At 65.7% G+C, this 230,686-nt stretch carries 204 protein-coding genes, 1 tRNA gene and 3 pseudogenes (1 of these 208 only partly in view); 107 read left to right on the top strand and 101 right to left on the bottom strand.

Annotated elements, in window-relative coordinates:
• Positions 1-44: 44 nt before the first annotated feature.
• Positions 45-1,007 carry an ATP-binding cassette domain-containing protein gene (locus ACFTS5_RS11150; protein WP_378629843.1) on the top strand — a complete coding sequence of 321 codons (963 nt, stop codon included), beginning with the start codon at positions 45-47 and terminating at the stop codon, positions 1,005-1,007.
• Entirely contained in the window at positions 1,004-1,771 is a 768-nt protein-coding gene (locus ACFTS5_RS11145; protein ID WP_378629840.1) for an ABC transporter permease, read from the top strand. Before ACFTS5_RS11150 ends, ACFTS5_RS11145 begins: the two co-directional genes overlap by 4 nt.
• A 48-nt stretch (positions 1,772-1,819) precedes the next feature.
• Here ACFTS5_RS11145 and ACFTS5_RS11140 read toward each other — a convergent pair whose 3' ends face one another.
• Positions 1,820-3,040, bottom strand: a complete 1,221-nt coding sequence (locus ACFTS5_RS11140; RefSeq protein WP_378629838.1) for a hypothetical protein — start codon at positions 3,038-3,040, stop codon at positions 1,820-1,822.
• Between the two features lie 319 nt (positions 3,041-3,359).
• Between ACFTS5_RS11140 and ACFTS5_RS11135 the strand changes: the two genes are divergently transcribed.
• On the top strand, positions 3,360-3,980 hold the full coding sequence (locus ACFTS5_RS11135) for a TetR family transcriptional regulator (RefSeq protein ID WP_378630031.1): 621 nt from the start codon (positions 3,360-3,362) through the stop codon (positions 3,978-3,980).
• Between the two features lie 13 nt (positions 3,981-3,993).
• On the opposite strand, the gene ACFTS5_RS11130 is transcribed toward ACFTS5_RS11135, so the two are convergent.
• Both ACFTS5_RS11130 and ACFTS5_RS11125 read right to left on the bottom strand, forming a co-directional pair.
• Complete coding sequence (locus ACFTS5_RS11130; protein WP_378629835.1) at positions 3,994-4,422, bottom strand: holo-ACP synthase; 429 nt, start codon at positions 4,420-4,422, stop codon at positions 3,994-3,996.
• Between the two features lie 11 nt (positions 4,423-4,433).
• On the bottom strand, positions 4,434-13,760 hold the full coding sequence (locus ACFTS5_RS11125) for a fatty acid synthase subunit beta domain-containing protein (protein WP_378629834.1): 9,327 nt from the start codon (positions 13,758-13,760) through the stop codon (positions 4,434-4,436).
• A gap of 373 nt (positions 13,761-14,133) precedes the next feature.
• On the opposite strand from ACFTS5_RS11125, the gene ACFTS5_RS11120 reads away from it, so the two are divergent.
• Positions 14,134-14,215 (top strand) — tRNA-Leu (locus ACFTS5_RS11120).
• 468 nt (positions 14,216-14,683) lie between these two features.
• Here the strand turns inward: ACFTS5_RS11120 and ACFTS5_RS11115 are convergent.
• Complete coding sequence (locus ACFTS5_RS11115; RefSeq protein WP_378629832.1) at positions 14,684-15,394, bottom strand: hypothetical protein; 711 nt, start codon at positions 15,392-15,394, stop codon at positions 14,684-14,686.
• A 49-nt stretch (positions 15,395-15,443) separates the two neighbouring features.
• Here ACFTS5_RS11115 and ACFTS5_RS11110 point away from each other — a divergent pair, with 49 nt between their 5' ends.
• Positions 15,444-15,650 (top strand): hypothetical protein, encoded by a 207-nt coding sequence (locus ACFTS5_RS11110; protein WP_378629830.1) that lies wholly within the window; start codon positions 15,444-15,446, stop codon positions 15,648-15,650.
• A 261-nt stretch (positions 15,651-15,911) separates the two neighbouring features.
• Complete coding sequence (locus tag ACFTS5_RS11105; protein WP_378629829.1) at positions 15,912-16,478, top strand: TRM11 family SAM-dependent methyltransferase; 567 nt, start codon at positions 15,912-15,914, stop codon at positions 16,476-16,478.
• Between the two features lie 49 nt (positions 16,479-16,527).
• On the opposite strand, the gene ACFTS5_RS11100 is transcribed toward ACFTS5_RS11105, so the two are convergent.
• Positions 16,528-16,716: a hypothetical protein gene (locus tag ACFTS5_RS11100; protein ID WP_378629828.1), complete on the bottom strand. Its 189-nt coding sequence runs from the start codon at positions 16,714-16,716 to the stop codon at positions 16,528-16,530.
• 257 nt (positions 16,717-16,973) lie between these two features.
• Here ACFTS5_RS11100 and ACFTS5_RS11095 point away from each other — a divergent pair, with 257 nt between their 5' ends.
• Both ACFTS5_RS11095 and ACFTS5_RS11090 read left to right on the top strand, forming a co-directional pair.
• Positions 16,974-17,321, top strand: coding sequence for an Lsr2 family protein (locus tag ACFTS5_RS11095; protein WP_378629827.1), 348 nt, complete (start codon positions 16,974-16,976; stop codon positions 17,319-17,321).
• 167 nt (positions 17,322-17,488) lie between these two features.
• Complete coding sequence (locus tag ACFTS5_RS11090; RefSeq protein WP_378629825.1) at positions 17,489-17,677, top strand: hypothetical protein; 189 nt, start codon at positions 17,489-17,491, stop codon at positions 17,675-17,677.
• Here ACFTS5_RS11090 and ACFTS5_RS11085 read toward each other — a convergent pair.
• The 13 genes from ACFTS5_RS11085 to ACFTS5_RS11025 all read right to left on the bottom strand — a co-directional run bounded on the left by ACFTS5_RS11085 (position 17,592) and on the right by ACFTS5_RS11025 (position 32,448).
• Entirely contained in the window at positions 17,592-17,876 is a 285-nt protein-coding gene (locus ACFTS5_RS11085) for a hypothetical protein (RefSeq protein ID WP_378630039.1), read from the bottom strand. The two genes, ACFTS5_RS11090 and ACFTS5_RS11085, sit on opposite strands and share 86 nt — an antisense overlap.
• Before the next feature lie 370 nt (positions 17,877-18,246).
• Entirely contained in the window at positions 18,247-18,552 is a 306-nt protein-coding gene (locus tag ACFTS5_RS11080) for a hypothetical protein (protein ID WP_378629824.1), read from the bottom strand.
• Positions 18,549-18,707: a hypothetical protein gene (locus ACFTS5_RS11075; protein ID WP_378629822.1), complete on the bottom strand. Its 159-nt coding sequence runs from the start codon at positions 18,705-18,707 to the stop codon at positions 18,549-18,551. The genes ACFTS5_RS11080 and ACFTS5_RS11075 overlap by 4 nt, the downstream gene beginning before the upstream one ends.
• Positions 18,708-19,088: 381 nt before the next feature.
• On the bottom strand, positions 19,089-20,198 hold the full coding sequence (locus ACFTS5_RS11070) for a hypothetical protein (RefSeq protein ID WP_378629820.1): 1,110 nt from the start codon (positions 20,196-20,198) through the stop codon (positions 19,089-19,091).
• A complete protein-coding gene (locus ACFTS5_RS11065) occupies positions 20,138-21,697 on the bottom strand; it encodes a hypothetical protein (RefSeq protein WP_378629818.1) in 1,560 nt (519 codons plus the stop codon). The genes ACFTS5_RS11070 and ACFTS5_RS11065 overlap by 61 nt, the downstream gene beginning before the upstream one ends.
• On the bottom strand, positions 21,697-22,077 hold the full coding sequence (locus ACFTS5_RS11060; RefSeq protein WP_378629817.1) for a hypothetical protein: 381 nt from the start codon (positions 22,075-22,077) through the stop codon (positions 21,697-21,699). The genes ACFTS5_RS11065 and ACFTS5_RS11060 overlap by 1 nt, the downstream gene beginning before the upstream one ends.
• A gap of 374 nt (positions 22,078-22,451) precedes the next feature.
• Positions 22,452-23,909 (bottom strand): hypothetical protein, encoded by a 1,458-nt coding sequence (locus ACFTS5_RS11055; RefSeq protein WP_378629815.1) that lies wholly within the window; start codon positions 23,907-23,909, stop codon positions 22,452-22,454.
• Positions 23,910-25,238: 1,329 nt separating this feature from the next.
• The gene (locus ACFTS5_RS11050) at positions 25,239-26,576 is read right to left on the bottom strand and encodes an MFS transporter (RefSeq protein ID WP_378629814.1); all 1,338 of its coding nucleotides are present in this window, start codon (positions 26,574-26,576) and stop codon (positions 25,239-25,241) included.
• Positions 26,577-26,857: 281 nt separating this feature from the next.
• Positions 26,858-27,823 (bottom strand): TauD/TfdA family dioxygenase, encoded by a 966-nt coding sequence (locus ACFTS5_RS11045; protein WP_378629812.1) that lies wholly within the window; start codon positions 27,821-27,823, stop codon positions 26,858-26,860.
• Positions 27,824-28,083: 260 nt separating this feature from the next.
• Positions 28,084-28,323, bottom strand: a complete 240-nt coding sequence (locus ACFTS5_RS11040) for a hypothetical protein (protein WP_378629810.1) — start codon at positions 28,321-28,323, stop codon at positions 28,084-28,086.
• A gap of 140 nt (positions 28,324-28,463) precedes the next feature.
• Positions 28,464-29,786, bottom strand: a complete 1,323-nt coding sequence (locus tag ACFTS5_RS11035; RefSeq protein WP_378629808.1) for a condensation domain-containing protein — start codon at positions 29,784-29,786, stop codon at positions 28,464-28,466.
• Between the two features lie 118 nt (positions 29,787-29,904).
• On the bottom strand, positions 29,905-31,671 hold the full coding sequence (locus ACFTS5_RS11030; RefSeq protein ID WP_378629807.1) for an AMP-binding protein: 1,767 nt from the start codon (positions 31,669-31,671) through the stop codon (positions 29,905-29,907).
• 621 nt (positions 31,672-32,292) lie between these two features.
• Positions 32,293-32,448, bottom strand: a complete 156-nt coding sequence (locus ACFTS5_RS11025; protein WP_378629805.1) for a hypothetical protein — start codon at positions 32,446-32,448, stop codon at positions 32,293-32,295.
• 619 nt (positions 32,449-33,067) lie between these two features.
• Here ACFTS5_RS11025 and ACFTS5_RS11020 point away from each other — a divergent pair.
• From ACFTS5_RS11020 to ACFTS5_RS10970, 11 genes and pseudogenes are all read left to right on the top strand, one after another.
• The gene (locus tag ACFTS5_RS11020) at positions 33,068-33,904 is read left to right on the top strand and encodes a hypothetical protein (protein ID WP_378629804.1); all 837 of its coding nucleotides are present in this window, start codon (positions 33,068-33,070) and stop codon (positions 33,902-33,904) included.
• 63 nt (positions 33,905-33,967) lie between these two features.
• Complete coding sequence (locus tag ACFTS5_RS11015) at positions 33,968-35,974, top strand: carbamoyltransferase C-terminal domain-containing protein (protein WP_378629802.1); 2,007 nt, start codon at positions 33,968-33,970, stop codon at positions 35,972-35,974.
• On the top strand, positions 35,971-40,122 hold the full coding sequence (locus ACFTS5_RS11010) for an AMP-binding protein (RefSeq protein ID WP_378629800.1): 4,152 nt from the start codon (positions 35,971-35,973) through the stop codon (positions 40,120-40,122). Before ACFTS5_RS11015 ends, ACFTS5_RS11010 begins: the two co-directional genes overlap by 4 nt.
• A gap of 301 nt (positions 40,123-40,423) precedes the next feature.
• The gene (locus tag ACFTS5_RS11005; RefSeq protein WP_378629799.1) at positions 40,424-40,750 is read left to right on the top strand and encodes a hypothetical protein; all 327 of its coding nucleotides are present in this window, start codon (positions 40,424-40,426) and stop codon (positions 40,748-40,750) included.
• On the top strand, positions 40,747-43,848 hold the full coding sequence (locus tag ACFTS5_RS11000; RefSeq protein WP_378629797.1) for an amino acid adenylation domain-containing protein: 3,102 nt from the start codon (positions 40,747-40,749) through the stop codon (positions 43,846-43,848). Before ACFTS5_RS11005 ends, ACFTS5_RS11000 begins: the two co-directional genes overlap by 4 nt.
• 13 nt (positions 43,849-43,861) lie before the next feature.
• Positions 43,862-44,815, top strand: coding sequence for a TauD/TfdA family dioxygenase (locus ACFTS5_RS10995; RefSeq protein ID WP_378629794.1), 954 nt, complete (start codon positions 43,862-43,864; stop codon positions 44,813-44,815).
• Positions 44,808-47,495: an FkbM family methyltransferase gene (locus ACFTS5_RS10990; RefSeq protein ID WP_378629792.1), complete on the top strand. Its 2,688-nt coding sequence runs from the start codon at positions 44,808-44,810 to the stop codon at positions 47,493-47,495. Before ACFTS5_RS10995 ends, ACFTS5_RS10990 begins: the two co-directional genes overlap by 8 nt.
• A complete protein-coding gene (locus ACFTS5_RS10985; RefSeq protein WP_378629790.1) occupies positions 47,492-49,147 on the top strand; it encodes a condensation domain-containing protein in 1,656 nt (551 codons plus the stop codon). Before ACFTS5_RS10990 ends, ACFTS5_RS10985 begins: the two co-directional genes overlap by 4 nt.
• A 199-nt stretch (positions 49,148-49,346) precedes the next feature.
• Positions 49,347-50,243: pseudogene (locus tag ACFTS5_RS10980) on the top strand (PLP-dependent cysteine synthase family protein); the annotation flags it as partial.
• 459 nt (positions 50,244-50,702) lie between these two features.
• Complete coding sequence (locus ACFTS5_RS10975) at positions 50,703-51,671, top strand: FAD-dependent oxidoreductase (protein ID WP_378629788.1); 969 nt, start codon at positions 50,703-50,705, stop codon at positions 51,669-51,671.
• Positions 51,668-52,183, top strand: a complete 516-nt coding sequence (locus ACFTS5_RS10970; protein ID WP_378629786.1) for a hypothetical protein — start codon at positions 51,668-51,670, stop codon at positions 52,181-52,183. The genes ACFTS5_RS10975 and ACFTS5_RS10970 overlap by 4 nt, the downstream gene beginning before the upstream one ends.
• Before the next feature lie 269 nt (positions 52,184-52,452).
• Here ACFTS5_RS10970 and ACFTS5_RS10965 read toward each other — a convergent pair whose 3' ends face one another.
• The 10 genes from ACFTS5_RS10965 to ACFTS5_RS10920 form a co-directional block, all read right to left on the bottom strand.
• Positions 52,453-52,785, bottom strand: coding sequence for a DUF6300 family protein (locus ACFTS5_RS10965; protein WP_378629784.1), 333 nt, complete (start codon positions 52,783-52,785; stop codon positions 52,453-52,455).
• On the bottom strand, positions 52,782-56,342 hold the full coding sequence (gene dnaE / locus ACFTS5_RS10960) for a DNA polymerase III subunit alpha (protein ID WP_378629782.1): 3,561 nt from the start codon (positions 56,340-56,342) through the stop codon (positions 52,782-52,784). Before dnaE ends, ACFTS5_RS10965 begins: the two co-directional genes overlap by 4 nt.
• Before the next feature lie 666 nt (positions 56,343-57,008).
• Positions 57,009-58,217, bottom strand: a complete 1,209-nt coding sequence (locus ACFTS5_RS10955) for a GNAT family N-acetyltransferase (RefSeq protein WP_378629780.1) — start codon at positions 58,215-58,217, stop codon at positions 57,009-57,011.
• Complete coding sequence (locus tag ACFTS5_RS10950; RefSeq protein ID WP_378629778.1) at positions 58,214-59,449, bottom strand: MFS transporter; 1,236 nt, start codon at positions 59,447-59,449, stop codon at positions 58,214-58,216. The genes ACFTS5_RS10955 and ACFTS5_RS10950 overlap by 4 nt, the downstream gene beginning before the upstream one ends.
• Entirely contained in the window at positions 59,446-61,284 is a 1,839-nt protein-coding gene (locus tag ACFTS5_RS10945) for an alpha/beta fold hydrolase (RefSeq protein WP_378629776.1), read from the bottom strand. The genes ACFTS5_RS10950 and ACFTS5_RS10945 overlap by 4 nt, the downstream gene beginning before the upstream one ends.
• A gap of 83 nt (positions 61,285-61,367) precedes the next feature.
• Complete coding sequence (locus ACFTS5_RS10940; RefSeq protein WP_378629775.1) at positions 61,368-61,580, bottom strand: hypothetical protein; 213 nt, start codon at positions 61,578-61,580, stop codon at positions 61,368-61,370.
• A gap of 16 nt (positions 61,581-61,596) precedes the next feature.
• Entirely contained in the window at positions 61,597-62,193 is a 597-nt protein-coding gene (locus ACFTS5_RS10935; RefSeq protein WP_378629772.1) for a hypothetical protein, read from the bottom strand.
• Complete coding sequence (locus ACFTS5_RS10930) at positions 62,190-62,828, bottom strand: TIGR02466 family protein (protein WP_378629771.1); 639 nt, start codon at positions 62,826-62,828, stop codon at positions 62,190-62,192. The genes ACFTS5_RS10935 and ACFTS5_RS10930 overlap by 4 nt, the downstream gene beginning before the upstream one ends.
• Complete coding sequence (locus ACFTS5_RS10925; RefSeq protein ID WP_378629770.1) at positions 62,825-63,346, bottom strand: aKG-HExxH-type peptide beta-hydroxylase; 522 nt, start codon at positions 63,344-63,346, stop codon at positions 62,825-62,827. Before ACFTS5_RS10925 ends, ACFTS5_RS10930 begins: the two co-directional genes overlap by 4 nt.
• A gap of 275 nt (positions 63,347-63,621) precedes the next feature.
• Positions 63,622-64,317, bottom strand: a complete 696-nt coding sequence (locus ACFTS5_RS10920; protein ID WP_378629769.1) for a methyltransferase domain-containing protein — start codon at positions 64,315-64,317, stop codon at positions 63,622-63,624.
• A gap of 410 nt (positions 64,318-64,727) precedes the next feature.
• On the opposite strand from ACFTS5_RS10920, the pseudogene ACFTS5_RS10915 reads away from it, so the two are divergent.
• Together ACFTS5_RS10915 and ACFTS5_RS10910 are read left to right on the top strand one after the other, a co-directional pair.
• A pseudogene (locus ACFTS5_RS10915) lies at positions 64,728-65,195 on the top strand (transposase family protein); the annotation flags it as partial.
• A 127-nt stretch (positions 65,196-65,322) separates the two neighbouring features.
• A complete protein-coding gene (locus tag ACFTS5_RS10910; RefSeq protein ID WP_378629766.1) occupies positions 65,323-66,075 on the top strand; it encodes a hypothetical protein in 753 nt (250 codons plus the stop codon).
• A 15-nt stretch (positions 66,076-66,090) separates the two neighbouring features.
• On the opposite strand, the gene ACFTS5_RS10905 is transcribed toward ACFTS5_RS10910, so the two are convergent.
• A complete protein-coding gene (locus ACFTS5_RS10905) occupies positions 66,091-66,261 on the bottom strand; it encodes an alpha/beta fold hydrolase (protein ID WP_378629764.1) in 171 nt (56 codons plus the stop codon).
• A complete protein-coding gene (locus tag ACFTS5_RS10900; RefSeq protein ID WP_378629762.1) occupies positions 66,251-67,060 on the bottom strand; it encodes an alpha/beta fold hydrolase in 810 nt (269 codons plus the stop codon). The genes ACFTS5_RS10905 and ACFTS5_RS10900 overlap by 11 nt, the downstream gene beginning before the upstream one ends.
• A 1-nt stretch (position 67,061) precedes the next feature.
• Between ACFTS5_RS10900 and ACFTS5_RS10895 the strand changes: the two genes are divergently transcribed.
• Positions 67,062-67,691, top strand: coding sequence for a winged helix-turn-helix transcriptional regulator (locus tag ACFTS5_RS10895; RefSeq protein WP_378630028.1), 630 nt, complete (start codon positions 67,062-67,064; stop codon positions 67,689-67,691).
• A gap of 101 nt (positions 67,692-67,792) precedes the next feature.
• Here ACFTS5_RS10895 and ACFTS5_RS10890 read toward each other — a convergent pair whose 3' ends face one another.
• Complete coding sequence (locus tag ACFTS5_RS10890; protein WP_378629760.1) at positions 67,793-68,398, bottom strand: NUDIX domain-containing protein; 606 nt, start codon at positions 68,396-68,398, stop codon at positions 67,793-67,795.
• Between the two features lie 193 nt (positions 68,399-68,591).
• Between ACFTS5_RS10890 and ACFTS5_RS10885 the strand changes: the two genes are divergently transcribed.
• Together ACFTS5_RS10885 and ACFTS5_RS10880 are read left to right on the top strand one after the other, a co-directional pair.
• Positions 68,592-69,542, top strand: a complete 951-nt coding sequence (locus tag ACFTS5_RS10885; protein WP_378629758.1) for an alpha/beta hydrolase family protein — start codon at positions 68,592-68,594, stop codon at positions 69,540-69,542.
• A gap of 19 nt (positions 69,543-69,561) precedes the next feature.
• Positions 69,562-70,356, top strand: a complete 795-nt coding sequence (locus ACFTS5_RS10880) for a transposase (protein WP_378629755.1) — start codon at positions 69,562-69,564, stop codon at positions 70,354-70,356.
• Positions 70,357-70,415: 59 nt separating this feature from the next.
• Here ACFTS5_RS10880 and ACFTS5_RS10875 read toward each other — a convergent pair whose 3' ends face one another.
• From ACFTS5_RS10875 to pyrE, 4 genes are all read right to left on the bottom strand, one after another.
• The gene (locus ACFTS5_RS10875) at positions 70,416-70,847 is read right to left on the bottom strand and encodes a pyridoxamine 5'-phosphate oxidase family protein (RefSeq protein WP_378629753.1); all 432 of its coding nucleotides are present in this window, start codon (positions 70,845-70,847) and stop codon (positions 70,416-70,418) included.
• Between the two features lie 688 nt (positions 70,848-71,535).
• Complete coding sequence (locus tag ACFTS5_RS10870; protein WP_378629752.1) at positions 71,536-71,901, bottom strand: VOC family protein; 366 nt, start codon at positions 71,899-71,901, stop codon at positions 71,536-71,538.
• A 473-nt stretch (positions 71,902-72,374) separates the two neighbouring features.
• On the bottom strand, positions 72,375-72,641 hold the full coding sequence (locus ACFTS5_RS10865) for a hypothetical protein (RefSeq protein ID WP_378629750.1): 267 nt from the start codon (positions 72,639-72,641) through the stop codon (positions 72,375-72,377).
• A 189-nt stretch (positions 72,642-72,830) separates the two neighbouring features.
• A complete protein-coding gene (gene pyrE / locus ACFTS5_RS10860) occupies positions 72,831-73,460 on the bottom strand; it encodes an orotate phosphoribosyltransferase (protein ID WP_378629748.1) in 630 nt (209 codons plus the stop codon).
• Positions 73,461-73,535: 75 nt separating this feature from the next.
• Between pyrE and ACFTS5_RS10855 the strand changes: the two genes are divergently transcribed.
• The gene (locus ACFTS5_RS10855; protein WP_378629747.1) at positions 73,536-74,120 is read left to right on the top strand and encodes a hypothetical protein; all 585 of its coding nucleotides are present in this window, start codon (positions 73,536-73,538) and stop codon (positions 74,118-74,120) included.
• Between the two features lie 246 nt (positions 74,121-74,366).
• On the opposite strand, the gene ACFTS5_RS10850 is transcribed toward ACFTS5_RS10855, so the two are convergent.
• Both ACFTS5_RS10850 and ACFTS5_RS10845 read right to left on the bottom strand, forming a co-directional pair.
• Positions 74,367-74,792: a GNAT family N-acetyltransferase gene (locus ACFTS5_RS10850; protein ID WP_378629745.1), complete on the bottom strand. Its 426-nt coding sequence runs from the start codon at positions 74,790-74,792 to the stop codon at positions 74,367-74,369.
• Positions 74,793-74,952: 160 nt separating this feature from the next.
• On the bottom strand, positions 74,953-75,474 hold the full coding sequence (locus ACFTS5_RS10845) for a DUF3626 domain-containing protein (RefSeq protein WP_378629744.1): 522 nt from the start codon (positions 75,472-75,474) through the stop codon (positions 74,953-74,955).
• A 958-nt stretch (positions 75,475-76,432) separates the two neighbouring features.
• Here ACFTS5_RS10845 and ACFTS5_RS10840 point away from each other — a divergent pair.
• From ACFTS5_RS10840 to ACFTS5_RS10805, 8 genes and pseudogenes are all read left to right on the top strand, one after another.
• Positions 76,433-76,864 (top strand): hypothetical protein, encoded by a 432-nt coding sequence (locus ACFTS5_RS10840; RefSeq protein WP_378629743.1) that lies wholly within the window; start codon positions 76,433-76,435, stop codon positions 76,862-76,864.
• 3 nt (positions 76,865-76,867) lie between these two features.
• A complete protein-coding gene (locus ACFTS5_RS10835) occupies positions 76,868-77,917 on the top strand; it encodes a tyrosine-type recombinase/integrase (protein WP_378629742.1) in 1,050 nt (349 codons plus the stop codon).
• A 649-nt stretch (positions 77,918-78,566) separates the two neighbouring features.
• Positions 78,567-78,968, top strand: a complete 402-nt coding sequence (locus tag ACFTS5_RS10830) for a hypothetical protein (protein WP_378629740.1) — start codon at positions 78,567-78,569, stop codon at positions 78,966-78,968.
• The gene (locus ACFTS5_RS10825; RefSeq protein WP_378629739.1) at positions 78,968-79,594 is read left to right on the top strand and encodes a hypothetical protein; all 627 of its coding nucleotides are present in this window, start codon (positions 78,968-78,970) and stop codon (positions 79,592-79,594) included. The genes ACFTS5_RS10830 and ACFTS5_RS10825 overlap by 1 nt, the downstream gene beginning before the upstream one ends.
• The gene (locus ACFTS5_RS10820) at positions 79,594-84,981 is read left to right on the top strand and encodes a putative T7SS-secreted protein (RefSeq protein ID WP_378629738.1); all 5,388 of its coding nucleotides are present in this window, start codon (positions 79,594-79,596) and stop codon (positions 84,979-84,981) included. Before ACFTS5_RS10825 ends, ACFTS5_RS10820 begins: the two co-directional genes overlap by 1 nt.
• Complete coding sequence (locus ACFTS5_RS10815; RefSeq protein ID WP_378629736.1) at positions 84,981-85,364, top strand: hypothetical protein; 384 nt, start codon at positions 84,981-84,983, stop codon at positions 85,362-85,364. Before ACFTS5_RS10820 ends, ACFTS5_RS10815 begins: the two co-directional genes overlap by 1 nt.
• Before the next feature lie 132 nt (positions 85,365-85,496).
• Positions 85,497-85,778: a DUF6881 domain-containing protein gene (locus ACFTS5_RS10810; protein WP_378629734.1), complete on the top strand. Its 282-nt coding sequence runs from the start codon at positions 85,497-85,499 to the stop codon at positions 85,776-85,778.
• Positions 85,779-86,140: 362 nt separating this feature from the next.
• Positions 86,141-86,357: pseudogene (locus ACFTS5_RS10805) on the top strand (transposase); the annotation flags it as partial.
• Positions 86,358-86,804: 447 nt separating this feature from the next.
• Here ACFTS5_RS10805 and ACFTS5_RS10800 read toward each other — a convergent pair.
• From ACFTS5_RS10800 to ACFTS5_RS10780, 5 genes are all read right to left on the bottom strand, one after another.
• Positions 86,805-87,950: an XRE family transcriptional regulator gene (locus ACFTS5_RS10800; RefSeq protein WP_378629731.1), complete on the bottom strand. Its 1,146-nt coding sequence runs from the start codon at positions 87,948-87,950 to the stop codon at positions 86,805-86,807.
• Positions 87,913-88,587 (bottom strand): hypothetical protein, encoded by a 675-nt coding sequence (locus ACFTS5_RS10795; protein ID WP_378629729.1) that lies wholly within the window; start codon positions 88,585-88,587, stop codon positions 87,913-87,915. Before ACFTS5_RS10795 ends, ACFTS5_RS10800 begins: the two co-directional genes overlap by 38 nt.
• 827 nt (positions 88,588-89,414) lie before the next feature.
• The gene (locus tag ACFTS5_RS10790; protein ID WP_378629727.1) at positions 89,415-90,539 is read right to left on the bottom strand and encodes a PDR/VanB family oxidoreductase; all 1,125 of its coding nucleotides are present in this window, start codon (positions 90,537-90,539) and stop codon (positions 89,415-89,417) included.
• Complete coding sequence (locus tag ACFTS5_RS10785; RefSeq protein ID WP_378629725.1) at positions 90,536-91,408, bottom strand: metal-dependent hydrolase; 873 nt, start codon at positions 91,406-91,408, stop codon at positions 90,536-90,538. The genes ACFTS5_RS10790 and ACFTS5_RS10785 overlap by 4 nt, the downstream gene beginning before the upstream one ends.
• On the bottom strand, positions 91,392-92,309 hold the full coding sequence (locus ACFTS5_RS10780; protein WP_378629723.1) for an alpha/beta fold hydrolase: 918 nt from the start codon (positions 92,307-92,309) through the stop codon (positions 91,392-91,394). The genes ACFTS5_RS10785 and ACFTS5_RS10780 overlap by 17 nt, the downstream gene beginning before the upstream one ends.
• A 212-nt stretch (positions 92,310-92,521) precedes the next feature.
• Here ACFTS5_RS10780 and ACFTS5_RS10775 point away from each other — a divergent pair, with 212 nt between their 5' ends.
• The 3 genes from ACFTS5_RS10775 (at position 92,522) to ACFTS5_RS10765 (ending at position 95,628) form a co-directional block, all read left to right on the top strand.
• Positions 92,522-93,139 (top strand): TetR/AcrR family transcriptional regulator, encoded by a 618-nt coding sequence (locus ACFTS5_RS10775; protein WP_378629722.1) that lies wholly within the window; start codon positions 92,522-92,524, stop codon positions 93,137-93,139.
• A 76-nt stretch (positions 93,140-93,215) separates the two neighbouring features.
• On the top strand, positions 93,216-94,628 hold the full coding sequence (locus ACFTS5_RS10770) for a wax ester/triacylglycerol synthase family O-acyltransferase (RefSeq protein ID WP_378629720.1): 1,413 nt from the start codon (positions 93,216-93,218) through the stop codon (positions 94,626-94,628).
• Positions 94,629-94,674: 46 nt separating this feature from the next.
• Positions 94,675-95,628, top strand: coding sequence for an enoyl-CoA hydratase/isomerase family protein (locus ACFTS5_RS10765; protein WP_378629718.1), 954 nt, complete (start codon positions 94,675-94,677; stop codon positions 95,626-95,628).
• Positions 95,629-95,683: 55 nt separating this feature from the next.
• On the opposite strand, the gene ACFTS5_RS10760 is transcribed toward ACFTS5_RS10765, so the two are convergent.
• The 8 genes from ACFTS5_RS10760 to ACFTS5_RS10725 form a co-directional block, all read right to left on the bottom strand.
• Positions 95,684-96,505 (bottom strand): sterol desaturase family protein, encoded by an 822-nt coding sequence (locus ACFTS5_RS10760; protein ID WP_378629717.1) that lies wholly within the window; start codon positions 96,503-96,505, stop codon positions 95,684-95,686.
• Between the two features lie 154 nt (positions 96,506-96,659).
• Positions 96,660-98,228 (bottom strand): MFS transporter, encoded by a 1,569-nt coding sequence (locus ACFTS5_RS10755; protein WP_378629715.1) that lies wholly within the window; start codon positions 98,226-98,228, stop codon positions 96,660-96,662.
• 48 nt (positions 98,229-98,276) lie between these two features.
• Positions 98,277-99,638, bottom strand: a complete 1,362-nt coding sequence (locus tag ACFTS5_RS10750; protein WP_378629714.1) for a hypothetical protein — start codon at positions 99,636-99,638, stop codon at positions 98,277-98,279.
• Positions 99,639-99,705: 67 nt separating this feature from the next.
• On the bottom strand, positions 99,706-100,251 hold the full coding sequence (locus ACFTS5_RS10745; RefSeq protein WP_378629711.1) for a hypothetical protein: 546 nt from the start codon (positions 100,249-100,251) through the stop codon (positions 99,706-99,708).
• A gap of 194 nt (positions 100,252-100,445) precedes the next feature.
• A complete protein-coding gene (locus ACFTS5_RS10740) occupies positions 100,446-100,571 on the bottom strand; it encodes a hypothetical protein (RefSeq protein WP_378629709.1) in 126 nt (41 codons plus the stop codon).
• A gap of 163 nt (positions 100,572-100,734) precedes the next feature.
• Positions 100,735-101,256 carry an OsmC family protein gene (locus ACFTS5_RS10735; RefSeq protein ID WP_378629708.1) on the bottom strand — a complete coding sequence of 174 codons (522 nt, stop codon included), beginning with the start codon at positions 101,254-101,256 and terminating at the stop codon, positions 100,735-100,737.
• A gap of 109 nt (positions 101,257-101,365) precedes the next feature.
• Positions 101,366-101,827: a phage tail protein gene (locus tag ACFTS5_RS10730; RefSeq protein ID WP_378629706.1), complete on the bottom strand. Its 462-nt coding sequence runs from the start codon at positions 101,825-101,827 to the stop codon at positions 101,366-101,368.
• A 121-nt stretch (positions 101,828-101,948) separates the two neighbouring features.
• Entirely contained in the window at positions 101,949-102,128 is a 180-nt protein-coding gene (locus ACFTS5_RS10725) for a hypothetical protein (protein ID WP_358068566.1), read from the bottom strand.
• 159 nt (positions 102,129-102,287) lie between these two features.
• On the opposite strand from ACFTS5_RS10725, the gene ACFTS5_RS10720 reads away from it, so the two are divergent.
• The 3 genes from ACFTS5_RS10720 (at position 102,288) to ACFTS5_RS10710 (ending at position 104,272) form a co-directional block, all read left to right on the top strand.
• Positions 102,288-102,788 (top strand): GtrA family protein, encoded by a 501-nt coding sequence (locus ACFTS5_RS10720; protein ID WP_378629705.1) that lies wholly within the window; start codon positions 102,288-102,290, stop codon positions 102,786-102,788.
• A 138-nt stretch (positions 102,789-102,926) separates the two neighbouring features.
• Positions 102,927-103,505, top strand: a complete 579-nt coding sequence (gene cysC, locus ACFTS5_RS10715) for an adenylyl-sulfate kinase (RefSeq protein ID WP_378629703.1) — start codon at positions 102,927-102,929, stop codon at positions 103,503-103,505.
• Entirely contained in the window at positions 103,502-104,272 is a 771-nt protein-coding gene (locus ACFTS5_RS10710) for a sulfotransferase family protein (RefSeq protein WP_378629702.1), read from the top strand. Before cysC ends, ACFTS5_RS10710 begins: the two co-directional genes overlap by 4 nt.
• 13 nt (positions 104,273-104,285) lie before the next feature.
• Here ACFTS5_RS10710 and ACFTS5_RS10705 read toward each other — a convergent pair whose 3' ends face one another.
• Positions 104,286-105,227: an SDR family oxidoreductase gene (locus tag ACFTS5_RS10705; RefSeq protein WP_378629700.1), complete on the bottom strand. Its 942-nt coding sequence runs from the start codon at positions 105,225-105,227 to the stop codon at positions 104,286-104,288.
• Positions 105,228-105,377: 150 nt separating this feature from the next.
• On the opposite strand from ACFTS5_RS10705, the gene ACFTS5_RS10700 reads away from it, so the two are divergent.
• Positions 105,378-106,217: a helix-turn-helix transcriptional regulator gene (locus ACFTS5_RS10700; RefSeq protein WP_378629698.1), complete on the top strand. Its 840-nt coding sequence runs from the start codon at positions 105,378-105,380 to the stop codon at positions 106,215-106,217.
• Position 106,218: 1 nt separating this feature from the next.
• Here ACFTS5_RS10700 and ACFTS5_RS10695 read toward each other — a convergent pair whose 3' ends face one another.
• Both ACFTS5_RS10695 and ACFTS5_RS10690 read right to left on the bottom strand, forming a co-directional pair.
• Complete coding sequence (locus tag ACFTS5_RS10695; RefSeq protein WP_378629696.1) at positions 106,219-107,025, bottom strand: ABC transporter permease; 807 nt, start codon at positions 107,023-107,025, stop codon at positions 106,219-106,221.
• Positions 107,022-107,960 carry an ATP-binding cassette domain-containing protein gene (locus ACFTS5_RS10690; protein ID WP_378629694.1) on the bottom strand — a complete coding sequence of 313 codons (939 nt, stop codon included), beginning with the start codon at positions 107,958-107,960 and terminating at the stop codon, positions 107,022-107,024. The genes ACFTS5_RS10695 and ACFTS5_RS10690 overlap by 4 nt, the downstream gene beginning before the upstream one ends.
• Positions 107,961-108,078: 118 nt before the next feature.
• Between ACFTS5_RS10690 and ACFTS5_RS10685 the strand changes: the two genes are divergently transcribed.
• A complete protein-coding gene (locus ACFTS5_RS10685) occupies positions 108,079-108,717 on the top strand; it encodes a PadR family transcriptional regulator (protein WP_378629691.1) in 639 nt (212 codons plus the stop codon).
• A gap of 16 nt (positions 108,718-108,733) precedes the next feature.
• Here ACFTS5_RS10685 and ACFTS5_RS10680 read toward each other — a convergent pair whose 3' ends face one another.
• Together ACFTS5_RS10680 and ACFTS5_RS10675 are read right to left on the bottom strand one after the other, a co-directional pair.
• A complete protein-coding gene (locus ACFTS5_RS10680; protein WP_378629690.1) occupies positions 108,734-109,771 on the bottom strand; it encodes a zinc-binding dehydrogenase in 1,038 nt (345 codons plus the stop codon).
• A gap of 116 nt (positions 109,772-109,887) precedes the next feature.
• Positions 109,888-110,817 carry a DMT family transporter gene (locus tag ACFTS5_RS10675; protein WP_378629688.1) on the bottom strand — a complete coding sequence of 310 codons (930 nt, stop codon included), beginning with the start codon at positions 110,815-110,817 and terminating at the stop codon, positions 109,888-109,890.
• 129 nt (positions 110,818-110,946) lie between these two features.
• Here ACFTS5_RS10675 and ACFTS5_RS10670 point away from each other — a divergent pair, with 129 nt between their 5' ends.
• Positions 110,947-111,399, top strand: coding sequence for an Lrp/AsnC family transcriptional regulator (locus ACFTS5_RS10670; protein ID WP_378629686.1), 453 nt, complete (start codon positions 110,947-110,949; stop codon positions 111,397-111,399).
• Here ACFTS5_RS10670 and ACFTS5_RS10665 read toward each other — a convergent pair.
• From ACFTS5_RS10665 to ACFTS5_RS10635, 7 genes are all read right to left on the bottom strand, one after another.
• A complete protein-coding gene (locus ACFTS5_RS10665) occupies positions 111,386-112,039 on the bottom strand; it encodes a CoA transferase subunit B (protein WP_378629684.1) in 654 nt (217 codons plus the stop codon). The genes ACFTS5_RS10670 and ACFTS5_RS10665 overlap by 14 nt on opposite strands.
• The gene (locus ACFTS5_RS10660; RefSeq protein WP_378629682.1) at positions 112,036-112,779 is read right to left on the bottom strand and encodes a CoA transferase subunit A; all 744 of its coding nucleotides are present in this window, start codon (positions 112,777-112,779) and stop codon (positions 112,036-112,038) included. The genes ACFTS5_RS10665 and ACFTS5_RS10660 overlap by 4 nt, the downstream gene beginning before the upstream one ends.
• Positions 112,776-113,360, bottom strand: coding sequence for an RBBP9/YdeN family alpha/beta hydrolase (locus ACFTS5_RS10655; RefSeq protein WP_378629681.1), 585 nt, complete (start codon positions 113,358-113,360; stop codon positions 112,776-112,778). Before ACFTS5_RS10655 ends, ACFTS5_RS10660 begins: the two co-directional genes overlap by 4 nt.
• Before the next feature lie 26 nt (positions 113,361-113,386).
• Positions 113,387-114,688: an MFS transporter gene (locus ACFTS5_RS10650; RefSeq protein WP_378629679.1), complete on the bottom strand. Its 1,302-nt coding sequence runs from the start codon at positions 114,686-114,688 to the stop codon at positions 113,387-113,389.
• A gap of 65 nt (positions 114,689-114,753) precedes the next feature.
• Entirely contained in the window at positions 114,754-115,806 is a 1,053-nt protein-coding gene (locus ACFTS5_RS10645) for a 3-keto-5-aminohexanoate cleavage protein (protein WP_378629678.1), read from the bottom strand.
• Positions 115,807-115,852: 46 nt separating this feature from the next.
• On the bottom strand, positions 115,853-116,719 hold the full coding sequence (locus tag ACFTS5_RS10640; RefSeq protein WP_378629676.1) for a TauD/TfdA dioxygenase family protein: 867 nt from the start codon (positions 116,717-116,719) through the stop codon (positions 115,853-115,855).
• A gap of 26 nt (positions 116,720-116,745) precedes the next feature.
• A complete protein-coding gene (locus ACFTS5_RS10635) occupies positions 116,746-117,717 on the bottom strand; it encodes a quinone oxidoreductase family protein (protein WP_378629675.1) in 972 nt (323 codons plus the stop codon).
• 108 nt (positions 117,718-117,825) lie between these two features.
• On the opposite strand from ACFTS5_RS10635, the gene ACFTS5_RS10630 reads away from it, so the two are divergent.
• Positions 117,826-118,836, top strand: coding sequence for an AraC family transcriptional regulator (locus ACFTS5_RS10630; protein ID WP_378629673.1), 1,011 nt, complete (start codon positions 117,826-117,828; stop codon positions 118,834-118,836).
• Between the two features lie 86 nt (positions 118,837-118,922).
• Here ACFTS5_RS10630 and ACFTS5_RS10625 read toward each other — a convergent pair whose 3' ends face one another.
• The 3 genes from ACFTS5_RS10625 to ACFTS5_RS10615 all read right to left on the bottom strand — a co-directional run bounded on the left by ACFTS5_RS10625 (position 118,923) and on the right by ACFTS5_RS10615 (position 121,422).
• Positions 118,923-119,735 carry an enoyl-CoA hydratase/isomerase family protein gene (locus tag ACFTS5_RS10625; protein ID WP_378629672.1) on the bottom strand — a complete coding sequence of 271 codons (813 nt, stop codon included), beginning with the start codon at positions 119,733-119,735 and terminating at the stop codon, positions 118,923-118,925.
• Positions 119,732-120,745 carry a TIGR03617 family F420-dependent LLM class oxidoreductase gene (locus ACFTS5_RS10620; RefSeq protein WP_378629670.1) on the bottom strand — a complete coding sequence of 338 codons (1,014 nt, stop codon included), beginning with the start codon at positions 120,743-120,745 and terminating at the stop codon, positions 119,732-119,734. Before ACFTS5_RS10620 ends, ACFTS5_RS10625 begins: the two co-directional genes overlap by 4 nt.
• Positions 120,746-120,834: 89 nt before the next feature.
• Complete coding sequence (locus ACFTS5_RS10615; RefSeq protein WP_378629669.1) at positions 120,835-121,422, bottom strand: TetR/AcrR family transcriptional regulator; 588 nt, start codon at positions 121,420-121,422, stop codon at positions 120,835-120,837.
• 89 nt (positions 121,423-121,511) lie between these two features.
• Between ACFTS5_RS10615 and ACFTS5_RS10610 the strand changes: the two genes are divergently transcribed.
• On the top strand, positions 121,512-122,639 hold the full coding sequence (locus tag ACFTS5_RS10610; RefSeq protein ID WP_378629666.1) for an NADH:flavin oxidoreductase: 1,128 nt from the start codon (positions 121,512-121,514) through the stop codon (positions 122,637-122,639).
• Positions 122,640-122,690: 51 nt separating this feature from the next.
• Here the strand turns inward: ACFTS5_RS10610 and ACFTS5_RS10605 are convergent, their stop codons facing one another.
• Both ACFTS5_RS10605 and ACFTS5_RS10600 read right to left on the bottom strand, forming a co-directional pair.
• On the bottom strand, positions 122,691-123,719 hold the full coding sequence (locus tag ACFTS5_RS10605) for a phosphotransferase family protein (RefSeq protein WP_378629665.1): 1,029 nt from the start codon (positions 123,717-123,719) through the stop codon (positions 122,691-122,693).
• Positions 123,719-124,834, bottom strand: a complete 1,116-nt coding sequence (locus tag ACFTS5_RS10600; RefSeq protein ID WP_378629663.1) for a hypothetical protein — start codon at positions 124,832-124,834, stop codon at positions 123,719-123,721. Before ACFTS5_RS10600 ends, ACFTS5_RS10605 begins: the two co-directional genes overlap by 1 nt.
• A 127-nt stretch (positions 124,835-124,961) precedes the next feature.
• Between ACFTS5_RS10600 and ACFTS5_RS10595 the strand changes: the two genes are divergently transcribed.
• Genes ACFTS5_RS10595 through ACFTS5_RS10585 form a run of 3 tightly spaced genes read left to right on the top strand, consistent with a single transcriptional unit; the run spans position 124,962 to position 127,719 of the window.
• Positions 124,962-125,570 (top strand): TetR/AcrR family transcriptional regulator, encoded by a 609-nt coding sequence (locus ACFTS5_RS10595; RefSeq protein ID WP_378629661.1) that lies wholly within the window; start codon positions 124,962-124,964, stop codon positions 125,568-125,570.
• A complete protein-coding gene (locus tag ACFTS5_RS10590) occupies positions 125,567-127,114 on the top strand; it encodes an LVIVD repeat-containing protein (RefSeq protein ID WP_378629660.1) in 1,548 nt (515 codons plus the stop codon). Before ACFTS5_RS10595 ends, ACFTS5_RS10590 begins: the two co-directional genes overlap by 4 nt.
• A complete protein-coding gene (locus ACFTS5_RS10585; RefSeq protein ID WP_378629658.1) occupies positions 127,111-127,719 on the top strand; it encodes a DUF305 domain-containing protein in 609 nt (202 codons plus the stop codon). Before ACFTS5_RS10590 ends, ACFTS5_RS10585 begins: the two co-directional genes overlap by 4 nt.
• A gap of 40 nt (positions 127,720-127,759) precedes the next feature.
• On the opposite strand, the gene ACFTS5_RS10580 is transcribed toward ACFTS5_RS10585, so the two are convergent.
• A complete protein-coding gene (locus ACFTS5_RS10580; protein ID WP_378629657.1) occupies positions 127,760-129,004 on the bottom strand; it encodes a helix-turn-helix domain-containing protein in 1,245 nt (414 codons plus the stop codon).
• Between the two features lie 144 nt (positions 129,005-129,148).
• Between ACFTS5_RS10580 and ACFTS5_RS10575 the strand changes: the two genes are divergently transcribed.
• Genes ACFTS5_RS10575 through ACFTS5_RS10565 form a run of 3 tightly spaced genes read left to right on the top strand, consistent with a single transcriptional unit; the run spans position 129,149 to position 134,190 of the window.
• The gene (locus ACFTS5_RS10575) at positions 129,149-130,141 is read left to right on the top strand and encodes a hypothetical protein (RefSeq protein WP_378629655.1); all 993 of its coding nucleotides are present in this window, start codon (positions 129,149-129,151) and stop codon (positions 130,139-130,141) included.
• A gap of 21 nt (positions 130,142-130,162) precedes the next feature.
• A complete protein-coding gene (locus ACFTS5_RS10570; RefSeq protein WP_378629654.1) occupies positions 130,163-132,547 on the top strand; it encodes a beta-glucosidase in 2,385 nt (794 codons plus the stop codon).
• 38 nt (positions 132,548-132,585) lie between these two features.
• Positions 132,586-134,190: an MFS transporter gene (locus ACFTS5_RS10565; protein ID WP_378629652.1), complete on the top strand. Its 1,605-nt coding sequence runs from the start codon at positions 132,586-132,588 to the stop codon at positions 134,188-134,190.
• Positions 134,191-134,229: 39 nt separating this feature from the next.
• Here the strand turns inward: ACFTS5_RS10565 and ACFTS5_RS10560 are convergent, their stop codons facing one another.
• From ACFTS5_RS10560 to ACFTS5_RS10550, 3 genes are read right to left on the bottom strand one after another with little or no spacing between them, the layout of a single operon-like run.
• A complete protein-coding gene (locus tag ACFTS5_RS10560) occupies positions 134,230-134,853 on the bottom strand; it encodes a DUF4203 domain-containing protein (protein WP_378629651.1) in 624 nt (207 codons plus the stop codon).
• Between the two features lie 28 nt (positions 134,854-134,881).
• Positions 134,882-136,564 carry a SulP family inorganic anion transporter gene (locus ACFTS5_RS10555; protein ID WP_378629650.1) on the bottom strand — a complete coding sequence of 561 codons (1,683 nt, stop codon included), beginning with the start codon at positions 136,562-136,564 and terminating at the stop codon, positions 134,882-134,884.
• A gap of 12 nt (positions 136,565-136,576) precedes the next feature.
• Positions 136,577-137,233 carry a GAP family protein gene (locus ACFTS5_RS10550; RefSeq protein ID WP_378629647.1) on the bottom strand — a complete coding sequence of 219 codons (657 nt, stop codon included), beginning with the start codon at positions 137,231-137,233 and terminating at the stop codon, positions 136,577-136,579.
• Between the two features lie 121 nt (positions 137,234-137,354).
• Between ACFTS5_RS10550 and ACFTS5_RS10545 the strand changes: the two genes are divergently transcribed.
• Positions 137,355-137,777, top strand: coding sequence for a DUF6325 family protein (locus ACFTS5_RS10545; RefSeq protein WP_378629646.1), 423 nt, complete (start codon positions 137,355-137,357; stop codon positions 137,775-137,777).
• A gap of 12 nt (positions 137,778-137,789) precedes the next feature.
• Positions 137,790-138,104 carry an SHOCT domain-containing protein gene (locus ACFTS5_RS10540; RefSeq protein WP_378629643.1) on the top strand — a complete coding sequence of 105 codons (315 nt, stop codon included), beginning with the start codon at positions 137,790-137,792 and terminating at the stop codon, positions 138,102-138,104.
• 52 nt (positions 138,105-138,156) lie between these two features.
• On the opposite strand, the gene ACFTS5_RS10535 is transcribed toward ACFTS5_RS10540, so the two are convergent.
• From ACFTS5_RS10535 to ACFTS5_RS10515, 5 genes are all read right to left on the bottom strand, one after another.
• Positions 138,157-139,122 (bottom strand): DUF389 domain-containing protein, encoded by a 966-nt coding sequence (locus ACFTS5_RS10535; RefSeq protein ID WP_378629641.1) that lies wholly within the window; start codon positions 139,120-139,122, stop codon positions 138,157-138,159.
• Between the two features lie 24 nt (positions 139,123-139,146).
• A complete protein-coding gene (locus ACFTS5_RS10530) occupies positions 139,147-139,806 on the bottom strand; it encodes a GAP family protein (RefSeq protein ID WP_378629640.1) in 660 nt (219 codons plus the stop codon).
• 1 nt (position 139,807) lies between these two features.
• Positions 139,808-141,487 carry a SulP family inorganic anion transporter gene (locus tag ACFTS5_RS10525; RefSeq protein WP_378629638.1) on the bottom strand — a complete coding sequence of 560 codons (1,680 nt, stop codon included), beginning with the start codon at positions 141,485-141,487 and terminating at the stop codon, positions 139,808-139,810.
• A gap of 64 nt (positions 141,488-141,551) precedes the next feature.
• Positions 141,552-143,447, bottom strand: coding sequence for an alkyl/aryl-sulfatase (locus tag ACFTS5_RS10520; RefSeq protein ID WP_378629636.1), 1,896 nt, complete (start codon positions 143,445-143,447; stop codon positions 141,552-141,554).
• Between the two features lie 42 nt (positions 143,448-143,489).
• Positions 143,490-143,867 (bottom strand): SHOCT domain-containing protein, encoded by a 378-nt coding sequence (locus ACFTS5_RS10515; protein ID WP_378629635.1) that lies wholly within the window; start codon positions 143,865-143,867, stop codon positions 143,490-143,492.
• Between the two features lie 185 nt (positions 143,868-144,052).
• Here ACFTS5_RS10515 and ACFTS5_RS10510 point away from each other — a divergent pair, with 185 nt between their 5' ends.
• Positions 144,053-144,523 (top strand): hypothetical protein, encoded by a 471-nt coding sequence (locus ACFTS5_RS10510; protein WP_378629633.1) that lies wholly within the window; start codon positions 144,053-144,055, stop codon positions 144,521-144,523.
• Here ACFTS5_RS10510 and ACFTS5_RS10505 read toward each other — a convergent pair.
• Positions 144,481-145,086: a TetR/AcrR family transcriptional regulator gene (locus ACFTS5_RS10505; RefSeq protein ID WP_378629632.1), complete on the bottom strand. Its 606-nt coding sequence runs from the start codon at positions 145,084-145,086 to the stop codon at positions 144,481-144,483. The two genes, ACFTS5_RS10510 and ACFTS5_RS10505, sit on opposite strands and share 43 nt — an antisense overlap.
• A gap of 143 nt (positions 145,087-145,229) precedes the next feature.
• Between ACFTS5_RS10505 and ACFTS5_RS10500 the strand changes: the two genes are divergently transcribed.
• On the top strand, positions 145,230-146,006 hold the full coding sequence (locus tag ACFTS5_RS10500) for an SDR family NAD(P)-dependent oxidoreductase (protein ID WP_378629630.1): 777 nt from the start codon (positions 145,230-145,232) through the stop codon (positions 146,004-146,006).
• A 15-nt stretch (positions 146,007-146,021) separates the two neighbouring features.
• Here the strand turns inward: ACFTS5_RS10500 and ACFTS5_RS10495 are convergent, their stop codons facing one another.
• The 5 genes from ACFTS5_RS10495 to ACFTS5_RS10475 form a co-directional block, all read right to left on the bottom strand.
• On the bottom strand, positions 146,022-146,420 hold the full coding sequence (locus ACFTS5_RS10495) for a nuclear transport factor 2 family protein (protein ID WP_378629629.1): 399 nt from the start codon (positions 146,418-146,420) through the stop codon (positions 146,022-146,024).
• Between the two features lie 110 nt (positions 146,421-146,530).
• Complete coding sequence (locus ACFTS5_RS10490; RefSeq protein ID WP_378629627.1) at positions 146,531-148,336, bottom strand: alkyl/aryl-sulfatase; 1,806 nt, start codon at positions 148,334-148,336, stop codon at positions 146,531-146,533.
• A gap of 194 nt (positions 148,337-148,530) precedes the next feature.
• Positions 148,531-149,106 carry a TerD family protein gene (locus ACFTS5_RS10485; protein ID WP_067457219.1) on the bottom strand — a complete coding sequence of 192 codons (576 nt, stop codon included), beginning with the start codon at positions 149,104-149,106 and terminating at the stop codon, positions 148,531-148,533.
• A 79-nt stretch (positions 149,107-149,185) separates the two neighbouring features.
• Complete coding sequence (locus ACFTS5_RS10480; protein WP_378630026.1) at positions 149,186-151,141, bottom strand: hypothetical protein; 1,956 nt, start codon at positions 151,139-151,141, stop codon at positions 149,186-149,188.
• Between the two features lie 89 nt (positions 151,142-151,230).
• Positions 151,231-152,271 carry an acetyl-CoA carboxylase biotin carboxylase subunit family protein gene (locus ACFTS5_RS10475; protein ID WP_378629625.1) on the bottom strand — a complete coding sequence of 347 codons (1,041 nt, stop codon included), beginning with the start codon at positions 152,269-152,271 and terminating at the stop codon, positions 151,231-151,233.
• Between the two features lie 386 nt (positions 152,272-152,657).
• Between ACFTS5_RS10475 and ACFTS5_RS10470 the strand changes: the two genes are divergently transcribed.
• Positions 152,658-152,936 (top strand): hypothetical protein, encoded by a 279-nt coding sequence (locus ACFTS5_RS10470; RefSeq protein WP_378629624.1) that lies wholly within the window; start codon positions 152,658-152,660, stop codon positions 152,934-152,936.
• 54 nt (positions 152,937-152,990) lie between these two features.
• The gene (locus tag ACFTS5_RS10465; protein ID WP_378629622.1) at positions 152,991-153,572 is read left to right on the top strand and encodes a TerD family protein; all 582 of its coding nucleotides are present in this window, start codon (positions 152,991-152,993) and stop codon (positions 153,570-153,572) included.
• A gap of 75 nt (positions 153,573-153,647) precedes the next feature.
• Here the strand turns inward: ACFTS5_RS10465 and ACFTS5_RS10460 are convergent, their stop codons facing one another.
• Positions 153,648-154,004 (bottom strand): STAS domain-containing protein, encoded by a 357-nt coding sequence (locus tag ACFTS5_RS10460; protein ID WP_378629621.1) that lies wholly within the window; start codon positions 154,002-154,004, stop codon positions 153,648-153,650.
• Between the two features lie 287 nt (positions 154,005-154,291).
• On the opposite strand from ACFTS5_RS10460, the gene ACFTS5_RS10455 reads away from it, so the two are divergent.
• The gene (locus ACFTS5_RS10455) at positions 154,292-154,705 is read left to right on the top strand and encodes an ATP-binding protein (RefSeq protein ID WP_378629620.1); all 414 of its coding nucleotides are present in this window, start codon (positions 154,292-154,294) and stop codon (positions 154,703-154,705) included.
• 64 nt (positions 154,706-154,769) lie between these two features.
• Here ACFTS5_RS10455 and ACFTS5_RS10450 read toward each other — a convergent pair whose 3' ends face one another.
• On the bottom strand, positions 154,770-155,714 hold the full coding sequence (locus ACFTS5_RS10450; protein ID WP_378629618.1) for a helix-turn-helix transcriptional regulator: 945 nt from the start codon (positions 155,712-155,714) through the stop codon (positions 154,770-154,772).
• A 349-nt stretch (positions 155,715-156,063) separates the two neighbouring features.
• Between ACFTS5_RS10450 and ACFTS5_RS10445 the strand changes: the two genes are divergently transcribed.
• The 3 genes from ACFTS5_RS10445 to ACFTS5_RS10435 all read left to right on the top strand — a co-directional run bounded on the left by ACFTS5_RS10445 (position 156,064) and on the right by ACFTS5_RS10435 (position 157,730).
• Complete coding sequence (locus tag ACFTS5_RS10445) at positions 156,064-156,498, top strand: STAS domain-containing protein (protein WP_378629617.1); 435 nt, start codon at positions 156,064-156,066, stop codon at positions 156,496-156,498.
• A gap of 75 nt (positions 156,499-156,573) precedes the next feature.
• Positions 156,574-157,350 (top strand): ArsR family transcriptional regulator, encoded by a 777-nt coding sequence (locus tag ACFTS5_RS10440; RefSeq protein WP_378629615.1) that lies wholly within the window; start codon positions 156,574-156,576, stop codon positions 157,348-157,350.
• Positions 157,350-157,730 carry a VOC family protein gene (locus ACFTS5_RS10435; protein WP_378629614.1) on the top strand — a complete coding sequence of 127 codons (381 nt, stop codon included), beginning with the start codon at positions 157,350-157,352 and terminating at the stop codon, positions 157,728-157,730. Before ACFTS5_RS10440 ends, ACFTS5_RS10435 begins: the two co-directional genes overlap by 1 nt.
• A 63-nt stretch (positions 157,731-157,793) precedes the next feature.
• Here ACFTS5_RS10435 and ACFTS5_RS10430 read toward each other — a convergent pair whose 3' ends face one another.
• Complete coding sequence (locus tag ACFTS5_RS10430; RefSeq protein ID WP_378629612.1) at positions 157,794-158,669, bottom strand: hypothetical protein; 876 nt, start codon at positions 158,667-158,669, stop codon at positions 157,794-157,796.
• Positions 158,666-159,016: a hypothetical protein gene (locus ACFTS5_RS10425; RefSeq protein WP_378629610.1), complete on the bottom strand. Its 351-nt coding sequence runs from the start codon at positions 159,014-159,016 to the stop codon at positions 158,666-158,668. The genes ACFTS5_RS10430 and ACFTS5_RS10425 overlap by 4 nt, the downstream gene beginning before the upstream one ends.
• A gap of 71 nt (positions 159,017-159,087) precedes the next feature.
• Between ACFTS5_RS10425 and ACFTS5_RS10420 the strand changes: the two genes are divergently transcribed.
• The 3 genes from ACFTS5_RS10420 to ACFTS5_RS10410 all read left to right on the top strand — a co-directional run bounded on the left by ACFTS5_RS10420 (position 159,088) and on the right by ACFTS5_RS10410 (position 165,608).
• Positions 159,088-162,618 (top strand): CHAT domain-containing protein, encoded by a 3,531-nt coding sequence (locus tag ACFTS5_RS10420; RefSeq protein ID WP_378629607.1) that lies wholly within the window; start codon positions 159,088-159,090, stop codon positions 162,616-162,618.
• 624 nt (positions 162,619-163,242) lie between these two features.
• Positions 163,243-164,340 (top strand): polyprenyl synthetase family protein, encoded by a 1,098-nt coding sequence (locus ACFTS5_RS10415; RefSeq protein ID WP_378629604.1) that lies wholly within the window; start codon positions 163,243-163,245, stop codon positions 164,338-164,340.
• Positions 164,337-165,608 (top strand): hypothetical protein, encoded by a 1,272-nt coding sequence (locus ACFTS5_RS10410; protein WP_378629602.1) that lies wholly within the window; start codon positions 164,337-164,339, stop codon positions 165,606-165,608. The genes ACFTS5_RS10415 and ACFTS5_RS10410 overlap by 4 nt, the downstream gene beginning before the upstream one ends.
• Before the next feature lie 203 nt (positions 165,609-165,811).
• On the opposite strand, the gene ACFTS5_RS10405 is transcribed toward ACFTS5_RS10410, so the two are convergent.
• The 3 genes from ACFTS5_RS10405 to ACFTS5_RS10395 form a co-directional block, all read right to left on the bottom strand.
• The gene (locus ACFTS5_RS10405) at positions 165,812-166,270 is read right to left on the bottom strand and encodes a hypothetical protein (protein ID WP_378629600.1); all 459 of its coding nucleotides are present in this window, start codon (positions 166,268-166,270) and stop codon (positions 165,812-165,814) included.
• Positions 166,271-166,345: 75 nt separating this feature from the next.
• Positions 166,346-166,789, bottom strand: a complete 444-nt coding sequence (locus ACFTS5_RS10400; protein ID WP_378629598.1) for a GNAT family N-acetyltransferase — start codon at positions 166,787-166,789, stop codon at positions 166,346-166,348.
• A 346-nt stretch (positions 166,790-167,135) separates the two neighbouring features.
• Complete coding sequence (locus tag ACFTS5_RS10395) at positions 167,136-167,273, bottom strand: hypothetical protein (RefSeq protein ID WP_378629595.1); 138 nt, start codon at positions 167,271-167,273, stop codon at positions 167,136-167,138.
• Positions 167,274-167,409: 136 nt separating this feature from the next.
• Between ACFTS5_RS10395 and ACFTS5_RS10390 the strand changes: the two genes are divergently transcribed.
• Positions 167,410-167,595, top strand: coding sequence for a hypothetical protein (locus ACFTS5_RS10390; protein ID WP_378629593.1), 186 nt, complete (start codon positions 167,410-167,412; stop codon positions 167,593-167,595).
• 167 nt (positions 167,596-167,762) lie between these two features.
• On the opposite strand, the gene ACFTS5_RS10385 is transcribed toward ACFTS5_RS10390, so the two are convergent.
• Positions 167,763-168,386, bottom strand: a complete 624-nt coding sequence (locus ACFTS5_RS10385; protein WP_378629591.1) for a TetR/AcrR family transcriptional regulator — start codon at positions 168,384-168,386, stop codon at positions 167,763-167,765.
• A 75-nt stretch (positions 168,387-168,461) separates the two neighbouring features.
• Between ACFTS5_RS10385 and ACFTS5_RS10380 the strand changes: the two genes are divergently transcribed.
• Positions 168,462-169,673, top strand: a complete 1,212-nt coding sequence (locus ACFTS5_RS10380) for an oxygenase MpaB family protein (protein WP_378629590.1) — start codon at positions 168,462-168,464, stop codon at positions 169,671-169,673.
• A gap of 25 nt (positions 169,674-169,698) precedes the next feature.
• Here ACFTS5_RS10380 and ACFTS5_RS10375 read toward each other — a convergent pair whose 3' ends face one another.
• Complete coding sequence (locus tag ACFTS5_RS10375) at positions 169,699-170,811, bottom strand: saccharopine dehydrogenase family protein (protein ID WP_378629588.1); 1,113 nt, start codon at positions 170,809-170,811, stop codon at positions 169,699-169,701.
• A gap of 420 nt (positions 170,812-171,231) precedes the next feature.
• On the bottom strand, positions 171,232-171,663 hold the full coding sequence (locus ACFTS5_RS10370) for a pyridoxamine 5'-phosphate oxidase family protein (protein ID WP_378629586.1): 432 nt from the start codon (positions 171,661-171,663) through the stop codon (positions 171,232-171,234).
• A 231-nt stretch (positions 171,664-171,894) separates the two neighbouring features.
• On the opposite strand from ACFTS5_RS10370, the gene ACFTS5_RS10365 reads away from it, so the two are divergent.
• Positions 171,895-172,674: a hypothetical protein gene (locus ACFTS5_RS10365; protein WP_378629583.1), complete on the top strand. Its 780-nt coding sequence runs from the start codon at positions 171,895-171,897 to the stop codon at positions 172,672-172,674.
• On the top strand, positions 172,634-173,119 hold the full coding sequence (locus tag ACFTS5_RS10360; RefSeq protein WP_378629580.1) for a cytochrome P450: 486 nt from the start codon (positions 172,634-172,636) through the stop codon (positions 173,117-173,119). Before ACFTS5_RS10365 ends, ACFTS5_RS10360 begins: the two co-directional genes overlap by 41 nt.
• A 24-nt stretch (positions 173,120-173,143) precedes the next feature.
• Here ACFTS5_RS10360 and ACFTS5_RS10355 read toward each other — a convergent pair whose 3' ends face one another.
• Together ACFTS5_RS10355 and ACFTS5_RS10350 are read right to left on the bottom strand one after the other, a co-directional pair.
• Positions 173,144-174,526, bottom strand: a complete 1,383-nt coding sequence (locus tag ACFTS5_RS10355) for a glutamate decarboxylase (protein ID WP_378629578.1) — start codon at positions 174,524-174,526, stop codon at positions 173,144-173,146.
• 333 nt (positions 174,527-174,859) lie between these two features.
• Positions 174,860-175,423 carry a TetR/AcrR family transcriptional regulator gene (locus tag ACFTS5_RS10350; protein WP_378629576.1) on the bottom strand — a complete coding sequence of 188 codons (564 nt, stop codon included), beginning with the start codon at positions 175,421-175,423 and terminating at the stop codon, positions 174,860-174,862.
• 149 nt (positions 175,424-175,572) lie between these two features.
• On the opposite strand from ACFTS5_RS10350, the gene ACFTS5_RS10345 reads away from it, so the two are divergent.
• The 3 genes from ACFTS5_RS10345 to ACFTS5_RS10335 all read left to right on the top strand — a co-directional run bounded on the left by ACFTS5_RS10345 (position 175,573) and on the right by ACFTS5_RS10335 (position 178,780).
• Positions 175,573-176,946: an FAD-dependent oxidoreductase gene (locus tag ACFTS5_RS10345; protein ID WP_378629573.1), complete on the top strand. Its 1,374-nt coding sequence runs from the start codon at positions 175,573-175,575 to the stop codon at positions 176,944-176,946.
• A 155-nt stretch (positions 176,947-177,101) separates the two neighbouring features.
• Complete coding sequence (locus ACFTS5_RS10340; protein ID WP_378629570.1) at positions 177,102-177,764, top strand: HEAT repeat domain-containing protein; 663 nt, start codon at positions 177,102-177,104, stop codon at positions 177,762-177,764.
• Positions 177,758-178,780 (top strand): MerR family transcriptional regulator, encoded by a 1,023-nt coding sequence (locus ACFTS5_RS10335; protein ID WP_378629567.1) that lies wholly within the window; start codon positions 177,758-177,760, stop codon positions 178,778-178,780. Before ACFTS5_RS10340 ends, ACFTS5_RS10335 begins: the two co-directional genes overlap by 7 nt.
• A gap of 73 nt (positions 178,781-178,853) precedes the next feature.
• Here the strand turns inward: ACFTS5_RS10335 and ACFTS5_RS10330 are convergent, their stop codons facing one another.
• Positions 178,854-179,609 (bottom strand): dienelactone hydrolase family protein, encoded by a 756-nt coding sequence (locus ACFTS5_RS10330; protein ID WP_378629564.1) that lies wholly within the window; start codon positions 179,607-179,609, stop codon positions 178,854-178,856.
• 159 nt (positions 179,610-179,768) lie between these two features.
• Between ACFTS5_RS10330 and ACFTS5_RS10325 the strand changes: the two genes are divergently transcribed.
• From ACFTS5_RS10325 to ACFTS5_RS10305, 5 genes are all read left to right on the top strand, one after another.
• Positions 179,769-180,686 (top strand): helix-turn-helix transcriptional regulator, encoded by a 918-nt coding sequence (locus ACFTS5_RS10325; RefSeq protein ID WP_378629562.1) that lies wholly within the window; start codon positions 179,769-179,771, stop codon positions 180,684-180,686.
• A 179-nt stretch (positions 180,687-180,865) separates the two neighbouring features.
• Positions 180,866-181,672: an LppX_LprAFG lipoprotein gene (locus ACFTS5_RS10320; RefSeq protein WP_378629559.1), complete on the top strand. Its 807-nt coding sequence runs from the start codon at positions 180,866-180,868 to the stop codon at positions 181,670-181,672.
• A gap of 252 nt (positions 181,673-181,924) precedes the next feature.
• Positions 181,925-183,391, top strand: a complete 1,467-nt coding sequence (locus tag ACFTS5_RS10315) for a fatty acid desaturase (RefSeq protein ID WP_378629556.1) — start codon at positions 181,925-181,927, stop codon at positions 183,389-183,391.
• Between the two features lie 45 nt (positions 183,392-183,436).
• Positions 183,437-184,606 (top strand): type III polyketide synthase, encoded by a 1,170-nt coding sequence (locus ACFTS5_RS10310; RefSeq protein WP_378629554.1) that lies wholly within the window; start codon positions 183,437-183,439, stop codon positions 184,604-184,606.
• Positions 184,607-184,618: 12 nt separating this feature from the next.
• Positions 184,619-186,454, top strand: coding sequence for an ATP-binding cassette domain-containing protein (locus tag ACFTS5_RS10305; protein WP_378629551.1), 1,836 nt, complete (start codon positions 184,619-184,621; stop codon positions 186,452-186,454).
• 42 nt (positions 186,455-186,496) lie between these two features.
• On the opposite strand, the gene ACFTS5_RS10300 is transcribed toward ACFTS5_RS10305, so the two are convergent.
• Positions 186,497-187,393 (bottom strand): glucosyl-3-phosphoglycerate synthase, encoded by an 897-nt coding sequence (locus ACFTS5_RS10300; protein WP_378629549.1) that lies wholly within the window; start codon positions 187,391-187,393, stop codon positions 186,497-186,499.
• Positions 187,394-187,549: 156 nt separating this feature from the next.
• On the opposite strand from ACFTS5_RS10300, the gene ACFTS5_RS10295 reads away from it, so the two are divergent.
• The 3 genes from ACFTS5_RS10295 to ACFTS5_RS10285 all read left to right on the top strand — a co-directional run bounded on the left by ACFTS5_RS10295 (position 187,550) and on the right by ACFTS5_RS10285 (position 190,373).
• Positions 187,550-188,878 carry a TerD family protein gene (locus ACFTS5_RS10295; protein WP_378629547.1) on the top strand — a complete coding sequence of 443 codons (1,329 nt, stop codon included), beginning with the start codon at positions 187,550-187,552 and terminating at the stop codon, positions 188,876-188,878.
• Between the two features lie 80 nt (positions 188,879-188,958).
• The gene (locus ACFTS5_RS10290) at positions 188,959-189,501 is read left to right on the top strand and encodes an MOSC domain-containing protein (protein ID WP_378629545.1); all 543 of its coding nucleotides are present in this window, start codon (positions 188,959-188,961) and stop codon (positions 189,499-189,501) included.
• Between the two features lie 116 nt (positions 189,502-189,617).
• Positions 189,618-190,373 (top strand): MerR family transcriptional regulator, encoded by a 756-nt coding sequence (locus ACFTS5_RS10285; protein ID WP_378629543.1) that lies wholly within the window; start codon positions 189,618-189,620, stop codon positions 190,371-190,373.
• A 133-nt stretch (positions 190,374-190,506) separates the two neighbouring features.
• Here ACFTS5_RS10285 and ACFTS5_RS10280 read toward each other — a convergent pair whose 3' ends face one another.
• The gene (locus ACFTS5_RS10280; protein WP_378629540.1) at positions 190,507-191,523 is read right to left on the bottom strand and encodes a zinc-dependent alcohol dehydrogenase family protein; all 1,017 of its coding nucleotides are present in this window, start codon (positions 191,521-191,523) and stop codon (positions 190,507-190,509) included.
• Positions 191,524-191,945: 422 nt separating this feature from the next.
• On the opposite strand from ACFTS5_RS10280, the gene ACFTS5_RS10275 reads away from it, so the two are divergent.
• The 8 genes from ACFTS5_RS10275 to car are packed head-to-tail and all read left to right on the top strand — an operon-like array spanning position 191,946 to position 204,799.
• On the top strand, positions 191,946-192,917 hold the full coding sequence (locus tag ACFTS5_RS10275; RefSeq protein ID WP_378629538.1) for an NAD-dependent epimerase/dehydratase family protein: 972 nt from the start codon (positions 191,946-191,948) through the stop codon (positions 192,915-192,917).
• 30 nt (positions 192,918-192,947) lie between these two features.
• On the top strand, positions 192,948-193,745 hold the full coding sequence (locus ACFTS5_RS10270) for a phytanoyl-CoA dioxygenase family protein (protein WP_378629536.1): 798 nt from the start codon (positions 192,948-192,950) through the stop codon (positions 193,743-193,745).
• 12 nt (positions 193,746-193,757) lie between these two features.
• The gene (locus tag ACFTS5_RS10265) at positions 193,758-194,297 is read left to right on the top strand and encodes a DUF6309 family protein (RefSeq protein ID WP_378629534.1); all 540 of its coding nucleotides are present in this window, start codon (positions 193,758-193,760) and stop codon (positions 194,295-194,297) included.
• On the top strand, positions 194,294-198,439 hold the full coding sequence (locus ACFTS5_RS10260) for an AMP-binding protein (protein ID WP_378629531.1): 4,146 nt from the start codon (positions 194,294-194,296) through the stop codon (positions 198,437-198,439). The genes ACFTS5_RS10265 and ACFTS5_RS10260 overlap by 4 nt, the downstream gene beginning before the upstream one ends.
• A 26-nt stretch (positions 198,440-198,465) precedes the next feature.
• Positions 198,466-199,764: an aspartate aminotransferase family protein gene (locus ACFTS5_RS10255; RefSeq protein WP_378629529.1), complete on the top strand. Its 1,299-nt coding sequence runs from the start codon at positions 198,466-198,468 to the stop codon at positions 199,762-199,764.
• Positions 199,748-200,584 carry a TauD/TfdA family dioxygenase gene (locus ACFTS5_RS10250; RefSeq protein ID WP_378629527.1) on the top strand — a complete coding sequence of 279 codons (837 nt, stop codon included), beginning with the start codon at positions 199,748-199,750 and terminating at the stop codon, positions 200,582-200,584. The genes ACFTS5_RS10255 and ACFTS5_RS10250 overlap by 17 nt, the downstream gene beginning before the upstream one ends.
• Entirely contained in the window at positions 200,581-201,336 is a 756-nt protein-coding gene (locus tag ACFTS5_RS10245) for an SDR family oxidoreductase (RefSeq protein ID WP_378629525.1), read from the top strand. The genes ACFTS5_RS10250 and ACFTS5_RS10245 overlap by 4 nt, the downstream gene beginning before the upstream one ends.
• Before the next feature lie 4 nt (positions 201,337-201,340).
• Positions 201,341-204,799 carry a carboxylic acid reductase gene (gene car, locus ACFTS5_RS10240; protein WP_378629523.1) on the top strand — a complete coding sequence of 1,153 codons (3,459 nt, stop codon included), beginning with the start codon at positions 201,341-201,343 and terminating at the stop codon, positions 204,797-204,799.
• On the opposite strand, the gene ACFTS5_RS10235 is transcribed toward car, so the two are convergent.
• Together ACFTS5_RS10235 and ACFTS5_RS10230 are read right to left on the bottom strand one after the other, a co-directional pair.
• Positions 204,789-205,460 carry a histidine phosphatase family protein gene (locus tag ACFTS5_RS10235; RefSeq protein WP_378629521.1) on the bottom strand — a complete coding sequence of 224 codons (672 nt, stop codon included), beginning with the start codon at positions 205,458-205,460 and terminating at the stop codon, positions 204,789-204,791. The genes car and ACFTS5_RS10235 overlap by 11 nt on opposite strands.
• 44 nt (positions 205,461-205,504) lie before the next feature.
• Entirely contained in the window at positions 205,505-206,383 is an 879-nt protein-coding gene (locus ACFTS5_RS10230; protein WP_378629519.1) for a sulfurtransferase, read from the bottom strand.
• Positions 206,384-207,041: 658 nt separating this feature from the next.
• Here ACFTS5_RS10230 and ACFTS5_RS10225 point away from each other — a divergent pair.
• The 16 genes from ACFTS5_RS10225 to fabD all read left to right on the top strand — a co-directional run bounded on the left by ACFTS5_RS10225 (position 207,042) and on the right by fabD (position 224,941).
• Entirely contained in the window at positions 207,042-208,331 is a 1,290-nt protein-coding gene (locus ACFTS5_RS10225; protein WP_378629517.1) for a LuxR C-terminal-related transcriptional regulator, read from the top strand.
• A 285-nt stretch (positions 208,332-208,616) separates the two neighbouring features.
• Entirely contained in the window at positions 208,617-209,792 is a 1,176-nt protein-coding gene (locus ACFTS5_RS10220; protein ID WP_378629515.1) for an acyl-CoA dehydrogenase family protein, read from the top strand.
• A 29-nt stretch (positions 209,793-209,821) separates the two neighbouring features.
• Complete coding sequence (locus ACFTS5_RS10215) at positions 209,822-211,576, top strand: acetyl/propionyl/methylcrotonyl-CoA carboxylase subunit alpha (protein WP_378629513.1); 1,755 nt, start codon at positions 209,822-209,824, stop codon at positions 211,574-211,576.
• A 20-nt stretch (positions 211,577-211,596) separates the two neighbouring features.
• Positions 211,597-213,051 carry an FAD-dependent monooxygenase gene (locus ACFTS5_RS10210; RefSeq protein WP_378629511.1) on the top strand — a complete coding sequence of 485 codons (1,455 nt, stop codon included), beginning with the start codon at positions 211,597-211,599 and terminating at the stop codon, positions 213,049-213,051.
• 23 nt (positions 213,052-213,074) lie between these two features.
• Positions 213,075-213,401, top strand: a complete 327-nt coding sequence (locus ACFTS5_RS10205; RefSeq protein ID WP_378629510.1) for a TcmI family type II polyketide cyclase — start codon at positions 213,075-213,077, stop codon at positions 213,399-213,401.
• Entirely contained in the window at positions 213,398-214,675 is a 1,278-nt protein-coding gene (locus ACFTS5_RS10200) for a beta-ketoacyl-[acyl-carrier-protein] synthase family protein (protein WP_378629508.1), read from the top strand. Before ACFTS5_RS10205 ends, ACFTS5_RS10200 begins: the two co-directional genes overlap by 4 nt.
• Complete coding sequence (locus tag ACFTS5_RS10195) at positions 214,672-215,895, top strand: ketosynthase chain-length factor (protein ID WP_378629506.1); 1,224 nt, start codon at positions 214,672-214,674, stop codon at positions 215,893-215,895. The genes ACFTS5_RS10200 and ACFTS5_RS10195 overlap by 4 nt, the downstream gene beginning before the upstream one ends.
• A gap of 14 nt (positions 215,896-215,909) precedes the next feature.
• On the top strand, positions 215,910-216,173 hold the full coding sequence (locus ACFTS5_RS10190) for an acyl carrier protein (RefSeq protein WP_056819520.1): 264 nt from the start codon (positions 215,910-215,912) through the stop codon (positions 216,171-216,173).
• A 33-nt stretch (positions 216,174-216,206) separates the two neighbouring features.
• Complete coding sequence (gene fabG, locus ACFTS5_RS10185; RefSeq protein WP_378629504.1) at positions 216,207-216,989, top strand: 3-oxoacyl-ACP reductase FabG; 783 nt, start codon at positions 216,207-216,209, stop codon at positions 216,987-216,989.
• 29 nt (positions 216,990-217,018) lie between these two features.
• A complete protein-coding gene (locus ACFTS5_RS10180; RefSeq protein WP_378629503.1) occupies positions 217,019-217,963 on the top strand; it encodes an aromatase/cyclase in 945 nt (314 codons plus the stop codon).
• The gene (locus ACFTS5_RS10175) at positions 217,944-219,899 is read left to right on the top strand and encodes an SDR family oxidoreductase (protein ID WP_378629501.1); all 1,956 of its coding nucleotides are present in this window, start codon (positions 217,944-217,946) and stop codon (positions 219,897-219,899) included. The genes ACFTS5_RS10180 and ACFTS5_RS10175 overlap by 20 nt, the downstream gene beginning before the upstream one ends.
• A 35-nt stretch (positions 219,900-219,934) precedes the next feature.
• Positions 219,935-221,506, top strand: coding sequence for an acyl-CoA carboxylase subunit beta (locus tag ACFTS5_RS10170; RefSeq protein ID WP_378629500.1), 1,572 nt, complete (start codon positions 219,935-219,937; stop codon positions 221,504-221,506).
• Positions 221,503-221,712 carry an acyl-CoA carboxylase epsilon subunit gene (locus tag ACFTS5_RS10165; RefSeq protein ID WP_328662528.1) on the top strand — a complete coding sequence of 70 codons (210 nt, stop codon included), beginning with the start codon at positions 221,503-221,505 and terminating at the stop codon, positions 221,710-221,712. Before ACFTS5_RS10170 ends, ACFTS5_RS10165 begins: the two co-directional genes overlap by 4 nt.
• A 14-nt stretch (positions 221,713-221,726) precedes the next feature.
• Positions 221,727-222,746, top strand: a complete 1,020-nt coding sequence (locus tag ACFTS5_RS10160; RefSeq protein WP_378629498.1) for an LLM class flavin-dependent oxidoreductase — start codon at positions 221,727-221,729, stop codon at positions 222,744-222,746.
• Positions 222,739-223,956, top strand: a complete 1,218-nt coding sequence (locus ACFTS5_RS10155; RefSeq protein WP_378629495.1) for an MFS transporter — start codon at positions 222,739-222,741, stop codon at positions 223,954-223,956. The genes ACFTS5_RS10160 and ACFTS5_RS10155 overlap by 8 nt, the downstream gene beginning before the upstream one ends.
• Positions 223,957-223,987: 31 nt before the next feature.
• Positions 223,988-224,941 (top strand): ACP S-malonyltransferase, encoded by a 954-nt coding sequence (fabD, locus tag ACFTS5_RS10150; protein ID WP_378629492.1) that lies wholly within the window; start codon positions 223,988-223,990, stop codon positions 224,939-224,941.
• Here fabD and ACFTS5_RS10145 read toward each other — a convergent pair.
• Complete coding sequence (locus ACFTS5_RS10145; protein ID WP_378629491.1) at positions 224,938-225,063, bottom strand: hypothetical protein; 126 nt, start codon at positions 225,061-225,063, stop codon at positions 224,938-224,940. The genes fabD and ACFTS5_RS10145 overlap by 4 nt on opposite strands.
• A 1,334-nt stretch (positions 225,064-226,397) precedes the next feature.
• Between ACFTS5_RS10145 and ACFTS5_RS10140 the strand changes: the two genes are divergently transcribed.
• From ACFTS5_RS10140 to ACFTS5_RS10125, 4 genes are read left to right on the top strand one after another with little or no spacing between them, the layout of a single operon-like run.
• Positions 226,398-226,736 carry a WXG100 family type VII secretion target gene (locus tag ACFTS5_RS10140; RefSeq protein WP_378629488.1) on the top strand — a complete coding sequence of 113 codons (339 nt, stop codon included), beginning with the start codon at positions 226,398-226,400 and terminating at the stop codon, positions 226,734-226,736.
• Positions 226,733-227,038 carry a WXG100 family type VII secretion target gene (locus ACFTS5_RS10135; protein ID WP_378629485.1) on the top strand — a complete coding sequence of 102 codons (306 nt, stop codon included), beginning with the start codon at positions 226,733-226,735 and terminating at the stop codon, positions 227,036-227,038. The genes ACFTS5_RS10140 and ACFTS5_RS10135 overlap by 4 nt, the downstream gene beginning before the upstream one ends.
• 5 nt (positions 227,039-227,043) lie before the next feature.
• Positions 227,044-228,465 carry a hypothetical protein gene (locus ACFTS5_RS10130; protein ID WP_378629483.1) on the top strand — a complete coding sequence of 474 codons (1,422 nt, stop codon included), beginning with the start codon at positions 227,044-227,046 and terminating at the stop codon, positions 228,463-228,465.
• On the top strand, positions 228,465-228,818 hold the full coding sequence (locus ACFTS5_RS10125; RefSeq protein ID WP_378629480.1) for a DUF6086 family protein: 354 nt from the start codon (positions 228,465-228,467) through the stop codon (positions 228,816-228,818). Before ACFTS5_RS10130 ends, ACFTS5_RS10125 begins: the two co-directional genes overlap by 1 nt.
• Before the next feature lie 978 nt (positions 228,819-229,796).
• On the opposite strand, the gene ACFTS5_RS10120 is transcribed toward ACFTS5_RS10125, so the two are convergent.
• Complete coding sequence (locus tag ACFTS5_RS10120; protein WP_378629479.1) at positions 229,797-229,952, bottom strand: hypothetical protein; 156 nt, start codon at positions 229,950-229,952, stop codon at positions 229,797-229,799.
• Positions 229,953-230,346: 394 nt separating this feature from the next.
• Between ACFTS5_RS10120 and ACFTS5_RS10115 the strand changes: the two genes are divergently transcribed.
• Positions 230,347-230,686 carry the beginning of an exodeoxyribonuclease III gene (locus ACFTS5_RS10115; protein ID WP_378629477.1) on the top strand. It continues 629 nt past the right edge of the window, so only the first 340 of its 969 coding nucleotides appear in the window; its start codon is at positions 230,347-230,349; its stop codon lies beyond the right edge, outside the window.

Raw genomic sequence — 230,686 nt, 5'->3', positions numbered from 1 at the left:
AACTGTGTTTATTACATAAACAGTTTCTCGATCGGAGAGAACTCATGACATCCCCACCACCGCCCGCCCTCTCGATCCGCCGGCTGCACAAGACCTACGGCTCCCACGTCGTCCTGGACGACCTCGACCTGGACATCACCGCGGGCACCGTCTTCGCCCTGCTCGGACCCAACGGTGCGGGCAAGACCACGCTGGTCCGCATCCTGGCCACGCTCAGCAGGCCCGATCGCGGCGACATCAGGCTCTTCGAACACGACCTGGCGCAAGCCCCCGATACGATCCGGCGCCTGATCGGCGTCACCGGTCAGTACGCCGCCGTCGACGGGGTCCTCACCGGCGCCGAGAACCTGCGCCTCACCGGCAGACTGCTGCACCTCGGCAAGGACGAGACCCGACGCCGTGGGGCCGCACTGCTGGAACGGTTCGACCTCGTCGACGCCGCCGACAAGCCGGTCGCCTCCTACTCGGGTGGCATGCGGCGCAGGCTCGACCTCGCGATGAGCCTGATGGGCGAGCCACGCATGGTCTTCCTCGACGAACCCACCACCGGCCTCGACCCACGGAGCCGACGCGACCTGTGGTCCGCCATCAGGGAATTGGCGGCCGAGGGGACAACCATCCTGCTCACCACCCAGTACCTGGAGGAGGCCGATCAGCTCGCCGACCGGATCGCCGTACTCGACCACGGCCGGATCGTCGCCGACGGCACCCCGGCCGAACTCAAACGCCTCGTGCCGGGCGGGCACATCCTGTTCCGCTTCGCCGATCGCGGACTGCTGACCGCCGCGACCAACGCACTCGACACCGCGGCCGGTGCCCACCCCGATCCCGAACAGCTGACCCTGCAGGTGCCCTCGGACGGCAGCGCCGACGAGATCAAGCGGCTACTCGACCGTTTCGCCGAACTCGACATCGCGATCGAGCAGCTCACTGTCCACACCCCCGACCTCGACGACGTGTTCTTCGCGTTGACCGGTCAGCCCGGACGAACCGAGGTCGCGGCATGAACGCCACGCGCACACTGCAGGATTCGGCCACCATGCTGGACCGCAATATCCGCCACACCCTGCGCAGCCCCGACACCATGATCATGACGGTCGTGCTGCCGGTGATGATCCTGCTGATGTTCGTGTTCGTCTTCGGTGGCGCCATGGACGTGGGTCCCGGCGCCTACATCGACTACGTGGTCCCCGGAATCATCCTGCTGTGTGCGAGCTTCGGGGCGTCCACCACGGCGCTCGCACTGTCCACCGACGTCGCCGAGGGCATCATCGACCGGTTCCGCACCATGGCCATCGCCCGATCGGCGGTACTCACCGGGCACGTCGCCGAGAGCGTGATCCGCAATCTGATCACCTCCGCGATCGTGATCGTCGTGGCGGTGGTGCTCGGTTTCCGCCCGACCACCGATCCACTGCGCTGGCTGGGTGTTTTCGGTGTGCTGGCGATGTTCGTGTTCGCGCTGTCGTGGTTGGCGGCCGCCTTGGGCCTGCTCGCCCCGAACCCGGAGGCGGCCAACGGCTTCACCTTCGTGTTCATGTTCCTGCCCTATGTGAGTTCGGCGTTCGTGCCGACCTCGTCGATGCCGACGTGGCTGCACTGGTACGCCGAGAATCAGCCGGTGACCCCGGTGATCGAGACGCTGCGCGGGTTGTTGATGGGCACACCGATCGGCGACAGCTGGGTGCTCGCGGTGCTGTGGTGTGCCGGTATCGGGCTCGTCGGGTACATCGCGGCGGGGGCGCTGTTCCGTCGACAGACCAACGTCTGAGAACACCGAAGGGGCAGCGCGTGCGCTGCCCCTTCGGTGTGAAGACGATCAGTCGGCGGACGCCGTGTGCGGACCGTCGGGCACGGGCGCCTGCGCGGGCTGCATCCCGAGCGGGATGCCGGTGCCGGGCAGGGTCGGTGCGGCGGCGGGAATCTGCGGAACCACGGGAACGGCGGGTTCGAGCGGAAGCGGGTCTTCCTGTGGCGCGTCCCCGTACAGCTGGGTCGGGTAGTCGAGCGGGAACTCGCCCGGGTTCACCAATTGCGGATTCGGCGACACCGTTTCGTACGGCGAAGTGGGCGATTCTTCCGCCGGGCTCACCTGCAACCCGCTACCGGAACCCACACCGCCGCTCGACCCGGACTCCACCGAGGCGGCTTCGTGTGTCTGGGGGGCTTGCGGAATGACCGGCGCCGACGCGGCACCGGGCTCCGACGACACGGCCGTGTTGTCGACCGCGGGCGGCCCGCTGTTGATCACCGCGTACGAACCACCCGCGACGAGCCCGCCCGCGAGCACACTCGCCGCCGCGGCGACCATCGCCGTCCCCCGCTTGGACCGCGACCCGGTGGAGATCGGCACCACGACCGTATCGCCGAGCGCCACCAGCGCGGCACCGGCGGCGGGCGCGAACGGCGCCAACCGGCACGGCAGCACCGGCACCCCGAATCCGGCGACCGCGTCGCGCACCGCGGGTGCGTCCGACGACGAGCCGACCAGCACCACCGCGGCCGGCTTCACCGACGCCGCCTCGAACTGATCCCACGCCGCCGACACACCGGCGCGCAATGCGTCGGGTGTGGGTGCGCCGGTCTGCGAGTAGGCGGCGAGCACACGGTGACGACCCTGGTCGATCAGTGTCATCGCCTGGTAGCCGGGCACCGCCTCGTAGACGAGCAGATTGTCGAACTCGTCGAGCCAGGTCATCGCGCCCGCGACGAACAGATGCGACGATTTCGCCGAAACCAGCGAGGCCGTGCGCCATTCCGTCTCCGCCAGGCGGGTCACGATCGCGCGCCGTTCGACGGCGTCGCGGTAACTCACTGCCACCCCGGCGATCTCGTGCTCGTCATCGAGCTCGGCCGCGATCGCGTCGAGGGCGGTGTGTACCGCTGCCGCCACTTCGGCCTTACCGTCTCCCTTGGCACGGACGGTGCGCCGCAGCAGCATCCGATCCGTGAGAGTGACGCCCGATTCGGCGAACGCCACCGCGTGCACGGCTCCCCGTTCGGTGCTGACGCCGAGGGTTACCACAGATCCTGCTGCCACAAGTCTTGCCTTCCCCTGTGCGAAACGGTGCGGGACGGGACCACGCAGGGTCCGTCACTTCGCGGTAGGTCTGGTGCGGCGTGAGCTGGCTAGCCGCGAATAAGCGTGCAGATAGACGCACACTTATCTGATGATTCGTCACCGGTCAGGGCATGGATGGGTCGGGATTTCGGCCAGTTGTTGACACGCTGTCGGTAGAGGCGTGTCGCGGATCTGTGTATACCGCTAGCCTGGATGGGTGGAAGTACACGCGCAGGCCCGGTCACCGCAGAGCCGTCCGGACCCTGCGCTGGAATTGCAGGACGACCCCCAGGAGTTGATGCCGCGCAAGCGGCCGACGCAGGAGCGCAGCAAGCGCAAATTCGACGCGCTGCTGGCGTCCTCGCGCGAGTTGCTGGTCGAAGTGGGTTTCGAGTCGTTCACCTGTGAAGAGGTCGCCCAGCGCGCCGAGGTGCCCATCGGCACGCTGTATCAGTTCTTCGCCAACAAGTACGTGATCGTCTGTGAACTCAATCGGCAAGACCTGGTTGCGGTTTCCCGCGAGCTGGCCGACTTCCACGGTGAAGTGCCCTCGCTGGACTGGTTGCGGCACATGAACCAGTTCGTCGACCACATGGCGAATCTGTGGACCACCGACCCGTCACGGCGCGAAGTGTGGCTGGCGATGCAGTCGACCCCGTCCACACGGGCGACAGGCGCGCTGCACGAAAAGGAATTCGCCGCGGTCGTCTCGCAGATGCTGCGGCCGCTGACACCGCGCACCCCACGCGCCCGGCGCACGATGATGGCCGAAGTGCTGGTGCACGTCGTGTATTCGATGCTGAATTTCTCGGTGCAGGAAAATCAGTCGAATACCGACGCGGTCGCCGAACTCAAGCGCCTCATGGTGGCGTATCTGCTGGTGGCGGAAAAAGAATCGCGAACCGCCGACGAAGAGTAGCGGTTCGCGATTTCTAGCCCCGGCCGTCGATCAGATCGGCCAGTTCGCCCGGATCCTCCAGCACCACCATCGCCGCGGCGGTATCACCGTCGTGGGTCAGGGAGAGGTGCACTCGGACGCGGGGCAGGAACTCCGCGGCGAGACCGTGGAGTTTGATGCTGGGCCTGCCCCACGCGTCGTTGACGACTTCGATGAGCGGATACGGGTTGTCGCCGATCTGCGGACTGCGGGCGAAACGAGACGATGCCCAGGCTTTGAGCACCGCCTCCTTCGCGGCCCAGCGTGCGGCGAAGCTGCGGGCCGGGTCGGTCTGCTTGCTCTGGCAGTAGCGACGCTCACCAGCGGTGAATGTCTCCCTGAGCATGGTCGACCCGGGCCGTTGCAGCTGTTCGGCGAACTCGGAGATGGTCACCAAGTCCAAGCCGATACCGAGAATCGTCACGAAGCGGCAGCCTACGACGCTTCGGTCGGCTGCGGGGTGATTTGCCCGGTGCCGCAACCCCATCCGCTCGCGCTGTAGACGCCGTCGCTGTCCAGCCGCGCCTGCGGCGAGAGCAGCATGTCGGCCTCGAGCTGACGGATCTGCTTGGCCGGCGTGCCGTCGGCGCCCAGTCGGCGATCGGCCGGCTTCTCGTACAGTGCCGACCCGCCGCACATGGCCTCGGCGAACCGCTGCCTGCCCGCGAGCTGACGCGTCTGCGCCCGCTCCTGGTACTCCGCCCGCGCGGCCGGTTCGATCGCGGCCAGGAACGCCTGCGGATGCACCACCGCGAGCAGGCCGGACACGTGACCGAAGCCGAGCGAGGTCACCAGACCCGCCTTCAGCGCGAACTTCTCGCCGAAGCGCAGCGGCTCACGCGCCCACACCAGGTGCGGGTAGCCCGCCATCTTCTCGTCGACGCAGTCCAGGCTCCGGTTCGGCGGCACCACACCGTTTTCCAGCACCTGGCACAGGCCGATGAGCTGGAACGCCGCCGCGCCGCCCTTGGCGTGCCCGGTGAGGCTCTTCTGCGAGACCACGAACAGCGGTGCGCCCTCGGTGCGACCCAGCGCGCCCGCCAGCCGCTCGTGCAGCTCCGACTCGTTGGGGTCGTTGGCCGCGGTGGAGGTGTCGTGCTTGGAGATCACCGCGATGTCGTCGGGGGTCACGCCGAGCTTGCGCAGTTCGGCCGCCAGTCGCGACTCGCGCCCGCCTCGCCCCGCACCCAGCGCACCGAGACCCGGTGCCGGGATGGAGGTGTGCACGCCGTCGGCGAAGGACTGGGCGAAGGCGACGACGCCCAGCACCGGCAGACCCATCTCCACGGCCACGTCACCACGGGCCAGCAGCACGGTGCCGCCACCCTGCGATTCGACGAACCCGCCGCGGCGACGATCGTTGGCGCGGGAGAAGTAGCGGTCGCTGATTCCCTTGGCGCGCATGCTCGCCGAGTCGGCGGTGGCCGACATGTCACCGAAGCCGACGATGCCTTCGATACCCAGATCGTCGAAGCCACCGGCGACCACGACCTCGGCCTTACCGAGCCGGATCTTGTCGACGCCTTCCTCGACCGAGACCGCCGCCGTGGCGCAGGCCGCGACCGGGTGCACCATGGCGCCGTAGCTGCCGACGTAGGACTGCACCACGTGCGCCAGTGCGACGTTGGGCAGCGCTTCTTGCAGGATGTCGTTCGGGCGAGGTTCGCCGAGCAGGTTGTCGACGTAGAGCGAGCGCATCGAAGACATGCCACCCATGCCGGTGCCCTGAGTGTTGGCCACCAGACTCGGGTGCACCCAGCTCATCAGCTCGTCGGGGCTGAAGCCCGCGCCGACGAACGCGTCGACGGTGCAGACGATGTTCCACAGCGCGACCCGGTCGATCGAGGCGGCCATGTCGGCCGAGACGCCCCAGATGGTGGGATCCCAGCCGGTCGGGATCTGACCGCCGACCACGCGCGACAGCTTCGCCTTGCGCGGCACCCGGATCTCGGTGCCCGCCTGACGGGTCACGGTCCAGTCGCTGGAATCGGCGACCGGCGCGATGACGGTGTGCTCGGGATCGGCGGTGTGGAAGGCGCGGGCCTCCGCCTCGCCGGCGACGGTGAACGACAGGTCCTGATCGAGGAACACCGAGGTGAGCAGCGGGGCCGCGTTGTCGAGCATGGCGCCGTCGTCTTCGTAGCGGCGCACACCGCAGCGTTCGACCACGGTGTCGTGGTACCGCTCCGCGACTTCCGATTCCGGCACGAAGTCACCGGATTCGGTGTCGTACCAGCCGGGCTTGGGTTCGTTCTCCCAGCGGATCAGACCGGTGGTCCAGGCCAGCTCGAGCACACCGGCGGCCGACAGTTCGTCTTCGACCTCCATCTCGAAGCGGGTGCGCGAGGAGCCGTAGGGCCCGAGCTCACCGGCGCCGACGATCACGACCATGTCGCTCAGCTCCGCGGTGACCGGGGCCCACTCCGGCACCGGCAGTGCCGAACTCAGGGTCGGCGGGGCGGGCAGAGCGGCGATCGTCGCGGCGGTGGCGGCTTCTTCGACCTTCTCGGCCGCGGCCTCCTGCGCCTGCTTGGCGAGCGCGGGCAGGTCGAGCTTGGCACGCGCCAGACCACCGGTGAGGTCGATCTGCTGCGGGCCGGTGATCGTCACCTGACGCGCGCGCGAGGTGCACCACTTGAGCAGTTCGTCGGCCATCTCGTCGGTCGACCAGGTGTGCACGCCCGCCTTCTCGACCGCCTCGACCATCGGGTCGTTGTGGCCCATCAGCCCGGTGCCGCGCACCCAGCCGATCAGCGCGTGCACCAGGGTGACGCGTTCGGCCCAGGACTTCTCGGCCTTCCACTTCAAGACCACCGCGTCGAGGGCGGCCTTGGACTCGCCGTACGCGCCGTCGCCGCCGAAGAGGCCACGGTTGGGCGAACCCGGCAGCACCACATGCAGTTTCGCGTCGACGTCGTGGTCGGCGCCGAGGGCGGACAGGCCGCCGATCAGCCGTTCCACCGACCACAGCAGCACGCGCATTTCCATTTCGGCGCGGGCGCCCGCGTCGGCGAGGTCTCCGGCGACACGCGGCGCCGCGAACGGCAGCAGCATCGTCGGGGTCATCGCGTCCTTGACCTTGATCTTGGCGCCGCCCGCGTTGTCGACCTGTTCGGTGCCGACCCATTCGATCAGCGCGTCGAGGTCCTGGTAGGAGGCCATGTTCGCCGGGACCACCCACAGCGCCGCGCCGTGGCGGGCGTTGTCGCGGTAGAGCGAGCGGTAGAACCGCAGCCGCTCGTCGTTGAGACCCGACGTGGTGACCACCACGGTCGCGCCGCCGGACAGGAGCTTGCCGGTGACCGCTGCCGCGATGGAGCCCTTGCTGGCGCCGGTGATCACGGCGAGGTCGTCGGACCACAGACCGGGCTCGGTGGTGTCGAGCGCGGCCTTCGCGATCTGCGCGTACACCCCGGCCAGCACCGAACGGGCCTCGTGCATGGCCCGCTGCCGCCACCAGTTCGCCTGGGCAGCCACGGCTTCACCCGCGCCGGCGAATCCGTCGATCGACTGTTCCGCGGTGGTGGCGTCGTCGCCGAGCCACATCTTCGCGAGATCCTCGCGGGCGGTGGCCCACCGGTCGTCGATGAGGACGGCCTTGCGGGCGTCGAACGCGGGGGCGACCAGACGCGGCCAGTCCGAACCCAATTCGGCCGAGACGAGGTCCGCGAGAGTGTCGGGAGTCGCCTCGGGAGCACTGATCTTCTCGCTGAGGCCGAGTTGCTCGAGCACCACCCGCGCCGCGGTGGCGAGCACGCCGTCGCGTCCGGTGATCTGCTCGGTGAACTCGCCCAGCGCCGCCGCGTCGACGGTGCCGCCTGCCGCGCCACCCGCCGAGGGCATCGAGACCGAGACACCGCGCCGTGCTGCCACGGCCTGCACGGCCGCGTCGATAGCGGCGTCGACCGAGGCGGCATCGCTGAGCGCACCACCGGCGAGACCGCCGAGGTCACCACCGCGCACGCTGGCGCCTTCGCGGGTGCCGAGCGAGACCTCCGCGGTGACGTGGCTCGCCCAGCCGTCGCCGAGTTCCCAGACCTTCTTGACCCGGTCGGCGATGGCGGCGGGCCGCTTGCCCGACGGGCCGAAGACCTTGCGCAGGTGGTCGCCGATGGAGTCGGTGAGCACGCTGCCGAAGGGCTTATAGGTGCGGGCCAGGCGTTCGACCGTGGCGGCCAGCGCGCCCATGTCGGCGTCGGCAGCACCGTCGATGGCACCGAGGGACAGTTCGGCGCCGAGGTCGACGAGCAGCTGGTTGCGGCGCGAGGAGACGCCGTCGCAGAGCCCTTCGATGGTGTCGACCGGGCCGATCTGGTCCATCCGCAGCTTCGTCCACAGCGCGATGAGCACACGGGTGGCGTCGGCGGCGCTGAAGGCGATGTCGTCGGGTCGCGGGCCGCCGGTCGCCACCGGAGCGGCGGCGGCGACGGGTGCCGCCGCGGCCGGCGCGGCCGCGGCTTCGACCGGAGTCTCGTCGATGTCGTCGACCGGGGCCGGATCGGTATCGGTGGAGTAGACGACCGCCGCGTCACGTTCCACGTTGACGACCTCCACGGTCGCCCCGCCGAACGCGGGCAGCTTCAGCGTCTGCGAGGCCAGGTTCGCCACCGTCGGGGTGGCGCCGAGGCCGATTTCGACGAAGCGCTCGACGCCGAGACCGCCGTGCGCGGTGTCGGTGAACAGCAGATCCTGGGTCTCGATCCAGCGCACCGGGCTGGCGAACTGCCAGGCCAGCAGCTCGATCAGCACTACGCGGCACAGCTCGGCATCGCGCGTGGCCCAGCTGTCGAAGTCGGCCAGCACGGCAACAAGCGGCTCCGAGGGCACGAGTTCGGCGATCTCGGCGAGGAACGCGCGGTCCAGGGAGAACGGGCGGGGCACCAGGTTCGGGATGTAGCGTCCGACCAGGACTTCCGGGTGCACCTCGGCGGGCAGCAGTTGTTCGAGCTTGTGCCGGAACTCCGGCACACCGTCGCGCAGCACCGAGGAGTGGAACGGCACGTCGATGCCGGGCACCAGGATGAAGGCCCGCTTGCCACCGTATTCGGCACGGCGGCGATCGATTTCGGTCTCGAGCGCTTCGAGCCCGGCGACCGTGCCCGCGATGGCGTACTGGGAGCCGCGCAGGTTCAGGTTCACCACCTCGAGGAATTCACCGGTCTGTTCGCCGATGCCGTTGACGAAGTCGATCACCTCGGCGTCGGGCAGCCCGATCTGCGACGGACGGATGGCGGCCATCCGATAGTCGCTGCGGCCCTGCGCGTCACGCGGCACGAGCTCGTGCATGGCCGAGCCACGCTGGAACACCACCTCGAGCACGGCCTCCAGGGGCAGCACACCGGCGACGGCGGCGAGGGCGTTGTACTCGCCGACCGAGTGGCCGGCCAGCATCGCACCTTCGACGAACGCGCCCGCTTCCCGCAACTCGGCGACCTGGGCGACACCGAGGGTGGCCATGGCGACCTGGGTGAACTGGGTCAGGTGCAGCACGCCGTCCGGGTGCCGGTGTTCGACGCCGCGCGCCTTGAGATAGGTCGGGTTGTCGCGCACCACCGCCAGGATCGAGAAACCGAGGGCGTCACGGGTGTGCGCGTCGGCACGCTCCCACACCCGCTTGGCCGCCTTCGAGCGGGTCAGCGCGTCCAGGCCCATCCCCTTGCGCTGGATGCCCTGGCCCGGGAAGGCGTACACGGTCTTCGGGGCGGCGGTGCGCCCGGTCGCGGTCATGACCAGGTCACCGTCGACGCGGCAGGAGACCTCGACGATCTCGGCGCCCGCGTCCACCGCGATCCGCTCCACCCGCACGTCCACGGTCGCGCCGGGGCGCACCATGCCGAGGAACCGGGTGGTCCATGCCGTGAGAGTGCGTGCGGGAACGGAGCTTTCGGGATCCACGGCGACCACCGCGTGCTGGGCGGCGGCCGAGAGCCACATGCCGTGCACGATCGGGCTGCCGAGGCCGGCCAGCTTGGCGGCGGCGTCGGAGGTGTGGATCGGATTGTGGTCACCGGAGACCGCGGCGAAGGCGTGCATGGCGCGCGGGGCGGCCATCTGCACGTCGCGACGACGACGGCGCGGGGTGTCGGTGGCGGTGCCGGACACCGCACCGGCCGCACGCGGCGGATCGGTGAGCTCGCCCGCGCCGTTGCGGCCGCGGATGGCGAAGCGTTCGACGAGGCGGGCCAGCGGGGTGGCGTCGAGTCCCTGGTCCAGGATCAGGCCGATGTTCACCACGACCTCGACCACACGGCCCATGTCGGTGTCGACCACCGCGCCGCCTTCGGCGCGAACGACGAGAATGCTCGTCTCGGCGGGCAATTCGTTCAGCAGTTCGATCTGGTGATCGAGGTGGACCAGGTCGAGCATGCCCTCGATGACGCAGCCACCGACCGGGGTGCGGGCCGCGCCGAGCACCGCGAAGACCGCGGGCCAGCAGGCGCCGACCAGCACATCGGGGGCGGTGCGGCCGAGGGTGCTGAGGGTGTCGGGCAGGCCGGAGCCGGTGACACCGGCGTGGTCGGCGATCAGGTCCGGCATCCACGCCAGGTTGAGGTGTGCCACACCGGCTTTCACCTCGGGCAGCGACTTCCCGGCGGCGACGCCGAGCAGTGCCGACATCGCGGTTTCGGCGTCGGCGTCGGTGATCACCGGCGCGCCACCGGAGTACACGCTCGCGGGCACGGTGATGCGGATCCGCACGGAGTCGCGGGCCAGCGGCACCGACAGCTCCACGTAGCTGAATTCGCTTTCGGGACCGGTGGTTTCGGTCAGCGTGGCACCGGTGCTCTGATGCACCGCGCTCCCCTGCTCGACGGTCCACTCCGAGATGTCACCCAGGCGGTGCACCGGGTTGACGGTGGTGCGACCGGCCCACTGCACGTCGGGGGCGGCGAGCACGGTGTCGATCGCTCCCGCCACTACACCGGCGACGCGGCGCGCGTCCACCGGCTCGGGCACGACACCGGCCCTGACCAGGCTGTACGCGGTGTCCTGTTCGAAGCGGTCGAGCAGTTCGCCGACCGGCTCGTCCACGCGGGTGATGCCCGCGACGGCGACGGTGCCGGGAATGACGCACACCTGATCGGCCGAGTAGCGCGGATCATGGGCCTGCCACAGCGAATCCGAACGCCACCAGCGACGCACATCGGCATCGACGACGGGCACGAAGTTCACCGGCTTGCCCGGCGTCTTGCACAGGGAGACGAAGAACGGCACGTCTGCCGGGTGCAGCACGGTGTCCGCGACGGTCGGGTACTGCTTCTTCAGCTCGCACAACGCCTGCACCGGGTGCTCGAAGGCGTCGTCGTCGGCGAACAGGGTTTCGATCTCGCCGCGGTCGGCCGGGTTGAGCCGGGATTCGGTGCGGCGCATCATCTCCGCGAACCGGTCGCGCCAGCTGATGTCGAGCCAGTCCGAGCGGGTGGCGTCGCGGATCGCGTCGCCGATATCGCTGCCGCAGTCGAACGAGATCGGCACCTCGCTCGACACAGCCAGCGAGACGTAGCGTTCCAGCCACTGCTGGTAGGTCATGGTGGCGACGTCGCCGAAGTAGGGCTTGGCGGTGGCGTCGAGCGCCGCGATGATCTCGGCGCGACGGCTCGCCACGGCCTCGGCATCGCCCGCGACCTCGTCGAGCAGGCGGCCGGTGCGCGAGGCGGCGTTGTCGATCTCGTGGATGTCGGCGCCCAATTGGCTTCGCCCGGAGGCCATTCCGCCGCTGGCCGTGCCCGCACCGACCCAATCGGGGGTGCCGGGGGTGTCGACCAGCAGCTGCTTCACCGCGGGGGCGGTGGTGGCTTCCAGGGTCGCCATGGCCGCGGTGCCGACGAGCACGCCGTCGAGGGGCATCAGCGGGTAGCCGTAGCCGGTGGACCAGGTGCCCGTGAGGTAGTCGGTGGCGCGTTCGGGGGTGCCGATGCCGCCGCCGACACAGATCACCACGTTGGCCTGGCCGCGCAGCTGGGCATACGTGGCCAGCAGCAGGTCGTCGAGGTCTTCCCAGGAATGGTGCCCGCCCGCTTTGCCGCCTTCGATGTGCATGATCACCGGGTAGTCCGGGACCGCGTCGGCGATGCGCAGCACGGCCTTGATCTGGGCGACGGTGCCCGGCTTGAACGCGACATGGCTGATGCCGGCCTCGGACAGCTCACCGATCAGGGCGACGGCCTCGTCGAGTTCGGGGATGCCCGCGGTGACGATCACGCCGTCGATCGGCGCACCCGCGGCCCGTGCCTTCTGCACCAGGCGCTTGCCGCCGAGCTGCAGCTTCCACAGGTAGGGGTCGAGGAACAGCGAATTGAACTGCACCGCGCGGCCCGGCTGCAGCAGCTGACGCAGCTCGGTCACCCGGTCGGCGAAGATCTGCTCGGTGACCTGTCCGCCACCGGCCAGCTCGGCCCAGTGGCCCGCATTGGCCGCGGCCGCGACGATTTTCGCGTCGACGGTGGTCGGGGTCATGCCGGCCAGCAGGATCGGCGAGCGACCGGTGAGCTTGGTGAACGCGGTCTCGACGACGATGCGGCCGTTGGGCAGACGCACCGGCTTCGGCGCGAACGCCGACCACGGCGTCGACGCCTCGGGCGCGGCGCCCGGGGTGAGCAGGCTGCGCTGACCGGCGCGGGTGGCGGCGGCGATCACACCGACACCGGTGCCCTTGAGCGAGCCGCCGGTCACCCGCGAGAGCAGGTCGCCGGGGCCAAGGTCGAGGATCCACTGCGCGCCCGCGTCGACCACGGCGTCGACGGTGGCGACCCAGTCGATCGGGTCGACGAGCACCTGCTGGGTCAGGGCGGCGGCGAGGTCGGCGTCGATCTCGCACTGACGGGCCCAGCCCGCGACCAGTTCGACGGTCTCGGCGAGTGCCGGGTGGTGGAAGGCGACGTCGACGGAGATGTCCTCGAACACGGGCGCGAAGACCGCGCCACCGCGGGCCTTGCTCTCGCGCTCACGGGTCTGCTCGTCGTGCAGCTGCGCGCAACGCGTGCGCACTCGATCGATCTGCGCGGGCGCACCCGAGAGCACGACGCGCCTGCGTCCGTTGCGGATCGACACGACCGCGGCGATCGCGGGGTCGACTCCTTCGGCCACCTCTGCGACGATCGCCCGCAGCTGTTCGGGATCCACGTTCGACACCGCCACCATCGGCGAGCGCTCACCCACCGGCATCAGTCCACGCCTGCGCGCGACGAGCCCGGCAGCGGCGCCGACGAGCTGGGCGATGGCCAGCAGCTCCGCGTCACGCGTGCCGCCCGCTTCGACCGCGGCGGCGGCGAACAGCCCCTGCGAGTGTCCGACGATCGCGACGGGCGCGTGCTCGGCCGGGTCGAGACCCTGCAAGCGCAATGCCCTGGTCGCGGCCAGCTGGGCCAGCAGTACGCCGGGCATGGAGACGGCCACCGAGCGCAGCACCGACTCCGAGGGCGCCGAGGACGGCTCCTCCGGCTCGTCGAGCTCGCTCTCGAGCACCCAGCCCATCGGGTCGAAACCGCCGGGGCGCACCACCAGCAACTGTGTCGCAACCGGCTCGAGCAGCACGGCCGCGTCATTGACCAGCGCGGTCAGCTCGGGCTCCAGCGCGCTGTCGCGCCCGATCTCCTCGAGCTCGCGCAGCCACTGCGCACCCTGTCCACCGAACGCCAACGCGTATCCCGCCCCGGTGCGCAGCTGCTCCAGCAGCGCCGCGCGGACACCTCTCGCCTGGCCACGACCATTGGCGCTCGCGGTCGCTCCCATGCCGATTTCGGTGCTCTCGTTGATCGTCAAGACGCTCGACTTCCTTCTCCTGGCGTGTCGCCCACCGACGGCACGCACACGTTTCCGGCAGCCCCTCGGGCCTGTTGAGAGCCACAATCGCACAAAATCATGAGGAAAGCCTCACGTTTCTGGCCCGATAGCGGGCTACTCTCCAGTATTTCTGTACGTCCGTACCAAAATCTTCTGAAACATGACGCAGCCTCATGTTTGAACGCGCAGGTCCGGCCTGTTACCCGAGTTCTCAAACATGAGTGCCCCTCATATTGAGGGTTACCGAATCGTTATAACCCCAGGTCGTGTTACCCACGAGTACGCCACGCCGCCCCAACGCTTCGCGAAGCCCGATTCGCCCGGTAGAGTTTGGACGGTCGTACACATCCAAGCGCGAGTGGCGAAATTGGCAGACGCGCCAGATTTAGGTTCTGGTGTCCACGGACGTAGGGGTTCAAGTCCCCTCTCGCGCACTCTCTTGCACGTTTTTGCGTCAGATATGACGCAAAAACGTGGTGGAGAGCCCCTATCGCCCCACTTGAGCACGTAGATGCGACAGATGTGACGCGAAAACGTGGTAGAGCGGTACACGAGACCCCCTCTTGCACGCGTACCGCCACGTTCCACTCCACACGGGCGTGTTCGCACCGACGACCAAGATTCGCAGGTAGATAGCCGGTCGACCGCGGATCCGACCTCGCCAACGACCCCTAGCTGCGACAGATCGAACCTGAGGAGCACCGATCCGGCGTGGACCGATAGAGCGACGACCGGCCTCATCCTCGCTCGCGCGGGGAGCACACACTATTCACGTGCGTGTTTGCACGCCAAACACGCGATTTACCTTCACTTTCGACCCAACCTCCACCACCAGACACCTCTACAGCCGACATGGCATAACCTCAGGCGCCTGCGTGCGCAGCGGGCCGGGCGCGCTGTGATCAGTGGTTAATCGCCTGCCCGAGCCTGGCGAGCACCGCATCGAGCCTTCGCCGCATGGGCTTCCACCAAGGATTTGCACTCCATTCGGCGATCGCCGCGTTGATGCGAGCGATGTCCGCGTTCGTCACGAGTGAGATGTCGTTGCCTGCATGGCTGGTCGCCTCGATCATCCATTTGTGGATCAGTATCCGGCGGGGGGTGCGTGAGATCAGTGGCCACGGAGACACCTCGGGAATCTTGGGTAAATCATCGCGGTTGCCGAGGCGGGTGTAGAGGCTCCTCCTGGCGCTCAAGCGGGTCCGAACGTTCACCGCGGGCATAATCAGCACGATCACCAACCACCACAAGGCAACCGCCGTCCATGCCTGGTCGCTTCCTGGCGCGGATCTGAGCTGAATAACCGTGATCACCGCCATGGGTAGCAGACAGATCAGGGCGGCCCTGGCGATGAGCCAGTCTTCAGAGTCCTCCGTGACCACATGATCGATGGCCGCGAGCTCGCGTTGCAACCGGGCTTTCTTCAGCCTCGTTTCAGGTGGACAGTTGTCCTCCAAACCATCAATTTTCTTCTGCTCGTGATCGATTCGGCGCAGGAGCCTGTGCTCGGCATTAGTGCCGAGTGCTGGCCTCTCGAAACGGAAGGTGCGCAATGCGAGCAATGAGGCAGGAAGCCCTACGAACAGCGTGAAGATCCATTGCGTGATAGTCATCTACGGCCGCTCTCATGGTCTCTACGAATCAAGCTGGACAGCAGCGACAGTGTCCCAGCGGCTACCGACAGGTCGGGCCGCCCCCGCAGGAGCGGCCGCCCAGCTCGCGGCACTGGCCGCCGACGACCTCGCCGAAGGCGGCGTACTCGTCGCGCTCACCCGCTGCACCCACACCAGCGACGGCACACTCATCGACCCGACCGGCCCCGTCGTCACCGCCGGGCAGAACGCCGACCTGCTCTACTTCGACACATAGTCGCCGTCCCGATCACCGACGACACCATCACGGGCCCGCGCCGATGCGTCCACAAGCAGTCCCCTAGCGCGCCTCGGCACCGAAAAGCGCACGCCGATGTCCTCGTCTTCCTACAACCCCGCACCGCCGCCTGACGCTTCGATCCGCCGGCGCGGTAGTCGCCGCGCCCAGTCTGAAAGAGCTGCCGTCGATGAGCACATCCCTCAAGCACGCCAGTCCGTTCGGCTCCAGCGACAACGCCGGTGCACGCGCAGTCTCGGTGTGGGCCACCGCCAGTCCACGCCCGCCCGACAACGCGCCGGGCGCTACCACCCCGACAGCACCGCCCACCCAGCGAAAATGCTGCCCGCCATCGCCGCCCACGCCATCACCCACTACACCCGCCCCGGCGACCTCGTTCTGGACCCGATGTGCGGCATCGGCACCACCATCGTCGAAGCCCTCCACGCAGGGCGCCGCGCCCTCGGCGTCGAATACGAACAACGCTGGGCCAACATCGCCCGCACCAACATCGACATCGCCCGCACCGACGGAATCGAACACGACGCCCACGTATTCACCGGCGACGCCCGCAAACTCTCCACCGTTCTCCCCGAGACTGACCGAGGCGCGGTCGACCTGATCATCACCTCACCGCCCTACGGCGACTCCACCCACGGACACCTCACCACCGGCCCCGGCAAAGCGTCCACAAACGCAACCACCGCTACGGTGCCGTCCTCGACCGCGGCAACTTCGGCAACGTCGGCCTCAACCGCCTACTCTCCGGCTTCACCCGCATCCCCACCGAAGCCGCTACCTACCTCCGCCCCGGCGGCCACATCGTGATCACCGCCCGCCCCTGGCGACAACACGCAGAACTTGTCAACCTCCCCGCCTACATCATCACCTGCGGCACCCCGCCGACCTGATCCCCGTCGAACGCTGCGTCGCCCTCCTCGGCCACCTCGCCGACGGCGACCTCATCGCTCTCAGCTCTTTCTTCCAGCGCGCCTTCATCAGCAAACAACGCCGCGCAGGCCTCCTGTTCCACCTCATCGCCCACGAAGACGTCATAGTCCTGCAACGACGAGGGTCAGTCGGAGCGAAACAAGTCGAACAACTCCGCGCCGCAGCACAAACAGGCGTCGCATCGCTCCCGAGCGTCGCCACCTGGAACAACGAGCACTTGCCGGACAAGCGCGCGGCGTAAACCTCGGCACGAAAGAGAAATTCATAGGCCGCCCGGACGCAGAGGAGCCATCTATGATTTCGCACCGAACCGAATCACAATTAGGATCGGTAACGGGCATTTCCGAACACAACCGAACAGGATGCGAAGCTATGGCGCGCAAGGTAGTTGTCACCCTCATCGACGACTTCGACGGCACCTCGGTAGCCGAAGACACCGTCAGTTTCGAAATCGATGGCGCAGCATACGAAATCGACCTGTCCGACACCAACGCGACCAAGCTGCGCGCGGCATTCGACCAGTGGCGGCCGTATGCGCGTCGCGTAGGCCGCATCAAGTCGGCCGGTCGCCGGTCAGCCGCAGCAGCGACTACGGGAGATTCCTCCCGTCGGACCGATCTCGCCGCGATCCGGGCGTGGGCGAGCGAAAACGGCCACACCGTGTCCAGCCGGGGCAGGATCTCCTCCGAGGTCATCGCGGCCTACGAAGCGGCCGTCTAGATCGAGTACGGTCCGTCCGATGAAGCCCGACGTTCGGCGCGATCGTGCGGGTCGCACTGAGTTGCACTACTCGGCAGCCGATACCGAGGGCGAACGAGTCGCGGAAGTCCAGTACTTGCTCGACGAAGGCCATGACCCCAACGATCGCGATCATGCCGGCTTAACCCTTGCATTTCGCCGCGCAGTATGCCGGGATCGACACCGTGACAACGCTATTGGACGCCGGTGCCAACGCGCACTTGCAGGACGATAAGGGCGACACCCGTTGTTCTACGCGTTCCGTAGCCTGTGGAGCACACCGGACGTGGTCCGAGCGGCGATTTCGCTGCGGCGCCCGAGCATGGAGAAGCCGGTGAGGATCATCGCGATGTCGCGGCGGGCGGCGACCTTTTCCGGCCAGGTCGCCGCAGTGGTGTGGGCGGTGGTGATCATCGCGGTCACGACCGGGTGATCTGCTGGTGGTGCGTGGTCGATTTCGCGTCCGGCCGGGGTTTGGGTGGTGCGGACTCCGGCCAGGACCTCGCGGACCTTCTCGCCGGTCGGGATGGCCGGCATCGTGGTGGCGGTCGGCGATCGCGGCGATCCACACCGCCAGCGTCGACGCGGCAAGGTCCTTGCGCACGGCGCCGAGGGCGATGTACCGCTCGACGGTGACTTGCTCCGGTGTGCCGCAACCACATCAGCGCGCGGGGATCCCAGACGCTGGGGTCCTCGGCGCCGGTGAGGGTGTGTTCGGCGTAGGCGAAGTCCCACGGGCGATGGTGATGGCAGGCTTCGTGATAGACCTCGCCGACGGCACAGGCCAGCGTGCCCACCGCGCGTCGGCCGATCACGTCGAATGCCGCACGCAGGGAGTTGGACTCGCTGGGCAGAAATTCCGGCGCGGCCGGGCCCACCAGCGTTGGGCTGTGGCCGAGATCGTGGGTCATCCGGGGTCGCCGGCCTGGTCCGTGGCCACCGTGTCGGCGAGGCGGGCGCGGGCCGTGGTGAGCTCGGCCAGCGCGGTGTCGAGCAGTTCCAGCGCGCGGGTACCGGCGAGGGCGCGGGCCTCCTCGCTGAGAGTGGCCCAGTCACCGCGGGCGGTCCACTGCCCCAGCGGGATCCCGACCGACCCCACGGACTGAGCAGCGCGCCCGACCTCGCGGGCGACCTCGGTCCGCGTGAGGTACTCGGGGCTCGCGCGCAGCGCGGTGTGCTCCGAGCGGGTGTCGATCGCCGAGATGTCGGTCATGCGCGACCACCGCGGTGCGCGCCCTCAACTGTGTCCGGCACGGCGGGCAGCACGGTGCCCTGCCCATCGCAGTCGACTACCGACACGAGCGTGGTGGCCGTCATCGCCCGGACGAGGAAATCGAGCGCGGTGGTCTTGCGGAAGGGATCGGTCACGGAGTTCTCCTGGAAATCGGTGGCTGAGCTGCGGTTTCGAGCATCCTAGCGAGGGCCACCGACCACTTCCCCCGGTCACCGCATCTACTACTACCGAAAAACTGTGCTCTAGCAGGGGTATTGGGAGGCACGTGTCCGATAATCGACCTTCTCGGATACGTACCTGACACGGGTTTGGAAACTAGGTAGCGTGCTTAGATTCGTCATTTGGCTGCCAGTTGGCGACCTGGGGATTCGTCGCTCGTGTCAGTAGAGCTCGTCACGAAATGTCAGTAAACCGCTGGTCAAGGGCCAGTTCCGTTGCGTGCGCGAGTGCTCGGGATCCTGATGATGAGTCGCACCCGCGATGCTGCTTATCGTGGGCGATTCGGACGAAGGTCGTCATTCGTTGATCAGGTCCGACGCAAGATCGCTGAGTGTCGGCATGTCGACGACGGGTAGCACGCCGACCGGGATGTCCCAGTTGTACATCTTCCATGCGAGTGCGAGGAGGGATTTGCTTCGGGCTGGGTTGAACGTCGCGATTGCCCTAGCCACCCTCACGAGCACGTCAGCCTGCTGCTCCGGATCGGTGAGGTCGCGGGCCATCGTCTCGGCATGATAGGCGACCTGATCGGCACGGTCCGGATCATTCGACGCGATCACCCAGGCCACCACGGTGAGCGCACTAGCCTGTTGCTCCTGGTCGGTGATGCTGCGGGCGATGGCCTCGGCGCGGTCCGGATCAACCGAAGCGATCACGCCGACCATTCGGGCGAGCCCATTAGCCCGCTGCCCCGGGTCGGTGATGCCGCGGGCGATGGCCTCGGCGCGGTCCGGATCAACCCACGCGATCACGCCGGCCACCTGGGCGAGCACATCAGCCTGCTGCCACCGGTTGCCGATACCGCGCGCGATCGCCTCGGCACGATCGGCCAGCCGACCAGCACGGTCCGGATCAACCGACGCGAACGCCTCGACCACCCCGGCGAGGACCTCAGCCTGCTGTCGCGGGTTGGTGGTGGGGTCGCGGGCAATCGCCTCCGCGCGGTCCGGATCAACCGACGCGAACGCCACGACTACCCGGGCGAGCACATCAGCCTGCTGCCCCGGGTCGGTGAGGTCGCGGGCGATCGCCTCGGCACGATCGGCCAGCCGACCAGCACGGTCCGGATCGACCGACGCGACCACCTCGGCCACCCGGGCGAGGACCTCAGCCTGCTGTCGCGGGTTGGTGGTGGGGTCGCGGGCAATCGCCTCGGCGCGGTCCGGATCAACCGATGCAATCGCTCCGGCCACCCGAGCGAGCACGTCAGCCTGCTGCCACGGGTTGGTCAGGTCGCGGGCCATCGCCTCGGCGCGATCGGCAAGCCGACCGGCGCGGTCCGAATCAACCGACGCGATGGCCCCGGCCACCCGCATAAGTGCGTCAGCCTTCCGGACCGGGTCGGTCAGCTCGCGGGCCATCGCCTCCGCGCGGTCCGGATCGACCGACGCGATCGCCCCTGCCACCAGAGCGAGGACCTCAGCGTGCTCATCCGGGTTGGCAGCTCGCGTGTGATCGCTTCGGCGCGGTCCGGATCGACCGACGCGATCGCCCCTGCCACCAGAGCGAGGACCTCAGCGTGCTGATCCGGGTTGGTCAGCTCGCGTGTGATCGCTTCGGCGTGGTCCGGATCGACCGATGCGATCGCCTCGACCACTAGGGCGAGCCCGCGCACCCGGTGAATCACGTTGAAATTGCTGCGTGCGATGGCTTCTGCTCGGTCGGTCTGACCGAGGCGGACCCGCACGGAAACGAGTGCGATGGGGATGTGTTGGTTCCGCTCGTGGAGGTGGTCGCGTCGGCGGGCCAAGCGAGCGGTGGTCAGCAGGTCGGGTTCGGGTTGATCGCAGATGCATTGCTGCACATCACCAATCTCGGTCAGCGCGGCCCAATCACCTCCGGTACGGACGTATAAGAGTTCGTGTCGGGCAGGGTCGAGGGCCAGGCCCGCCATCCGCGGCAGATCGTGGTGGCGTTCGAGCACCGTGAAGTAGCGGTACAGCAGTAAGTTCGGGGTGGAATTCGGCCAGCCCTTCTCGCGGTACTGCTCGGCCCAGGCACCCAGCCGATCCAGGCTTGCGGTCAATAGCCTGGTGCCGAGTCGGGTTTCGGCGGTGCGCTGCAACGTTTCGTGCGCCAACGCATACACAGGATCCGGGCCGCCGCCGGGTTCGCTTGAGATCGTCGAAGCGCGGAAGCTGCGCCCGGCCCGCCCATGCAACAAGCGGTCGATCTCGAACGGTGCTGTGCTGGTGAGGGTTTCGAGTTCAGTGACTGACAGACCGTTGGCGACGGTGATCAACGCCAGCAGTTCACGCTCTCGTTCGGGTCCTTCGAGCAGAGCGTCGAGCTCGGCGACAGCTCGGTCACGGATCCCCGCGGCGAACTTGGATGCGGTAAGTAGGTAGCGGCGAGCCGTCGTCAGGGGATGGCCGTGCGGGATGGACAGACTTGGACCGTGGCGGGAGGCGACCAAGATTCGTAGATTCTCATTCGGCAGTGTTGGAAGCAGGCTGACGATGGGGGGTTTGCCGGTGTCCTCGTCCAAGCCGTCGACCACCAGTGCCAATCGCCGTTGCTTCTCGGCTTCCTGGCGGGCGGCGATAGCGAGTAGCTCGCTACGCAGGCCGTCGCGGTTGAGCACCTCGGCTTGAATGCGAGGTTTGTGATCCGGCAGCAGGATTGCGAGCTGATCGAGGATCGCGGCGGTGAACGCGTTGTGGTCGTTCTGGGCGGCTCGCCGGTCGGTAATGAAAAAGCTGACTACCGTGAGGTTCGGCGCCGGGTCCAGCGCGAACGTGGACAGCAACGCCGATTTGCCCGCCCATGGTTCGCCCTGTATCCACAGATACGACTGGCCGTCCCCGTTGCAAAACTCGGTCAGCATCTGCAGTTCGCGTTCCCGGTCCCGTAAGCGATCGATCGGAGCGATGGATTCGCGCACTTGGATCGCGTGCAGCGACATCAGCAGGCGGACCGCGGATCGACTTCGGTCTCGCCTTCCCCGCTGTGCCGTGCGCCCTGTGCTCCTCGGCGTTCCTCCCGCGCGGCGTGACGCAGCCGTTCCCAACGAGGCAGATCCAGCCGCTCATAGCTCGGATCACCGCGTTCGGCGCTCCCGTTCAAGAATCCGACGACAAGCCCGAATTCTCTCGATGAGTCCGGCACCGCCTTACCGGTCAACCAGTTGCTGACTGCGGCGTCCGACACTTCGACGCCGTTGTCCGCGCAGTGTTTCACGATCCGCGCGAGGGTCGGTTTGGTCATCGCCTTGTTCGCGGCCGCCCGCAGAGCAACAAGAGCCGTCGCGAGAGCCTGCGCCTTCGGGCCTGACTCGACCGCCATCAACCGTTTCCTTCCGGACACCTTCCGGAGCGGAAGATCACCGGAAGATTCTTTCGCGCACACCCCGACGAGGTCAGGTCACTGCGAGAGCGTTACCTTGCCTTTCCGACATCGACGCCAGAATCCGCCGGAGGTACGGTCCAGTCGACCCGCCAACAGCGGAGGGCCCCGGGGCCATCGGAGACGATGGTCCGTCCCCACACGAGCAACTCCTGCCGCGCGCACCACCGGCGCCGCCCGCCGGTGCATCGATCACCGCGATCTATAAGCACCGCACCTTGGCCGCGATGGCCGGCATGGCGATTTTGGCGGTGGCGCCTTCACCTGGGTCTGGCAGCCCAACGATTCCGGAGGTCAGATGACAGCCAAGCTGGTCACTGGCATGTACGCCGTATCCGCTCGAGGAGTTTCTGCCGGTCGGTGAGAATGTCCAGCAAATACACCACGGGGACAAGAACGATATCGGCGGGAAGACGGCCGCTGTGCTCAGCGAAGATCTCACTGCCCTTGCCACCGAAACCATGAGTCGTGTTGCGACGCGCGTTCCACAGTTGCAGGAGCCGCGATTCGGTGGTCGCGTCGGCGTTGGAGCTGGCGATGAAGAACTCATCAGCAACTTGGTTCGCGGCCGCCAGCGCGCGGTAGGCCGGAGCCATGATCACCGGTTTGATGCGGTCAGGGACATGTTCCTCGATAGCGGCGATGCGCTTCTGAATTCGTCTGGGCGACATGAGTTGACCGATTCCGCTGCTGCCGGTGAAGCTATCGCCGAGGATATCCATCGCAGGAAACATGAGCATGAGCTGTGTCGCCTCGTCGCGAGGATGACGAGTGATCGCACTGACCCGGGACAACAGGTGCTCGAGATTCAGCATCCACCGCTGGTGAGCTTCCGGCGCATAGTAGCCGTTCTTGTCGACGTAGCTGGTGGGAGCGAAGATGTCGACCATCGTCTTGTTGATCCGCTCAGCCCACCAGTCGACAGCGTCTGAATACGCGGCTTTGTGGAGAGCGTCGTCGTCCAACGCGTCCACATCGAAGCCTCGGGAAGAGCTGTGGAAGGTCAGACTTCCCAGAGAGTCGATCGAATGCGAGGTAGCGCCCGTCCCGCGGCCGCCGATCTGCCGACCGAACGTGTAGACGATGATCTGCCCGAGGCGAGAGGCCCCGATCCCCCAGACGTTCGGGGATAGGCTGCCCAGGAGCGGCGCGAAGTAAAGTCCGCCGAAAACGGTTCCTTCCAGCAGCGCACCGGATGATCGAAACGCCAATGCATTCGGATCGTCCATCGAACTCTTGACGATCTCGGCCACGCTGTTGTGCTTGAGCCGAAGGAATACCTGCGGGAGCTTCGACCAGCGGTAGGCGATGTCCGAAACTCGAATGTCGTGAACCGAGTGGTTCGGAAACAACGGCTCAGTCTTACCGTCCGGGTGAGTCAGAGTGAAGTCGGCAAGCAGGTCGCTGCACTGTTCGATCGCTGCGGGAACATCCTTGTCGGGCACTGCGATCAGATATTGGCGGATCCGTTCCAGCCTCGACGGCAGGTTCGGGTAGGCGTCAAGCGCTTGCGCGTGCCGGTCGAAGTCGTCCGACATGTTCGCCGGCATCCCTCCGGGCACTCCTGGCGTGGGCGCCCGCGAGATGTCGAACCGGCAGCGTTTGAGAGCGGGCCCGTGCAAGGTCTGGGCCTTGATGAGATTGATCGGACCCAGCGAGATCTCCCACTCGGCGCCGGACTTCGACGGGCCCCTATCGACCTGCAGACCGAAGTACTCCAGGAGGCCTGCCGGGTTCCCACCGTACATCTGCGGCGGAACATCAATCTTCATGATCGAACATCGTGGCACGTACCGCCGGACGCAGTGAAATCACGACTGGCCAGACGGCGCACGCGTCGACTGTCCTCGGAAGAACGATCCCCCTGAGCATTTCGGGTACGTAGCCTCAACGAACGGCGCCCAACTCCACTGGCGCACCTCGAGCTGCTCCAGAAAGGCAATCCCTACCCGCCGACGACACCGAATAGCCGTCACTGGTGAGAGAGAGCCTCAATCGGCATCCGGGTCGGCGGCCCGCGGTTCGCTATCCGTAGCGCTCACGCCCCGCAGACCCGCGCCCCCACACCTATCGCCGCCATCCACGCCTGGGCAGGCGAAAACGGTCTTGCCGGGTCCAACCGGGGAAGGGTCGCCACAGAGGTCGTTGCTGCCTACGCCGCGGAGTCTACATAGGACCTGATCCCAGGTCAGGCCCACTAGGAAACAAATTCCCAGAATGCCCTGCGATGGAGCAGGTTTGTCGGTGAGCGATTCGAACTGTCACCAGATTCAGACTCCGGCAGGACGTGTACAACCGTTTCGTCCTGGACTTCTTCGCGAGCCGACTCAACCGATGAACAGACCATCCCGTAGAGGCTGTCGAGCAGCCGCACCGGCCGTGCGGTGTCGGTTGCTCCAGGAGCCGGGAGAGCCGTGTAAGTCCCGAGGATGGTGCGGATCGAGCAAGTGACCAGTAGTTCTCGATCCAACGACACCCACAAGTGCCCAGCGTCGGTGGAGACACGGATGGGGCCGGTGGCTTTCACATCAACGGCGAAGTGCAAGCGTCTCAACGGCTTCCGGCTGGCGACAGGTAATCGAGGTCGCCGCCATGATGTCGGATGCCGATTACCGTCAGACCTGTTTCCTCACGGACTCCCCCCGCCAATGCCCCAGCAACCTGACTCTCCGGGTCCCACATTGGCCCCGGGGAGTTCGTGGGTAAGCCGGATGGGGCCGGTGCTGCTCACCTCCAGGAGCAGCACCTTCTCCCCCTGCGGTCGACGATCGCGCCGACACGCAATCCGACGCCGTCGCGTTCGCCGTACCCCAGCCGTAGAAGTGGGCGGTGTCGACGAGTGTGACACCTAGTTCGACGGCCTGCATAACAGGGTGATCGAGGTAGTGCGGGCATCGGTCGATTCGGTGGGCGATCGCGTCGCACCGAAGCCGAGACCGTGCACGCAGTGTCCGGCGAGCTCAACAGCCCCTTCCATCCGGCGTGCGCCGTCGATCGCCGATTCCACGTCCAGGGTTAGACGCGAGGGTCGCCGACCCGCCAGGAACCTCACGAGTCGGCCATGCTCTACGACAACCGATCGACTATCCCTGGTGATCCTCTTACCTGGCATCCGGCGACATCTGGCCTGGGAGGAGCGCAATCCGCCCGCCTGAGATTTGCACACGCACTCTGGTTACGCGGAGGAAGACCATACCGACCAACGCTGCGCTAATCGCAGAAATCGCCCCGCAGGCGAACAGACCGAACCGCGGCCCGAATTCCTCGGCGAGCCACCCCACCGCAGGGCCACCAATCGGTGTACCCCCCGAAAAAACTATCATGTTCAGCGACATCACCCGCCCCCGCATCGCGGGTTCCGCCTCCAGCTGCAGCATGGAGTTGCTTGAGGTATCGAAGGTGACGACCACGAGACCGACCAACACGAGCAGGGCAGTGAAAAACCAATACTGTGGAGCGAAGGCGACCACCGTTTCCAATGCTCCGAGACAAATGGCGGTGGAAACCAGCATACGCATGCGTATTCGACCACGACGGCTGGCCAGCAGCGCACCCATCAGTGATCCCATCGCCAGAGCTGTGTTGAGCAGTCCGTACCTCCCGGCGTCGACATCGAAGACGTCATAGGCGAAGCCGGACAGCACGACGGGGAAGTTGTAGGCGAACGTCCCGACGAAGGCAACCAGCACAATCGGGCCGAGCAGTTGTGGATGGGCGCTCACGTAGCGAAGCCCCTCGCGCACTTGCCCTTTCCGGCGCGTCGGCCGAGCTGCAGGTATCAACTCCGACTGCTGCATCGCTAGCAAGGCCCCGATGACGGCGAGGAACGAGCAGGCGTTGATTGCGAAGGCCCAACCGGAACCGACCGCAGCGATCAAGGCTCCGGCGACTGCTGGTCCCACCAGTCGCGCGGCCTGGAAGCTCGCGGAGTTCAGGCTGATAGCGTTGTGTAGCCTCCGTTGTCCGACGATTTCTGGGACAAACGATTGCCGGCTTGGGATGTCGACAACGGTCACCATCCCAAGCAACAGGGCCAGCAAGTACACGTGCCAGACCTTGGCCATACCGATCAGCGTTAGAACGGCGAGGATCGCAGCGAGCAGACCCATGACGGCTTGGGTGATCATGAGTAGACCTCGCCTGGAAAAGCGATCCGCGATGACCCCACCATAGAGGCCGAATAACAAGATAGGAAGAAACTGCATAGCTGTGGTGATGCCAACGGCGAACGAGCTGCCGGTGAGATCGAGCACCAACCAGTCCTGCGCGATCCGCTGCATCCAAGTTCCGGTATTCGAAACGACCTGACCGGCGAAGTAATAGCGGTAGTTGCGGATCGCGAAAGCGGCGAACATTCCTCGTGCTTCGGCGTGCTGCTTTAGCGAAGAAGCGGGAAGATCCGGCCGGGATCCAACAGGGACGATGGTGCTCTCGTGCAATTGAGGGACGGTCAAGACTGCCTTACTCGTTCAGCTCCTTGCTTCGGAGAGGAAGCAAGGCAGGCTACGGGGGACGGGGAACTTGGTCTTCCGCTCGGCGGAGAGGCCATCCTGACTATCGAGCGCTGCACCACGATCGATTTGCTTACGGAACAACCGCAGGCAGCGCTCCCGCCAGCGAGGACACTGACTACTTGAGCGCTGCGTACGCTGGTGCTGGATGAACGTCGGCCGGATGTGGACAACGCACACGCGAAGCGGGGCTAGATTTCGGCATTCGCTCAGGCGCTACTGACCTGCCTTGCGTCACCATTGCGCAAGGACCTGGATGGCCTCAGGTCCGATTTGACGAAGAGCCGGAGAAGCCATCGGTCGGCGCCATCGAACTGCGGGGTGAATCCCGTTCTTCCGTGCAGTGTTACGCGATTGTCCACGATAGCTATCTGTCCGGACTTGAGCTTCTCGACCGAGGTGATCGACCCCAATACTGACCACAGTTCAGCCAGAGCCGCGGACGCTACATTGTCCACTCCGGTAGTCACACTCATGTCGGCCCGAATATCGGGATCGTCCAGCGCACCGCTGAGAACAGGATGCGCTGGAGTTTCATGAGATGCGACGAATGATGCAGGGGCGGCCGTTCGGAAGCGAGACTCGAACAGCGTGGCAACAGTTGAATCGCGCAGAAGTCCCAGCGCCCTGCGCAATGGCGCGAGACGAAGTCCGGCCTCCCTACGATGATCCTCGCGAACACACAGCAGCAACACGAAATCAGGTCGGTGATCGTGGAAAGCATTCTCGACGTGTAAATCGAACTCGTCCGATCCTGCATTGCTCTGAGTGGTCTCGTACCCGGGAACTGGTACGATATCATGAATCAGTGAACCGGATTTCTCCTCGACATATCCTATCGGCTCACCCAAAATGCTGCCTACAGCGATGAGGGCAGCTGCCTCGGGCGACGCAAATTTTTGAAATGCGCCGTACCTATCGGGAGTTGGCCTGAGCTGCAGATGGTCGGTTGATATTCGGTCGATCAACAGCGCACCAGCAGGTTGAGAATTCCTTCTGAACTGGCGAATCTCAGAGAATACGGAGACCGGCATTCGAGCGGCATTGATCGCTTGTTTGAGCAACCACTCCTCGTTGTCGATTCTAACTGCTTGCTCGCCAGAGTCGCAGGAAAGTAGGTTGCACCATTCTCTTCTTTCGGCCTGGTTTATCCGAATGCGGGGAATATTCAACATTGTCTCTCCGGAGCTATATTTGGTGATTGATTCGCCGCTCATAATGAAACGGCTCGACTTAAACCCAATGCCGTTAACTTACGGCCCGGTTTAGCAGGATCCTTAGCGGGCTGCCGCGGTTGATATTCCTGTACTGCACGGTCTTTCGGAGGGTGACTTTGTGTCGCCCGGCGCGTCTGGTGACGCGGGGGTAGGTCGTCGCCCTCCCGGCAGGATCGGGCGTTGCGCGATCTCGACGACCGCATCGGACCGGGCTGTGGTCAGCAAGTCCAGGTCAGCGAAAAACCCGCCTGTCCGGTGAGCGATTGCCGAACTACGCGCAGGGAACGGAATGAACGACAGCCGTCAACGCCAGCACAAAATAGACCACCACCCCGCACCGGCAGCCGCAGTCGTCGCTTCTCCGCCCGGCACGTCTCGGCCAGCACCTCATCGACCAGGCCCGGACCGACCACCCGGGTCAGCACACCCAACCCGATCCGATCGATCAACTGGTCCACGACCTTCGCCGCGGGTCGGCCCGATACATACTGCCCTGCAACAGATCCAGATCGCTGAGTCGTCGTAGCAGCTGACCAGCCCGAACAACGCAAGTTAACAGTATTGACTCGAACGCGAATTGTGTGTTTGGCTAGTCCCCTCATTCCGAAGCCAACCTTTCGAGGGTGGATATGAAATCGTCGACAAAGTTTCGCGCCGCCCCTTCGTGCAAAGTTTTTGATTTCCAGGAAAGGCGGCCTTCACCAGTGTTCCACCTGCTTCCGCGAGCCACGAATAACGAAATCGGAAACTTCGCGTAACTGTCCGGTGGCGGCATCGAAACCCACGTGATTGGCCCCGTATTTCTCGTAACGCCACGCGTCTCGAAGGCGAGCGAAACCCTTTGAATCCCCGACATCTCTCGTCGAATCAAGTCGATATCTGCGAAACGATGGGAAGCGGCGAAGGAGACTGCCTTCTGCATGGACTCCACCGCCTCTACAGAAGAACGATCGGCGCAGAAATGAGTTGCTGAGATGATCGGAATCGAACTCACGAAGCAGCCGATAATACCCATCTCCGAGAACTGACGTCGGAGACTCATTGGGGTCACGATCACAGTGGGATGTGTCGCGCTATAGCGCGCAACGGTGCGTTGGTAAGCGACCAGAAAAAAGGCCGATTCCGACACCGCCATGCCGGCAGCGCGATTTTCGACTGCTCGGTCCAGCCAGCGCGGTATGCTGAATCTCAGTGAGCCTGCCTGTGCGGTTGACGCGACTTCTTCTGCGGAGATCTTACTCAAAGCGCCGCGTCCCAAATAGACCGAATGTACTATTTCCTCGGCGTCGCGCTTGGCTTCCGACTTCGACTCGGGGGTAACCGATCGCGCCGCCCAGTCGCTGTATCGGAGATCTTCCTCACGAAATCGAACAGTGCCTGTACTACGTTCGAAGACCTCCACCCAGATCAACTCGACGGCACGCTCATCGACGAATGCATGATGTGTGACCAGAGCACAGATCGCGTTCCCCGAATCTGCGCCTCCACTCAGCCGAAACAGGATTGCGCGGGTATGGGGGTAGCAATGCAAATCCAGAAGATCTATGACTCGATGGCGTTCACGATGGAGTCGATCCGCAGCCTGTGTTTCGGCTTCAGAAAAATCCAAGTCGGTAAGATCCACTTCTTCGATGGAGAAATGTGCACTCACACCTGAAACTCCACCCGAGGCGACCAAAGAGAAGGATTCGTCGTAGCTGAATCGCCACGTGAGAACGTCGTGCCGAGTCAAGGTAGAGGACACCGCGGCCACAAGCTCACTCCAGTTGGGGATGCCCTTCGCCCGCACTGCACTCACCACCGTGTAAGCTGCCGGATTATCCGACTTCGCCCAAGCCTCCGCCCCCAAGATCGCCAACTGGACCGGAGAAACGACTCTGTGACGCTTGCGGAGGTCAGGTGTATGCCAACTGGACGTCATACTAATTCAACCATTTCGGAAGTTTACTTACGGACATGCTATTCTGGTCGACATTCGATGAGCCGAGTATCGATTTGTCGAGCCCTGCCGGCACCATCGCCAGGAAGTCTCGACTTCGCTAGCCCATGCGATCGACAATCAGTGCCGCAAGATCAAGCGGAGTCGGATTGTCGAAGATATCGACAGCCGAAACATCCACTCCATACTCGCGTTTGATTACCGCAGAGACCACCACTGTCTCCACGCTGCGGATTCCGAGCTGGAACAGGTCGTCATCCACCGCGACCGTGCTGTCGGAAATCTTGGAGAACACTGCAGTTAGGTGTTTGACAATTCGCGCCATATCGCGCGGCCCCGAACGCTGCCACCTCGGAGACTCCGAACCGACAGGACTTCCCGGCCTGCTGGCCTCGAAACGCCCGGCGGTAAACAGTCGGTTCGCCTGCTCCTCAAGCGCCTTCCTGTCGACCTTGCCGTGGCTGGTCAGTGGCAATTTTTCGATAACTTCGATTTTCGTCGGCCTCATTACTGGCGGAAGCGTGCGGATCAAAGCGTCTTCGATCTGCACGGCGGTGCGGTCCGTCGAGCGCTCCACGAAGGCCACAAGCGTGTTCTCCGAGAGGATCACGGCCGCGGACGCCCCCGAAGCAGCTTCACGCACCGCCGATTCGACTTCGCCGGGTTCGATCCGAACTCCCCCGATCTTGATCTGGCCGTCGATACGACCCAGGTAACGTAGCTGACCCGTGGCGTCGACACGGACCTGATCGCCGGTACGGTAGAAACGTTCTCCGGATCGAGTCTCGAATCTGTCGTTGGAATAGTTGATGTACCCCGTTGCCACGCAGGGCCCCCCGACAACAAGTTCGCCGACAGCGTCATCACTATCCGATTGCGCGTCGACAATCACCCTAGCGCCCGGATGCGGGCGACCGATCGGGACTTTGCCAGAGCGGGGCTCACTCGGCTGAATCTCGTGAAACGTACACCCCACGGTAGCCTCGGTGGGCCCATAGTGGTTGAATATGCGTGCTCGTGAATTCCGAAGCCATCCGACATCCTGATAGTCGACGGCTTCGCCGCCTACGACGAAACTTCCCTGAAGCTCTTTTACGACGTCGGCCTCGACCAGATCACCGACCGCCCGTGCGAGCGTGGGGGTCATCTTGACCAAGAGCGGGGAACGCGTGGTCCGCAGGAACTCTGCAAGTTCGACCGACACCGGCGCCTTCCCCTCGAAGATCTCCGCCACAGCGTGGGTCACCAGCGGTGGCATCAATTGAGTGAGAGAGCTGTCGAAAGTTGGTGGGACATAGAGAGGTACCGCCGTCTGCTCGCCCGAATGCACGAACCTCTCGCATACCGCGTGCACGTAGGACGATAGAGCCTTGTGCCCTACGCTGACGCCTTTCGGGTCGCCGGTCGACCCGGAGGTGAAAATCACATAGGCTTCATTGCCGTCGTGCTCGCGCTCGTTCCCGAGAGTTCTCGCCCCGGAAACCGAAAGTGGCGAACCAAGATTGAACATGACTGTCGGTCGACCTGTATCGGTCAATGAAGCTTCCCGGCCCGAGGTGATGACGACGGTGGGCCTACTCGCTGAAATCATTCTGTCGAGTTTGGGTTTCACCTCGGAACTGGCAAGAGGCACATACGAAGAACCGCAGGTCCATACAGCTGCAATGGCGATCAGCAACTCTGAACTCGGAGGGATCGCCAACGCTACGCGGGATCCGACACCGACGTCCAATCTCAGCAGGGCATCGGCGAGTTCTTCGGTAGACCTGAAAAACTCGCTTCTCGTCATAACAGAACTTCCCCGCCGAATGACAGCTTCGGACCCGTAATTCTTGCACCGTTCTTGTAGGTCATGCAGCACAGTCATTCTGGCCCTCTCGAACGAATCGTTTCGTCGCCGCGCTCTTCGTGGAGACCACTTGATCGTGCCCGCACGACTGGAAGCGACTTACTCAACGGCTTGGACGTCGGATAGCACCTCGGATACTGCACCCGGCCACAGCGAAGCCCGACGATTGCCCAGTACGTTGCCCTCCCTCTGCCGTCACCTCGACACACAGCCCACGGCGAGCGCTTTGCGTCCGCAACCGTATTCGAGCGACCGACGCATGAATATCGTTACGATCACTGCGATCTCAAGCCCACGCTGCGCTGTCTACCGAACCATGCTCCCCTTTGCCGCACTCCACCCGCTACCCGGCGCTGCTCCTGCGGCCGCCCGCGCCTGGGCAGATCGACGAACCGCCGTTTAGCTTCCGAGGGTACCGCGTCGGCGCGCCTCGTGACCCGGCGACCGATGTTCTGTTCGCTGGAGAGCAGATTTTACGAATCATGTTGAGCAAGAATACGACAGCGCATGGGAGCACTCATCCGATCAAGCGACAACAGGCCGCGTGACCCGCTGGTTCTACCGCGGCTGCGCCTGACAGAACCGAATGAACGCTCGGGACCGTGGCCGCTGCTTCTGCTGCTGCGTTAAGAGCTCCTATCAGGTTCGATTGCTGAGCCGTCGCCAGCAGATCAGCGCAGCGGCAAGGTCGAGGAATCCCTGGTGGATGTCGGTGCGCCGTTCCCAACGGATCAAACACCGGTATTGGTGCAGCAAGGACAGTGTTTGCTCGACGATCCAGCGGCCGGCGGTCACCTTGTCGCGGGCTCCTCGACGTGGGATGTAGCCGGTGATCCTCCGTTGTGCATGGCCTCGAACACCCCGACGGCCTGCCAATCTCGTAGCCGCCGCCGGCACGTCATGCACCGGACCCGAATCCCAGCTCCTGGGGCAGGTCCTCCCACCCGATAACGGTGATCAGTACGACAAAATCCTTTGCAGGACAGGACGATCGTTCAACCGTGTCGGTCCCGGTGCTCCCGCAGGCTGGACCGGTTCGATCACTGCCCACCAGCCGGTCGTCCACGATCCAGGGCGCTGCCACGCCCAAAAATTCTGTACTACAACAGGACCCGTCGACACCCGACAGAACCTGCTAGGAGCTCTAAGGCCGTAGTCGGCCTCGCTTGCCCGAAGATCTCAGGCGATGCAGCCCTTGGAATCTCTCTGATCGAAACGTTGTCGCTGCGGCGACGGTGCTGTTAGCGTCTGAATGCCTGTGGGGGAGAAGGATTTACCTGCCTGACAGGGCAAGGGGACTTACAGTGCTTGGAAGGATCACCGTCAGGGTTTCCCGGCGCCCGCTATGCGTGGGGTATTCGCCGAACGCACAGGCCTAGGTCCGATCGAACCAGTTCAACGACGGGAGACATCGATGACTGACGAACTATCCACGACCGAATCACTCGCGGGGTTGCCGCCCGAAGTCTCGGCTTTCCGTGAACATTTCGTTGCAGGCCGCGCCGATTTCGCCGAAGCCAGCATCCGAGATCACGCGAAGGATATCGCATCCCGACTGACAGTATTCGATAATCCATTTATTGCTGGCGTAGTCGACGACTTTTTCCCTCCGGACCTCTACGACCGACTTGTATCCAATTGGCCTGCAACCAAGGATATCCCGTCAGTTGATCTGTCCGCAGTCGCCCGGAACTACAGCGTGAGCGAACGTCGCGGCCTGCGCTTGGACCAAGCCGATGATACCCGCAGCGCCTCGTTCTCAGGGGGTCCCTGGCCCGCCGTGAGAGCGTTCTTCGAATCTCCCACGCTGGTGTCGGGTTTGGTGACACGGTTCGCCGGCGAGATCCAGGATCAAATCGCCACTCTCGACGGTAGATCCGGTGATCCCGAGTACAAACTATGGCTCAACTACGACGCGGGATCGCTAGAGGCGTTGGGCGCTCACGTCGACCATCCCCGCAAACTACTAACAATCGTGGTCTACATTGGACTCGACGGAGCGATCGACAAGTCGAGCCCCCAGAGATGGGGAACCTCGCTATATGACGTTGGAAACGAATCGATCGAAGCTCTGGAATTCAGTCCCAACGCGCAGCGTTCGGCGGCCAGAACGGTCGAGTTCGAACGCAACCGTGCCTTCATAATGCCGAACTCGCGCCGTGCGCTTCACGGCGTCGCCGGCGGTCAGCCTGGAGTCGGGCGCGCGACATTGATGTGCGGGTACTGGTTGGCTTCGTTGCCGCAGCAGTGATCACAGACGTCACTATCTGGTCGCTCAGACTGGACTAACACGTTGAACAAGAGGTGGAATCGTTTGAGTACGCGCATTCTCGGTTTGAATCTGAGTCACGACGCCAGCGCGTGTCTGGTTGTAGACGGTATCCCACGGTCCGCGCTGGCGTTGGAGCGGCGAGTCCGCATCAAACGCGGAACCGTGCCGTTGCACCTGTTCGCCGCAGAAATGTCTCGCCTGGTCCATGATCTACTCGCGATCGACGATCTGTCTGTTAACGATGTGGACTATTGGATCGCGACGTCGACCGAGTCTCGTGACGAACAGGACGAGGCCGGTCTTCTCGATACCCTGGGGCTGATGGTGGCGCCGCAACGTCGACTCACTCTCCCGCATCCCGGGCATCACCTTGCTCACGCCAGCGCGGCGTTCTACTCATCCGGCTTCGATTCGGCCGGCGCACTGGTTATCGACTCCTATGGATCGCGACTCGGGTCCGGGCGTGAGCGGGAAACCGCGTTGACCTTCGCTCTCGACCAACCACCGCAGGTACTGTTCAGAACGCGTAGACAAGGATGGCGGATCGCCGGGCGAGACCGCAACGGATCCCGATGGATTCCTACCGATCTGGCTGGCATCGGCGAGATCTATCGTGTACTCACCCTCGCGTTGGGCTTCGCCGAGTCCGGCACCACCTACGACGACGCGGGTAAGACCATGGGACTCGCTTCGTTCGGACATCGCCTCTCGGCAGAGCCGCTGTTCATCACCACCGACGACTCCGGTGAACTCACCTTCGACCGCGCGAGCGACTCGCTACTGGAACTCGGCCTGGCCGTCCGTTGCGAGGATGGCTTGGAACTCAAACCCCGCCAGCCCGGCGAGCCGCTAACTGATTTCCATCACAACCTCGCAGCCCAAGTTCAGCACGAGTTCGAGGAAGCTTGCCTGAACTTGGCCCGCCGGACGATGAAGCAGTCCGGCAACCGGCGACTGGTCCTGTCTGGTGGAGCCTTCTTGAACTCGGTCACCAACACCAGAATCCGCGAAGAGACCGAGGCTGATGAGATCTTCGTCTTTCCCGCGGCAACCGATGACGGAAACGCCATTGGCGCCGCGCTGTACGCCTACCACGTTCTCACCGCGTCGGATCGCCCGACCGCTGGTATCGGTGAGGCACCACCCACTATTCTCCTGGGCCCACCCCGACTACCGGCCGACATAGAGACGCTGGCCGGCAGTTACGGGCTGAGGGCCCAACGGCATGAACGAGGTGCGGGCGCCCATGCCGCGGCCGCCGCCATCGCACGCGGGGAGATCATCGGATGGTTCCAGTCCCGCTCGGAGTTCGGCCCCCGGGCTCTTGGTGCCAGATCAATCCTGTGCCATCCGGGCATTGCGGGGATGAAGGACCGGCTCAACGCACGCGTCAAACACCGTGAGTCCTTCCGCCCCTTTGCAGCCTCCGTCATGGCCGAGCACGCCGAGGACTGGTTTAGCAGCGTCGGACCGTCCAGCCGATTCATGCTTTTGGTGTGCCCTGTTCACCCAGAGAAACGTGACGCGATCAGCGAAGTCACCCACATCGACGGCACCTGCCGCGTGCAGACCGTCTACGAAACCGACGGCGCCTATCACGAACTGCTGGCCGCATTCGACCGCCTGGTGGGACTACCGTTGGTACTGAACACCTCTTTCAACGTACGTGGCGAACCGATAGTCGAATTCCCCGTTCATGCGATTGACGCCCTCTTCAGCACACGGATCGACAGAGTGTTCATCGGAGATTTCGAGATCTCTGCGCCCGATTACTCAACGCTCATTCCCATCCGAAACGACGACTCCCCCGGCGACCACGTGCAGCCGAACGGCACCTCGGAAACCCAACTGCTCGCCCACATCGACGGCAACCGATCAATGTCCCAGATCTCCACGGCATCGGGGATAGAACTCGACGCAGCGATCGACGCAGCCATGTGGCTACGACGCGGCAGAACGTTGCGCTGGCGTGGACTTCCTCACCTCGCTGATCCAGGTCGACTTCTTCCGGCTCAATACGAACCGCACGAGCTGGGTGCGAGCCGGTGACAGGTCCTCTCCCTGCCGGTACCACGCCGCCGTACCCGATCCATCCAGCGCAGTCGGCACTGATCCACCAGCACGGCCGCGTGGACCGGACCAGCGTCAATTGTGCTTACGCTTATCTACTGCTCGGCGATATGGCACCCGAACAATTGGCAGCGGCCTACGAGCGAGCGCTACAACGATTCGATGCACTGTATCTGACCATGTCGGACGACCAGTGGTTCCTGTCAGAACAACCGCGATTTCGAATCCGCTTGCACCGCAATGCTGATACCGAATCATTCGATCTCAGCACGCTGCCCAGTCGGGCTCAAACCCACGCGGCTACGAGGTTTCGCCTCGACGAAGGACCACTGGCAACAATCGACATCGACATCCTATCCGATGGACGCCTTCTTATTGTCGAAGCATTTGACCACGTGATCGCCGACGGACATTCCCTTCACCTCCTTCACGACAGTCTGTTCGCTGCCGCATCCCCCACCGAGCTTCCCTCCGTCGCAAGTTACGCTCACCTATTGCAATACACGCCCTCGCCGTCTACGCATAAGTTCTGGGCCGATCACTATACCGCCTTTGAAGCCTCGCACACCCCGGTTGTCGACCCCGCCGATATCCAGGCACAGCGAACCATCCGCTTCGAGGCGGAGACGGTATCCAAGATAGCCGCTGCCGCAAGATCCTCGCGTGCCACGCTGAGCGCCGCTGTCCTAGCGGCGCACGCCCACGCAGTCTCACGCTTCCAAGGCACCGGCGATGTCGCAGTGTTCGTCCCCGTCGACACCCGGCGCGGTGAGGACCTATCGGTTTTTGGCCAGACCACGCACTTGCTGCCGATAAGAGTGCAGCACGACTGGCTGACAACGATCAGAGACCATGTACGACTGCTGACACGGACCACACTCGAAGTACGTGATCACTGCCTGATAAATATCAGCGACCTCGACGCTGTCGGCGCCCCGATCTCCGCGCGTGCCGACGATGCATCGGTGTTCGTCTTCCAACACCGCCCGGCTCTGCCGCCAGAACTGCCGGGGCACGAGACACGGCCAGTTCCCCTCCCTCCAAGCAACGGCGCAGGAGGCATCACGACTGTCGTCCATCACCATCTCGACGGCACGATGGCCATCAGCGTCCGGGTGCCACGAGGTAGCCGTCACCAACACCACGTCGACGCCATCACCGACACCATCGCTCGATTTCTTGATCTATTCGTCCACGACGGGGACGCCCAGCTCGGCGGTGACCTATTGCTGCCCAAAATGATTCAGCGCCAACTGGCAGAGCTGTCCAGTGGCGGCGACGACTACCCCCTCAACGACATCGCCGCCGACATTGTCAGCAACCTCGATACCCTGGGCGGGCGACCTGTGGTGTTCGACGGCACAGAGGTGTACTCCGCGCGTCAGCTCTGCGAGGAAATTTACCGAATACGCGCGGAACTGATCGAAGAAGGCATCGGCTCAGGCGACGCAGTCCTATGTTTTCAGAGCGCGCCGTTTCAGCAGATCGCACGGTTCGTGGCGATACAAGCTGTGGGCGCGACCTACGTTCCGATAGCCGACGAACCCCCGGACGGCATTCACAAGCAACTAGCAACCGCCTTTCGCATTTGGGAGAGTCGAGGCGATCAGCCGCTGTTGCACGTAGGTCAGGAGCCGACCTCAGCAGCAAACGGGCCCATATCCCACGCGGCCTACGTCATCTTCACTTCGGGGACCACAGGCCGACCTAAAGGAGTTGCTGTATCCCCGCGAGCGCTGGCTAACCTCGTCCAAGGCGAAGCCGATCGCTTCGATCTCAACGAACGAAGTCGCGTACTGCTGATATCGCCCACCACAGCCGATCCATGGATCTGCCACGTCGCGGGTGCTTTGCATGTGGGTGCTGGCATCGTCTCTGCTGACCCGACCGACCCAGAACTCGCGGAAACCCTCGAGCGGCGACATGTCACACACGCCTTCTTCCCGGCGCAGCTGCTATCGACGTTGCCGCCCCGGCCGTACCCCGATTTGAAGGTCTTGGCCTCAGCGGGCGACCGATGCTCGCTGCAGGATCTCAGGCGCCAACATCGCCCCGGTCGCCGACTTTTCAATATCTACGGTCCTACCGAAGCCACCGTCACCGCCGCCGTCGCCGAGATCAACCTGTCTGCCGACAGCGCGCCGATCGGTCGGCCGATTCGAGGGCTGGAGGCGAGAATAGTCTTCGACCGAACAGTCGCAGCACCACCACAGGTAGCGGGAGAACTGGTGTTGAGCGGCGCAGGCATTGCTCTGGGCTATCTCGATGAAAAGCTCACCGACGAACGTTTCGGCAGAGACCCGGCGACCGACGAGCGAACCTACGCAACAGGTGACCACGCCTGGTTCGGAGCCGATGGCAACCTACACTTCCTCGGACGACAGGATCGACAGGTCAAGATCCGCGGATTCCGCGTCGAACTCGGCCACATCGAACAACTGGCCCGTGAGACCGGACTGTGCGAAGAAGCCAGGGCAGTCCTCTCCGACGATGCCCCGCCCCGGCTTCTGCTGTACGTCGAAGGCTGTCAGGACGCCTCCTGGCTACGCGCTCGGCTGACAGACCAGTACCCCGCACATCTCGTTCCGCATCAGATCATCATCGTCGATCCACTACCACGCCAAGCCTCCGGAAACATCGATGACATTGCGTTGCGTCGAACGAACGCTGGAGCTTCTCACGAATTCTCGGTGACCCTCTCCCAGGAGCCACTGGCACTGGCATGGACGCGCGTCCTCGGAGCTCCTCACGAACGCGCACATTTCTTCGACGATGGTGGCGACTCACTAGACTTGCTGCGATTCGTCCACGAGGCTCGTTCACTCGGCGCGAGCATTTCACCCTCCGACGTTCGCCGCACGCCGCACCTCGCGGCTCTGATCGCCGACCCCGAGCCCATGCAGCCCTCTCGCCCAGCTCGGACAGTCAGTCAGCCGAATCGGGCGCAGTTGGGACCGGTGCACCGGTGGTTCATCGCGCTGCAGCTACCCGAACCCAACCGGTGGAACCAACAACACACCATGTTGTTCGACAGACTTCCCTCGGTCTCTGCTCTTAGATCAGCGATCCAGGCAGTGGTTACCGCGTGTCCGATTCTGACCGCGACAGTGTCGGGCGACGCTTTCATCTTCGGACAGAACAGCGGAGACCAGTGGCGTATGCACATCTGCGAGGATCGCTCCGATGCTGCCATCACGGAATGTCTCGAAACGCTGCACAGCGGGATGAACACCCGAGAAGGGCCATTGTTCGGCGCAGCAGTGATACGAGGCCCCGAGGCCAGCGGAGCTCTGATACTTGCCGGCCATCACTTCGCTGTCGATGACTGGTCATGGCAACTGCTCGCGTCCAGGATTCGCCACGCTCTCGACACGGGAGAGACCCTTCCTGTCGATGACGGCTACCGGCGCTTCGCTACAGCGTTGAGTCGGCGCCTGGCAGAGACGCCGACTGCTCCGTCGGTTGCCGCCCCGTGGGCGCGATTGCTGAGCAGCGGATACACCAGTGACCTACACCGGCGGCCCAAGCAGCTGCTGCGTCACACCGAATACATCGAAACCGCAAATACCCGAAAGAAGCATTCCACCGCGGCAACCGTTTTGGTGGCGCTCGCGCATGGACTCGCCGATCTCGAGCCAGGACAACACTCGGTAATCGACCTGGAGCGGAGCGGTCGGACAGCTTTGCCCGAACTCGATCTCAGCGATGCGGTGGGTTGGTACGGAAGCCATCATCCAGTGCTGATCGCCCATCGCCGTTCCAGTTCGTCCCAGTACCGCGAACTCAGCGACCTGATCGGCTCGGTTCCGCTTACGGGGCTGAGCTACGGCGTCACGCGATGGGTCGAGCATGCTCTAGCCGGCACCGCGATCGGTCGGTTCGCGCTCAACATCAGTGACACCTCAGCCTTCGCTGCACCGCTCACCGACTTCACTCGGCAATTGCGTCGGTGCGCGGTACCCCTGACGGGAACCAACAAAACCCCCTACGAGGCAACATTCACGATTCGCCGTGTTCCTAAGGGATTTCACCTGATAGTGGCACACGATCCCGATCGGATCGAGCCCGATGCCGTACAAACACTGTGCCGTGCGATGGCCATCGAGCTCACACTCCAGAGCAACTGATCAACCTCAAGAATTCAGGGAGCATTCCAATGGGTCGGCCAACCACAAAGTCGATCAATTTCTCAATCTCTGAGTCGCTCGCGCCCTCGCTCGATGTGGGTCGATCTTTCCGAATGGATTGCCCGGTCTCACCGAACGAGTACCTCGACTATCGGTGGCCATGGGCCGGGGACCGTTGTACAAGGAAGATTCGGAGCTGATCGACAGGAAACCACCGAACCGCTACCTGACTGCGCGAACCCAAAGCCAATCCGCCTTGCGATCGAGGAGCCAACAAATGTGTTATCCGCGACTCACTGCCATGCGAAAAGCCGCCCACGAGGTCACTCTTTCCTGGCATCGAATCGACGTCCACCGGTTCATGACCGTCCGATGCCCGGCTGCCGATCACGACCTGGAGGTGCTCGTCGATCCCGACGCTTCCATTGCCAAGACCGGCTCGAACCTCCATCCCGGCTTCGGTATCGGATCGGACCGTGGTATCGCACCGTCACCGGTCCGCGCGCAGCCGCCGGTAGAGCACGAGTTCATGATTGCTCGAGTTCGACCAGCAGCCTCGGCCGCAACACTGTTGTGTACCCGGACCAACCGAACACGGGAATCGTCGCCTTTCGAGATCGTCTCATGAGCGAGAGCCGCGATTTCGCCTATCGGGCGGCCATCGAAACGGAGGTCGGCCTGATACATCGGTCTGCTACGAGGCCCACAGAGGTGATCACCGCTCGAACCATCTGCAAAGAGCCCTTCGACGAAGCTAGATTCACAACCGCAGTGCGAACCGCCGTCACACTCACCCCCCTATCCGACGACTTCGACCTCATTGAGACCGGCCAGCTGCGTCGGAGACGAACGACGAACCCGGCCCTCGATATCAGAGTCGCCGATCAACGAGCGTCGACGCCCGGCCCGAGTGAGAATGAGATCGCCGCCGATGTCTCAGCCGCGACGGCCGAAGCGTTCGACCTCGGTGCCGCACCGCTGACGCGCTTCCTGGTCCACGTCCTGAATTCCGCCGAATTCCAGATCACTGTGATCGTGCATCCGGCGCTGCTCGGGCAGGCAGCCGTCTGTTCGGCAATCTCGCTCCTGATCGACTGCTATATGGCACCTTTCACAACAAGTCTGCCACCAGCGTTCCGTGCTGTGACCCCCGAGCAACCCTCGGAACAGACGATTCGGCGGTGGGTCGACCAATTCGACGGAGCGGATGCCAGTCCGCTTCGATTCTGGAGCGTCTCCCCTGTATCAGCCGATGATCCGCCTGGCACCGAGTTCCGCCGACCACATGTTCTAACCCCATCTGTCAGCGCTGGCCTTCGACGAGTAGCTGCGGACCGCGGAGTCTCTCTGACAGCGGTACTGCTAGCTGTTCATGTCAGAGCCGTCATCGACGTCACCGGACGTCACGACATCGTCGTGGGGGTCGAAGTTCCCGGTGCAGCTGAACCTGCGGCTATGCCCGACAACACAGTCCCGGTTCGGGTACGTCATGGCCGGGGCTCATGGAACGAGTTGGTGAGCCACCTCAGCTCCGAACTGGACCGCGCCCATACGTCGGGAACGCTCTCGATCCAACGCCTGCACCGCGAACTTGGGGTCGACCAACTGCTGACCAGCACCACAGCCCACCGTGCGATATCAGTGGATGATCCGCGTGCTTCCATCCAGATCTCGGCCCCCTTCGACGGGGCTGTACTCGTGGAATGGATCGATGACGCTCGCTCGGGCGAGCTCTCGATGCAGTTCGTCGGCGACGGTCTGGCACCTGGTCAGCTGTGGCAACTGATGCGCCTACATGAAAGCCACGCGATCGACTGCGCCACTGACCCGACTCAAATGGCAACCTCCCAGATGCCCGTTGAACATCGATTTCTGCTGGACTCATGGTCGCGTTCGGAGACTAAGCCGAGGCCGTACGCCACCGTTCATGCCATGATCCGAGCACAAGCTCAGCGGACTCCTGAACGGATCGCAGTACAGGACTCGAAGAAACAGATCACCTACCGAGAACTCGATGCGATCTCCGATCGTATCGCCAGTTCGTTACGTCGAATCGGTGTCCAAAGAGGGTCCATCGTCGCGGTCTGCGGCTGCCGCGACGCCGATCTGGTTCCGATCTACCTCGGCGCCATGAAAGCCGGCGCCGCCTATCTGCCCCTCGATCCGGCACAACCTGCCGACCGTCTTCGGCAAACGCTCTACATCGCCGAAGTCGACGTCCTCATCACCGATCGAGTACGTACACAAGCTCTGTCTGCAGGCCCGTGGAGGATCGTCCCAGCCGAAGAGCTTGTGCGCCCCCACACTCCCCACGACGATCTAGGATGGCCTCCGACAGGTGCCGACGACCTCATGTACGTCATGTACACCTCCGGATCGACAGGCACACCGAAGGGCGTGGAGGTACCCCACCGCGGGGTAGTGAACTACCTGTACTGGTGCATTGAGACATACCTCGATGGCATGGGGCAAGGAGCCCCCGCCTTCTCCTCTGTCGCTTTCGATATGGGCGTCACCAACATGTATGTACCGCTAGTCACAGGTCAGCGAACCTGGGTCATCGAAGACGACGTCGATATATACGATACGGCCTCGCGCTTAGCCGAACTTCCCACGTTCGCCTTCATCAAAATGACCCCGGGCCATCTGGCGGTACTGACTGCTCTGCTCGACGAAACCGCAAGCGCAGCACTCACCCGGACTCTGGTTCTCGGAGGGGATGCGTTTTCCATACAGGCCCTTCGAAGCTGGCGGCGAAAAGATCCGCAGACACCGCTGCTGAACGAGTACGGACCAACCGAAACATCGATCGCCAATAGCGTGCATGTCGTCACCGGCACTGAGAATACCGACATACTCCCGATCGGAGTCCCGATACCGAACACGTCCATGTTCGTGCTCGACCCGGCCCTACGACCGGTGCCCATAGGGGTTCCGGGGGAGCTATATATCGGTGGAGACTGCGTCGTTCGCGGGTACCTCAAACGGCCAGGCCTCACCAGCACCCGATTCGTTGCGGACCCCTTCGCGGACCGACCAGGACAGCGGATGTACCGGACAGGCGACATGTGCAGGTGGCTACCGTCCGGTACAGCCGAGTTCCTCGGACGAACCGACGACCAGATCAAAATCCGGGGATACCGAATCGAACCGAGCGAGGTCGAAGCAGCTTTGACCTCCCACTCGGGAGTATCTGCCGCCGCCGTCACTGTGGTCGGTGAGGATCCCCTCAACCTGGCGCTGGCCGCCTACTTCGTCGCCGACAGCGGCCCGTTACCGACGGGAACCCTCCGCAACTACCTGGCGCAACGGCTTCCCGAATACCTAGTTCCCACGTTCCTCGTGCAGACCTCCTCGATCCCTCTCACCGCCAACGGAAAGGTGGACAAACGGGCATTGCCACCGGCAGCGAAACGTCGCGCCGCGAGGCCGTCGAACCTTCCTGCGGATCGGGTCGCACGACACGTATGGCACTCGATCATCGGCGCGAGCCGGCCAGGCGAAACCGATCCCATCCCCGCTGCTGACCGGCTCGCCTGCGACGTCCGACTGGCTGCCGCACTCGCGCAGAGCACCGGACTCAGCTTCGCTGAATCGCTCCGCATCATTGCGCGGTGCGGAACATTCGGTGAACTTCGCGACGAAGTAGAAAAATGCTTGCCTCCGTTTCCCGCCGAGGTTGACAAGGACAAATCTCCATCTCGTGACCGACACGACAAGAATTAGGAGCAACCAGACCATGAACCTTCCGGCGCTGATCGAAGCCCCCCATCGCAGAACCGACCTCACAGTGTGGTTGACCGCGAACAAGCATCTCGTGGACGAGTTGCTCGCGGGGCCTGGAGCGATCCTGTTACGCGGATTCGATGTAGGAACAACGGCACAATTCCGCTCCGCGGTCGCGGTCGTACTCGGACCGTTAATGGAGTACGTCGAAGGTGCCTCACCACGTGCGCTGGTCGGTCCGAACGTGTACACCTCCACCGAGTACTCACCCGAACTCCTCGTGGCACTGCACAACGAACTGTCATACAGCCACCGCTGGCCCGCGCGTCTGGCTTTCTATTGCCAAACACCCGCGCCGGAGGGCGGTCAAACACCGCTCGCCGACTGCCGCAAGGTCTACTCCCGGATCGTCGACGTCCTTCCCGAAGCCTTTTCTACGGTCGAATATCGTCGCCATCTACGTTCAACGAAAGGACTTGCTCCGACATGGCAAACGGTCTTCGCTACCGAGGACAACCTCGCAGTCGAGCAATACTGCCGAAACGCTGATATCGCGTTCGAATGGACCCGCAAAGGCGGACTTCGAACCCGCCAGATCCGACCGGCCGCTGTGCTCCACCCAACCCTCGGGGAACCGGTCTGGTTCAACCAAGCGCATCAGTGGCATCCCTCCAACGCGGGAGTGGACGCTGAACAGATGCTGCGTGAAGCCTACGGTGACCAGCTACCGATGGATGCTTTTCGTGGCGATGGTTCGCGATTCGCCGCCACCGAACTGGAAACGATACGCACGGCCTATCAGGCAGAGGAATCAATCTTCGACTGGATCCGCGGCGACATCCTCCTCCTCGACAATATGTTGACCGCGCACGGCCGCCGAGCCTTCTCAGGGCCCAGAGAAGTGTATGTAGCCATGGGAGGACCAATCAGTATCAACACCGTCGAAAAGGCGAAAATCAATGCATGAGCCGACTCATGACACAGCGACGCTCTCGTCTCTCATCAAGCTCCGTGCGACCCAGAGCCCCTCAGCGATCGCAGTCGTCACTCCGAATGCGAGCATGACCTACCAGCAACTCGATCAGGCGGCGGACACCCTCGCAGTCCAATTACTGCGCAACGCAGGACACGGCTCCGCAGGAGTGATCGGCATCGTGACCTCACGATCGGTCGAAACGGTCGTGGCTATCCTCGGAGTGCTGCGAGCCGGTCACAGCTACATCCCCCTCGACCCGAGATCCGACCACGGAGAACTCGGATATGAGCGGATTCTCGAGCTTGTGCATCCGAGCCTGTTGATCACCACGAACACAGACACGATTGAATCCGACATTCCGTCGACAGGGGTAGAGATACGTTCGCCCTCACAGGACGCGCCCAGCCTGCACGGACCAGACAGGTCGAGGCCCGACGGCCGTGCATACCTGATGCCTACATCAGGAACCGGCGGTGCTCTGAAACTCGTCGAAATCTCCCACCGCAACATCTACGCCAACCTCACTGCTCTGGCAACCGTATTGGGAGGAATCCGGCCCACAGACCGATACCTCCACTACGCCTCATTCTCATTCTCGTCCTCAGTCCGACAGCTCTTCTTACCACTCGCCGCAGGTGCCACCGTGGTACTGGCCACCGATGCACAGCGCCTAGATCCCCAACAGATCATCACGTTGATGGGCAGGCAAAAAATCTCGATCACCGATCTGATTCCATCCTTCCTCGACGTTCTCGTCGACGCCATCGAGCACGCCGGCGACCGCATCGCTATACACGCGCCGCGCATGGTTCTGTTGGCCAGCGAACCGGTGCCGCCCGTGCTCATCCCACGAATTCGTCGCGCATGGAAACAGCGCCCTCCGCGCATCTTCAACATGTACGGGCAGACCGAGACCGCAGGCATCCAAACCGTGCACGAGGTGAAAGAAATCCCAGGCCACCCTGAATATCTCGGGATCGGAAAGCCTCTGCCGGGCACATCGATCGACATCGTCAGCGATACGCTCGAACCACTGCCCGAGGGTGAAGTCGGAGAGATGCTCATCCACGGCCCGGGGCTGAGTTTGGGCTATTACAACGATCCGACCCGAACCTCTGAGAAGTTCATCCGGGCATCGGACGACCTCCGGTCCCGCGCATACCGCACGGGCGACCTCGCCTGCCGGGACGCCCACGGAGGTTTCAAGTTCATCGGCCGCACTGACCGCGTCATCAAAATCAGCGGACACAAAGTCGATCTCAACCATTACGAAGCGACCATGCTTGCCCATCCCTCCGTTTCTGAGGTCATGGCGGTTCCGCACAGCACCGACGGAATCCGAGTGTATGTCCAGTTGAGAAGAGGGTTCATCGACGATCGCGTCGGGCAACTATTGAGACCACTTCCGAACGGCCTACAGGTCCTGGATTTGAATCCTCCGGAAACAGATTTCCTGTATGAAGAAATATTCCAACGAAATGTCTATATGAGGCACGGAATAACTATACCTAAGAACGCTGTTGTGATCGATGCGGGAGCCAATATCGGCCTGTTCTCCCTCTCTATCGCCACGAAATACGTCGATGCTACCGTCTACGCCTTCGAACCAGCCCCACAAGCCGCCTCGGTATTGCGCACAAATGTGCGAGCCAACTCCAGTGTCAACATCACCGTCTACGAGCAAGGCTTGAGCGACAAATCCCGCAACGCGACGCTCACTTACTACCCTCACAACACCGGCATGTCCTCGATATACGGCAGCGATGACGAAGAACGAGCGGTTCTGCAGTCTGTCGTCTCCCATCAACTCGACGGAGATCTCTCGCCCGAGGGCGTCGAACTGAATTCCCATGCGGCGGAAATAGTTGAAGCCAAACTAGCAAAAAGACTTGTCAATTGCCGCCTCATTCGCCTGTCTGATTTCCTCATAGAGCATCCAGGAATACGCATAGATCTGCTGAAAATAGACGTACAGAAATCCGAACTTGACCTACTCAATGGAATCGATGAGGACCATTGGAACAGAATTGACCAGATCGTGGCAGAAGTGCACGACCTCGACAACCGTCGAGAGCGAATAACTTCCGAGTTGACCCGTCGCGGGTTCGAGGTGAGCACCTCGCAGGACGCCATGCTGACCGGAACAGTCATGTACTTCCTCCATGCCCGTCGACCCGGGCATGTGACCTCAATTCAGCCGGACCTGTCCCACCAGCCGAAGCCCGCGATCCCGGTGAGTGCTAACGAACTCACCGCCCATCTCGCCGTCGGATTATCAGAGAAACCATCCTCACTCACGGTCGAGATCCTGCCCGAGTTCCCCCGCACGCGCAGCGGGAAAATCGATCGCAGCGCCGTCGTAGCCGCCGATCGGCTGAGTCTCGATCCCACCCCATTGCCCATTGACGATCCACTCGTCAGCGATATTTCCAAGGTCTGGTCGCAGGTGCTGGGTAAACCTGTCCACCCGCATACCAACTTCTTCGATGTCGGCGGAAACTCGCTTAAAGCAGCGCGTGTGATCACCAGAATTAAGGAAAGTCACTGCCGCGATGTCACCATTATAGATCTTTTCGACGAGCCACACCTGGACAAATTCGCCGAGGCGGTCCGAAGGATACTCGGAAGTCGAGGGTCCTCCGGGGCCGAAGCCGTGAGGGAGGAACTATGACAGAACCTGCGACTCCTTCCGAGCGCCTTCTGGTACGAGCGCTGTCCGCGGGTCAGGAAGCAATAGACCTCCAACAGCAAGCCTCCGGAAGCAACCCTATCTTCAACGTGCCCGCCGCACTGCGGCTCACCGGCTCCCTGGATGTCCAAGCACTTAACGACAGCTTCACCGCAATCGTCGCCCGGCACGACGTTCTGCGGACAACTTTCGACCAAGACAGCCCAACCACCCGCCAGGTAGTCATGCCTGCGGGCCGGTTCGACCTTCCCCTCCACGATCTCAGCCAACAGCTGGCACACGAGGCCGAGGCAACAGCTCGCCACCTGGTGGACCTCCAAGCTGCGCGTCCATTCGAGTTGCGCACCGAACCCGGGTTGCGTGCCATCCTCATCCGGCTCGACGACGAGCAGCATGTACTGTGCTGGGTCATGCATCACATTGTTTGTGATGGTTGGTCCAAAAGTATTTTCGCCCAAGAACTCTCAAGTTATTACGCCGAATATCACAAGGGGGGTATGACTATCACTGCCCCGCAGGCGACCTACGGCGACTTCGTCGCCTTTCAGCAGCGCATTTCACCGAAGGACCAGGCCAGGCACGTCGACCACTGGATCCAACGGCTCCGTCTCGCGGATCGATTGACGGGCATCCTTACCGATCACCCACGCAGACCCTCGCCTGTCATTCGGGCAGAGGTATACGACATCGAGATCTCGACTCTCATGAGCGAGGCCATCTCGAACCTCGCGCACGCCCATAAAGCTACTCCGTTCATTGTGCTGTACGCATGCCTCGTCGCAATGCTCCACCGCGTCAGTGGAGAGAACACTGTCATAGTGAACACACCCTACTCAGATCGCCCTACCATCGAGTTCGAATCAGTGATCGGATTCTTCGTTGATATCCTGCCCATTTGCACGCAGGTCGACAACGACATGACCTTCGAGCACCTACTCCGACAAGTCCGTCACTCCCTGCTCACTGCCTACGAACACCACCGGGCGCCTATGAAATCCGTGCTGGAACAAGTATGGCATGATACCTCACTGTCTCACGAAGCCCTCCATCAGCTTTCATTCTCCTTTCTGAATCTACCTTATCGAGAAATCGAGTTCGCAGGAATATGCGTCGAGAAGTATCCAGTGCGCCGAGTCGATATCCGTTACGAAATAGAACTGACATTGTGGGATGACGACACAACCGGCGGAATCGGAGGACGAATAATATATCGACCGGATCTATTCGAGGCCGATACGATACGCCGCCTGCTCGATGGCTACCTCGCCGTCATCGAGACAACTGTTCATGACCCCTCGGTGCCGATCTCGAACCTGCCGGCGCCCGAGCGCTCTCTACAGCCCGGCAGCGACGGGTGGAGCTGGGATTTAATCGATACGGACCATGCTCGGATGGTGATCGATCCCAGGACACCGACCGAATCCTTCGTCAAAGAGATCTTTTCCGATTTACTGCACTTCGACACGATCAGCATCGATGACAACTTTTTAGAAATCGGCGGGAATTCGTTTCTGATAAGTCTCATGGCAACCAGAATTCGAGACATGCTCTCGGCGGACATATCGGTACGGAAAATTCTCCACGCACCGACCATTGAGGCTATATCAGCAGCCATCGACCGCGAAAAATCCTGATTCCCAGGCCTCGGACATCTCGACGACCGAGTATCCTTGCCGCAAATGTGCCCGAAGGATCTGCCGGGGCTGCAGAAAGAAAGTTGCGTTCCAGCAGAAACTTGGGGTCATCACCCTTCGCATACTTGAGCATCGACTTCGAAGCGCCTCTCATGGAAATAATCGGATCGAAATATCACCCATAAGGATTTTCTCTACTATGGCAAGATTCAACGATCTCACAGATACACTAGGGGAAACTCCTCTCGTAGGTTTGCCTCGAATTTCACCTCGATGGAATGGCATATCACCAGTTCGCCTGTGGGCGAAACTTGAGTACTGTAACCCGACTGGCTCTGTGAAAGACAGGCCCGCTAAGTACATGGTGGACCGCGCCGAACGGGACGGCACGCTCGGGCCGGGTTCCACTATAGTTGAAGCGACTAGCGGAAACACTGGCATAGCGCTTGCGATGCTCGCCGCGTTGCGCGGTTATCGGATGATCTGTGTCATGCCCGAGAATTCTTCCATAGAAAGGCGGAAGCTGTTGGAGCTGTACGGCGCTTCCGTGGTGTTCTCGCCCGCTGACGGCGGAACGCAACAATCAATCGCCCTGGCCAAATCCATCGCCGACTCCACACCCAACCATGTGATGCTGTATCAATACGGAAATGGTTTCAACTCAGCATCCCACTATGAAGGAACCGGAAGGGAAATATTGCAGGATCTTCCGGAGGTTACCCATTTCGTGGCGGGACTCGGAAGTTCTGGAACACTGGTCGGAGCCGGGAGCTACCTCCGGAAAAACGTGCCCGACATAGAGATAATTTCCGTGGAACCGCCGCCAGGAGAAACGCTGTGCGGGCTACGGAACATCGATGATGGATTCGTGCCAGAATTGTTCGACGGAGACATCCCTACAACCAGAAAAATTGTTGGCTCCGCGCGCTCCCGCCAAGTAGCGAGAGAGTTGGCTCGTCGCGAAGGTATCTTCGGCGGAACGTCCACTGGCGCTGTCCTGTCCGCATCACTAGAGATAGCGTCGGAGGCATCCGCAGCAGGGGACCGCGCCGACATCGTCTTCATCGTCGCCGATGGTGGATGGAAGTACTTGTCACAGGATGTGACACCGGTAGCGGAGGTGGCTGAAGTCGCGAAAGCTCAGCTGTTGCAGTCCGAATACAGTCTCACAAGACCCGACAGACTGCCCGAACGAGCTGTTGCCGAAAGCGCTGCTGGCACCTCGGAGGAGGTGGAAAAAGTCGCCCGTCGATGACCTCGGAACGGCCGCACTAGGTTCCGCACCATTGACAAGATCCGATGTCCGGCCGACTTCGAGTCGCTCGCGCAGGCGATCGGCACCAGCGCGCTCGCCGTCGGCAGGCACGGGTACTCGACAAGGTCGCCCACTTCCAGAGGAAGTATGGCAGCTACCGCAGGAAACGGCTCTCCATCGATTATCAGGGCGGCGGCATCGACCAGATGGTTGGGCAGATCGATCTGCTCGGTTCCCACGTCCTCCCGCGCCTGCGCAAGACCTACTCCCGCGGCAGCACACCAACCGAAAGTCCGGCCCATGAGCACACAGAATCTCCCCGACCAGGCCGCCCACGAACAGCTGCGGCTGCTGGGCTCCGATCCGGCGAACTGGGTCACGCCGAATCCGGCCGTCGATCACAACGTCGTGGTTGTCGGCGGCGGCCAGACCGGCGTCACCATCGCCTTCGCGTTGCGCCGTGCGGGCATCGGCAACGTCAGCGTGATTGACGCCGCCGAAGACGAATCCAGGGCGGGCGTCTGGCTCACCAGTGCCCGGATGCGAACCCTGCGCACTCCCAAGAACCGCTCCGGACCCGAACTCGGTATTCCTGCGCTCGGCTTCCAGGCGTGGTATGAAGCCCTGCACGGCCCGGAGGCATTCGCCGCGATCGGCCGTATCGCTCGCACCGACTGGGCCCAATACCTGGGCTGGTACCGACGTCAGGTCGGTATCGAGGTCCGCTACGGGACCGGACTCATCGACATCGACCGCGCCGATGGCAATTTCGCGTTGACGCTGCTCGTCGGCGGGTGCGAGCGGGTGGAGACCGCCCGCAAGGTCGTCTTCGCGAACGGCATCGAGGGCAGCGGCGGTCCCAACATTCCCGCGATCTTCCGCGACCTGCCTCGCCGGTTGTGGGCCCACACCGGTGACGCCATCAACTTCGACGCGTTACGAGGACGCCGGATCGGCGTCCTCGGCGCGGCCACCTCGGCGCTCGACGGCGCCGCGGTGGCACTGGAATCCGGGGCTTGCGAGGTACACGTCTTCTCCTATCGCTCCGATCTGGTGATCCAGCCCACCCGCGAACATCCGCAGAATCCGGGTTTGCTTGAGAACTTCCACCTGCAAGCGGACGACGTGCGCTGGAAGACCCGCTGGGCCGCCTCGAGCAAGGGCTCCTCCAGCCCGTGGGACACCGTCGGCAGGGTCACCAAATGCGAGAACTTCGCCCTTCATCTGACGCCCCCTGGCAGGAACTGCGGGCCGAGGGCGACACGGTGACGGTCACCGCGGGCGACGGCACGCACACCTTCGAATTCGTTATCGAGGGAACCGGATACCAGTACGAACCGAGCAGTCGACGGGAATTCCGCACGATCGCCGACCGGATCGCGCTGTGGCGTGATGTCTACGAACCGCCAGCCGACCTGCGCTCGGAATCGATGGGCCGCTTTCCCTACCTGGGCCCCGGCTACCAGTTGACTGCTCGCGATGGCGAGAACGCGCCGTGGATCGGCGATATCCACCTGTTCAACGCTGGCGCCTTGCAGAGCTTCGGCCGCCCCATCGGCGACATCCCTAGCCTGCGCACCGGCGTCCCCCGACTGGTGACGGCGATCGCGAGCGATCTGTACTTCGCAGACCAGGCGACATCGCGCCCCGCGGTCTCATCCGCGCAATCCGAATCGTTCCGAGACCGCTACGCTCACCACCATCTGGCGACCGCTCAACCTCACCGAAGCCCCCCGCGAGCTGACACCCGAATCCGATCGATGAACTGCCATGTCCAATGACAATCGCTAACCCCGCCGGGCCTTGGCCCCAAGTGATGGACACGCTGATCCTGGTCTCAGACCAGGGAAAGCGAGAAGATCTCCCGATGTCTAAGAACGACACCGACGAGGGCATTGACCCCGGATTGGGGATAATCCAGAATCCCAGCAGCGTCGCGTTTTACAGGGCAAGACGACCGATCTTTGCAGGTGAACGGCATGTTTTTGACGGATTTCGACAGTGCTGACGTCGCTCTATATCCGGTTGGTTCGCACCGCGTCAGCCGCAGCTACTCCGGAGCGTCGGGGTGATCCTCTGCGTTCAGATGGTCAAGGTACGGGGTTGGACGATTTGACACCGTATCGATCCACTCGGTCAATATCGTCCCACCTTCACCCACAGTTGTTGCATCGATCTGCTCGTGAAATGCGAAAAAGGCAAGCACGCCCTGGGCCACAGGATCGTCTCTGTCGCACACTCGGCACAGTGGCACCGTCCGTGTGCCAGAGACCAACTCGCCATCGGCCCGGTGAAAGCCATGCGGAACTCGAATGGCTAGAATTAGCGAGTCGCCACATCGATGGCATGGCAGGTCGTCTACAACGACTTCAACATCGATCATACCTGCACCATGATTCCAGGCATAGCCTTCAGTTCACCCGCAAGCCCGGATCCCAACGATACTGAGTGCTCAGGCAACACCAGTTTGCGTTCCGGAGAGTGAGGGCCGTGAAGAATGACGTGTACCGGTACTTTTCCGCGATGAGCCGACAGCGTACGACGCAATTCATCCACCATCTCTTTATTGATGTTCCGGTACTCGATGCGCAACACCATAGGCGGTTCACCACCATTGGCGTAGTCACCGACTTCCAAGGGAATGACGCCGGCACCGAACACGGATACCCTGTCGTCGCGCTTATTGATCTTTCCCTGGATCGCAACGACAGTATCGGGAATGAGGTCATTGGAGAACAATGCATAAGACTGGGCGAAGAACAGGACCTCGATAGATGCATCGAGGTCTTCCATAGTGACGATCGCCCAAGGAACGCCGGACTTGTTCACACGGCGATCAACCGAAACAATCATGCCAGCGATCGCGACTTCACCCTGAGGCACTTCATCAATGATGGCAGCAATCGGTTTTGGTGCATGCTTGCGCAAGATCCGTTCAGCACCGTCAAGCGGATGCGCCGACACGTAAAGGCCGAGCATCTCACGTTCAAACGCCAAAAGCTGCTGCCGCGGCCACTCGTCGTTTGTGATCTGAAGATGCGCTAGCGGCGAGGCACCCGCGTCGCCGCCTCCATCGTCGTCTCCCCCGAACAAATCATACTGGCCCATCGCTTGCTGCTTTTTCAGGCTCGTCACAGCATCGACGGCTCGCTCATGAACAGCGGCCAGTGATTGGCGGGCGTGTCCGAGCCCATCGAACGCACCCGCTTTGATCAATGACTCGATAGTCCTCTTATTGCAGGCGACAATCTCCACTTTCTCTAAGAAGTCGCTGAACGAGGCGAAGCTACCTTTCTCCCGCCTAGTGCCGACGATGGATTCCACTACGTTCGAGCCGACATTCCGCACCGCTCCCAAACCGAATCTGATGTCGCTTCCTACTGCCGCGAAGCGCAGCCCCGAAACATTCACATCCGGCGGTAGCACCTTGATACCCAGCCTGCGGCACTCTGCGAGATAGACCGCCGCCTTGTCCTTGGTATCGCCTACCGACGTCAACTGTGCGGCCATGAACTCAGCCGGATAATTGGCCTTCAAATACGCAGTCCAGTAAGACACCAAACCATAACCAGCAGTGTGAGACTTGTTGAACGCGTAGCCAGCGAACGGGAGCATGACGTCCCACACCGTCTGCGTCGACTCGGGCGAGAACCCGTTGCCCATCATCCCGGACCGGAACGACTCCCACTCCTTCTCGATGATCTCCTTCTTCTTCTTGCCCATCGCACGACGTAGCAGGTCAGCGCCGCCGAGGCTGTAACCGGCCAATCGTTGCGCGATGGCCATCACTTGCTCTTGGTAAACCAGCAGATGATAGGTCTCGCCGAGGATCGGTTCCAGTGCATCCTTGAGTTCGGGGTGCATCGGGACGATTTCCTGCCGACCGTTCGAGCGCTCGGCGTAGTCGATGTGCGCATTCGCTGCCATTGGGCCGGGACGGTACAACGCCAACACCGCAGCGATATCTCCGAATTTCTTCGGCTGCATTCGACGCAGCAAGTCGCGCATCGCTCCGCCGTCGAGCTGAAACACCCCCAGAGTGTCTCCCCTCGAGAGCAGTTCGTAGGTGGCCTTGTCATCCAGGGGGATCGAGTAGACGTCGATATCGATGCCGTGGTTGTCCTGCACCGCCTTGATCGCGTCATCGATCACGGTCAGGGTGCGCAAACCCAGGAAGTCCATCTTCAACAGGCCGATGTCTTCGCACGACGGGTAGTCCCAGCCGGTGATCACCGAGCCGTCATCACGCTTCCATAGCGGGATGACGTTGAGAAGTGGCTCTGAGGAGAGGATGACCGCGCAGGCGTGCACGCCCGCGTTGCGGGTCAGGCCCTCCAGCCCGCGTGCGGTATCGACCAGTTTGGCGACTTCAGGGTCAGACTGCACGAGCGCCCGAAATTCCGAGGCCTCCGCGTAGCGCTCGTGTTTAGGATCGAAGATCCCCGCAAGCGGGATGTCCTGCGCAGCAACGGGAGGTGGAAGGGTTTTCACGACCCGTTCGGCAATGGCAAAGCCGGGCTGCCCGTACAACACCCGCGCAGCATCCTTGATCGCGGCCTTGGTCTTGATGGTGCCGAACGTGATGACCTGGGCGACGTTCTCAGACCCCCACTTGTTGACTGTATATTCAAGAACTTCGTTGCGCCGACGCTCGTCGAAGTCCAGATCGATATCAGGCATGCTGACTCGCTCTGGATTCAGAAAACGTTCGAAAAGCAGCGAATGCTCGATCGGATCGAGGTCGGTGATCTGCAGGATGTAGGCAACGAGCGATCCGGTGGCCGAGCCACGGCCCGGACCGATCGCGATCTTCTGTGCCTTGGTCCACCGGACCAGATCGCCAACGACGAGGAAGTACGCGGGAAAGCCAGTGTTCGAGATGACCTTCAGCTCGATCTCGATGCGGTCCTTGTACTCCTGCGTCAGGCCCTGCGGAAACCTCGATGGAGTGAACTGCTCGACCTCTCGGCGAAGGAGCAGATCCTCGGTTTCGCCTTCCTGGAGCGGGAACCGAGGCATACGATCGACGTTGGCGAATACTTCGTCGTATGGCTCGACTCTCTCGGCGATCAGCAGGGTGCTGTCCGCAGCACCAGGAACTTCCTTGTCCCAGTACTCACGCATTTCGGCCGCGGACTTCAGGTAGTAACCATCTCCGTCGAACTTGAAACGTGTCGGATCGTCCATGGTCTTGCCTGCTTGCACGCACAACAATGCAGAATGGGCGCCCGACTGATCTTTGGTGACATAGTGGCTGTCATTGGTCGCAACTGGTCTCAGCCCGAGCTTGTTGCCGATCTCGAGCAGACCTTCCCGGACCGAACGCTCGATGCGTAGCCCGTGGTCCATCAGTTCGAGAAAGTAATTCTCCGGTCCGAAGATGTCTTGATAGTCAGCGGCTGCCTGTAACGCCTCATCGAATTGTCCAAGTCGCAACCTTGTCTGAACCTCACCGGAAGGACACCCAGTGGTAGCAATGATTCCAGAGGCGTGCTCCGCCAACAGATCCCGGTCCATGCGGGGCTTGCGGTAGTACCCGTCGTAGGACGCCAAGGTGGAGAGCTTGAACAGGTTACGCAGCCCAGCCGCGTTTGCCGCCACCATCGTCATGTGCGTGTAGGCGCCACTACCCGAGACATCGCCACCCTCGCCGTACTCGTTGGTGCCGCGCTGGCTGCTCTGCCCCCAGAATACCGGCTTCTTGTGGAAGCGGCTTTCCGGGGCCACATACGCCTCGATGCCGATGATCGGCTTCACCGAACTGTTCTTCGAGACACGGAAAAATTCGGCCGAGCCGTACATATTGCCGTGATCGGTCATCGCGACCGCAGGCATCTCGAGACGCTCGGCTTCGCTGAACAGCTTCTTGATCTTGGCGGCGCCGTCGAGCATCGAATACTCGGTATGGACATGCAGATGAACAAACGACGAACTGGTCAACGGTCGCACTCACTTCCTCTCGGGCCGGATACAGGCTACCGGCCCAGCTCAACGACGCCCGGTTGGCCGCCCTTGTGAACCGGAGTCTTCTGCCAGAGTAGGCAGCGACCCCGACATGTTCGCAGCGTTCGCACTGGCTTCGGTGGCTGTCGCACCGCGGGGTGAGTCGCTGCCCACGATGGCCGGAGCAGACAGACCCTCTGACGCCCGCAGGAGTGGGGGCGCTTCGGCATCGGCACGATCTAGGCCACCGAGGCTCGGGTCCGCGTGGCTGCGATGACGTTCAGTCACTTTGCGAACACTGTTCGCTCTGCGCGCACTGCATCGTCTGCAGCTGAGCAGTCGCGGTTTAACCGATTCTGATCAAGTTGGGCGTAATTCAGAAGGGAGTCGTAACTGCATACGCACCGACCCCGACGGTTGCGCTGGTGGCTGACGCCCCTGGTGTTCGCTGATACCGATCAGGTTTGGATACTCGCCCGGACCGCTGCGGGGAGGTTGTTGTCGTGTCGCTGCCGCTCCTACGTCACAGGACTCGGGGCCGCAGCCCTCTCCGCCGCGGTCGGTCTCCCCTGCCGCCGCAACTACCCCCGCAGCCCCGTTGTTGCGAAGGACATAGACGTGTTCGACCATTTCGCGAAGATGCAGCTGCCCCCATGCCGTGGGTTAGAAATGCCAGCCCAGCAATGGTTCTCGCTCGGCCGTGAAGGCTTTATCCATCGTCTGCAGGATCGTCATGGAGCGGGCGCGCAGGCGGTTCGCGGTTGCGAAGTTGCGTGCGCGATGACCTCCGAAGTAGAGGCTGCTCAAGACGTCGATGCCGAGGCTGATGTCGGCGGACAGCTTCGTTGTGGGGGTGCATTCGGCCAGGCCGTCGCGCACCGAGAGCTCGAAGGTGCCGCCGTAGTGTGAATCATCGACTTGTATGACGACATCGATGTCGTGCTGGTAGGTTCGGGCCTGCAATGCGGTGGGGATGTCGAGCAGCCGGGTCCACAGGCCTTCTCGACTATAGGTGAGTTTGACCAGGCGTGGGTCGGTGAGCATGTAGGGCAGTGGGTCATCCGCCGCGACGGGTGCATCGATCTGATAGAACGGGTCCATTCCCGCCAGTGCCCGCCATAGGGCGGCGTGTGCGTTCGGGGTGAGGTATCGCAGTTCCTGCACGCGAATGGTTCCGCCTTGATCGTTCCACTGGTAGCGGTAGATTGCGTACCCGTCGGGGTGAATCAACACGAAGTACTCCGAACCTGCGGGTCGGCCGTCGTCGCCATCGCCGAAGTATGGGGCCCACGCTGTCTCGGGGCGTAGTTGAGCGCCGGGGGTTTGCTTGCGCCATCGTTGATAGATCTCGGGTACGAGTTCCGCTGCTTCGTCCATCGAGACGAATTCAGCGCCACCGGGGTCGGGTGTCGTGGGCAGCCACCGTATCTCAGACCGATCGAGGGTGATTCTGGTGATCCGGGTGCAGGGGCCGTATCCGTATCGTCCGTAGATCCCGGCTTGGGAGGCCATGAGAATTGCCATCGGGATCGAGGCAGCGCGTGCGCGATGATGAAACTCGGTCAGCAACGCCCGTAGCACGCCCTGCCTGCGGTGGATGGGGTTGACTGCGCACGCTGTCGCAGCAGCTGCGGTGATCTCGGCGCCGCCAGGGGTTGTCAAGTAGTGAGTTCCGCCGATTAGATTGCCATCCAGACGCTGGCCGGTGACCGCGACCAGAGACTGATCGATGGAGAAGTTATGCCACATCGCGGCGAACTGATTGTCGGTGTGACGCCCGCCGAAGGAGGTGTCGAGCAAGGCTCGGATGCTCGGCATGTCGGCGTCGATGGTTGTCCTGATGTGGCGGTGGCCTAACGGTTTGCTCATCATGGGCAGTTCTCCGCGTGGGCGGACCGCCACGGTAGGAACATAGCGCTGGCGACGAGTAGTGCGGCGGCGACGGCGATCGCGGTACGAACGTTGGCCGCCGCGGCGATTGCACCGCCTGCCGCAGCGAACAACGGCTGGCTCCATTTCGCTGTGATCGACCATGCGGTACTGACTCTGGCTATGTAGTCGTCGGCGGTGAAATTCATTCGATAGGTTATGAATACGGGGTTGAATGCCCCGGCGCAGAACATCAGCAGCGAGATCGACGCGACCATCAGAACCATGCCGGCCATGCTCGGCGGTGCCAACAGGACCGGCCCGAGCCAGAGAGTGCGCAGAGCACCGAGACCGAACAAGGCCCGACTCTCACCCAAGAGCGCGACGATCCGGGCAGCGCTCAGTGAACCGAGGACTCCGCTGATGCCTGGCAGGCCTAAGACAAGGCCGTACTGCCATGGGCTAAAACCGAGTTCTCGCAGCATGAGAAGCGCCAGCAGCGGGGTTGCCATCATGATCGCACCGCCGAAGAGCGTGGCGTTGACCAGGAGTAGCCGCAACAGAGGCCTGGCGGCGATGTGGGTCCACCCGGATCGGATCGTGCGGAGCCCGGAATCGTGCGGCGCTCGGTGAGGCGGCTGGGTCTCAGATGTGCGGATTGATCGCAAGCCGAGTGCGGCAAGTAGGTAGCTGACGGCGTCCCCCAGGACTGCCACACCGGCTCCGACCAGGGTCACCACGGCACCGCCCATGGGGGTGACGATCGCGGAGACTGATTGAAACATTGTCTCGAACCGTCCCATCGCGCTCACCCGAAGGTGCTGGGAGACGATCGATTTGATGTAAGCCGTGCTTGCAGCGCTCAGCACGATCGAGCAGACGGTGTGCACGGAGATGACTGCGCATAGTTGAGCGTAGGTAAGGATGTGCAGCCACATTGCAATGGGGATTGTGGCCATCGCGGTGCACGCCAACAGATTCGCATACACCATGGTGGGAACCTTGCGGTTGAACTCGACGTAGGAGCCCAGCGGCAGCGCGACGGCAGCGCTGGCCACTCCGGCGATGGTGCTCAGCAGCGACACGCTCAGATCGGAACTTTTGAGGGTCAGGATCGCGATCAGCGGAATCGCGCCGGCACTGATCGAGGTTCCTATCTGGCTGACCGTCGCACTACGCCAGAGGATGTGGAAATCACGGGGTAGGTTGTTGGCCGCGGTAGCTGTCGATGTCACCGTAGTCGGAAAGTGGGGTTCGCCGGATCGAGGTGGCGGCGTAGGAACGTTTCGATTCTCTGATAGGCCTCGTATCTGTTGCCACGACGGCTCAGGGCGTGGCCTTCATCGGCGAAGATCAGCAACTCGCATTCGGTCCCCGTCTCGGCGAGCCGATCGGCGAGGGCGTGTGATTCGGTAACCGGGACACGGGGATCTTGCTCACCGTGGATCATCAGCAGCGGTGCCTGTATACGGTCGGCGTGATACAGCGGTGAGATCGATCGCAGTAGTTCGCGGTCGTAGTCAAGGTATCCGTATTCGCACTCACGGACACTGCGTCGATACTGCGGAGTGTTCTCAAGGTAGGTCACCAGCGACGCGATCCCCATGATGTCTACCCCTGCTGCCCACAGTTCGGGGTAGAATGTCAGCCCGCACAGGGTGAGATAACCGCCATAGCTGGCGCCGACGAGTGCCACCCGGTCGGGATCGACCCCGATCGTCGGCAGCCATCGGTGGATATCATTAAGATCGGCGATGGCCTCGACGCGACGATGGCGGTCATCGAGTTCGTACCAACGCCGACCATAGCCGGTGGAGCCGCGGACATCGGGAGCTACGACCACCCATCCCGTATGCGCCAGGAACTGTTTCAGCGGGCTGAATTCGACGACCTCGTTCGCTTCAGGCCCACCGTGGAGATAGACCACCGCGGGGCGCGGACCCTCGAAGCGCGGGTGTCGGTATACCCTGCAGGGGATGTGAAGGCCATCGCGAGTAGGCACCTGCATGAACGCCGGTATTATCGCCGCCGGCTGCCGCAACGGTGCCGTAGTTTCTGCGTGTAGCGAGGTCAGGATCGGCCGAGGCGTCCAGTCACTAGAGTCCAGCACATACAACTCGGAGGGAGAGTGGATGGTATTGAGCTGCACCGCAAGTCGTTGCGAGGATCCGGACCAGACGAGCTCTGCGGCTCCAGCCGGTGGCAGATCGACTGGGGCAAGCTGGTGGCCGTCGCGATCGCAGATGCTCAGGCTCACCTCGCCTCGCCGTTCACTCAGTACCGCTAGTAACCTGCCGTCTGGGGAGGGGATTGCGGTCAGATCGGCATCCGGATCAGACAAGACAGCAGTTCGGGTGCCGTCGAAGCCGTAGCGCCAGATCCCACGCCGCTCGGAATAGGTATCTGTGGAGACATACAGTGCCCGGCGGCTCTGGTCGATGCGAGGCTCGAGATGCATCCCTAACCGACGCTGCGGTGAGAGCTGACGGGCTTCGGTTGCCTCGATCAACCACAGATGGGTGGAGAAGCTTTCACCGGTGAAAACCGTCACCGCCACGGCGGCCTCGAACAGTGGATTGTCGCTGCTGGTGCCGACATGCACGTGGGAGACCAGGCCGCCGAGTTCGTACAGGATCCGTTCCTGGCCTGTGCTCAGCTCACGCATGACGACATCGAAGTCGATGTTGTTACGACGGTTGGACATGTAGACGATCCACCCGGGCCCAGCATCCATCAACACCTCGCAGGTGCCTTCTGAGCGTGTGACCGCGACCAAGTGATCGTCGGTGGCCGGAACGAGGTCATCGGTGAGCTCCAGCAGCGAAAGATCGAACTGTGCGTTGCCGTCGCGGTCGTGCTGGACCACGACTGTGTCTGGTCCCGCGAATCTTCCGGTGCAGGACTGCGATAGCGCTGTCAGCGCAACGACACGGTCTGGGTGAACGAGGAACAACTGGCCGGTACCCTCTTGATCGCAAGTGGCTAACACAGTGCCGTCGTCGCCGATGTCAAGCAGCACCCATCGCGCGACATCGAGCCAATCCTTGAGCACCAGGCCCGTTTCGGTCATTGAGCTGTCCCATTCCTCATCACCGGGCTGTCGGCCTCACCGCGTAGTGAGACCGACAGCCCGGTCTGCGAGCGTGTGTTCAATTACGCCTTACGAGCCAGAGGAGTCCTGGTATCGTGGCGCAGCGAGATGTTGTCCTGCACCGCGAAACCGGCGCATGGCGTGCTTGGCAGCATGCCGGCCTCGACAAGCTCGAGGTAGGACTCGACGTCGCTCGGATCGACATGGGCGGTGAGGTTTCCGCCAGTCAGGGTCTTGGAAACGACTTCGTTCTTCGGATCGAATGCGAGTGTCATTGTCTCGATTCCTTTCTTATCCAGCGTCGCCGGACCCGGTTGTGGCCACAACTACGACGCAGGTCTGATGTTGCTCGAGTGGAAGCACCGAGCTGGTCAGCCATCCGGGTACGACTGCGAATCCGCCGCGCTGTGGTCGGATGACAAGCGAGGTACCCCACGGCAACCCGGGGATCGCTGACATTCCGCTGCCCGCGCGCGGATCGAGTACCGCGATGCTGCCCGAATCTGAATGCTGCGCCGGTGTAGCGGACAAGAACAGCCACCCCAGATACGGGCCGGAGTCAACCCACACCGGAATCTCGAAACCGGGATTCCACACCTGTAGTTCCAGATTCACCCGCTCGACCGCTGGCACAACCACCCCGAGGCTGCGATCGATGTCTGCGAGGTCGGTCACCGCGTTAGTGAATAGCTGTCGAATCGTGGCGGCATGCTCGCCGAGCACATCGATCCGATGGTGTTGCGCTTGTTCGCTGCTGGCGAGCAGATCCTCGGGCACGTCGGGGATCTGCGAATCCGCAACCTGGGTCAGTGCCACATTGGTCGCCCACAACCGCTGGACGTGGTTGCTCGCGGCGGGCAGGGAGGGGGCTTCGGTTGCCTGTGTCATGAGTCATGCCTCTCGACGTAGCCGACGTTGAACGCGATACAGATGCGTGTTCCGCCTTCGAAGAGGGTGGCTTTCACCGAATGCGGCAACCATGACGGGAAACACACCAAGGTTCCGGGGCGCGGCTGGACGTATTCAACGCCGGAGCTGGCTTGCCGGGCGATGGCGGCCGGGCGAGGATCAAGCAGTTGCAGATGCCCGGCGTCGCCGTCGACTCCCCCGGTGTCGATGTAGTACACCCCCGACCAGGCCGATTCGTGGTGGGTGTGCAGACGGTGGCTGGCACCGGAGCGGTAGACCACTGCCCAGCCTTCTGCGACCAGCTCGACTTCGGCTTCGGTTTCGATGTCACCGACCAGATCGCGGGAAATTTCGGTGACCGCGTCGAGTACCCGCTCGCGCAGCCATTCGATGGCGGGGTGTTCCCATCGCAGGATGTCCATGCTCGTCTTGGTGGCGCCGATTACACCGAACAACAGCGGATTCTGTTGCCGCTTCTCGCCTTGAAGAACGAGTTCACGCAGCTGGGCGTTCCACTCGTCGACGGCGGGTTGTCCGAAGTCTTCAACGTAGTCGTGGCGATACAGCGGTGTCGCCCACATCTTTACGATGCGCGGCGCTGTCTCAGCGGTCACAGCCTCAACCTCCTCATTCGCTGGGTGATCTCAGCGGCGTGCTCGGTGAGCAGATCCGCTGCTTGCTCCTCCAGGACCTGGAGGCAGCCGTGGGCGTAGTCACGCAGTTGCTCGGCCTGTGCCGGTTGATCGTCATCGCGGTACAACACCGCGAGCGCCAGCCCGACGTGCGCGGCACCGATGACCTCACGCACTGAACGTTCCGTGGTGCCGGAAGGCAACGTCAGGTCTCTGGATCCGTCGGCGACTTCCATCGGGCACACTTCCTCCAGTAAATACAGCCACTGGTGGCAGAACTCGTGAACAACCTGCTCCCGAAGCTCGTCCAGAGTTGCGAATGCTGCTGGTGCGAGCATGACGTGCTGAGGCCAGTGCGGTGCTGACGCCGAGATCGCGCGACTATCGCTCGGCAACTGAACGAATATCACAGGAAGTTCGAAATAGGGTGCCCACGAAGGCTCAACAGCCACAGCCGCGGCGATCGCATCTTCGATCTGCACCGACTGCTCGTCTGTCACCGGCGCAAGATCCGGGGCCCCACCCTCCGATCGCACCCTGCATGCCTGCCTGGGATCGAGCCAGAAACCAATATCCGAATGAGAGCGGGTCATCTCCGGATCGATTTGCGTTGATCTCCAATAACGAGACGCAACAACCGCCGCTACAAGCGGAGCGGTATTGCATTCAGTATCGAGGAACGGCAGTCGAGAAGCCAGCATGCTTCTTACATCTGTTCTGTCACCGATCATACGAATCGCAACTTTCGACTACTTCGACAGTAATGGAAATATGTTCAGTACGAAGCGATAATCATGGGTTCGAACATGTCCGATTGTTCAAAATTCTCCGGGGAAATTCCAACAGGGATAAAGCATCGACCCGCTCGACGTCCGACTTGCAGGCACGGATAGGGATACTTGGCTCTAGGATTTCCTATATAAACAACCTCGATGTCCACCCTGGATTTTCTGATGAGGGCAGCATCGCAGGCGACGCCGTCATAAACATCGAACCCGAAACGGGGATTACCAATATCGAAGTCATCGACCACGACAATCCCACGTTCGACCGCATTCAACTCGTCGACGAGAGGCCAGCGATCGCCCCAGTGAGCGTCTAGATACACCAATGGAATACACTCAGGTGCGATCGATCTCGGCAGAAGTTCAGCCGAATCCCCCTGCTCAACGCGAACATTCGGGTATTTCGAAAGCCTCTTGCTGGTGAATTCCACGTGCGCAGCATCGATGTCACAGGTCCAGATGGCAATGTCTGGATACGTGCGCGCCAGGTAGTCAGTAGTGTCACCCAAACAGCAACCGGTTTCCAAGATCTGACTCACCCCGTACTGGCGCACAAGGAAGTCGAATTGTAGAGCCGCCTGAATATCGAAGCCGAATGGGCCGCCGCCGTCAGAAAGGAGCGGAGCCCCCGCACGGAGCGTGGTGTAGAAGTTTAAGAAAACACGTTCACTCGACTGGATTTCCAACGTAATCCCCCTGCAGTAGCTTACCGCTCAGGCCCCGAGCGCGCGATCTCGCGAGGCGTAGTTAAACTGGAATCTCCTAACCTGAGCCATGCATCCAGGCAGCAAGATTCAGCAATATTGCAAATCCCCCTTCGAACTTCCAACCATCGAGCGATTGTCTCAACTGATGTTCTAGATCAATAGCCTCGCGAACCATACTGGCACGACTTCCGCACGATCGCAACAGTCCATCTGGAAGTACTCGATCTATTCACAACCGCATCGCGTTGACCTGCAGGGACATTGAGCCGGACAACGCGTTCAGGCGACCTGCCTTCGGATAAGCGAGCACGCGCCCGAGTCGGATGCCTGCAAAGCGGGCTAAGGGATGTCCCGTAAGTCATCGAGCTGCAACAGGTATCGTATCGCCGGTGGTGATCTCGGCATCTGACCCGGTGATAGTGGAGCTGTTCTCCGGGCTGCGGCCAGCCACGTTCGCCCGCATGATCACCCAGCTGCGGCGCGAGGGCGCTGACCGGCCGTTACGGGGTCGACCTTGGGGATTGTCTTTCGAGGACCGGGTGTTGCTGGTGGCCACTCACTGGCGGACCAACCTCACGATGCGGCGACTCGCGGGGGTGTTCGGGGTATCGAAGTCGGCCGCGGCGCGGGTGATCGAGCACCTGGGACCGGCGTTGGCGCTATGGCCCCGCACCCGGTTCCTGCGTGGTGCGGTGTTGATCGTGGACGGAACCCTGATCCCGACCCGCGATCACAAGGTCGCCGCACAAAGTAAGAACTACCGGTACTCGACCAATCACCAGGTCGTCATCGACGCTGACACCGAACTGGTCGTCGCGCTGGGAAAACCGTTACCGGGCACCCGCAACGACTGCCGGCCTGAGACAGCAAGTTCACCAGTGACCAAAGACCTCTATCCTCAGCTGAACAGCAGCATTACAGCGCGGCCGACCGCGCGCCTCGCCTGCCCAGAACGCAGTTACATTGCAGCATGTGTAGTCGGAAGTGTCTGTAGCGCAATGTATCTCGCGTGAAACGAGAGCTGTCCCGCTTAGACAACCCCTCACGACCTGCACCCAGCACGACATCGACACCTGGCTGAGCACCACCATACCCACCCGCCGCGACGCCCTCGCCTTTCTGACCTGGTGCGCACGTCACCGTCACATCCGCAATATCGACATCCCACCGAGGGCACCAACAGCACGGGCACACAACCTGATCGAAGACGACCGGCGATGGACAATCGTGAAGTCGCTGCTCCACGACCAGGATCACGACCTCATCGACCGCGTTGCCGGCTGCCTGGTGTTGATGTTCGCCCAACCAGCGACTCGCATCGTCACATTGACCGTCGATCACATCACCGACTCCGATGCAACCACGCAACTGCAGCTCGGCGCCCACCCGGTCGACACACCCGACCCGCTTGCCGACCTCCTCCATCAGCTGAGCGCCTACCACGATCGCGGCGGTCTCGGGCACTCCGCAGCTGCGCGCTGGTTGTTTCCCGGATCCCGCGCCGGACAACATCGCAGCCCCGCGAATCTCAACGCCCGACTGACCCGCATCGGCATCGACACCCGGGCCGGCAGATCCACCGCGCTGATACAGCTGGCCGCCCAATTGCCCGCCGTCGTCCTCGGAAACCTCCTGGGCCTCCACATTCAGACAGCAACGAGATGGACACAGGCCGCAGGCAACACCCGACCCGCCTACGCCGCCGATGTCTCACGTAGACCGCTCCGACGTAGCTGATCAGACCGCCGCGTCTCAGCGCTGCGTCGCCGCCCAGTCCCGGATCGCGGCGACGAACTCCTCTGGCGCGTCGGACTCCACATAGGTGCCCGCGCCCTCGACGATCACTGTCTTGTGGTCGGTGAACGTCGCTTCCAAACGCTCGCGCTCCTGGGCACGGAAGGCGATGTCGGCGTCACCCCACACGATCAGTGTCGGCAGGTGAGCGATGTCGGAAAGCCCTGCCTCGACCTCGGCGAAGAAGTCCCGGCTGGCGAGGACCCTGCCGGGGAGCACGGCGGAAGCCTGGCGGCGTTCGGGAGTGTTGAGCGCCTGGCTGTAGTGGGTCATTTTCGGCCACGGTCGGCTTCCGCCGTCGGTGGCCGGTGGGGATGAACGCGTTGACGAGGAGGTTGAGCCGCCGGACCAGGAAGCGGATCGGGGGTCCGCCGATGATGCGACCGAAGGCCTCGAAGTGGAGGATGCCGTTGACCGGCCAGGCCCAGGTGTTGGCGAGGACTAGCCGATCGAAGACGTCCGGCCGCCGCTGCACGGCCGCCAGGCCGATCATGCCGCCCCAGCCCTGCCCGACCACGGTGACGCCCTCGAGGCCGAGCGCGTCGACGAACTCGGTGACCACGTCCGCGTGTTCTTCGGGCAGGTAACGGTAGCCCGGCTTTGGCGTCGACAGCCCGAAGCCTGGGTAGTCGAGGGCGATGCACCGGAAGTCGTCGTGCAGTGCGCGGATTACGTCGCGCCAGAGGAACGACCAGGTCGGGTTGCCGTGCAGGAACAGCAATGTGGGGCCAGACCCCTCGTCGACGTAGTGCACGGTATGCCCGTCGATCTCGACGAATCGACTCTCGAATGGGAACAGTTCGTCGTCGACCCAACCGGGCCGCACGCTCTTGGTCGTATCGGCCATGGTGGCCCCCTCTGGGCTCGACATCAAGGTATACTTGAGAATCTCACACGCACTTGAGAAGATCAAGCGATTAGAGGACATGATGCGTAGCTACGGCCAGTACTGCGGGCTTGCCCGTTCCCTCGAAGTCGTCGGTGACCGGTGGAACCTGCTTATCGTCCGCCAACTCCTCATCGCCCCCGCCCGATACCGAGACCTGATCGACGGCTTGCCCGGTATCGCAACCAATTTGCTTGCCGACCGGCTCCGCGACCTCGAGGCCTCGGGCGTGGTCGAGCGGCGACTGGCAGGTGAGGGCAACGTGGTCGAGTACGCCCTTACACCGTGGGGTGCCGAGCTGCGCCAGCCGATCGAGAGCCTGATCCGCTGGTCCACCCCGTTGATGGTCCGCGGCCCCGCCGACGGTGACGCCTTCCGCCCCGCGTGGCTCGCCCTCGCCATCCCCGCGCTACTCGACACCCGGGTCAAGGTCCGCTCCGCAGCGACGATCGGTCTCGACATCGGCGACCCGACCTTCCAACTCCGCGCCACACGCTCAGGCTTCGAGCTCAGCCCGCATGACGGCCGCGAACTCGACGCCACCGTCCGCGCCGACCCTGCCTACGTCCTCGGCCTCGCCGCCGGCGCCTTTACCCTCAGCGATGCCCTCGCACTCGGGCTGGTCGAGATCGATGGCGACAAGTCCGTCGTCCGCACCGTCTTCGCCGCCTGAGATGACGTCGATGACCCAGCAATCTGAGTGATCGGGCCCGCACGCAATCGGCCAGGCGGCTCCCGCTGCACAACTCTCGCCGACCAAATCGAGTCAGTCATTCAGCACGTTCGGATAGCGCGGGTTACCGGTAATCGGACGGTCGTCGGCTGCAGGACGGTGTCGAGCTTGCGGATGAACCGGCCGAGGTGCGGGTCCGTATCCGGTAGGCCGTGGGGGTCGAGATCCCACCACTGACCACCGTCGAACTCGCCCGGGTCGAGATCTGGACAGGTGGCCCGATTGCCACGGGCGACGAACCACAGCGAAACGTCCTCGTGCCCGGCGGTGGGGCCGATGGTCGAAGTCACGGTCAGAAACAGTGGCCGTTGACCGACAACATCGAAGCCCGCGTCGATGCCCAGCTCCTCGCGGGCTTCGCGGCGCGCCGCAGCGAACGGATGCTCGAAGGGATCCAGATGCCCACCCATCGGGAGGTGAAGACCGGACTTGCGGTGCCGACCGAGGTAAAGGCCACGCTCGGCGGGGTCAACCAGGACCACATAGGCCACCAGGTGCGGCGAGGGCGTCGCAGGCGGAATACGACGGTAAACATCGGTCGTAGCGGCGAGCCAGTCCAAGGTCTGTTCGATGTGCTGCTGCTCGAGATCGTCGAACGGGTCCATCGCGGAAATCAGTTCGGCGACGGCTGCGGTAGATGGGTCCATGGCGCGCGAGGATAGCCGCGTCCTCCGACACCGAACTGGGTCTGTCACCATCCCACGACTCCGCAGTGGACCAGTAGCGTTTTCTGCACTGCCTGCACGCCACGGTGGCCCATTCGATCTACACGCTGCGAAGCGCGTCCTCGACCTCACCGCAACCTGACCACGGCGCAAAACCTGAAAAAGGGAAAAACTCATGACCGCTTCCGAAACGGCGGCGAGCTGCATCACCGGCGGCCTCGCCGCTACACCGATCGTCTCGGTCAAGCCGATAGTGCTGCCTGCCGTCCAGCGCGGCGAGGACCTGCACGTGCGGGTGTCCGCGCCGGTTACCGGACGCGACCTGCCGATCATCTTGTTCGCGCATGGGTTCGGCTCGAACCTGGACGGCTACACACCCCTGACCGACTACTGGGCCGCCCACGGCTTTGTGGTGTTCCAGGCCACCCATCTGGACTCCAAGAGGCTGAACCTGACTGCGGAGTACCCCCGCAAACTCCAGATGTGGCGGTTCCACGTCGCCGACATGAAACGCAACCTTGACGACCTCGACGTGCTGGAAGCAGCCGTCCCCGGCCTGTCCGGGCGCTTGGACCCCAGCCGCATCGCCGTGGCCGGGCATTCCTTCGGCGGCCAGACCGCCGCGATCCTGCTGGGTCTGCGCGTCACCGACCCGCAGACCGGAGTAGCAGAAGAACTGTCCGACCCTCGGATCACAGCGGGTGTCCTACTGGCCACGGCCGGGAAGGGCGGCGACGACCTGACCCCCTTCGCCACCGAGAACCTCCCCTGGCTGCGGGAACAGGACTTCTCTCACATCACCTCGTCGGCCCTCGTAGTCGCCGGCGACAAAGACGACCTCCCGCTGACCACCCGGGGACCGGAATGGACCACCGACCCCTTCACTCTCAGCCCCGGCGACAAGAGCCTGCTCACCCTCTTCGGCGCCCAGCACTTCCTCGGAGGCATCTCCGGCTACGAGGCCGCCGAGACCACCGACGAGAACCCCGCACGCGTCGCGCTCATCCAACAGGTCACCCTCGCCTTCCTGCGCCACGTCCTCGGCATCGACAGCTCCACCTGGACCGCGGCCCGAGCGGCCCTCGCCGACACCCACCATCCGATCGGACGACTCGAATCCAAATGAGGGTGCCGTAAGGATCGGCGTGCAGGGGCGGTTCCGGTCACCGATACCGCCCGACCCCTGTTGGCGGCCAACGCGTTCCAGACGCGAAGCCTCGACACCCCGCACGCGAGACCGGCGGCGCACCCGAGGCGAATTCTCGGTAGCGCCAGGCTCCGCCCGCATCGCGGGCCAACGGCGGGGTGTCGCTGCCCGCACCGTCGCCGAAACCGTTCAGGACCTTCGTGAGCGCTTCCTCGACGTCGACACGCGGTGTCCACCCAAGTTCAGTCCGAGCGCGCGTGGTATCGAGCAGCGGTTCTGCTGTCGCCGCGGCCGGCACGACCTGGTACGGCCAGTACTAGGCCTCCCCCAACTGCTGGAATTGCACGGCGTCGGACCATCCAGCGCAGCAAGGCTTTTGGCAGACACCGCAGACATTCACCGATTCTGCACCCGAGATCTGTTCGCGTCCTGGAATGGCACCGCACCTCTGGACGCTTCCTCCGGGGACCAGCAACGCCACCGGCTTTCTCGTGCCGGCCCTCGCAGGATCAACCGTGTCCTGCACATCATGGCTGTTGTCCAACTACGCAACCGCACCGCCGGCCGTGTCTACTACGACGCCCGCAAAGCGGGCGGGAAGACCTCGATGGAAGCGATGCGCGCGCTCAAACGCCGACTCTCCAACGTCGTCTACACCCGCATGCTCGCAGATCAGCGGCAACGTGAAATGGCGGGCCCGGGAGGGCATTCGGAGGCGACTGCTGACTCCAGCGCGACCGGCTCCAACCCGAACACCGGACAAGCCACGACCCGGACCCACCCGACCGGATAATCGCACACACGCATCCACGAGTTGACATAAAGAGGGGCCATGAGAATGCGTGCGCCCCGCTAAATGCTGGCAACCGCAGTGATCTTGCGCGGAGTGATCGCGACGACCATCCTCTCTCGAGCCGCTGCGTATCCGACCGCGCCCGGAGCGACAGTGTTGTCTATGTATTTGGCCCGGATACGCCGAGTCCAGATCTCGTCCGGATCGACCGAGACGGTCGCATCGCCGACCAGCCGCACCTGCTTATTCGGCCGTTCGCCATCGGCTCGCAGATCGTCCTCGACGTCGATCACCAACCCCACCTTGGGATTCCGCATGATCCTGCCCAGATGCGGGCGGCCTGGATAACTGGTCAGGTAAAACCGTCCGTCCTCCCACAAGAACCAAATCGGGGTGACGTGGGGATACCCTTGCGAGTCGATCGTCGACAGATGCGCGACAGCATCCAGACCCAGCAGCTCCCCGATCTCGGGGACTTCCAGACGGCGCACGATGTCTAGACACTACCTGCTGCCGTGTCATCGACAGAAGCGGACGTTCATGACCGCGCGCCCAGCTGTATGAGCGTGCGTTCTCGGTGAATCAGGCTGCCATCCGATTCTCTCGAACCGAACTGCGCTTTGAATCCTGCCGCCCTCACAGAGATTCAGGGTCATGTGCTGGCCACTCCAGACACCGTCCACCTCGACTAGGCAGTTGTAGAAGTGGCTGGCCGAGGTGAAGGCGACGTGATTACCCGCGCTGCGCGTGTACTGCGTGACTTTAACCCCAGCGAGAACGGATTCCCTGCGAAGCCATGTCTCGATCACTGGGACATCCACCGACGTGGGCGCGGGTTTGATCAGCACATCGAGGACTGTCCCGTCCGGATAGAACCAAACACCTGGACGCCCGCGGCGAAGATCCCGACGGCCTACGAGGGGATCGGGTGCGGAGAGTCCGGCTGCTGCGCTTGCTCATCAGTCACATACTGCCAGGACAACCTGGCTGGCAGCGCACCTCACGGAAGCTCATATCCGGCTGCGGTCATCGGTCGCGCGGAGGTGGCAGACCTGTGCGGAAATCGGCAGCTAAGGCGTTCGTCGGCTGGGACCGCGGGCGTCGGGATCGCCCGGGTCGCGGACAAAGTCGGATGTTCGAAACGAGCGCTGGTGGATCCGTGCACCTGGTCTCGGCTACTCAGTCGAGACAGAACTCGTTGCCCTCAACATCCTGCATCACCAGGCAGGACTCGTTGACGCCGTCGGCGCGCAGTAGTCGCACGCGTGCGGCACCGAGCGTGACCAGTCGTGCGCATTCGGACTCGAGTGCAGCCACGCGCTCGTCACCCACCAGCCCGGTACCAACCCGCACATCAAGATGCACCCGATTCTTCACGACCTTTCCTTCGGGCACACGCAGGAAGAGCAGGCGCGGGCCCTTACCTGATGGATCAATACATGATGAGCCCCGGTGCTCGTACCCCAAAACCTCAGACCAGAAGCGAGCGACGCGCTCAGGTTCTGAGCAATCGAAGGTGACTTGAAATTGTTTAACCGACGCCATCTGTCGACCATAGGAACGGAGACTTGCGCCGTCTCCACTTCGAATCACCTCGGTCACAATGCGATACACGCTGAGCGGCAGGCAGCGAAAAGGCAGCGGGAGCATTGATACGGACCGGGACAGGACCGCACGGGAAGGCATCGGTTGCCAGCTCAACGACACAGGGTAAGATCACCCAACACACCGGAGCAACGTTCGGGACGAAGTCGTCGACGGCCGCCCCGAGTGTCACCACGTTGTCACAAGTACCCCGAACAACCCCGGATAGGGCCGGACAGAATCAGCAGGTGACGGTACGCCGAAAGATTGATGAGTACCGGCACGAACGGGCCGAGGCTGCCTCCGGAGCAGACGCACGGCAGTTGGCAGATGCGGACGTCCGTGACCGCGCGCCCAGCGGCAGAAGAGGATGTCTAGAGGCAGTGTCGACGCACCGGATCTAGCCCGAGCTACGGGGTTACCGCCCGTCGAGGTCAACAGGGCCGCTGATGGCCGCACTCAAGCTCAATACCGTCCCGATCCCGCACGGTGCTGTCGACCATCACACCGACCATGATGCCGTCCTCGAGCCACGACACCTCGAATGGCGGGTCATTATTCGCCTGCTCGAAGGAGACGCGGTTGTCGGATTCGATGATGAAGACATCTCCCGGTCGCATCCAGTAATCCCAGCCCCACGGTTCGAGCCAGACCGTGAGTATCTTCTGTGCGAAAGGGTTCGACAGCATTAGCTTGGGCACCGCGGCAGACTATGCGATTTGCCTGTGAGAAGGCGGGTCTGACGGACACTCGACCACACGCGGCACTGGCCGGTTCGGTCAGTGCGGTGTGCGCCATTTCCGCAGGTTTGGCACTAACCGAACGCACGTCATGACCGGCGACCTGCGTGTCGCTCGCCGGATCTGTCGAATCCGGTGATCTCCCCGCACCTACTGCTGATGCACTGTGTCGAGAAGTTGTTTGGTCAGCACTGGACGCACGGCTACGCCTACTGACGGGAGCTGGTTGATACCCGGGGTCGAGCGGTCGATCGCACAGATGACCGTGTCGACAATGGCCCCTCGGGATCGCAACTGCTCGGTAGCGGCGACGACCGCTCCACCAGTAGTGATGACATCCTCGACTAATACGACGCGGCGGTCTTGCACGTCGCCGCCTTCGGCAAGCTGTTGGGTCCCATAGGCTTTTGCTGCTTTTCGGACGAACAGCGAGGGCAGTCCGGTCAACTGGCTCAGCATCGTGACAAGCGGGATGCCGCCCAGTTCAAGGCCGCCGAGCATCTCGGTGTCTTCCGGAACCAGAGCGACCATCCGTTCGGTGATCCGGCGCAGCAATTGAGGATCGGCCTCGAACAAGTACTTGTCGAAGTATTCATCGGCGACAATTCCCGATCGCAGCTGGAAGGACCCACGCAGCCGACAACGCGCGTCGATGTCGTGAGCGAGCTCGATAAGGACCGGGTCGTTGCGAATGTCCAGCACGACATCATGTTCGCAGACCGTCTGCAACTCGTCAGCACAGCCGGTCAGCAACCCAGCCCTTTCCACAGTAATCGGCACTATCGTGCGTTGGGCCGAGCCTCGCTCCGGCCGGCCGAACCACGCGGGTCGCGGCAGAACAGTGAGCTTGCTCGCTTGGATGACGAACCGAGACCACACTGGACGTATGTATGTCCGCTGCTCGGTGTTCCGTCGTACCCCTTTGAGAGGTTCGATCAAGACCCGGCATGGCATCGAGAGGACCGCTGGTTCTTCGCCGCCGCCACGCGCCCCATGGACGGGCAACGGCATGGGGTGGCGCTGGTCGGGCTGCGGCAAGATCGACGAATGAAGAAGACCTGCGGGGCTGCACATGACCCATCAGCGAAGGACCTAGCCGACCAGACCGATCGTGAGTTCTTCACCTTGTTCGCCAAGAGAACTGGGATGTACATCGGCTACACCGACCTGCGTGGAGTCCTCACCTACATCGAGGGCTACGACATGGCATCCCGCCGCTGTGGTCGGCCATGCCTTGAGGGGTGGCGCGAATGGCTGATGGAGCACCACCAAGTTGGGTCGAACCTCGTCTGGTGGGCACAGGTAAAGCAGATCGCCGTGCCTGATTGGGACTTCACAACAACGTTGACCACCGAGCAGGAGACACACGTCCTCGCAGTGCTTTTCGAACTGCTCGACACCTTCCTCGCCGAACGTGAGTCCGCACAGCCGCCAGGCTGACCAACACGTCTACTCCAGGATCCTGGGTCGCGGGATAAGGTTCGGAACCGAATGGTTGTTGTACTCGATCAAGGCCGACTAGGAGCTGAGTTTCTGGTCGCTGGATCTGGTCCTTGAGTCGGCCGGGGACGATCTGGCCATCACGGCGGCGCAGGACGACCCGCCGCAGAAGAGTGCGTTGGCGGCTGGTGCGGAGGCCCTCGGGATCGCGCGGGTCGCGGCATGAGCGTGCGTTGCTGCTGGCGGTCAGCCGAATGGTGCGAAGCGGTAAACACGTGATTCACGCGGCTGGAATCCGAGCCGCTCATACAGGCGGGTAGCCGCCGACCTCGACGCCCGCGAAGTCAGATCCAATGTCCTGGCACCGGCGGCAGCAGCGCGGGATTTGGTCTCCTCGATCAATACCGCACCAATACCCTGCCCTCGCGCCGAGTCGTCGACCACCACGTCCTCGACCCGCGCTCGAAGACCTGAGGGGATCGGGAACATCACCAAGCTGAGCATCCCGACGATCCGATCGTCGCTGCGCGCGTACAGCACCGTGGTGGACTCCACAGATACCAACCGCACCAGCGCGTCCCGGTCCAATCGCTCCGCTGTTTGCGACAGCTGTGAGAGCAATCGGTTGACTGAGTCGACTATCTCGTCATCGACCTCGGTCAGGGTTTCCACGGTGAGAGCCACCTCGGCACTGTACTGCGGTGGCTCACCGCAGGTTGCCCACATACCGGAGCAGCGCGATCCCATCTAGCCAGTCCGCGACAGATGCTCGTGTTTTTCGAACGCGCGGGTCGCGGCTGATGCGGACCTCGTGACCGCGCGCCCAGCGGCGTTACAGTGCGTTGTGTTTTCCGGACCCGTTCACACCGAAGCGAGCGAGATAGTGCCAGACCTTCTTCAATGACTGGGCATCGTATTCGCGGGACTGCGCGGCCCTTCCGAGCACATAGGCGTCCAATACGCCGTTCACCGCGATCGAAGTACCAAGGTCCACATACTGCACCCCGCGATACTCAGGGTGCTCAAGAAGAGAACCGACGCTGAGGTGAAATCCGTTATGCCACTCGACAGCACACGGAAGGCGCCGTGCGGCGGTTTCGATACCGGTGCCACCGTGGCTGGGATCGAGCACGATCGCCTCGACCTCGCGATCGAGCCGGACCGGGCCGTGGATGTGTGCCTCGACGTAGGTGTCGAGCATGTCGGTGTCGAGCATGTCGGTGTCGTCCATCTCGGCCAGTGCGATGAGACTCATGCTTGATGCCACACCGAAATTTGGCCCCATCGCCACTGGGTTGTTCCCATGCAGGCTTGTCAGTAGTCCAGGGTCGTTGTAATCGATCACCTCAGCCACGTTGCCGATCGTAGGCCGTCGGTCGCGACCTTAGAGGTGGGTGGTTTCTGATCGCCGACTTCGAAACCGGTTGTGCACGAGTTTCGACCTGCGACACCGCCTGGATTGAGGATATTTTTCGTGTGCGCGAAGTCCTACGCCACCAGCTCGGTGCTACGGTTCTGCTCGAGCGCACGCGATCCTAATGGTGCGGCGATGGCATCTGCGCTGGCGCGACGCAGCCCGATGGCGTGCTGACCCGGAATGGCCTCATCTACGCTGGGGTGTGCAGGGAGGAGACCGTGCCGCGGTCTGCGCCCGAGTCAGATTATCGTTGTCGAGCTCGAGACCATTTTCGTGCGCGACATTCGTCGGGCGGCGCCCACGATTCGCGCCAGCGCCATAGCCGTGGGTCACCGAGCAGATCCAACCCCCGTCGCCTTCTGCTGGAGGTGTGAATGCCGTTAGCACTAAACCGATACGATGCATGCACTCGCAGTTCCGCGAGATGTACCGCAAGCCGCTCGAGGCCGATACCCCAGCCGTGGTGCATGCTGGTTCGGCCCGCAACCTACGGGCCGAACCAGCGCTTCGACTGGCCGGAACCCTGCTCCACTCACTATCGCTTCCGCCGCAGACCTGTACATGAGACGCCCTCTTGCACGCGTACCGACACGGCTCACTCCGCGCTAGCGTGGTCGCAGCGTCGACCAATATTCACGGATAGCTAACCGCTCCACCGTGGTTCGACGCACCGACTGCCTCTAGCCACGACAGGAAGAACCTGTTCACACGCTCGCAGGTGTTGTGGAAAGCCCTCAATCGCCTGTTCGAATGCCTCCACCCATCCGCGCACCGGCGTCTGGCTGATCGCACCCGAGCCGTGCGGTCGAGTGCCTCGACACCGAAGACACACCGTGAACCACCACGCCATCGACGGCACCCGTGACCTTCTCGCTGCTGAACGGGGGTCCCGGTCATGCTGATCGCGCCGATCGTGCCACCTTCTACCTCACTCGACGAACTCATCGAATGCCTACGCGGCACCGCCCGTACTACTGCCACCACCACAGTCAAAGACATCGCCTACGGAATGTGCACCGTCGGCGCCGCCGGACGCATCCACGACCGAGCACTCCTCGACGCACTCGACTGGCCCCCGACAATCCGGCTCGGTATCCGCTGCGTCTACGACGGTGTCCTGCTCGTCACCCGGGCCGAGCACGGCATCGCCGAAGTCAGCACCAACCGCTACTTCCGGGTCCCGTTCCGGCAACGACGCCGAGCAGAACTCCACATCGGCGACAAAGTCCTACTCGTCGCGCACCTCACGCCTGGCCACCTCGCGATCTACCCACCCCGAGCGCTCCACGCGTTCTTCGGCAACCACCAACGACTGCTGGAGGCATAACCGATGCCCCCGACACACCCTCACCCGGCCGCCGATCCCGCCGCGATCGAGGCGACCCGAATCCTGCTGTCCCAGATCGGAATAACACCGTCGGACCTGCTGGCAACGATTCCGGAATGCCCCACCTTCGCCCACACCATTCCGCAACTACGATCCACCCTCACCCCAGGCACCCTGCGCACCTACCACGTCCACCTCGACAGACTCGAAAACACCTGGCCCAACCAACGACTCGACGAGGTGACCGTCGCCGACCTCGACCGGCAAGCCCACGACGTTCAAGCGAGCAGCAGAATCAACCGCAGCAGCCGCGACGGGACCGGCGCACGCGAACACTTCGTCAACGCCGCCCGCTGCCTCTACCGCTACGCCGAGAACAACAACTGGATCCAGCCCCACCGAAACCCCGCCCGCCAGTTGACGATCCCCACCCGACAACCCTCACACCGGCGCGCGATCCCGTCTGCTCACCTGGCCGAGATCTGCCAGGTTGCCGCCGTCACCGGAAACGACCGCGAACTCGACAGCCTCATCCTGCGACTCCACATCGAAACCGCATGCCGCCGCGAAGGCGCCCTGCGGTTGCGCCCCGACGACCTCGACACCGAACTCTGCCTCGTGCTGCTCCGAGAAAAGGGCGGCCGGGATCGGTGGCAACCGATCTCGCCGACTCTGATGTGGCATCTCTCCGACCATGCCGAACACCGCGGCAGCCCACCCGGGGGTCAGTTGCTGCGGTATCGGCGCGGCACACCGATCACCACCCGCCGATACGACCACCTCTGGACACGCCTGGGCACCCACCTGCCCTGGGTCGCCACCCAACACATCACCACCCACTGGCTACGCCACACCACCCTCACCTGGGTCGAACGAACCTTCGGCTACGCCACCGCACGCGCCTACGCCGGCCACCACACCCGCCGACACGGCACCACCGCGACCTACGTCAAAGCCGACCTGTTCGAAATCGCCACCGCCCTGTCAACACTGACACAGGAACCACACCCCCTACTGCTCCCCTACAACATCGACCCTGACATCAGGCGGTAATCCGCCAGGACCAAGGACCGGATTCCAGTCAACGAACCATCCAGCATCGCCGATATGTCAGCGACTGCGACGTCCTACGGCGTCGCAGTCGCGGCCAGGGAGCTGACGGACCGCTCCGCAGAACGAGAGTGGAAACTTCAAACGGACCTGGCCCAAAGGGAGCCGGTCAAGGGCACTTCCTCGACAGCTCCTAGGGCGGCAGTCTCGACGGAGATTGCCGCCGACGTCCACTGAATCACTTGCTCAAAGTGACATGATGGAAGCAGCTATGTCACTGAAGTGCCCATAGAGTGACATGGTGGACCCCAGCAGCCCTTCGGGCTGCCTAGCTGTGGTCACCAGATCGTGCAGCACTCCCCTCCGTGCTCGACCGTCAGTAGCTAGGTGTACTGACCACGAGCGTTGTTGGCAGAGCGAACGAGCGCAGTTGCGGACTCTTCGCGTGCGCTGTAGCAACGCGCTGCGAGCGATCCTGCGGGCGGACGCTGGTCAGCCTCATCGCCGCGGATTCAGTCGGACCAGGCACGGGCCCTGGCTGTAGCGAACCAGGAGCTGGGCAAATTAGAAGGTACCGTCGTTGGATCTGAGCCTGGCTGTTCGCTAACGTGGGTGGCTGGCCGGTGTGTCCGAGGGGAAGTTGGGAGCGGACATGGCAGTGATCGAAGTTGACTCTGCCCGACTGCGGGCGGAGATCGCGGCGTTCTATGCCGGGTTCGGAGTACCGAGCGAGTTAGCGGCAGCGTTCGAGTCCTCGGCATTGTTGGTGCCGTTGACAGGGCCCGAGGATCGGGTGTTCACGCTGGAGTCCGGTGGTGTGGCGTGGTTGTGCGCGTTCACCGGCGTCGAGGAGTACGCGCGGTTCATGTCCGCGCGCGGCGTACTTGCTGATCAGTCCTACCGATTCCACACGTTCCTGGGCCGGCGTCTGCGTGAGTTCGCCGCAGCACAGCCGGAGCCGACCGGGGTAGCCGTGGACATGCTCGGTGCGGCGCCCATGGCGTTCCCGCCTCGTCTCGACGAGGAACCATCGGCCGATGGTGTACGCGGCTGATGGCGGATTTGAATGTTGATCCCGCCCTCCTGACTCAAGCCGCGACCGGTATCAACGCGATCATCAGCGAACTGTCCGAGCTCGGCGTCGGCGAGACCGGCGCCGTCGGACGCGGGTTCGCTCAGCTGACGATGTCGGCAATGGAAGCAGGCACGGCGAACGTCCAAACCAGCTTCGAAACCTTCGCCGAACGCTGGTCGTGGGGTGTACGCGCGCTGGTCCAGTCCGGCAACGAGATCGCCGAGGTCCTCGACCTGTCGGCGGGTCGTTACTACGAGATGGACGAGCAGATCTCCAACACGTTCAAGCAGATGTTCACCCACCTCGCGGGCAACCCGCACCTGAGCAAGGCCGACATCGAGAAGATGGACTGGGGCCAGGTATGGGAGAACAGCAACTTCAACACCGCCAGAAATCCTGACTACAGTGCGTCGTCGTTCGGTGACGCGTTCTCGCATATGGGCGACAACGTCTCGACGTTGGGGCAGGTCGGACAATACCTGGCCTCCGATGACGTGCCCGACCGCGACAGCCTCGGCGACATGTTCGTACCCGATACGGGGGTGGCCGCGAAGGTCGCCGAGATCCAGCAAGCACAACAAGCAGCTCGTGGGGGGAACACGTAGTGGGTATCGGGGACTTCGTCAACAGTCTCGGCGACAAGATCGAAGACGGCCTGGAAACGGCGACCGAGAAGGTCGGCCAGGCCTACAACACCGTCCTCGACGCCGAGTCGAAGGTCGCGAAAGCTGTCGGCGCCGATGGCTTGTCGAACTGGCTCGACGATCTCGGCGACAAGGTCGTCGACGCGACCGGTGGTGCAGTGCCGGAGAAGCAGCTCGGCGAAACCACCGATCCAAAGGAACTGATCCGCGGAGACCCCGCCAAGATCTCCGAAGTCGCCGAGCACCTCGGCAAGATCGGTACCGCGATCGACCAAACCGGTGACGCGTTGCGCAAGATCGATGTCGCTGACTGGTCCGGTGAAGCCTCCTCGGCATTCCATGACGAGTTCGCGAAACAGCCGAAACTGTGGTGGGACGGCGCCGACGCGATGGCCAAAGCCAAAACCGCGTTGGACACCTGGTACCACGAGGTCACCGCCGCCCAAGCCAAAGCCGCGGACGCAGTCGCGAAATGGGAAGCCGCCGACCGCGAGGAACGCGACCGCAAGAACGCCTGGAACGCCCAAACCGACGAACAACGCAAAGGCAAGAACCTCACCGACACGTGGACCGATATCCGCAACGAGGCACGAGCGATCCTCAATGGTGCTCGCACCCAACGAGATAACGCCGCAAATGCGGCGGTGGCAGCGATCACCGCAGCCACGGAAACCGCGCCGACGGAACCGCCCTTCCTATCCCGGTGGGGCAGCAACTTCGAAGACCTCGGTGCCGCGATCGAGCACGCGAAGATCAATTTCTCGTCTGGGCTGTTAACCTCACTGACCGGCATGGTGCAGTTCGTCCGATCGGTCACCCCGTTCGACATCTACAACATGACCCACCCCGCCGAGTACATGTCGAAGATGTCGGACATGGGCACCGGCATGGTGATCGCCGCGGCAGACCCGAAAGCCACTGCTGCGGCAATGCTGTCGACCTTCAAGACCAACCCGTCCGAAGCCTTGGGTGCACTCACCGGCGACGTGTTGACCACCGTCGCGACAGGTGGCGCCGGTGGCGTGGCGAAAGGCGCCGCCACCACAGTCAATCGGGCCTCCGACGTTGTGGACGCGGCGAACACCGGCCGCAATGTCCTCGACAACGCAGCAGGAGCGGCTGGTCGGCACGCGCCCGAGACGCCCAGCGCGCCGACTCAGCCCGCCGCCCACGTGCCGGACAATCCGTCGACACCAAGCTCGAACCCTGCGGGGCATAACGGTGATTCGCCGGCCACCAACCCAGCAGCCACAGCGCCGGACAGCCCAGGACCCAATACTGCCGGGCAGGCAGGCGAAACCCCGTCGACAAACCCAGCTGCAACATCGGATCCGAACCCCAACAACGCTGCTGACGGTTCAGCACCGTCCAACAATGGTGACGGGACGAACCCCGAAACCACCAACCCACGAGACCCAGAGCCGGGCTCACCCACACCAGACCACGGGTCGCCGGAGAATGGGTCGACGTCACCGAACGGCACCGATGAATCACCAACGGGCAAACCCACTCCCGATACCGATGGTGGCAGCCCGAACCAGGAACCACCCTCCCCAGACAACCACGATTCCACTCCCGACCAGCACGACAACTCCCCGACACACAAGGACGAAGACAACGCACCCGGCGACCAGGACTCCGGCAAACCCACCACCAACCCCGACGTTCACAACGGCGACGGCGATACCCCCGACCCGAACAACAACCCCGAACTTCGCGCCGACAACGACAACGGTGGAAACGGTCAGGACAGCGCCGGCGACTCGGCCACGACCAATCCGCCCGAAACCAACTCGACCCGTGACCAGACCACCGAAGGCGGCGACCCGGTCAACGTCGCGACCGGCGAGTTTCTGCTGCCACTGACCGACCTCGATCTGCCAGGCATTCTTCGGCTGGCGCTCAAGCGTGCCCATCACTCGAATTACCGCTTCGGACGATGGTTCGGCCAATCGTGGTCAGCGACCCTCGACATGCGTGTCGTCGTCGAATCCGACAGCGTCACTGTCATTTTCGAAGATGGCATGCTGCTGGCGTACCCGCACGCCGAAGTAGGTGTCGGAGTAGAGCCGGCCACCGGTGGCCAGCGGTGGAAACTGACCCGCACCGACATCGGCGGGTACCGTCTGTGGGACCCGGACCGCGAATTGGTGTGGCACTTCGCACCAGAACCAGCCCTCGCGGGCTTGGACATCCTCCTGGGCAATTTCGCGATCTCCGCGATCACCGACCGCCACCACAATCGAATCAGGTTTCACTACAACAGCAACGGCGACCCGACCGAAGTTACCCACTCCGGTGGATACCGCGTCGTCCTGGAGTCGGCTGACGGTCGCGTGACCGCGATCTCGGTCGCCTCCGCAGAAGATGGATTCGACACTCTCACCCGCGTACGCGAATTCGGTTACGAGCGCGGCGACCTGACCACCGTCGTCAACGGTCTCGGTGGCACCACCCGCTTCACCTACGACGAACACCATCGCATGCTGTCGTGGACCGACGCCAACGGCAGCTCGGTCACCAACACCTACGACGAATCCGGCCGTGTCACGGCCCAACGCGGCACCGACGGCGTCATGAACGCCGACTTCGAATACCTCGAACTCGGCGGCGGAACAGGCCGCCTCACCCGCCTCACAGACTCCCGCGGCGGCGTTACGGGCTACGGATTCGACAACGACCTACGTTTGCGCGACTTCCGCAACGCCGACGGCGGACACCGCCACATCGACTACAACGCCGCCCGCAAACCACTCGCCGTCACCGAACCCGATGGCACGGTCACGCGCTACCAGTACACCGAAGACGGCGATGTCGCGACGATCACCCGCCCCGACGGCACCGACATCCGCATCGAGTACGCCTACGCGAACCGCCCGACCACGATCACCAACCCCGATGGCACGACCGCACACCGTGAGTGGGACAAAGCGGGCAACCTCGTCGCGGTGACTGATCCTGTGGGCGCTCGAACCGAATACACGCACGGAGCTTGCGGAGCGATCACCGAAGTCCGCGATCCCGACGGTGCGGTCACCCGCATCGACGTCGATGCAGCTGGGCTCCCCCTCACCGTGACCGACCCTTACGGTGCGACCACCACCATTCGTCGCGACCGGTTCGGCCGCCCCGCCCAGGTAACTGACCCGCTCGGCAACACCACGCGCTACGAGTGGACCCCAGAAGGCCGACCGGCTCGCCGCACCGACCCCGATGGTTTCGCCGAATCCTGGGCCTACGACGGCGAAAACAACCTCCTTGCCCATACCAACCGCAACGGCGGCACCACTCGCTACACCTACGGCGGGTTCGACAAGATCGCGACCCGAACCGACCCTGACGGCTCAACCACCCGATATCTGTACAACACCGAACGCCAACTGACGGCCGTCATCAACCCCCTCGGCCAACGCTGGACCTACCAGTATGACCTTGCCGGCCGCCTGACCGCCGAAACCGACTACACCGGCGCCACTACAACATTCACCCACACCAGTACCGGCCGTGTCGCCACCGTCACCCCCGCGACCGGCATCACCCGCCACCACCGCTACGACACGCTCGGCAATCTCACCTCGATCACCGCGGACTCCGGCGAATACCTCGCCTACACCCATGACACCACAGGCAGAATCCTCACCGCCATCACCGGCACCGACGAAACCCGCACTCACACCAACGAGTTCACCTACACGCCCACCGGCCAAATCGTCACCCAAAAACTCGACGACCAACCCGCTCTGAGAAACGACTACGACCATCTCGGCCGAAGAATTCGCCGCACCACTCCCACCGGTGCTGTCACCTCATGGCGCCACAACGCACTGCACCAAGTCACCGCCCTCACCGCTGACGGCACAGATGTCACCTTCACTCACGACCTGACCGGGCGCCTCACCCGATGGCGCGTCGGCGAAGTCCAAATCGACCGCGCCTTCACCCCCACTGGCGATATCGCCGTCCAAGAAGTCACTGGCTTTCCCACCGAGAGTTTCTCCCTCGACTTCGGCGAGACCCACAAGGCCCGCCCAAGCCCGACCACGATCCGTCGAGACGACTACACCTACCGCCCCGACGGCTTCCTCTCCCACCACACCACCACACGGCCGCACGAAGCCCCGATCCACAACGCCTACACACTTGACCCCATCGGCCGAGTCAACTCCATCGCCCGAAACAACATCGTTGCCGAAGCCTACGAATACGACGCCCTCAGCAACATCACCGCCGGCCTCCCCACCCCGACCGACAACCCCGAACCCGCGGCATCTTCCCCTCAACGGATGGAAGGCCGCGAATACCACAACAACCTCCTCACCCGAGACGGCCGAAACCACTACTACTACGACCCCGCCGGCCGCCTCATCCGCAAAGTCACCACCCGAATCTCCCGCAAACCCAACGTATGGCACTACCGATACAACGCGTTCGACCAGCTCACCGATGTCTTCACTCCTACTGGGGAATGGTGGCAATACACCTACGACGCACTCGGCCACAGAATCACCAAGCAGTGCACCGTCGATTCCGGAAACTCATTCAGCAAGCGTGTCCAGTACACCTATGACCACGCGAACCTCCTCGAACAGCAGACGTCGGACAGCATCACCCGGTGGCAGTACGAACCAGGAACGTACCGACCAATAGCGCAGTCCGAGAGCATTTCACCCATGTCGGGCAAGGGTGAACTGTTCGCTCTCATTTCCGGGAAGTCGGGTTTACCGACCGAGTCTCTTATGCCGGAGACTGCCGAGATCAACGGGATGGCAACGACTGATCTGTGGGGAAGGACTACTTGGAGCGGCAGCTTCAGTACACCTCTCAGATTCTCTGGCCAATACCATGATGACGAAACCGATTTCCACTACAACTCATTCCGAACCTACGATCCGAGCTGCGGACGCTTCCTGACAGCCGACCCACTCGGACTCGCCCCGTCGCCCAATCCATACGGCTATCCGCACAACCCGACAAGGTGGACCGATCCGCTCGGCCTCATGCCGGACGGCTGTGAAGCAGCCGACCAGGCCAAAGCGAACGCACCAGTTCTGCAGCAGGAACACATCGATCCAAGACCGGTGAAGCCCGTCGATGTACCTGCTCGATGGGAAGAGTTCCTCGGCCCCGGCGAACACACGAACCTGCACCCCCGCACTGGACTGCCCGACCCGAACCGGATCGTTTCCGAAGACGGAACCCGCAGCATCAGGCTCGGAAATCACGAAATGGGCAGCGGGCCAACTAAATTTCACTACCACGAAGAAACATGGACCTACAATCCATCCGCAAACGCGTGGCACCTCGACAACCGAGTTGTCCGAGTGCCCTTCCCGAAGGGAACATGGTGATGCTGGTAACCCTGCTGAGCGACATGCCGACCGGTACATCGGGAATGGTCAGATCACACAGCGGCGATTGGCCCGCAGTGTGGGCCGGACGGAACCCCGGAGTAGCGGGCGTCCAGTACGACGTGGAGATCGAACTGGGCGACGAAGTCTCAGAGATTCACGTTTATGATTCCGGCGCACCTACAGAGGGAATCTATCTGAAAGATGGCCAACTCAGGGTTTGCGGTACAGTCACAACCGTTTTCGACGACGGAATCGTTGCACTCGACCTCAAACCCGGAAGCCTCTTACTCGAAGCTAGCAATCCACTCCCCACTATCCATGTCGACCAAGTGGCTTGCGCTTCTCTCAGCGAAATATCCATATTCCCAACCGACATCTGAGCCTCACTCACAGACTCTGGGCTGGGAAGAAATTGCGGAATCAACTAGCCGGACTCGACGTCACACCAGCAAGGCCTGGCGTCTTCGTCGTCCCCGACGGTGGACCATCGGACTCACAGGAGGGACTGGAGCGTGAGATACTTCAAGGTTGCGTGGCACCACGACTTCGACGACGAGCCGATCCTCTACTTCCATGAAGTTGGCGACGACAATTGGGAGGCACGCCGCGTGCAATTTTATCGTGACGGTCGTCGTGAGTGGGCCGATGAAAATCGTGAGTCGCCCGCGATCGGACTGGCTGAAATCGAAATCGCGTCGGTCGATGAGATCGGGTCACAGCCGGAGTTCGATGCTGAGAAGATTTCCGCAGAAGAGTTCGAATCGCAATGGTCGGCCGCGCGCAACGGGAAATAGAATATTGGGATTCATCGTAGGATTCCTTGCAGAGCTCCGCACGTGGCGAAGCGTAGATACGATCTGCAACACCGCTGGGATGGCGACTATTCCGAACTGGATCGCACACACCCTGATCGATCTCGCAACCAGAATCTCCGAAGGCCAGGGCATTGAAAAATCCGATCCGAAAATCAGCGACTACCTTATGGGATACCTCGAATGCATCCCTCACCCCGAACAGATCGTCGACAAAGCCCTGGCGTACCAACCGATCTCGCTCGGAGGTCGGAGGATGTCTCACGTCGTAGACAGGTAGCGCGATCTAGCCGGAATCTGATGTGGTGCAGGATGTTCGGTCGTGACCGACAAACTGTCGTTGCGGATGTGCGTGGCGGCTGCTGCCACCCTCGTTCGGGGTCACGGTTCCGACCGCCCATCGCCGGTTCACGAGATGGACCGAAGCGGCCTATGGCGACAACTACATTGCGTCGTGCTCGACGAGCTCGGTAGCAAGGGATGCTCGACTGGTCGCGCGTCGTGGTCGACAGTGCGTCGGTTCGAGCAAAGAGGGGGCCCGTCCGTATCGCCCGCAAAGGAATCGAGTCCAGCCAACATCTCGGCCGACACCGGTGGGTCATTCAGGTGCACCATCGCCTGGCTCGGCAGTTATCACCGGCTCTCGATTCGCTACGACCGCAAGGACGTTCACTACTGTGGGTTCCTCACCCTGGCAGCGACACTGACTTGCTACAAGAAGCTCGCCAAGGCACGGGCCGCCACATAAGACAGGCTATAAGCCGAACGGCCCGCGCCGGGCGACTGACGTCCCCAATCATCGCACGGCGGGGACAGTACATGTGTGCAGCACGATCGGCTTTGCGGCCTGCGGGACTGATTGAGTGGGCCGTCCGCGGCATCTGTCACCTCGATGCCAGCGGCAGCCAAGCGGTTCCCCGCCAGGACCTCGCGGGCCTTCTTGCCGGTCGTCGGGTCGGGATGGGCCGCGGCGTGGTGGCGGTCGGCGATCGCGGCGATCACACCGCCTCAGGCGCGGCCCTGACGTACCAGCTTCAAAGCCGGCCTATCCGCGGCAGCCTGCGGCGGCGATCCCTCTCCAGAGTGGTGGTCCACGGCCACAGTGTGCAGTGCAGCGCCAAGCGCCAAAGCATGAATATCAGTGACTGGTATGCCTAGCTCTGTTGCTGCGTCGATAACTCGTGACCTGCCCTCGCGTCCATGAAAGATGGTGCCGAATACCCGCGACTTCTCGTGATTCGGCATCCCGTTCGGCTCGCCGGATCGATAGCCGAGCTGCGACAGCTTCACGACGTTCTGTCTATGCCCCCACTCCGTTAGCCGACCTGCTTGTCGCAGCGCATAGTTGAGCGCCATCGCGGAAACTCCGAAGTAGCGCTTATGCCGCAGAACATCGTTGACCGATGGCTCTCTGCCGAACCCACTCCGCAGCGAGCCCTCGGGCATGAGCAACGCCGACGCGAAGCGATCCGCCTCGCGCTCGATGTCATTGTTGGCCACGGGTAGACCCGGATGCAACATCAGATGGCCGAGTTCATGAGCCAGATCGAACCGCGACCGCTCCGGCGTCTTCGCCATCGACAGAAACACATACGGGCGGCCACCGGACCACACGCTGAACGCATCGACGAGTTCAGATCCTGGCGGCAGAGACAGGACACGAACTCCCCGAGACTCCGCCAACTGAACCAGATTGGGCAACGGGCGCAGCCCCAATGCCCAAAGAGCCCGCACCGCCGCTGCCGCACTGATCGGATCCGAATTGTCTATCTCGGGAAGGTCCACCCTCGGCAGTTCAAAATGCTTGTCAATCCATTCATAGAGCTCGATCCCGAGAGCGCCCGCCGCTGTCGCCGCATCGCGCTGCGCGGCTGTAGCACTGCGCCGAGCACGAAAAAACACCCGATCGGCAGACAGCGCTTCAACCCCTGGACGGCCCAGAAACTGTTCGGTACATCCCAACGCCTGTGCCAGTTCGGGAAGTGCAGAGGCAGGCGCGCCCTTGCTCTCGTACTCATAGATCGTGCGCGGAGTAACCGCCATCATTTTGGCCAGGGCACTTTTGGTCAGCCCGGCACGTTGCCGGGCCAGCAGGACTCGGGACGGCTCGGATCGACTATCGTCCACGGCTAATGATCGGGAAGTCGATGTCATCGTCGCGCTCACCTTCTGGCAGTGACAACTCGTGCGACAGCGGAGGAAGGATGATCCGATGCTTCCAGGCCGAGATGCGACCTTCCGTGATCGTACGCGGCAGCGATACTTCGACCCGCGTCTCGTTCGGATCCGACGCCCGATAGTAGAGCAGCACCCACGTCAGCGGGCCGACGGCATCAGAAATCTCGCCGCTGGAATCAACCTGAAACTCCAGTTCGAACACGAGCTGGTTCTGGTTCTCGGAGACTGCACGAGCCGTTGAAGGCCCCTTCTTATGCCGCGTAGACGGAGTACGGCTAGTTCCAGTGAGAGAATTGCCGGTGATGACCATGACCGAAACCTGCTCATCAGGCGCTACCACCCGGGGCGAGTTGGCCGGCTCACGCAGAATCCACTCGTCGTTCTCCACCTTGAGCCGCCGGAAAGTGGCGACAGTCTCGATCCAGCGCAACACACCCGGGGAGATCGAAGGGTGGTACAGCGTCGTGGAAGCAGCGGCCTGCTCCCCGCTGAGCAGTGCCCCGTACACCTCCTCGACAGTGATTCCGAGGACAGCCAGCGCTTTGGCTGCGTCCCCCGCAGCGACAAGCGCGGGCAGTGACGGTTCGGCAGATTCCGGGTCGGGCTGAGTCATTTCCGCTACTCCTCAAGATCGAACCGCCAACAAATCACATACTCTCATACTTGTGTGAAAAACCGGAAGATACGCAGGTGTAAGCCCTGCCACCGACTGCAGCAAGGTAGTTTCTCTCACTCGCGGGCACCTGGTGACCTCACTAACCCAGCCGGGTCACGGCAGCGAGACCTTTCCCTCCGGCCCTGCCGCCGAGGCCCCGGATGCGGATGGACGGCCTGCTCGCTCGGGACCGGCCAGCGGGTTTGCCGGGCGGTAAGTTTCGAAAGCTGACTACTCCAGCATCGCGGCGCCGGTGCGTCGATTTGATAGTTGATCGCGAGCTGGGGACCCGCAAACAGGCATAGTAGGTGAAAGATGTTCCCCTGCAGGCAGTCCCGCAAAGTTCCGGGAGAAGAGAGTGTTGACAGTTACCCGGCAGCGATCTAGGTTAGGTACCACTCCAGCACTGTTCTTCGTCAAATTTGTCTGGATTCTGTGCAAAAGTCCCCTCTCGCGCACAGATTTGTGGCATATGTGCCACTTTCAGACGCAGGGTTCGGTGAAGCCCGGTGTTCGGGCCGGTCATCCCGCCGCAGACCCCACGTCTGGAACGCATCCTCGGCACGCTGCCGGTGCGCTTCATCCCCCGCAACCGTCCCGGAGGTCTTCTACGGCATCGCTGTCGTGGGTGATGCGGGCCGTGTCGCCGACCGCGCGGTGCTCTCGGCGCTGGGCCGGCATCCGGCTATCGGTGTCGGGTCGGGAGGACCGACTGGTTCTCGTGCGGGAGGGTGGACACCAGTTCCGTCAGCGAGGCGCGCGGCCCGCGCCTCGGTGATCGGCGATCACAGGTCGACGACGACTTGCCCCTCCTGCGCGCGGTCGGTGCACAGCAGCATGGTGTCGGGTTCGTCGAGGAACCGCGCGGTCCCCCGGCTCTCGACGGCGCCGTCGAGCACCTTGACCCGGCAGGTGCCGCAGAAACCTTGCTGACACGAGTAGGCGGTGCCCGGCCGGGTCGCGCGTACCGCGGACAGGGCCGACTGGTCCGCGGCGACCTCGATGTCGGTGCCGGTGCGCGCCAAACGGATTCGGAACGGCTCGCCGCCGACCACCGGTGGTGCCGAGAAGCGTTCGAAATGCAGTCCTGCCGCGCCGGTTTCGGGCAGGAACGCGCGAAAAGCCTCGTGTAGCCGGGGCGGACCGCAGTAGTAGATCGACGAGCCGGCGCGGACGTCGGCGAGCAGCTCGGCGGGGTCGGGGCGGCCGTTGCGCTCGGTGGTCAGCACGCGGATCCGATTCCGGTCCGTGGCGGCGAGCTCCGTCAGGAACGGCAGGGTCGCCGCGTTGCGGCCGAAGTAGGTGAGGGTCCAGTCGAGGCCGGACCGGTGGGCGTGGCGGATCATGGGCAGCAGGGCGGTGATGCCGATCCCGCCGGCGACGAAGGCGATGTTGTCGATGTCGGCCTTCGCCAGCCGGGGATCGGCGAACGGGAAAGCGTTGCGGGGGCCGCGGATCGAGAGGATCGAGCCTTCGCGCACGTCGTCGTGGATCTCGGTCGACGCCGTTCCGCCGTCGATCCAGCGCACCGCGATCCGGTACGTCAGCCGGTCGTCGGGATCGCCGCACAACGAGTACTGGCGCACCGTCCCCGACGGCAGTGTGACATCGATGTGCGAGCCGGGATGCCAGCGCGGCAGCTCGGTCCCGGCACAGGATCGCAGCGTCAGGCTCACCACGCCCAGCGCCTCGGCCGTCTTCTCCACGACCCGGACCGCGATGCCGCGCTCCACGACCGCCGGCCCGGCCGCGGGCAGGCGCACATTGCTGACCGCGCTGTAGAAGCGCAGCAGCGAACGGTAGGCCCGCATGACCCGGTCGGGCCGGTTCGGATCGGTGAAAGACGGTGGAATGTGGCGACGGTCGAGCACGACGCCGCCCCGGTCCGAGGTGGTCCGGATCTCGCTCATGACGCGGCCAGTGCGGCGGGCGAGGCCGCGAGATAGGCGACCGCCTGGGAGGTCGAGCCGTAATTGCGCGGATGGTAGGACGGCCTGAAGTACTCGATGGACATCTTCGCGAGGCTGCCGGGTGACGGCACCATTCCCGCACGCCAGGCGCGGCGCGCGGCACGCACCGTCGCGAACAGTCCGCGTTCGGCGACCGGATCGTCGTTGAGCAGCAGCCGCATTCCGCGGAAGTGCAGCAAGGCGAAGGTGGGCATCGCGACCAGATAGGCCCTGATGCGATGCCAATAGCTGCCGTCCAGATGCGTGAACAGGTCGTAGGCGACGTGCCGATGTTCGACTTCCTCGGCGAGGTGCCACAACACCAGGTCGAGCGCACGCGGCTCGATGGTGCCCTGCCGCCACGCGCCGGCGTTGAGCGCCCAATCGCCCAGGTACGACGTGAAGTGCTCGAGCGCCGCGACAACAGCGACGCGTTCGAGCAGCCAGTTGTGCGCACGCCGGTCGGTCAGTTCGCGCTCACCGAGCAGTGCCCGGAAGAACCACCGGATCTGGTCGGTGAACCGGGTGGAGTCCAGCCCGTGCAGGTCGAGGTAGTCGACCAGGCTCTGATGCGCGGACGAGTGTGTGGCCTCCTGCCCGATGAATCCCACGACATCGTCGTGGATCTCGGGATCGGTGATCAGCGGCAGCGCCTGCTGGAAGACCTGGACGAAGAACACCTCGCCCTCGGGCAGCAGCATGTTGAAGCTGTTGATGACATGGGTCGAGAACGGGTCGTCGTAGACGTAGTGGAACGGCAGGCCGGTCCAATCCCATGTCACGGCACGCGCTTTGAGTGCGACTCTGTCTCGATCATGCAGTGTGCTCACGGGGTTCTCCTGCCTGGGTTGCGGTGGTGGATGCTTCGACGGCGTCGACGAACACACGGATGCGACCGGCGATCTCGGTGGGGTCGAACGCCGGGGCCCAGTGGCCGCCGTCGACATCGTGGACCTGCCACTGGTCGGCGACGTGGGCGACGTCGCGCTGGGCGGCGGGCGTGATGAAGATGTCGCGACGCGGGGCGAGCACCTGCACCGGCACACCGACCCTGCGCAGGTCGGGGCGCAGCAGCGTCGGTACCAGATTGGCGCTGTAGATCTTGAGACCGGCGCGGTTGTCGCGCGCTCGATGCGGCGAAATATCGGGTGCCACACCGGTTTCCAGTCGGTGCGCGAGCCCGATCGCGGCGTCGACGAGGCCGAGCCGGCACAGCAGCGCGCCGAGCACGGGAGTGGCCAGCGCACCCATGTACAGCGGGGACTTCCACATCGTGGCGACCGCACGCCATCCGGCCGGTCCGGCGGCGAGGCTGCTCCGCAGCCAGTGCGGGACACCGTCCAGACAGGGCCCGGAGATCGAGGTCAGGGAGGCGATCACCGAGCGTGTCGCCGGGGCCGCCGCGGCGTGCCAGGCCTGCACCGCGCCCCAGTCGTGGCCGATCAGGTGCACCGGCCGGTCCGAGGAGACCGCTTCGATCACCGCACCGATATCGGCGGCGAGCTGATCCTTGCGATAGGCGGAAATCGCCCGGGGTTTGTCCGATTCGCCGCTGCCACGTACGTCGAACGTCACGGTGTGGAACCGGTCCGACAGCACGCGCGCGACGCCGTTCCAGACCGTGTGGTCGTCGGGGAAGCCGTGGACCAGCACGACGGTGGGCCGGGTGGGATCGCCGGCCGTGGTGACGACCAGGCGATATCCGTCGGTTGTCTCGATGGGGAAGCTCATCTGCGAAAGCCCTTCTGCCTCGGATCATCGGTGATCCGAACGAGCTCGTCGTCTATGACGCGCTACATAGTGGGATGAACGCAATGTAGCCGTAACTACGTGTTACAGTCAATGGCGAACATGAATCTACCTGCGAAACTCGGGTGGAAACAGTGCACGAACGCGATCTTGGCCGAATCCGGCTATGATGCTGAACATAGGAGGGTGACGCGGTGACCGCAGAGAACAACGCGGCCGGAGTGACAGCGTCGGCCCGCGACAAGATGCTGATCGGCGCGGCCCTGCTTTTCCGTGAGAAGGGCATCGAGGGCACGTCCTTCGCCGACGTGATCGCCCGCTCGCACGCGCCTCGGGGCTCGATCTATCACCACTTCCCCGGCGGCAAAGCACAGCTCGCCGAGGAAGCCACCCGGCACGCCGGGGCGCTGATGGCGTCGATGATCCTCAACGATCTGGCCGCGAGCGGCCCCACCGAGACGCTGTCGCACATCGTCGACCTGTTCCGGCGCCAACTCCACGACACCGATTTCGCGGCAGGCTGCCCCATCGCCGCGGGCGCGCTGGAAAGCGGCGATTTCGCCGAGGCGAAGAACGCCGCGGGCGAGGCCTTCGCGTCCTGGGAGTCGCTGATCACCGTCGCGCTGTGGCAACAAGGCGTACCGATGCCACGCGCCCAGTCGCTGTCGACCACCGCGATCGCGGCGATCGAGGGCGCGATCCTGGTCGCCAAGGCACAGCGATCGACCACAGCCCTGGATCGGGTGGATGCCGAACTCACCGCATGGCTGACGGCAGTACTGCCTACCGCGCGCACCGAGAACGACGCATGACCGACATCGCCACTGACGGCCGAGCACTGTTCCGAGCCGCGTCCATTACAGAATTCTCGCCGGAGGCCACCACCCCATGTCGACCACCACGCTGAACCCGATCGATGTCGCCTTCCTCTGGGGGGAAACCGACTCCAACCTGATGAACATCGCACACCTCGACATCTTCCGGCTGCCGGCGGACGCGGGCCCGGACTTCGTCGCGGGCCTGCTCGACGAGCTGCGGACCTACACCGGTGCGACCAGCCCCTTCGACCGCCGCATCGACTCCGCGCTGATCGCTCGCGTGCTCCCACAATGGGTCAGCGTCGAAGCGCCGGACCTCGACTACCACCTCCAGCACCATGTACTGCCCGCACCGGGCGGACAGCGTGAGCTCGGCGCCCTGGTCTCGCGCCTGCACGGCGTACCGATGGATCGGTCGCACCCGCTGTGGCAACTGCACGTCATCGAGGGCCTCGACGACGGACGCCTGGCGCTCTACGTCAAGGGACACCACGCCCTGCTCGACGGCGTCGCCACCGTGCGGCTCGCCCGCAAAGTGATGTCGAACGATCCCGACGAACGCGGCAGGCCGGCGATCTGGGCCTATCGGGAAACCAGGAAGCCCCGGCCCCAGCCGACCCGGGATTCGGAAGGTGCGGGCGGGAGCCCGCTCTCCTCGCTCCGGCGACTGATGAACGCGCCGATCCGGGGAATCGCCGATCAGCTCACGGGTGTGCAGGCGATCTCACGCATGTACGGCGGGCTGTTCGAGTCCGACGCGGCCCTGATCAAGCCGTATTCCGCGCCGGCATCGATCCTCAACGGCGCGATCACCGCCGAACGCCGGATAGCCACCCAGTCGTTCGATCTGGCGCGCATCACCGCGCTCGCTCAGCGATGCGGGGGAACGATCAACGACGTCATCCTCGCGATCTGCGCGGGCGGCCTGCGCCGCTACCTCGCCGAGATCGACGCGCTGCCCGCGGACCCACTGATCGCCGGCATGCCGATGTCGTTTCGCCCCAAGGACAGTGACGACGCCGAGGGCAACGCGACGACCATGGCGCTGGCCACCCTCGCGACCGATATCACCGATGTGCGGGAACGCGTCTCGGCGATCGTCGCCTCGACGGTCGCTGCCAAGGAACATATGAGCCGGATGTCGGGCGCCGCGGTCATGGCGTATACGGCGATGCTCATGGCGCCCTTCGGCGCGAGTCTGGTACTCGGCGTGAGCAGCCGGATCAAGCCGATGTTCAATGTCGTCATCTCCAACATGCCGGGGCCTAGCCGGCAATTGCACTACAACGGTATGACCCTGGAGGAGTGGCACGCGGTATCGATCCCGCTCGACGGTCAAGCACTCAACCTGACGATCCTGTCCTACGCGAACCGCCTCAACCTGTGCGTGACCGCGTGCGCGACCGCACTGCCCCATGTCCAGCGGGTCGCACCGTACTGCGGTGACGCGCTGGCCGAACTCGAACGTGCCTACGGGCTGTAGCGACAACCTCAGCGCCCACCACCTCGACCACCGAAAGGGCACTCGCATGGAGTTTCTCCGCACCGACCGGACCGGCCCCGTTCAAACCATCTGGTTGAACAACCCGCCCTACAACTTCCTCACCGATGCCGTGATGGGTGAACTGCTCGACCTCCTGCGCGCCATCGACAGCGACGACGAAGTCCGCGCGGTCGTGCTCACCAGCGCCGTCGACGGGGTGTTCGTCAGCCACTACTCGGTGTCGGAGATCCTGGCGGGCGTAGCTGCCGCACCGCTGACGCTGAACACGCGCACGGCGGGCGCGGCGCTGCGGATGAGTTCTTTGGCCGACCATGTTCCCGGCGGGCAGGCGGGCCTGGCCCGGGCCGGCGCGGGCGGTGTCGCGAATCTGCGCCGCTATCACGAGGTGTGCCGTCTGATGCGCGAGTCCAGCACCGTCTTCATCGCCGCGCTCAACGGCCGCGCGCTGGGTGGCGGTTGCGAGTTGTCGCTGGCGTGCGACCTGCGCCTGATGGCCGATGGCCCCTTCGAAATCGGGCAGCCCGAGATCCTGGTCGGCATCATCCCCGGCGGCGGTGGCACCCAGATGCTGACTCGCGTGCTGGGCGCGGGCCGTGCCCTGGAATTGTGTCTCGAGGGCGCTCCGATCACCCCGAGCCGGGCGCTGGAGATCGGGCTCGTGCACAGATTGATCGACGCCGACGAGCTGCTGACCGAGGCGCAGGCGACGGCTGCCAGGTTGGCGAAGCGCTCCCCCACGGCGGTCCGTGGTATCAAACACGCTGTCTACCAGGGTGGTTCGACCTCGCTCGAGAAGGGCCTGCACATCGAACGCGCCCACTTCCTCACCGCGGCGTCCACGCCGTCGGCCAAACGCGCGATGGCCACCTACCTCGCCGACGTCGAATCGACGATCGACGCGGGCCGCGACATGTCCGACTTCGTCGCGGACAGCCTGCCGGGCTGGATCGACGGCACCAAGGTCGACTTCACGGAATAGCTCGGCCAGGACGCCGACATCGGAAGGGCCTGACTCACCGAGGTCGCTCGGTGAGTCAGGTCGGCTGTGGCTGCCAACCGGGACGTCGGAACAGGAAGCCGAGCTTGTCCGAGAATTTCGCCGCGTTCTCGACGTCCTGCCAGATCGCGACTATCTCGCGGGCGTTGATCTTTGCGATGTTGTAGGTGTCGACGTTCTTGGTGAGGCCGTAGACCGCCTGCTCGCCCTCCGGTTCGAAGGAACCGAAGATGCGGTCCCAGATGATGAGCACGCCACCGTAGTTACGGTCGAGATATTCAGTGTTGGAGCCGTGGTGCACGCGGTGGTGGCTCGGCGTGTTGAACACGAGTTCGACAGGCGCCCAGAGTTTGTCGATGGCCTCGGTGTGGATGCCGAACTGGTACAGCAGGTTGATCGCGTAGGAGGCGGCGATGATCCTGCCGTCGATTCCCGACAGTGCCAGTGGAGCAAGGAACGGCAGGGACGTGACCACCAGCCAGGGCGTGCGTAGTGCCGTGGTGAGGTTGAACTTCTCGCTCGAGTGATGCACGAGGTGAACAGACCAGAACACCCGGATTTCGTGGTGCGCGCGATGAAACCAGTAGTAGGCGAAGTCGACCCCGACCAGTGCGACAGCCCACGCGACCCAGCCCTCGAGGTGCCACGGCACCAGCGAGGAAACAGACGCGAAGATCGCGAGCTCCGCCAGCGCCCATGGAATGTTGAGGAGCTGGTACCCCACACCGGCGGCGATGGAGGTAGCCGAGTCACGGTAGTCGTACGGCTTGCCGTGACGCTTGATGTACCCGAACTCCGCCGCGACGGCGACAATGAAGACCGGAACTGCCAGCCAGATCAGCATGGTCGAGACATCCATGCCGGGCAACGCAGACGCAAGTCGGGGATCTTCTCCCGCCACACCTCGGTGGTCGACTTCATGCCACTCATAGGTAAACCATCGTCCGGATCGGCCCGCCACACCAGGGACCCCAGGTGTGGCTGATGGCCACCTTCCGATATCGCGATCTCTATCAGGACGGCTTCGGCACGGCTTCCGGGACGCGCCTCATCCGGAACGAGTTGAACAACCCGACGAGACCGGCCAGGAGCGGAACCAGCAGCGCCACCTGCAGGGCGAAGGGCCGAGCCTCGGTGTTGATGCGAACGATCTCGTCGCGGATCTGCGGAGGTTGGTCGACGAGCAGTTGATCGAGCTGGGTGTTGCTCATGATCTCGGCGTCGGCCTCCAGCACCTGCGACACCTGTTGTTGCTGTGCCTGCGGGAGCACCGTGCTCGATTCCGCCATGCTCGTGAAGGTGATCGACAACGTCGCCAGCATGATGGCTCCGGCGAACGCCAGCCCGAAGGACAACCCGAACGATCCGGCCGCCGAATTGACGCCGGCGGCTTCGCTGATCCGCTCCTCTTCGATCGGGGCCAGTGTGTAGTCGTTGAGCTGAGACACCAGCAGACCCAGCCCCGATCCGGCGATGATGAGGGGAACGATGAGCCCCCAGCCGAATTCCGCTCGGGGCACGATCGGGATGAGTACCACCGTCCCGAGGGTGAGGAACACGAATCCCCACCGGATGATGGTGCTCGCCGGCCGATCCCCCGCGTATTTGCCCGCGAGCACCGCCACGGCGAACATGCTCAACGACAGGGGCGCGATGGACAGCCCGGCTTGCATCGCGTTGTACTCGAGCACCATCTGTAGATAGATCGGCAGGGCGATCATCGTGCCGCCGAGGGCGATCTGCTGCAGCATCTGTCCCGAGATGCCCAGCCGGAAGATCTTGGACCGGAACAGGTCCGGGTCGAGCAGGGTCGACTTTCCCGCACGCTTACGCCGGACCAGCCAATAGGCCAGACCGGCCAGCGCGACGGCGCCGACAGCCAGGAGCGCACCGACCGCTTCGCCGCCCTCCTGCCACACCAGGATGCCCAGCACGATTCCGCCCATGCCGAGAACCGACAGCGCCGCCCCGACCAGATCGACGCCGCGGGGGCCGGTGTAGGACACATCGCGGACGATGCCCATCCCGGACAGCACGATCGCGATGACGACCACCTCCAACACGAACCCGACGCGCCACGACAGGTAGGTGGTGATGAATCCGCCGAGCAGTGGGCCGACCGCGGCCGCGATCGCAGCCGCCGCGCCGACCAGGGCGTAGACCTTCTTCTGCGCCGCTCCTTCGAAGTTGCCGTGGATCAGCGATTGCATCGCGGGCAGCAGCAGCGCCGCGCCGATCCCGCCGAGCACGGCCCAGAAGACGACGATCGCGATCAAGCTCTGCGCGAACGCCATCGCCGACGCCCCGACCGCGTAGCCGATCAGACCGAGCGCATAGGCCCGCTTGCGTCCGATCAGATCACCTACCTTTCCCCCGATCAGGATGAACGCGGCCGAAACCAGCGCCTCCAGCGCGATCGCCGCTTGGACGCCACTGACAGTTGTCTCGAGATCGCGAACCACCGCCGAGATCGACACGTTCATCAGCGATGTATCGACGACGAGCACGAACATCGCCATCGCCAGCAGCACCGCCAGCAGTCGTCGAGTGCCGCCGATCTGCCCCGCCGAATCGTTGCTCATCGAAACCCACCGTCCCGGCAGTCGTGGCGTACTCCTGGAAATTCGTTGTCAGACAGGTGCGTCGCGTCCGACCAGCGCGGGCCGGGCCACCAGTTCCACTACCAGCAGGGCGGCCACCGCGACCAGCACGGTCACCACCACGACCACGCCCGACGGATACGGCCAGAACACCAGGGTCGTCACCGCGATCACGATGATGACCACCCGCAGCGGGATGCGGAACCGCGCGACCGCGGACTCGATCGGATACGGGGCCCGCCTGTCCGCGGGCACGCGCAGCGCGTCCAGCGCCCGAGCACCCGCGCCACGAACCGCGGCCGCGGACCCCGATGATCCGGTGAGGTATCCCACGACCGCGATCACCACGGCCAGCACGAACACCGCCCGCAAGGCGGTGCGCAGCGGAACCAGCACGGTGTCGATCAGCACCGTGGCCGCCTGCGCGGACAGCACGTCCGCCGGGACCGCCCCCAGATACCACGACCGGCCGAGAGCGATCGCCACGGCCAGCAGCGCCATCGCGATCGCGATGCTGACTCCGACCAGCGCAACGGCGCGTCGGCGTGCGCCGTTCGGCGCCACCCACACGGCACCGACGGCGACCAGCAAGGTCAGCCAGGGCAGCACCGCGGAGGCCTTGTCCAACGCCGAGGTCGCCCGCTGCGCCTTGACGAGTTCGGACGATTCGAACAGCACGAACGATTTGTCGACCGTGGGGACCTTGTCCGCGAACGCGAACCCCCGATCGATCAGCGCGGCGCGGACCCGGTCGACGATCGGGGCCAGCGAGATGCTGACAACGCCCTGATCACTGACATCGACGCCGGGCCGGGTCTGCCCGGTCAGTACAGCGACCAGCGCCTGATGCGCCTGCTCGTTGGCCTGGATCCACAGGGCTTCGAACTGGTCGGAGGCGACGAACGATTCGACTGTCCGGTGCACGAACGACTCGGCCTGATCGGCGATCACCGGCGCCAGCCCGACCACGGCGGGTGGCACGCGGGGAGCGTCGTCGGTGATCGACCGCAGCGCGTCGGCGGTGATCGCCTCGACATCGAGGCGCGTCATCACCTCCTCGGTGATCTGATCGGTGAGTTCGCCCTGCAGCACCGGGTCCGACCCCAGCGACGCCATCGTCCGGACATAGCGGTCGGTGTCGAGGACCTCGTTGTGGGCGTAGCGGGCGAGGACCGCGGAAAAGGACAGGACGGCGACCAGCACGAGCAGGACCGCCGCACCCGTCCAGCGCAATTTCCGGTGACCGGAGGAACGTGTGCCGTCGACCGGAGCGGCGTTCGGCGATTCCGCGCCACGGGCGCTACGAAGTTCGGTCAGCTCCTGTCGCAGGCGCTGTAGTTCCGCACGCTCAGCCGCGTCGAGTGGTTCGCCGGCTCCGATTGAGGCATTCACAATGCTCCTTCGTTACAGCCCGAAGGCCGGCCGGGAGTTGCCGCTCCACGGCCGGATGTCTCGTCGTTCAGACCAACTCGGGAACACGCAGATGGGCGAAGCCGAGTCTGAACTCCGCCACCTCGAGGACTTCGGCTCCCATGGTGCGGACCGCTTCGGCTCGCATGCGATCCACCAGGGGGCGGCTGTTGTCCAATTCCTCTCGGCTTGCCCAGACCGTGGATCCCACCCCTCGGCCGGTGTCGCGGTCGACGAACAGGCTGGCGCTGCGGAATCCTTCGATCTTCTCGAATTCCGGCAGCAAGCTGGACTTGAACGTGTGAATCGCCAAGTCGACTGCCGTCGGGTCGACCTGGATCCAGGTGCATCGGGTGCAGGCACTCGCGCCGGCCAGGTGATCGCGGTGCATGACCGCGACTTCCCATTCCTCGATGTGCTCGACCTGACCGTTGAGCGCTTCGGCCAGACCGTCGCGCAGCGATCGGACGCGCATCCTGCTGTCGTGCAGGGCGTCCTCGGATTCCCACGCGGTCGTGGCGATGCATCGGCCTGTCGCCCTGTCCACCATCAGTGACATGCCGACCCACCCGTCGATTTCGGGCATGTTCGGCATCACCGCATTGTGGAGGTATGCGATACCACGGTCGATCGACGACCGCTGGGCAGCGAATGTGCTGGAACGTGCGTACACGGGCCACCTCCTACTCCAGGAAGGGCGGCGCCCCGGTGGGCGCCACCGGACATATCCACTGTCCTCCGAAAAGGCCATCCACACAATGCGATGAATTCTCGGCACGACGGTCGAAATCAGGCGATATTCGACAGCGCGAAGGTATTGACATCGAGCAGATCCGGAGAAGACTGGACACATACCGGAACACCGGAATGAGCCGCACTGCCGATGAAGACGTTCGTCGACCGTAGTGACGTCATTTCAGGATCTGGCTAAGCCCCCGGCAAGCCAATCGAACACCGGAGTCGTCAGCGACGACTGAGCTCACGGATTCGATGGAGACTACCGGGGACTGTTCTGTTTACGGCCGAATTTCTCGGCAATGCAACGCAGTCAAACGACCGAGCCGTGGGAGACCCGCGCCTAGGCGAGAGTGATGTCGACGGGCACCGCGGTGCTCAATGTGTGCCCTACCGGCGAGCTGGACTGCACCTTCGTGTGCAGGTCCTCGAGCTGCTCCCGGGTGGCGTCCGAATCGATCGACACCGTCGCGGTGATGGATTCGAAGCCCGCGTGTCCCTGGGCGAGCCCGAGGAACACGTGCAGGTCGAGGTCACCCTTCACGTCGATGCGCAGATCGTCGATTCGGATACCGGCGATCGTGGCGTTGGCCGCGTAGCCGACGGCGAGGCAGTTGCCGAGGGCCGCGAGAAGTTGTTCGACGGGGTTGGGGGCGGTGTCGGCGCCGCCGAGAGCCGACGGTTCGTCCGACGGGATCGCCGCGAACTTGCGGACGCGCGCCTCCGAGGCGAACCCGCCCTTCCACCCGACATGCGCCGCCCAGGTGGTCTGACCCTTGGCCGGATCGGCTCCGACAGCGGCCACGAGACCACCGACGGCGTCGATATCCACGTTGTTGAGTCGGGTATTGGCTTCGACGGTCATGAGAGTCTCCTTGCGGCAGCGAGCGGGAATACTCGAACCACCACAGGGTCCTCGCTACGGCCGCACTCCCAACAGGGTTTGCCGCACGATGAATCCAGCACCGGAGCGGTCAGTACTCGCCCTTGATGACGAAGTAGGAACCGCGAATAGTGCCTGCGAGCTTCGACTTCTGCCGTGCGAACTTGAACGAGTCGAGCTCCGCGGGTACTTCCATTCCGTCGCTCAGCTTGAACCCGACCGCCCGTTTCTTCGCATCGTCGATCGAGTACATCACGTTGATCGACAGGCCGCTTTCGTAGAAGACATAGGCCATACGAATGTTCTCGACCTGGAAAGCGGTAGCTTCGAGCGGGCGCGAGGCGATGACGATGTCACGTTCTTCCGCGAGTATCCGGCTCACCCAGTCGACGGCCTGCTTCGCCTCGCCGGCGGGCTCCACGGTGAAGACGTGATCGTATTTGTTCTTGAAATACCTGGCCTCGTTCGCCCGCAATCCCGCGAGCGCGCCGGCGACCGGCGACGACTCCAATCCCTGGGTAGAAACGGTCGCGAAATCCACGATGTATGCCACGGCGAACTCCTCAGCGGGTACGGCCGGGTGCAGCCCGGCGAGCTGGCCGGGACCCATACTGCCCCAGCACAACCCATCGCGCCCCCTGACAGGCCAGGGCGCGACGCGCGAATTCGCTGCGTCAGTGCGAGTAGTCGCGGAAGGTCATGACACCGCCGACCAGGACTACCACCGCCGTGAGGATGTAGACGGTGACGCGAAACCAGGTCGGCCCGTAGTAACTGACCGCCATCGACGCGCCCAACGCTGCGAGAATCAGCACCACCCCGTAGAAGGGTGTGCGTTGCTCCCTGTCAACCATTCCTCCAGTGTCCGCCCACTGCGCCGCGGGTGCCAATGCCGATCTCGCCGATGACGGTTGCCGTGCCGCCGCGACACTTGTTTATACGTATACTTCTACGTATAGTCACAAGCGTTGTCCGGCAGCACCGCCGGGTCCGCACGCTCGATCGGAACGAACATGACCGTCTCGCAGATCACCCGCCCGGGAATGCTGCCCACCAGCACCTACGCACCGTGGGTCGGCTCTGCGTCGCACATCGATCCCGCGGGCGTGCTGCGATTCCTGCGCGGCGACCACGCCCTCGCTCAGCTCATCCGGTTCGCCCTGGTCGGCGGCGCCAGCAACATCGCCTATGTGCTGCTGTTCATGACCATGCACGACAGCGGTCCACTGGTCGCCAATGTCGCCGGATCGATCGTGAGCACCGTGATCGCCAACGAATTGCACCGTCAGCTCACCTTCCGGGCGGGAAGCAGGGTCGGCGGATTCACCGCGCAATGGGAGGGTGGCGGGCTGGCGCTGCTCGGTCTCGCCATCAGCACGGTGGCGCTGGCCGGGCTGGATTTCCTGGCGCCGGATCTCGGGGAGGTCGCGCAGGCGGGTGCGGTGATCGCCGTCATGGCCGCGGTCGGCGGTTTGCGGTTCCTGGTTCTGCGCAGTCTCGTCTTCGGAAACTAGGCGAGAGATGCGCCGAATCATTATCAGTGGCACCGTTTCCCTTATCGAGCCAGGACGAATTCTTTTGGGCAGCAGTCGTTTACGCGTCGATCGCACAATCGATACCCCCACATAATTTCGCCCTGTCAGAAATGTCTGATGAATGACGGGCCCGGCAGACCGGGCGGGACAGTTCTGCTGACCGGGCTGCCCAGTTCGGGAAAATCCACCATCGCCGCCGCCACCCGGCATCGGGTGGCGGCCGCCGGGCATCGGGTCGAGGTACTCGACGGCGACGACGTGCGCGGACGGCTGTGGCCCGAACTCGGCCTGTCCCCCGACGACCGCACACAGAATCTCGGCCGGATCACCACCCTCGCGCTGATGCTGGCCGGGCACGGCGTGCTCGTTCTCGTGGCAGCCATCGCGCCGTACGCCGCCGATCGCGCGCTGATGCGGGTGCGCCACGAAGACGCCGGCCTCGACTTCGCCGAAGTCCACGTCGCTACCGCGCTCTCGACCTGCGCACAACGCGACGTCAAGGGCCTGTACGGGCGCCGGTCCCGAGGCGAACTCACCCAGCTCACCGGGGTCGACGCGGCCTACGAGGAACCACTGCTCCCCGCTCTGCGGATAGACACCACCGCCGAGCCGGTCGCCGAATCCGCCGCTCACGTCGTCGATCTCCTCCTCCGCCGGGGCATGATCACCGCTGCGCTGCCGAGCCCACGACCGTGAAGCAGGCGACCGCGAACCGCCTCGTGCCCGCGCCGATCTTCATCCTGTCCGCGCCCCGATCCGGGTCGACCCTGCTGCGGTCGGTCCTCGACAGCCACGCACGCATCCACGCCCCGCACGAACTACACCTGAACCTGCTCACCGTCCAGGAACTCGACTGGGCCGCCGACGACATCACCGCGCGCTACGCGAGCATCTCGCTGGACGCGCTCGGCCTGACGATCCGCGAGCTCGAACATCTCCTCTGGGACCGCCTCCTGCACCACGAGCTGGAACGCAGCGGGAAGGACCGGATGGTCAACAAGACGACGAGCAGCGTGCTGACCTGGCCACGGATCGCTGCGTGCTGGCCCGACGCCCGCTACGTGTTCCTGTTGCGCCACCCGGTGCAGATCGCCGACTCCCTGGGCCGCGCCTGGGCGGATCGCCGGGAGATCGACCCGGTGCGGCGGACGCTGGAGTTCGTCGCGGCGATGAACGAGGCAAGGGCGGCCCTGGACGGCCACGAGATCCGCTACGAGGACCTGACCCACCGCCCCGAGGAAACCGTGCGCGGCCTGTGCCAGTTCCTCGACGTCGAGTGGCAACCCTCGATGCTGGATTATGGCCGTTTCGACCACGGCAGCTACGTTCGCGGCATCGGCGACTGGAGCGACACCATCCGCTCCGGCGCCATCCAGCCTGCCCGGCCACTGCCGGCCGACGAGACGATCCCGGACGCGCTGAGGTCGGCGTGCCGAGAATGGGGCTACCCGGCTCGTCCGTAGGCGCCCGAACCCGTCATGCCGACACCCGGACGTCGGTGAGCTCTTCGGAGATCTGCCAGATGCGCTGGGCGTCGTCGTGGTCGCGCAGCCGGCTGTAGAGCTTCTGCTCGGCCGGTGGGCCGCCGAGATGTCCCGGTCCGCTGGGTCCGTAGAAGCGTTCGGTCTCGGCATCGGGCGAGGTGGCGGCGTAGAGGGCGGGGAGTTTCGCCGACTCGACGGTGCCGAGCAGGATGCCGCGGGCCGACAGCCACCGGATGAGCTTGACCCCCGTGGTGTCCTCGGTGCGCCCGACCTCGGGCCGGGCGGCGAGCAGATTCGTCGGTGCGACGCCGGGGTGGGCGAGATTGCTGGTGATGCCCCATCCGTGTGCGCGGCTACGTCTGCCGAGTTCGAGCCCGAAGAGACCGAGCGCGATCTTGGACTGACTGTAGGCGGCCCTGCCGTGGTAGGAGCGTTCCCAGTTCAGGTCGTCCCAGTTGATCCGGTTCTGGTTGGCCGCGACGCTGACCTGGGAGGTGACGCGCGCACGCCCCGCGCGGAGCAGGGGCATGAGGTGTCCGACCAGTGCGAAGTGCCCGAGGTGGTTGGTGCCGAACTGCAATTCGACACCGTCGGCGGTGACCTGACGATCCGGCGGGGTCATCACGCCCGCGTTGTTGATCAGCAGATGGATCGGGCGGTCCTCCGCCAGCAAGGTCTTGCCGAGCGCCGCCACCGATGCCAAGGAGGACAGGTCGAGTTCGCGCAGCGAGACCTTCGCATCAGGGCTCGTCTGCCGGACGGTGGCGAGCGCTGCCTCGCCTTTGCGCTGATTGCGTACCGGGAGAACGACTTCGGCTCCGGCTGCCGCCAGGCGCGACGCGATCCCGACGCCCATGCCATCGCTGGCTCCGGTGACCACAACGCGGTGACCGGTGAGGTCGGGAACAGTGATGTCGGGTTGCCGACGTGGCATGTCGCGTCTCCTGTGTCTCGGTGTGCTGAGCTGGTGGTGTCGATATCCACGATCGCCGGATCGAGTGGTGACATCCAGGGACTGTCGATCAGTGGATACCCGCGGGCCTCGGCGGTAGAACCGAATCAGTCACACCGAAGGAGATCTCTGGTGATCGATCGTGCGGGGCTGGCGGAGTTCCTCCGACGACGCCGGGAGTCGTTGCAACCCGAGGATGTCGGTCTGCCGCGCGGGCGGCGGCGCAGGACGACCGGGTTGCGGCGCGAAGAGGTCGCCGTCCTGTGTCACATGTCGACCGACTATTACGCCCGGCTGGAGCAGGAACGCGGACCGCATCCATCGGAACAGATGATCGCCTCCATCGCCCAGGGACTACACCTGTCCCTCGACGAACGCGACCACGTGTTCCGCCTCGCGGGCCACAGCCCGCCCCTGCGCGGCGCGATCAGCGAGCACATCAGTCCCGGTCTGCTGCGGATCCTCGACCGCCTCTACGACACGCCCGCCGAGATCGTCACCGAGCTCGGCGAGACGCTGCGCCAGACTCCGCTCGGGACCGCCCTCACCGGCGACACCACCCACTACACCGGCCCCGCTCGCAGCATCGGCTACCGCTGGTTCACCGACCCCGCCGAACGCGACCGTTACGCACCCGACGACCACCCGTTCCTGTCCCGGATGTTCGTCTCCGGACTCCGCGAAGCCGTGACCAGGCACGGTCCCGATTCCCGCGCCGCGCACTACGCGACCCTGCTCCTGGCCGATTGCGAGGAGTTCCGAACCCTGTGGCAGACCCACGAGATCGGCGTCCGGCCCCGGGATGTGAAGCGTTTCCTGCATCCCGAGGTCGGCGCCATGGACCTGAACTGCCACACCCTGCTCGACCCCGAACAGTCCCATCTGCTGCTGGTCTACACCGCGACACCCGGCACCGAGAGCTACGAGAGGTTGCAGTTGCTCTCCGTGGTCAGCACCGAGATGCTGCGCTGAGCTAGCGACTCAGATCTCGGAACCGCTTCACCGCCAGCGGGAAGAACACCGCGATCAAACCGAGCGGCCACGCCACCGCCAGCATCTCGGCGTGTGCCCCGGCCCAGGAGTCGCCGACCGCACCCGGATTGCCCAGCAGGCCGCGCACCGCCGTGGCCGTCGCCGACATCGGGTTCCACTCGACGACCGCACCCAGCCAGGACGGCATCGACTCGGGCGAGGCGATGGCATTGGAGAGGAAGCTGATCGGCCAGACCAGGATCTGCACCGCCTGCACCAGTTCGGGCTTGCCCGCGACCATCGCCAGGTAGATGCCGATCCACAGCATCGCGAACCGGAACAGCAACAACAGCCCCACCGCCGCCAGGAACGACGCGGCACCGTCGTGCCAGCGCCAGCCGATCGCGTACCCGACCGCGATCATCACGATCAGCCCGACCGCCGACTGCAGCATGTCGGCGACACTGCGACCCACCAGGACCGCGGCCGAGTTCATCGGCATCGAGCGGAATCGATCGATGACCCCTTTGCCGAGGTCCTGGGTCACCGCGAGCATGGTCGCCTCGAGGCCGAAAGCCATGGTCATGGTGAGGATTCCGGGGACCAGGTAGTCCTTGAAGTCACCGTCGATGCCGCGCCCGCCGCCGATCAGGTAGCTGAACATCAGCAACAGCATCACCGGGAACACCAGACCGACGACCACCTGAACGGGCTGGCGGGCCCAGTGCGCCAGCTCGCGTCTGGTCATCGTCCAGGAATCGGTGAGCGCCGTGCACAGGGTCCGGTTCGTCGAATATGTCGCGCTCACGCCGCGTCCTCCTTGGTCAGCTGCATGAAGACTTCGTCGAGCGTCGGCCGTCTGATCGCGATGTCCTCGGCCTCGATGCCGTTGGTCTCCAGCGCCCGGACCGTCTCGGTGAGCGCCGCCATCCGGTCACCGACCGCGGCACTGACCATCCGCCGGTCCTCGTCCACCACCGCCTCGCCGGGGATGAGCGCGGCCGCGAGCGCCAGTTGGGTGGAGTCGTGCAGGACCACGTCGATGCGGTCGCCGCCGGTCTTGGATTTCAGCTGGTCGGCGGTGCCCTCCGCGATGACCTTCCCGTGGTCGATCACCGAGATCTGATCGGCCAATTGATCGGCCTCCTCCAGGTATTGCGTGGTCAGCAGCACGGTCGTACCGCCGTCGACCAGGGAACGCACCGAACTCCACACCTCGGCGCGGCCACGGGGATCGAGCCCGGTCGTGGGTTCGTCCAGGAACAGCACCTGCGGTTGGGAGATGAGGGACGCCGCGAGGTCGAGCCGGCGCCGCATACCGCCGCTGTACTGCTTGACCGCCTTCTTGCCGGTGTCCGCGAGACCGAATCGCGCGAGGAGTTCGTCGGCCCTGACACCCGCGCGCCGCGCGCCCAGATGGTAGAGACGCCCGAACATCTCCAGGTTCTGCCGACCGCTGAGTTCCTCGTCGACAGCCGCGCTCTGGCCGAGCAGGCCGATGCGCGAACGCACCTCGTCGGCTCGCGTGCGCACGTCGATGCCCGCCACCTCGACCCGCCCTGCCTCCGGCCGGAGCAACGTGGACATGATGCGCACGGCCGTGGTCTTTCCCGCGCCGTTCGGGCCGAGTACCGCGTGTACGGTCCCGGCTCGAACAGCGAGATCGAGTCCGTCGAGGGCCTGCTTCGCCCCGTATTTCTTGCGCAGGCCTTCGACGACGATCGAGAGATCGTGGTCAGTCAAAACACCCTCCATCACCAGTGATCAAATTTGACTAGATGGCCAAGGTACCGGGCCCGGTTCGGTTAGTCAAACTTGAATACTGCTATTTTGATCGCATTCGCTCGGAAGGGAGACGTCCATGTCAGCGATCCGGCTGCTGGTCCTCGGCGCGGTCCGTCAGCACGGACGAGCGCACGGTTATCAGGTGCGCAACGACCTGGAATTCTGGGGCGCGCACGAATGGTCCAACGCCAAGCCCGGCTCGATCTACCACGCGCTCAAGCAGATGGCCAAGCAGGGACTGCTCCTCGCGCACGAGGTCGCTCCGAGCACCGTCGGCGGTCCGCCCCGCGTCGAGTACGAGATCACCGACAAGGGCACCGAGGAGTTCCTCACGCTGCTCCGCGAGGCCCTGACCTCCTACGACCAGCAGATGGACATGATCTCGGCCGCCATCGGTTTCATCGTCGACCTACCGCGTGCCGAGGCCGTCGCACTCCTGAAGCAACGAATGATCGGCCTCGAGCAGTGGCGCGCCTCGGTCACCGAGTACTACACACCGGAGCAGGGTCCGGGGCAGCTCGGCCACATCGGCGAGATCATGAACATGTGGGTGCACTCCGCCGACAGCGAAGCAGCCTGGACGCACGGCCTGATCGACCGCATCGAAGGCGGCGCGTACACCTTCGCCGACGAGGGCGAACCTTTTGTGGGCATCCTCGCCGAGGACGAGCCGAACCCGTTCGGCACCGGCCCGCACCCCGACGACCTCCGCTGACCGGGGTTTCACGAGGTCAGGGGCGGACCAGGACTTTGAGAGCTTCGCGGTTGTCCATCGCGCGGTAGCCCGCGGGAACCTCGTCGAGGCCGATCTCGCGGTCGAACACCTTGCCCGGATCGACACTGCCGTCCAGGACACCCGGCAACAGGGTGTCGATGTAGGCGCGGGCCGGGGCCGGGCCACCGGTGAGGGTGATGTTCGGGCCGAACAAGGTACCGAATCCGATGGGAGCCTTCGAATACTGGGGAACACCGACACGGCTGATCACGCCACCCGGCCGCACCACACCGATGGCCTGCTCGTAGGCGGGCATGTGGCCGACCGCCTCGATGACGACGTGCGTACCGTCGCCGCCGGTCAGTTCGCGCACCGCGGCGATGCCGTCGTCGCCACGTTCGGCCACGACCTCGGTCGCGCCGAACTCGCGCCCCAGGTCGGTGCGCTGCTTGTGCCTGCCCATCAGAATGATCCGCTCGGCGCCGAGCCGACGGGCGGACAACACGGCCATCAGCCCGACAGCCCCGTCCCCGATGACGGTGACCGTGGTGTCCGAGGTGACGCGGGCCTTGACCGCGGCGTGATGGCCGGTGCCGTAGACATCGGACAGCGTCAGCAGCGACGGGATCAGCGGCGAGGTCTCCTCCACCGGCACCGCCACGAGCGTGCCGTCGGCCAGGGGCACGCGCACCGCTTCGGCCTGCAACCCACCGACTTTTCCGCCACCCCAGAAACCGCCGTGCTTGCACGAAGTCTGCAAGCCCTCACGACAGAACTCGCAGGTGCCGTCCGACCACGCGAACGGCGTGATCACCAGGTCCCCCTTCTTGACCGTGCGCACCTCACGCCCGACGTCTTCGACGACACCGACGCATTCGTGACCCATCGGGCTGCCCTGTGACGACGGCGCCATGGAGTGATACGGATGCAGGTCCGAACCACAGATGCAGCTGCGGACGATCCGAACCACCGCGTCCGTCGGGTCGACGATCACCGGGTCGGCGACCTCGATGACGCGGACATCGCCGGGGCCGTACATGTAGGTCGCTCGCATGAGCAGTCTCCTGTCTGATTCGGTTCTCGCCTGGCCCTCTGTTTCCAGTACACGCCGACTCCCGCGCTCGCGGGAGTGACGGCCCTTCCAGATAACCGCAGTACCTCCACCCACTGTCAACGACTCGCGGTGAGTTCGCTCGGCCGCTCGGCCGGGGAGGACGATTGCCGTTCGATCAAACCCAGTGCGACGCCGGCGACGATCACCGCGCCGCCCGCCACCTGGGCGAGCCGCAACGGTTCGCCGTTGATGATCACGGCGCTGAGCACACCGAAGACCGGGACCAGGTTGAGGATGTTCACCGCGACGCTCGGCGCCATCCTGCGCAGGCCGTAGTTGTAGAGCAGGAACCCGCCGACCGAGCACGCCACGGCCAGGTAGACGAGCAGCGACGACGTGGTCACGTCCGGCATGCGCCAGCTGTCGGCTTCCAGGAGCGCGATCAGGAGGAATCCGCCCGCCCCTGCCATGGTCTGGTAATAGGTGACGGTCAGGGCGCTGTGTCCGGCGCTCGCCCGCTTGCCGAGCACGTTGTAGCCCGCCCAGGCCAGTCCGCCGAGCAGCAGGATGATGTCGCCGAGCCACCGTGCGCTGCCGCCGATCCGGGCACCGTCGTGGACAACGAGAACGGCGCCGGCGGTGGCCAGCAGCACGCCCGCCACCCGCAGCGGCGGCAGCCGTACACGCAGGACGGCCAGCTCCAGCAGCATCGTCATCAGCGGGTATGTGGCCACGATGAGAGCCGCGTCGGAGGCTGTGGACAGATCCACGCCGACGTTCTCGAGGGCGAAATACACGGTGATGCCGAGCAATCCGCACAGGTAGAGCCGGCGTCGCTGCCTGGCATCCGGCCGGTCGCCGCGGTGGCGGTCCAGCCGCACCATGGCGGCGAGCAGCAACGCCGCCACGGTGAATCGGACGGCCCCGATACTGAGCGGGCCGAGGTCGGCCAACAGCACTTTCGTCACCGCGTAGGAACTGCTCCACAACAGTGCGGCCGCCACCACCGCGCCCACCGCCCCCACGCTCGGCCCTCGTTCACGCACCGGAAGGCACCTCTCTCCGAAGTATCGCAGCCGAACGAAAATCAGCTGACCTGCGAGACGCTAGCAATATAGTCAGCGACGATGCGTACACTCCGAACTAGATTCGGAAATTGCTAGAGAGAGGCGAGCGTGGACGAACTAGATTCGGCGTTGGTACGGATGCTGCAACAGGATGGTCGGCGCACCAATCGCGACATGGCCCAAGCGCTCGACATCGCCCCCTCGACCTGTCTGGAGCGGATCAGATCGCTGCGCGAACGCGGCATCCTGACCGGGTTCCACGCGGAGGCGGACCTCGCGGCGATCGGGCGCGGGTTGCAGGCGGTGATCGCCGTGCGCGTCCACCCGCCGACCCGCGCGGTGATCGAGGGCTTCCAGGCGTTCCTGGAGCAGATGCCCGAGGTGATCTCGCTGTTCGTGCTCACCGGCAACGACGATTTCCTCGTGCACGTAGCCGTCCGCGACACCGACCATCTGCACGGGGTCGTCCTGGACAAGCTGACAACGCGTCCGGAACTGGCCAACGTCCGCACCTCGGTCGTCTACGGGCACCTGCGCAAGAAGGTGATCAGCCCGACCTGAGCGGTGCCGCGGTAACGGCGCGGACGTGTTCCTCCCGCACGCCCGGTGCGCATTCGCGCAGGATCAGACCCGTCGGCTCGACGTCGACGACAGCCAAATCGGTGATGATCCGATGCACGACGCCCGCCCCGGTGAGCGGCAAGGTGCAGGTAGGCACGATTTTCGGGGTGCCCGCCTTGTCGGTGTGGGTCATCACCACGAGCACGCGGCGGGCGCCGTGGACCAGGTCCATCGCCCCGCCCATCCCTTTGACCATCTGACCCGGCACCATCCAGTTGGCGAGGTCGCCCGCGGCCGAGACCTGCATGCCGCCGAGGACCGCGGTGTCGATGTGGCCACCACGGATCATGCCGAAACTGAGCGACGAATCGAAGAACGAGGCGCCGTCGGCGACGGTGACGGTTTCCTTGCCCGCGTTGATCAGGTCGGCGTCGACGTCGTCGTCGTGGGGGTAGGGACCGGTGCCGAGGATCCCGTTCTCCGAATGCAGCGTCACCGCCACACCCTCGGGCAGGAAATTGGGGATCAGGGTGGGCAGCCCGATACCGAGGTTGACGTACTCGCCGGGCCGCAGTTCCCGCGCGGCGCGGGCGGCCATCTCGGTGCGCGTCCAGCCGAGCGCCACAGTCGATGCGGTCATGACACGGTTCGCCTTTCGATGAGTTTGGTCTGCGGTCCCGTGTGCACGATCCGGTCGACGAACACGCCGGGCAGATGCACCTGCGCCGGGTCGAGCGAACCGGCGGGCACCAGCATCTCGACCTGGGCGATACACACCGTGCCCGCCATCGCGGCGAGCGGGTTGAAATTGCGGGCGGCCTTGTTGAACACCAGGTTTCCGTCGGTGTCACCGATCAGGGCGTGCACGAGCGCGTAGTCGGCGGTGATGGATTCCTCGAGCACGAACCGGCGACCGTGGAAGGTGCGGACCTCTTTGGCGGGCGAGGCGACCGCGACGGACCCGTCGGACCGGTACCGCCACGGCAATCCCCCGTCGGAAACCGGCGTCCCGACACCCGCCGCGGTGAAGAAGGCCGGAATCCCGGTCCCGCCCGCGCGCAGTTTCTCGGCGAGGGTGCCCTGCGGTGTCAGTTCGACTTCCAGTTCACCGGACAGATACTGGCGCGCGAACTCGGCGTTCTCCCCGACATAGGACGCGGTGATCCGGCGGATGCGCTTCTGCGCCAGCAAGATCCCCAGCCCATGACTGTCGGTGCCGCAGTTGTTGGAGAAGATCTCCAGCTCGTCGGCCGTGCCCGCCGCCAGTGCGGCGATGAGCGCGTCGGGAATGCCGCACACTCCGAAACCGCCGACGGCGAGCGAGGATCCGGACCCGATATCGGCGACCGCCGCGGCGGCCGTGGCGAACACCGTCGTCATCGGGCGAGCTCCCCGGTGAGGTCGAGGAGTTCGTCGAGCAGTTCTCCGGCGCGCGGCCACGGACCGTAGCCCGCCGCCGGATTCAGATGGCCGACATCGCCGAGGTCGACCAGCCTGCTCCCCCACACCTCGGCCATGCCCGCGACGCGACGCGTCGTGGCCAAGGGATCGGTGCTGCTCGCGGCCACGATGCTCGGGAACGGCAACTGCCGCCGCGGGATCGGCGTCCAGCCGTTGGCCGCCAGTTCCTCGGCGGCCGGATAGCCCGGTGGCAGCGGGGTTTCGAAGTCGGGCGGAGTGGCGAGCAGCGCGCCGCGCACCGGCCGGTCGGACTGCTGAGCCCAGTGGACGGTGATCATCACGCCCGCGCTGTGCGCGACCAGGACGACAGGGCCGTCGATCTCGGCGAGCACCGCCTCGAGTGCGGCGACCCGCGCGGCCAGGCTCAGCCCGTCGCGCTCGAGCGGCGGCACGATCGCCACCTTGTCGAGGGTGTCGGCGAGCAGCGTCTGCCAGTGGCCGGCGACATGGTCACGCAGACCGGGCACGATCACGACGGTGGGTTCGTTCAGGGAGTTCATCTGTGCGGTAATCCTTTTCGACGGAATCAGTGCGGAGCGGCCGCGTGGACGGTGGCGAGTCTGCGCAGACCGATCGGGTACATCCGACGGCCGAGGAGCAGGGCGGCGATGGCGAGCACCGACACCACCGGGGTGATACGCAGCGCGTTCTGCAACCCGAGGTGATCGGCGAGCACGCCGACGACGAACGGGCCGAGCGCCAGCCCGAGCAGACTGTTGGCGAGGGTGAGAGTGCCGAACGCCGAGGCGCGAACCGAAGGGTGGGTGAGGTTGGCGACCATGGCGACGGTAGGACCGGCCGAGCCGCCGGCGAAGAACGCGCCGATGCCGAGCAGAATCAGTTGCGGCGCACCGGTACTCAGGCTGAATCCGATGCCGAGGGTGACGAGCGAGATCAGGCAGAACACGATCGCGGTGGTCCACTTGCGGGCCATCTCCGAACGTCCGACCCGGTCGGTGATCACCCCGCACACCACCATGCCGGTGCCGACGAGTGTCACGATCACGGCCGCCAGACCCGCGGCCCGGTCCGGGGCCAGCCCGTAGTAGCGGTTGAAGAAGCTGGGCATCCACGACAGCAGCACCGCGGCGGTGAACATCTGCAACCCGCTGCCGACATAGGCGCACAGCACCGCCGGATTGGTGAACAGGGTCGAAATCGGCGCGCGGAAGGCGACTTCGGGAGTGGGTTCGGCCGCGTGTTCGGCGTTGCGCCGCTCCTTGACCACCACCCAGAACGCCACGGCCAGCACGAGCCCGAACACCGCCATCGTCGCGAACGACCACCGCCACCCCAGGTGCACGGCGATCACACCGCCCGCGGCGACACCGAGCACCGATCCGAACGAACCACCGGCCATGAACGCGCCGCTCAGCGCGGCATGCCGCCGCGCGGCGAACACACTGAGAACCAGCGCGATACCGACGCTGCCGTAGGCGGCCTCCCCGACGCCGACGAAGAAACGCGCGGCCAGCATCTGCGGATAGTTGTCGGCCAGTGCGCACACCAGCGTCGCGATACTCCACACCACGGCCATCAGCACCAGGCTCTTGACCCGGCCCCACCGGTCGGCCAGCACCGACAGTGGCAGGGTGAGCAACCCGACCATCAGCGCGACCACGCTGCTCAGTGACGCCAGCTGCGAATCCGACAGCGTCCATTCGGTTTTCAGGAACGGAAAGACCGCGCTCAACACTTGTCGGGACATGTAGTCGGCCAGTAGCAGGCCGAAGGCCAGTGCGAACACCAGCCAGGGGTAGTTGCGGCGGATGGTCGAGGAACGGCTCGGCGCCGGCGCGGGCTTCGCGGCGGTGGTGGTGAGGTCCATGGGTGCTCCTGCGAACCGGTGGACGTCGTCGCTGACGTCCACCGGGTTGTCGAGAAGGGGAAGGGTCAGGCGTGGTGGGTGAACCCGACCTGGCCCGGCCGGCGATTCGGGGCGAACCCGAGCTTGGCGAGCGTCTCGTCGGCGTCGGCGTAGTGCTCGTCGAGTTTGTAGATCTCGCGCGCTTCCTTGCCGGTGGCGACCTCACGGCCGAGTTCGCCCGCGATCCGGACCAGCTGGCGCACCTGCTGGACCGAGGTCATCTTCTCGCCCCTGCGGCCCCACAGGGTGTCCTCGTTGCCGCAGCGCGCGTGCAGACCCATGGCGATGGCCATCGTGTTCACCGGCAGCACGCTGCGCATCAGCGTCTCCAGGGTGAGCACGGCGCCGTCGGGGGTCCGGCGGATGAACTCCATCATGTTGTAGGGGTTCGGGCCGTCGAAGCCGCCGCCGATGCCGACCCAGGTCAGCATGAGCGGGCCGGTGTAGACGCCGCGCCGGATCAGCCGCTCCACGGTCTCGAGCTGCGGGATGCTCGACAGCTGGAAGTGCGGCTGAATGCCGTTGGCCTGCAAACGCTTCAGGTGTTCGGCGACCCAGGTCGGACCCGCCGGGACGAACATCTCGCGATAGGCCTCGTACACCTCGGGCCGCTCGAAGGAGGTGCCCGCGATGTCGTCCTCGGTCATCAGCTCGACGATGTTCATCTGGCTGGTGTTGATCGCGATGGTGACCTGATCGGGCTTGGGATCGAGCTCGGCCAGCAGGTGCCGGGCGTCGTCGGTGAGCCATTTCGCGTCGGCGCCTTCGCCTTCGGGCGAGAACGAGATAGAGCCGCCGACCTGCAGGATCATGTCCGGCACGGCCTCGCGCAGGCGGCCGAGCAGCTCGTTGAACTTCGACAGGCGCTTGGAGCCCTTGCCGTCGAGTTCACGCACGTGGATGTGCAGCACGGTGGCGCCGGCTTCGTAGCAGTCCACGGCCGCCTGGACGTGCTCGTCCATGGTCAGCGGCAGGTCGTCGCGGAAGTCGTCGAGTTCCCATTCCGGGCCGTACGGTGCGACGGTGATGACCAGCTTTTCCTGGTTCTCGGGGAACAGTGCGTCGTCGTGAAAATGCATGGGGGTACTCCGATCGGAATTGCGGGGGTTATCGAAAAAGGGAATGTCAGAAGGGACGGTCGCCGACGATCCCGGCACGTTCCATCTTGCGGACGGCGGGCCAGTAGTCCTGGACCGCGTAGTGCTGGGTGCACCGGTTGTCCCAGATCGCGAAGCTGTTCTCGGTCCAGCGCCAGCGCACCTGATACTCGGGGATACTCGCCTGGCGCATCAGGTAATTGAGGAGTTCGCTCGCGCCCGGCGCGTAGTCGGCGCCGAATCGGATGTTCTCCGGCGTGTGGTAATTGACCAGGTGCGTCGTGAAGGAATTGACGAACAGAATGTCCTCGCCGGTGTCCGGGTGAATGCGCACGACCGGATGTTCGGCGTCGGGGAAGCGCTCGTGCAGGGCGAGCCGCTTCTCCTCGGTGAGTGCGGCGCCGAAACTCGCCTCGATACTGTGCCGGGCCCGCAGATGCGCGATCTGCGATTTCACCGACTGCGGCAGCCGCTTGTACGCCTCGACCATGTTCACCCAGATGGTGTCGCCGCCGACGGGCGGCGTTTCCACGCAGCGCAGCACGGCGCCCATCGGTGGATTGACCCGCCAGGTGGCATCGCAGTGGTAGGCGTTCTCGTAGTGCTCGGGCGCACTGTCGAGGTCCTTGTAGATGCGGACCAGACCAGGGTGGTCGGGATCGCTGCCGAGAGCCGGGTGGTCCTCGAGCGGGCCGAAACGTTCAGCGAGGGCGACGTGTTCGGCGCGGGTGATGTCCTGGTCGCGGACGAAGAGCACCTTGTGGCGCAGCAGCAGGGTGCGCAGTTCGGCGAACAGGGCGTCGTCGACGGCGACCTCGGCGAGGTTCACCCCGTGCAGTTGCGCGCCGATGGTCGCGGTCAGCGGCACCGCGTGGATCGCGGTTCGAACGGTCATTGGCTTGTTCCTTTCCGGTGGGCGCGTCAGATCGCGAAGACCGACGCGCCGACGCTGCGGCCCGCTTCGAGGTCGCGATGCGCCTGGACGGCGTTCGGGAGTTCGTAGCGCTGATTGATCTCGACCCGCAGGCGGCCCGCGGTGAGGTGGTCGTGCAGTTCACCGGCCAGTTCGGCGCGTTCGCCCGGGTCGGCGATGTAGTCCGCGAGCGCGGGCCGGGTGACGAACAGCGAGCCCTTCACGGCCAGCTGCATCGGCTCGATCGGCGGCACCGGACCCGAGGCGGTGCCGAAGCACACCAGCAGCCCGCGGCGGGCGAGGGAGTCGATCGAGGACTGGAAGGTGGTCTTGCCGATGCTGTCGTAGACCACGGGAACACCCGCGCCGCCGGTGATTTCACGGACCCGGGTCGCGACGTCCTCGCGGGTGTAGATCACCACGTGGTCGCAGCCGTTGGCGCGGGCGACCGCCGCCTTCTCCTCGCTGGAGACGGTGCCGATCACACTGACCCCGAGCAGTTTCGCCCACTGGGTGAACAGCTGACCGACCCCACCCGCCGCCGCGTGCAGGAGCACCGTGTCGCCCGCGCGCAGCGGATGGATGCGGCGCAACAGATAGGCGGTGGTCAGGCCGCGCATGGTGGTCGCGGCCGCGGTGTCGAACGCGATCGCGTCGGGCAGGGCGATCAGGTGCTCGGCGGGCATGATCCGTTCGGTGCTGTACGCGCCGAGCGGGCTGCCGGTATAGGTGACGCGGTCACCGGGCGCGAAGTCGACGCCGGGGCCGACGGCTTCGATGACGCCCGCCCCCTCCACGCCGAGGCCCGCCGGCAACGCTGCCGGGTACAGGCCGGTGCGGAAATACGTGTCGGCGAAGTTGAGACCGACCGCCTCGTGCCGGATCCGGACCTGGCCCGGCCCCGGCTCACCGACCTCGGTGGACTCCCACCGCAGCACGTCGGGACCACCGGTTTCAGCGAATCGAATTGCGTGTGCCACTGCCATCTCCTCCTGTGTGATGCAGCTAACTGTAGGGTGGGTCACACCGGGATATTTGCCCTCACGGGACAGAAAACTATTCATTTCGGGACAGCGAGGAGGTGTCGGATGAAGCCGTTGTCCAGGTACGCGTCACTGAACGACTACGTCGAACTGGCGCGCTCGCTCGGGCTCGAACCGGCCCGGCTGATCCGCGATTGCGGACTCGACCCGGCCGGTTTCGGCACGCAGGACCGCTGGATTCCGGCCGAAGCCGTCGCCGAACTACTGGAACGCTCGGCCGCCGAATCCGGCCGCGAGGACTTCGGTGTGCGGTTGGCGCAGCTTCGCCGCTTCTCCAACCTCGGCCCGTTGAGCCTGGTCATCCGCGAGGAACCGGACGTGCGCAGCGCGCTGCGGCTGCTGTCGCGCCACGAGCACATGTACAACGAGGCGCTGCACACCGAGGTCATCGAGGCGAACGGCATGGCCACCATTCGGGTGAGCGTGGACGTCGGCCGAGCGGTGCCCGTGCGGCAGGCCGTCGAACTCACCACCGGGGTGCTGCACGGATTGCTCCGCGGTTTCGTCGGACCCACCTGGCGGCCGATGCAGGTGTGCTTCTCCCACCCCGCCCCGCGCGACCGCAACACCTACCTCAAGATGTTCGGCCCGCATGTCGAGTTCGATCAGGATTTCGACGGAATCCTCACTTACAGCAGCGATCTCGACGCGGAGAACGCGATGGCCGATCCGCTGCTGCACGCCTACGCGCAGCAGTTGCTCGGCGCGATGGCGCCCTCGCGGGAGGCCACGGTCGCCGACCGGGTCCGCGAACTCGTCGAACTACTGTTGCCGACGGGCCGGTGCACCGTCGACCAGGTGGCGCGCAGCCTCGGGGTCGACCGGCGCACGGTCCACCGCAAGCTCGCCCAGGACGGCACCACGTTCACCTCGATGGTGGACGAGATCCGCGGGGCACTGGCCGAGCGGATGGTGGCCAACCGCCGCCACTCCCTCACCGAAGTAGGTGACCTGCTCGGCTTTTCGTCGGTGAGCAACTTCTCGCGGTGGTTCAGCGCGAAGTACGGGGTCAGCCCCCGCCAGTGGCGGCAACGCGAGGCCGACACCCGGCGCTGAAACCGATTGCGGCGCAACCGCGGTCGACCGACTCGCGAAACAGGCTCAGCACCCGCCGCGCGACGATTCGCGGGCGAAGGCGGCTATCACATCGGTGGCCGGAATCCCCGCCAATCGCGCGACAACCGCGCCGACCAGACCGGTCGGCGCCGATCGGCACGGGCACGCATGCCCTCGCCCGCATCGGGTCCACCCATGACACGCAGGTGCGACTCGGTTTCCAGTTCGGCGACCCGGGCGGGTTCGTAGCCGTGGATCGCGGTGTCCCACAACAGCCTCTTACTGAGAGCGGCAGACATCGGTGCCACATTCACCGCCATATCGCGCGCCATCGCGAGGGCCGCGGGCAATACCTCGACCCCCGGGAGACACCGGCCGGCGAGCCCGAGCCGGACCGCTTCGTGACCGTCGAAGGTCCGACCCGACAGGAGGATGTCGGCCGCGACCGATATTCCGGCGACCTTGGCCACCGTCCAATGTGCCATCGCGTCGGGCAGAACACCCAGCCGCACTTGGGGAATGGCGTAGCGCGCGTCCTCGGCGACGATGCGAATGTCGGCCTGCATGGCGATGGTCAGGCCGATGCCGATCGCGTGCCCGTTCACCGCGGCGATCACCGGTTTGCGCAGGGCGAAGGCGGGCGGGTCGACGGGAGACGCGGAAAACGTCGCGCTGTCGGGCTTGTCGAAGGTTCTGTCACCCCCGCCGATGTCCGCGCCGGCGCAGAATGCCGGAGGCGCGCCGGTGAGCACGATGACGCGCACCGCGTCGTCGGCGTCCAGGTCGCGGTAGGCCGTGCCGATCGCCCGGCCCATCGCGCCCGTGAAGGCGTTGCGGCGTTCGGGCCGATCCAGCGTCAGCACCGCGACACCGTCGGTGACCTCGATCCGGATGCTCACGGCACCTGCAATGCGGTGACGAGGTCCTTGATGTACTCGTCGGAGACGTCGTAACCCGGGAAATAGCAACAGATCCGGTCGGCGTACGCACCGAAGCGTTCGATGATCGCCGCGGCGCACTGCTCCGGTGTCCCGTGCACAGCCAAGGTGTCGAGCATCGTCTGATCGATGAGGTCGGTCATCGCCGCGACCTCGCCGCGCTTGGACAGCGCGTTCAATTCCGGTTGCAGCTCACCCCAGCCCTCGGCGTCGAGGACCGCGCGGTACGCGGGCGTCGACCCGTAGAAGCCGAGCAGCCGACGCGCACCGACGGCCGCGGCCGCCAGCTCACCCGGCGTGCGACCCATCGCGACGATCACCTGTGGATAGATGTGCAGATCGGCGGCATCGCGCCCGGCGCGGTCGAGCCCCTCCTCGATGGCGGGCATGGTGTGTTCGGTGAAATGCCGGGCGCTGTTGAACGGCATGACCAGCAGCCCGTCGGCCACTTCGGCCGCGGTCCTGGTCATGATCGGGCCGAGCGCGCCGAGGCAGATCTGCGGCAGCCCACAGGGATTCGGGCCGGGATCGAAGGTCGGCGGCATCAGGGTGTGCCGGGTGAACTGGCCGTCGTAGCGCAGCGGGGTGCCCTCCTGCCAGGAGCCGAGCACGGCTTTGATGGCGAGCACCATGTCCCGCATGCGCGCGGCCGGACGCGACCACTCACCGCCGTACCGCTTTTCGATGTGCGCGCGGGTCTGCGAACCGAGCCCGAGGCGGAACCGGCCACCGCTGAGCAGGTGCAGGTCGTAGGCGGCGTGCGCCAGGTGGACCGGGCTACGCGGAAGGGCGATGGCGACGTTCGTCATCAGGTCGACCGGCTCGGGGCCCGCGGCGGCCAGGGTCAGCGGGAGGAAGACATCGTGGGCGCCTTCGAAGGTGAACAGGCCGTCGACCCCACAGGTGATCAACTCGGCAGACCGCGCGATCACCTGCTCCGGGCGCGCGTCCAACTGCAGGTCGACCTTCATGCGCGCACTCCACAGGGCTTTCGACTCACAATTACATACTAGCATGTAACGTTATTGGAACGTGGCCCGAGTCATGGTGATCAGCCGCCTCAGCGCCCCGCGGACGCCAGGACATACAGCGCGTCGGCCAGGCGCGCGACGAAGGCTTCACCCTCCTCGGCGTCACGCAGCAGCGCATGGAATGTCGTGGTACCCGAGAGGATCTCGAAGATCAGGTCCACATCGGCGCCGGGGGCGATCCGGCCGTCGTCGACCGCGCTACCCAGCAACTCGGCGAAGGCCTTACGCACGGGCGTGCCGATCGCGAGCAACCTGCGGCGAGCCTCCTCGGTCTGCGAATCGGCGAGCAGGCCCGGCACGCCCGCACGGGCGGCGGGACTGTCGGCGCGAGCCAGGAAGATGCGCACCCAGGTCGCCAGATCGGCCCGGAGATCGCCGGTCGGCTCCGGCAGCGAGTGCCCACCGGGGCCGTGAACAGCCTCTTCGAGCAGCGCTTGACGAGTCGGCCACCGGCGATAGATGGCGGGGGTGTTGACCCCGGCGCGCTTGGCGATCGCGACGACCGTCGCCTGCGCGTAGCCGACCTCGGCGAGCAACTGCCTGGCGGCGATGAGTACCGCGAGGTCTTTGTCGGCGTCGCGGGGCCTGCCGGGGCGAGGCGAGGGTTCCGAGGGCATCATTACATAGTAACCTGTTACATAATTCACGATGCCGCTCAGCGAGCCTGCCGATTGCCCGGGGCCGCCAACACTGAGAGCGTGGGTGCATGACCGCCGCCGACGCCCTGTTCACTCCCCTGCGAATCGGGCCGTTGACAGTGCCGAACCGGATCGTCATGTCGCCGATGACCCGGCAGCACTCCCCCGGCGGCACACCCGGAGACGACGTCGCCGCCTACTACCGCAGGCGCGCCGAGGGCGGCACCGGGCTGATCATCACCGAAGGCGTCGCGATCGATCATCCGACGGCGGTCGACAGCACGAAAGTGCCTCGGCTACACGGTGAATCAGCCCTGTCCGGATGGCGTCGCGTGGTCGACGGCGTCCACGGCGCAGGCGGCAAGATCGTGCCGCAACTGTGGCACGTCGGCCCGCTGTGGGGCGCGATGGCTCGTGTGGACCCGGTGCTCACACCCCTGCGCCCCTCGGGACTGTGGGGCCGGGTCGGGCGCACGACGTACTCCCAGCGCTACCTGTCGACGGTGAGCACACCGACCGCCCCCATGACCGAACACGACATCGAGGATGTGATCGCCGCCTACGTACGCTCGGCCCGCAACGCGGTGGCGGTCGGTTTCGACGGTATCGCCATCCACGCCGGCCACGGCTATCTCCTCGACGCGTTCGTCTGGGAAGCCACCAATCAACGCACCGACCACTGGGGCGGCGATCTGGGCAGACGCGTCAATTTCCCGGTCGAGGTCGTGCGCGCGATCCGCCGGGAAATAGGTCCGCGACTGCCGATCTTCTACCGCTTCTCCCAGCACAAACAGCAGGACTACGGCGCACGCATCGCCGAGAATCCCGACGAACTCGGACAGATCCTCACCGCCCTGGCGGAGGCCGGTGTGGATGTATTCGACGCCAGCAGCAGGTTTTTCGACCGACCCGCCTTCGACGGCAGCGACCTGACTTTGGCGGGCTGGGCCAAGAAGCTGACCGGCGCGTACAGCATGGCTGTCGGCAGCGTCGGACTGAGCACATCGCTACACGAGCAGGGCGTTCCCGAACCGGCCGCGCTCGACGGCCTCTACCGACGGCTCGCCGACGGCGAATTCGACCTGGTGGCCATCGGCCGCCTGCATCTCGCCGAGCCCGCGATCGCCCGCGTGCTGCGCACCGGCGCTCCCCTGCCCACCTTCGACCAGGACCGCCACCAGCGCGTGCTCACCTGATCGCCGCTCGAACACGAATCGTGCGGACCCGTGTTCGAGTCGGCACCGTTTCTACTCGTCGCCGAGCAACTCCCCTACCCGCTGGGTGCAGAATGCGGTGATGTCGATGTCCGGCGGCAAGTTCAGGCGATGGGCCATGCGCAGCAACGGAATACTGAGCAGGACGGCGGCCAGCACCTCGTTGTAGCGCAGGTTGCGGACCTTCATGCCGCTGCGTTCCTCGTAGCGGGCGATCGACTCCTCGCGGGTGGGAGTACCCGGAAGCCGTTCGGTTCCCTGGAATTCCGAGCAGGCCCAGTCCAGGAACAGCATCCAGGCGAGATCCGCCTCGTGGTCGCCGATGTAGGCGATCTCCCAGTCGAGCACCCCCGCGACGCGGAATTCGGTGTCGTAGAGGATGTTCGACATACGCGCGTCGCCCCAGCAGAGGGTGATGTGTTCGGGTTCGTAGAGGTTGACGCGCAGCCATTCGACGGCCCGCCGCAGCGCGGGCGGCTGGGTGGTGGTCGCCCAGGCCAGCGCCGAATCGACGTAGCCGATCATCTGCTCCAGCGGTGCCGCGCCGAACTTCGGGAAGGACAGGAAGTCCAAGTTCAGTGTGCGCCAGTCGAGTTGGTGGATCTCGGCGATGGTGTCGACGCAGCCCCACCACATCGTGGCGCGATCGGCGGGTTCGGCGTCGAAGTACAGACCCGCCGAGTGATAGGACGGCAGGTCGCCAGGGGCGGAGCCGTCGATGCGGTCCATGACGAAGTACGGGCTACCCAGCGTGGTGTCGTCGCGTTCGAGCCACCGCACCGCCGGAACGGCGATCGGAGTATCGGCCAGGCGGCGCATGACCAGGACCTGACGCAGCAGGTCGTAGTCGGGGAACAGCGCCACCTCGGGCGGGCGGCGCAGCACCAGCGAGACCGGCTCGGTGTCCGCGCGTTCGAGGTCGAACAGGAAGGTCTCGGTGGCGAGACCGCGCGGGCTGGCGGACCAGTTCGTCACCCGCGCCGACTCGGCGTCGGGAAAACCGTGGCGCAACACGGGAACGACAGCGCTCGGCAGGTCCTCGGCGGTGGGGCGAGTAGTCATCAGTACCCCTCGTACCCGTACCGGGCATTGCGGCCCATGAACACCATCTCGACCAGGCCGTAGCCCACCTTGCCGTCGCTGGACTCGACCTCGACGAAAGTCTCGGTGAGCATGCTCACCGGGCGCAATTCGGCGGTGTCGGACAGATCCACGGTGTAGCCGTCGCTGTAGGACTCACCCTTCCAGATCCCCGACGCGTAGCCGCGATACATGTCGTAGCCGGCCAGACCGGGCCAGAAATCGTGCAGTGCGGTGACGGCGAAGGTGCGCACGCTGCCGTCGGCGGCGTCGGTGGTGAACGAGCCCTCCGACACGATCCGGAAGTCGTCACGGAACTTCAGGTCATGGGTCACGCCGACGATCGGCACGGTCGGTACTTCCGCCTCGATCGGGCGCTGGATCGACCCTTCGAAGTGCCAGCGCTGCCCGTCGGCGGTCTCGCGCTGCGCGAAATGCACCAGCTCGTCGTCGAACTGGAAGATGCCCATGAAGTACAGCACGCCGTCGGGGATCTCCGAGGGCTGCAGGCCGCCGCCCTCACCGAGGCTGCCGCCACCGCCGCCGTGACGGGTGCCCCACGAGTGGTCGCGGCCGAACCACCACGTGCTGGGATCGACCTCGATGCGTTCGCCGTCGACCTCGAGCCACCCGGAGATCTCACCGTTCTGGTAGTAGCGGCGGGCGTCCTCACGGACCCGGCCGCGGGTACGGAAGAAGGCGGGTTCCTGCTCGTAGGCGGGGAACTGGCCGGCGAAGTTCAGTTCCAGGCGCAGGCCGTGGTCGTTGTCGCCGAGGGTCGCGCGCACGCCGCGCAGCGGCTCGGTGATCTCGTAGCGGTAGGGGCCGATCTGCCAGGCGCCGAGGTCGTCGTACTTGCCGCTGATCTCGCGCGAGAGCCGCGCCACGTGCGCGGTGCCGTCGATGGTGACCATCGCGTAGGCGTCCATCACATTGCGGTTGGGGTAGCGCGCCATGCCGGTCATGACGCTGACCCGGCCGGTGGTGTCGAAGCCGTAGAGCACGATGCGTTCGGTCCAGCGCAGATCGCTCTGGGCGACGTGGTCGAAGGTCGTCGGCAGTTGGTGGCAGAGCAGTTCGTCCTGGGGAGTCAGCATGGACTTTTCCTTCGAGAGAGGGTGTAGAACACGTTTCAAGTTAGCTAATTCGAATACACCATGAAGCGTTTTTGAAAAACGCTCGACCTCGGCTACGCTCAGCCCACGTCGAAGGAGGAATCAACCGGTGACCGACAAGAGCGAGGCCCGACAGGGTCCCGGCCGACCGCGCGACCCACAGCTGGACGAGCAGGTGCTGCGAGCCACTCAGGAGTTGTTGGTGGAGCAGGGTTTCCAGGCCACGACCATCCAGGGCGTGGCGCGCCGAGCCGGGGTGGTCGCCACCTCGATCTACCGCCGGTGGCCCAACAAGATCCACCTCGTCGAGGACGCGATCTTCGCCCTCGACACCGGCACCGTCCCGCAGCCGACCGGCGATATCGCCGCTGACCTGCTGGCCTGGACACGACTGTTCTTCGCCGCGGCCACCCATCCCGCGGCCCGCTCCGGTATCCCCGGCCTGCTCTCGGCCTACCACGACGACGAACAGAGCTACCAGCGCCTGCGGGAACGCGGCGAAGGCCTGGCCAGGGTCGCCATCCGCGCGACCATCGACGCGGCGATCGCGAACGGACAGGTCAAACCGGCCTGCGATCCCGACCTGATCTTCGAATTCCTGCGCGGCGCAACCCTCCTGCGCGCGCTCACCCGCGGTGACGAGGACGGCGAGCGCTTCTGCCGTCAGACCGCGGCGGCACTGGTCACCCTGGCCACCGAGCACGAGAGTCAGCCATGAGAACACGTTACTGTTTGCTGATCGCGGTCGCGGCCGTGCTCGTGGTCCCCAACGCCGTCGGCACCGCGCAGCCGGACTCGCCTGCCGTCGTTCAGGAGGACCGCGGCCTCGCCGATACCGCCGTCGCCCGCGCGAGCTGTGCGAGCGACGCGATCCCCGAACCGGGCCTCCAGGGCGACGTACCCGCCACCGAACGCGACAGCGGCCGCAGCACCCAGGGCTACCGCTGCAACATCAGCCGCATCGGCGGCTACGCGGGCCGCGGCGCCGGCATCACCTCCACGCAGTTCGATCACTGCGTCTACCTCGGCAGCTTCTTCCCCGGCAACCTGCTCGGTCCCGCGCAAGGCGTGCAGGTGATCGACGTCGCCGATCCGGCGAACCCGGTGCTCACCGCCACGCTCACCGAACCCGCGATGCTGGCGGGCACCTGGGAGAGCCTCAAGGTCAACGCCGCGCGAAAGCTGCTGGTCGGCACCGGAGCTCCCGCGTTCACCGGAGCGGGACTGATCTCGATCTACGACATCTCCGACTGCGCGCACCCGCGCCTGCTCAACCCGGGACCCGGCACCGACGTGAGCCTGCCGGTCCCGATCACGGCGCACGAGGGCGGCTTCTCCCCCGACGGCCGCACCTACTGGGCATCGGGGGTCATCCCCGGCATCGTCAGCGCCGTCGACCTGACCGATCCGGCCGACCCCCGCGTGATCTGGCAGGGCATGCCGGGGCAGTCCATGCACGGCATGGGCCTGCGCGCCGACGGCAACCGCCTCTACCTGGCCAACAACATGGGCGGGCTCACCGTCCTCGACACCAGTGCGGTGCAGCGGCGCGACCCCGACCCGCAGGTGCCGATCATCTCCCAGCTGACCTGGACCGATGGCTGGGCGACGCAGCAGAACGTGCCCGTTACCTACAACGGCGTACCCTACCTGTTCACCGCCGACGAGGCCGGATCCGGCGGCGTCAAACTCATCGACATCTCCGACGACACCAACCCGCGCATCGTGAACTCCATCAAGCTGGAGATCAACCTGCAACAACATCGCGACAGCGCGCTCGCCTCCGGGATGGGTGGGTCGATCTTCACCTACGACGCCCACTACTGCTCCGCCGATCGCCCGGTGAACCCCACCGCGCTCGCATGTGGCTGGATCGCCTCCGGCATCCGGGTTTTCGACGTCCGCGACCCGCTCCGGGTACGCGAGATCGCCTACTACAACCCGCCCGCGCGTACCGGTCAGAACAGCGAACTGTGGAACTCCCCGCACGCGCTCGCCTCGATCATCGGAGTGCCGCTGCTCAGCGCGCAATCGGTGATGCAGGCCGTCGACGCGGGCGTTCTCGATCCCGAGCAGGCGCGGAGTTCGCGCACCGGTGACGTGGCCTTCGGTGACCTCTCCACCGACTGGTGCTTCTCCGCTCCCGAGTGGCGCGGCAACCAGCTCTGGGCCGCCTGCGCCGACAACGGGTTGCTCACCTTGGAACTGTCGCCCGAGGTGTACACCCCGCCCACCGATCAGCGGTCGACGGTCGGCTCATGACCCGGCGGGTGCTGCTCGGCGCCGCGGGTGCGGCGACGATACTGCTGCTGCTGGTGGTCGGCGCGGCCATCCGACCGCTCTGCTTCTCCGAGACCGCCACCGTCACACCGGTATTGACGCCCACCGAGATCGGCTTCGTGCAGGACATGACGGGTCACCACCAGCAGGCGCTCATCATGGTCGAGCGCCTGGCCGTCGATGTCGATCCCACCGTGCGGCGGCTGGCCGACCAGATCGCCGATGCCCAGCGCCTCGAGATCGGCATGATGCTCGGCTGGCTCCGGCTGGCCGCGGCGACCCCGACCAACCCGCACCCGATGTCGTGGATGCCCACCGGTCACCACACCGCCGCGTCCTCGTCGATGACCATGCCCGGCATGGCCACTCGCGCCGACCTCGACGCGCTCACGCAGGCACACGGCGCCGACGCGGAGACGATGTTCCTGCGTCTGATGTACCGCCATCACCAGGGCGGCATCGCCATGGCGCAGACGTTCGACGGAATATCCACCGGTGGCCCGGTCGAACAGGCGGCCCGCGACATGATCAGCACACAGAGCCAGGAGTCCGGGATCATCGGCCTGCTGATGTCCCAGCGCGGGTGACGGCTACGGGCTGAGAACCTGCCGACGGTCGAGCGCGAACTCAGCGTGCGACCAGCTCGCGAATGCTGGTGCGGACCTCGCCGACCCTCGAGACCTCGGCGAACTCGGTCGACTCGTGCAGGAAGTCCAACAGCCGGGCAGCGGTCCGGCCCGTCGGTCGTCGACCGCACAGCGACAGGGCGAGACCTACGTGGTCGACAGCCAGCTCGGGCTCGCCGAGCATCAGCTGTAGGCGTGCCGAGGAGATCGCGGCCGTCGCCGGTGTCACAAGATCCTGCGACAGCGGCGTGTGCATCTCGCCGAAGCCGATGCGAGCCAGATCGGGTCGGGTAGCGATGAGGTGACGGTAGCTGTTGCCGAGCAGCCGCCACTGCTGGCCTGGCCCCGGCCAATTCCGGCGCGGTCCGAGAATCATGCCGACGGTGGCCGCGGTGAGGCTCCGGTCGGCAACGCTGTCACCGGCCACTGTCCCGGCGGCTTCGCAACGGCATTCCGCCGCGATGACAATCGCACGCTGGAACGCGGCATGATCACCGAGAATGCCGTGCGCGTATGCCTCCAACTCGGCGAGTGCGACCCGGAGCAGGGGCGTCGCGGTACGCCGCGCCAGATATTGGGCCAGCTGGGCCACCTCGAGCCCTTCGGCCGGCCTGCCGCTGTCGAGGAGCTGCCAGGATGCCTCGGCGAGGATCGCGGCGGTGAGCACCTCCTCGCCCGCGGCATGCGAGAGCCGTGCCGCGGCGACCGAGTACCGGCGACCGGCGACGACGTCTTCCACGTCCCAGCTCATGGCGGCCGCGATATCGGCCAGCTCGGCACCGGCCCGGAAGGCGCGGCCATGCCCGCCCCCGGCCGAGAGCTGCTGCAAACGCGGCAGATTCACCGACAGCCAGGCCGTCACCGCGCGGCGCGGCGCCGGTCCGTCGTCCCACTGCCGGGCGCGCGCCCAGGTGGCGAGCTGCTCGGCGTCCGCCAGCTCCGTCGCGGCGAAGGTGGGGTGATCGCCGCGCGAGTGCGCCACGGGCGGCAGCAGCAGCGACGACAGCTGCGTGGGCAGATCGTCGAGTTCGCTGACCGAATCGACGGTGAGCCGGTCGCGCAGATGATCCAGCGGAGTGTGCAGCGCCGACGCGTACGCGGCCACGTGTTCGGCGCGCACCATCCGGGCGCCGGTCTCGAGCTGGCCCAGGTACGGCTTCGAATAGTTCGTGCGCGCGGACATGCCCTGCAGACTGATTCCCGCCGCCGTTCGTGCCGCGCGCAGCGCAGAACCGACCTCGGTCATCCGAGGTCCGCGCCGGTGCGGGTCGACTCGTTCATCAGTTCGAGAATACGTCGCGGGCAGCCCCGCGCGTGGGTGTCTGCAACATGTCTGCAAGACGACGTGGCGGGCCCTCTATGCCCGTTCACCTGCTTAACGTCGGAGATCGTGAGCATCAGAACTGTCCAGCGGGTGCATCGAGGCGCCCGCATCGCCCTGACCGCCGTCGCGCTGACCGCGGCCGTGTCGACGGCACCGGTCTCGGCCGCGCCGTCCTACCAGCCGGCCGCGCCGGTCGAGGCGACCTACTACAGCCCGGGGCCATGGGCGGTGGCCGAGCGATCCGGTGCCGACTGCTGCACCTCGACCGGCGATACCTACGACATCTGGTACCCGGCGGATCTCGGCGCGGGCGCTCACCCGGTCATCACGTGGGGCAACGGCACGATGGCGCACCCACGCGAATACGCGTACCTGCTCGCACACCTCGCGTCGTGGGGATTCGTCGTGATCGCCGCCGACCGGACCGACACCGGAACCGGCGTGCAGATGCTCGACGCCGTGCGCTACCTCGCCGGGCAGAACAACGACCCGAGCAGCGTCTTCCACGGCAAGATCGATCTCGATGCGGTGGGCGCGGCGGGTCACTCCCAAGGCGGTCTGGGTGCGCTGAACGCGCTCGCGCGTGGGTCCGGCCTGGTCGACACCGCCGTGACGCTCGAGATGCCGCTGGCCGCGGTGTGTTCGTCGCTGCCGACGGTCGACGGCCAGAGCGCCTGTGTCGACACCAGTGCGATCACCTCGGGCTCGGTGCTGCTGGTCAACGGTTCGGCCGACGGCATCTCGCCGGGGACCCAGCAGCTGCCACCCGAGCTGATCGGCGAGCAGTCCATGCAGGCGTACTACGACGCCCTGCCCGCGCAGGTGCCCAAGGCCCGCGCCGCGCTGGTCGGCGCCCAGCACAACGACATCCAGGGCCGGCCCGACTGCACCAACTACAGCTGCACCGAAGGCGTCTATCGCTACCTCGGCTACTCGGCAGCGTGGTTCCGTGGCCAATTGCGCGACGATCCGGCCGCCCGTGGCGCATTCGTCGCGGGCACCGGCGAATTCCTGCACAACCCGTACTGGTCCGAGCAGGCCAGCACCCTCACCCGCTGATCGAAGAAAGGCTGCCTCTTCATGGAAGACCGCATCAAGGAGCTACTCGCCGAGCTGGATCTGGAGGGCAAGCTCCGGCTGATCTCCGGCGCAGGACTGTTCCGGATGGCCGGTGACCCCGCGATCGGACTCGCCGAGATGCCGGTGTCCGACGGCCCCTCCGGGGTGCGTGGCGAGAACTGGGACGAGCGCGATCCCTCGGTCAGCCTGCCTTCCGGCACCGCGGTCGCCGCGACCTGGGATCCCGGACTCCTCACCGAGATCGGGGCGCTCATCGCCGCCGAAGCGCGCCGCAAGGACGTCTACGCGGTCCTCGGCCCGACGATGAACCTGCATCGTTCGCCGTTGGGCGGCAGGCACTTCGAATGCTTTTCCGAGGACCCGCTGCTCACCGCCGAGATGGCCGGCGCCTACGTGCGATCGGTGCAGGCGCACGGGGTCAGCGCGTGCCCGAAGCACTACGTGGCCAACGACTCCGAGACCGACCGCTTCACCGTCGACGTGCGGGTCGGCGACCGCGCGCTGCACGAGCTGTACCTCTACCCCTTCGAACGCACCGTGGAAGCGGGCGCGTGGATGCTCATGGACGCCTACAACTCGGTCAACGGCACGACCATGACCGAGAACCCGCTGCTCGACGAACCACTCAAGGGCGCGTGGGGATTCGACGGTGTCGTCGTCTCGGACTGGACCGCGGTCCGCAGCACCGAGAGCGCGGCCAACGGCACCGACCTGTGCATGCCGGGGCCCTGGTACCTGTGGGGTGAGCCGCTGGCCGCGAAGGTTCGCTCAGGCGAGATCGCCGAATCCGTGATCGACGACAAAGTCCGTCGCATCCTGCGATTCGCACACCGCGTCGGCGCGCTCGACGGAACACCCCAGCCCACACCGGTTTTCAGTGACGAGCAGGCACAGGACCTGGTTCGCCGGGTCGCCGCCGAGGCGATGGTCCTGGTGCGCAACGACGGAATCCTCCCGCTCGCACCGGAAACCGGTGTCGCCCTGCTCGGCCCGTCGGCGGGGGAACCCCGGTTCCTCGGCGGCGGTAGCGCCACCGTCATCCCGGGCCACACGACCACCCCCGTCGAAGGTCTCACCGGCCGACGACCGCTGACACACACCGCGGGCGTCCACCTGTCCGAGGCGCTGATCCCGGCCCCGCTCGCCCTCATGACCGACCCCGACACCGGCGAGCCCGGCTTGTCGGCCCGCTATTTCAAGGACGAGACCGAGCTCGGTACCCAACACCGGACCACGAGCCGACTCGTCCTACTCGGCGATGAGCTCGCGGCGCGGTCGAACACGATCGAGCTGCACACGCGCCTGCGCGCCGACATGGCCGGAGAATGGCAGATCGGTTTCGGCGGGGTCGGTCACATCCGGCTCGACCTCGACGGCGAGACCGTGCTCGACGAGAACATGGTGCTCGACGGTGGCGACCCGGCCGCCGCACTGCTCAACCCGCCGCAACGCCACGTCACGCGCGTGCTCGCCGTCGGCGAGGAGGTCGATGTCCGGGTGGTGACCAGCATCGAGGAAGCGATGCCCGGCCTCGGCATCATCCTCGGCGCGACGCTCGGTATCCGCCGTCCCCAGCGCGCCGACGACGAAGAGTTCGCGGCCGCGGTCGCACAGGCAGCGGCCGCCGAGGTGGCCGTTGTCGTGGTCGGCACCACCGAGCAGATCGAGAGCGAAGGCGTCGACCGCACCTCGCTGCGGCTGCCCGGCCGCCAGGACGAGCTGGTCTCGGCGATCGCCGCCGTGAACCCCCGCACGGTGGTCGTGGTGAACTCCGGTGCGCCGGTGGAGATGCCGTGGCGCGACGATGTCGCCGCCGTGCTGCTCGCCTGGTTCCCCGGCCAGGAGTTCGGCGCGGCGCTGGCCGATGTCCTCACCGGCACCGCCGAACCCGGCGGCCGGCTGCCGACCACGTGGCCGAAGACCATGGCCGACGTCCCCGTGCTCGACACCACCCCCGTCGACGGCGTGCTCGACTACGCCGAGGGCATCCACATCGGCTACCGCGCGTGGCTGAAGGCAGACATCGAACCCGCCTACCCGTTCGGTCACGGTCTGGGCTACACCACCTGGGAGACCAGCGATCTCACCGTCGAGGGCCGCACCGTCGCGCTGACGGTGACCAATATCGGTGAGCGAACCGGCAAACAGGTCGTCCAGGTGTATCTCTCGCGCCCGGACAGCGCAATCGACCGTCCGGTTCGCTGGCTCGCCGGTTTCACCACCATCAGCCTCGCCCCCGGCGAGACTCACACGGTGTCGATCGACCTACCCGCTCGCGCCTTCCAGCACTGGGGCGCGAGCGGCTGGGAGAGCGAACCCGGCGAATTCATCGTGCGGGCCGGAACTTCCGTCACCGACCTTCCCCACACCGCCTACATCTACTAGCTCGAAATTTCTATCAGCTCGAACAACGGAGCGTGGCCATGTCCACCAGTACCATCAAGCCAGACGACACCAATGACACCGGAAGACTCGAAGGCGCTTCGCGCGCAAGAATTTTCACGGTCCTAGCCGTGATCGTGCTCTTCTCCGAGATCGCCCCGATGCAGTACACGATCGTCGCGGCGGCCCTACAGAAGATCGCACCGAGCTTCCCCGGCGTCGGGGCCAACATCAACTGGGCCATCATCGTTTTCGGTTTGATCGGCGCGGCCGCGTCTCCGTTGATCGGCAAGATGAGTGATGTCTGGGGCAAGAAGCGGATGTTCCTCATCTGCGGCGCCCTGTTCGTGATCGGCTGCGTACTCGACGCGACCACCTCGAACTGGGGTGTGTTCCTGTTCGGTCGCTGCCTGCAAGCCACCGCCATCGCGACCGCGGTGATCGCCTACGGTCTCATCCGGGATCTGATGCCGCGCAAGATGGTTCCGCTCGCCCTCGGTCTCACCGCGACCGGCTTCGGCGTCGCCTCCATCGCGGGCCCGCTGCTCGGCGGCTACCTCGTCGACAACCACAGCTGGCGTGCCATCTTCTGGGTACTGGGGGCGTTCACTGTGGTGATGTTGCCGCTGGTGTGGTTCATCGTGCCCGAGTCCAAGCTGCGGGTCACCGAGCGCATCGACATCGTCGGCGCCGCACTGCTCGCCGGTGGTGCCGCACTCACCTTGATCTACGTCGACAAGGGCCACGACTGGGGTTGGTCGAAGCCGACCACGCTGGCCTGGCTGATCGCGGGCCTGTTGCTGCTGGTGCTGTTCGTCCTCGTCGAGAAGCGGGCCACCACACCGATCATGGACATGCAGCTGCTGTTCCACCCCCGCGTGGCGCTGGTGCTGGCCGGTGCGCTCTTCGCGTCGCTGCAGATCGGCATCGTGTCCTACGCCATCGCCTACATGTCCCAGACCCCGCCGGAGTCGACCGTCGTCGACGGTGTTGCGCAGGGCACCCTGGCCCAGATCCAGCAGCTGACGGGTCAGGCACTGCCGATCGAGGCCGTGCAGGTGACGCTCGATCCCGGCTACACCTACGGCAGCGGATACACCCTGCTCGAGTTCGCCGTCCGGATCGCGCTGCTCGGTTCGGTGATCACGATGATCTTCGGCGCGGTCGCCGGTCTGCTCGCCAGGCGGGTCGGTGCCCGGTTGCCGCTCGTCGCGGCACTTGTCATCTTCGCCACCGCGGCCGTCGCCTTCGCGGTCCTGCCGCTGACCACCACCAACTTCCTGATCGTGAACTCGATCTTCAGCATCGGCTTCGGCATGTACTACGCCTGTATGCCGATCCTGCTGGTGGAGGCGGTTCCGCAGGAACAACAGGGCGTCAGCATGGGCATGCTCGGCGTCATGCAGTCCATGGGTGTCGCGATCGGTCTCGCCATCGTCACCGCGTTCCTGCACAGCAACGGCATGAGCGCCCTGGTGAGCGTCGGCGGCCAGGACCAACCGGCCACCCCGCTGCCCGACCTGTTCGGTGATCGTGGCTACCAACTGGGTTTCTGGGTCTGCGCGGCGGCCTCGGCCGTCGCCCTTATCCTCGCCCTGGTGATGAAGCACGGCCGCACCCCGGCCACGGGCGGCACCGCCCACTGATCCGGGTTCGACCAGCCGGTGGTGCCGACCGCCGGCTGGTCACCTCGTGGGCCAGCCGCCGTTGCGGTCTCTCATGTCCGGCTCGTCGTCGTCACCGACCAGGTGCTGGATGCCCAGCTTCTCGGCGAACAGGTGGCGTTGGGTGATCCAGCCGAGGATCGACAGACCCACCCAGGCCAGGGTGGCGGTGACCTGCTGCCAGCCGGGCTCGGGGTCGCGCAGGAACGACAGCGAGTCGCTGAACAGTGCGACACCGCTACAGACCATGCTGGCGCCGCCGATCGAGGTCAACCACAGCAGTGCGCGAGCCCGGAACTTCTGTGCCAGGAACGCGCCCGACACGCCGACCGCGAGCGCGACGATCATGCTCAAGGCGACGTTCTTGTCACCGGGCTGCAACACCGTCGCCAGCTTGGTACCGATCATCACGCCGGTCAGACCGCCGATGAAATACGAGGCGAAACGGAACACCAGCGAGGTGACCACCCAGACCGACACCGCGCCGATCAGCGCGGCCAGCAACAGCCACCAGAAGCTCGCGTTGAACAGGTCCGCGATCAGCCAGCCGAGACCGAACCCGATCGCGAGCAAGCCAAGGTGGACCGAGCGAATCCCGTAGAAGCACAACAGCGCTCCGACGAGAGCGACCAGAATGCCGTTCATCTGAGTTCCTTTCGGCAGGCGAGCATGGTCATGAGCCGGACAGTGCCGCGGCCGCGGCGGCGACGGTGGGATAGATCGGGACCGGGACATCACCGTGCTCGGCCGAGCCGAGGGCGTCACCGAACTGGGCGACCGGTCGCGCGATCGCGAACCCGATGCGCCGGGCCGCCAGCGTGTCACGCAGGGCGAGCAGCATCGCCGCGGCGGTCACGTCGACCGAGGGCGAGGTCTCGGCGTCGAGGACGACCATCCGGGTGCGGTCGGTGCACAGCCCTTCGATCTGGTCTTTCACATAATCGGAGTTGGCGAAGAACAACCCCGATTCCACCCGCACGACCAGCAGATCTGGGCGCGTCGCCGCGTCCGGGTGCCGGACGGCGGCCACCCACAACGACCCCTCCTTGCCGAGCTCGGCCACATGCGGTTGCGAAGCCCGGTACACCAGCAGCAGCATCGACACGCCGATACCGATGAGCAGACCCGGCAGCGTATCGAAGATCAGTACGCCCAGCATCGCGGCCATCGCGGCCAGGAAGTCGGCGCGTGCCGCCCTGCCGTAGATGCTGGCGAGCATGTGGGTCCAGACCCGGTAGAGGCGGCGCAGGGCGGCGATGTCGACCAGTTCGATGACGGCCGCGATCACGACCGCCGCCAAAGTGGCCTCCGGCAGTTTCTCGAACAACCCGGTCAGGAAGAGCAGCGTGACGACGGTGAGCCCGGCCACGACAAGCCCGCTGAGCTGGGTCTTCGCCCCCGCCCCACCGTTGACCGCCGTCTTCGACAAACTGCCGTTGACGACCATCCCCGAACTCAGCCCCGCGCCGAGATTGGCGGCGCCGAGCCCGAACAGCTCCCGATTCGCGTCGATGGGATACCCCGCCTTGGCCGCATAGGTTTTCGCGGCGCCGAGACCCTCGGCGAAGCCGATCAGCAACACTCCGACGGCGGGACCGAGCAGATCGAGGTAGTCACCGAACGACACCGCCGACGGCAGGCCGAGTGTGGGCAGTCCCGCGTCGATATGACCGACGATCGAGACACCCTCGTCGTCGAGTCCGAACAACGTCACGACCACGATGCCGAACCCCACAGCCACCAACGCGCCGGGAACGAACGGCAGCCAGCGGCGCAATGCGAGCACCAGCGCGAGGCTGATCAGGCCGACCGTCACAGTGCGCCACTGGGCATGGCCCAGCTCGGTGATGATGCCCCACGCCTGCCGGAAGAAGTTGCCGTCGTGTTTGTCGACGCCGAGCAACTTGGGCACCTGCCCGATGATGATGACCAGGGCGAGTCCGACGATGAAGCCCTTGAGCACCGGTTCGGAGATGAACGCGGCGATGAAGCCGAGCCGGATGAGACCGGCGAGCAGACCGACCAGGCCGGTCGCGATGGCGAGTGCGGCCGTCAACGCGATGTAGCGGCCGTTGTCGGCACCCGCGAGCGGGGCGATGATCGCCGCCGACAGTGCCGCGGTCGCCGACATCGGGCCGACCACCAGGTGCCGCGAACTGCCTGCCAGCGCGTAGAGCACCAGTGACGGCACCGCCGCGTAGAGCCCGACCACCGGCGGCACCCCGGCGATCGACGCGTAGGCCAGCGCTTCGGGCACGAGTACCGCCCACACCGTGAGACCGGCGATCACATCCGGTCGCAGCCAGGCCCGCCGATAGCCGTGCAGTGACTCGAACACCGGTATCGACAGCGCCACGATTCCTCCTCGCTACAGCCCGCCGATGCCCTTGCCGACGACCACGGAGCCCATGATCAACAGCACGATCGCCATCACCGCATGGTTGTTGAGCTGCAACCACTCCCGCAGGCTGTCGAGCATCGGACCGAGTTTGTCGGCCGCGAGCATGTACCCCACGACCACCGCCAGCACGGTGACCGAGGCGAGCAAGGTGAACACCACGATCGCGACCAGGTCGCCCCCCGCGCTCAGACCGCCTGCCCCGATCGCGACACCCGCCGACACACACAGCAGCAGATTCTTCGGATTGACGCCCGACAGCAGCGCCCCCAGCCCCAGCGCCTTCACCGGCGTGAGCGTGTCGATCGCCTTCATCCAGCCGGGCACCTCGGTCTGCGACCGTTCCTGCCACTGGATCACCGCCAGGACCACCAGCGCGATGCCGAGAATGATCTTCACGATCGAGGCGCCGGTCGACGGTTCGCTGTCCGTGCCGCCCAGTGTCCCGGCGAGCAAGGTCATCACGCCGGTCACGACGAGGATGCCGGCCACCCACCCCACGGCGAAGCCCTTCGCGGCACCGCCCGCGTTCTTCGACAAGATCATCAGAATGGCGGCGATGATCGGGATCGGCGAGACCGCCACACCCACCGCCAGTGGCAGGAGACCGCCGATTACTGAGCCCATGCCACGACGCTAAGCGGGCCGGTCCCGGCGCGCCTCACACTTTCCGGGTGAACTGCGCGCGCCTGTTTTCATCCGATTCGGGTGAAGCAGCCGGGCACTCACCGACGGCATGATTCGGCCCATGGGATCACCAGCAACGCTCGGACCGGTCGAATTCCTTGTGCTCACTTTTCCCGGCACCGAGATCGACGAATCGGTGTCCGCGGCACTGGCCGAGATCGTCGCCAAAGGCACGGTCACGCTGCTCGATCTGATCGTGCTGTCCATGGACGACGCGGGCGCGATCACCGAACGCGAGATCGACGACGACATCGCCGTGGTGGGTCTGACGGGTCTGACGGCCGCCGACATCGACCTCGTCAGCGACGACGACCTCGATGTGGTCCGCGCGTCGATGGAACCGGGAACGACCGCTGTCGTCATCGTTTTCGAGGAAACGTGGGCACTGCGCCTGGCAAGCGCCGTGCGCGCGGCCGACGGCGAGGTCGCGCTGCACGTGCAGGTACCGCGCGATGCCGTCGACGCCGCGCTCGCCCTCGCCTAGGAAGGAATCGATATGCCACTTCGCAGGGGTCGCGTCGGGCGACCGGGACTGATCGGCACCATCGCCAGAACCGCGGTCGTCGCGGGAACCGCGACCGCCACCTCGAACGCGGTGAACCGGCGCGGCGCGCAGCGGGCGGCCGAACAACAGGCCTACGCCCAACAGCAGGCGCCGCCTCCGCCGCAGCAACCGGCTCCCCCGCCGCCCGCCGCGCCGAGTGCGGGCAACGACACCGTCGCCCAGCTCGGCAAATTGGCCGAGCTGCATTCCGCGGGCGCGTTGTCGGACGCCGAATTCGCCGCCGCGAAAGCCAAACTGCTCAGCTGAGTTTCCGGTGAACGACGCCCCCGGCCACGGTGCCGGGGGCGTCGCGCTGTGCTCACTGCACGCGACCGCCGACCGTGTGGATGATGACCAGCTTCGGGTCCCACGGCACGAGCTCGTCCACCTTTCGCTGCAACTCCTCACGCGGCGGCAACTGCGCGGGACCGAGCACCGAGACGGTCGCGATATCGCTGTGCAGGGTGACATCCATGACCTGTGCGTCCGGTGTGTCCCGGAGCCAGTCGCCGGCCGCGTCGGCGATCTGACCGGCCCACAGGGTCGACAGCGAGTTGAGCATCATCGGGATCGCCACCAGCACCAGCGCCGCGCCGAGCACCAGGTAGGCCCGGCCCCGCCGCATCGTCGCCGGATCGGCCTCGCGCGCGTACCCGGCGATGAGCAGCACGATCGTCGACGTGATGATCATCGCGACCACATTCGACGCGAACAGCACGAACGCGCCACCGGCGAGCGCGGGCGCATGCGATCCCAGGCACACCCCCACCACCCCGAGCGGCGGCACCAGCGAGATCGCGATCGCCACCCCGGGCAGCACATCGCCCACGTCACGCCGGGTGATCGCGATCGCCGCGACGATGCCGGTCGCTATCGCCGCGGTCAGGTCCATCAATTTCGGCGAGGTCCGCCCGACGACCTGGGCGTTGGACAGCACATTCACCGGATTGGGCAGCACCTGCGCGAAGAGGAACCCCAGCGCGACCACCACCACGATCCCCGACAGGACCAGCAGCAGACTCCGGCCGAGCAACGGCCCGCGACCGGTCACCACGCCCAACGCGACACCCAGGATCGGTATCGACAGCGGCGCGACGATCATCGCGCCGATCACCGTCGCGGTGGAATCGCCGATGACCCCCGAAATAGCGATCACCGCCGACATCACCAGCATGATCCAGAACGCCGACCGCTTCGACGCGACCTGGCCCACCGACAGGTCCAGCTTGTCGGTCAGCTCGTCCAGCGATCGACGTTGCTCCTGCGGGACAAGAAAGCTCAGCATGGCGGTCCTTTCCGAACAGTCATCTCAGCCGGCGAGGTCGACGATGCCGCGAGCGGTGAACAGGGCACCGAATCCGAGCAGTACCGACAACGTCAGGATCCGGCTGTGGCTCAGCATCCACGTCTGCGCGACCGCCAGACCGTGTTCGGCCCGTTCGCCCATCGCCAGATAGATCCCGATCGGAATCAGGAAGTCGACGACCGCCGCGACCAGCAGGATCACGGTCGCCAACAGCGCCGCGGCCAGGCCGACGGCGGAGCTGGCGATCACGCTCATCCCCGACATCATGATGAACAGATTCGGGTTCAGCACCCCGAGTACGACGCCGATCGCGAAGGCCTTGCGTGGGCCCGCGGTGGCGAGTTCATCGAGCACGCGTGGCTTTTCGCCGGTGTTCCGGCGGGGCCGAACCAGCATGAAGACACCGAGTGCGAGAAAGATCAGGCCGACCACGAGCCCGGCGACGTGGGAGGTGTGGGCCGTGGTCGCCGACGGGTCCGGCGCACCGCCGATACACGCGGCGAGCGCGACGATCGAATAGACCACCAGAAACCCGAGCCCGAACATCGATGCGTTGCGCACCGGGTCGCGCGAGCGCAGCAACAGGACACAGCCGATCACCGCGCCCGGTGTCACCATCAATCCCACGATCTCCGGCAACAGCAACGCCATCAGTCCGCCCACGTCACGACCTCCGTTCTCGGTGGATCCGAACCTCGGCGTCGGCGTAGGCGGCCAGGGTCGACTCGCCGAGAGTGCTTGTCGCCGGGAAGAATTCGATGTGCAGGCCCTGTGCGTGCAGCAGGTCGTCGGTCCAGACGTCGCGAATGCGCGGGTCGACACCGCTGAGGTAGAGGCGGCCGCCGAGCGCGTCCAGCCGGCGGGCGTAGTCGCCGACCACGTGCAGGAAGGTCGCGCTCACGCTCGTGCGCCCCCGCAGGCGCAGGATGACGACCGGGTCGTGTGCGCCGTCGGGGTCGGGCAGCCTCGCCTGCAGTGTGCGCGCGCCCGCGTAGAACAGGCTGCCGTAGACATCGAGGATCACGATCTCGTTGTCGGACAATGTGGTCGGCGCTTTCGCCTCGACGAGATGCTCGCCGTCGACCCGTAACCGCACCACCTTCAAGTCGATGGCCTCCTGGTTCAGCTGCAGCAGCAGCGACAACCCGACACCGACACCGACCGCCGCCGTCACGGGCAACAGCAGGGTGGCGAAGAAGGTCACCAGCAGCGCGGTCCGTGAGATGGCGCCGCTGCTCCAGATGGCAACGAGACGGTCGGGATCGATCGAACGCGCTGCGGCGACCATCAGTATCGCGGCGAGTGTGGGCAGCGGTACCCGGCCGACGGCCCCGGCCAGCGCGACCAGGATCACCAGAATCCAGAGCCCCGACCACATTCCGCCCCAACGGCCACGCGCACCCGAGGAGACGTTGATCGCCGTCTGCCCCACCGACCCACCGACCGGCATCCCACGAAACAACCCGGCGAAGATATTGCCGATGCCCTGCGCGGTGAAATCACGATCGACAGAGCTCCGCGTCCCACCGGGGTTGGGCGCCGACTCCGCGACCCCGGCCCCCTGGACCAGCACGATCAGCGTCACCGCCAGCGCCCCGGCGATCAACGACAGCGACAGCGTGCTCGCGTCGGGCAGGTGCGGCAGCGGAATCCCGGTGGGAATCTCGCCTGTGTCAGCGACCGTACCGACATCGCTCCAGCCGAAAGCGAGCACGACGATCATCGGCACCACCAAGGCGAACAGGGCGGCGACCGTGCGCAGCCGCGTGTGTGCCAACCCGATGAGCAGCATCGTCGCGAGTACGCCGACAACGGCGGCCCGCCAGTCGAAGTCCAGCGGATGCAGCACCACGTGCAGCGCCTTCTCCGCCGCGATCGACCCCCGCACCGGCGCGCCGAGCAGACTCGGCAACTGACCGAACAGAATGTTGGCCGAGATGCCGAGCAGGAATCCGGTCATCACCGAGTGCGAGACGAACCGGGTGTACTTGCCCAGCCGCAAGATCGCGGCGACGATCATCATCGCGCCCGCGACCAGTGTCAACATCACGATGGCGCCCGACCGCTGATCCGGTTCGACATCGGTCAGGGTCGAACCCACCGCCAACGCGGACGCGCTCGTCGTGGTGACCACCATCAGCTGCGTGCTGGTGCCGAACCCGCCGAAGAATCGCCCAGCCATGCTCGCGTAGAGCCCGTGCACCGGACTCACCCCCGCGAGAACACCCGCCGCCATCCCGTCCGGTACCCCGCCGATCGCACCCGGAATTCCCGCGACGACATCGGCTTTCGACATGCGCTCGGTCGCGAACCACCGTCGTACCCGCCGCACGATGTCGGTCACCGGTCCGCCGCCGCACCGTCGCCCCTCGCGCCCATCGCAGCTCCTTCGACGGCGGACCGGTGGATCAGGGGGTTACGATCGCGAAATCCGGGTCGGGGGCGTCGAGGTAGCCGACCAGTTCGGCCAGCTTGGCGGGATCACCCTCGGCGGTGACGCGACCGTCGCCGATCATCGTCGCCAGATCCTGGCCACCGAGCAGTGCCGCGCGCAGGTCCGCTTCGGTGAGCGTGAACGTCGCCTGGGCGGGCGGGGGCTCGCCTTCGACGTCGAAGTGCACGAGCACTCCGTTGCGCAGTTCGGTGCGGTGCACCGTGCCGGAATCGGTGGTGCGCCAGTCGATGACGATTGTCGCGTCCCACGCGCGCGGGCCGTCGACGCGCAGCGCCATCGCGTCGAACACCTGCTCCACGGACAGGGCGGCGGAAATGTCGGCCGAGGACGTCGCCAGCGGAGTACCGACATTGCCGTTGCGTAATTCGTAGGCGCCCATCAGGAAGAAGTTGCGCCAGGTGCCGTTCTCCGCGCCGAAGCCGAGCTGTTCGAGCGTGTCGGCCTGTAGCGCTTTCGCCTCGGCGTTGTCGGGGTCGGCGAAGATGACGTAGTTGAGCACCTGGGCCACCCAGCGGAAGTCGCCCTCGTCGTAGGACTTTCGCGCCTTGGCGACGGCTTCGTCGGCACCGCCCATGAATTCGACATGGCGGCGGGCGTTCGCGACCGGCGGGTGCTGCCACAGCGTGGCGGGATTGCCGTCGAACCAGCCCATGTATCGCTGGTAGATCGCTTTGACATTGTGGCTCACCGACCCGTAATAGCCGTGGGTCGACCACGAGTTCACGACGGCCGGCGGCAAGGGCAGGTCCTCGGCGATCTCGATGCCGGTGGAGCCCTTGTTCAATGCCCGCAACGTCTGGTCGTGGAGGTAGCCGTAGAGATCACGCTGGACCGAGAGGAACTCGGTCAGCCGGTCGGTTCCCCAGGTCGGCCAATGGTGCGAGGCGAACACGACATCGGTGCGGGCGGCGTATCGGTTGATCGCCTGTGTGAGGTATTTCGACCACACGTGCGGATCGCGAACCAGCGCACCACGCAATGTCAGCAGATTGTGCAGGGTGTGGGTGGCGTTCTCGGCCATGCACAGCGCCCGCCGATCGGGGAAGTAGAAGTTCATCTCCGAGGGCGCCTCCGTGCCCGGCGTCATCTGGAATTCGATGCTCACCCCGTCCACCGTCACGGTCTGCCCGGTGTGGTCGATGTAGACCGTCGGCGAGATCAAGGTCGGGGTGCCGAGCGAATTGGTCGGCCCGAGACCGGCACCGACCGCCCCCTTCGGCCCACGAGGAAGTGCGGCGCCGTACATGTACGCCGAGCGGCGCGCCATCGCGGTGCCCGCGTACACGTTCTCCTCGACCGCGTGTTCGGTGAAGCCGACCGGCGCGATGATCGGGCAACGCCCCGCCGCGACCTCTGCTTCGGTGGTCACCCCTTTCACACCGCCGAAATGGTCGATGTGGGAATGCGAATAGATCACCCCGGCCACCGGGCGGTCGCCACGATGCTCGCGGTACAGCGCGAGCCCGGCGGCGGCGGTCTCCTCCGAGATCAGCGGATCGATCACGATCACGCCGGCGTCACCTTCGACCAGCGTCATGTTGGACAGATCGAATGCGCGGATCTGGAAGATGCCGTCGGTGACCTCGTACAGGCCTTGCTTCACACACAGTTGCGACTGCCGCCACAGACTCGGGTTCACCGTGGGCGGGCACTCGCCGTCGAGGAACGAGTAGGCGTCGATGTCCCACACCACCTTGCCCGCGGCGTTCTTCACCACCCCCGGCGTCAGCGCCGCGACGAACCCGCGCTCGGCATCGGCGAAATCCTGGGTGTCTTCGAACGGTAGCGAACGCAGCAACGTCTCGTTGTCGGCTTCGACGCTGGCCGAGGCTTCCTGCTGACTGGTCATCAGATGGTGTTCCTGTCTGTGAGCGACGCCGGTGCGCGGATGTCAGGCGAGGGCCTTGGCCTTGAGCTGCTGGAATTCCGCCTCGGTGATGGCCCCGGCGTCGAGCAGCTTCTTCCCGTCGGCGATCTGGGCGGCGGAGTTCGTGCCCGCGGCCTGCCTGATGTAATCGTCGGCCTCCGTGCGCGCCTGCTTCTGCGCTTCGGCGGTTCGTTCCGCCATGCCGCTACCGCGGAAGATCAGATACACCAGTCCGGTGAGCAGCGGGAACAGGATCAAACACACCACCCACACCGCTTTCACCCAGCCCGAGGTGGACCGGTCACGGAAAAGATCGGTGAGCAGGTAGAACATCAACATCAGGTAGGCGACAAAGCAGAAGCTCACAATGATGACCCAGAGAACGTCCCACACCGACGACATGATTCGACCCTCACTTCTGTGATGCGTGTCCACCGGGCGGCGGTCACGGTTCGACCCTTGCCGCCATCGTCGCGAAGAACCCCGGCCGTCCACATCATCCGAATCGGGTGAATCCGTCGGAGCCGCTCGACCTCACCCAGAACGGGGGATCCGGATCGTCCCCGACGGCCCCTACCGTCGAATCCATGACGATCACCTCGCACCCCGTCCGCCAGGGTCTCGCGGCAGGCATCACCATGCTCGCGGCGATCATGCTCCTGGTGGCAGGCACGCTGAGCATCCTGCGCGGTATCGCCGGCGTCACCAAGGACGAGCTATTCCTGATCCCGAGCGAATACAGCTACGAGCTCGACGTCAGCAGCTGGGGCTGGATCCACCTGGCGCTGGGGGTATTCCTCGTGGCGGTGGCCATCGGCATGATGCTGACCGCGACCTGGGCCCGGATCTTCGCCTACTGCCTGGCCGTCCTGTCGATCATCGCCAATTTCCTGTCGCTGCCGTACTACCCGTGGTGGTCGGTGATCATCATCGTCATCGACCTCATCGTCATCTGGGCCGTCTCCACCTGGAACCCCCGACCGAGCCTGAGCGTCATCGACGTGCGTGAGACGGCTTATCCCGCAATCGGGTCGGTGGTCAGTCCAGGGAGTAGGTAGCGACGGAGGTAGCGCAGCACCGCGGCGTTGTCGTCGACGTCGACGGTTTCACCGGGGACGGTCCCGAGGCTGATCAGTACACGCGCAACCCATTCGGCGACCTCGGTGCGGTCATGGCCGGGATGGATCTCGCCGCGCGCGAGGGCCGCTTCGACGTAGGGCAGCCAGAAGTCGGCCAGATCGGGGACGAGGCCCGAAACGCCGGCACCGGTGCACAGCGCGAATTCGTCGGGTTCGTCGCGCCGCAGACGCATGATCAGCGCACCGGGGGCGTCGTAGGCTCCCCGGCCGATGCGCACGCCTGCCGCGAGTTGTTCGCCGAAGGTGCCGAGAACGTCGAGTTCGGCGCGGGATCCGGTCCACAGCGCGTCGTTGAGCCGAACGATCGCGGCGCCGAGCAGCGCGGTCTTGTCGGGGAAGTGCCGGTAGAGCCAGGCGCGCGACACCCCCGCTTCCTCGGCGATCTCGATCATCGTCGTGGATCGAATCCCTTTGCGGGCCAGCATTTTCTGGGCCGCATCGATCAGCCTGTCCCCGACGGTCACCGCCTGTGTTTCGACCACGTGGCCCACCTCCCGAACGGCTGATCAGTCCTGGTACGGACGGATCCTACCAACGGAGTAGACATCTTCGAGAATGTGTCTACGATCGCTGGACAGTTTCCAGAATCTGTCTACTGGGCAGGTCCGCAGCCGCGAGGAGCACCATGACCACAGACCAGCGCACCGCCATCGTGATCGGTGGCGCGTCGGGCATCGGCCTGGCCACCGCGCACGCCCTCACCGCCGACGGATTCCGGGTGATCGTCGCCGACGTCAACGACAGTGCGGCCGCCGAGGCCGCGACAGCCATCGGCGGGTCCGCCTCCAGCATCCGGATGGACGTCACCGACGAAGCGTCCGTCGCGGCCGGATTCGCAGACCTGGACGACGTGCACGCCGTGGTCAGCTGCGCGGGCCTGTCGATGACCGGCCCGATCACCGACCTCGAGCTCGCGAACTGGCAGCTCACCCTCGACGTCTGCCTGACCGGAACCTTTCTCGTGCTCAAGCACGCGGCCCGCCGCATCGCCGACGGCGGCAGCATCACCTGCATCGCCTCGCTCAACGGACGCCAGCCCGGCACCGGAATGGCCGCGTACTGCGCCGCGAAGGCAGGCGTGCTGATGCTGGTGGAGGTCGCGGCGCTGGAGCTGGCCGATCGCCGGGTCCGCGTGAACGCCATCTCCCCCGGCCTCGTCGACACTCCCCTGGTTGCCGGCATCGCCTTCGTCCCCGGCCTGACCGAGGACTACCTGGAGAACACCCCGCTCGGCCGCAGCGGCCGTCCCGAGGAGATCGCCGACATGGCCGCCTTCCTCGCTTCGGACAAGGCCACCTGGATGACCGGCTCGACCATCGATCTCAACGGCGGCGCGCACCTGCGCAGATACCCCGACGTCCTCGGCCACGTCCGAGCCCTCATGGCCACCCCGCCCGCCTGATCTCCCGCGCGAACACTACTTCTTGGTGGCGGTGATCTGGGTCAGCAGACAGCGCCACCGGCCGTCGGTGTGGATGAAGGCGTCAGTGGTCCATTCGTCGGCGTCGAATCGAATGCCTTGGTAATGGGCGGTATTGGTGACCCGGGTGCTCAGGAGGGCGAGTTCGCCGTGGTAGCGGATTCGGGGCTCACCGACGCGCTCCATCGCCGAGTGCGTGAGATCGCCCGACCGGACGAAGGCCAGGAACTGTTCGGCGGTGGTTATGCCGTTCTCGGAGACCATGATCCACTCGTCGGCCATGTAGGAACCGATTTGGTCCGCGTCGTTGGCGACGATCGCCACCTGCCACTCGTCGAGAACGGCCAGGAGCTGGTCAGCTTCCGCGCGTCCGGGGGAAGTTCGTGTTGTTGCCATGCGGCAACGCTATGACCGAGAGCTCTCGGCAGTCTTGGACGAATGGAACGCACACCTCTGACCGGCGATGCGGCCGCGCCCGGGGCCGGCGCGGCCGCATCGCCGCACGGTTACGGTGTCACGACCGCGAAGTTCGGGTCGGGGGTGTCCAGGAGGCCGAACAGCCGCTGGAGGACGCCGGAGTCGCCGGTGTGGTCGATCCCGTCCAGGCCCTTGCCGGCGAGGATGCCGAGCAGTTGTGGCTTGGTGAGAGTGAGGGTGAGGTCGATGTCGGCCTTGGACCGTGGGTCCGGTGTCTGGATGAGAACACCATTGGACAGGGTGAGACGCACGACGGAGTCCCGGTCGGTGAAATGCCATTCGATCCGGAACGAATCCTGCGCCGCGCGTGGGCCGTTCACCCGGATGGCGATCGAGTCGAACAGCTGCTCCACCGACAGTGCCGCAGCCATCCCGCCGCCGAGGTCGAGCTCGGTCCGTTGGATTCCGCGCCGCAATTCGTTGTCGCCGGTGAGGTAGAAGCAGCGCCAGGTGGCGTTCTCCGCACCGAAGCCGAGTGTTCGATAGGTCTGGGCGAGGGCGTCTTTCGCGGCTTCGTTGTCCGGTTCGGCGAACACGGCGTGGGTGAGCAGCTCAGCGGCGAAGCGCAGATCGCCCGAGTCGGCGTAGGCACGTCCCTTCTCGATCACCGCGTCGATGCCGCCGATGGTCTCGACGTACCGGACCGCTTTCGCCGTACGCGGGTGCTCCCAGAGCGAGGTCGGGTTCCCGTCGAACCAGCCGAGATAGCGTTGGTAGACCGCCTTGACGTTGTGGCTCACCGACCCGTAATAGCCACGGGCGCTCCACGCGTCGGCCAGGTTCGGCGACAACTCGAACTGTTCGGCGATCTCCGGGCCGTTGAGTCCCTCGTTCATCATCCGCAGGGTCTGGTCGTGCAGGTACATGTACAGGTCGCGCTGCAGCGCCAGGAATTCCATGATGTTCTCCGCACCCCAGGTGGGCCAGTGGTGCGAGGCGAACGCGACGTCGGCGTCGACGGCGAACATCTCGATCGCCTCGTCGATGTAGCGCGACCAGATCCGCGGATCGCGCACCTGGGCGCCGCGCAGGGTCAGCAGGTTGTGCAGATTGTGGGTCGCGTTCTCAGCGAGACAGAGTGCGCGGTGGCGGGGGAAATAGAAGTTCATCTCCGCGGGCGCTTCGGTGCCCGGCGTCATCTGGAAGACGATCGGGACCCCGTCGACGGTCTCCTGCTGGCCGGTGTGGGTGATGTCGACGGTCGGCGGGATCAGGCCGAACGTGCCATGGGAGGCCTGAATGCCCAGCCCGGTGCCGCACTGGCCTTCGGGTCCGGGCGTCATCCCCATGCCGTACATATAGGTGCCGCGTCGCGTCATCGCGACACCCGCGTAGACGTTCTCCGACACGGCCTCCGCCATGAAACCGGCGGGCGCGAGAATCGGCACGTCACCACGACCGTCGGGCAGCACGCCGTCGACACCGCCGAAGTGGTCGCCGTGGGAGTGGGTATAGATGACACCGGTGACGGGCCGATCGCCGCGCTCCTCGCGATACAACGCCAACCCGGCCGCCGCGCACTCGGCCGAGATGAGCGGATCGATCACGATGATGCCCGTATCGCCCTCGACGATCGTCATATTGGAGATGTCGAAACCACGGATCTGATAAATGCCGTCCACGACCTCGAACAGCCCGTTCTTCACACAGAGCTGGGCCTGCCGGAACAGACTCGGGTTGATCGTTTCCGGACACGGCCCGTCGAGGAACCCGTACCCACTGGTGTCGAAAACGACCGTGCCGTCGGCCTCGGCGATCCGCATGGGCGTCAAGGTCTTGATGAACCCGCGATCAGCATTCTCGAAATCGGTGCGATCGTCGTAGTCCAATGCCATCGCGAATCAGCTCCTCAGCTCGGTCGACGCGTCGACTCGATGCTCGCTGTCAGCGGTACCCACCACCTCACCCACCACGGGTGAATTGGGCCGGTCGGGTGACATCGCACCGCGGAATCCGGACGCTGAGAAGCCGGCTGGTCAGCTGCGGTATCTTCCCGGCCTTCGGGAATGTCCGCAGCTGACCGGCCCCGCTACAGGTTGACGCCGAAATCGCGGGCGATTCCTTCCAGGCCGGAGGCGTAGCCCTGGCCGGTGGCGCGGAACTTCCACTCGGCGCCGTTGCGGTACAGCTCGCCGAAGACCATGGCGGTTTCGGTGGACGCGTCCTCGGAGAGGTCGTAGCGCGCCAGTTCCTCGCCGTTGCTGCGGTCGAGGACGCGGATGTAGGCGTTGCGCACCTGGCCGAAGGACTGGTTGCGGGTGGCGGCGTCGTAGATCGAGACCGGGAACACGATGGAGTCGATCGTGGCCGGGGTGTTGGCCAGGTCGACGTTGATCGTCTCGTCGTCACCGTCGCCGGCGCCGGTGGTGTTGTCGCCCGCGTGCTCGATCGCGCCCTCGGGCGACTTCAGGTTGTTGAAGAAGACGAAGTGCCCGCTCGACACCACCTTCTTGTCGGCGCCGAGGCCGATGGCGCTGGCGTCGAGGTCGAAGTCGGTGCCGGTGGTGGTCCGCAGATCCCAGCCGAGGCCGACCGCGACGGCGGTGAGGTTCGGCGCCGCCTTGGTCAGTGAGACATTGCCGCCCTTGGACAAGCTGACACCCATATCGAATCCCCTTGCTCATCGCGGCACGAAGCGCGCCGACGCCCACACCCTAGCGTTCGACTCTGAACGTTTGCTGTGATCAATCCTGTTCGGCCGCACCCGTTTCCACAGGCATGCGGTCGGCACCCCAACTGCGCCGCAGATAGCCGATCACCCGGTCCAGCTCCGCGCGCTCGACGGCGGCCAGCTCACCCGGCTCGAGCGGATCGAAATGGAAGATGTAGAGCCGCGAGGCGAATTGCTCGAAGGGCAGCGACGCTTCACCGAAACGCTCACCGTGCCCGGCTGTTCCGACGACGACCCCGTCGCCCCAGTCCTGGCCGCTGTCGTTGTTCGGGTTGTAGAAGTACACCCGCATCACATCCTGCGGGTCGAGGCTGACGCGCAGCACGGTGATCGCGTGCCAGCCGACGAAGCGGGCCGCGCTGTCGGTGACGGCGATACCGGCGGGCTGCGGGTGGATCACCGGCTGGTTGCCGTTGTAGAAGGGGTGGTACCCGGCGTAGAAGTGGCGCAGGAATTCGTCGAGGTCGGTCAGCTGCCCGGTGGCCACGTCGACATTGATCCGGAAGCCGCGTCCGGACCACCAGCCGTGGAATTCCGGGTTGATCCAGCGGTGCGGATCGCCGTCGCGGCCGATACAGCGCCGTCCCATCTCCGCGTAGATCCGGTCCAGGTGCGGTACCACCAGCAGCGATACCGGGTCCAGATCCAGTTGCAGCGCGGTCGATTCCGTGTCATCGGTCTCGCGCGAGGAGATCGGCTGTCCTTCGAAGTGCATGACGATCTCGTCGTCGCGCGCGGCCCACACCAGCGTCTGCAGCAGATAGTCAGGGTCGTTGTAGGCCCACATCGACAGTGCCCGCGCCGATTGGCAGGTGGGGTTGTCGCCCTGCCCGATTCCCAGCGGCAGGCCGAGAACCGACAGCATCCCCGACAGCAACCACGCCCGCGGTTCCGGCGTCGGCCCGAACACCTGGGTCAGCCGCCGACGCGAGTGCGGCGAAAGCCGCAGTGCCAGTTGACGCCACAGCGCGGGCGCGACCGGCGGCTGATAGAGGATGCCGCGTTCGAGCAGCAAGGTGAGTCCGTACACGCACTGCGCCGTTTCGACGTGGACGGCCTGCTCGATGAGGGTGTGGACGAGTTCGTGATAGCAGAGCAGGCTGTCGCGGCCGGTGCTGGACAGACCCATCGCCTCGCCGAGCAGGTACGCACCCTTGGTGAGCAGAAAACGCAGCAGCACAGCGTGATACGGCGAGACCAGCCCGGTGTCGTGCATGGACCGCGCGAATCCCGTTGCCTCGTACTGCAACGCACTGTCGTCCATCGATTCCAGCCGCGCGCGGTAGACCTCGACCCCGGGGTCTTCCCTGCACCCCTCGGTGGTCCCGTAGAGGCTGCTGATCAGCCGGTCGGCGCCCAGACCGCTGGCGCCGAGATCCACGTCGGGATTCGCCCGGGCCACGGCGATCTGGGTGATCATCCGCTTGACCCCGTCGACCTGGATCGGCCGTTGCCGCAGGATGCGCCAGATCTCGTCGACCAGGTTCTCGAGCACCTTCTCGTACCCGACCTCGGCGACGAGATAGTGCAGCAGCTCGCGCGAGACCTGCGCCATCCGCCCCTGCTGTTCCCGCTCGGCCTCGGTGGGCGGGGAGAACAGCAGCGACAGATTCACCGCGAGTACCTGCGACAGATGATCAGCGGCCTGTTCGGCCGAAACCAGCGCGTGCCGATATTCGCCCTTGGCCACCGCGAGCAATCGCAGATCACTCACCGCCTCCAACACCATGGTGTCGGCGTTGGCGCTGCGCAACGCACCGGTACTCAGCGCCGGGATGAGGATCTGCGGTTGTGCCCAATCCGTGCCGAGGAACAGGCCCGCGGTCTCCAGCTTCTCGGCGCGTTCGCGCACCGCGGCGCAACCGCCGGGCAGCAGAAGCACCCGCCGCAGGGAGTCCATGACCCTGGGCAGCTTGACCTGCTTGCCGAAATCGCCTGCGTCCGCGAGGGACTGTGTGGCGTGGTCCATCGTGGCGAGGCGCCGGTCCAGGCTCGTCCCGTCGTGGCCGTCCGGACTCAATCGCCGATCCCTTCGCCCACCGTTGCCATGGCAACGGATCAGATATAGAAGTCGAGCTCTTCTTGTCGCTTCAACAGATCCCGCAGAGTGTACGGGTCCTCACCGAAGAAATAGAGCAGACCCCAGTGATTACCGAATGCGGTTCGTTTGGTGACCTTTTCGGCCTGCGGCGCGGTGAGCTCGTGCGTCTCGAAGTAATCGTGATCCTCGGTCTCGGGCGGCACCGACAGCCGGCTGACCACACGTCGCCGCGGATACACGCCGAAGCACCCCGCATGGCCGGTGGCATCCACCACTTCCTTCGGGAAGAACGCGTCGATCTCCTCGTCGGTGGTCTTCGGGTCGAACGCCAGCACCAGTGCGTGGTAGGCGTTGAAACCGTAGGTCCGTTCCAGTAGTTCGAACACCTTGAAACCCGGTGGCCGGTAAGCGACCTCGCCGAAATACATTTCCCCGTCGCTGGTGACGAAGTACTCGGGATGGATGAAGCCGAACTCGATGTCGAAAGTCTTGATCAGCTTTTCGACCTGCCGGGTGATCTCGGGCCGATATTTCTCGAGTTCCGGCGTCGCGGGGACGAACACCGAGTATCCGAGCGTCACGTACTCCGAGATGTTCAGGAAGCAGATGCGGCCGTTGTGGACCCAGGCCTCGACCGCGAACTCCCAGCCGTCCAGGTGTGATTCCATCAGCATCGGGAACTCGTCGTCGGGGATGGAGTCCACCTCGTCGGGGGTCCGGATGATCCGGTGACCGAGGCAGCCCGCCTTGTCGAACGCCTTGAGGTGAATCGGATCGTTGGGATCACCGTCGAGTTTCAGCAGGGTTTGATTGACCCGCTTCAGGAATCGGATCACGTCATCGCGTTCGTGCGCCTCTTCGAAGATTCCGACCCGGATACCGCCGAGCTGCGCGCGCCGCTTCATCAACGACTTGTCACGCAGCAGCATCGACTGCCCGAGCAGGCGAGGATTGTCGAGCAGGACGGAGTTGATCGCCCCGGCCCATTCCACCGTCTCCTCGAAGATCGGAATGGCGACATCGACCCCCTTTTTCTTCAGGGTCTCGGCGATCTCCATCGAACGATCGTTGAGCCGCTCGAAATCCCAGGGGATATAGGGTATGTCGTGCTCCGTGCAATAACTTTCCGCCCATTCGGGCGCAACTACGATATAGCGGCGGTCGAACCGGTCAACCGCCTCGACCGCATTCAAACTCCAGCCCAGCAGGGCTACATAACCTTTGTTCGGGTTTCGACTTTTCGATTCGTCAGCTGAAATCGACAAACCTTATCCCTTCTCGAACTCCACAGCCCGGAAACCGGGACGCTGAAATGAATCCCTGCAGGGCTGCCATTTTCATGGAGTACCCGGCCCCTGCTCGATCAACCATGACGAAGCTGTGACCGAGGGCTTGTGACCGGGCGTGACCAGCACCCACCCCGCGGCGGGACTACGCTCAGGCAATGCCCGGTCCAGAGACCCTTCCGCCGCCACGCAACGGTGTCGGCCTCGCGTCGTTGGTGCTCGGCATCATCGCCTGCGCGGTCTCGTTCATTCCCGTCGTCAGCGAGTTCGTCGCCGCCCCAGCCGGTATCGGCGCCGTGGCCGCCGCGTTCATCGGCTGGGAACGGATCGAGAACGGTGTGGCCACCAATCGCGCCGACACGATCGCGGGCGGCATCCTCGGCGCGATCGCGCTGGCGGTCACGGCCCTCGTCTACCTCGCGACCCACTCCGGCTGACGAGCGTATTCCGTCGTCATGCACGGGGCGGGCGAAGTCCGTAGCCTGAAAATCGTGATTACTCTCAAGAAGGAAGACGGCGCGGCCGATCTCGCCGGTATCACCAAAATGAGCGTGGGGGTGAGCTGGGATCCGTCGGCGGGTTCCAGCGGTGGAATTCTCGGAATGGCCCGGCGCAAGCGCGGTGTCGACCTCGACCTGATCGCCGTGCTGTTCCAGGGCGCTGAGCCGGTGCGATTCGCCGGCCTGGATTCGCTCGACCCGCTCGGCAACGGATCGGTGCTGCACACCGGCGACGAGCAGACCGGTGCGGCCGCGGGCGACGACGAGACCGTGCACGTCACGTTCGCCAATGTTCCCCCCGCGATCGACTCCATCGTCTTCGTGGCCGTCGCGTTCAAGAAGGGCAGTTCCTTCGAGAAGGCGAACAACGTCTCGTTCAAGATCTACGACGCCACCGGCGGCGATACCCAGCCTGTCGCCGATATCTGGCCGTCACTGCTCGGTGCGGAGAACGCCAACGCGATCGCGCGGACCTTCCGCAACGGTCCGGTGTGGCAGCTGGAGGTCCTCGACCGCAAGGGCAAGATCAAGCAGGGCGATCGCCAGGCGTTGCTGCGCTTCGCGATCGGCTGACATCGCGGCGGCGGGGCCCGGCGCGCGGTGGGGGGGGGGGCGGCCCGGGGGGGGGGGGCCCCCGCGACTTCGGACCTAGTGCGCGTTCGGCTCCGCGGCGATCGCCGCTTCCAGGGTGGCGTAGACGGCGAGCAGCTTGTCCAGCCCGGTCAATTCGATCGGTCGAGCCACCTCGTGGGAGGCGACCACGCGCAGCTGATAGGGCGCGGCCTTGGACACGACCAGCAACGCGCTGAGACCGGCCGAGCCGAGGAAGCCGACCTGGGTCATGTCGACCACCAGTGTCCTGCCGCCCTGCTGTGCCTTCTCCAGCGCCGCTTGCAACTGGGGCGCCGAGGCCATGTCAACTTCACCGCGTACGGAAAGGATTTCGAAGTCGTCTTGTGCTCGTGTCTGCACGTCGAGGTCTCGGAAGCCGCCTTCTACACTCACCGAAGGTCTCCTCGGTTGCGATTCGCCACTTTTCTACCTCTTGCCTCTAGCTTCGCCGGGTCGGCGAATGTGCGAGCGATTCTTGCCCAAGCAACCTACCCCATCAGCTCGGGCCGCAAACCGTTGCGCCGCATCGGGGTACCCTGGCTCGGACGTATCCGCAGGGCTGCGGCGAGAGGGTTTTGTCACGCCCGGACGCGGCATATCCGGATACCGCAGGGGTACTGCCAATGGCGCGGGTGTTCTCGCGGATTCGTTGGACGTCGAGATGGAGAGGGAGGCATCAGGTGACGACGCACCCATCTCGGCAGCACAGCGCCGTGAAACCGTTCGAGATCGATTTCTCGGCAGAGGCCGCGCGGTTGGCCGAAGTACGCCACGCGCTGCAGGCCTGGCTGACCGAGGTGCCGGTCGACCCGGACCAGGCATACGACATAGTGCTCGCCGTCGGCGAGGCGTGTACCAACGCCGTCGAGCACGGTCACCGTGGCGGCGGCGGCACAATACGCGTCACTGCGGCGCTCACCGAGACTCACGTCCACACCGTCGTGATCGACGAGGGACGCTGGTCGACCCCTGACCCCGACGCCGATCAGTCACGTGGGCGTGGGATGGGCATCATGCGCGCTCTCAGCAGTGAGTTCGAGGTCAGCACATCGTCGGCGGGCACCGTGGTGGACATGCGGTTCGCTCGGGCGTGAGACGGCCCCGACCTCCTCGGTCGCGCTGAGCTCGCACTGCGTTCGCGACGTAATGCAGCAGCGCTCATTCGCGCAGGGTCTGGCTCGGTGGCTGACCGTAGCGTTGGCGGTAGGCCGTGGCGAAGCGGCCCGGATGGGTGAAGCCCCATCGGTAGGCGATGGTCGAGACCGTCTGACCGTCACCGGGCAGCGCGGCGCCGAGTTGCTCGTGCGCCGCGGCAAGGCGCAGTCGCTGCAGGTACTCGAGCGGCGTCGTGTTCAGGTGACGGCGAAAGGCGAGCTGCAGGGCGCGCGGCGTGACAAAGGTCGCCGCTGCGACGTCGCTGATCGCGATCCTGTCACCCAGATGCGACTCCAGATACGCGATGGCGCGGCGCACGGTGTGGGGGTGAGCGTCATGACGATCGGTGGCGCTGGGCTCGTGCTCGGCGGTCGTCGGCATGGTGGCCAGCACGGTCGCGGCGAGATAATCCGAGGCGGTCGTGACGGTGAGCGGGCTGCTCGCCGCGTCGGGGTCCGCGGCGATCTGCTGCAGATGAATGATCACCCGTCGCAGCCGCTGTCCGGCCGCGACAGTGACAGGTCGGTGCCCGTCCACGCGCACTCGGTTCCCGCCCGCGGCAGTGGCCATACGGTTCAAGATCGCGGGGTCGAACATGGTGATGTCGTAGCGGCTGGTTCGGATGACCCCCGAGTAGGGCAGGTCGTGGGGGGTGAGCAGACCTGTCTGCCCGGGGGTGAAGGTGTCGGTGCCGCTGTCGTGATAGTTCTCCTCGATCCGGCCACTGTGCACGGTGACCAGGCAGACCCGGCCGAGCGGGTCGGCGTCGTAGGTCATGTCGAAACCCATCTCGAGCTGGTCGAAGTTGATCGAACCGAGCATCTCGCGACGGATCCGGGCGCGTACCTGATGCGGGCCGTGGTTGCCGATCTGCACCCGGGTGTAGGCGTTGTTGAGGAACTCCTCGGTCGCGGCGAGGTCGTCGCTCTCGAAATTCAGACCTTGCACGACGCTCCCTCCGTGGACACGCGATGAAGGGCACGGCGGCGAAGGCGGGGCGCCGGACGACCGCGCCCGTATGGTTACCGGCTCCATTTTACCGGCTCGGCAACAGGCGACGCACCCGTTGTCTCGCCCTCGGCGCACCGCGTGTCGTCTCTGCGGCGCCCGGGCGCGGAGACGAAATGCGAAGGCCGATCACCGTGAATCAGGACCGATAGCGAACAACTGGATGCCAGGGCGGCGACGGGGCAAGGCAGTTGCCGGGCCGCGTGCTGGAATGGGGTTGTCAGCCCGATCTTGAGCACACAGGACAGTTGGCAGCGCACTGCTCTCCGGTGCTGAAGAATTGAGTCCGTTGAACAATCGTCCCGACGAAACCCGCTCGCCCGCAGCTGGCGACCCGGCTGCCGATCCCTGCCGCCGCTTGGGTGCCGAAGCGGAATCCGCAGGACAGGTCATCGTGCTGCATGCTCGTGGGGAGATCGACGCCTACACCCTGCCGCGCTGGCGGGGCCTGCTCGAGTCGGCTGTCCCGGCGTCCGCCGGCGACGGTCATCTCGTCGTCGATCTGGCCGAGGTCACGTTCCTGTCGGTACGTGCCATCATGGTCGTCGCCGACCTGGCGCAGCAGCTGGACCGCCGCGGCATCGGGACGCATCTCGCCGGCGGGCGGGCCGCCGCGACCGTCGCGCGCGTGATCGACCTCGCCGGGATGACCGAGTGGATTTCGATCCACCGGGACCTCGCCACGGCTCTGACCGCTACGACCGGTCCGCGCTCCGACGCCTGACGTAGGCGGGCCGCTGGCTGTTGGACCTACCGAATGCATCAAATGGAATTGATGGGTTCGGTGTATCCTTAGCTTATGACGTCGGCTCGTCACACTGTTCCATCGTTTGTTCTCCTGGCCGCTCATCCGCTGCGGTGGCGACTGCTGACCGAGCTGTCCGCCGGCGACTATCGCGTGCGCGAACTGGTAGCCCGTGTGGGCGAGCCACAGAATCTGGTCTCCTATCACCTGCGACTGTTGCGTGATGGTGGCCTCGTCACTACCACGCGCAGCAGCCACGATGGTCGCGACACCTACTACCACCTGGATCTCGACAGCGCCGCGCAACTGCTCACCACCGCAGGCGCGGCACTGCATCCAGCGCTTCACATGGCATCCACGCCACTACGATTCGCGCCCTCGGCGCGGCCGACGGTGCTGTTCGTGTGTACCGGGAACAGCGCCCGCTCCGTGATCGCCGAGTCCCTGTTGCGACTCCGTGCCGGTGGCGGAATCGATGTGTTCAGCGCCGGTACCCGTCCGAAGCCGGCCATGCATACCAATACGGTTCGGGTACTGCGTGTGGAATTCGGCATCGACCTCATCGACCGACGTCCTCGCCGTCTCGACACACTCACCGGCCGTCGCTTCGACGCGGTGATCACCTTGTGCGACAAGGCTCGTGAGAGCTGCCCCGACTTCGGCGACGACCCCCGGTGGATCCACTGGAGCATCCCCGATCCGGCGGCCTCGAGCGGTAGCGACGACGACAGCTACCCGAATTTCCTGGCCACCGCCGCCGAGATCGACACCCGCATCCGCTATTTGCTGCCGACCCTCACCGACCTCGGTCCCACGAAAAGGAGCGCATGATGCCAACATCCACCGAATACGCCAGCGTCCGTTACCTCGTCGCGGACGTGCAGGCAGCCGTCGACTTCTACACCGATCGTCTCGGCTTCACCCTGCACACCAGCGCTGCCCCCGCCTTTGCCGACGTGGTCCGCGGCTCGCTGCGACTGTTGCTGTCCGGTCCAGCCAGCTCCGGCGCTCGCGCCACCCCCGTCGAATGCGCCGGACCGGGCGCGAACCGCATCCACTTGATCGTCGCCGACCTCGACGCCGAAATCGGACGCCTTCGCGCGACAGAGACCGAATTCCGCAGCGGTGTCGTCAGCGGTCCGGGCGGCCGCCAGATCCTGCTCGCCGACCCGAGCGGCAATCTGATCGAACTGTTCCAGCCCGCTGGTTGATTCGGCGATGCCGATCCGCCGATCGGCGAGCTGTCGGAGGCGGGTGAGAAACGGCGACGCCGGCTACCTGGGCTGTTTCCGCAGCACCTCGGTCATTTGCTCGCCGATCGCCGGTGTCAACCTGCCCGTCAGCTCGAACCCGAGCTGGTTGGCGACGTCTCGGGCGTACAGGTCGATCGAGGCTTCCACGAGGTCCGCGTAGACACCCACCGCACGGCGGATCCGACGGCGTGACACCAGCAATGCCCACACTCCCGGCACGAGCGCCGGCCACCAGTACACACCGACTGCCAGGTAGGCCAAGCCCCACACCGGGGTGCGGGCGGCGGAGCCACATCGTTCCTGGACCGCTGTCACCTCGGTGCGCGCCGCGTCGGGCAGCACCAGCCACAATCGCGGCCACGTCGTGGTCAGGTCGAGACCGGTGCCGCGGCTGACGCGCTCGTCCACGCTCCGCAGCCGGTCGCCTGCCCACGTGGGGCAGGCCGGTTCGATCTCGGAGATCGCGTTGCGTCGCAGTACAGCTCGCTGCGCGGTGCTCTTCGCCCGGCGGTCCGATCGGTCAGCCAGCACCGCCTTGACCGCGGCGTCCGCCTTGACCGTGGCACGCCGCCAACGGCGGTGGCGCAGTGCGGCGAACGGTCTGCCGGCACCGGTGCCCGTGGCAGCCCACGCGGCGATCACGACGCCGCCGAGCGCGGTGACCGCCAACCCCACCACCGCGGTCGCGGCGAGGAACGCCGCGGCGGCCCACACCAGCGCGGGACCGGTCGACACCGTCGTCACCCGGGTCCACAACAGCTTGAAGTCGAGTGCGTGCGAGGGCCCGAGCGCGACCGCCACGACCACAACGGCCACGAACACCGCGGCAGGCAGCGCGAGCGCGGCAGCCCAGCGAGTAGCGAGGTTCTTGCCGAGCTCGGTGAGGAACGCGTTCACAGCTCGATCCTGCGCAACGGCTGCCCGGTGAGTTCGCACCGCGGACCTTCGTCGATCCCCGCCCTGGTGCACGCACTCGTCGGGCACACCCATGCCGTGACCGCGATGTCGCGAGGTCCCTTCCACGGCTCGAAGCCGCGGTGCGCCCGCGTCAGGTTGTCGATGCCGTGCTGGGCGAAGGCACTGTCGAGCAGGTCGAGGTCTGCTTCTGACACCTCGCCCTGCCGGGCCGCCGTGACGATTCTGGCCAGTACGTCCGCGACGCCGTAGCGGGAAGCGCGTTCGGCCAGCGCCGCTCCGGCCTGCTCGCAGAGAACCCAGACTCGGGGACCGCTCGTTGGTCTCATGCCGAATTCGAACCTCCTGCTTGGTGATTCGGATCACGCTACCGTGGACCGAACGGGATCGGGGGCCGCGCGTGTACGACGACATTCGGTCGGTGGTCGAGAACTTCGCCGACACCGGTGACATCGGTGCGCTGCTGGCCGCGGGCCTACCGCCACCGCAGCAGTGCCCCGCGAATCTGTTGCCGCACCTGGCCCGAGCGCACTGGCACCGGTTCCAGGCGCAGAGCGGGTTCGCCGGTCTGGTCGACCGGGAGATCGCGGCCGCCATCGCGGGTACGTCAGGGGATCTCGCCGTCGCGAGCGTCATCGCCATGCCGCAATACCGGGCGCTGAACGAGGCACGCGAGCACTTCCAGGTCTACCAGGACCGTGACTCGCTGGTGCTGTTCGCGAACGCCTGTACGACGGTGATGAACGCACTGGACGACGCGCGGATGAAGGCCGCGCTCACCGCCGATCACGCCACATTGCTGCTCCTGCTCGACGAGCACGACGGTACCGACACCTACCGCGAGACCGTCGTCAAAGGGCTGAACTGGACGATCGCGCACACACCTCGCGATGATCCGCAACGCGCCCGCAGGCTGGTCGATCGCGCCCGAGCACAGGACAATGCGGGCCTGTCGCCGGGCAAGATCGTCGCCGACTACCGGGCCGCGGCCCAACTGGCGTTGCGGGAACGCCCGGTGTGGCGCGACGTCGTGATCGAGCTCGCCCAGTACGAGTTCGATCTCTACACCGACGGTGGAGCGCCCATCCACCTGGCCGGTGCGCTGGTCGCATGTCGTGATCTCGCCGACGCGTTGGAGCGCGACTACGGCGACACAGCGAGGGTGCCCGCGCTCGAGCAGCTCGAGCAAGAAACGAGCAGGGAGATCGGTCCCGACATCGCGCGATTCCTGATGACCTGCCATCGCGATCCGCGCGCTCTGCGGGCGCAGTACGACCTGGTCGAGAGCCTGCGGCGGCAGCCGGTCTCCGGTGATGTGCTGGTGCGGCGACGTGACCAGGCGTGGGTGCTGGCCGTCGGGCTGCCGCTGGACCACGCCGAGCGGCCGGCCGCGCTGCTGGATCTCTACTACGCGCACAACGACCTATGGGATATCGGCGGCGACACCGAGGCGATCACGCTCGCCTACGACGCGGTGACCGAAGCGCTGCTCACCACCGCACCGGACCACGCACTGCGAGCGCGGCTGCTGAGGGCACTCGCCCACTGCGCGAGCACCGTCGCGATGGCGACCGGCTCGCGCGACGAAGCGAAGCTGGCGGTCGACGCCGCCCGCGCCGCGCTGAACTTGCCGGCCGCCGACGACGATCAGCGAGCCCTCCGGCTCTCCGCACTGGCGTCCGCGCTGATCACGCAATGCCGAGTCGGCTCCAGCCCCGCGGCGGGTCGCGAGGCTGTCACCGTCGCGGAGCAGGCCCTCGCGCTGACCCCACCGGGCGACCCGAACCTCTCGCTGCGCTGGTCGACCCTGTCCAGGGCGGCCGAGGAGGTCGCCGAGGCCGGTGATCACGCCATGTTCACCACAGCTGTCGACGCGGCGGCGTCGGCGGTGTCCACCATGGCGACAGACGATGTGCGCCGGGTCGGCATGCTCTACAACTACGCCGGTGCCGTACAGGCCCGGGCGGTCAGCACCGATGCCACGCATGCGGAACCGTTCCACGAGGCCGAACGCGCCTACCGGGCGGCGCTCGCGCTGGTGGGTCCCGATCACCCTGACGTGCCGCGCATCGAAAGCACCATCGCCGACGTGTTGTATCACCGGTACCGGCAGTGCGGTGATCTCGGCGCGCTGGAGGACTCGCTCGCGCTCGCGGAGAAAGCCGTCGGTCAGACCCCGGGAGACCACCATTGGTGGCCGTTGCGTGCGTTCGCCCTCGCGCGCTCGGCCCGTGCGCTCGCCACCTTCGGCGGGCCGGGGGCCGATCGGTTGCGCGAGCTCGCGATCACCTACTACCGGGCAGTTTCCGGCCACCCCGCCACCAGCACGCGGCATCGGATGATCTGCGAACAGGCCCACGCCGCGATGTTCGCCGAGGCGAACCCGGCAACATGGCTGGACGCGCAGGAACGGGTGATCACCGCCATCCCCGCCACGGTCAGCCGAGCGTTGTCTTGGGTTCACCGGGTCGAGGCGGCCCGGCAGCTGCACGGCCTCGCCGACCGGGTGGTCGACGCCGGTGTGCGGTCGGGTCAGCTCGACCGAGCCCTGGAACTGGTCGAACGGTGCCGCGGCGTGCTGTTCGGTGACGCGTGGGGTATCCGCCGCGGCTGGGCACGTCTCGGCGAGACGCAACCCTCGCTGGCCGAGGAGCTCAGCGAGGTCGAGCGCGAGCTGGCTGAGGCCGACGGATACGCCGACCTGACGTTTCATATCGAAGTGGAGTTCAACGGCCGGATCTCTTCCCGGGACTGGGACCCGCGACCACAGGCCGTCGAACAGATCCGGCAGCTCGCGATGCGGCGGGACCGGCTGCTCGCGCAAGCGCGGACGGTGCCGGGGTTCGAGGATCTGCTGGTGCCGCCGAATCTCGAAGTCCTGCGCACGCGCACGGCCGGGCACACCGTGGTGATCGTCAGCGCCCAGGGCAGCGCGCTCGTGGTTCCCGCCGACTATCGGGAGCCTGTCGAGGCTGTGTCGCTGCGGCAGATCACCGAGACCACCGCCCGCGCCCAGGTCCGGCGGTTGCGAGCAGCGCTCGCCGAGGTGAAGGACCCGGCGTCCTCGTTCGACCGGCGTGAGCAGGCCCAGCTGGAGGTGCACGCTGTGCTGGAATGGCTGTGGACCACCACGGCGCGGCCGGTACTGGACCGGGTCACGGCGCAGCGGCTGTGGTGGTGCCCGATCGGAATCATGGCCCAGTTGCCATTGCACGCGGCGGGCAGACATCGCGAGGATGCGGGGCAGACGGTGTTCGACCGTGCCGTCTGCTCCTACACACCGTCACTGACCGCTCTCGCCGACACGTTGAGCACACCCCGGCCGCGCCATGCCCGCCATACCGCGCTCATCGTCGGTGTCGGCGAGTGCAACGGCGTATCGGTGCTGCCGAGCGCCCGCGCCGAGGCCGAGGCGGTGGCCGGACTGGTGCCCGGGTCCACTGTGCTGATCGACGCCGCCGCCGACCTCGATGCCATCAAGCGGGGGCTGCACGAGCACGCGATCGCCCATTTCGCCTGCCACGGCCGGGCGGTCAGCTCGGCGAAGCATCCCGACCAGGGGGGACTGGTGCTCAGCGACGGGATGTTCGTGCCCTCGTTCGTGCACGACCTGCGCACCACGCGGGCACAGCTGGCGTTCCTGTCCGCCTGCGACACCGCGGGCCCCGACCCGGCTCTGCTCGACGAGCCGCTGAACTTGGCGTCGGCGTTCCACCTCGCGGGCTTCCGCGGGGTCATCGGCACGCTGTGGCACACCGCCGACAGCTCCCAGACCGCCGAGGCGGTCTACGCCGCGCTCACCGCGCACGGCACCCGGGCGCCCGACACGGCCGAGGCGGCGACTGCGCTCACCGAAACGTTGCGCAGCATGCGCAACGCCTATCCGGCCGTGCCGGCCAGGTGGGCCGCACACGTCCACGTCGGTGATTGACCTACCCACAGTTGGTGCAACACCTCGATTTCGGCTCGTGTCCCGGCTACGCGCATCCTCGTCGTCGACTCCTGGCCGCGTCCGCTGCGTCCAGACTCGGGTAAGTCACTGTGGCACAACACTATTCGATCAAGTATCCGAAGGCACGCACGGGCGTGGGACGTCGAAGGTGCCCTCTGGAACGAGGCCCCGCTCCGGTCATGGCCGGGAAACTGGGCAGAAACCCACAAGATCGGAGATCGACGCCGTGGAGTCTCACGAAGCGCCGAATGTCCTGTGCGGCAACGTGATCGACGCCGTAGAATTGTCGGCAGAGCGACGTCGCTCCCTTCGACGACCGGTCGCCGGACAATGGCGTTTTCGTGAACGGTCCGAGTGCAGGTGTTTGCCGACCGTACCCACATCGTCCCGGTCCCGTCGACGTGACCATCCACGGATCGTGACGTCCGAATCTCACTGTTTCAGCGCAATATCAGATCTACGGGCCACGACGCTACGTCTCTGTCGTTGCGGCAGACAGTAGCTGTGGCAGGACGCCGACGACTCCGCCTGAATCGTGCCAGCCCCCAGCGAACCATCAGCGGATCTCACCGCCCTATGGCCGCACCAAAGGAGTTCAGCGTTATGGACAATCCCGCGCTACCCGAAGTCCGCCGTCACGACGCTCGTCCGGCAGGTAACCCGCAGCACCAGGGCGAACCGGTCGCGCTGATGCTCAGACATCCGAGTGTGACTCAGCCGGTTGCCGAGTACCAGGGCTCCGCAACGCACGAACTTCTTACGCTGGTCAACGCGCGCCTGTACGAAATCCTCATCAGCGGTAAAGGTTTCGACGACATCGGCAGGCACGTCCTCACCACTCCTGGCAAGCGCGTGCGCGCACGCCTGGTTCTCGCGAGCGCAGGACTGCTTGCCCCCGTCGGGTCCGAACCCAGTCGCGCCGCCCTCGATCTGGCCTGCGCGATGGAGATGCTGCACGAGTCCTCGCTGGTGCACGACGATATCTGTGACGGATCGTTGCTACGCCGCGGCGCGACGTCGGTACCCGCCGCGTTCGGCGTGCGCATCGCGGCCAGAGCGGGGTTCCACATGGCAGGTGCCGCGGTGCAGGTGATCGCTGAGGTGCTTGCCGACAACCCGAGAATGTCCGCGTGCCTGGGGGAGGTGCCCGGTGTGACGTATTCCGACGGGCTGTCGGATCTGTCCTTCGGTCAGCTCATCGAAATGCTGCCGCCCGCGGTCGATGCGACCGCGCTGCGCCGTCATTACCGACTCGTCGCCGGCGCCAAGACCGGCACCTTGTTCCGATTGTCGTGCTCCTACGGCGGCACCGCCGGCGGTGCCGATCACGATCGCCTGCGGGCGCTGATGACATACGCCGATGAGCTCGCACTCGCGTTCCAGATCATGGACGACGTCCGTGATGTCGAGGGCGGTCCCGAGCTGGGCAAGGACGCAGGGGGTGACCTGGAACGACGGGTTCCGACCTGGCCGGTGATCGAATGGCTCGACATGCGCGCCGGCGCGCGGGAGATGTGGCTATCCGCGGACACCCCGAGCGCGATCCTGCAAAGCGACCTGATCGACAGCGGGGCCACCGCAGCCGCGCGGGCGGTTGCCCTCGACGCCACACAGAAGGCGAGCGCAGCACTGAACATCTTCCCGCCATCGCCTGCTCGCGACGACCTCCGTGCACTGCTACAGGAAGTGATCACCCGATGAGGCAGACCAGAATCGGATCGCTCGCCCATGGATTTCGACACCTGCGCCGCGCACCGGACATGGCCGCGCTACGGGCTGCCTCCTCACCCGAGGAGCTGGCCCGGCTGGCACTGATCCCAGCCGGTCGTAACCTGGGTATCGCGGTGAGCTTTTTGCCCACCCACCTGCAGGCAGAGGCCACCGCCGCCCTGCTGGCCTGCCGAGTTCTGGACGCCTTCGAGGATCTCAGCGATCGCGCGATCGCGAGCTGTTCCGTCCTGGACGCCGCGGACTACCTCACCGGCAACATCGACACCAAGCCCGCCGCACTGCCTTCGGTCAGCACAGAAGCCCGCGACAGCGAAGCGGTCGACCGGCTCCTGGCCGAGCGTATCGGCGACATACGCGCTCTGCTCGTCGCGCTGTCGCCGGCCGGGCGCAAGCGTGTGGGCGCGGTGGTCATCGATGTCGCAGCGGTGATGGCCCGCAATATCGACTCGCCGCTGTCGCGGGTCGCCTACAGCGAAGGTGTGCTCGGCCGGGTCACCTACTACGCGTGTGAACTCGCCTCCGAAGCCGTTGTGCCCGAGGCGGATCTGCGCGAACTGGCCAGCTGTCTCGCCATCATCGCTCAGTCCGCCAACGACCTGCGCGACAACGAGCTCGAGATCTACGGCGTCGCCGACCGCGACGAACTGAAGCGGAAGGTCATGCTCCAGCTCCTCGTGCCGGCACTGGGCGGCTTCGCCCTGCTGGCCAGGCTCGGTCCCGCCACCCCGAGTTTCGGTGCGCGGGTGGCGATGGCGCACATGACCATCACCACGACGGCTTTCCTGTGCGGGGCCGTCGACGCGCCCCCGCCCTTTCGGCGCAAGGTCGGCGCCGCGCTCCTTGCGGCGTCCTCGTCGAGGCACTGGACCACGATGCTGGATCGGGTGCGGCGAAGTGTCGACGTGGCGGTCCATCGAATGCTGGACGTCTCATCGGAGTTCGCCGACGCGACGAACAAGGCGACCGAGGCGCTCGTTGTGGGCGACCCGCTGTCGATGCCGACCTCGCTGGTGCCGCTGATCGTCGACACCACCTTCGCCATGGTGCAGACCCTGCCCGAAGGTGCGCTGACCGGCGAGCTCACCGACGCCGAGGTGCGCACCATGTTGATCGCCGACCACCTGGCTTTCAGCGCGATGGAACGGGTGCCACCACACGACCCCGAAGCGCTACAGGCCCTCGCCACACAACTCCAACTCGGCGCGCTCGATACCAGCGTGGGCGGGCACAACCGGTAGACCGGCGCACCCGCCACGCGCGCGCCGGATCGGGTAGGACCGCACGGAGGGAGTGGTTCACCGGCGTTGCTGGATCACTCTCTACGGCAGTGTTTTTCGCTATACAGCCAGGGTGGCGGGCGGGTACTCGAGCAGCGCGACACGGCGGGGGAGCGGCTCCGGTCGGAAACGTCTGACGTTGCCGCCCGCGCGGCGCGGTCGAACTACTGATCAGACGCTGACGGGCACCTGGCCAGGATATCGTCGCGCCACTGTGTCGAATCGCGTACGTACCACGCGGCGCTGTCATCGTCGAAGTTCACACGGACCAGCGGGCGACCGATCGATTTGCCGGCGTGGGACTGCACGAGATCCACGGCGGTGATCGATGCGAGCGCGACCTCGAGTGCGTCCTCCGATCCCGCTCGGCGAAACCACAGTCGAGTATCGGTCAGCACGAGCGCGCCGTTGCCGCGCACCTGCCTCCCGCCCTTCGAGGCGCTGCCGAAGTAGTTGGCGACGGGGTCACTGCGCACGATTTCCCCGGGTGCAAAGTTCGCCGCGATGGCCGCCTCGGCTGTCCGGCGGATTGCGCGCAGGATGAATCCGGTGATGAGTGCGATGGCCGCGAGCGCTACGACCACGATGACGATGATCGCGAAGACGATCGAGCCGACAGCCATGGGCGCAGTGTAATGCTCGACGGCACTCGTGTCGGGAAGAGCGATATTCGGCAATCAGCTTGCCGTAGCCGCACGTTAGTACATTCCTGTCGGTGCGGGGACGGGCTCCGACTTCAACGTCTTCGCGAAGGCTCGGTTGAAATCAGGTCGACCTGGCACATAGGGCGGGATCGGTGTGTATCCGGCCGAGGCGTAGAGGCGCATAGCGGCCCGGTTGTACGAGCCGGTCTCCAGGATGATCCGGGCGACGCCGTGCTCGAACGCGAACTGTTCTAGACCAGAGAGGACGAGTCGGGCCACCCCGCGTGCGCGATGGTTCGGCACCACGAACATCTTCCGGATCTCGGCTGCCCGCTCGACAAGCGATGACGTGCGGAGTCCGCCGCAGGCGACCGGCTCGCCTGCGATGTAGGCGACGATGAACAACCCTCGATGAGGTTCGTACTGCGCTGGTCGATCGAGATTCGGGGGATCGTCGAAGCCGACTATCGACCGACGTTCTTTGGCGTACTCCGTCATCAGCTGGACGGAATCCGGATGGTCGAACCGACTTGGGATGAGCGTTGTAGTTCCAGCGGTCTCGGAGACTTGCCGAGCGCGCTTCACGGGTGCAGTAAAGGAATTGGGTGGCGATGCCCCGGTACCGGGCTCAGGGTGCGACGGCATATCGATGTTTATCCCACATTCGAGGTCGTCGCCCGAAGTGATTGGACTTGGTCGGTCTGCCGAACGCAGGTAGTGGCTAAGGCACGTCCCAGCTGGCACGGTCCTCGACCGGGTTTCCGAGGCCGACGAGCACCAACCTGGACAAGACGCTCGTGGCGACCCCGCGTTCTGCCGTGGTTGCCTCATCAGGACGAATGCATCACTCGCGTTCGCAGCCGATTCCGTCCCCGTCGCGGTCGAGGTCGTAGACGTCGGGCCCGATCACCCGCACACGCCCCGTGTATTCAGGTCCGTTGCCGCTGCCGCTCGCGCAATCGACGTCGCTGGCTATGGGCACGCAGGGTTCGTAGGAAGCGTGGCAATTGGCTGCGGATTCTGGCGCCCAGTTCGGGATTGGACTCGATGATGTCCGGGAAGGAACCGTGGGCAGCGGAGGAAGCGGCAGGGGTGCCGGTCCGGGCGGGACGGCCACTGTGGTCGATGGCAAGGGTGCCGGGGAGCGCGGAGCCGAGGAGGCGGGGGAGCTGCTCGTCACCGGGCTGATGGTGCTGAAGCCGGGTGGCACGCCGCGCTCGGCAGGATCGGTGCTGCTTCCGCATCCGACGAGAACGATCGCACTCAGCAGCGATACCGCGGTCGCGGTGGGGCTGGTGAGGTGATCCATGGCGAATCCTACGGTGAAGAAGTCTGTACCCGGGATATCGGTCGCTGACCAAGCGCTGCTACATCTGGAGCGGATCTGAGGTTCGCCGGCCGAAATGGCATTCCTCGGGGTTCCTGCCTTGTTCGTCTCGCCGGACGTGGAGCTGTTCGACCGCGCCGACTGTCAGGGCGCTCGGTTCACCACGGCTAGTGCGAGTTCGGTGCAGAGGGCGGCTACTTCTGTGGTCGGCCGACCGGGGTCGGCCAGCCAGGTCGCCACCAGCTGGTTGATTCCGCCGACGACGAAAAGTGCTTCCTGGCGCCGGATCTCCGGATTCGCGGGGGTATCGAGGAATTCCGCGCTGTACTGCATCACGAGGTCGGTAACGATCCCGACGGCACGGGAGCGCAACTCTTCGAGCCCTGCGACGCTGCTGGTATCGCTGGTCATGATGCGGTGGATGCTGGGGTCGTCGGCGATCGTGTCGAGGTAGGTCGTCAGTGCCCGCAGGAGTTTGCGTTTCAAGGTGCCCGGCTCGGCCTGGCTCGCGTCGACGAGGGTGGTGAACAGCTCCTCCTGCACCTGCTCGGCGACGGCGAGGACCAGTGCGTCTCGGGTGGTGAAATGTTCGTAGAAGTAGCGCGGGGTCAACCCCGACGCGGCGCACACGCGGCGCACGGTGACTTCGCTCGGGCCGGCCTCGCCCCAGATCTGGCGACCCGCGGCGAGGAGTTTGTCGCGGCGCTCGTCACGTCGATTCGCCGCGCTGATTCCCCGGTAGGACCGGACCACCTCTGCGCGCGCCATTGACAGGACTTTAGCAGCCGACCTATTTTGGATATCAGTCGTTATCCACAATGGAGCGCTCAACGAGGAGTGTCGATGACCACCGTTCCCACCCGTCACCCGGGTCGTCCCCACCGCGTCCCGCCCCTCGTCGGTGGCTTCGCGGCGATGCTGGGGGTTCACCGCCCCGACTCGGCGCAATGGCAGCGTCTCGGCGAGGGCCTGCTCGTCGGTGACGACGCGATGGATCGGCTGGTGGACTGGATGGTCGCCACGGACTCGAAGCGCATACGCCCACTGTTCGATCGAGCGCTCACCGACGGCATCGCTGCGGTGCCGGAGGCGCCGGATCCGCTGCGGGAGTTCTTCCTCACGATCGAGACTGTTCCGGCGTGGGTCGATCACGACAAGCTCGTGCGCGGGGCCAAGGTCCTGCTCACCGGCGGTTCCGACGGCATGTACGTCGCGCGCGACGTCGCCATGCTCGGCGGCTACCAGTTCTCCGGCTTCAACAAGACCCTGTTGCGCACGGGAGCGCTGGAAAAAGGCTCCAATCAGCGGTGGGCCGAGACGATGCAGTGGGCGATGGATGTCCTGTCCGAGGACGGTTTATCCCCGCTGGGTCTGGGATACCGATCCACGATCCGGGTGCGGCTCATCCACGCCTTCGTCCGCAGGCACGTGGCTGCCATGCCGGACTGGCGGACCGAGGACTGGGGCCTGCCCATCAACCAGACGGATATGGCGGCCACGCTCGTCGGCGCCTTCATCGCCCCGGCGATCGGTGGGATGGGCCTGGGCCTGCTGCTGACCCCTGCCGAAACTGACGCTGCCGCGCACCTGGTCCGCTACGTCGGCTGGCTGCTCGGTGTCGAGGAACAGTGGCTGCCGCACTCCTTCCGAGACGGCGTGCGCGTCCTGGTGCACACGCTGTCCGCCTTGGCCGACCCCGACGAGTCGACCCGTCAACTCGCGGTGCCGATGTCACGAGACCCGTTGTCTTGGAACTATGACCGGCTGCCCACGATCCGGCGCCGCCTTGCCTATGCCCAGCATCTGTCGGTGACGGGGACTTTCCTCGGCCGCCACACGATGCGTGCGCTCGGGCTGCCGACGGCGATCGTTCCGTGGTACCCGGCGATCCGAATCCCGGTCAACGTCGCGCGCTCGGTCACCCGGCTGTTGCCCGGCGGACTCGACCGTGCGGCGACTCGCGGTGCGCGAGAACAGGATCGGTTCATGGGGACACTGGTCAGCGCGGGACCGACCGTCGGCGCGGCGGCCGCGCGACTCACCCACGCGGCCTAGCGCTGCAACGCGGTGGCGGCCGGTGTCAGATTGCCTTCGGCTCGATGGAGGGGCCCGGGTGAGGCGACCAGCCGGCGTCGCGGGCGGCGGTGTACAGCGCGTCCAGGCCGAACGCGTCGACCGGGCCGAGCGCGCCGGAGCCGAGGAGACCGCCGCCCAGTGCGGTGTCGGCGGCCCAGGCCAGAATCGCCGCGGTGAAATCGTAGGGATCGCCGCCCTTCAGGGTGACGGTGGCCAGCGTCGTGCCGGTCGCGTCCTGAGCTTCGGCGACCACCCAGGTGCGGTTGCGGCGGCGAGCTTCGGCGTCGGGGCCTCCGGTCGACCCCTTGACGGTTCGGGCCAAAGCCTCGTCGAGTCCGCGCTTGAGTGCAGGCACCTGTGCGACGACCGAGGTCAGTCGTGAGCCGACGCGCAGCGTCTGTGCCGCGAGCGGCGGCAAGCCGAGGAACACATCGACTTCTCGCAGGTGCGGGTGCGAGCGCGTCAGCGCGAAATGCTCCGACCCGGGAATCGATGTCCCCGTCCGGCTTTCGCCGGCGACATCGAAGGAACGCAGACGCGCCCCGGTGCGCTCGGTGACCACCTGTCCGGAGCGCAGGGCGAAGCCGGGCTCGAACAGCATCCCCGCCATGGACGCGCGGGTACCACCGCTGGTGCCGGGACTTTTCATGAAGTAGCCGACGTCGGCACGCACCGCGGTGGGAGCCTCGCGCAAGGCCAGCCCGGCCGCGAGATTGCCCGGCACGTAGTCGAACCCGAACGCGGTGAGCAGCCCCGCACCGGCGGCACGGGCCTGGTCGTCGTGCTCGAACACGGTGCGGATGAAGGGCCCTTCGCCAGTGGAATCGATGTAATGCGCGCCCGCGGCGATCGTTGCGGCCAGTGCGGGGCCCCCATACCGCAGGAACGGCCCGACCGTCGTCACCAGAACATCGCCGCGACCGAGCAGGGCCCGCACCGACGCGGGGTCGGTGACGTCGGCGACGGCCGTCCGGCAGCCGCCGAGTTCGGCGCCGAGCTTCTCGAGGGCTGCCCCGTTGCGTCCCGCCAGCACGGGCGATGCGCCGCGTGCGGTGAGGGCTTCGGCCGTCAGGCGTCCGGTGTAGCCGGTTGCCCCGAACAGTACAATTTTCGGCATCGCCGCGTCTCCTCATGGTTGGCCACTTGCCAACGCTACCGGTGCGGGCCGTGCGGGGTTCGGTCCACGAGCTAGGGAAGATCGCCACCTCTACATCGCCGCGGTAACCGGCGGTGTGTACCCACCGGCCGATGGTTGCGAAGTCGATGAATCCGTCGGCCAGCGCAGTGCCATCGGCATAACGCTGCGATATTGCGATATGTGCATTAAAATATGTACAGCCACAACCCAGATGCCAGGATCGGCATAGATGGTGGGGGAAGAGAGCTGTGGAGAAGGCTCGCCTTCACCGGTTGGCTGACCTGTCGAAGGTGCCGAACACGGCGGTCGCCGAGGCCGCGATCCCGTCAGGTCCCGTGAGCCCATCAGCGAGGTGCCGATGCACGGCGAGTGGATCATCGACCTGACGGGAAACAGCCGTCACATCATCGTGTATCGGCTCACGGCTTCGGGCTCGATGGTGATGCGCAGCCAGTCGGCGGCCCGCATCTCGGTGAGGTCGTCGGCTCGGCGTTCGTCATCGAGGTCCCAGTATCGCGCGGCCAGGCGGGAGAGCAGGTCATGCGCTCCATCGGGTGAGATGGTGGTGTGGCCGGCGACGGAAACCCAGCGCTCGCGCTCACCCACCGGGGCGGACACGACGAGCGAGGCGCGAGGGTCGCTTCGCAATCGCGAGACCTTCACCGAATCCGGGGCCGTGAACAATTGGATCGTGCCCTCGGCGGTGACCTCGAACCACACCGGCCGGGGCTGGGGTGGTGTGGGTCCGCCGGCTACGGACAGAAACCCGTAGAGGGGGCGTCCGAGGAACTCGATATCCTTGGCGGTCAGCGACTGTGCTTCCGTGCTCATCGTGGTCCTTTCCGAAGAGTCAGGGCAGGACCCTGGCCGTACTGGCGGAGGAGACCGCCGGGCGCCCGTAGCCCTTCCCGCGCGATGACGAGGCTACCGATCAACTTCCGCCGTCGGCGCCTCAATTCGTGCCCTGGATCGCCCAGACGAAGGGTAGGTTTGTACCGGGCGGGTGAAACTGGCTGCGGCACTGTCGATTACGGGCGTAGACCCTGGTGGAGGAGATTTCTCATGGAACCCATCGTGCTGGATACGACCGGTGCCGACATCCAAGGTGAGTCGGCACGCATTCAGCAGCGTGGCCCGGTGGCGCTGGTCGAACTGCCCGGTGGCGTGCCCGCCTGGTCGGTCACCGATCAGGCAGTGCTGCGGAGTCTGCTCGCCGATCCTCGGGTGTCGAAGGACCCCAGACAGCACTGGATGTCGTTCATCAACGGCGAGATCACCGAGGCGTGGCCGTTGCTGCCGTGGGTAGCGGTCGACAACATGTTCACCGCCTACGGGGCCGATCACCGCAGGCTGCGCCGACTGGTCTCCCCGGCCTTCGGTCATCGCCGCAGTACCGCGCTGCGTCCGCGGATCGCCGAGATCACCGAGAACCTGCTCGACGCGCTGGCGGCCACTCCTGCCGGCGAACCGGTCGATCTGCGAAGCGGCTTCGCCTATCCGGTGCCGATCCGGGTCATCACCGAACTGGTCGGCGTGCCCGAAGGGCTGGGGCCTGCGCTGCACAAGTGCGTGGACGGCTTCTTCGACGGCTCGTTCACCGCCGAGCAGGCTCAGGCCAACTACCTCGAAATGTATGGATTGGTCGGCGAACTCGTCGCCTACCGTCGTGCGCATCCTGGTGACGACGTCACCAGCGCGCTGATCGCCACGCGCGACGAGGACGACTCCGCGCTGTCGGAGAAGGAACTCGTCGACACCTTGATGCTGATCATCAATGCCGGTCACGAGACCACGGTCAATTTTGCTCGACCAAGCGATCGTCGCCCTGCTCACCCATCCTGAGCAGCGCGCCGCGGTGGCCGCAGGGCAGGTGTCGTGGGCAGACGTGGTCGAGGAGACGCTGCGCTTCCAGGCACCGGTGGCACACCTGCCCCTCCGATACGCGGTCGAGGACATCGACATCGCCGGGAAGTACCGAATCGGCAAGGGCGAGGCCATCTTGGCCTCCTACGTAGGCGCCAGCCGCGACCCGAAAGTGCACGGCGCCAACACCGCCGAGTTCGATCCCACCCGTGCCACCCGCGATCAGCACCTCGCCTTCGGCCACGGCGCACACCACTGCATCGGCGCATCACTGGCCCGGCTCGAAGCGGCTGTCGCGTTGCCTGCGCTGTTCGATCGGTTCCCTCGGATGAGCCTGGCCACGAGCCTGACCGAACTGGCGCCCGTGCCGAGTTTCATCTCCAACGGGCACGCCACTGTTCCGGTGTATCTGCACGCGGCGTGAGCGCAGCGGGGTGATTCGGGCGGGTCAGTGGGCGAACGGCTTCAGCCGGTCGAAGTATCCGTTGGGCTTGAGCGCGTCGAGGTGCCCGAGCGCGGCGGTGATGTCGTCGCTCAACGCCCTGGCCATGTCCGCCGAGAACCCTTCCCGCACCACGACGCGCAGCACCGCGATATCGGTGGCGTTGTCCGGCATGGTGTACGCGGGCACCTGCCAGCCGTAGGAGCGCAGCGCGTGCGAGACGTCGAACTCGGTGTATTGAGGGTCGCCCGACAGCCGGAAGCTGATCACCGGGATCGCCGAGCCGTCGGTGATCACCTCGAAGTGTCCGCTCTCGCGCAGCTGGTCGCCGAGCCAGCGCGCGGTCTGCGAGAGCGATCGCATGACCAGGCTGTAGCCGAATCGCCCGAGCCTGAGGAAGTTGTAGTACTGGCCGATGACCTGATTGCCGGGGCGGGAGAAGTTGAGCGTGAAAGTGGGCATGTCGCCGCCCAGATAGTTGACCCGGAAGACCAGGTCGTCGGGCAGAAACTCGGGGCCGCGCCACACCACGAACCCGATGCCGGGATACGTCAGCCCATATTTGTGGCCACTGACGTTGATCGACACCACGCGCGGCAGCCGGAAGTCCCACACCAGATCGGGATGCAGGAAGGGCACCACGAAGCCGCCGCTGGCCGCGTCGACGTGCACGGGGATGTCCAGTCCGGTATCGGCGGCGAGCTTGTCGAGCGCCGCGCAGATGTCGCTGATCGGTTCGAGTTCGCCGGTGAATGTCGTGCCCAAGATGGCCACGACGCCGATGGTGTCCTCGTCGACGTTGGCCAGCACCTGCTCGGGTGTTATGACGTAGCGGCCCTTCTCCATCGGCAGATACCGCGGTTCGACGTCGAAATAGCGGCAGAACTTCTCCCACACCACCTGCACGTTGGAACCCATCACCATGTTCGGTGTGCGGCCTTTCCACCCGTCGCCGACCTTCTCGCGCCACAGCCACTTCATCGCCAGCCCGGCCAGCATCACCGCCTCGCTGGATCCGATCGTCGATACCCCGGTGGCGCTGGACGGGTCGTCGTCGCGCAGACCCTCGGCATGGAACAGGTCGGCGACCATGCACACACACCGTTGCTCGATCGCCGCGGTCGCGGGGTACTCATCCTTGTCGATCATGTTCTTGTCGAACGTTTCCGCCATCAGCTTCTCGGCCTGTGGATCCATCCACGTCGACACGAAGGTGGCCAGATTCAGTCTGCTGCTCCCGTCGAGCATCAGTTCGTCGTGGATGAATCGATAGGCGACGTCAGGATCCATCGATTCCTCGGGCATCCGCAGCGCGGGTACCGGCGCCATCGACAGCCGCCCGGTGTACGCCGGGGAGACCTGAGGAACGTGAGTGCGCTTGCGCGACATGGATATCCCTTCGATTCAGTTCTGCCGACAGCAGTTCGGACATGAGTCAGGACGCGCGGTGGGAGAGGTCGGCGCCGAGCGGGATCATGTCGTCGCTCTCGGCGCCGGCCTGCTCACTGATCAAGACCTGTGAGGTGGTGGCCATGGTTTCGACGGTAGAGCCGGCGTCGATGGGTCCGTATCCCCCGTAACGGGTGAATCTCACCGAAGACAGGGCCTGTCGCTGTCCGGCACCAGCGCCACATCGATACCGGAATCGGCATGGTCGACGACGTACAGAAATGCGGCGATCACTGATACGGATACCATGATCCGTTGCAGCGTCGGATCGAATTAGCGGCTGATAGCCCGGGCTACCGCGTCGCCGACCTGCTCGTCGGTGAGGCTGCTGCGTTTGATCAGCACATGCGAGAGCACGGTGCGGACGGCGATCTCCGCCGCCTGTGCCGGTGTGACCGCCAGCGATGCGCTGTCGTCGCGGGCCGCCAGCAGTGGTGCGATGAAGGCGCCGACGGTTTCGATCAGGTTGAGCTTCGACCCCTCGTGCTCGATCGCGACATTGAGCAACCATCCTGGTTCCTGGTCGCGCAGTCGAGCGATCACCGGGTGTCGGCGCAGGTAGGGGATGGCAAAGACCACGGCATCTTTCGCCAGCTGCCGCACCGGCGTGAAGATGTCGATCTCCAGGTAGGCGGCGCTCATCATGCGGGCTACCTCGATTTTGCTGACGGCCGCGATGAGACCGTTCTTGTCTCCGAACTCACGGTAGGCGGTCGCGCGTGAGACGCCCGCCCGGCGAGCGACCGCGGTCAGCGTCAGATCATCCAGGCCGGTCTCGGCCATCATCGCCAAGGCCGTGTCCACGAGCACGGAGGACGACTGCGTCGCGTTGGTCATGCCGGTCATTCTTCCCGTTCCCGATCCGGGATGACACGACCGGTTGTGGCCACCTCAGTACTGAGACTATATTGGAATTCAGTCTCAGTTGTGGATCCCTGACTCGATCCATGAACAGGACTCGGAACAACGACGTTCGGAGGTATGGCATGCGGAGAATCGGCGATCACGCGGTCGTGTTGGGCGCGGGCATCGGCGGGCTACTGGCCGCTCGGGTGCTCAGTGAGGCCTACTCGACCGTGACGGTGATCGAGCGGGATGCCCTGCTCCCGGATTCCGAGGCGCGAAAAGGTGTCCCGCAGGGGCGTCATGTGCACGGGCTGCTGCCGCGGGGCAAGGACATCCTCGAGGAATTGTTCCCCGGGTTCGGGCAGGACATGCGAACAAGCGGGGTCGTCGAATGCGACGCGCTGCGCGAAGTCCGCTTCACCATGGCCGGCCGGACCCTCAAGCGAGTATCGACCGGACACAGAGCCTTTCAGGCGAGTCGCCCGCACCTCGAGCAGCACCTTCGCACGCGGGTCGCGGCGCTGCCCAACGTCACCATTCGGGACAGGTGCGATGCCGCGTCGCTCGTTGTCAGCGCCGATGGAACGCGGATATGCGGGGTCGCGATCGTGGACCGTGCGGACGGTGCGCGTGAAACCGTCGACGCGGACCTGGTCGTGGCATCGATGGGTCGAGCAGGCGTCGTCCCCTCATGGCTGGACAAGCTCGGCTACGACCGCCCAGCCGAAGAAGGCACCGCGATCGACATCATCTACCGCAGCGCCTTCATCCAGCTGCCGCCGAACGCACTGCCCCACGACAAACTGGTCACGATCGGTGTACGCGATCTCCCCCCGCGTGCCCTCGCCCTGTTCGCCGTCGAGGGCAACCGGCACATCCTGACGCTGATCGGCCACGACGGCGAGGAGCCGCCGAGGGACCAGGAAGGATTCGTCGACTTCGCCGCAGCCATCGCCCCGCCCGACGTGCTCGATGCCATCAAGAACGGTGAACTGCTCGGCGACATCTCGACCTTCCGCTACAAGGCCAACCTGCGCCGCCGCTACGAGCGCCTCGATCGTTTTCCCGAGGGACTGCTCGCGGTCGGTGACAGCCTGTGCAGCTTCAGCCCCGTCTACGGGCAGGGGATGACCGTCGCCGCGATCCAGATGGCCGTGCTGCGCGAGTGCCTCGCACGGGGTGGAGAGAATCTCGCCACCAGGTTTTACACGGCGGTCACGCCGGAGATCGACAACGCCTGGCAACTCACCGTGATCGCCGACGGCGCCATGCCACACGTCAGCGCCAGTGTCTCGTTGCCGGTCCGAGCCGCCGTGGCGGCGCTCGAGCCGGTACTGATCGCCGCCGAGCGTGACACCGCGGTCGCGACAACCCTGTACCGGGTGATGGGACTCGTCGACAAGCCCCGCGCACTGCTCTCGCCCGACATCGCCGCCCGCATCGCCGTTGCCAACGCCCGTGCGGCACTGGAAACCCTTGTCGGCACAGCGCTTTCGTCGCACAGTCGCCCCTGAGCGAGGGCGCCGAGGATCGATTCGTCCACCAGGGCACGTTCGGCAGTCGAATCCAACGGCTCGGGCCTCGCGACACGGCTGAGCATCGTGACACGATCGAGCGCTTGACCCTGACACAGTGACAACGTCTTCACTGGAGGCAGGAGGTGGTTCCCATGAACTCGACACCAGCACACTCGGTAGACCCGCGGCTGCTTGCCGCATTGAGCGCGGAGACTGCGTCGATCAGGTTGCGGGCCGCCCTGGCCGCGGGCACACATTCTGACCCGGCGCTGCTCGGAGTCCTGATCGACCGCTGCGCCGTGGAGCCGGACTTCTTCGTCCGCGACATGCTCACCTGGGCACTGACCAGGCTCCCCGGCGAGCTGACCGTGCCGCGGCTGCGCGCTGAGCTGGAATCGGGGGGTGCCCAGGCCCGCAGCCAAGCGCTGCACACCCTGTCCAAGATCGGCGATCCGGCACTCTGGCCGGCGATCACCCCCGCGCTGCTGCGCGATCCCGACGACGACGTGGCCCGCAGTGCGTGGCGAGCCGCGGTTGTTCTCGTGCCCGATGCCGAGCGCGCGGCGCTGGCCACCGAACTGGCCACCCAATTGGGGCGCGGTGATCGAGACGTCCGGCGCAGCCTGAGCCGGGCGCTGGCCACACTAGGTGAGGTGATCACCACCGTGCTCCACCGGGCGGCCGTCAGTACCGACCCGCACGTGCGAGGTCACGCACAGGCCACCGAGCAGCTGCTGCGCGACCCAGAGGCGGCCTTCGATCCCGACATCGACGCGGCGAAAAGAGTCGCGGCGCTCGACGGCGCACCGTGCTGATCGGCGAGGTGGCGCGGCGCTCGGGAGTCAGCACCCGAATGCTGCGCCACTACGACTCGCTCGGACTGGTGCCGCCCACCGGGCGCACCGTCGGCGGCTACCGCCAGTACTCCGATGCCGACATCCGCGGCATCTTCCACGTGGAAAGCCTGCGCTCCCTGGGCCTTTCGCTGCGCGAGATCGCCCGGGTACTGGCAGATCGATCGTTCACGCCGCAGACCTTGGTGAGCGATCTGATCGCACGCACCGAGGAACGGTTGGTGCGCGAGCGCGAACTACTCGAACGTCTGCGCGCTGTCGAGAACGCCGAGCCCGGCGACTGGCACGACGCGCTACGCATCGTCGAACTCGTGCGCACACTCGGCTCGACCGACCCGCACCGCCGCCTGCAGGCAGTGCTGAACCCGGCCGACAACGCGCCGGTGCCGGCCGAGATGCTGGCCGCGGCCGTGCTCGCCGAGTCCGAACCCAACATGGCAGGCGCCCTGCGCTGGGCGCTGTCGCGGGCGGGCGAGGACGGACTGACCGGGCTCGCGCCCGGGCTGGCCGCCGCCGATGTCGAGGTCCGGCGCCGGGCTGTGCTGGCAGTGGCGGAAATTCCGGGCGAGGCCGCGACCGCGCTGCTCACCGCCGCACTCGACGACCCGAACCCGACTGTCCGCGGGCCCGCCGCCCTGGCCGCCGGAAGCAGCGGGATGAGAGCGGCCGAGCCGATCCTGGTGGCCATGGTGATCGCGGGCACCAACGATGTCGACGCAGGCGAAGTGCTCGGCGCGCTGTCGCAGGACCCGGAATCCGCAGATCGAATTCTGGGCGCGCTGACCGCCGCGCTGACCGCACACGAAGACGACGCCGCCATCCGTATCCGGCTCGTTCAAGCACTGGTGGAGCTGCCCGGCACCCGCGCACTGGCGACCTTGCGGGCGCTGAGTGCGGACACCGATCACTCCGTCGCGCTCGTCGCCACCGCCTTCACCGAACTGGTGGCTGCTCGGGCGACGAACCCGGATCGCTGATCACAACCGATGGTCTTCGGTGGTCCACCGGCCATGTTGTCACCGAACCCGCGAGCCGGCCTGCAAAACAGGTTCAGCGCAGGATGCGGGCGAACAAGCCGGTCAGCTCGGTCCAGTGCCGGGCATCGGCCCCGGCGTCATAGACATCGGTGTCGGATTGGGTGAAGCCGTGGCCGGCACCGGGATACACCTCGGTGCGGAAGACGGTGCCTGCGGCGGTGAAGGCGGCGTCGAGCTGTTCGATCTGTTCGGGCGGGAGGCCGGGGTCGGCGTCGGCGTGCGCGAGGTACACCTCGGCGGTGATTCGGTCGACTACGGCGTGCGGACTGGTGGAGTCTTCGGTGGCCAGTCGGCCGCCGTGAAAGCCGGCCACCGCGGCCACACGGTCAGGGTAGGCGGCGGCGGTGTGTAGTGCGTGGCGCACGCCCATGCAATATCCGGACAGGCCCACCGGATTGCCCGTGGTCAGCGGGGACTCCGCCAGCCACGACAGATACGCGGCGGCGTCGGCGACGACGAGCTCGGGTGTCAACGCGGTCAGCAGCGGGCGCAGGACACCGAAGATCTCACCGCGCCGATCGCCCCCGATGAAATCGGGAAGGTCGACCACCGGTGCGGAACCGTGGCGGTAGAACAGATTCGGAACGAGCACCGTGAAGCCGTGGGCGGCGAGGCGTTCGGCGTCACGGCGCACCACCGGCCGCAGACCGAAGGCGTCGGAGAACACCAGAACCGCGGGGTGGGGCGCGTTGTCGTCGGGGTAGGCGAGGAAGGAATCGGCCTTGCCGTCGGCAGTAGCCACGGAGAGGGTGTGCGTGTGTACCGCCACGGCGGAACCTCCTGAGGGCGTCGAGTTGCCCACAATCTACTGATCGCGCAGCGGTGATCCGGCGCTCGAACCGGCCGGGACCGGCATTTGTGCACGCACTGAATTCGACGCAGCGCAAGCTGATCCGGGTACCGGCACCACCTGGATACCAGGATCGGCATGGACGACGATGATGGGATGAGTGAAGTGGTCGACATGCGCTCGGTGAGCACCGAGCGTCGCGCCCAACTCGGTGCGTTCCTGAAGTCCCGTCGCGCCAAGATCACCCCGGGGGATGTGGGTCTGCCATCAGGGTCGCGGCGGCGAACGCCGGGTCTGCGCCGGGAAGAAGTCGCGCAGCTGTCCGGCATCGGCGTCACCTGGTACACGTGGCTGGAGCAGGGCAGACCGATCAACGCCAGTGTGCAGGTGCTCGACGCGGTGGCGCGCACCCTCGGCCTGGATCACGCGGAGAAGGTGCATCTCTATCGCCTCGCGGATGTGCCGTCGGTGCCCGCTGCCGCGGTGGAGCCGGCGATGCCGCCGGGTCTGCCGATGATCCTGGACCAGCTCGCACCCTTGCCCGCGGTGCTTCTCGATTCCCGATACAACGTCCTGGCCTATAACGACGCCTATCGCGCATTGTTTCCCGGCCTCGCCCGCCCCGACGCCAATGTGCTGCGCACTGTGTTCGTGACACCGGAGTGCTGCAATCCCTATCGGCACAACGTCGACGATCTGCGCCGCATGGTCGCCTACCTGCGCGGTGCGTCGGTCCGTCACCTCGATGACCCGGCGTGGCAGGAACTGATCGACGAGTTGTGTGCGGCCAGTGCCGAATTCGCCGGGATGTGGGCCCGCAACGACGTGGCGGTGCCGGTGAACCTGGTCAAGGTGATCCAGCATCTCGCGGTGGGTGACCTCGCGATGCACCTGACGATCATGAGCCTGCCCGCCACCGACGGCGAGTGGATCCAGATCTTCACCCCCGTCGACGATGCCGAGGCCGCGAAGTTCGCCGTGCTGCTGGCGATGTCGGACGGCGAGCGGCGGCGCCCGGGCGACGATCATCGACGGCGGTTCCATGTATCGGGCTGACCTGGGGTAACGCCGTCTCGCCCCGGGGTTCGGATACCCGTAATCGATAGCGCGACGAGACAACTCGCAAATCGAATTCCTCGGGTACTATCGCCGACGGGGGAGCACGAGATGAACGATGGTCTTCGGCTGCCCTATACCGATATACGACCATCTCCAGGGGATGAAACTTGATCCACATGACACCGAACCCCACCTCGCGTCGGCGCTTCGCGCGACGCTCCGGCATCACTTCGGTCGTCGCGGCGGCGGCGGTTTGCGCGGCCCTCGTATCCGGCTGCACCAAAGACGATTCGGCCACCACGGCGGGCCCGGCGCCCACCGGCCAGCTGCCCGAGGGCGCACAGATCGTGAAGGAGTCGGCGAAGACCACGCAGACCCTGCACAACGTGCACCTGAAGATCAACGTCAAGAACCTGCCCGACCTGCCGGTGGAAACCGTGTCGGCCGATGTCACCAACGAGACCCAGGGCTCGGGCGCGGCGATGGGCGAGGCGAAGGTCAAGCTCACCCCCGAAGCCGCGTTCACCGAGGCGAAGTTCCTTGTGGTGGACAAGGTCCTCTACACCCAGGCCGGTGGCCGCTACGTGCCGTCGGGTCCGGCGGAGAAGGTCTACGATCCGGGCGTCATCCTGGACAAGGACAAGGGCATCGCGAATGTGATCGCCAATATCCAGAACGCGAAGACCGAGGGCCGTGAGGTGATCGACGGCATCAACACCGTCAAGGTCTCCGGCACCATCGACTCCGCGGTGATCGACCCGATCGTGCCGCGCATCGGTCAGAACGCGGGCACCATGCCGATCACCGTGTGGATCCAGGACACCGCCCCGCCCGCCTCCGATTCGACCAAGCCCTCGGACGCCGCGTCCACCGGCGACGGCCCGAATCTTGTTCGCGCCGTGGTGAAGAAGGATCAGGGCGAGGTCACCGTCGGTCTGTCGAACTGGGCCAAGCCGGTCAACATCATCAAGCCCGCCGGCTGATATTCGCCGGTAATACCGGATCAACCCACACCGGTCCGGGGTCAGCGGAGCCTGGCACGCAGTGCCCTCCGCAGCCCCGGGCCGGTGTGTCGTCTGGGTGTCGCCCGCGGTAAACGAATCACGAACGCACGAGTGCGCATCCAATAAGAGAATGTTCAGCGAGATGCAAGGCGCCACAAGGACTATACGTGTCGGGACGCTGGTCGGCAGGCAACACGCATCGGACGCCGATCGGACACGGAGGAAGAACTAATGACGATCGATGATCGACCTGATGAAGCGGAGCGCGAGCTCCCGCCACCGCCCGGCCCGGGGGGTCGGCCTCCCGTCAACAACGTATGGGTTTATAACGGCAGAGCCTACGACCTGAGTGACTGGATCTCCAAGCATCCAGGCGGTGAATTCTTCATCGGCCGCACGAAAAATCGCGACATCACCTCGATCATCGGTTCCTACCACCGTGATCCGGAAAAAATCGCGCGGATGATCGAGCGTTACAGTCTCGGTCGCGATGCCACGCCCGAGGACATCCATCCGAAGAACAACGCCCCCGACTTCCTGTTCAAGGACGGCTTCAACAGCTGGGACGACACCCCGAAGTACAAGTTCGACAACAAGGCCGATCTGCTGCACCAGGTGAAGGCCCGGCTCAAGGAACCCGAGCTGGCGGCCCGGCTGAAGCGGATGGACCGCGCGTTCAACATCGTCGTCGGCGTGCTGATCTTCGCCTACATCGCCGTGCAGGCGCTGCGTCTCTACGACACGAGCTGGATGCCGTTGCCCGCCTTCGTGATCGCGATGGTGCTGCTGCGCAGCTCGCTGGCCGGGTTCGGTCACTACGCGATCCACCGCGCGCAGAAGGGCTTGAACAAGTACGCGGTCAACGCCTTCGACATGAACTATGTCGCGCTGTCTTTCGTCACCGCCGACGGGCACGCACTTCTGCACCACCCGCACACCCAGAGTGAAGTCGACATCAAGAAGAACGTCTTCACGATGATGATGCAGATCCCGCGCCTGTACCGGGTGCCGGTGCACACCGTACACAAGTTCGGACATCTGCTGACGGGCATGATCATTCGCCTCCTCGATGTCTGCAGGCTCACCCGCAAGGTGGGCATCAAGGACATGTACGGCAGCTGGCGTGGCGCGCTGCCACACTTCATCGGCTCGTTCGGGATGCGGTTCCTGCTGGTGGCCGAGTTCGTGGCCTTCGCCATCGCGGGTGACCTGCTCGCCTGGGGCCTGCAATTCGTGATCACGCTGTGGATCAGCACCTTCATGGTGGTGGCCAGCCACGACTTCGAGATCCCGACCGAGGAACTGCACACCGAGACCGAGGACTGGGCGGTGAACCAGCTCGAGCAGGCCTACGACCTGACCGTGGTCGGCAACAAGTACGTCGACTGCTTCCTCTCGGCGGGCCTGAGCTCGCACCGTGCCCATCACGTACTTCCGTTCCAGCGCAGCGGGTTTGCCAATATCGCCTCGGAGAACGTGGTGCGTGAGGAAGCCGCGAAGTTCGGCGTGGAGTGGCTGCCCGCCAAGAGCTTCTTCGGAGATCGTTTCCCCAAGCTGTGCCGGACCTATCTGCTCGCGCCCTCCCGTGAGGCCGAGGAGAACCGGTGGGGTTTCGTGCGCGAACACTGCGCACCATCAGCGCTGAAGACCTGTGTCGTCTACACCGCGCAGGGCTTCTCCGGCATCGGAACCGTCTGACCCGGCCGTTGCCACCTCTGATCTGTCTCGAAAGGATTTGTGCCCGTGTCTGTTTCCTTTGACCTGCTCCGCACGCCCGACGTCGAGCGCGGGCACGACCTGCTACCACCCACGCCGCCGACGACCGTCGGCGTGATCGAAGCGGTCGCCACCGGTTCGCCCTCGCTGGTCGTCGAGCAGTCCGTGAACGCGGGCCGGGTCGCCGAATTGTTCTCCGATCCCGCTCAGCGCCAGCGTATTCCGCGGATCTACGCCAAGACCAGGATCGACACCCGGCACCTGGCCATCGACCCACTCGACTCCGAGTTCCTCGAGTTCAGCCGCAAGCCCGGCACCATCCGGGAGCGGATGAACCTGTTCTTCGAACACGCCGTGCCGCTCGCCGTCGACGTCGCCCAGCGCGCCGTCGCGGGGCTGGCGAACCCGGCCGAGGACATCGGCCAGCTGATCTTCGTGACCAGCACCGGCTTCATCGCCCCCGGCGTCGACGTCGCCGTGGTCAAGCAGCTGGGTCTGTCGCCGAAGGTCGGCCGGATGGTCATCAATTTCATGGGTTGCGCCGCGGCCATGAACGGCATCCGCGCCGCCGTCGACTACGTCCGGGCCCACCCGGACAAGAAGGCGATGGTGCTGTGCATCGAATTGAGTTCGGTCAACGCCGTTTTCGACGATGACGTCAACGACGTGATCACCCACAGCCTGTTCGGCGACGGCTGCGGGGCGGTGGTGATCGGCGCCAACCAGGTGCACAAGCCGCTCGCGGCCGGCAGCGTCGTGATCCGCGACAGCTTCAGCCACCTGTTCGACGACGCCGAGGACGGCATCGTGCTCGGTGTGAAGGACGCGGGCATCACCTGCGAACTGGCGACCAGCCTGCCCGACTACATCTACCGCGGTGTCGACCCGGTGGTGTCGGAAGTGCTGGCGCGCAACGGGCTCGGCAAGTCCGATATCGAGTTGTGGGCGATCCACCCCGGTGGTCCCCGCATCATCGAGGAGTCGGCGCATTCGCTCGGCATCCCCGCCGAGCTGGCGGCGCCGAGCTGGGCGGTGCTCGCCGAGCACGGCAACATGCTCAGTGTCTCGCTGATCTTCGTGCTGGAGCGGATGATCCGCGACGCACAGACAGCGGCACCGATCTCTACCGGTGTGGCGTTCTCGTTCGCACCCGGTGTCACCCTCGAGGGCATCGTGTTCGATGTCATCCGAAGCTGAGAGCCGAAGGTTATGCATCTGCTCCGTTTTCTCGCGGCGCTGTCGCCGGCCAGGATCGCGGCCGTCGTCGCCGCCGGCCTGATCTGCGGCGCCGCCAACACCTATCTGGTGACGCTGATCAACGCGGTCGTCTCGCCGCGCCCACAGCCGGACAACCTGCTGCTGCGCTTCGGTGGCACGGGTCTGGTGATCCTCGTCAGCGGTGTGCTGTCGCAGGTTCTGCTGATCCGGCTGTCCCAGGACGCGATCTACCGGTTGCGCAGCGACCTGAGCTCCGGAATCGTCTCCGCCCCACTGGAACACCTCGAACGGCTCGGCATGCACCGCCTGATGGCGACGCTCACCGAGGACGTGCGTTCGCTGTCGCAGGCCGTCACCGCCATTCCCTCGATCTGCGTGGATGTGGCGACCATCGTCGGCTGCTTCGTGTTCCTCGCCGTGGTCTCGGGACCGATTTTCGCGGTCACGGTCGGCGGCACATTGGTCGGCATCGCGTGTGTCGAACTGGTTCTCAAGCGCGTCCGCGGTATCTACCGGGACGCTCGGGAGAACGAGGACGCGTTGCTGCGATCGTTCCAGGCCGTCACCCTCGGCATCAAGGAACTGAAGCTGCACCGCGGTCGTCGTCGTGACTTCATGGACCGGCACCTGCTCGGTTCGGCGGGTACGCTGCGCGACCAGAACACCGACGCGGGCTCGAAGTTCTCCTACGCCCAAGGCTTCGGCCAGGCGCTGCAGCTTGCCACGATGGCGCTGATCCTGTTCGTCATCGCGGCCGCACTGGATCTGCCGCGCGAGACGATGGTCGGCTACGTGCTGGTCACCACGTTCCTGGCGATGCCGATGCAGAACTTCATGCACCGCATCCCCGATCTGCTGCGTGGTGATGTGGCGCTGGCCAAGATCCGGGCGATGAACCTGTCGATGACGACGTTGCACGACGAGGAGTCGCTGCCGTATTCGGAGCGTCCAGCGGCAGGGGAGGCCAAGCTGGAACTGACCAACGTCAGCTACATCTATCGCTCGGAGGCGCCCTCGCAGGTGCCACCTCCGCCGGGATCGCACGGGCCGGGTGGGCATCCGCCGCGTCCCGGGATGCCGACGCGCGAGGGCGACGGCAGGCCGCGGCATCCGCATCCCGCCCACCCCGGCGCACATCCGGGTGGTGGTCCGGTGGATGTCAACGGCAAGAACTGGGTCGACCACGGTGGCGTCGATGTGCGCCCGCTGGCTCCGCCGCCCGGGCTCGACGAGTCCGAGGATGCCGGTTTCCGCCTCGGCCCGATCGACCTGGTTTTCGAACCGGGCCAGATCACGTTCATCGTCGGTGGCAACGGCAGCGGGAAGTCGACGCTGGCCAAGCTCATCACCGGTCTGTATGTGCCACGCTCGGGGTCGTTGTCGCTCAACGGGGAGAGGATCGACCACGACAACATCGAGTGGTACCGGCAGAATTCGTCGGCGGTGTTCACCGATTTCCATCTGTTCGAGGACTACCTGGGATTCGACCGCCCCGGTATCGACGCCGAAGTCCAGCGTTATCTCGACGAGTTGCAGATCGCGCACAAGGTGACCGTGCAGGACGGCCGGTTGTCGACCGTCGACCTGTCGCAAGGGCAGCGCAAGCGGTTGGCCCTGCTCACCGCCCTGCTCGAAGACCGCCAGATCTATGTCTTCGACGAATGGGCCGCCGATCAGGAGCCTCGGTTCCGCGACGTGTTCTACCACGAGATCCTCACCGATCTGAAGCGCCGCGGTAAGACGGTCATCGTGATCACCCATGACGACCGGTACTTCGATTGCGCCGACCAATTGGTGAAGCTCGATTTCGGTCTCGTCGCTGTGTGACGCGTGAACGCCGGTCCCTCGCGGGGCCGGCGTTCTCGTGTGTCAGGCGATGTCGCGGTACTCGGCGATGCGGCGCGACATCGGTGGCCGGTCGGCCAGGCTGACCTCGGAAGGTGTTCGCCGCCAACCGGTTTCCCCGGGCAGGAACTGCACCAGGCCGATCCCGGAATCCCGGATGCCGAGTCGGTCGAGCAGAGTCGCCACGACCTGGCGGCTCATCACCGCGAGTTCGTGTGTCGGCCGGTTGCGATGCACGCGGATCCCGAGGTCGACCTGGGCGATGGCCGACAAACCGCGCCGCTGCCAACAATCGAGCAGGATCCCGATCTCCGCGCCGTACCCGCCGGCGATGGAGATCTGCTCGAGAAACGCACGCGTGGCGCCACATTCGCCGCCGAGCGGCTGGATGATCTCGGCCAGCGCGGGTGCGAGCGCGGTGAGCAGCGGGCGCGCCACGAGCTGTGTGACCCGGCCACCCCCGTCGGCGTCATCGGTCATCGGCCTGCGATAGTAGCCCTTCACCAGGGCGATGTGGGGGTCGGCGAGCAGCGGTGCGAGCAAGGTGGGCACGAACATCGGATCGGGTTCGACGAGATCCGCGTCCAGGAAAACGATCAGATCACCGGTACACACCGCCATCGACCGCCACAGCACCTCGCCCTTGCCCGGTCGCACCGCCACCCCCGGCAACGCCTCCTCCCGCGTCAAGACCTCGGCCCCGGCGGCGCGCGCCCGCGCGATGGTGCGATCAGCGGACCCGGCATCGAGCACGATCAACTCGTCGACCAGCCCATCGGGCAGCGACTTCACCGAAGCAACCACCCCGGCGACGGTGTCCTCGTCATCCAGCGCGGGCACCACCACCGAGACCCGACGACCCGCCTTGCGGTCGATCAGTTCACGGACGTCCATCCAGCCAGTCAACGACACACTCGCCACTCCCGCTACCGCTGCGCCTCGATCTGTGACCGAACCCAACGGTTTTCCGCCCGTGCTTGGACATACCTACAGGTCCGTGCCGGTCATCGAACGCAGACCCGATGGCAGGCTCGGCGGGTACCGTGGGGCTCAGCCGACCGGTGGAGGGCATCAATCATGAGTGGGAGTGCGGCAACGATGGTCGAGGTGTCCAAAGGGTCCAAGACCGATCTCGTCGACGGGCGGTACACGGTGCGCCTGGATCTCGACAGCCCGGCCGGGGCGGTGGACATCGCGGCGGTGCTGTTGACCGCCGACGGCAAGGTGCGTTCCGATGCCGACTTCGTGTTCTTCAACAATCCGGCAGCGTCGGGTGTTCGGTTGGAGTCCGATGCTGTTGTCGCGGTCGATCTTTCGGCATTGCCCGCCGAGATTCATCGGGTGGTGATCACGGGGAGTACGGAGGCGCAGGGGATCGAGTTCGGGGCGGTCGCCGGGTTGCGGGTCTCCGCTGTCGGTTCCAGTCAATCGGTGAGTTTCGTGCCGCCGGGTCTGGATTCGGAAACGGTGCTGCAAGCCGTGGCGCTGTATCGGCGGGGAAGTGGGTGGCGGCTCGACGCGATCGGTCAGGGATACAGCGCCGGGCTGGCTGCGTTCGCGACCGATCACGGCATCGTCGTCGACGCGGACGAAGAACCGGCCGACGTGTCCGCGCACGTGGCCGAAGTGCTTGCGCCCCAGAGTGTTACACCCCCGGCGCCCTCGGTCGATCTGCGCAAAGTCGATGTCGTGCTGACCAAGGATTCGCCGGATCGCCGCGCCACGATCGACCTGCGCAAGGGCGATCCGGGCTACGTCCTGACCGTCGGCCTCGAGTGGGACGGCCGCGGTGCGAAATACGACGCGAACGGTCGTGTCACCGAGTTCGGTACGGGCGACCTGGACGTGTACTTCTTCTGCCGCAACGAGATCACCGGCGACTACGTGGTCCTCAGCGGCGAGAAGGGCCACCAGGGCGACATCACGCGGTGGCCGTTCATCCATCACCAGGGCGACACCCGCGGCCCCGGGGCCGACAACCTCCCCGCCACCGAACAGGTCACCGTCCGCCCCACCGAGAACGGCGATCTGCTCCTCAACGTCTACCAATCCGTGGACAACGGCGCGGGCGCCATCGACAAATTCGGCAACCCCCGCGTCCGCGTCCGCTACGGCCGTCCCGGCCCCGACGGCCTCCCCGACAAGGATGCCGACCAGATCACCGTCGTCATCGGCAACGGCAAGAGCTCCTTCTGGGCCACCGTCGCCCATATCGATGTGCGTGACGGCATCCTCACTGTCGACGGCACCATCCACTACAGCCGAGCCTTCAGCGAACGCATGCCCGTCCTCGATACCGACGGCACCTGGGTCCGCTCCGCCAAGAACGGCCCCGTAGGCCGCAGCAAGAAGGCCAACGGTCTCGGCTTGAGCCGCTACGAAGGCCAGTGCCCCACCCCTCGCTGAGGCGAAAACCACCGGATAGACGGCACTGTGCGGGGTTACGCTCGCCGTGACGTTTCGAACGACGAGGGGCACGAAACACGATGAGCGGCACAGTGATCGCGGTGAACAGCAACGGTGAGTACTCGTTCACCAAGCCGACCAGACCGAGCATTCGGCTCTTGACAGGACTCGGTGTGGAGGGCGATGTCCACGCCGGAACAACGGTCAAACACCGCTCTCGTGTCGCCCAGGACCCGACCCAGCCGAACCTGCGGCAGGTTCATCTCATGCACGAGGAGCTCTTCACCGAGGTCGCCGAACACGGATTCGCCGTATTCCCCGGCGATCTCGGTGAGAACATCACCACCAGCGGCCTGGATCTACTCGCACTTCCGGTGGGGGCGCTGCTGCGGATCGGTTCCGCCGCGGTCGTGGAGATCACCGGCCTGCGCAACCCGTGCGTCCAGATCGACAGGTTCCAAGACGGGCTGTTGAAGCAGCTCGTCCACCACGACGCGGCAGGCACCCTTGTGCGTAAGGCCGGAATCATGGGCGTGGTCGTCACCGGTGGCGAGGTCCGACCCGGCGACAGCATCGTCGCCGAACGTCCGCCGCAGCCGTGGAAGGCGCTGGATCGGGTCTAGCGATGTGGTGACCTCTGGATTCGGCGGGCGTATTCGGGCTTGCACCTGACGTAAGGTCAGGTTCTACCGTCGGTGACACCGGCGCACAGTGCGCCGGTGGAAGTGGGATGAAGCGGATGGACCAGCGCGGAACCGAGCGTGTGTGGAAAGTCGGTGAGCTCGCGGCCGAGGCCGGATTGACGGTGCGGACGTTGCATCATTACGACCGGATCGGGCTGGTACACCCGGCGCAACGCTCCGGCACCGGCCACCGGCTCTACACCGCGAGCGATGTCGAGCGGCTGTATCAAGTGCTGGCCCTGCGTCAACTGGGCCTGGGGCTCGACCAGATCGCCGATCTGCTCGCGGGCTCCGTGGCGATGACGAAGGTACTGGCCGCTCACCGCGACTATCTTGCGGCGCAACTGGCCGCGACCCGGGATCTGCATGCCTTGGTCGCGGCACTGACCGCCACCGCGCAAAGCCGGTCGGACGCATCCACGGATCACTTCCTGGAATTGATCAGGAGGACCGTCATGGTGGACGACACCATCAAGCAATACTTCACCGAAGAGCAGTTGACCCAGCTCGCACTGCGCCGGGAACAACTCGGTGAACAGCGCATTCAGCAAGCCGAAGCGGACTGGGCCGTGCTGATCCCCCAGGTCGACGCGGCGATCGTGGCGGGCATGGACCCGACCTCACCCGAGGCGCAGGAGATGGCGGCTCGGTGGATGGGACTGCTGGAAGCGTTCCACGGTGGCGACGACGGTCTGCGCGACAGCATGTACCGGATGCAGGCCGAGGAGTCCGACCGGATCGAGAGCGAGTTCTGCGGACCCTCACCCGCGCAGATCGAGTTCATCACGACCGCGAACGCCGCACGCGAGTAGCGGATTCGGCAGGAGCCACGCTTCGAAATCGGGGCGCGAGCAACGGCAACCAGTGGGGCGCGGGAATGCTTCCCGCGCCTCGCGACAATATCGGTGGCCGAGGCCAAGGCAACGCAGCGCCGTTGCTCGGCATTCACGGTAGTAGCAGGGCTTTGACGGCTCGGCGTTCGTTCATCGCTCGGTAGCCCTCGGCGATCCGGTCCAAGGGGAGCGTGAGGTCGAAGACTCGGCCGGGGTCGATGCGGTCGGTGCGGACGCGATCGATGAGATCGGGAAGGAACCGGCGCACAGGGGCCGCGCCCCCGCGCACCCCCACCGCGGATGCGAGGATCTCGGCGCTGTCGAGTTCGACATCATGGGGAATGCCGACGACGCCCAGATTCCCGCCCGCGCGGGTCGATCGGAGAGCCTGGGTCACCGATTCGCCGGTGCCGACGCATTCCATCACCGAGTCCGCGCCGATGCCGCCGGTGAGCTCCAGGACTACCGCGACGCCCTCCGCGCCACGCTCGGTGACGATATCGGTGGCGCCGAACGCCAGTGCGAGCTTCTGTCGCGCGGGATGCCTGCTCATCGCGATGATCCGTTCGGCGCCCAGTTCCCGGGCGGCGAGCACCGCGCACAGCCCGACCGCGCCGTCGCCGACCACCACGGTGGTCGCACCTGGGTGTACCTCGGCGGCGATGGCGGCGTACCAGCCGGTGCCCATCACATCGGAGAGGGCGAGCAGGCTGGGCAGGTGGCGGCGATCGGGGGTCTCGTCGAGCGCGACGAGGGTGCCCGCGGCGTTCGGGATACGGATGTATTCGGCCTGGCAGGTGCTCAGGAATGCGCGGTGCACACAGCGGGATTGGTAGCCGTGGCGACAGTTCGGGCAGGTGTTGTCGGAGGTGGCGAACGAGCCGACGACGAACTGGCCGGGCCGGAGCGCGCGCACCTCGGTACCGACCTCTTCGATGACACCGATGTATTCGTGGCCCATCGGTTGCGGTTCGTGGACGGCCTCGATGCCGCGGTAGACCCACAGGTCCGTGCCGCACACGCAGGTCGCGACGGTGCGGATGATCGCATCGGTCGGTGCCTCGATCCGGGGGTCGGGCAGCTGTTCGACGCGGACGTCGCCGGGAGCGTGGATGACGGTGCCGCGCATGAGATCGCTCCTGCCGTTGATCGACCGATTACCCACCTGTGCGTAATGCGATTGATTCGATCCAAACACAGTGTGGCGCAGAGCAAGACAGGAACGAGAGCTGCGTCGCTCATGTCCCGTTCGGCGCGCGCCCGCGCCCGGTGATCCCCTGATTCCGCAGCGCATCTGCTGGCCGGGTACCTCGTCGCCGGCACCCCCTCGACTGTGTCCGATACTCGACCCGGCGTCACATCACGACTCGCCCTGCGAACGCAATATTGAAACCTGTTGAGTTGCAACATCATTGGATAACAGCGTGTTACGGTGACTGGACCGTCGGGTTCGGCAGATGTTCCGAAATAGCGTGTAGGACAACATCGTTCACAACTCGAGCCATCCACTCGTGATGGTTCTCGACCACTTCTTCTCAGGGGGCCTGAGTGATGCGTGCGTTGGTGACCGGAGGAGCCGGATTTGTCGGTTCGCATGTGACGGATGCGCTCGTGGCACGCGGCGCCGAAGTGCTCGTGGTGGACGACCTCAGCCACGGCAATGTTCGAAATCTCGAGTCGGCGTTGCATCGCGGCGCGGACTTGGTCAGTGCGGATGTCCGATCGGCGGACACCGTTCGCGAGATCATGCAGCGGTTTCATCCGGATGTGGTGTTCCATCTCGCCGCGCAGGTCAGCGTCCATTATTCGATCGCGGATCCGGTGACTGACGCCGAGCAGAACGTGGTCGGTGTGGTCAGTGTGCTGGCCGCCGCAGCGGCCGCCGGGGTGCGGCGCGTGGTGTTGAGTTCGACCGGCGGTGCGATCTACGGCGAGTCCGCGCACTACCCGACACCCGAGGCGACCGCGCCCGATCCACCGTCGGCCTACGGTTTGGCGAAATGGGCGGGCGAACGATACGGGCGCTGGTTCGCCGACACCACGAATATCGATGTCGTGGCCCTGCGATACAGCAATGTCTACGGTCCGCGGCAATCCCTCGACGGTGATGCCGGTGTCGTGCTGCGTTTCTGCGCGGCCGCGCTGGAACGTCGTCCGCCGATCATCTACGGCGACGGAATGCAGACCCGGGATTTCGTCTACGTCGACGATGTGGTCGAAGCCAATATCGCTGCCGCGCAATGTGGTCAGCACAGTTTCGGTGAATACAACGTGGGCACCGGGGTCGAGATCACCGTCAACGGACTGGTCGACGCGATTCGCACCGCCGCGGGCCTGCAACCGACCGCGTGGCTGCCGCATTATGCCGCCGCTCGCGACGGTGAAGTGCGCCGCAGCTGCCTCGATGTCGCCCGCGCCCGCGCCGAGCGAATCCTCGAGGCGACCACCGCCCTGCCGAATGGCATCGAACGCACCCTGAATTGGCTGCGGGACGCGCAAGCGTCCCTGGTTCCCACCGTGTAACCGCTTGTTGTCGAAGGGAGGGGCGGGCTGATGCGGCCTGTTCTCGATGATGATCACACCGGAATTCTCGCGGCGAGACAATTCGCCGAATCGGGCTATCTGATCGTGCCGGGACTGATTCCGGACGACCTGTGCGCACGGCTGTTGCCGGAAGTGGACCACTGGGTGGACAAGGGATTACGTGCCCGGTCGATCGACAGCTGCCGCGATCCCGCGACCTATGGGATACCGCCGGTGATGGAACTGGAATTGCCCGCGCACGGGGAAATCCTGACGTATCGGCCGCTGATGGCGATCCTGTCCCAGCTGCTCGGACCCGACTTCGTCTACCACCACCTGCACAGTGACCGCCATGACGCGACGATCGCGGCGAAATCGTGGCATCACGACTATGAACCCAACGATCTGGCGGATTCTTCCCTGGCGATGGTGCACACGCTGCATTACCTCACCGGACTCGATGACACCATGGCCGCGCTGGTGATTCTGCCGGGGTCGCATCATCAGTCGCGCGAAAAGTCGGCGATGGCGCATGTCGGCACCGACCATCTCGATGGTGAGGTGGTGATCGATTCGCTACCACCGGGTTCGACGGTGCTCTTGCATTCGGCGTTACTGCACGCGCGACGACTGTCGACGACGGCATCGGAGCGGCATCGCTACTTCGTCGACGCGTCCTATTGCCAGACCGGCGCGGCGCGCTGGCGACCGGTGAAACCGTATTGGCGCCATATGTTGGCACGTGCGCGTGAGCTGGGCCTCGGCACCGGGCTTTCGCCGGAGTTGTTCGCCGACAAGCATTTCCGAGACGATATCGCACAAGGATAGGGGCGCCCGATCATGAGAATCGTCGGAGACAGCGATCTCGCCGAGGTATTGGCGATCTACCGGGATGAGCATTGCGCGCACGGGGCGGAAGAGGGTGTGCGGTTTCGCGAAGGGGAGGACAACCTTCGCCGGGGTGACGAATTGTCGGGCACCTGGACCCGGGTGCTGTTGTCGCGGGCTGATCTGGCCGCGGTGACCCTGCCCTGGCATCTGAGCGAGGGCGGCGACCGGGAACTGGTGCCGCGTACCGGGCTGACAGTCGAACAGGCGGCCGCACGGCTGCGCACCGAACGGGCCGATCTGGCTGCCGCCAACCCGGTGTGCACGGGGCTGATCACCGCCCTCACCGGAGCGCCGTTCACCACGGTGTTTCTCAGCGCCGCTCCGGCCGGGCACAGCGACTATGCCGATCTGCGGGCCGAGGAAGGACTGTTCCACCTCGACGGGCTGCACCGCATGATCGCGTGGGAACTCGCGGGCAGGCTTCCCGAGGGGGATCTGATCGACGGTGTCGTGGCCGGTGAGCTGCGCGGCGAAGGTGTGCGGCGATGAAGGCGGACACGCTGATCGACCTGTTGCGGCGTAACGCGCGCGAACACCCACAGCGACCCGCACTGGCCGACGCCGACCGTGTGTTCACCTATCGCGAGGTCGAGCGAATAGCCGAGGCGACCGCGGACCGACTGCGTGCGTCGGGGGTCGGCCGGGGCGATCATGTCGCTGTTCTCGGCGAACGAGACGCCCGGCAATGCGCGCTGATGTTCGGGGTGTGGTGCCGCGGCGCGGTCGCGGTTCCGGTCGAATCCTCTTGGAGTGCGGGTCAATTGCGTCGCCGGCTCGGCGCTGTCGGGGCACGCTGTGCGGTGTCGGCGACGGTGTCCGACTACGGGTCGATCGTCATCGATCCGGTCGAGGCGATCGAGAGCGACGCACGGGACGGTGCGTGCCCTGTCGACGCCGGTGACCTCGCCTATCTCTCGTTCACGTCCGGGTCCTCGGGCGAGCCGAAGGCGGTCGCGGTCACGCACGGTAACGCGACCCACTATGCGCGGTCACTGTGCGAACGACTGGGTTTCGACGCGGGCAACGCGCCCTGCGTCGGGCATGTCACGACCTTGGCGGCCGATCTCGGCCACACGGCGTGGTTGCTCGCACTGGCCAGCGCCGGGTCGGTGCACGTTGTCGCCGATCGCGACACCCGCGACCCAGCGGCCTTCTGGCCCGCGGTGCGCCGGGCGGGCATCTCGGTCCTGAAGACGACGCCATCTCACCTGGGCGCGCTCGAACAGGACACGGACCGTGGGCCTCTGGACGCAGTGCTGCTCGGTGGCGAACCGCTCTCCCGCGCCTTCGCCGCGAGCTTGCTCACCCGCGGTATCGCGCACCGGGTGGTCAATCACTACGGTCCCACCGAGACGACCGTCGGCGCGACGTGCTTCGTGGCGACCACCGCGGACGAACTGCCCGAGGAGGAGATCGTTCCCATCGGAACGGCCATCGGCGTGACAACGACGCTGTGCTTGCTCGACGACGGGGGCGATCCGGTCCCCGACGGATCGGAAGGCGAGCTGTACATCGGCGGAAAGGGGGTCACCGCAGGATACTTCGGGTCGCCGGGTGACACCGCGAGAAAGTTCGTGCCGCGCGACGGTGACCGGGTCTACCGCACCGGTGACATCTGCCGGCGGCGCGCGGGCGGAGCGCTCGTGTTCGTGCGCCGCGTCGATCGTCAGGTGAAGGTCCGTGGTTTCCGGGTCGATCCCGCCGAGGTCGAACGAGCCGCCGAGTGCGTGCCCGGCGTCGAGCGGGCAGCCGTGGTCGTCCAGCCGACGGCGACGGGCCATCGGCTCCGTGCGGCTGTTCGGCTGACGCCGCGTACCGACGATGCGGCGACAGTGGCGGCACTGCGTGCCTACTTGCACGAGGTGCTGCCGGATTACGCGGTGCCACAGCCGATCTTCGTGCTGCCGGAGCTGCCGCTGGGGTCCACGGGCAAGCTGGATCGCCCCCGCGTCGGCGCGATGGTGACCGCACTGCTCGACTCCCGTGCGGGCGGTGCCGCCGGCCCGACTCGTCGAGGCGAGGACCCGGCAGGCGGCCTGGCGCACAGTATCGCCGCATTGTGGGCAGGTGCGCTGGGAGTGCCGTCGGTTGATCCCGAGGCCGACATCATCGACCTCGGTGGGGATTCGATTCTGGCCATGCGCACGATCGCCTACCTCTACCGGCGTGGTCAGCGCGTGACGTTCGACGACTTCTACCAGCATCCGACCCCGCGGCGGCTGGCGGCGGCCGCACGACCGATCGATGCCGTCGCGACGAGGGCCGCGGGGGGACAGCAGCCCGGGCGCCGGCCCGGGCCTGCCCAGCGGTGGATGTTCGCACAGCCGGTCGGTGATCACCGGCAGTGGAATCAGTCGGTGGTGCTGCGCTGCGGTCACGCTGTCGACGCCGGTGTCCTGTCGCGCGCGGTGACCGATCTCGCCGAGCGACATGCTGTGCTGCGTACCGAGATCGGGCCGACCGGACCGGGTGCCTGTCGCGACGTCGACGAAATGGCGGCGGTCTCGTTCTCCCGGCTGCCGCGATCGGCCGCGCGGATCGCGGCGTTCGTCGAGGGCACCTGCACCGACCTGCACCTCGGCCTGGATCCGGCGGCGGGGCGGCTGCTGCGCGTGCACCTGTTCAGCGGCGGCGGCGATCACGACGACCGCCTCGCCATCATCGTCCACCACCTGGCCGTCGACGGTTTCTCCTGGCACATCCTGCTCGACGATCTCGCTTACGCGTATCGAACGGCCTTGCACGGCAAGCAGTTCGACCTTCCGGGGACGGGTGACTACTACCGCTGGGCGGCTGATCGTGGCGGCTCCGTGGCCGCGCCGGTGCGGCGCCCGGCTCGCACGATCGGGCCCGCGCCACGACCGGCGAGCCTGGTGTGGACGTTGGACCGGACCGCGACGGCCGCGCTCGTTCGCGAGTACGGCGGTGCGCAAGGCCTCGAGGCTCTGCTGCTGTCGGCATTCGCCGCGGCGGTGCGGCGCGGTGAGGAGCAGTCGCGGATCGCGGTCGAGGTGGAGACCCACGGTCGTGACGTCGGTGACGGCGGCGGTGAGTACCTCGATACGGTCGGCTGGTTCACCGCCGCCAAATGGGTACTGCTGGAACGATGTTCACCGTCGGAGCCCACCCACTCCGCCGCGGAGATCGAGCATCTCCTCGCGGGCACGCCCGAGCAGCCGATGGACACCGTGGGTGCGCGCCCCGACATCGGGTTCAATTTTCTCGGCACGTTCGAATTGCCGGACAAGCAGACCCTGGATTGGTCGGTCGCGCCGGAACAGGCGGGTACCGCGCGCAATCCCCACTGCGACCTGCTCTATCGGCTCAAGCTCACCGCTCGCATCGTCGAGGGCCGCCTCGTCACCGACCTCGTGCACCCGGGGTCCCCGGACTCCGACGACCGGGCGCGCCAGATCATGACCCGTTTCGCCGCTGCCGTCGCCGAGTACGCGGGCACGGCGGCCGCCCCTGCCACGACATCGGCGCTGTCGACATCGGGGCAGGTCCTGCTCGCGGGCGCGCGCGCACCGCGGGCCGGGGTGCGGGTGGTCGAGGAAGCGCCGCGCGTGCTGGTGACCGGCGCGACGGGTTATCTGGGCGGGCACCTGCTCTCGGCGCTGCTCGCACGCAACGCGCAGGTGACGTGTCTGGTGCGCGGGGACCGCGACATCGAGGCCCGCCAGCGGCTGCGCCACGTGCGGGGTATCCGGGTGCTCGCCGGTGACATCACCCGGACGGACCTCGGGATGTCGGCCGATGCGACGCGCGCGGCGGGACGGGCGCAGGTGATCATCCACGCCGCCGCCGACACCCGACTGGTCGCCGCACCCGCCGAACTCGAACGAACCAACCACACCGCGGTGTCCGGGCTCCTCGCCTGGATCGACGCGCACGCACCCGACGCCCGGTTCCACCACCTGTCGACCCTCGGCGTCGCCGGCGGTGTCGAGGGCACCGCGCGACGATTCAGCGAAGCCGACCTGCGGATCGGTCAGTACTTCCGAACGCCCTACGAGCGGGCCAAATTCGGGGCAGAGCTGACAGTGCGACGGTGGGCGGCTCAGGGTCGGCAGTGCTATATCCATCGCAGCGGGCACATCGCGGCCGACAGCCGGACCGGCGCGTTCCAACGCAATATCGGGGACAACCGCGTGTACCAGATGATCCGCGGCTACCTGCTCGCCGGCGCCGCGCCACGTCGGCCCGCGGTGAGTTTCGGGTTCTCCCACGTCGACACCGTCGCCGCGGCGATCGCCACACTGGCAGGCCGACCCGCCTGCGCGCCCGGGGTCTATCACATCGAAACCCCGCACCTGGTGGCCCACGACGAGCTCGTGGCCTGGAGCGCCGCGGCGGGCTATCCGGTCGCGCTCACCGACGACACGGCGTTCACGGCAGCACTCGCCCGGGTCGAGGGGTCGCATTCGGCGGCGGTGCGGCAGGCCATGGCGTGGTCGCACCACGACGCGGACCGCAACGTGCGGATCGACAGTTCCTGGACCGTCGCCGCGCTCGACCGGCTCGGCATCCATTTCGCCGCGCCGACCCCGAGATGGTGGTCGACCGCGCTGGCGTGGGGGGCCGAGACCGGATACTTCCCGGCCGTCGCGACCGCCGACCGCACCGCCTGACCCACATCCCATCGATAGGAGGTCGAATGTCCGAGCTTTCCCCGGTTCTCGCCCAGGCCACTCCCGTCACCGCATGCCGCGGTGAGGGAATGTATCTGTTCGACGCGGCAGGCGAGCAGTATCTCGATTTCACCGCCGGTGTCGGGGTGACCAGCACCGGCCACTGCCATCCCCGTGTGGTGGAGGCCGCGCAACAGCAGGTCGCTCGCTTGATCCACGGCCAGTACACGACGGTCCTGCACGAGCCGCTGCTCGAACTGACCGCGCAGCTCGGCTCGGTGCTGCCGCCGGGTCTGGATTCGCTGTTCTACAGCAACTCCGGCAGTGAGGCGATCGAGGCCGCGGTACGCCTGGCCCGGCACGCCACGGGCAGACCCAACATCGTCGTCTTCGACGGGTCCTTCCACGGCCGCACGATGGGGGCGGCCGCCCTGACCACCGCCTCGACCCGCTACCGGGCCGGTATCGGGCCGCTGATGCCCGGTGTGGCGGTGGCACCGTTCCCGGCGGCGTTCCGGCTCGGCCTGAGCGAGGAGGCCGCCGTCGACCACGCGCTGCGCGGTCTCGATCATGTCCTGGCCACCGTGACCGCACCCGCCGAGACCGCCGCGTTGCTCGTCGAACCCGTGCTCGGTGAGGGTGGTTATGTGCCCGCACCGCCGGGATTCCTTGCCGGACTGCGTGCACGGGCCGATCGCCACGGCATGCTGCTGATCCTCGACGAGGTGCAGACCGGGTTCGGCCGGACCGGGAAATTCTGGGCGCATCAGTACGAACCGGATGCGCGCGCCGACATCCTGGTCACCGCCAAGGGGTTGGCGAGCGGGTTCCCGCTCTCGGCCATCGCCGCGTCCACCGAGCTGATGCGCCGGGCCTGGCCGTCCTCGCAGGGCGGAACCTATGGCGGCAATGCGGTGGCCTGCGCGGCCGCCCTGGCGACCTTGGCGGTGATCCGGGACGAGAAGCTGGTCGAGAACGCCGCGGTCCAGGGCGAACGACTGCTCGCCGCGATTCGTGCCGACGCGCTGGCCGTCCCCGGTATCGCGGACGTCCGCGGGCTCGGTCTGATGATCGGCATCGAGTTCTGCACGCCCGAGGGCGGGCCGGATCCCGACACCGCCAAGCGCGCGCAGCAGGCCGCCGCGGCGCTGGGGCTGTTGCTGCTGACCTGTGGACCCTACGGAAATGTCGTCCGGATGATTCCGGCGCTGGTGGTGACGGGCGACCAGATCGACACCGCGGTCGCGCTGTGGTCGAAGGCCGTCGGCCTCGCGACCGGTGACGGCGCAGAAAGGAACGGGACCAACCATGTCGAACTCCGTTGAGATCAGCTGGGACGCAGCCGAGATCGCCCGCGACCCCGCGGTGTGGTCGCTGCGACTGCCCGGCGACGACCGCGACACCCTCGCCGCGACCGACGACGACGCGGGCAAGGTGCGGACCGCCGTGCACGCCTTCGTCGACGGCGCTATCGAACGGGTGGGGTTCGCCCACGTCGCCGATTTCGTCGATCCCGCTGCCTCGGAAGACGACATCACCCGCACGCTGCTGTTCGTGCTCGACGGGATCGGCGTGGTCGTTCCGCAGAACGGCGCGGGCGACCTGCGCCAGGTCCTGCGGGATCGCGAGGGAGACGGCGCCACCGCACTCGGATTCCACTGCGACACCTGCGATCTGCTGGTCCTGGTGTGTCTGCAACCGGCTGCGGACGGGCAGGGATTCACTCGGCTCGCCGGCGCCCGGCGGGTCAACGACATCCTGGAGGCCGAAGACCGCGAGACTCTTTCGCTGCTGCGTGGCGACTGGACCTACGACCGCACTGGGCGTGCCGGACCGCAGATCGTGGTGTCGCCCATTCTGTTCACCCAGCCCGACGGCAGCATCGGCTGCTACTACCAGACCCGAACCGTGCGTGCCTCGCTGAATGCGGACGACCCCGCCGACGCGCCCCGGCTCGCCGCGCTCGACGTACTCGACGAGGTGCTGCACCGCCCCGGCGTCGGCTTCGATCTGATGCTGGCTGCGGGCGATCTGCTGATCATCCGCAACAGCCGGGCACTGCACGGCCGGTCGCCCTACATCGACCAACCGGGACCGAAAGCGCGCCGCGTGCTGCGGCTGTGGGTGGACAAGGAGAACCGATGAGCACCGAAGATCGCATCGCCCTGGTCACCGGTGGGGGTAGTGGGCTGGGCCGCGCGGCGGCCCTCGCGCTGCTCGCGCAGGGCTGGTCGGTGGCGCTGACCGGCCGTCGCGAAACGTTGCTGAAGGAGACCGCCGACCTCGCGAACGTACCCGCGAGCCGAGTCCTGGTGGCACCCGCCGACATCACCGATCCCGCCGCGGTCGCCGACCTGTTCACCGGAGTGCAGCGGCATTTCGGCCGCCTGGATCTGCTGTTCAACAACGCCGGGGCGGCGGTACCGCGCTGTCCCATCGAGGACATCCGCGTCGAGGACTGGAATCGCGCACTCGACACCCTCGTCACCGGGGCGTTCCTGTGCGCGCAGCAGGCGTTCCGTGTGATGCGCGCCCAGTCGCCCGGTGGTGGCCGGATCATCAATATGGGCGCGCCGTCCGCGCACGCGCCCAGACCCAATGCCATCGCCTACACGACGGCCAAACACGCGCTGCTCGGCTTGACCAGGGCGCTGTCACTGGACGGGCGCGCGCACGGAATCGCCTGCGGGCAAATAGATGTCGGCAATGTGACGCCGCCCGACGGCAGTGGGCAACCGGCGGCGCGGCAGGCCGACGGCACACTGGCGGTCGAACAGACCATCCCGGCCGAGCGGTTCACCGAGGCGCTGGTGCTGATGGCCTCGATGCCGCTGGACACGAATATCCAATTCCTCGGCGTCTTCCCGACGACGATGCCGTTCGTGGGCAGGGGCTGAGACCATGGGCAGTGCGGGCATTCCGCTGGAACGCCGGATCGAGATCCTGTGCGAGCGCGACGCGCAGGCCAGGGCCGCGCTGCGCGACCCAGAACTCTCGGCGAAGGTTCGACAACCCGCACTGCCGCTGGCTCATCTCGCCGAGACGGTGATGACCGGCTACGGTGATCGTCCCGCCGTCGGGCGGCGGGTCACCGAACTCGCTGTCGACCGTGAGACCGGCTGCCGGACCACACGATTGCTGCCACGATTCGGCACCGTCACCTATCGCGAGCTGTGGGATCGCGTCGGCGCGGTCGCGGCATCCTGGTGGGGCGGGGACTTCGGGCTGCGCCCCGGTGACTTCGTGGCGATCGTCGGGGTCACCGGTGGTGATTACGCGACCCTCGACCTCGCGTGTGTGCATCTGGGCGCGGTGGCAGTTCCGTTGCAGGCCAACGCATCCGGTGGCGAGCTGGCCGCGGTTCTGGCCGAGACCGTGCCGCGCGTCCTCGCGGTGGGAGTGGAGTTCCTCGACCGGGTAGTGGGAAGCGTTCCGGCACAGCGGGTTCCGCGGGCTCTGATCGTCTTCGATGTGAACCCCGGAGACGACGAGCACGCCCGCATTCTCGCCGACGCCCGACGCCGACTGCCCACCGTCGCCGTGCGCACACTCGACGAGATCGTCAGCGCGGGGCGGGCCGAGCCGCCCGCCCCGTTGTTCGGCGGCGACGCCGACTCGATGAGCCTGCTCATCTACACCTCGGGCAGCACCGGAACGCCCAAAGGCGCGATCTACACCCAGCGGCTGGTCGCCAGGATGTGGCTCAACGCCAGTCCGGTGCCCGCCCTCACCCTCGCGTATATGCCGATGAGCCATGTGGCGGCGCGGCTCTCGCTCTACGGCACACTCGGTCGTGGCGGCACCACCTATTGCACGGGGCGTCCCGATCGTTCGACTCTGCTCGACGACCTCGCGCTGGTACGTCCGACGGAGATCGCTTTCGCGCCGAGGGTCTGTGAACTGCTGCTGCACCGATTCCGCGACGACGTGGACCGGCGCCGAGCAGCGGGCGCGGACCCGGAGCCCGCGCGCGAGGCCGCCCTCGACACCCTGCGTCGCGAGGTGCTCGGCGGACGCGCGGTGTACGCCATCTTCGGCAGCGCCCCGATGGCCGCCGAGGCGAAACTGTTCGCCCAGGCCCTGCTCGGCTTCGACCTGCACGACGGGTACGGCGCCACCGAAGCCCTCGACATCCTGCTCGACCACCGCATCCAGCGTCCGCCGGTCTCCGGCTACAAGCTGCTCGACGTGCCCGAGCTCGGCTACTTCACCACCGACCGGCCGCATCCGCGCGGTGAACTGCTGGTGCACACGTCCACCGCGATCCCGGGCTACTACCGTCAGCCCGAGCTGTCCGCGGCGATCTTCGACGCCGAGGGCTACTACCGCACCGGCGATGTCATGACCGAGATCGCACCCGACCACCTGGTGTATCTCGACCGGCGCAACAACGTGCTCAAGCTGTCCAACGGCGAGTTCGTGACAGTGGCCCGGCTGGAGGCCGTCTACGGGACGAGCCCGCTGATCCGGCAGATCTTCGTCTACGGCTCCAGCGAACGCGCCTACCTTCTCGCGGTGATCGTGCCGACCGACGAAGCCCTGGCCGCCGGGTCGCTGGAGTCGGCGCTCGCGGCGGCCCTGCGCGAGGTGGCGTCGGCGACGGGGCTCGCCGCCCACGAGATCCCGCGTGACTTCCTCGTCGAAACACAACCTTTCACCGCCGACAACGGTCTGCTGTCGGGTCTGGGCAAGCTCCTTCGCCCGAAGGTCCGGGAGCGCTACGAGGCGAGGTTGGAGCGGATCTATCGGGACCACGCCGACGACCGGGCGGCCGAACTGCGTGAACTGCGTGCGCGCGCGGCCCAGCTCCCGCTGCTCGAGGTGGTCGTGCGGGCTGCCAGGGCGGTCGTCGGCAGCGCCGAGAAGGATCTGCCCGTCGGGGCGAGTTTCACCGATCTGGGCGGTGATTCGCTGGCTGTCGTGACGTACTCGAGCCTGCTGAGCGAACTGCTCGACGTGGAGTTGCCCGCCGGGCTGCTCACCGGCCCGGGCACGGACTTCGCCGCGATCGCGGAATACGTTCGGCGACAACGACAGCCGGAGTCCGCGCGCCCGAGCTTCGCTGCCGTCCACGGGGACGACACTGTCCAGGTGCGTGCCGAGGATGTGACGCTGGAGGCGTTCCTCGACCCCGCGACGGTCGCGCGGGCCTGCGCGCTCCCTTCGGTCGCCGACGTCGCCCACACCGTCCTGCTGACCGGTGCGACCGGCTATATCGGGCGTTTCCTGTGTCTGGAATGGCTGCGCCGGCTGGCCGATATCGGTGGCACGCTGATCTGCCTGGTGCGTGGTGCGGACCCGGCGGCGGCGCGATGCCGGCTCGACGATGCCTTCGACAGCGATGCCGATCTACGTGCGGAGTTCCGGGCGCTGGCGTCCCGGCATCTCGAGATCGTTGTCGGCGATATCGCGCAACCCGCTCTCGGCGTGCGCCGTTCGGCCTGGGAGCAGCTCGCTGCGCGGGTCGACCATGTCGTGCATGCCGCAGCCCACGTCAATCATGTTCTCCCGTACCGGCATCTGTTCGACGCGAATGTGGTGGGGACCGCCGAGATCATCCGGCTGGCGTTGACCACCCGCGTCAAGTCGGTCGACTTCCTGTCCACGATCGCGGTCGCCGACTCCTCGGCGCTCGACGAGGACGCCGACATCCGGGTCGCCGCACCCGGTCGCCGCATCGACGACAGCTACGCCAACGGCTACGAGGCAGGAAAGTGGGCGGGGGAGATACTGCTGCGCACGGCCCACGACCGCTGCGGACTCCCGGTGACGGTGTTCCGCTCGAACATGGCCCTGGCACACCGCCACTACGCCGGTCAGCTCAATGTCGCGGACACCTTCACCCGGCTGCTGGTGAGCCTGGGCGCCACCGGGGTCGCGCCGCGGTCGTTCGTGCGCGGCGGACCCGCACACGATCATTACGACGGGCTTCCGGTCGACTTCACCGCGGCGGCGATCACGGCGCTCGGGGGTGATCCCCGGCCGGATCACCGGATCTTCCATGTCGCCAATCCCCACGACGACGGCGTCTCACTGGACCGGCTGGTGGACTGGCTGATCGAGGCAGGGCTGCCCGTGCGGCGGATCGACAGCTACCCGGAGTGGCTCGCCCGGTTCGAAGCGGCACTGACCCGCCTACCCGAACCGCAACGCCGCCGCTCGGTGCTCCCGCTGTTGCAGGCCTATCGGCAACCCGCCGAGCCGCGAAGCGCACTGCCCACCAAGCGGTTTCAGGACGCGCTCCGCGCCGTCGACCTGGCCGTCCCGCACCTCGATCGCGCCCTCATCGGCAAGTATCTCGCCGACTTCCGGACGCTGAACCTGCTGGGGGAGAGCGACAGCGTCCGAGCTACGTCGTGATGTCGCCGAACGGTGGGACGTGGTGTCCCCACCGCGTACAGGTCCAGCCGAGGAACTGCGCTGCCGGACTGTAGCGCGGCGTCAGCTCGATCGTCTGGGTGAAGTCGAGGCGTGTGCTCGCCGCGAACGCCGTGGGCACACCGCCGATCGCGCCGGCCGCCAGCCGCATCGCCATACCGTGGCTGACCAGCACCACGTCGGTGCCCGCACCCGGCGTCAGGTACCGCGCGCGCAGGTCCTCGAGCACGGGCAGGAACCGGTCGAGCACGTCGTTGCCCGCTTCGCCGCCAGGAACCGCCAGGTCGAGTTCCCCACCGTGCCACCGTTGATAGGTCTGGTGGAATGCCTGGTGCGCGACATCGGTGTCGACCCCCTCGAAGTCGCCGGCCTGCACTTCGTGCACACCGTCCAGCACGGTCACCGGACCTCCGGTGAGCGACTCGATCTGCTCGGCGGTCTGGCGGGCCCGCAACGCCGCCGAGCAGAACAGTCGTGGCGAACCGGCGACGGCAGCTCCGAACCGTGCGGCCTGCGCCGTGCCGCGTTCGGTGAGAGGCGGTCCGGGAACACGAGTTTCGAGCCGCTTGCCGACATTGCCGTGCGACTCGCCATGGCGCACCATGACCAGCTTCCCCGTCGAAACCTGTCCACCGTTGTCCATGCCTCTATGTTCGGGCACGCGCGGTCTCGACCGGAGCTGTTGGATCAACCAGGCTGCTCGCCGACGACCAGAGGCAGCGTGGGGTCGGCGGTCCACGCGGTCAGGGATCCGTCGTAGACGGAGACATCCTCGCGCCCGACGAGGGCCAACGCGTGGGCGACCCCCGTTGCCGCGACGCCTCCGCCGCAGTAGGTGACGGGCGTGATCGCTGGATCGAGCAGACCGGTGGCAGCGAACAAGGCCCGCAGTTGCTCGAGCGGGCGCAGTGCGCCGGTCGCCGGGTCGCGGATCTGGTCGACCGGGAGGTTGATGCTTCCAGGGATGTGGCCGGGTCGAGCGAAAACGTCTGTCTCGCCGCGATAGGTCGCGGCGTCGAGGACGCCCACGAGCAGGAACTTGTCATCGGCTATCGCCGCCTCGACCTCGCCGGTGGACCGGATGAGGCCGGGCCGGCGGCGGGCGGTGAAGGTGGCCGGTACGGGTGTCACCGGAGAGTTCGAAACCTCGGCGCCCGCCGCCCGCCATGCGGGAAGGCCGCCGTCGAGGACCGCGACGTCGTCGAAACCCTCCAGGCGCAAGTGCCACCACAATCGGGTGGCCCAGATTCCGTCGTGCTGGTCGTAGACGACGACGCGCACACCGTCACCGATGCCGATCGCGCCGGCGGCCGCGGCGAAACGCTCCGATTCCGGTGCGGTGCACGGCTGATCGGACGCGGGATCGGCGAAGTCGGTGAGCAGGTCGGCGAACACGGCGCCCGGGACATGGGCTGCCGCGTACGCGGTGCGCCCCGACTCGAGGGTGAATGTTCCGTCGTCGAGCACGGTGAAATCGGTGCTCGCGTCCACGACCAGCAGGTCGGGCTCGCCCTGCTGGTCACGAAGCCACGAGACGGACACCGTGTGGGGGACGGTCTGCCCCATGGGGACCTCCGATTGCACTGGTGGGCACTGGATTCCGAATCTAGCGAGCACCGCCGGGCTCGCACCAGACCACCGATCTGCGTGAGCGAAACCAGTGTCCTCCCGGGCCACCGAGTTGAACTCGTGGATACAGTTTCCTGGCCTTCCGAGATGACATCGTTGAACTATCCCGTTACCGTTGAACATCGAGACTGTTCGATGAGACGAGGAGGCTACTCGCCCGGCTCCAGTCGCGCCGGGCTGTGGGCGAGCCCCGGTTCGAGGTCTGCGCCAGGCCTCTCGGTGGCATCCATCCCACTGCGCGTACGATTACCATCACATTCCGTGTTATGGCAATGCTCGATCGTGTTCGGGTAATAGCCTGTGCGAGTCGGTAATTCACGATGTGATCTGCAAGAGATAAGATCATCGCATTCATATGTTGAACATCACTCTGAATTGCGCTGTGTCGCTGGTACTTTGACAACCGGGGGGATTTTCGCGGCCTTCGACGGCGTGGTCGTGGAAGCTCGGCTCGCTGCACCAGGGAGACTTCATGACCGATCATCCTGTGTCCCGCTCGGAAGGCCTATCGGCCCCGAGCGTAATGAATGTTATGTCGGAACGTCAGAAAGTGTTGTCGATCAGAACACCCCGAAACTCGGGGTGCGTCGAGCCGGTGAGATGTGGTCACGCGGAATCGACGTGGTGTGAACGCCGAGACTCCCGGCTCACCGACAAGGTCGACTATCTGTCCGGCGTCGGTCGCGCCGAGGCCCGCCGCCGTTTCGGCGATGCCGACACCCTGTGCGGCGGCGTACAGAACATGCTTTTCGTGCACTGCGGAGTTCTGGATCGGGAGACCATCGTCCGGCGATCGGAACTCGTGCTCGACGCCGAATCCGACGAGCCCGACCCGGGGTGTCTGTGGCTGGCTCTGCTGGCCCTGGTCTACGCGGACCGATGCGCCGAGGCGGCGGCATACTGCACCCGGCTGCTGTCCGGCGGACGCGGCGAGATCTCGTTTCGCCTCTTCGAAGCGCTGACGCTCGTTCGCGCCAGGATCGACGCGCAGTGCGGTCGCCCCGCCGCCGCGATCGCGGCGATGGAACCGCTGCTGCGTAGCGGTGTGTCACCCGCGCTGCGCGGCATCGCGCTGGCCTGGCTCGTCGAGGCGCTGGTTCAGGTCGGCGACCTGAGCAGTGCCCGGTGTCTGTTCGAGGACCGGATGAGCGCGGTGGACGCGATGCCCGACCACGCGCACGTGCTCGCCGCCCGCGGTGCGCTGCATCGCGCCGAAGGCGACCTCGAGCGCAGCCTGGCGGACTACCTGGCCTGCGGAAAGGTGTTGACCGCGCTGAATGTGGCCAATCCGGCGATCGTTCCGTGGCGTTCCCGCGCCGCGCTGGTGGCGGCCGCGCTCGGCCGCTGCGACCTCGCGGCGGCACTGGCCGACGACGAGCTCGCCGCAGCCCGGCGCTGGGGCTCACCGGGGGCGGTGGGACGGGCCCTGCACGCGGTCGGCATGGCGCGGCGCGACAGTCGGTCGGTGGGCGCGCTCGAACGTGCCGTAGAGCTGCTCGAACTCGCTGAAGCACGTTATGAGCTGATGGGCGCACTCTGTGATCTGGGGCAGTTGCACGCGGTCGAGGGCGATGTAGAGCGATCGCGCAGGGCTGTCACGGCGGCCACCGAGCTCGCGGCCGCCGCCGGTAGCGGCCCCGTACTGCAGCGCGCGGGCTCGGTCCTCGGCGCATTGGACACCCAGCATCGAGAGACCGGCTTGACCAGGCAGGAGCGCAAGATCGCCGGCCTCGCGGTGCGTGGACTCAGCAACAAGGAAATCGCCGAGCAGTTGTTCCTGACGGTGCGTACCGTCGAGTTCCACCTGTCCAATGTGTACCGGAAACTCGGTATCGCGGGTCGGCGTCAACTGGCCGGGGTAATGAATGCGCAGGAGTGCGCGTGAGGTAGTTTCCGGTAGTCGAATTACTCGGACGGCAGTCGTGTTCCACACGACTGCCGTCTTTTGTGCGTGTGCCATCGGTCCCGAACCCGTTGCCCTGGTGATGATCCTGTGGTTTCCCCGGGGAGAACCTACGGGTCGACCGTAGAGTCGTTCCGCAGCTCTTGAATCGTCGCCGAATTATGTGCGAGATTTTCGGTGATCGGTGAGCAGCGTTGTCGCCGAATAATTCTCGAACTTCTCCGATACCGCTTCGGTATTCACGATATTCGGCGAGAGGAATCGACCATGTCTACCAACCCGTCCCGTGAGGAACTCGTCGAGCGTGCCACGAAGCTGGCGCCGCTATTGCGTTCGCGGGCTCGCTGGATCGACGAGAACCGTCGCCTGCCCGACGATGTCATCGACGCGATCGAGGAATCCGAGCTGCTGAACATGCAGGTTCCCGCGCAGTACGGCGGCTACGAATCCAGCACTCGGGATTTCGTGGACGTGCTCGCCGAGGTCGCCCGCGGCAACACCTCGGTGGCGTTCTGCCTGTCGATCTACGCCTCGCTCACCTGGATGACGGCGCTGTGGCCCGATGCCGCGCTCGACGAGGTCTTCGCGACACCGAACGTGCGGATCTCGGGCACGACCGCACCCACCGGTACCGCGACGAAGGTCGACGGCGGGTGGGTACTGAACGGCACATGGCGCTTCAACAGCGGTGTGCTGCACGCACACTGGAAAGTCACCGTAGCGCTGCCCACCGAGCCCGGCGCCGCGCCGGTACCGATCTTCGCCCTGGTTCCGACCGCTGATCTGCGGATCGTCGACGACTGGTACACCTCGGGGCTGGAAGGCTCCGGCAGCGTCTCGACGGTGGCCGAGAACGTGTTCGTGCCCGAGCACCGGGTGATCACCGGCGAGGACTTCTACCAGAACCGGTCCAAGTCGGCGGTGAACGTGCTCAAGCCGCAGTACGCGGCACCGGTGCTGGTGCCCGTCACCGCGATCCAGACCGGTCAGCTGGTCGGCGCGGCACGAGCGGCGCTGGCGGCGTTCGTCGAACGGCTGCCCGGTCGGCCCATCACCTACACCGACTACTCCAGCCAGCTCGACGCTCCGGTCACCCATCTGCAGGTCGGTGAGGCAGCCCTGCTGATCGAGGACGCCGAGACACGGGCGCGCGCGTTCGCCGACGTGATCGACGCGAAAGCCGCGGCGAACGAGGCATGGACCGAACAGGAACGGGTCTGGTCACGCGTGCAGATCGGCTGGGTGGCCCACCAGGCCAAGGCCGCGGTGGAGATCCTGGCACAGGCCAGTGGCGGCTCCTCGATCCAGCGCGACGTGCCGATCGCGCGCCTACAGCGCGACGTCCACGCGACCTCGCTGCACGCGATGATCACACCGAGCGTGAACATCGAGCTCTACGGCCGTTCGCTGGTCGGCCTGCCGCCCAACACCGTCTATCTGTGACCGTGACGAAGCGACAGGGAGCAGCGACCATGCGCAAGGTACTCATCGCCAATCGGGGCGAGATCGCGGTCCGCGTCGTGCGCGCGTGCCGCGACGAAGGATTGGCCGCGGTCGCGGTCTACGCCGAACCCGACCGGGACGCGCCGCATGTGCGGCTCGCCGACGAGGCCTACGCGCTGGGCGGGGACACCCCGGCGACCAGCTACCTCGACGCCGCGAAACTGCTGCGCGCCGCGGCCGCCGCCGGAGCGGACGCGGTGCACCCCGGCTACGGATTCCTCTCCGAGGACGCCGATTTCGCGCAGGCCGTGCTCGATGCCGGTCTCATCTGGATCGGCCCGCCGCCCGCGGCGATCCGTGCGCTCGGTGACAAAGTGTCGGCCCGGCGGATCGCCGAGGCGGTCGGCGCTCCGCTGGTACCGGGCACACGGGATCCGATCGCCGGTGCGGCCGAAGCGGTCGCCTTCGCCGACCGGCACGGACTGCCGATCGCGATCAAAGCCGCTCACGGTGGCGGTGGTCGCGGGTTGCGGGTCGTGCGCGACCGCGCGGAGATCGCCGAACTGTTCGACGCCGCGGTGCGCGAGGCCACCGCCGCCTTCGGGCGTGGGGAGTGCTTCGTGGAGCGCTACCTCGAGCAGCCGCGCCATGTGGAAACTCAGTGCCTCGCTGATGCTTTCGGGCACGTCGTGGTGGTGTCGACCAGGGACTGCTCGTTGCAGCGCCGCCATCAGAAGCTGGTGGAGGAGGCGCCCGCGCCGTTCCTCACCGATACCCAACGCGACGAGCTGTACCGGGCCTCGAAGGCGATCCTGTCGCAGGCGGGGTACGTAGGCGCGGGCACCTGCGAATTCCTGATCGGGCGCGACGGGACGCTGTCGTTCCTCGAGGTGAACACCCGGCTACAGGTCGAACATCCCGTGAGCGAGGAAGTGACCGGCATCGACCTGGTGCGGGAGATGTTCCGGATCGCCAGGGGCGAACCTCTGGGCTACGACGACCCACCGGCGCGTGGTCACTCCGTGGAGTTCCGTATCAACGCCGAGGACCCGGGGCGCGGCTTCCTGCCCGCGCCGGGCACGGTGACGAAGTTCGCCGCACCCTCGGGTCCGGGGGTGCGGGTCGACACCGGCGTGGAGCAGGGATCGGTGATCGGCCCGGCCTGGGACTCGTTGCTGGCCAAGGTGATCGTCACCGGCGCCGACCGTGATCAAGCGCTGGCACGGTCGCGCCGGGTGCTCGCCGAGCTCACCGTGGACGGCGTCGCGACGACGCTGCCGTTCCACCGCGCGGTGCTCGACGACCCCGCCTTCACCGGCGCGCCGTTCACCGTGCACACCCGCTGGATCGAGACCGGCTTCGGCAACCGCATCGCCGCGCAGGACGTCGCGGGAGAGACGGCGCCCGAACCTCAGCGGGAGACGGTGGTCGTCGAGATCAGCGGCCGGCGACTCGAAGTGTCGCTGCCCGCGCCCGACCGCGTCGGTACCGCTCTCGTGGCGCCGCGCCGAAGTAGCCGCGCCGGGCACGGTGGGCGCGGCGGGGCAACCTCTGACGCGCTGGTAGCGCCGATGCAGGGAACTGTCGTGAAAATCGCTGTGGCAGAAGGGCAATGGGTCGATTCCGGTGACCTCGTCGCCGTCATCGAGGCCATGAAGATGGAACAGCCGCTCACCGCGCACCGCGCGGGCGTCGTGCGCGAACTGACCGCCACCGTCGGCACGACGGTGAGCTCCGGCACCACGCTGTGCCGCCTCGACGACTCCGGAAGTCATGCGGCATGAACGGAATTCAGGAGGTAACCATGGACGCTGCCGTCATCGTGGCAGGCGCGGGACCGACCGGGCTGACACTGGCCGGGGAACTGCGGCTGGCGGGCGTCGACGTGATCGTCGTCGACCGGCTGCCCGCCCGCACCGGGGAATCGCGCGGCATCGGGTTGACCCTGCGCACCACCGAAGTGCTCGACCAGCGCGGACTGCTCGGCCGCTTCGGCGCGGTGGAGACCGGTTCGGCGGGGCATTTCGGCGGGATTCCACTCGACCTCACGGTCCTCGGCGCACCGCTGGAAGCGCCACGCGTGGTGCCGCAGTCGACGACCGAGGCGGTGTTGGAGGGCTGGGCGCGTGAGCTGGGCGCCGACATCCGGCGCGGACACGAAGTCGTCGGGCTCGACAGCGACGCCGACGGCGTCACCGTGCACTTCGCGGAGCACGCGCCGTTGCGTGCCGGCTATCTCGTCGGCGCCGACGGTGGTCGCAGCGTGGTGCGCAAGGCCGCCGGGTTCGACTTCCCCGGCACCCCGGCCACCACCGAACTGCTGCTCGCCGATGTCCGCGGGGTGGAGATCGCGCCGCGGATGATCGGCCAGCAGGTATCCGGCGGCATGGTGATGAGCGCCCCGCTGCCCGGCGGCGCCTACCGGATCATCGTCGGCGAACGCGGCGCCGCACCCCGGCGGCGCACCGGCCCACCGGATTTCGCCGAGGTCGCCGACGTGTGGAAGCGGCTGACCGATGTCGACATCTCCCACGCGGAACCGGTCTGGGTGAGCGCCTTCGGTGACGCCGCGCGTCTGGTCACCGAGTACCGGCGGGGGCGGGTGCTGCTCGCGGGCGACGCGGCGCACGTCCATCTGCCCGCGGGCGGGCAGGGCATGAACACCGGCATCCAGGACGCGGTGAACCTCGGCTGGAAACTCGCCGCGGTGAGCCGCGGCAGGGCACCGGCCACCCTGCTCGACACCTACCACGGGGAACGTCACCCGGTCGGCCAGCGGCTGCTGGCCAACACCAAGGCGCAGAGCCTGTTCATCCTCGGCGGCGAGGAGGTCGGGCCACTGCGTGAGGTGCTGCGCGAACTCGTCGCCTACCCGGAGGTGGAACGGCACCTCGCGGCCAGGGTCACCGGACTCGACATCCGCTACGACGTGGGCAACGGGTCCCATCCGCTGCTGGGTGCGCGGCTGCCACGGCGCAGGCTCACGCGCGGCGCGCACGCCACCGACACCGCCACCCTGCTGCGGCCGGGCCGCGGCGTTCTGCTCGACCTCACCGACAACCCGGCGCTGCGCCACCGAGCCCAGCCGTGGACCGACCGCATCGACGTGGTCACCGCGACCGCCACCGAACCCATCGACGCCGACGCGCGCACCACCGCGCTGCTGGTGCGGCCCGACGGCCATGTGGCCTGGGCCGCCCCCGGCACGCACAACGACCTGCCGACCGCCCTGGACCGCTGGTTCGGGCCGGCCCGATGAACATCCGAGAGAAGGGGAAGTCAATGTTCAGCACACTGATCGTGGCCCGCATGGACCTCGCGTCCGCAGGCGATGTCGCCGGACTGTTCCGGGAATTCGACACCACCGAGCTGCCACACCGGATGGGCACGCGCCGCCGCCAGCTCTTCCACTACCGCGGCCTGTACTTCCACCTGCAGGACTTCGACGAGGACAACGGCGGCGAACGGATCGAGGACGCCAAGACCGACGAGCGCTTCGTGCGCATCAGTCAGGATCTCAAGCCGTTCATCGAGGCCTACGACCCGAAGACCTGGCGCTCACCCGCTGACGCGATGGCGCACCGCTTCTACGACTGGAACGCACGATGAGCGCGCCCGAACGTCGCGTGGTGATCACCGGCGTCGGGGTCTGCGCCCCCGGCGGGGTGGGAACGAAGAGCTTCTGGGACCTGATCTCCAACGGCCGCACCGCGACCGGACGGATCTCGCTGTTCGATCCGGCGCCGTTCCGGTCCCAGGTGGCCGCCGAGATCGACTTCGACCCCGAATTACACGGCCTGACCCCGCAGGAGATCCGGCGGATGGACCGGGCGGCGCAGCTGGCGGTGGTCAGTGCCCGCGAGGCGGTCGCCGACAGCGGGCTCGAGTTCGACGATATCGACCCGTTCCGGACCGGTGTCACCATCGGCAGCGCGGTGGGCGCCACGATGGGCCTCGATGAGGAGTACCGCACCGTCAGTGATGGTGGGCGGCTGGAACTGGTCGATCACAACTACGCGGTGCCGCACCTCTACAACTACTTCGTCCCGAGTTCGTTCGCGACCGAAGTGGCCTGGGCGGTCGGCGCGCAGGGACCGTCGACGGTGGTGTCCACCGGGTGCACTTCCGGTCTGGACGCGGTCGGCTACGCCGCGGACGTGCTGCGCGAAGGTGGCGCGGACGTGATGATCGCGGGCGCTACCGACGCCCCGATCAGCCCGATCACGGTGGCCTGCTTCGACGCGATCAAGGCGACCACCCCCCGCAACGACGATCCCGCGCACGCCTCGCGGCCCTTCGACGCCAGCCGCAACGGCTTCGTCCTCGGCGAGGGCGCGGCGGTGTTCGTGCTCGAAGAACTGGAGAGCGCGCGCAAACGCGGCGCGACCGTCTACGCCGAGCTGGCCGGACACGCCACCCGATCCAATGCCTTCCACATGACCGGTCTGCGCCCGGACGGCAAGGAGATGGCCGAGGCGATCCGCACCGCACTCGGCCAGGCACGGATCGACGGCACCGAGATCGACTACATCAACGCGCACGGTTCCGGCACCAAACAGAACGACCGGCACGAGACCGCCGCGGTCAAGCGCGTTCTCGGCGATCATGCGTACCGCACGCCGATGAGCTCGATCAAGTCGATGGTCGGGCATTCGCTCGGCGCGATCGGCTCGATCGAGATCGCGGCGTCGGTGCTGGCATTGGTCAACAACGTGGTGCCGCCCACGGCGAACCTGCACAATCCCGACCCCGAATGCGATCTGGACTACGTGCCGTTGACCGCGCGCGACCACCAGGTCGACGTGGTGCTGTCGGTGGGCAGCGGGTTCGGTGGGTTCCAGAGCGCGGTCGTGCTCGCCGATCCCTTCCGGAGCCGACGATGACCGCCGCGGTGGTGACCGGGCTCGGCGTCGCCGCGCCGACCGGTCTGGGCCTGGAAGCGTATTGGCGTACCACGTTGGCCGGGCAATCCGGGATCCGCCGGGTCACCCGGTTCGACCCCGAGTCCTATCCCGCGCAATTGGCCGGGGAGATCACCGGATTCGAGGCCGAGGAGTACCTGCCGGGCAGGCTGTTGCCGCAGACCGACCGGATGACGCGGCTGGCTCTGGTGAGCGCGGACTGGGCCTTCGCCGACGCCGGCGTGCGACCCGACGAGCTGCCCGATTACGCCGCGGGCGTGATCACCGCCAGCAGTTCGGGTGGCTTCGAGTTCGGGCAGAACGAACTGCGCGCCCTGTGGAGCAAGGGCGGAGAGTACGTGAGCGCCTATCAGTCCTTCGCCTGGTTCTACGCGGTCAACAGCGGACAGATCTCCATCCGCAACGGACTGCGCGGGCCGAGCAGCGTGGTGGTCAGCGACCAGGCCGGTGGGCTGGACGCGGTGGCCCAGGCGCGCAGGCAGATCCGGCGCGGTACCTCGCTGGTGGTGACCGGCGCGGTCGACGCCTCGATCTGCCCGTGGGGGTGGGTGGCACAGCTGGCGGGCGGCGGATTGAGCACCGTCACCGACCCGGACCGCGCCTACCTGCCGTTCGACGCGCAAGCAGGCGGCTACGTCCCCGGTGAGGGTGGCGCGCTGCTGGTCCTCGAAGACGCCGAGCACGCCAGACAACGCGATGCGCCGCAGATCTACGGCGAGATCGCCGGGCACGCGGCGACCGTCGACCCACGTCCAGACGGTCCGGGTGAGCCCGGATTGCGCAGGGCGATCGAACTCGCCCTCGGCGACGCGGGGATCACGCCCGCCGAGATCGATGTCGTCTTCGCCGACGCCGCGGGGATCGCCGAACTCGACCGGATCGAGGTCGACGCCCTGGTCGCGGTGTTCGGTGCGCGCGCTGTGCCGGTGACCGCACCGAAAACCATGACCGGACGGCTCTATTCGGGTGCGGCGCCGCTGGATCTGGCCGCCGCCTTCCTGTCGATCCGTGACGGGGTGATCCCGCCGACCATCGGCACCGATCTCGCCGCCGACTACCAGCTCGACCTGGTCACCGAGGTCAGAACCGCACCCGTGCGGACCGCGCTCGTACTTGCCCGCGGTGCGGGCGGGTTCAACTCCGCCATGGTCGTGCGCGGCCCCGAACACCTTCGCCCCTGAGGAAAGGAAAGCCCGTGTCGACATCGTTCACACTCGACGATCTGCGCCGCATCCTGCGAGAAGGCAGCGGCGACAGCCCCGGCCTCGACGGCGAATTCGCCGACATCGAGTTCGAAGACCTCGGCTACGAGTCGCTGGCTCTGCTCGAGACCACCGGCCGGATCAAGCGCGAATTCGGCGTCACCCTCGATGACGACGCCGTCGTCGCCGTGACCACGCCACGCGCGCTGGTCGACCTGGTCAACGAACAGCTGCTCGAAGCGCCACAGCCCAGCTGAGCGCGAAACCGACTGCCCGACAGGAGAACAGACATGACCAACGACGACAAGGTAGCCCTGGTCACCGGCGCCACCAGCGGCATCGGACTGGCCTCGGCCCGTCAGCTGGCCGGGCAGGGACACCGGGTGTTCCTGTGCGCACGCAACAAGGAAGCCGTCGCCGACACCGTCGCACAATTGCGGGGCGAGGGCTTCGATGTGGACGGCACCACCGCCGATGTCCGTGCCGCCGAAGACATCTCGGCGTTCGTGCGGGCCGCGGTCGACCGGTACGGCCCGGTGGACGTGCTGGTCAACAACGCGGGCCGCTCCGGCGGCGGCGTCACCGCCGACCTCACCGAGGAACTGTGGTCCGACGTGATCGCGACCAACCTCAACAGCGTGTTCCTGGCCAGCCGCGAGGTACTCACCACCGGCGGCATGCGGGACAAACAGCGCGGCCGCATCATCAACATCGCCTCCACGGCGGGCAAGCAGGGCGTGGTGCTCGGGGCACCGTACTCGGCGTCCAAGCACGGCGTCGTCGGGTTCACCAAGGCACTCGGCAACGAGCTGGCCCCGACCGGGATCACGGTCAACGCCGTGTGCCCCGGTTACGTGGAAACACCGATGGCGCAACGGGTTCGGTCCGGCTACGCCGCTGCCTACGACACCACCGAGGACGCCATCCTCACCAAGTTCCAGGCCAAGATCCCGCTCGGCCGCTACTCCACCCCCGAAGAGGTGGCCGGCCTGGTCGGCTACCTGGCGTCCGATCTGGCCGCCTCCATCACCGCGCAGGCGCTCAACGTCTGCGGCGGACTCGGCAACTTCTGATTCCGGCCGACGAGCACCAGGAGACTTCCATGACGACGCAGACCACCCGCGAGGTCGAGCACACGATCACTGTGGCGGCCCCGCCGACCGAGGTGTACCGGCTCTTGGCCGAGGTCGAGAACTGGCCGCGGCTGTTCCCGCCTTCGGTGTACGTGACCCGGCTCGAACACCAGGGCAACGAGGAACGCATCCAGATCTGGGCCACCGCCAACGGCGAACCCAAGACCTGGATCTCGCGCCGCGTGCTCGATCCCGAGCAACTGCGGATCACCTTCTGGCAGGAGGTATCCGCGCCTCCGGTGGCCCAGATGAGCGGCACCTGGATCATCGAACCGCGCGAGGACGGCACCGAGCTGCGGCTGCTGCACTCCTACCGGGCCGTCGACGACGATCCTGATGGGCTGGCGTGGATCGAGAAGGCGGTCGACGACAACAGCCGCGCCGAACTGCCCGGCCTCAAGGCCGCGGTGGAGTCGGCGGTGCGCACCGCCGACCTGACCCTGTCGTTCGTCGACTCGGTCGAGATCGCCGGTGCGGCAAGCGATGTCTACGACTTCGTCAACGAGGCGAACCTGTGGACCGAGCGGCTGCCGCACGTGGCCTCGGTGCAGCTGACCGAGAACACCCCCGGTGTGCAGGTACTGCGGATGGACACCCTGACCAAGGACGGATCGAGCCACACCACCGAATCGGTTCGGGTCTGCTTCCCGCAGCACCGGATCGCCTACAAGCAGACCACCCTGCCCGCCCTGATGGCCCTGCACACCGGCTTCTGGGAGTTCCGGACCAACTCCGACGGCACGACCACTGCGTCCTCGCAGCACACGGTGATCATCGAGGCGACACGGATCACCGAGATCCTCGGCCCCGACGCCGGGGTGCCCGAGGCGCGGACCTTCCTGCGCGAGGCACTCGGGGGCAACAGCCGGGCCACGCTGAACCACGCCAAGAACTATGCCGAAGCCCGTCGATGACACCGACGTCCTGATCGTCGGCGCGGGGCCGGTCGGGTTGCTGCTCGCGGGCGATCTGGCCGGCGCGGGCGTCCGCGTCACGGTGGTGGAACAGCGGATCACCCCCACCACCGAATCGCGGGCCTCCACCCTGCACTCCCGCACCATGGACGTGCTCGCCGAGCGGGGCGTGCTCGATCGGCTCGGGCCGCTGCCCGACGGCGGACCGGGACACTTCGGCGGACTGCGCCTGGATCTGACCGAAGCCGATCCGGCCCACCGGTTCTCGGGCCAGTGGAAGTGCCCGCAGGTCCGGCTGGAAGCGGTGCTACAGGAACGAGCGCTCGAGGCGGGCGCGGTGCTCCGGCGTGGGCACCGAGTCACCACCCTGACCGCGCAGGCGGGCGGTGTGCTGATCGACACCGTCACCCCGGACGGCGAACGGCACACCCACCGGGGCGTCTACCTCGTCGGTTGCGATGGGGAACGCAGCACCGTGCGCGAGCTGGCCGGCCTCGAGCTGGCGGGTCTCGAGGCCGGGCGGGAGATGCTGCGAGCCGACGTGGCCGGAATCGATATCCCGGCCCGTCGTTTCGAACGACTCCCGCACGGGCTGGCGGTGTCCTCGCGCTGGCCCGACGGCAGCACCAGGGTGATGGTGCACGTCTACGGCGCCGCACCCCGCGCCGGGGGCGGGGAACCGGAGTTCGCCGAGATCGCCGACGCCTGGGAACAGGTGACCGGCGAGTCGATCGAGCACGGAACACCGTTGTGGCGTAACGCGTTCGACGACACCAGCCAGCAGGTCACCCGATATCGGCGCGGCCGGGTCCTGCTCGCCGGTGACGCGGCCCATCGGCAGATGCCGGTGGGCGGCCAAGCCCTCAACCTCGGCTTGCAGGACGCGGCCGACCTGTCCGGCCGCGTGATCGCCGCTGTCACCGGCACCGGTGGTGAGGCCGAACTCGACGACTATCACCGCACCCGCCACGCCGTCGGTGCCCGCACCCTGACCAACATCCGCGCCCAAACCCTGCTGCTGCTGGGCGGACCGGAGGTCGAACCCGCCCGGCAGCTGTTCGCCGAGCTCTTGCGCCTCGACGATGTCCGATCCCATCTCGCCCGCATGATCAGCGGCCTGCCCGGTCCCGGCGACCCGGCGCCCGCACCACCCGATTCCAAGGAGACACCGATGAGCCTGACGAACAAGACCGCCCTGGTCACCGGATCCAGCCGCGGCATCGGCCGCGCGACCGCCCGCCAGCTCGCCGCCAAGGGCGCGCTCGTGGCCGTGCACTACGCGGACAACGAGGCCGCCGCCCGCGAGACCGTCGAGGTCATCGAGAACGACGGCGGCCGTGCGTTTCCCGTGCGGGCCGAGCTCGGCACGACAGGCGGCGTGCACGAACTGTTCCTCGGCCTCGAACAGGGACTCAAGGAACGGACGGGGGAGACCACGCTCGACATCCTGGTCAACAACGCCGGTGTCACCACCCCGGCCGGCGTCGCCCCCGAGGACGTGACACCCGAGGACTTCGACCGGCTGTTCGCGGTCAATGTCCGCGCGCCGTTCTTCATCGTGCAGCGCGCTCTCGGCCTGCTGCCCGAAGGCGGGCGCATCATCAACATCTCCTCCGGACTCACCCGATTCGCCAGCCCCGACCAGGTGGCGTACTCGATGACCAAGGGCGCGGTGGAACAGATCACGCTGCATTTCGCCCGGCACCTTGCACCGCGCGGGATCACCGTCAACAGCGTCGCGCCCGGTATCACCAACAACGGCAGCGCCGTGTTCGACATCCCGGAGGCGGTCGAGCAGATGGCGCAGTTCTCGGCGTTCAAGCGGGTCGGCGAGGCGGTCGACGTCGCCGATGTCGTCACCTTCCTCGCCACCGACGAAGCCCGCTGGATCACCGGCGCGTTCATCGACGCCACCGGCGGAACGCTACTCGGCTGACAGCACGGCCGCCGCCGACCACATCAGGAGATCCGATGACGACAGTGCAAGAACCCACCGGGTACACCCAACGGCTCGACGAACTCGACGCGCTCAAACGCGCCGCACGTCTGGGCCCCGACCCGGCCGCCACCGAACGCCAGCACGCCAAGGGCAAACTCACCGCCCGCGAACGCATCGACCTGCTCCTCGACCCCGGTTCGTTCGTCGAGGTGGAGCCGCTGCGCCGACACCGGGCCACCGGCTTCGGACTGGAGGCGCGCAGACCCCACACCGACGGCGTGATCACCGGGTGGGGAACCGTGGACACGCGCACGGTCTTCGTCTACGCCAGCGACTTCCGGATCTTCGGCGGCGCACTCGGCGAGGCACACGCCCAGAAGATCCACAAGATCATGGACATGGCCGTCACGGCGGGCGCTCCGCTGGTCTCGCTCAACGACGGTGCGGGCGCGCGCATCCAGGAGGGCGTGACGGCGCTGGCGGGCTACGGCGGGATCTTCCGCCGCAACACCAGGGCCTCGGGAGTCATCCCGCAGATCAGCGTCATGCTCGGGCCATGCGCGGGCGGGGCCGCGTACTCGCCGGCGCTCACCGACTTCGTCTTCGTGGTGCGCGACATCGCGCAGATGTTCATCACCGGCCCCGATGTGGTGCGCACCGTGACCGGCGAGCAGGTGACCCACGACGAACTCGGCGGCGCCGACATCCACGCCTCGGTCTCGGGGGTGGCGCATTTCGTCTACGACGACGAGCAGTCGTGCTTGTCCGATGTCCGCGCGCTGCTGTCGATGCTGCCTGCCAATAATCGGGAGCTGCCGCCGGTGGCGTTCACCGCCGACCCCGCCGACCGGCAGACCACGGCACTGACCGACCTGGTGCCGCTGGACGGCAACCGCCCCTACGACATTCGCGAGGTACTGTCCGAAATCGTCGACGACGGCGACTATTTCGAAGTACAGGCCACCTGGGCGACGAACCTGGTGTGCGCGCTGGCCCGGCTCGACGGCCACGTGGTCGGAGTGGTGGCCAGCCAGCCGATGAGTCTGGCCGGAGTACTCGACATAGACGCGAGTGAGAAGGGCGCGCGGTTCGTCCAGTTCTGCGACGCGTTCAATATTCCGTTGCTGACCCTGGTCGATGTGCCGGGGTTCCTGCCCGGCGTAGGACAGGAACACGCGGGCATCATCCGGCGCGGCGCGAAACTGCTCTACGCCTACTGCAACGCGACGGTGCCGCGAATCTCGTTGGTACTGCGCAAGTCCTACGGTGGCGCCTACATCGTGATGGACTCGCTCTCGATCGGCACCGACCTCGCGCTGGCCTGGCCGACCAACGAGATCGCCGTCATGGGCGCCGAGGCCGCCGCCGACGTGGTGTTCCGGCGCGAGATCGCCGCGTCGGAGAATCCCGCGGCCACCAGGGACCGCAAGATCGCCGAGTACCGCGAGGAACTCGTGCACCCCTACTACGCGGCCGAGCGCGGACTCATCGACGACGTGATCGACCCGCGCGACACCCGTGGCGTGCTGATCCGCGCCTTCACCATGCTGGCGGGCAAGGACACCGATCTGCCCCGCCGCAAGCACGGGAACCCACCGCAATGAGCGCCGAGGACCCGGTGCCCTTCCTTCGCGTCGAGAAGGGCAGCGCCGACCCGGACGAACTCGGCGCGCTGCTCGTGCTGCTGCTCGCCCGGCGCCGGGCCGCCGCCGCGGCGCCGACCCCGACCAGGCCCGTCGCTCGCTGGCGACGTCTGGAACGCCGACCAGCCTTCACCGACCCCCGCGCGTGGACCGGATCCACCCGCTGACGAACGGAGCCACCATGGACGTCGGACTGCTCTTCGACCTGCGCAACCCCGCACAGTGGCAGCGGCCGTGGGCCGACCACTACGCCCGCACTCTCGAGTTCTGTGAGGAGGCCGACCAGCGCGGTGCCGGCGGAGTCTGGTTCACCGAGCACCATCTGTTCGAGGACGGGTATCTGCCCCAGCCGCTCACCTTCGCCGCCGCGGCGGCGGCGCGGACCAAGCGGGTACGCATCGGCACCGCCGTCGTCCTGCCCGCGTTGCACAAACCGGCCCAGCTCGCCGAGGAAGCCGCACTGGTCGACCTGATCAGCGGCGGCCGCCTCGAACTCGGTCTCGGCGCCGGCTACCGCCTGCCCGAATACCAGCTCTTCGACACCGATTTCAGCCGCCGGTTCGCTCGCACCGGCGACAACATCGCCGAGATCCAGCGGCTGTGGGCCACCGGCGGGATCACCCCGGCGCCGATCCAGGATCCCGTGCCGCTGTGGGGTGGGTTCTACGGTCCGCGCGGCGCCCGTCTGGCCGGGCGCCTGGGCATCGGGTTCCTGCACATCTCGCACCAGCTGTTCCCGCTGTACCGCGAGGGCCTCATCGAGGGGGGACACGATCCCGAGTCCGCGCGGGTCTCGGATCTGCTGCCGATCCTGCTGGCCGACGATCCCGAGGCCGCATGGGCGCGGGTGGCCCCACACCTCGCGCACCAGATGAACTCCTATCGTCAACTGTCGGTACAGGGCACCGACGCGCCACCGCCGCCCGTCCTCGAACTCGACCAGCTGCGCCAACGTCCCGACGACGGCTCCTTCGGGCTGCTCGAGATCCTCACCCCCGAACAGGCGGCGGCGCGGATCCACGAACGGGTGGCCGGTCTGCCGGTGCGGCACCTGATCTTCTGGGCCAGCATCGCCGGCATGCCCGATGACCTGGTCACCCGCCATATCGAGCTGGTGAGTGAGCAGCTGCCGCCCTTGCTGGACAAGCAGTTCCAGCTCGCCACCGGCGGCGCGAGCTCGGCGCGCAACGGCCATGGCTGACACGCGGCCGGCGGCGCCGACCTGGGATCGGCGCCGCTGGGTTCTGCTGCTGGTGCTGTCGGGAAATATGATTCTCGACGCCATCGAGGGATCCATCCTGGTGCCGGCGCTGGGCGTGCTCACCACCGAACTGAACCGGTCGATCGGGCAAACCCAATGGCTGCTCAGCGGTTTCGCGGCGGGGTTCGCCGCGCTGCTCCTCGCCGGGCCCGCGCTGGCCGCCCGGTTCGGGCGCAGGCAGGTCTATCTCGTCGCCATGGCGACGTTCGCTGTCGCCTCGGTGATCGGCGGGCTCACCGACGACCTGGCCCTGCTCGTCGCCACCCGCGTGGTGAAGGGCGCCGCCGCCGCGCTGACCGCACCCGCCGGGCTGGCGGTGATCGCCGCGGAGTTCCCGGCCGGTGTCCAGCAGCGCCGCGCGATCTCGGTGTACGCGGTCTTCGGCGCGGCCGGATTCACCGCCGGCCTACTTCTGTCGGGTTGGCTCACCGCGCTGAACTGGCACCTGCTGTTCGTGTTCCCCGCCCCGATCGCGCTCGCCCTGCTCGTCGCCGCGTGGCGGGTGATCCCCGACCCGCCGGTCGCCACACCGCCGCGGCTGTCGAAACCGTTGTTGCGCAATGGTTCGCTGGCACGATCCGCCCTCGGCGCGGGAGCCCTCAACGGCGGCTACCTCGCACTGCTGGTGGTGATCGCGGTGCAACTGCACGAGTCGCTCGGTTGGGCGCCGTGGCAGATCGCCGTCGGTCTGCTGCCCGCGAGTCTGCCGCTGGCACTGTCGGTTCCGTTCGCGGGACGCTTCGTGCAGCGATACGGCACCGCGCGGCTGATCCTTGCCGGTGCGGTGGCGACACTGTCCGGGCATCTGCTGCTGTTCGCCCGACCCGAGATCCACGACTACGCGACCGACGCGCTACCGGTGCTGCTGCTGATCGAAGCCGGATTCGTCCTGTCCTTCGCCGCGCTGAACATGCAGTCGACCGCGACCGTGCCCGCCGAACTCCGCCCGATCGCGGTGCCGCTGTATCAAACCGGTGTCCAGTTCGGGGCGGCCTTCGTGCTGCCGATCGCGGTCGGGGCGGCGGCGGCCTTCGATGCCTACCGTCCCGCGGCGGCGTTGATCGCGGTCGCCGGGCTGCTCGCGGTCCTCGCCGCGAGCAGCGAACTGCGCGCATCCGCAACATCCGCACCGGCGAAAGCCGTGCCGTGACAAACACACTCACCTCGAGGAGGTCCCGCTCATGACCGTCGATGTCTTCATCCGAGAACAGCCCGACCAGCTGGCAACGGGCCCAAAGACCCTGGCACTGTTCCCCGGGCAGGGTTCTCAGCGGCCCGGCATGGCCGCGTGGATCACCGACTACCCGGTGGCCGAGGAGGTCTTCCGCCGCGCCGACGACGTTCTCGGTATCCCGCTGACCCAGCTGTGCGTCGACGGCACCGCCGAACAATTGCGGGCTACCGACGTGGCCCAGCCCGCGATCGTCGCCACCAGCCTGGCCCTCAGCGCGGTCCGCACACAGCGCGGACAGCCGCCCGCAGCGGTCGCCGGTCACAGCCTGGGGGAGTTCACCGCCCTGGCCGTCGCCGGAGTGCTCGACGAGGACACCCTCCTGCAACTGGTACGCCGCCGCGGCGAGCTCATGGCCGAGGTCTCCCGCCGCTACGACGGCGCGATGAGCGCCGTCATCGGCCTACCCGCCGAGCAGGTCGACGCGCTGTGTGCCCGCGTCACCTCGGGCGTTGTCGGCGTGGCCAACTACAACCAGCCGACCCAGACCGTGGTCTCCGGCGCCGCCACCGCCGTAGCCGACCTCGAGGACCTGGCCCGGTCCGCCGGCGCGGCGAAAGTGGTGCGGCTCAAAGTCGCCGGAGCGTTCCATTCGCCCCTGATGGCCGACATCGCCGCCGAATTCGGCGCCGAACTCGACCGCTACACCCTCCGGCCCCCGGTCGTTCCGGTGCTCAGCGCGGTCACGGCCGACTACGTCACGAACCCCACCGAAATCCGCGCCCTTCTTCGCGGCCAACTGCTGGCCCCAGTCCGCTGGGTGGAGACCGTCCAACGGGCCGCCACCGACGGCTACGACGAACTGGTCGAACTCGGCCCGGGCCAGGTACTGACCGGATTCTCGCGCCGCATCGCCCCCGACGTCAGCTCGACGGCGATATCGAAACCCGAAGCGCAGGGCTAGCCGATGGGTCGGTCCGGCGGCCTACGCCAGACCGACACATGGTTCTCGCTGTCGTCGGTGAACGGAGTACCGAGCCAGTCCACGGTGCGCCGCCCCAGCGACAACCCGGCCAACTGAGCCATCAGATCGCACTCCGCGGGCCAGACGTAGCGAAAGGGGCTGACGCCGTAGGTCACCGTGCCATCGGGTCGGTGTCGGTCAGTTGGGGTCGGCTGGCGCGGACGGCGGGCGGAGTGCTCGCGCCGGAGCCGTTGGCCGCGCTATGGCGGCCGATATGTATCGGCTTGACAGGTCATGAATTCGGCACAGCGTTTCCGCAGGTTCCCGAAGGTCCCCGACTGGTCCCATGATTTCCCTGTTTTCTCAGGTAGATGACTACTTGGTAGCCCCGAAGCTACCCATCGCTTCCCGGAAGCTCCTGTGCAAACCCATCTGAAAATCGTAGAAAAATCGTAGAAACACCGGCGACGGGAGCTGGTAGCCCGTTACCGGGATAGGGGGATTGCCGTATACGAGCGTTCAACCTGAAGAATGAATGAGCGCTAGAGATTCTGGATCCATCGCCTGCCTCGAAGGGGCGGTCGCAGGTTCGCACCCTCGGCAGGACACACAAAACTTGGGCAACTGGAAAACGCCTGGTCATCATGGGGGCGTACCGGATCTGAGTGTGTCGCGGTGTCTACGTCTACGTGCTGCCGCGTGGTCGCGGACAGGTGAATGGTCCCAGGGTGTGGGTTGCAGCGCGCGGGCGCGGTGCGACTATCAACGGTTGCAGGCGGGCGGGGGCAGTGCACTCTTGTCCGTTTCGCGTAGGAGGATGAGACCATGGCGGCGGTCGAGAATGCGTTCAGATGGGCTCGTATCCAAGCCGTTCGGCACATGGCTGCATGCGAGCGGACGGGCACGTGGAGCGCGCCCGGCGATCACCGAGATCGTGACAGCCCACACCTGCAGGGCAGTCACCGTCATTCCGTTTACCCAGCGAGCCGAAGCTCTCATTGGCGCTGACTGGGCCTGGTGGTGGGCGGACGGCGCGGACGCTTCCAGGATGCGTACGCTACGGTTTTGGAGCTCGGCGGGAAGCCAGCGAAGTTGGTGCCGTTGGGTCCGACGGGAAGATGCGCCCGCAGAGGGGCTTTCACTCGCTCCGCCACCCGTACGGATTGCTGTTGGCCGACGGGGCCTACAGCTTGGCGGACGTGACACGGCGCATGCGACACAAGAACAACACAACCACCCTCGACATCTACACCTACCTGGTCGAGGGACAACGCGGCGCAGGCCATCGGACGAGCGCTTCAGTACGGGCTGCGGGACAACGCGCACTACCGGCACGGCACTGTGTTGCCTATCGCGCGACCACGAGGTCCAACTGACTGCCGGAAGAGTTGATGCTGTTGCGTTTCGGGATCGGTCGTGGCTATGGTTTTCCTGATGTCTGGAGGAGGGGGGTCGTGTGTCAACCGAGCAGGGTTCGCCCGGAACAGATTTCGTGATTGTTCCGGACGAGGTGACCGATGCGGGCGTCTACGTCGAGCAAGTCGCTACTTCTTTGATCAACGGGTTGAATTCGCTCGACCGCGAGGTTTCGAGCGTCCTCGACAATTGGAAGGGATCGGCGGCAGACGCATACGGTGAAGGCTGGGCGGTAGCCAAGGAGGGCGCCGCCACCGTACTGGATGCGCTCGAGGCCATGGGTGGACTCCTTGGCGTAGCAAGCAAGACCATTGCTGGCCGCGATATTTCCAATGCAACGAGTTTTAATTCGCTAGACCTACCGGAAATGAACATGTGACGGCCGACAACTTCCGGGACTTCACGTTCGATATCGATGAGTTGGACCAGCTCGTAACCCGCGCCAATGCATTCATCGGGTTTCTCACCGAAAGTCTCGACGGACTCGACCACCGAATCGCCACCATCCAACAAAACTGGCAGGGAGCCGCTGCCACCGCCCAGGAAGACGCCTACCGAGAATGGGCAACCGGGGCAGCCGCAGTGGTTGAAGGAATCACGGATATGTATAACGCCGCCGTCACCGCCCGCGACGCCTACAGTGCGGCAGCGGAGATAAATTTGAGAATGAGTGGTGGCTGAACTCGGTGGGCTCAATCTCCCCGCAGTCCTATGAGAGCGCGGCCAAGGAATGCTACGACCTGTCGGAGAAATTCCAAACCGTCTACAACTCACTGCAAACCGTCCTTTTAGAAACCAGCGCGATGGCCGGCGGCTACCAGGCGGTCAAGACATGGTCGAAAGCCTACGACGACCGCGCCGCCGCAGTGACGCTGGTAGCGACCAACTTCGCGCGGGCCCTGCAAAACTTCGGGAACGTATTGACTGCGGCTGGCTACAACTGGAAGTGTGCGGAGTACAAAGCCAACCGCGACCCCAACAAGGGTGCCCCACCATCGTTGCCTAGCGGTTTCCCCTCGGAACTACCCTACGGCCCGGGCATAGTTAACGGTGTCGCGTCATCGGGAACTTACAGTCGCGGACTCGAGACAGACTGGACCGAACTGCAAGACAAGGTAACCGCACTTGTCTCCGGTGGCGAAGTCCCTGATGGGGACACCGACAAGCTCGCCAGCGCCGCAACCGCATGGAAGACCTTCGCTCAGTCGGACCCTGTATATGGCGGCAAAGCACGACTGTTAACGGTCGCCTCCGGACTGGAGCGTGGCTACGGATCCAATGTCCCGAAAGACATCCCGAACCTCGTAGGCCACCTTCGTACGCTGGCTACCAGCGTCGGCGACATCGAAGCCGCTGCCCGCGACATCGCGGCCGCAGTCGACGCCCACAAGGTCGCTTTGACAACGATGCGCTCGGACATGAACACCCAATTCGCCATGGTGGTGGTCGTCACCGCCATTCAGATCGGGACTTCGACGGTGCGGGTCAAAGAGCCACCAACGAAGCAAAAGAAACCGAATGAGCAAAAGACACCCAGCGATCGCCAAGAAGAGATCGACTTCCTGGACCAGGCTGCCGGAGCTTTGGCTGGTCCTGCCAACAAATTCCTCACCTCCCTCGGCGGATTAACCTTTTCCGCGCCTGTCCTGACGGCGGGCGGGCTGCAGGCCATTGTGGAACTGCCGATATTGGTCGATGCAACAGATCCTAAAAAGGACGTCACGTTCACTGATCCACGCCGACCGCACCTTGGCAGCGACGGAAAATATCATGTGAAGGACGGGGACCGAGAGGTGCAGATTGACGATCCGAATGATACTTCCAGAACTCTTACGGATATCGACGAGGTCAAGGATGGCGTCCTCTGGGAGGAGAAATCCGCCACGAACGCCGCCGATGTCGATAAATGGGTTGCAAAACAGGTGGAAAAGAAGCTAGGATCCTACCTCGAGGCTCGCCAGTACATCGATGGCTACGAGCAGTCCCCCATCGGACTCCGGTTCACTACCCCTGACGCTGATCCAGGGTTCCGGGCGGCGGTAGAGGCAGCAGTTGAGGGCATGCGTGCCAAAAACCCCGGCGTCCAGATTCTAGTAGAGTGGGCATGATGAGCTACGTATTCGATGTCGATGACCAGACCGTATGGAGCCCGGCATTACGAGTGGGGGAACTGTTCGTACGTATACATACCGACATTTGCTCGGTTTTGAACATGGCGACCGGCATAACGGCCGTCGCCAACGATATGTACGAGATAGATCTCGAAATCTTCGAGACGACCACGCTGGCTATTTTTAACGAATACTTCTCGTCCCAAAACGCTGCTTTTAAGGCAATGCTGGGCGCGACACTGGGGCCCGCTGTGAATATCCTCAACTACTGTAAGCGTCCGTTGACGCCAAGATCGAACGAAGAAGATGCTTTCATCTCATGGGCAACCAGCCTTGGTATGCCGAGGTAGTGCTGGCCCGCCCAGATCGCCGGCGCCCTGCGCTGGCTGATCCACCACGCCAACCTTTGCCCACGCCACAGGAGCCGACCGGATCGGACCCGAGGTCGCTTGCCCGATCGAGTAGGGGTCGAACCTGCGACGCCAAAACTAGCCCTCCACCTGCGGAAACGCAGGTGGAGGGTTGCGCCCCCGGCGGGACAGGCAAAACATGGGCAACTGGAAAACGCCTGGTCACTGCTGATTTCTATCCAAGCCGAAGAAAAAGAAGAGAGCCGGTTCCGGTACGACGAAGTCGAAGCTGCCATCGCATCGCTGAGTTGAGCCATCGGGCCGGATGGGAACTCCAGCGCGACCGGCTCCAACCCGAACACCGATCCTTCGGACAAGCCACAACCCGAACCCACCCGACAGGATAAACGCACACCCGCATCCACGGGTTGACATAAAGGGGAGCCATGAGCGGAATTTCGACCGCGGGCAATTCGCCTGAAGATGCTCAACCGGGCGTGCCCCATTCGTGCCCCGAGCCAGGGTAAGCGAGGGTGAGTCGGGGTTATCCCACGCGCGACCGGCAGCCCAGGTCGGGGCGTCATTATCACCGAGAAGGGGGCTCCGGCCCCTTTCTTCCCTCCTGGCCGGCGTCAACGAAGCCGGTAGCGGGTCGCCAACGTCGTCGACCCCAGGCCCGGCACCCCTGCCCGGCGAATTGCTGAACAAGGGAAGCCGCGGTGAGTCGGTGGTATCGCGACCGGTGGCCGCGTGGCCCTGGTCTGGGTTGGCTTGCATTGTGTTTGTGCGCCCCTCACGCGTCAAGGGCGCCCTTGGCGTCACTACGTGATGGCTATCGCCACCCTGGACCCATGAGCCTCTGCGCACAAAAGGCAGGCCCTTTACGGGGCAGGCGGGTAAGCCAGCCCCCTTCATGTACAGGCCAACCCAGCCCAGGGCCATCCGTGGACCAGCGATGCGCGATACGCCACTACCCGATCAAGACTGCCCGCGCCTCAACTCCTCCGCGATGATGGGATCGGGTTCGTTGTTGTCGTCCTCGACCTCGTAGTCGTTCTCGTCGTTGAGGTCGTCACTAGGAGGGGTGATCTCGAACTTTCCGGTCTTCGGGTCCCACCCGTTGAAGCTCGACATGTCATCAGCTCCTGCCACTAGTAGCGGTGCACATGTTGCGTGAGGCACATCACTCACGAGGCTATCGACGGGCCTCAGAGCAGGTCAAGATCACCGAGGTTGACCGGCCTGTCGACTCCTGAGTTGTCACGGTGTCGCCACTGATCGATCAGAAAGCCAGGATCCGGGCATCCGCGCCTGCTAGTCCGCCGCCGGTGCCCGCCCCCTTGGGCGCCTGTTCGGTAGACGTTCGTTTTACGAACACGAGCAATGTGCCGTTGGGGGAGGCGAGAACACACGGTCCCATCCATCGGCTTGCGCGAGGGAAACCAATTCGCCGACCTCCCCGGCCCCACCGAGGTCGCGTACCGGAGCTGCCCGAGCGGGTGACGGGGGACTCCGGCACAGTGTTGCCATGGGTTCGTCGGTCGCTGATTCTCTCACTGTCGCCACATTCAACGTGAACGGAATCCGCGCGGCACGTCGTCGTGGATTCGACCAGTGGTTGCGGGCGCGGTCGGTCGATGTGGTCGCGTTGCAGGAGTTACGTTGTCCCGCATCTGATGTGGGCACCTTCCCGGGCTATGCGGCGGCGGTGGACGTGGGTTCCGTGGCCGGTCGTAACGGTGTGGCAGTACTGACGAGGGTTTCCGCCGCTGCCGTGCGGACGTGGGTGAGCCACCCACCCAGGGCCCGCGGACTCGGTGAGTTCGCCGCACAGGGACGCTATATCGAGGTCGACCTGGCCGACCGAC

Source organism: Nocardia sp. NPDC056952 (assembly GCF_042674185.1).
GTDB lineage: Bacteria > Actinomycetota > Actinomycetes > Mycobacteriales > Mycobacteriaceae > Nocardia.
This window is presented reverse-complemented; position numbering and strand designations above follow the sequence as displayed.

Coding starts and splice junctions, on each gene's coding strand:
- ACFTS5_RS11150 (WP_378629843.1), top strand. CDS start 45: ATGACATCCCCACCACCGCCCGCCCTCTCGATCCGCCGGCTGCACAAG.
- ACFTS5_RS11145 (WP_378629840.1), top strand. CDS start 1,004: ATGAACGCCACGCGCACACTGCAGGATTCGGCCACCATGCTGGACCGC.
- ACFTS5_RS11135 (WP_378630031.1), top strand. CDS start 3,360: ATGCCGCGCAAGCGGCCGACGCAGGAGCGCAGCAAGCGCAAATTCGAC.
- ACFTS5_RS11115 (WP_378629832.1), bottom strand. CDS start 15,394: ATGACTATCACGCAATGGATCTTCACGCTGTTCGTAGGGCTTCCTGCC.
- ACFTS5_RS11095 (WP_378629827.1), top strand. CDS start 16,974: ATGGCGCGCAAGGTAGTTGTCACCCTCATCGACGACTTCGACGGCACC.
- ACFTS5_RS11085 (WP_378630039.1), bottom strand. CDS start 17,876: ATGCCGGCCATCCCGACCGGCGAGAAGGTCCGCGAGGTCCTGGCCGGA.
- ACFTS5_RS11080 (WP_378629824.1), bottom strand. CDS start 18,552: ATGACCGACATCTCGGCGATCGACACCCGCTCGGAGCACACCGCGCTG.
- ACFTS5_RS11065 (WP_378629818.1), bottom strand. CDS start 21,697: ATGTCGCTGCACGCGATCCAAGTGCGCGAATCCATCGCTCCGATCGAT.
- ACFTS5_RS11060 (WP_378629817.1), bottom strand. CDS start 22,077: ATGGCGGTCGAGTCAGGCCCGAAGGCGCAGGCTCTCGCGACGGCTCTT.
- ACFTS5_RS11055 (WP_378629815.1), bottom strand. CDS start 23,909: ATGAAGATTGATGTTCCGCCGCAGATGTACGGTGGGAACCCGGCAGGC.
- ACFTS5_RS11045 (WP_378629812.1), bottom strand. CDS start 27,823: ATGTTGAATATTCCCCGCATTCGGATAAACCAGGCCGAAAGAAGAGAA.
- ACFTS5_RS11035 (WP_378629808.1), bottom strand. CDS start 29,786: ATGACGTCCAGTTGGCATACACCTGACCTCCGCAAGCGTCACAGAGTC.
- ACFTS5_RS11030 (WP_378629807.1), bottom strand. CDS start 31,671: ATGACTGTGCTGCATGACCTACAAGAACGGTGCAAGAATTACGGGTCC.
- ACFTS5_RS11020 (WP_378629804.1), top strand. CDS start 33,068: ATGACTGACGAACTATCCACGACCGAATCACTCGCGGGGTTGCCGCCC.
- ACFTS5_RS11005 (WP_378629799.1), top strand. CDS start 40,424: ATGCGAAAAGCCGCCCACGAGGTCACTCTTTCCTGGCATCGAATCGAC.
- ACFTS5_RS11000 (WP_378629797.1), top strand. CDS start 40,747: ATGAGCGAGAGCCGCGATTTCGCCTATCGGGCGGCCATCGAAACGGAG.
- ACFTS5_RS10995 (WP_378629794.1), top strand. CDS start 43,862: ATGAACCTTCCGGCGCTGATCGAAGCCCCCCATCGCAGAACCGACCTC.
- ACFTS5_RS10990 (WP_378629792.1), top strand. CDS start 44,808: ATGCATGAGCCGACTCATGACACAGCGACGCTCTCGTCTCTCATCAAG.
- ACFTS5_RS10985 (WP_378629790.1), top strand. CDS start 47,492: ATGACAGAACCTGCGACTCCTTCCGAGCGCCTTCTGGTACGAGCGCTG.
- ACFTS5_RS10975 (WP_378629788.1), top strand. CDS start 50,703: ATGAGCACACAGAATCTCCCCGACCAGGCCGCCCACGAACAGCTGCGG.
- ACFTS5_RS10965 (WP_378629784.1), bottom strand. CDS start 52,785: ATGATCGATGTTGAAGTCGTTGTAGACGACCTGCCATGCCATCGATGT.
- ACFTS5_RS10955 (WP_378629780.1), bottom strand. CDS start 58,217: ATGATGAGCAAACCGTTAGGCCACCGCCACATCAGGACAACCATCGAC.
- ACFTS5_RS10945 (WP_378629776.1), bottom strand. CDS start 61,284: ATGACCGAAACGGGCCTGGTGCTCAAGGATTGGCTCGATGTCGCGCGA.
- ACFTS5_RS10940 (WP_378629775.1), bottom strand. CDS start 61,580: ATGACACTCGCATTCGATCCGAAGAACGAAGTCGTTTCCAAGACCCTG.
- ACFTS5_RS10935 (WP_378629772.1), bottom strand. CDS start 62,193: ATGACACAGGCAACCGAAGCCCCCTCCCTGCCCGCCGCGAGCAACCAC.
- ACFTS5_RS10900 (WP_378629762.1), bottom strand. CDS start 67,060: ATGTCCTCTAATCGCTTGATCTTCTCAAGTGCGTGTGAGATTCTCAAG.
- ACFTS5_RS10895 (WP_378630028.1), top strand. CDS start 67,062: ATGCGTAGCTACGGCCAGTACTGCGGGCTTGCCCGTTCCCTCGAAGTC.
- ACFTS5_RS10890 (WP_378629760.1), bottom strand. CDS start 68,398: ATGGACCCATCTACCGCAGCCGTCGCCGAACTGATTTCCGCGATGGAC.
- ACFTS5_RS10885 (WP_378629758.1), top strand. CDS start 68,592: ATGACCGCTTCCGAAACGGCGGCGAGCTGCATCACCGGCGGCCTCGCC.
- ACFTS5_RS10870 (WP_378629752.1), bottom strand. CDS start 71,901: ATGGCGTCGGTTAAACAATTTCAAGTCACCTTCGATTGCTCAGAACCT.
- ACFTS5_RS10840 (WP_378629743.1), top strand. CDS start 76,433: ATGCTGATCGCGCCGATCGTGCCACCTTCTACCTCACTCGACGAACTC.
- ACFTS5_RS10835 (WP_378629742.1), top strand. CDS start 76,868: ATGCCCCCGACACACCCTCACCCGGCCGCCGATCCCGCCGCGATCGAG.
- ACFTS5_RS10830 (WP_378629740.1), top strand. CDS start 78,567: ATGGCAGTGATCGAAGTTGACTCTGCCCGACTGCGGGCGGAGATCGCG.
- ACFTS5_RS10825 (WP_378629739.1), top strand. CDS start 78,968: ATGGCGGATTTGAATGTTGATCCCGCCCTCCTGACTCAAGCCGCGACC.
- ACFTS5_RS10815 (WP_378629736.1), top strand. CDS start 84,981: ATGCTGGTAACCCTGCTGAGCGACATGCCGACCGGTACATCGGGAATG.
- ACFTS5_RS10800 (WP_378629731.1), bottom strand. CDS start 87,950: ATGACATCGACTTCCCGATCATTAGCCGTGGACGATAGTCGATCCGAG.
- ACFTS5_RS10795 (WP_378629729.1), bottom strand. CDS start 88,587: ATGACTCAGCCCGACCCGGAATCTGCCGAACCGTCACTGCCCGCGCTT.
- ACFTS5_RS10790 (WP_378629727.1), bottom strand. CDS start 90,539: ATGAGCGAGATCCGGACCACCTCGGACCGGGGCGGCGTCGTGCTCGAC.
- ACFTS5_RS10780 (WP_378629723.1), bottom strand. CDS start 92,309: ATGAGCTTCCCCATCGAGACAACCGACGGATATCGCCTGGTCGTCACC.
- ACFTS5_RS10770 (WP_378629720.1), top strand. CDS start 93,216: ATGTCGACCACCACGCTGAACCCGATCGATGTCGCCTTCCTCTGGGGG.
- ACFTS5_RS10765 (WP_378629718.1), top strand. CDS start 94,675: ATGGAGTTTCTCCGCACCGACCGGACCGGCCCCGTTCAAACCATCTGG.
- ACFTS5_RS10760 (WP_378629717.1), bottom strand. CDS start 96,505: ATGGATGTCTCGACCATGCTGATCTGGCTGGCAGTTCCGGTCTTCATT.
- ACFTS5_RS10755 (WP_378629715.1), bottom strand. CDS start 98,228: ATGAGCAACGATTCGGCGGGGCAGATCGGCGGCACTCGACGACTGCTG.
- ACFTS5_RS10745 (WP_378629711.1), bottom strand. CDS start 100,251: ATGCCGAACATGCCCGAAATCGACGGGTGGGTCGGCATGTCACTGATG.
- ACFTS5_RS10740 (WP_378629709.1), bottom strand. CDS start 100,571: ATGACGTCACTACGGTCGACGAACGTCTTCATCGGCAGTGCGGCTCAT.
- ACFTS5_RS10735 (WP_378629708.1), bottom strand. CDS start 101,256: ATGACCGTCGAAGCCAATACCCGACTCAACAACGTGGATATCGACGCC.
- ACFTS5_RS10725 (WP_358068566.1), bottom strand. CDS start 102,128: ATGGTTGACAGGGAGCAACGCACACCCTTCTACGGGGTGGTGCTGATT.
- ACFTS5_RS10720 (WP_378629705.1), top strand. CDS start 102,288: ATGACCGTCTCGCAGATCACCCGCCCGGGAATGCTGCCCACCAGCACC.
- cysC (WP_378629703.1), top strand. CDS start 102,927: ATGAATGACGGGCCCGGCAGACCGGGCGGGACAGTTCTGCTGACCGGG.
- ACFTS5_RS10705 (WP_378629700.1), bottom strand. CDS start 105,227: ATGCCACGTCGGCAACCCGACATCACTGTTCCCGACCTCACCGGTCAC.
- ACFTS5_RS10685 (WP_378629691.1), top strand. CDS start 108,079: ATGTCAGCGATCCGGCTGCTGGTCCTCGGCGCGGTCCGTCAGCACGGA.
- ACFTS5_RS10680 (WP_378629690.1), bottom strand. CDS start 109,771: ATGCGAGCGACCTACATGTACGGCCCCGGCGATGTCCGCGTCATCGAG.
- ACFTS5_RS10665 (WP_378629684.1), bottom strand. CDS start 112,039: ATGACCGCATCGACTGTGGCGCTCGGCTGGACGCGCACCGAGATGGCC.
- ACFTS5_RS10660 (WP_378629682.1), bottom strand. CDS start 112,779: ATGACGACGGTGTTCGCCACGGCCGCCGCGGCGGTCGCCGATATCGGG.
- ACFTS5_RS10655 (WP_378629681.1), bottom strand. CDS start 113,360: ATGAACTCCCTGAACGAACCCACCGTCGTGATCGTGCCCGGTCTGCGT.
- ACFTS5_RS10650 (WP_378629679.1), bottom strand. CDS start 114,688: ATGGACCTCACCACCACCGCCGCGAAGCCCGCGCCGGCGCCGAGCCGT.
- ACFTS5_RS10645 (WP_378629678.1), bottom strand. CDS start 115,806: ATGCATTTTCACGACGACGCACTGTTCCCCGAGAACCAGGAAAAGCTG.
- ACFTS5_RS10640 (WP_378629676.1), bottom strand. CDS start 116,719: ATGACCGTTCGAACCGCGATCCACGCGGTGCCGCTGACCGCGACCATC.
- ACFTS5_RS10630 (WP_378629673.1), top strand. CDS start 117,826: ATGAAGCCGTTGTCCAGGTACGCGTCACTGAACGACTACGTCGAACTG.
- ACFTS5_RS10620 (WP_378629670.1), bottom strand. CDS start 120,745: ATGAAGGTCGACCTGCAGTTGGACGCGCGCCCGGAGCAGGTGATCGCG.
- ACFTS5_RS10615 (WP_378629669.1), bottom strand. CDS start 121,422: ATGCCCTCGGAACCCTCGCCTCGCCCCGGCAGGCCCCGCGACGCCGAC.
- ACFTS5_RS10610 (WP_378629666.1), top strand. CDS start 121,512: ATGACCGCCGCCGACGCCCTGTTCACTCCCCTGCGAATCGGGCCGTTG.
- ACFTS5_RS10605 (WP_378629665.1), bottom strand. CDS start 123,719: ATGACTACTCGCCCCACCGCCGAGGACCTGCCGAGCGCTGTCGTTCCC.
- ACFTS5_RS10600 (WP_378629663.1), bottom strand. CDS start 124,834: ATGCTGACTCCCCAGGACGAACTGCTCTGCCACCAACTGCCGACGACC.
- ACFTS5_RS10590 (WP_378629660.1), top strand. CDS start 125,567: ATGAGAACACGTTACTGTTTGCTGATCGCGGTCGCGGCCGTGCTCGTG.
- ACFTS5_RS10585 (WP_378629658.1), top strand. CDS start 127,111: ATGACCCGGCGGGTGCTGCTCGGCGCCGCGGGTGCGGCGACGATACTG.
- ACFTS5_RS10580 (WP_378629657.1), bottom strand. CDS start 129,004: ATGACCGAGGTCGGTTCTGCGCTGCGCGCGGCACGAACGGCGGCGGGA.
- ACFTS5_RS10570 (WP_378629654.1), top strand. CDS start 130,163: ATGGAAGACCGCATCAAGGAGCTACTCGCCGAGCTGGATCTGGAGGGC.
- ACFTS5_RS10565 (WP_378629652.1), top strand. CDS start 132,586: ATGTCCACCAGTACCATCAAGCCAGACGACACCAATGACACCGGAAGA.
- ACFTS5_RS10560 (WP_378629651.1), bottom strand. CDS start 134,853: ATGAACGGCATTCTGGTCGCTCTCGTCGGAGCGCTGTTGTGCTTCTAC.
- ACFTS5_RS10550 (WP_378629647.1), bottom strand. CDS start 137,233: ATGGGCTCAGTAATCGGCGGTCTCCTGCCACTGGCGGTGGGTGTGGCG.
- ACFTS5_RS10545 (WP_378629646.1), top strand. CDS start 137,355: ATGGGATCACCAGCAACGCTCGGACCGGTCGAATTCCTTGTGCTCACT.
- ACFTS5_RS10540 (WP_378629643.1), top strand. CDS start 137,790: ATGCCACTTCGCAGGGGTCGCGTCGGGCGACCGGGACTGATCGGCACC.
- ACFTS5_RS10535 (WP_378629641.1), bottom strand. CDS start 139,122: ATGCTGAGCTTTCTTGTCCCGCAGGAGCAACGTCGATCGCTGGACGAG.
- ACFTS5_RS10520 (WP_378629636.1), bottom strand. CDS start 143,447: ATGACCAGTCAGCAGGAAGCCTCGGCCAGCGTCGAAGCCGACAACGAG.
- ACFTS5_RS10515 (WP_378629635.1), bottom strand. CDS start 143,867: ATGTCGTCGGTGTGGGACGTTCTCTGGGTCATCATTGTGAGCTTCTGC.
- ACFTS5_RS10510 (WP_378629633.1), top strand. CDS start 144,053: ATGACGATCACCTCGCACCCCGTCCGCCAGGGTCTCGCGGCAGGCATC.
- ACFTS5_RS10500 (WP_378629630.1), top strand. CDS start 145,230: ATGACCACAGACCAGCGCACCGCCATCGTGATCGGTGGCGCGTCGGGC.
- ACFTS5_RS10495 (WP_378629629.1), bottom strand. CDS start 146,420: ATGGCAACAACACGAACTTCCCCCGGACGCGCGGAAGCTGACCAGCTC.
- ACFTS5_RS10490 (WP_378629627.1), bottom strand. CDS start 148,336: ATGGCATTGGACTACGACGATCGCACCGATTTCGAGAATGCTGATCGC.
- ACFTS5_RS10485 (WP_067457219.1), bottom strand. CDS start 149,106: ATGGGTGTCAGCTTGTCCAAGGGCGGCAATGTCTCACTGACCAAGGCG.
- ACFTS5_RS10480 (WP_378630026.1), bottom strand. CDS start 151,141: ATGGACCACGCCACACAGTCCCTCGCGGACGCAGGCGATTTCGGCAAG.
- ACFTS5_RS10475 (WP_378629625.1), bottom strand. CDS start 152,271: ATGGAGATCGCCGAGACCCTGAAGAAAAAGGGGGTCGATGTCGCCATT.
- ACFTS5_RS10470 (WP_378629624.1), top strand. CDS start 152,658: ATGCCCGGTCCAGAGACCCTTCCGCCGCCACGCAACGGTGTCGGCCTC.
- ACFTS5_RS10440 (WP_378629615.1), top strand. CDS start 156,574: ATGACGTCGGCTCGTCACACTGTTCCATCGTTTGTTCTCCTGGCCGCT.
- ACFTS5_RS10435 (WP_378629614.1), top strand. CDS start 157,350: ATGCCAACATCCACCGAATACGCCAGCGTCCGTTACCTCGTCGCGGAC.
- ACFTS5_RS10425 (WP_378629610.1), bottom strand. CDS start 159,016: ATGAGACCAACGAGCGGTCCCCGAGTCTGGGTTCTCTGCGAGCAGGCC.
- ACFTS5_RS10415 (WP_378629604.1), top strand. CDS start 163,243: ATGGACAATCCCGCGCTACCCGAAGTCCGCCGTCACGACGCTCGTCCG.
- ACFTS5_RS10410 (WP_378629602.1), top strand. CDS start 164,337: ATGAGGCAGACCAGAATCGGATCGCTCGCCCATGGATTTCGACACCTG.
- ACFTS5_RS10405 (WP_378629600.1), bottom strand. CDS start 166,270: ATGGCTGTCGGCTCGATCGTCTTCGCGATCATCGTCATCGTGGTCGTA.
- ACFTS5_RS10400 (WP_378629598.1), bottom strand. CDS start 166,789: ATGACGGAGTACGCCAAAGAACGTCGGTCGATAGTCGGCTTCGACGAT.
- ACFTS5_RS10385 (WP_378629591.1), bottom strand. CDS start 168,386: ATGGCGCGCGCAGAGGTGGTCCGGTCCTACCGGGGAATCAGCGCGGCG.
- ACFTS5_RS10380 (WP_378629590.1), top strand. CDS start 168,462: ATGACCACCGTTCCCACCCGTCACCCGGGTCGTCCCCACCGCGTCCCG.
- ACFTS5_RS10375 (WP_378629588.1), bottom strand. CDS start 170,811: ATGCCGAAAATTGTACTGTTCGGGGCAACCGGCTACACCGGACGCCTG.
- ACFTS5_RS10370 (WP_378629586.1), bottom strand. CDS start 171,663: ATGAGCACGGAAGCACAGTCGCTGACCGCCAAGGATATCGAGTTCCTC.
- ACFTS5_RS10365 (WP_378629583.1), top strand. CDS start 171,895: ATGGAACCCATCGTGCTGGATACGACCGGTGCCGACATCCAAGGTGAG.
- ACFTS5_RS10355 (WP_378629578.1), bottom strand. CDS start 174,526: ATGTCGCGCAAGCGCACTCACGTTCCTCAGGTCTCCCCGGCGTACACC.
- ACFTS5_RS10350 (WP_378629576.1), bottom strand. CDS start 175,423: ATGACCAACGCGACGCAGTCGTCCTCCGTGCTCGTGGACACGGCCTTG.
- ACFTS5_RS10345 (WP_378629573.1), top strand. CDS start 175,573: ATGCGGAGAATCGGCGATCACGCGGTCGTGTTGGGCGCGGGCATCGGC.
- ACFTS5_RS10340 (WP_378629570.1), top strand. CDS start 177,102: ATGAACTCGACACCAGCACACTCGGTAGACCCGCGGCTGCTTGCCGCA.
- ACFTS5_RS10325 (WP_378629562.1), top strand. CDS start 179,769: ATGGACGACGATGATGGGATGAGTGAAGTGGTCGACATGCGCTCGGTG.
- ACFTS5_RS10320 (WP_378629559.1), top strand. CDS start 180,866: ATGACACCGAACCCCACCTCGCGTCGGCGCTTCGCGCGACGCTCCGGC.
- ACFTS5_RS10315 (WP_378629556.1), top strand. CDS start 181,925: ATGACGATCGATGATCGACCTGATGAAGCGGAGCGCGAGCTCCCGCCA.
- ACFTS5_RS10305 (WP_378629551.1), top strand. CDS start 184,619: ATGCATCTGCTCCGTTTTCTCGCGGCGCTGTCGCCGGCCAGGATCGCG.
- ACFTS5_RS10295 (WP_378629547.1), top strand. CDS start 187,550: ATGAGTGGGAGTGCGGCAACGATGGTCGAGGTGTCCAAAGGGTCCAAG.
- ACFTS5_RS10290 (WP_378629545.1), top strand. CDS start 188,959: ATGAGCGGCACAGTGATCGCGGTGAACAGCAACGGTGAGTACTCGTTC.
- ACFTS5_RS10285 (WP_378629543.1), top strand. CDS start 189,618: ATGGACCAGCGCGGAACCGAGCGTGTGTGGAAAGTCGGTGAGCTCGCG.
- ACFTS5_RS10280 (WP_378629540.1), bottom strand. CDS start 191,523: ATGCGCGGCACCGTCATCCACGCTCCCGGCGACGTCCGCGTCGAACAG.
- ACFTS5_RS10275 (WP_378629538.1), top strand. CDS start 191,946: ATGCGTGCGTTGGTGACCGGAGGAGCCGGATTTGTCGGTTCGCATGTG.
- ACFTS5_RS10270 (WP_378629536.1), top strand. CDS start 192,948: ATGCGGCCTGTTCTCGATGATGATCACACCGGAATTCTCGCGGCGAGA.
- ACFTS5_RS10265 (WP_378629534.1), top strand. CDS start 193,758: ATGAGAATCGTCGGAGACAGCGATCTCGCCGAGGTATTGGCGATCTAC.
- ACFTS5_RS10260 (WP_378629531.1), top strand. CDS start 194,294: ATGAAGGCGGACACGCTGATCGACCTGTTGCGGCGTAACGCGCGCGAA.
- ACFTS5_RS10255 (WP_378629529.1), top strand. CDS start 198,466: ATGTCCGAGCTTTCCCCGGTTCTCGCCCAGGCCACTCCCGTCACCGCA.
- ACFTS5_RS10250 (WP_378629527.1), top strand. CDS start 199,748: ATGTCGAACTCCGTTGAGATCAGCTGGGACGCAGCCGAGATCGCCCGC.
- ACFTS5_RS10245 (WP_378629525.1), top strand. CDS start 200,581: ATGAGCACCGAAGATCGCATCGCCCTGGTCACCGGTGGGGGTAGTGGG.
- car (WP_378629523.1), top strand. CDS start 201,341: ATGGGCAGTGCGGGCATTCCGCTGGAACGCCGGATCGAGATCCTGTGC.
- ACFTS5_RS10235 (WP_378629521.1), bottom strand. CDS start 205,460: ATGGACAACGGTGGACAGGTTTCGACGGGGAAGCTGGTCATGGTGCGC.
- ACFTS5_RS10230 (WP_378629519.1), bottom strand. CDS start 206,383: ATGGGGCAGACCGTCCCCCACACGGTGTCCGTCTCGTGGCTTCGTGAC.
- ACFTS5_RS10220 (WP_378629515.1), top strand. CDS start 208,617: ATGTCTACCAACCCGTCCCGTGAGGAACTCGTCGAGCGTGCCACGAAG.
- ACFTS5_RS10215 (WP_378629513.1), top strand. CDS start 209,822: ATGCGCAAGGTACTCATCGCCAATCGGGGCGAGATCGCGGTCCGCGTC.
- ACFTS5_RS10210 (WP_378629511.1), top strand. CDS start 211,597: ATGGACGCTGCCGTCATCGTGGCAGGCGCGGGACCGACCGGGCTGACA.
- ACFTS5_RS10205 (WP_378629510.1), top strand. CDS start 213,075: ATGTTCAGCACACTGATCGTGGCCCGCATGGACCTCGCGTCCGCAGGC.
- ACFTS5_RS10200 (WP_378629508.1), top strand. CDS start 213,398: ATGAGCGCGCCCGAACGTCGCGTGGTGATCACCGGCGTCGGGGTCTGC.
- ACFTS5_RS10195 (WP_378629506.1), top strand. CDS start 214,672: ATGACCGCCGCGGTGGTGACCGGGCTCGGCGTCGCCGCGCCGACCGGT.
- fabG (WP_378629504.1), top strand. CDS start 216,207: ATGACCAACGACGACAAGGTAGCCCTGGTCACCGGCGCCACCAGCGGC.
- ACFTS5_RS10180 (WP_378629503.1), top strand. CDS start 217,019: ATGACGACGCAGACCACCCGCGAGGTCGAGCACACGATCACTGTGGCG.
- ACFTS5_RS10175 (WP_378629501.1), top strand. CDS start 217,944: ATGCCGAAGCCCGTCGATGACACCGACGTCCTGATCGTCGGCGCGGGG.
- ACFTS5_RS10170 (WP_378629500.1), top strand. CDS start 219,935: ATGACGACAGTGCAAGAACCCACCGGGTACACCCAACGGCTCGACGAA.
- ACFTS5_RS10165 (WP_328662528.1), top strand. CDS start 221,503: ATGAGCGCCGAGGACCCGGTGCCCTTCCTTCGCGTCGAGAAGGGCAGC.
- ACFTS5_RS10160 (WP_378629498.1), top strand. CDS start 221,727: ATGGACGTCGGACTGCTCTTCGACCTGCGCAACCCCGCACAGTGGCAG.
- ACFTS5_RS10155 (WP_378629495.1), top strand. CDS start 222,739: ATGGCTGACACGCGGCCGGCGGCGCCGACCTGGGATCGGCGCCGCTGG.
- fabD (WP_378629492.1), top strand. CDS start 223,988: ATGACCGTCGATGTCTTCATCCGAGAACAGCCCGACCAGCTGGCAACG.
- ACFTS5_RS10145 (WP_378629491.1), bottom strand. CDS start 225,063: ATGGCTCAGTTGGCCGGGTTGTCGCTGGGGCGGCGCACCGTGGACTGG.
- ACFTS5_RS10125 (WP_378629480.1), top strand. CDS start 228,465: ATGAGCTACGTATTCGATGTCGATGACCAGACCGTATGGAGCCCGGCA.
- ACFTS5_RS10120 (WP_378629479.1), bottom strand. CDS start 229,952: ATGTCGAGCTTCAACGGGTGGGACCCGAAGACCGGAAAGTTCGAGATC.